Consider the following 230,686-nt stretch of genomic DNA (forward strand, 5'->3'; position numbering starts at 1 on the left):
CCGTATAAAAACAGGCTGGGACACTTCACATGAGCGAAAAATACGTCGTCACCTGGGACATGTTGCAGATTCACGCCCGCAAACTGGCTGCGCGTCTGATGCCTTCCGAACAGTGGAAAGGCATTATTGCCGTTAGCCGCGGCGGTCTGGTACCGGGGGCGCTTCTGGCTCGTGAGCTGGGTATTCGTCATGTCGATACCGTCTGCATCTCCAGCTATGACCATGACAACCAGCGTGAGCTGAAAGTGCTGAAACGCGCGGAAGGCGACGGTGAAGGTTTCATCGTTATTGATGACCTGGTGGATACCGGTGGTACTGCGGTGGCCATTCGCGAAATGTATCCAAAAGCCCACTTCGTCACTATTTTCGCCAAGCCTGCAGGTCGTCCTCTGGTTGACGATTATGTGATCGATATTCCGCAGGACACCTGGATTGAACAGCCATGGGATATGGGCGTGGTCTTTGTACCACCTATCTCCGGTCGTTAATTCCGAACCGACATTATTTTAACGCCCGGTGATACCGGGCGTTGTTTTTTTTAGTCTGACGCGCGTTACAATAGTCTCTATATGACGATTCATGGAGGCAACGTAAATGACGCAGGCGAATCTCACCGAGACTCTCTTCAAACCCCGTTTCAAACACCCCGAAACGTCGACCCTGGTGCGCCGCTTTAATCCGGGGACCATGCCTGCCATCCAGTCAGCATTAGACGGTAAAAACGTGCCCCACTGGTATCGCATGATTAACCGCCTGATGTGGATCTGGCGAGGTATTGACCCCCGTGAAATTCTCGACGTGCAGGCGCGGATCGTGATGAGTGACGCCGAGCGCACCGACAGCGAACTTTACGATACGGTAGTGGGTTACCGCGGCGGTAACTGGATCTACGAGTGGTCTAAACAGGCGATGCTCTGGCAGCAAAAAGCCAGCCAGGAAGAGGACGCCACGACCAGCGGGAAGCACTGGCTGCATGCTGCAAACCTCTATGGCATTGCCGCGTATCCGCACTTAAAAGGAGACGAGCTGGCTGAACAGGCCCAGGCGCTGGCGAATCGTGCCTATGAAGAGGCTGCTCAACGCTTGCCGGGGCGGATGCGCGAACTGGAATTCACCATTCCTGGCGGGGCGTCCGTTACCGGATTCCTGCATATGCCGGAAGGGGAAGGTCCGTTCCCGACCGTACTCATGTGCGGTGGGCTGGATTCACTGCAGATCGACTATTACAGCCTGTATGAGCGTTACTTCGCACCAAAAGGGATTGCGATGTTGACGCTTGATATGCCCTCAATTGGCTTCTCATCCAAGTGGAAACTGACTCAGGATTCCAGTTTGCTGCACCAGCATGCGCTTAAAGCGCTGGAGAATATTCCGTGGGTGGATCACACCCGTGTTGCTGCATTCGGTTTCCGTTTCGGGGCGAACGTCGCGGTGCGTCTGGCTTACATTGAATCATCCCGCCTTAAAGCCGTTGCGTGCCTTGGCCCGGTGGTTCATGCGCTATTAAGCGATCCCGCACGTCAGGGCAGCGTACCCGAAATGTATCTGGATGTGCTGGCCAGCCGTCTTGGCATGCATGATGCGTCAGACGAAGCGCTACGTGTTGAACTCAATCGTTACTCGTTAAAAACGCAAGGTCTGCTGGGGCGTCGGTGTCCAACACCGATGCTATCGGGTTTCTGGAAAAACGATCCGTTTAGTCCGGAAGAAGAGTCCCGCTTAATCACTTCGTCATCTGCGGATGGTAAATTACTTGAGGTGCCGTTCAGCCCGGTTTATCAGAATTTTGACAAAGCCTTGAAAGAGATCACGCGCTGGATCGCTCAGAGATTGTGTTAATAGATTGCTAAATTTTTCTGGTTTGGTAAAACAGTGGCTTCACAAAAGGAGATCGCAATGACGTTACCGAGTGGACACCCGAAAAGTAGACTGATTAAGAAATTTATGGCTCTTGGCCCGTATATTCGAGAAGAGCAGTGTGAAGAGAATCGCTTTTTTTTCGACTGTCTGGCTGTATGCGTCAACGTGAAGCCTGCACCCGAAAAACGTGAATTCTGGGGCTGGTGGATGGAAATGGAAGCAGAGGAAAAACGTTTTACATATAGCTACCAGTTTGGCCTGTTTAATAAAGACGGCAAATGGCAGGCTACCTCCATTAAAGATCAGGAAGTGATTGACCGCCTGGAATATACCCTGAAAGAGTTCCAGGACAAGGCAAGCGCACTGCTGGCTACTTTGGATCTCAAGTTCGAGCCAGCGGATGACTTCTCCAGCGAAGCGGTGAAGCTGACTGCCTGATGGCTTTCTCCCTCTCCTTGTGAGGGAGGGCATCATACTGCATTAATCCCGACCAATAAAAAAACCGGCATTAAGCCGGTTTTTTTATTTCTCATAATCAGAACTGGTAAGTCATCCCCAGGGCAACGATGTCATCGCTGCTCACGCCCAGTTTATTATTGTCATCAATCTGGTTGATTTTATAATCAACAAACGCAGACATATTTTTGTTGAAGTAATAGGTCGCGCCAACATCAATGTATTTCACCAGATCTTCGTCACCAATACCTTCGATATCTTTGCCTTTAGACTGGACATAACCCAGGGACGGACGCAGGCCAAAGTCGAACTGATATTGTGCGACAACTTCAAAGTTCTGAGCTTTATTCGCAAAGCCACCAGAAATTGGCGTCATATTGCGAGTTTCTGAATACATTGCTGCCAGATAAATATCGTTAGCATCATATTTCAGACCGGTTGCCCACGCTTCTGCTTTGTCACCCTGGCCACGAGTCAGCAGGTTCTGAGCATTGGTACGGTCAGAGTTGGTGTAGGCGCCGCTGATGGCGAAAGCGCTGCCACCGAAGTCATACGTCAGAGAAGTACCAAAGCCGTCACCGTTCTGCTTCTTGGCGTCACGGTTTTCGTTTTTACCCTGGTATTGCAGCGTCATATCCAGACCATCAATCGCACCGAAGAAGTCGGTATTGCGGTATGTGGCGAGACCGCTTGCACGTTTGGTCATGAAGTTATCGGTCTGCGCGGAAGAGTCACCGCCGAACTCAGGGAACATATCGGTCCAGGCTTCCACGTCATACAGGGCACCCAGGTTACGACCGTAATCCAGAGAGCCGAAGTCTTTCAGTTTCAGACCGGCAAACGCCAGACGTGTTTTCTGAGTAGAATCGCTCTCTGCTTTGTTGCCTGAAAACTCAGCTTCCCAACGGCCATAGCCCGTCAGCTGATCGTTAATCTGTGTTTCGCCTTTAAAACCGAAACGAACGTAAGTCTGGTCACCATCTTTGGTGGCATCATCACTGATGTAGTGCATGGCTTTAACTTTGCCGTACACGTCCAGTTTATTACCATCTTTATTATAAACTTCAGCTGCGTGAACAGATGCAGAAGCCACGACGCCCATAACCACTAATGCCAGAGTGCTCTTTTTCATTTTCGATCCTGTCTTATAAACGCGCTAAAAAATTCGCTGGACGATAAGCTCATGCTTAAGTCCCGTGAAAAAACAGGAAGGGTTTTATCGTTCTGGAGTGAAACTTTTATGACAAACTAAGAATAATTTTAAAAAACTGTGATTTATTATTTCAGTAATAAAATTGTCAAACTTTGCCGCTACGCTTCCTGATCCCGAGCAATAAAGTGTTTCGTGATGTGCTATGGCAGTTGGCAACGGGGCTGACTCCTGTTAAAACGTTCGTTTGACATTACTTTCCCTTATCGTTGAACGGCAGAGAATCATGAGTGACAGCCAGACGCTGGTGGTAAAACTCGGTACCAGTGTTTTAACAGGCGGATCGCGCCGCCTAAATCGCGCCCACATTGTTGAGCTTGTACGTCAGTGCGCTCAGTTACATGCCGCAGGGCATCGTATTGTGATTGTAACCTCCGGGGCGATTGCCGCCGGGCGTGAACACCTTGGCTACCCCGAACTCCCCGCGACGATCGCCTCTAAACAGCTGCTGGCCGCCGTGGGACAAAGCCGACTGATTCAACTCTGGGAACAGCTGTTCTCTATTTATGGTATCCACGTCGGGCAGATGCTGCTGACGCGTGCGGATATGGAAGACAGAGAGCGTTTCCTGAACGCCCGCGATACCCTGCGCGCGTTGCTGGACAATAATATTGTTCCCGTCATTAACGAAAACGATGCCGTTGCCACCGCTGAAATCAAAGTGGGTGACAACGACAACCTCTCAGCGCTGGCCGCGATTCTGGCCGGTGCCGATAAACTACTGCTCCTGACCGATCAGCAGGGTCTGTTTACTGCCGACCCGCGCTCTAACCCTGAAGCTGAATTGATTAGCGATGTTCACGGCATTGACGATGCGTTGCGTGCTATCGCTGGCGACAGCGTCTCTGGCCTGGGAACTGGCGGCATGGGCACCAAACTGCAGGCCGCTGACGTAGCGTGCCGCGCCGGTATCGACACCATTATTGCGGCGGGCAGCCGCCCAGGTGTGATTGGCGACGTGATGGAAGGTATCTCCGTCGGCACCCGTTTCCACGCGCAGGAATCCCCGCTGGAAAACCGTAAACGCTGGATATTTGGTGCGCCTCCTGCTGGTGAACTCGTCGTTGATGAAGGGGCGACAGCCGCGATTCTGGAACGAGGGAGTTCATTACTTCCTAAAGGAATTAAAAGCGTGACAGGCAACTTCTCCCGTGGTGAAGTGATCCGCATCCGTAACCTTGAAGGTCGCGACATTGCCCACGGTGTAAGTCGCTATAACAGTGATGCCTTACGCCGCATTGCCGGTCACCACTCGCAGCAGATCGACGCCATCCTCGGCTATGAGTATGGCCCGGTTGCTGTGCATCGTGATGACATGATTATTCGTTAAGGAGCCAGAAAATGCTGGAACAAATGGGCGCAGCTGCGAAAGCCGCCTCTTACAAACTGGCGCTCCTTTCCAGCCGCGAGAAAAACCGCGTGCTGGAAAAAATCGCTGATTATCTGGAATCGCAATCTGCTGAGATTTTGCGAGCTAATGAACAGGATCTGGCTGAGGCACGTATAAACGGTCTGAGCGAGGCCATGCTTGACCGCCTGGCACTGACGCCGGCACGTCTGAAAGGCATCGCTGATGATGTCCGTCAGGTTTGCAATCTCGCCGACCCGGTTGGGCAGGTGATTGACGGTGGTCTGCTCGACAGTGGTTTACGTCTTGAGCGTCGCCGTGTGCCACTTGGCGTAATCGGCGTGATTTATGAAGCTCGCCCAAACGTCACCGTTGATGTCGCCTCTCTGTGTTTGAAAACCGGCAACGCCGCCATTCTGCGCGGCGGGAAAGAGACCTGGCGTACCAATGCTGCGACGGTAAAGGTTATTCAGCAGGCGCTGGAAGAGTGTGGTTTACCGGCGGGTGCCGTCCAGGCTATCGAGAGTCCGGACCGCGCGCTGGTGAACGAAATGCTGCGCATGGATAAATACATCGACATGCTGATCCCACGTGGGGGAGCGGGGTTACACAAGCTCTGCCGCGAGCAGTCGACCATTCCAGTAATTACCGGCGGTATTGGCGTGTGTCATATCGTCGTTGACGACAGTGCAGAGATTGAACCGGCGCTGAAGATTATCGTCAATGCGAAAACCCAGCGCCCAAGCACCTGTAACACCGTGGAAACGCTGCTGGTGCATCAGGGCATTGCGAGCACTTTCCTGCCAGCACTAAGCAAACAGATGGCGCAAAGCGGCGTGACGCTGCACGCTGATGCCAGCGCTCTGGCGCTGTTGAAGGATGGCCCGGCGACTGCGGTTCCAGTAAAAGCGGAGCAGTATGACGATGAATTCCTGTCTCTGGATCTGAATGTGAAGATTGTTGCCGATCTCGACGACGCGATTGCACATATCCGTGAACACGGTACGCAGCACTCTGACGCGATCCTGACGCGCACCCTGCGCAATGCCGATCGCTTCGTGAACGAAGTGGATTCCTCAGCGGTATATGTCAATGCCTCAACGCGTTTCACCGATGGTGGTCAGTTCGGACTGGGCGCAGAAGTGGCTGTCAGCACGCAGAAATTGCACGCGCGCGGCCCGATGGGCCTTGAAGCACTGACCACTTACAAGTGGATCGGCTTTGGTGACGATACGATTCGTGCGTAAATAATTACGGGTGATGCAAAAATAGCCGTTTGATTCAAAAGGGCATTGACGCATCACCCGGATAGATCTAACCTTTTGCCCCGTGGTTACACTCGTAACCGGCCTCTCAGGGCCGATATAGCTCAGTTGGTAGAGCAGCGCATTCGTAATGCGAAGGTCGTAGGTTCGACTCCTATTATCGGCACCATTTCAAACTCTTCCCAAGTCTACCGAAATCAACTAAAAGCCCGTATACTGCGGTTTCTGGCCCGTATCTTATCTCCTGTTATCAACTGGACTCAACCGAAATCAAGTCGCAGTTGGGGGCATAAGTGGGGGCATTCTGTGTTCGGTCCAGGGAGATGCCCCCAATGAAGCTAAATGCGCGACAGGTAGATGCAGCTAAACCCAGAGAGAAAGCCTACAAGCTAGCAGATGGTGCAGGCTTGTATCTTGAAGTTGTTCCTTCTGGTTCTCGATACTGGCGGATGAAATATCGCTTCAATGGAAAAGAGAAGCGTATGGCTTTTGGTGTCTATCCGACAGTGTCCCTTGCACAAGCGAGGGCACTGCGTGATGAAGCTAAGAAAAAGCTGGCCGAGGGTATCGATCCGTCTTTTGCAAAGAAAGAAGAAAAGCTGGTTCGCGATGTGCAGCTCAATAATACGTTTCAGGCTGTGGCGCTTGAGTGGCACGGTACGAAGGTGAGCCGGTGGTCAGAAGGCTATGCATCCGACATTATCGAAGCCTTCAATAAAGATATTTTCCCTTATATTGGCCAACTGCCGGTGAATGACATCAAGCCTTTGGTTCTGCTGAATGTGCTACGTCGAATGGAAAGCCGTGGCGCGACAGAGAAGGCCAAGAAGGTTCGCCAGCGTTGCAGTGAAGTCTTTCGTTACGCCATCGTTACCGGTCGTGCGGAATATAATCCTGCAGCGGATCTAACCAGCGCAATGTCAGGGCATGAATCGAAGCATTATCCCTTCCTTACTGTTGAGGAGTTACCAGACTTCTTTAAAGCTCTCGCAGGCTACACAGGAAGCCCGTTAGTTGTTCTTGCCGCTCATCTGCTGATCCTTACAGGAGTTCGTACTGGCGAGCTCCGAGGTGCTTTCTGGAGTGAATTTGATCTTGAGAAAGCGGTGTGGGAAATCCCTGCAGAGCGTATGAAGATGAAACGGCCTCACCTTGTCCCCCTCTCTACCCAAGCGCTGGAAATCGTACAGCAACTCAAAGTGATGTCAGGGCAATATCCACTGGTGTTCCCGGGACGTAATGATCCCCGCAAGACGATGAGTGAAGCGAGTATTAATCAGGTGTTTAAGCGGATTGGATATACGGGGAAGGTAACGGGGCATGGTTTCCGCCACACGATGAGTACGATTTTGCACGAGGAAGGGTTCAATACGGCATGGATTGAAACCCAGCTTGCGCATGTCGATAAGAATGCAATTCGTGGGACGTATAACCATGCGTTGTATCTGGAAGGAAGGAGGGAGATGATGCAGTGGTATGCGGATTATATTGATAAAGTTGGAAGGGGGGCTCTCAGGAGTGCTTCATAATTAGATTTCTCTAAGCCTAACTGGATCGTTAGGAATACAGGAAAACTATATATACAATTATTGCTCCTCCATAATGGAGGGGCTGTGAATAATAATTATTTTTTTATGAATTACACTCAAATTGATTATTAGCTTCCTCAACTATTAGATATAAGGTTTCTAAATTCCAGAAGAATATGTGAATTATAACTTATTTATTGATTAACTTGAGGGGGCGATAAATAAGTTCACATTTAATGATGCTACAAACCTCGAAATACTACCCCTTTGGATGTGAGTTGGTTTTTATATGTAACTAATTGACTTATATCACATTTCATAATACACAGCATTCATTGTTTTAGGTATAATAATCCGGTTGCAGCATTTTAGATGAGTACATATTCCTTATAAAGGGGTTATCTAAATGGATGATTTTGAAGATAAAAAAAGATTTGAAGAGGCAATCGAAGCTGGTCAACGAAATCTCCGTGCTGTACACCTACTTCGTAACTGGTGTTCTCACTCTGAATTCATTCGATCAGAGGGGAGAGGCATGATTGAGGCTGAAACAGGGTTACCCATTGGTCACATGGGAGTTCAATGCAAATTTGTTAAGCAAAGTTCAATGCCTAGCTGGCTTCTGGAAGACTCGGTTTACAGCTTCTATAAACAGAACTGTAAACATTGTAATCAACGGGTTCCGGTGGGATTTCCCAATATTTTAGAGTTTGTAGGCCCAAGAGAAAAATCTGCCGAAGAACGAAATTTGGCTCGCAAAGAAGAAGAAAGGCAGAGAAAGCAGAAGCAGCTCAATAGACAACAAGAACGAGCAGTATTACGTCTTTCACTTACTCTAGAAGAAACGTTTGTGCTTGATTTGCTTGATGAACTCGATCAAGAAGATATAGAAAACAACGATCCCCGTTTGGAACAACTTGCTAATCTGGCACCTGAGACATTTACAAGTAAAATAATTGAACACTTGTTGCCTGCAGTGTTACATGAGAAATTACCATATTCAATGCCAGCAGCAAAAGCTTTAATAAGAACTGAATTATCACAAGCGGAAAAACTGGCAATTTCAGTATATTTAATAAACAACTTCGAATATTGTCCACCTGCTATAGAAGCAATCCTTTTGGAAGCAGAGAATCTATCTGAAGATGATTTCTTAAAAGTCCTTTACCACTTTGTTAGAATGGCTGTTGAATCTCCTCCTGGAATGATGATTGGTACATTTGAGCGAAAAGTACTTAATAAAGGCCCCATTCAGTCACTTTTTAAAAAAAGACAAGCTGATATCTGTGATGTTGTTGATGAATACATAAAAGATACTCACCGGGGAAAATTTCAATTTGCTATTGAGATAATTATTGCATCGGATGATGATGAGCTGCTTCTAAGACATATTAGAAGTATATTTGCTAAGCTGATGCGTCGACGGACTCTACTCCCGGAGGAACGGAGAGATAGCAGCATTCTTTTCTTTCTTCGGGAGGCTGCTACGAAATGCTTAGATAGATTTCCCGATGAAAGCGATAAAGTTATTCAATCCTATCTTGCTGACAAAGATGATATTGGGAGACATGAGGCCAATAGAGCTTACAGATCTGTACTACGAAATAACTATAGAAAAAAAAGTAAAATAGGAAAGACGCAAAAAATAGCTTTTAGACGTTTACTCTGGGCTGCAGTGGAAAATCCAGAGGATAGCATGGATGATGCAGGACAATTCTTTAGACACTCTTGGGACGAATTTACTGAGCTTGCAGTTGATAATTTTGACGATTTGATCGGAGCGGCAGCAACGCTAAGCGAGAAATTTGAGGCGTTGAATAAAGAAAAAATCATAGAAATAAATGAGAGTTTTCTAGATCATTTAGATAAAAGTAATAAGCGTAATGCTATTGATGGCTTACAGGGTGCATTGATTGAATGGGCTGCGATTGGAGCTAAATCTAGAGGGAGTGAAGGAATCGATGATTTTCTTCAGCTCTATAGAAGCTTACCAGAAGAACAAACTCAAATGCGTGGGAACATGATTGCCCATGTTTCTAAGTTATTAACTGGTATTGACAGCCTAACACTAGTGCTCTCTGATTGGTATCGTGCTCTTATGGATGAGAGCACATTGATTCGAGCACGTGCCGTACAAGCGTGGGAAAATGTTCCCTATGATTTAGTGAAGAATTTCCCAGATTTATTCTTCGAAGCATATTCAGTTTTGCTATTAGATCAATATGTTATGGTGCATCAGTATGCTGTTCGCGCTTTGAGCCGTAGATCTTTTCCTGAGGAGAAACGGGGACTTGTGAGATCCCAGCTGTGGAATCTAATTTGCTATTATACTCAACAAGATAAAAAAGATAATTTCATTGTAGAATGCATTGACGTTTTTTCTTCTCTTTGCTTATCAGATGAAGAGAGAAAGGGAAAAATTGGATTGCTTCTTTCTAATATATTATTAATCTTAGAAGGAAGTGCACTTTATGATGCTATCAATCGATTGCGTTTCCATTTTGATGATATTCCCGGTTTTGTCAAAGTCGCACTCAAAGCAATTCAGGATAAGTATACTCGCAGTATTTCTATTGATGACTGCATCTCAGTGATATTAAGAGCACCACATGATGAGCTTCGAAATTGTAAAGACGATCTCCAAAAAGCATTTAATGCTCTGAAACCATTTAAACCTCAACAATTTATTGAAGCATTAGTGTACGTGACTGCGTTAAGCAAGTGTGGTGATAACGTAACTGCAAATGTTTGTTTAAAGGAACTACTGGAAGAAATTCCAAATGATGAAAGAAATACACAATGGAAACTTAAGGCTGCTTTAGTTACAGAAGCAGCTAGTATTGAACATGCCATAAGTGTTTGCGAACCCTATAATGACTCAATTGAAAAATGGAATGGCCTTACGGCTGAGTTGGAGAAAGAATATGAAGAACGAGCCAAATTTCGAGATTTTCCGCCAAGCTTTTTCTCCGAGAGTTGAGATTGCAGCAGCGTTGGATGGTGCACTCAAGTCCATTCCGAATGACTTGGTGAAACTTAAAGAAGCGTGTCAAAAGCTCAATGAAACGCTCGATGAGCTCGGTCAGGGATATGTTGAAGATCAATATCGTGCATATTACATAGCAATGACTATATTTGTATCTCTAGCTGAGTGGAAACATGCTATACGTAATGCTGAGACTGATGCTCAAAGGTTTTTATATTCAGCACAATTAAAAGCATCAGAGATCGACATGACGACGAGTCTCTCGGAGAACAAACAATTTATTGAATTTATAGAGCAAGTCCGTTCAATCAATAAATTAGATTCATTAAAACAAATACAAGACCAGTTAACAAGCTGGTCATTGCCTCTACTCTTATTCGCAAATCTTCGCGATAAAAATATTGAGGGGATTAGGCAAGGAATATCTAGTAAAGGGACAAAAGAGAATAAAACACAAGAATCAACAGTTGCATTTCTAAAGTTTGATATTGATGGGGAACCAGCTCAGCAATGGAATTATCTTAAGCCGGGTACGGCTTATGACCTTAACATAGAGGTCAGGGTTTCAAATTGGCCAAAAAGTGCAAATTTCCTCTCATTAAAGCCAGTGACAATTGATGCTCGTGAGCGAGACTGGTTGCCTGATTTTAGATTTGAGAAACCAGAGGGGGAAGGCCCCTTCACACTGAAGGGGATCGGTCGTGTCGTCTTGGAAGTGGCAAATTCATTTGGCTCGAGACCTTACGAATTCCTATATGCTGCCGAGTTTGACAATTTAAGTAATTGCCAAAATATTGCTATCGTAGGACATAGGCGCTTACTACTTGAAGGGAGTGATTCCGCTCAAGCTCCATTAACTGGATTTTCAAACGTCGATAGGCATCTTATAAAAATTCGTAACATATTAAGAGCTTTCCCTGGATTACACTCAGATGACATTGCTAATACAATGGTTATACTTGGCGGCTTAGGAAATGTTGCAGCACAAGCTTTTAAAGCTAGTTTATTTATTGCTGGCACATCAGAGCAAAAATTTCAGCGTAAAATAGCCGAAATGCTTAGAAGTAGGAATGAGATTGGCGAGAATTTACAAGGCCATCCAGAGGCTGCTGGCGGGATAACGGATCTTACATTTGAAGACATTCCGATAGAACTAAAAGTTGAAAATAATAAGGTTCTTTTCCCCAAGGATTTTCAAAAATATTTCGATCAAACAGCAGCTTATGCCATTGGATTAGGTAAGCGCATCGGTATTTTGGTTGTTCTGGAATCAACGTCAAAATCAGCGCCGGTGGGAGTAATGGAGGATGATATTGAAGTATTCACTCATCCAACAGGTCAATCTCAAGTTGCAATTGTTGTTGTCGTCGTCAGAGGTGGTTTCCCTAAACCCAGTTCTTATTCTCGATAGCCATTTATATCAACAATTAGTAGAATATAAAGATTATAGGAAACTGTATTTTGTCTATATTGTTTTATTTTTTTATGCAGAGGACTGCGTGTGAAAAGAAAAGTTGAAATAACCAAGAACAGCTTTTTTGAGCTTTTTTCTGATGCAATAACTCTTTATGAATTATCAGTTGCAACAAAAAAATTGCACATCAAAAAAACACTTGCCAAATCAAGTGTACTTTCAATTAACTACGCTATTGAGGCTGCAGCTAACTCATTTTTATCTTCTATAGAAATAACGCAAAAGTTAAAAGATCAAATTGACAGGTTCTCTTCACTTGATAAATTTGACTATACTCTTCAATGGCATAAAGACATATCTTTACCTCGCGGAACCACTCAAACACAAATAATAAAAGAATTAATAGCACAACGAAATGCATTGGTGCATCCCAAGATTAAAATTTTCACTGATACAATAGAAACTAAACCGGGTGAAGGAAAAATTGCTTATCAACACCAGTCTAATATTAATTCCGAACAAGCTAAAAGTAATGTATCAGGTATATCCCTCGATCCTGAAACATATACTGAAAAAGATGCTTTTATTGCGATTAAGGCTCTTGTTGATTTTTTAAATTGCTATGTTAACGATTGGTGGGGCATTGATTTGGAAACATCAGCTTTATTGCTTTTGCCATCATGGAACGGCTCAATACAAGCACAATCAATAATTTATGAGCGGAACTCACTTGAGACTGTTCTAAGGCATGATCCTGCGCTAAAAATAAAATTTATTGGATTGCATGGTATATTTGAGCAATTTCAATAATACTCCAAAGATTATTTCTAACAGAAAGAATGGTTAGAGGCTTTCCTTTAACCAAACTTTAACGCCTGCTTCTCATCTTAGTCAAGAACAGGCGGTAAGCGCTACGGCATGTCGAAAAGTGTTGCTGAGTAATCAACAACGGTAAAAATCATAAATGCTAATTTTTCTCAACCAGTGCAATAAGCCGTAAGTACCGTGAATCCTTGGTCAGACTTATATCTGTATCTTCAATTAGCTCAAGAATCTTCTGCAGCTCTCCTGATGTACGAGTGAATATTTTGGGGGTTATTTTGTCCATTAAATCAAGTGTAGTATCTGGAAAAATAGCTGCAATTGCTCGATTGCCACCAATATCCCGAGTGAATCGGTAGAACAAGTGATCAATTGTATCGATTGGCACTAAGTGTGTTTTTACTGCATCGTAAACAGCAGAAAAGTTATCACCAGTATCATCAAGTAGGCCAATCCATGCTTTTACAGAGTTCGTTGTCCTATATTGGCGTTCTTTAGGCCAGTCGTCTCTTATTAATGGAATCACATACTTAACCCAGCCATTTGCGTTTTTCTGACCGACCAATCCTAAACAGGAAATAAAACGATTTCGAGCGTCGTCAGATAGTGCTCGCAATATGGAGCGCATTTCAGTCCTGGAAGGGCTGGAAGGCTCATCTGGGTGGAACATTCTCATTAAACCTAGCCATTGCGAAGCTCTAACTGAAAAATCTTTTTCCCAAGAAAGATGTTCGATCCAGGGTATAAGATTAAGAAAATAAGGTTTAATAAATTCAGCAACTGCAATCGAAGGTATAGTATCGCAATGAAGATAACCATTCCATGCAGGTTCTGCTCTAGGATGTTTTAAATCCAAAATGGGTATAAGCCATTCCTTTACCCATGCAGGATCAACAAACATCAACCAATTTAGATTGCGTGTCGTTATAGCTATAGCGTGATCCGCACCTTCTCCTGGTGCAGTGAAAAGATGTTCAATACGACACTTAATAGAATACGGAATAAGCGAACCAGTTTTTTGTTCTTCACTTGGTACTGCTTGAAAAAGTGCTTGAGTACATTTACCTACAGGACCATTGATTGCATGGCTGTATGTGCGCCGAGACTGTATTACAACCTCTCCATTTCGGATAACTTCCCCGAAACTACTTTGTGTTGCATTAGCCCCACCACTAAGTATCCCTTCTATGACATGATCGTAAACTGCCCACCCGAGATCCTCATCAAATTCAAGAATCTCAGCTAAATTTTCTTCAAGCCAGTTACTTAATTTATGTCGTAACTCGACCAAAGCTGTAACTGGCAACCGCACAATTCGGTTCAGGAATACTCGTCTCAACCTTGGTTTAAGATCTTTAGGTAATTCACTTATCATTGGTGACCAAAATTCCTTAGGGTAATCACCCCGTCTCCCTGCAATAGCGAGTGCAGACAATGCCTTACGCGGGTTTTCTTTTATCAATCCGATAAATGGTTGCGTACTAGTAAAGCTGTCATCCTCTCGTTTAAGTATCTCTTTTACTTTTGGGATAATTTCGTTTACAGGAAGATCTAAGATTATATCTGGCTTTTCGTCTGTACGAACCCAACCTGTCCGTGAACCCCAATTGACGACAACAGATTTAGCCCAGCCATCATTCCAGTCAGGAATTCTTTTAATGATCTCAGTGAGTTGGTCACGATGAAAAGAGGTCATTTTACATCCGTTTAGTTCGAGATAGCGAGCATATCTAGCTGCCAGTATCTCTCTTTCTTTTGGAATGTCTTCCTCCGGAAAATAAGTAAAATGGTTAGGGTCTACTAAAATGTGCTCTATAATTCGATTCTGATTTTCTTGCGAGAATTCTTCCCATCGATCAGTGAGAAGAAAAAGAAGTTCGCGGGTAACATTTGTGTCCCAAAATTCATCTTGATCCAAGGATAAAATCTCTTCAACAACACGGTTAGCCTCAAAGACGTCTGTTTTACTGAATGCATAAAGTCTAAGCTTTCGGAAGAAAAATGGCTCCTTTACTGGCCAAGTTGTTACATGTGCGTTAGCCAATTCTGGCCACTTCATAGCAACTCGGTCTAAAAGGTGGACAAACCATGTCAATATCTCCGCACCTTTCGAGAAATGTTCTTCACCTTCAACCGCACGTTCTGGATAACAACTTGGGCTTGGAAAGTAGTACGTATCAATTTCCTCTAACATTCCGGAGGCAATTATTATTTGCTCTTCTAAAGCGCTAAATACTGGTAGTAATACCTTGTCAGGTATGTCTAAATCGTCATCATGTCTTTCGGTAAACACAACTTCAAATTGGCCTAATTCGCTGAACTGGAGTTCCTCCCAGGAGCCACTTGGTGGTCTGACTTCACCCAATCCATATGGCGATTTCATTTCCAATCGGGGTGCCATTACCCTACGAAAATCTCGTAATACACCAGCTGTCCAGCCTTGGTTTGTAATTCGAGCTTTTAAGTCGTACCAATCGACGTCATAACGACGATTGCGGGGATCTCTATGATGTTCGAGAATTAAGCTCCACAGTTGACGAGAGCGTTTGTGGATTGATGTTGAATACTCAATGTTGCGTTCAATATTTTGTAGTAGTAGGGGATGAATGCTGATTTTTTTGATAGCCCACCAAGCCATCACGGGGCTGTCTAGAGATTTGCATAGCCAGGCCATTAGATGACTCAATCGTTTCGGCATTGCCTCAAAACATCCAGCCAAGCGATGGTAATCTGACGGATTATCATCTTCGTCGTGCCATTCAAGGAGATTATCGTTATTCACTCCACGCTTACGTTCATCGTCAGAGATATCTTGCAGATCGTCATCAAGTCCATAAGCTTCTTGCGGATCGAAGGTCTCTGCATCATTGTCATCGATCGTGTAGTATCTTTTCTTCTGTTTGGCTGACCGAATATTTGCATCCATCACACAAATCCACTCTGGATGAGGAATAGGAACAGCTTCAGAAAACAATTTCGCACCTTGTGTAGTGCGAAGTATATGGGCAAGTTGACCACGTTCATACGGCGCTAGAACTTTAGGGTCTTGCTGGCTTTTAGCGATAATAGACGCTCGCCATCGACGTGGATCATCTGCTCGCTCAGCCCATGCTTCCAAAGTCTTCCAAAGGGCTGGATGATCAGAATAGGCTATGGCTGTAACTCCTCTGTCACGCCATTTGGCTTCGATATCCTCGGCAAGGCCGCGATCAAATGCATAAAGTCTGGAGCGATCATACTGGCCATCATGATTGAGACCCTGAAGGAGGTATTTAACTGGTGGGTCTTCTGCCTGATAACCGACCAAAACAACGATGTATCGTTCCAGAAGAAGCTTAATAAAATTGGTCGCCCATCCTTCTGAAAGATATGCTCGTCCAAAGTCTGCACTGCTCAGCACATAAGGATGGTTTACAGCATTTTCGTCGACCAGACGACCGTGAAGGTATGTAATTCCCTCAATTGTCGAACCGAAATTCAGATTTGGGAAAGCTGGCGGCACATATCGAGTCAGATTCTCTTGCGTTTGGTTAACCTCGAACAGTCGGTCAAAGTTCGTTGTGACAATCTGTGGAACTCCACTCTGATTTGAGGAAATTCTTTTAATCAGGGCATGCTCACGTCCAACTTCTATGTCAGTTCTTGCCGTCCCCAGACGCTTTGATACCAAAGCATTCACCTCATCCTTGCCATATTCCAGATGTAGGAGGTTGAAAATTTGGTCGAGAGGGACATTCGCCGCAGATTGATCGTGAAGCCATGGGCGAAATGCAGCCATGATTTCTGAATCGTGTGGTGGGTCAAAGTATTCAATTACATGCTGGGTAAGCTCTACAAAGCTTGGCATTCCTGAAGGTAATGAAACCCCAGCGCCACAGAGAAATACAACTCGACCTGTATCACAGCGTTCTAAGAGGATATCGGGTATGGAAGGCCCTTCTGGGTGGAATCTCATGAGCTCAACTTTTCTAAGCGTTAATTTATGCTTAGATTCTACTATTCGTAGCTATATGATGACCACTGGGCGTGAAAAATCTTGGTAATTCAAGTGATTTATCTCAAAGTAAACGACTGAATGATTCATATCATCTGATATCGATAAACACTTGAACCATCCTGAGTAGGTTTGGGTATGACGAATTGGAGATAGCGCGGTTATCATAGTGATTAATGCCTTCAGATAATCGCTAATCAGAGTCGTGATTGTTCAATACGCTCATACAGCCATTCCTTCAGTTCACTTTCCTTCCAGCGGGAGCTACGGCCCAGCTTAATCGGTTTCGGAAATTTACCTTCGCTTATCAGCTTGTAAAACCACTTATCGCTCAGTCCTGTAAATTCGGTAATGAATACCATATCCACCAGCTTGTCGTTCATCAGGTCAATGTTGTTACTTTGCATGGTCATGACGTTTTCTCTTGTCTTTATGAGGTGAAAGACAGGAGCTCGAAGTTCAATCATTTTTTGATATCCCCTGTCACTCCGCCATAACCATCCGTTTCTCAGTAATTAATAATTTTCAGTTCTGACTGCATCCAAAGTTACGCTCTCCATCTTCATTGCTTTTTGTTGCCACCTTAGCCATATAGGCCGTACGAAACTTTAAGGCATCCATTTTCGTATTCATCTGCGTAATGAACTCTCTCTGCCCCTTGCTGTTCAGGTGGTAGTAACCATTTGTTGGAAAATGAACCAGTCCCCGATCCGCTGGATATGAAAGCCCCAGAGCACTCACCCATGCTCCGGCTATCATTGATGCCAGTGTTCCGCTTTCTTTGTTGTAATCTCCAGGATGGAAATAAGTGTCCTTATTCAGAAGAAGCAGAGCGTGGTAATGTTTTTTCCCGTCCCTCCCAAACTCCCTTACCCATACATAACGTAACCGGCAAGGATAAGTCCGCTTGCCAGCTTTCTTTTTACGTTTCAAATCTGCCCTGATACGCTCCTTCAGAGACTTCATACAACGCGTAATCACTGAAGCATCGGCTCTTGCTTTCTCCAGTTTTTCTTTGCACATGGGTAAGCGGAAATCTACTCTGACAGCCAGTAAGCGAGGGTACTCCTGCTGAGCTTTATTGATACTCTCCTGAATTCGTTTCAAATACTCCTCTCTCAAATCCCCATAGCATCCTAAATAATCTTCCATTGCTTTCACCTTATGCTCTTAAAATTTCATTACATGGGAAAGATAGTAATTTTTTGTTTTAAGAGAGGCTAAGCATGAGAGGAGAGAAATTGTCTTGTCTTAGTGTTTGTCGGTTAATGTATTTGTTAATTAAGTTATATATATATTATTAATCCGTCGATAAGGGATATGGATTTCGATAAATTTGAATAGAAGAAAGAAAAAGAAAAACTCTCTTTTTTCTGCTGTTTTTTTACCCGCAAGTTAGTTTGTTAAAACGAATGCCTTGTGATCGCTTTGTGTGTTGTCACATCCTCTCCTGAACTGGGTTCACAACTTGTTCATGCCTTACTCCATCATTTCCTCTGGCTAATCCGGAAGGGGGTGAGTGATCTGTCTTACGCATAATGGGTATGCTAGTTTTTTTTTACTGATTAGAAGAAACCATTAGCGTGTTCCAGAGTACAGACAAGTTGAATGCTTTCTAAGCATCCTTAGTAGGTTGATGAATGGTCATCGGGAAAAAAGTGACCTACCATATGTTCGTTCCATGATGTCAGCTGGCTCGGTGTAAAAGTAGGTCACTTTAGGATTAAGTGGTTATTAATTGTCCATGTGTAAGGTGTGGGAACGTTGCTGTAAAATGGTGATAGTTTGTTACCATAAGTCCAAATCTATTCATCTCTGGAAGGGTTCATAAGGAGGGGTTCACAATGGCAAGTCCGAATAAGTTAACGATGTACTATGCGGATGAAAGCACCCGGTTATTTTTAGAAGAACAAATCAGTCTGTATGGCGGGAAAAATTCAGGGTCAAAATATCTTTACGCTCTCGTGAGTCGTGAAAGGCAGCGAATAAATAATGATGCTGAAGAAAAATATGACAGTGAATACTCCAGTCCCTCAGCTATGTTCTATCCAAAATTTTTAGGTGGAACAGATCATATAAGCAAAGGTGATATATCTTTCAGTTCCCTGGATTTAGTAAAGGAGTATATGCGAGAAGCATCTGGGGACGAGAAAATCATCTCTGAAAAAAGAAAACGATTAAAAATGATTCGCGAGGGTATTCTTGATCAAATTATTCTTGATTACCTGAATTTACCTGACGCTTCGGCGATAAGATCAAATGTGGATTCCTTCTCGATTATAATAATAAAATATATAAAGTGTAACTATCATAATTTCAGCGGTGACAATGCAACTCTCGAAGGAGAATTTATAGCTGAGTGGAAATTTATACGTGTCGATCGTAAGTTATGGGATAGATATGACGGTAAATATGACTTCAGAAAAATAAAGTACATGAAATATGCTGAGGTGACCGAGTTTTATGGTGGGCAAGGTCTATGCAAAGTAAATGAGATTACAACCAGGGATAATGCCGGGGCGTACTTTATCCCTGTGAGTTCTAACACATTGAAATTCCCCTCTGGCTTTATTTCTCGGAAAGAACCGCTGATTGTTGGTGGTTTCATTGACCAAATTAAAACACGTGTTGATATTAGACCTATGAACGAAACTAGGATTAAAAAAATAAATAATATTCGCCAGAAAAAGACGCAATAGAAAAATTAATGTTGGGATGGGGTTTGTTTTTATTTGATGGCTCTTAAAGAATCTGGTTCCATTTTAAATGGGCCAGATGAGGTGTTTATTATATCTTTAAGTGATTAGGGCTTTTTTGTTAAAGTGCATTTATTTATAGCCCTTTAGTATTTGTGTGGTTATATCAGATCTTGATGTCTGATTCTTTATGTTTCCATGCGGAGGCTTTATGTCAAAAAATATTGGGAATGGTTTTAATGCCTTGAAACAACATTTCTCTGTAATCCCTGATTATCTTACTCAAGCTTTTATCGATCGTTTGCAGTACGTTATCGATTATGAACCTGTCATTGGTATTATGGGCAAAACGGGTACTGGTAAATCCAGTCTGGTTAATGCACTTTTTCAGCACCCACTGAGCACGGTCAGCCATAATACTGGCTGCACCCGCGAGGCTCTCCATTTCAAATTTGAAGTTGGAGAGCGGAAGATGACATTGATTGATTTACCTGGGGCAGGGGAAAGTCTTGCGTATGACAAAAAGTATCGCACGCTGTACCAGTCGCTATTACCGGACCTCAACCTTATTCTCTGGGTGATGAAAGCTGATGATCGGGCCTGCTCCACTGATGAAGCGTTTTATCAGTTTCTGCTGGAATGCGGCGTCTCACAAGACTGCATTGTGTTTGTCATCAATCAGGCCGATAAGGCTGAACCCTCCTTGGAGTGGTGTCGTGAAACAGCCACTCCCTCTGCAGAGCAATTACTGACTCTTGCCGCCAGGTGCAATGCAGTATCACAACAATTTAGCTCCCCTCATCCGGTACATCCTGTTTCCGCCAGCACTGGTTATAACCTACCCCTTCTGGTCGAAACCCTTGTCAGTGCCCTGCCAGCATCAGCCAGCAGCGGTGTGTTCTGCCAGATAAAAGAAATTCATCGTACATCTGAAGCTGAGCTGGTTGTTCGACAGGACTTCGGTGAACTGGTGGGGGAGTTATTTAGCCGCATTATTGACGCGGTGCCATTACCAGAAGCACTAAAGGACCGACTCCACGCTATCCGTGAAAGCCTGACCAGCGCTGCTTCAACACTCTGGCACTGGTTCTTCTAATGCCTTCCTGTGACATTTTTCTTCGCTAGTCCCTCTTCTTACGAACAAGTTTGTTTATCAATGATCGATTTTGTCGATCGATACGATCTGATTATCTCATTATACCTTCAATCCGAAGGGATATAAGATTTTACGAGATAAGTGCAACTTACTGTTTTATCTGTAAATAATTAGATGTGACTGATGTATCTGGTCACCGGCACGCATTTTGACTCACCTTTATGAGGAGACATACATGTCCGCTACCAGGTTTCAGCGGAAGTTAGTAATGAGGGGGCAGTTCATTGCCAGCCTCACCGTATAACGGGGAGAGTCTGAAGTCGGCCATCGCAAAGCTGATATTCCTCCCGGACCTGCCGCTGTCGTCAATGTAATCAGTTATGACCTTCAGAATGACGATGTTGTTGAACAAGATGGCTTTTAATCAAACAAGGAATTTCCCTGTGAAAACCCTACCTGCAGTAATTTTTACCCTGTCTACTCTGTTTACCACTGCCTGTGCTGCTGCTGATTTTGATCTGAAATGTATGCTGGCTGATAACAGTGTCATGACGCTTTCACACAGTGCTCAGACTGTCTATATCGGATTTACAAATCCAGGCGATGTAGAAAGTGAAGGAGCAGTCATTAAGTTAGATGTGCCATCGGGAGAAGCGGTTCAGACCGTTGGCTCCCGACCTGTTTTTCACGAGAAGTTTTTCAACCTCCGTGGTACCGGAGAAGAGATTGAAGGGGCTATTGCCGTTTCTTATACCGAACATAAGGGGGTTAAATCGGCAGGCTATACGGAGATAAATTTACTGGGTAATGAAACCAAAAATATCGCCTGTAAGCCGGGCACCATTAAAGTAGCTAACGGATTATTAACGAGCGGCATTACTGGCATGGAGAAACAGGTGTCCCATACCGGGGATACGATGAATGATACGCCAGATGAAGATGTGAGTGATCAGCCTGTCATTAAAGTTTCAACAGAGCATTTCTATCTTGTTAACCAGTTCCCGAACTGGCGTATTACATTGACCAGTGTTGGTAATAATATCATTGTAAAAAATGCCATTATGAATCGTGGTAATTGCACTCTTCGCCCGAACGGGAATGGTGACCGTTTTAATATTCCACTGAAATTTGGTGATACGCTAAAGTTTAATGTGACAACGGATGAAAATTTTTCGAAATGTCAATTACTTGAACTGGTTGTGGAGACAAACAAAGGTACGTTCACATTTAAACCTGAATGATGTCATCGTATCTGTTGTTTCACTCATTCACCGCGCAAGTGATTTCGGTATCATCATTATCATTAACCATTTGATATAACTGCACATAAAACAAAAAAAGGTCATGACCCGTAAGGGCATGGCCTTTTGTTTTTTCATAAGGAATTTTTCATGAAGCTAGCCAGCCGTTTTGGGCGAATCAATCAGATACGCCGCGACCATCCATTAACTCGTGAGGAGATGATGCAGGTTGTCCCTAGTGTGTTCGGGGAAGATAAACATGCGTCACGTTCAGACCGCTACACATACATCCCCACCATTACCCTGCTGGAAAATCTGCAGCGTGAGGGTTTTCAACCTTTCTTTGCCTGTCAGACCCGCGTGCGCGATCAAAGCAAACGTGAACACACCAAACATATGCTCCGTCTGCGCCGTGAGGGACAAATTACAGGCAAGCAGGTACCGGAAATTATTCTGCTGAACAGCCACGACGGCTCAAGTTCATACCAGATGCTGCCGGGCCTATTTCGCTTTGTTTGCCAGAATGGCCTTGTCTGTGGCGAAAGCTTTGGGGAGGTACGTGTTCCACATAAAGGCAACGTAGTGGAGAAAGTCATAGAAGGGGCTTACGAAGTACTGGGGATATTTGATCAAGTGGAAGAGAAGCGTGATGCCATGCAGTCGCTGTTATTACCGCCACCTGCACAGCAGGCAATGGCGAAAGCGGCATTAACCTATCGCTTTGGTGAAGAGCATCAGCCGGTGACGGAAACGCAGATACTCTCTCCACGCCGCTGGCAGGATGAAAGTAATGACTTGTGGACTACTTACCAGCGTATTCAGGAAAACCTGATTAAAGGTGGGCTGTCCGGTCGAACGACCAGAGGTCAACGCTCCCATACACGCGCCGTTAAAGGCATCGACGGAGATGTGAAACTTAACCGTGCCCTTTGGGTGATGGCCGAGAATATGCTGCAACTTGCCTCATGAAGCTTTTTACTAACCCTATCTTCACGCCCTGCCACTAAACCGGCGGGGCTTTTTGATTTAAGGAGCAATTATGTCTGCACTCAATTTATCCCCGGTATTCCTGCCAAATGAGCAACGCGTTATCCGTCGGGCGTTACGACTATTGGAAAAGTATCAGCGCCAGCCGACTGAGTCTTTTACTTCCACCTGCTTCACTAAGACCTGGCTTCAGCTACAAATGGCTCACATGGAGCGGGAAGTTTTCATCGTGATGTATCTCGACAATCAGCATTGCCTGTTGGAGCGAGAAACGCTGTTTACTGGCACGCTTAGCCATACCGAAGTACATCCTCGCGAGGTGGTGAAGTCAGCCCTGAAACATAACGCCGCTGCGGTCATTCTGGCGCACAACCATCCGTCCGGCACGACAGAAATCAGTCAGCAGGATAAACATATTACTCAGAGGATTATGAAAGCCCTGGCTCTGGTGGAAGTTCGTGTGCTGGATCATCTTGTAGTGGGAAACGAGGTTGTGTCATTTGCTGAGCTTGGTTTGCTTTAAAGGGAGGTTTTCTTGTCATTTATACCAGCCCATGAATGGGGGCTAAAAAGCGATATTGTTCCACGGTTTGGTGCCAGATTAGTTCAGGAAGGCAACCGGCTACATTACCTGGCAGACAGGGCTGGGTTGATGGGAATGTCCAGCGATACCGAATGTCTTAAACTGGAGGAAGCATTTCCGCACTTTATCAGTCAGATGGAATCAATGTTGACCACTGGCGAGCTGAATTCCCGCCATGCCCATTGCGTCACCCTGTACCACAACGGTTTCACCTGCGAAGCCGATACCCTTGGCAGTTGCGGCTACGTTTACATCGTCGTCTATCCCACTCAACGCTAACTAATTTTGAAAGAGCAAACATGAATACTCTACCTGTAATCATCCCACAGGCGGCGAAGCAAGGTCTGCCGCCCGTAACTGTCTGGCAAATGTTACTTACTCGCCTGCTTGAACAGCACTATGGTCTGACGCTACACGACACACCTTTTAGTGATGAAGCCGTCATACAGGAACATATCGATGCCGGTATCACTCTGGCTAATGCCGTTAACTTTCTGGTGGAGAAGTATGAGTTAGTCCGTATCGATCGCTGTGGATTTTCCTCACAGGTACAAGCACCATATTTGACTGCGACAGACATTCTTCATGCCAGGAAAGCGTGCGGGTTGATGAGCCGGTGTTCTTACAGGGAGGTAAGTAATATTGTTCTTAGCCGATCACGGCTGTGAGGGGATGGAGATCTGAGAAGGTTTCCACGATACGTGAAGAATTTGATGAGATTAACGACTCGATGAAAGGCTCATCGAGTCGCATGAAAACCAAGGTGGGGGCACAAAAGGGGGCATTTATAAAGATGAAACAAGAAAATATGTATGTTTATCAACGGTTATTTGTTGTGTGTTATGTTCCTATTATCGCACCATTTCAAACTCTTCCCAAGTCTACCGAAATCAACTTAAAGCCCGTATCCTGCGGTTTCTAGCTAGCTAAAGTTTATATAACCCGTTACCGGCACCCACTCGTTTTTCAGACTTCTGAAGAAGCGTTCCATCGGGCTGTTATCCCAGCAGTTTCCGCGTCGGCTCATACTCTGTTTGATCCGGTAACGCCACAGTAACTGCCGGAACGACCTGCTTGTATAATGGCTGCCCTGGTCGCTGTGGAACATCACCCCGGCTGGCTTACCGCGAGTTTCCCACGCCATCTCCAGCGCTTTGACGGTCAGTTTGCTGTCCGGTGAGAACGACATTGCCCATCCCACCGGTTTCCTTGCGAACAGGTCGAGAACAACTGCGAGGTAAGCCCAACGCTTTCCTGTCCAGATATACGTCACATCGCCGCACCACACCTGATTAGGCTCTGTCACTGCGAACTGTCGCTCAAGGTGATTCGGGATAGCTATATGTTCATTACCACCACGTTTATAACGGTGGGTAGGCTGCTGACAACTCACCAGCCCCAACTCTCTCATGAGCCTGCCGGCAAGCCAGCGCCCCATTCTGAAGCCTCTCAGGGTTGCCATAGTCGCGATACTTCTTGCGCCGGCAGAGCCATGGCTGATGTTACGCAGCTCCAGAACCTGGCTGCGTAATACAGCCCGCCTGCCGTCTGGCTTTTCAGGGCGATTTTTCCAGTATTTGTAACTGCTGCGATGAACCCCGAACACATGGCAGAGAGTGACCACAGGATACTGCGCTCAGTGTTTCCCGATTAACAAGAACTGTTCAGGGAGTCTGACATCAAGAGCGTGGTAGCCTTTTTTAATATTTCGTTTTCCATTTCAATGCATTGTAGCTTTTTCCTGAGCTCACGTATTTCGATCTGCTCCGGGGTTATGGGGGAGGCTTTTGGCGTTTTGCCCTGTCGTTCATCACGCAGCTGTTTTACCCATCGCGTCATGGTAGAAAGACCCACATTCATAGCACTGGCCGCATCTGCAACGGTGTAGTTCTGGTCAAGAACCAGTTGAGCGGATTCACGTTTAAACTCTGCGCTGAAATTTCTTCTTTTCATTGGGACATCTGTGTTGTTCTGAGGTGAGCATATCACCTCTGTTCAGGTGGCCAAATTCAGTGTGCCACTACAGTGTGGATACTCCAGCATATCCATCAGCGGATCGTAAAATGTAATGGTGGGTGGCAGGCCATTGGTTCCTGGCATAATGTAAGAAAACATCTGCTCTCCTTTCTGGAATCAGGAGAGTGAAGATAGCCTGCCTAAATCTTTCAGGCTTTGGTTCTCATTCATCCGCTTTATGAGCCCAGGCGGGCATTGCCGTCAGATAACGTTTTGCACGCTTCTGTGCTTCTTCCGGGCCGACTTTTTGCCAGGAATCAAGGAAGCTGGCTAAACCTGATACCGCTTCTTCCCATGGTTTAAGATTGCCGTTACTGTCACAGCAGTACGCGCAATATTGATCGCTGGCACTGTATGCATCGGGTGCAGACATCGGCATCCCGCAAGCCTGACAGAACTGTTCATGTTGTGACATATGATGCTCCTTATGGTGACGTGCTGATTAATAAACATACAGAGTATGTATTGTGCAGGTGATGCATCAGATCAAAGCCAAGGCGAAGCCCCCGGTATCTCCAGTCAGAAATACCGGGAACCTGTTGTTACCTGGCGATGAGCGCGAACACGCCCCAGCCAAAGTATTCCCGCGCGTACGTTACGTGGCGTTTCGGCGAGATGTTTAGCTCGGCCCTGACTTCGGCGGAGAAATCGTCGTCAGGATTGGCTTCCAACCAGCGGCGCATGGTCAGCAATTTCGCGGCCTCATACCGATCCCAGCCTTCCTGGTCCGCCAGTACCATTTCCACCACGTCGTAGCCGAGGTCGTCAAACGCGCTGACAAGCCCTGGAAGCGTCAGGAAATCGCTTGTCGAGCTGACGCCGCAGGCCTGGGCTATCTCGTCCGTTGCCGGAAGCTGGCGCCAGTAAGGTTCACCGATGAGCATGATGCCGCCCGGTTTAAGGCTCTGCGCCAGCAATTCGACTGTCCCGGCAAAACCTTCGGCAATCCAGGTCGCGCCGACGCAGGCTGCCACGTCACATTTTTCATTGGCGACGTAACCGGCCGCATCATTATGAATAAAATGTACGCGTTCGCTGACGCCGAGTTCTTCCGCGCGTCGCTTTGCCTGCGCGGTGAAGAGCGAACTCATGTCGATGCCAGTCCCCGTAATGCCATGATCCCTGGCCCAGGTGCAGAGCATCTCGCCCGAGCCGCTGCCGAGGTCAAGAATGCGGGTCTCCGGTTTCATGCGCAGCACACGGCCCAGCGTGGCGTACTTCTCTTCGGTGAACGGGTTGTGGATGCGGTGTTCGCTTTCACTTATGGTAAAAATACGTGGGATATCCATAATCCTCTCCTTAGCGGTTATCAAGCTGTGCGCGAATGTTATTCAGCCCGGTGGTATTGATGCGGTAGGGCTGACCGTTGACGGACTTGATCAGCTTTTTGGTTTTGAGTTTTTTGAAGGTGGCGAGGGTGCAGTCAGTGAGCGACAGCCCTTCGCGGGTGTAGCATTCAACGGCGGTGACGCGGCCAGACGTATCACGAACGTGCGCAATACGACCACCTTTGGCGAGAACGTGTAAGGTACGTTGTTCCTGACGGGATAAATTCATACTGGAAAACCTGTTTAATCATCATGTGCAAAACGTGCAAACACACAGCGGTGTCCACATTCGATTTCAGCGCATTGATAATCAGTCCGGCCTGTAAGGTCGGGGGAGCTGATTATCGGATGATTACATTCTCCAGCATCAAAGCCTCGGTTAGAGTTGAAAGGTATTTACAAGAGAAATGATAACACCTCTTTTTAGTAAGTGAATAGCCGGGTATTGAAAGTGTGATCCCGAAGGGGAGTCCCCGGTACCAGCAAGTTGTATATCCGGCAGACATCATTCTAGGAAATAAATTTGTCAATCCGCTATAGCGTAATACACAAATGCTAATTTATTTCCATCTGGGTCGCGTACATAAGCACTGTGAAAACCTGCTCCGTAATGTGGCCTATGTCCCGGTGAGCCTTCATCAGTCCCGCCGAGGCTGAGAGCGAGCGCATGCAATTGCGCGATATGTTCAAATGAGCTGGCATTCAGCGCGACCATCGTGCCATTTCCTGTTCCGGCACGCTGCTGATCAAAAGGCCTACCAATGCATAACCCGGTCGTGTGGTTATCGCTGAACGTGCCCCAGGATGCCCCTTCTTCATTCCTGCCTGCCTTTGGATGTCCAAGCAATTCCATCAACGGATCGTAGAATCTAATAGCACGCTGTAGATCGTTAGTACCTAGCATCACGTAAGAAAACATAATATCCTCCTCGTCCAGATTATCTTTTACATGTTTGCGCCAGGCCTTGAGATTTAGTGCGCCACTGAAGCTGATGGAAACCTGGCTGATGACAGCGATACCAGCCCGGAGCATTACTGCTGTGGCTGGCTGTTCGTGTGAGGCTCTGGTCAATATCACGTCCTGTGTTAGTAGTATCTGTTGATAAACTCAACCAACATTAAACGGATATTATTTAATCATGAGTTATGCATGGTTATTACGGCTAGGTCACAAGCCGTTGCTGGGAATGGTCGGCGCTGAATAATTACTCTCAGGTACTCATAGAGTAAGGCTGATCTCTACACAGTGGGACAGTGGGCACTGCGTTCTCCCTCGCCATGATAAACAGCTTCAATGTTGTTACCGTCTGGATTGAGAACAAAAGCGTTGACCATTTCACGGTTGCAGGCTTGAAATGCGAGATGGTGCCGTCCCACCACTTTACTGATAGTGCATGGCTGCATGTCGGAACTGATGTGATTCTTCGAAATGAACAGCGGATATTGGCATTGGAATATCGAGATTTTTCAAAATAGTGAACGAAATACCAATGAAAAACTGAGCTTCAGATTTGAATTATCAATCACCCATATCTGGATAGTCCACAAAGGAATGTAAGAGAAAAGAAGGCTAAACTGATCTGCTCCCCGTTGATTAATACACACCGATGTTAGTAATGTCTTCATATTGACCCTTCTGGTGTGTTTTCCCTGGATATTTTCTGAGCAATCATACTTGCGGGACGTTAATTTGTTAACTTTTTCTTATCATTGCGGCTATGTAATAATGGATTCTTAATCGACTCGATGAAGGACTCATCGAGTCGTATTAAAAACAAAGTGAGAACACTGAGTCGGGCTCAGTTTCGGGTATTACTGTTTTAGCAAGCGTGGAAGCTGATTATTCAGTTCAAGCAAGCAGCTATTCATATATTTTTCAGTTTCGCTGACAACTTTCTTATAATTGTTTGCATTCCAGTCGCTCAATGGGGCTTCGACAGGTGTTGGGGTACATTCTGCTACTGTAAATGCAGAGAACATATTCCCGCTTTCCGGGCGTTTATAAAACAGAACTTTATATTTTAGCTGATAAAGCGGCGTTGCAGCATTCGCATCTTTATAGATTAATGCCCAGGTCGCCTTACCAATATACAGCGGTTGTTTATAGAGGTGGCCGTTCCCTTTTTCATTCATCCACTGAGTAATATTTTGTTTGGCTTTTGGAATAAACCAGTTGTTTGTTGGGTTCTCCAGCGTTTCGACTGTTGTTCCTTTATAGTTCTCTTTATCAAAATCACTACTGTTGATACTTCCGAGTAATGCACCGACCACCGCGATCCCCATACCAGCCGCTACATGACCCGGAGTTACTTCGCGTAAGTGACTATCGGCCACTCGATTGTTATTCAGCTCTGGAATGGCGGACACGCTGTAAATTTCAATTGAGCTACCATTTGCCGCCTTTACGGTGTCTGGTTTTACCGATCCTGCGCAGCCAGCAAGAATTAAAGATGCTGATACCATTGCTAAAAGACGTACTTTCATTTTATCTCCATATAATAATTTAACTTAAGTGGCTGTGTCGATTATCTGTGCCAGATATATCAGCTGATTTAACAAAAGGCTCTTTTCAGCCAGGTAAGGTGTGCTGACGTAATTTCATATTGAGTATCGACTTGCCCGTTAATTACTTGAGCCATGTAGTCATATTTCTTTGACGGGCATCAAATTTGCTGGTGATATTAGTAACCACCGCTGTGTCTCAGCAATCCTCCCTAGTACCACCAGTAGAAAGCCTTTGGCAAGAGAAGCCAACGGTTGCGGGCTAACGATTACCCCGTCTCCAGCATCGTGAAGCTCACAATACTCGCTTTTCCCAGCTCTTTTGCCTGGTACAGGGCCACATCCGCCGCGCGTATATTAAAGTCACGTTCCCCGATAGCCGCATTCTGCGCACCACCAAAACGCGCCATCCGCGTGGCTATATGCAGGGGCGTTATATGAAAAGCCAGCTCAATGTGGAGCAGGTCGATAAACCGTTTGAATTTTTCATGAACCGATTCCGTCTGCCGGCAGCGGCTCCGTGGGCTGAATTTACGCAATATACGGGGTTGTCGGAGACGGTGATTCGTCAGCCGCTTGATGAGGCCATTGCTCAGGGGGATCTGACCGGGAGTGAGACGCACTGGCAGATCACCCAGCACGGAAAACTGTTTTTAAACTCGCAGCCTGAACTGTTTCTCACCGAATAAGATCCTAAGTGCATTTGCCGGATAAAGCCATCCGGCAAACTGGCTGAAGGCGGCTGCGCTTATCTGACCTGAACGTCAAAGTGATAAGCGCAGCCGCCTTCAGCGATTAAAACTGATTAAACATTGTCTGGATCTGTTTCGGATCTTTAGTCTGCGTCAGCGCCAGTTGCAGCAGTACGCGTGCCTTCTGTGGATTCAGGGAACCAGAGGCAACGAAACCGTACTTCGCATCATCGATTTCAGCATCCTGCGTGGTTGAACCCGTCGGTACGCGGGAAGAACGCACCACAACAGTCCCTTTATGCGCTGCGGTTGCCAGCGTATCGAAGACCGTTTTGTACAGGTTGCCGTTACCCACACCCGCGCTCACTATCCCATCATAACCCGCATCCACCAGCGCTTTTGCCGGCAGATCTGAAGCATTCGCGTAGTTATAGACGATACCGACCTTCGGCAGTTCATTCAGCTTAGAAACGTCGAACGGCGTGGAGGTGGTGTGCTTACGCGCAGGCGTACGCTGGTAGTCGATTTTACCGTTATGAATGTAGCCCAGCGGTCCGTAGTTTACGGATTTGAAGGTCGCCACATCGGTGGTGCTGGTTTTGGTCACGTCGCGCCCGTCAAGCACGGTGTCATTCATTACCACCAGCACGCCACGGCTGGCAGAGGCTTTATCCGCCGCAGTCACCACCGCGTTATAGAGGTTGAACGGACCGTCCGCGCTCATCCCGGTAGAAGGACGCATTGCGCCAACCAGCACCACTGGCTTGTTGCACTTCACGGTTAGATCGAGGAAGTAAGCGGTCTCTTCCATGGTGTCGGTACCGTGGGTAATCACGAAGCCGTCGGTGTTGTCACACTCGTTATTGATCTTTTTCGCCAGGGTTAACCAGACGTCGTCGTTCATATCCTGCGAACCGATATTGACGACCTGCTCACCCTTAACGTTAGCGATATCCTTAAGTTGAGGAACGGCTTTGACCAGATTCTCTACGCCAACTTTGCCCGCCGTATAGTTAGATTTGGTTGCGGAGTCACCGCCACCGGCAATCGTCCCGCCGGTCGCTAAAATGGTGACGTTCGGTAAGGCGAGCGCTGCACCGCTGAAACCCATTACCAGTGCTGCCAGTGCCGTTTTCCTGAAAAACTCCATGTTATTTCTCCAGTTACGTGAATTTATCGCATTATCCCAACCTCATGGTTGAATAATGTGATTTCATCCAGTTAACCAGACAAATGTATTTTTTAGATTGTTAAATTTAGAGGTGGATGTCGCTTCCACCCGGATCACCAGCAAAATCGCCGTTGCTACGTTTCTGAAAAACCTGCCACAACCTGCCAGTTCTTCGCCTGGATGGACCGCTTCTGCGCAGACTACTGCGGGGGTATCTGGAATTTTACACACTGAGTAACGGCGGTGCGTTTATGGCCCCGGAAACAAATGGAGATACCGATGAGAAGTTGGCGCTGTTTAACACCATGAACGGCAATGGCGCAGAGATTACCAGTGAAGCTGCAGGGATAGTCGCCTGTCTGATGGCTTACAGCCACCATGCTTGTCGTACTTTTCATTGTAATGTCTCTCTGCTGTACGGTGAGCGCTGGCAGATTCAGGGAGGGGATACTATGTCAAAAGCCAACAATGCAGCAACCACGAAGCGCAAGAGGAAATCAAATTAGCGCGAGCGGCTAACAACATATTTTAACCTACCGATCACGGCGCTAAATAGTTTGTATTGTTAGAAATCTAATAAATTGTACAAACATCATGTGATCGTTAACCTTCAATGGCCGAAACGCCCTGGCACCACCCAGAAGACAATAAAGGGGATAGAGTCTGCCGAAAAGTTTCGGCTGGATTGCTATAAAGTTCATCAGTATGATTGCTGGCACAATCAGTGATTGAGAAACAACTTCTGAGTGATAAAGGACGATACGATATGAAAGTGACTGATGAGGCGTTGTTACGTTCAGGGTTTACACCATCGGATTTGCAGAAGATAAAAAACAATGTTGAAAGCTATGGTGGAACGTTAGAGGAAGCGATTCAGGATCTGGCTAATCGATTCAGGGTTGTTTTATGGATAACATCGGTATGTCTGATGGTTTTTATCATTTTAGTGTTGTTTTCTGCGAAAGAAACCGTCGTAGGCGGTGGGATATCAATTCTGATCGCAATAGTCATCGTTGCATTTATTCAGCCGCCAGTCCTTTCTTACAAATCCTGGCGGTTCTGGAGAAAATTCAGAGGCTAATGGTTCGATGTGTCAGTAGAAAGCAGGTCAAATATTACTTTGGCCTTAAGTCCATAACCGACTATTTTCATTGTTAATTTTGGCCGGCTCATCGTATCGACTTTGCGATAGAAATCACGGGGCATCCATTTAAATAGCCTCCACGCTTCGGGTCTTCTGGCTAATCCAAAGATGCTATATACACTTGCAGTTAACGTAATGGCGTTATAAGTCGCAAGCCCTGCTTCAGGCTTGAAACCCATAAATTGGGCCGCTTCCATAGTGCCATCAGCCACAAATCCCTCTGTTTTATATTGTTTTCCATATATATCAGGAATAATTTCTTTTGACAGACCGTTAATGCCATCTGTGACAAGGATAGCCCCTGCCAGCATACCTAAAGGTGTCATTGTAGCGACCATCAACGCACCGCCAGCAATTGCCATTCCAGAAACCACAATGTGAATAACTGAAATCATGTAGCCGACGATTTTATTATTTTCCTTAACAAACTCGACCTTCGCGTAAAGCTGTGCGGACCTGGTTCTTAACAGACGCTCTTGTTCAAGCAGGTTGTCTGTTTCAGCACGCAGATTTTTGATGCATACGATACATTCTTCATCGGTTTTAGCCCGTCGTGCTGTTTCAAATTCTTTCTCTACAACCTGTTTTATCTCTCCAACAAACTTGATACGTGTTATCCCATCTTGCAAATAGAATGCTGATAACCGATTTGCTGTTTCGACGAGTTTCCGGGCTTCCAGATTCACCATGGTATCTGACCATGTTCTGTTCCAGCCCCTGTTGAGCAGTGCGATATCCATTAAAGACTCCTTCCCAAAATGTATCTGGTTATTTTACGTGCAATAAGGTCGAAGACAACAGGCAATGCTTTCCCAACGTCTGATTTTAGCGGAACTGTAGTGGCACACTGAATTTGGCCACCTAAACAGAGGTGATTTGCTCACCTAAGAACAACACCGGTGCTCCAGTGAAAAGAAGAAATTTCAGCGCAGAGTTTAAACGTGTATCCGCTCACATGGCCCTTGACCAGTACTGGACCGTAGAAGCTGTGGCAACCCTGAGAGGCTTCAGAATATTACCGGCAGGGTCATGAAAGAGCAGGGCTGTGAGTTGTCAGAATCTCACCTGGAAGCACCCGTTTTAGTACGGCTTTCCCTATATACGAACAATCACTGCAGTTTCCTCTGACGCTGTGAAGTCGGAGAGGCAGGCATCGGCTGGAACTCCGCATCAGTTATTACCCATTTTGGTAGCTGATGGGACTCTCCTGCTGTGAGATAATGCGTACGCAAACGGTTTCGTACCGTTTTCGACACATATATCTTGATGGAATTGATGCCTGGTTTTTTCATTCTGGACGCCGCCGTTCCCTGACGAGGCGTCTTTTTTTCCGTTACTAAGGCGTTAACGGATAATGAAAAAGTGCTGTGTAAGGCAGGAGAAAACGCTAAATGTGATTTAGCCGTTTTTGATTTTTAGGTCGACTTGAGATTGAGGTTTTCCGAACAGATACCCCTGCAGCAGATCGCAACCCAGAACCTGAAGACGTTCCAGTTGTTCTTCGGTTTCAACGCCTTCGGCAATGACCTTCATATTGAGGCTCTTTGCCATGCCCGCAATGAGTTTGACGATATTAAGAGCATCCTCTTTCGTAGATATAGAATTCACAAAGGATTTATCGATTTTTATTTTATCGAAATTAAGCTCACTGAGTCTTGATAGTGAGGAATACCCTGTCCCAAAATCATCAATGGAAATTTTCACACCCGTTGTTCTTAGTTTTTTGAGTATATTTATTGGGGCATTGATGTCCGTGAAGAGGGACGACTCTGTTACCTCTAACTCAAGACGGTTAGGCGGTAAACCCGTTTCTTTCAGGACAGACTGCACCATCGCGGTAAACGATTTGCTGCTCAACTGAACAGGCGAGACATTCACGGAAATCCTTGCCGGAACCGCCCAGGAGGCGGCTTCTCTGCAGGCAAGTTCAAGCACATATTTACCAATCTCGTTAATCATTCCTGTTTTTTCAGCGACAGAAATAAAGTAATCAGGTGACAGAATCCCTTTTGCAGGGTGTATCCAGCGAATCAACGCTTCATAGCCGTAAATTTCCTTGCTGAATGAATCGACAATAGGCTGGTAATAAACAACGAACTCATTGTTTTCTAATGCCAATACCATATCATGTTCAAGGGTTCTGCTTTCAAGCAGCTTTTGTAGCATCCGTTGACGGAAGACTTTTATTTGTTGCGGGCCATCTTTTTTGGCTTCATAGAGCGCCAGATCGGCAAATTTATAGAGATAATCAGAGCGTCGTTCATTGTCTGATAAAACGATACCCACACAGGTGGCAATTTTTATAAGCTGATTGTTAATCGTATAGGGCTGGCTAATCTCATCGCAGATTTCTTTGGCGCGTGAGAGTGCTGCTGTTTCGATTAAACCGCTGGACAGAAGCGCAAACTCGTCTCCGCCCAGACGGTAAAATGTCTCTGAATCGCAACTCATTGAAGTCAGACGGCGGGATACCTGACGTAACAGTAAATCGCCGGTATCATGGCCGTAGGTATCGTTAACCTCTTTAAACCGGTCTAAATCAAATAACATTACCGTTACAGGGATATGGTTTTTATCTGCCTGAAGATTAATTTTGTTGAGATCGTCCCAGAAGTAAAGTCGGTTTTTCATCCCGGTGAGGGAATCATGGTAGACATCATATTCCAGCTTCGCATTCTGAATTTGCAGTGTTTCTTTTGATAACTGGAGCTCTTCCGCAAGGCTTTTAACCTGCATATGTGCTTTGAGAATATTTTTGTTCTGATAAATCATTAAAAACCCCAGGATGAAACTTAATATCACCAGGAGCAATGAAAGCGCAGAGTAAATATAATAAAGAATCTGTATTTTATAGTTCGATTCATTAACCGTGTTAATGTCTTTTGTTAATGCTGTTGCAGAAAGTTGACTCAGAGGTGCATCGAGCATATGCATATTTTTCAGGTATGCCTGTAACTCATGATGGCTCATTTTTTCAAGATTACCATCCAGATAGTTCAGTATTTGCTCTAGGCGTGAAGCGAGCTCCTGGTGCGCTTTATCGCTGTCAATATAGCGACCTAAATCCCCCCCTTTCATTAAATCGCCCTGGCTCAGCATAATTTCAAGGCGCATGCGGACCTGGTCTATCGTAACGTCATCGGTATCGGTTGCGTATAGACCAAGCCATGATTCAAAACGGTAATACTCAGATACCAGTTGGGCCACCGACCAGGACTCAGTGTATTGAGTCAGTTTTTGCAACTCCTGCTGACGATCATAAACAAGGTATGCAATATATCCTGTCGTGATAAAAAGAGAAAAAATGATACCAACCAGTATCCTGTTCATTATGTTCTCCTGAACTACTACTCAATCTTCATTTTGCTAACCTGCCATGCTGATCGTGAGTAATAAATCTGATTATTCAACTCAGGAAGACTGTCATAGGGGTATACAATGAATGATGGACCTTTATCGCGGATGCGCATATATTCGCCATTGACCTTTAAGGCAAGTATGGCGTTGTATTTTTGGAAGTCACTGAGTGGGATGGTGGTAGAGTAATCATTGAGCGCGATAACATTAATGTTTGACCCCTTCGCACCCACATAATCCATGAGTTTGCTCATTGGAACACCCTCAAACTTAGTGCGGCCATTATACCAGGGGGATGTTGTCTCAAAACTCACCATACCCAGTTTTTCAAGGCTGGCGAGATCAAACACTGCTTTTCCATTTTCATTGGTATTTTCTATATTACCGTAAATCGTTAAAATGGGTTTACCGACTGGTTTTGGCAGTTCACCAGCCCAGGTTACACTTTGCACCAGACAGCATAACAGCAGTAGCATTAATCGCATTTTGACCTCCACTTTTTACCAGAAGTATATGAATTATAATTTAGTTATCATACTAGTTTATATATTTTGTTGAGCAGTAATGGTTTTTATAGTTTTAATTGATTTAAGTATAGAAAAATCAATTGCTTAGTGATTTGTGATGATGAGGCGTTTCACAGTCGAACGACACTTAACTTTTTGAGAAAACCTAAAGTTGCTTGCACAAGCCCTCATGTGCTTAAAAAATGATCGCTTTTATTGATTGTTAGTCTCTCTCCACGGATTTTTCCTGTGATGAAAACGGTGAGCGTGCTATCGCACAGCCCCCTCCCTTTGCGGGTAGAGACCTGGTGGAAGTGACGCGGCCGGGACGGTCGCTCTGCGCACAATTTGTCCACCTCAGGTGAGAAGGTGCAGGGGACACTGTTCCTGATGGGATGAATACAATTCTGCGGGTTCGCCCGGGCAACATACGTGCTTAAAAAGTTACCGCCTACGGACCGTTTTTTTCTTATTCGATGGCAGAAAATGTAAATAATAAAGAGAAGAGGGTGTGAGATATTATCGATGAGATCGTCAGTTTACGGTTTCAATCTGTGTCTGAATAATTGCCTGATTTTGGACGCTTCATCCACTGGGAAGCGTCCACTTTTTTCTTGCTGTCAAAATGATATCTGTCCTGCATGCTAAAAAAGCGTTTATTCACTTTTTTGATGTGGGTGTTCTCTGTGCTATATGCAAACCGACTAAAATAGCAATCATTGTACTCATATAAAATTGACCAATCACCGCCTCAAGCATCGCCAGATTACGTGCAAAAGGATGAATTGCCAGGATATCACCATAACCAAGGGTTGTTAGTGTTGTAAGGCTGAAGTAAAGCATTGTCTCAATTGAATTATCGTCTGGTATTCCTGTATATGCATCGGGAATGAATCCCACCAGTAAACAATCCAGCAGCGCAAACAAAAGTGATATATTCAGATAGATAACCATAGCGCCCCGGATGCGATGAAGCGTCACGACACCCTCCTCGAAAACCTGCTGTGCCACAATCCAGCTAACATTGAGACAGAAAAAAATTCCAGACAGAATTACCAGTATTCCTGTGGTTTTATGTGTGGTCGTTGTTGAACCGACCGCTAACCCAACCAGACAAAATGAAAAACTGAGTATAGCCAGATATCTTTTTATATCTTTAGAAACAATAAATATCGAAATCAAGGCCATCGCTGAGAATAACGCATTGTTTAGCCAGTGATAGCTTTTGTGTTCGCTCTCCGTTACGGGTGAGATGATAAAAATGGTTAAAACCTGCAGTATTAGAAGAATGGTGAGACAAACATCCTTATAATCGCTATTCCTTTCAATCTTACATTGAAAATCGCTTATTTTCATGAGGTAACCTGATTTTATCTATATGTAGCTTTCGGTCCTTTTATCAAGCGGGAAACGGTATTCTGCTTATTATGTTTCCCTCCTGACACGTTCAAAGCAGGAAAGACGTCAACCATGTTCTGTCAGAATGATTTTCAGGTAATTGTTCCAGAATATCAATTAAGGTATTTTGGTTGTCCGGTGCGCTATTGATAAATCTAAAGAAGTTGCTGTCACATTTATTTTTGTGATATTGCATTTTATAGAACTCTTTTTTCCTTAAAAAAGTGCGCTCTAACCAGTTGAACTTTTTTATCTCTCTTTCAATGTATTTCATTTCGGATATTGAAAGGAATATTTTCTTATAAAGAAGATCTCGACTGCCCGGTGTGTGTAATTTATTGTTCATCAGAATTTCTCTGTTTTATGATACTCACATCCCTGTGCTGAATAAATATTAGTGTCCTACAGAGGTGGCATCGACCACGCGCGAAGGTTTCGGTGCTAATGCAATCGCAAATGCAGCGATAAAAAATATGACGCTTATCGACATCATCAGATTATTGGTCGAAAGCATCATGCTTTGGCTGTTGACCATCTTGTCAAAAAGCTCGCGAACAAATTGTCCACTTTGCTGAGGAGCTGAACTAATGTAATGCGAAAGATCGCCAGTAGGATCGACGACAGATGCCAGTTTGTCATGTGCTATATATCGCTGGTCCTGCCAGGATGTAGTCACGAGTGATGTGGCAAATGCACCCGATAACGTTCGAACAAAGTTCATTAACCCCGCTGCTGAAGGCATTTCCGATTCATTTACAGAGCCCATTGCAAGCCCTGTAATCGGGACATAATACAATGGCATACCAACGCCCATGAATAACAAAGGTACACAGATGGACCAGTAGTCCATATCGGTCGTCGCATAGGATCGCCAGAAGGTGTCGAGACCTAGCCAGGCGCAGCCAAAGAAGATAAGAATGCGCGGATCGATTTTGTTGGAAAGGTTAGCGGCAACCGGAGAAAATACCACCTGCAGAAGTCCGCCCCAGGCAACCACAATACCTGCCCATGTTGTTGTATATCCTAAGTTGTATTGTAGCCACAAAGGTGTGAGGACATTCAGACCAAAAAAACATCCAAATGCGAGTGCGAGAACAAACATGCTGGCCGAAAAACCACGATGGCGAAAAACTCTGATATCAACGATCGGATGTTCGGCGGTCAGCTCCCAGATACAGAAACTTAAAAAGCCAACACAGGCAACAATCGCCAGAACACATATTTCTTCTGAGGCAAACCAGTCAAGGTCTTTCCCTTCATCCAGCATGATCTGCAGCGCGCCAACCCAGATAACCAATAAAATAAATCCAACGATATCTATAGAGTTATTAATCAGTTTATCTTCGAAGACTTTCAATACTGACCACGCAACTAATGAAAAAGCGATTGCCATTGGAACGTTGATGATAAACACCCACGACCAGCTGTAATGATCGCAAATCCATCCCCCGAGAACAGGGCCTATTACGGGGGCCAGCAATGTTGTCATTGCCCATAATCCCGTCGCCTGCATGGATTTTTCTTTAGGGAAAATACGCAGCAGTAACGTTTGTGATAATGCCATCAGGGGGCCACCTGCCATTCCCTGAAAAACCCTCATCAGCAGCAGCATTCCCAGCGAAGTGGAAAGGCCACAAAGCAAAGAAAAAATACCAAACATGAACACAGAAACGGAGAAAACGCGCACGCCACCGAACCGTGTTGTTAACCATCCTGATAGCGGTACTGTGATGGCTTCAGCAACAGCATAGGCCGTGATGATCCATGTTCCCTGGCTGGTTCCCGCGCCCAGGGCGCCAGCCATGTTGGGTTGAGTGACGTTTGCAATGGTCATATTGAGCACAGCTAAAAAGTTCGCCATTGCAAGCACCAGGGCACCAATCCATAACATACCGCCTTTCAGCGAAGGAGGCTGATTATCGATAACTAATGTAGACATGGACTGGTTTCCGTTATTCACTTTTTAAGTTAACTGTCGCTTTCATGGACAACCCAACCCGCAACGGATGTGCTGCAAGCTCGTCAGCATTGAGTTTGATGCGTACGGGCAAACGCTGTACGACCTTAATCCAGTTACCCGTTGCGTTCTGCGCAGGAATAATTGAAAACGCGGCGCCAGTGCCACCATCAAATCCTTCTACTGTTCCATGGAAAGGCACGTTATCGCCATACAGGTCGCTCACCAGTTCGACTTTCTGTCCCACTTTCACATGCTGGAGCTGAACTTCTTTGAAGTTGGCATTGACATGAATTTGCTGCACCGGCACCACAGACAATAACGGTGTGGAAGGCTGGACACGTTGTCCAAGCTCGACCTGGCGACGCGCAACCACACCATCAACTGGCGAACGGATCACGGTTCTTTCCAGATCCAGTCTGGCTTGATCGCGCTTCGCTCTGGCGAGAGCGACTTCCGGGTTGGTCTCGGTATTTGCATCCTCAATCATCACGGCATTCGCCTGTCTTGCGCCCACCGCCGCCTGTTTCGCGGCATCTGCTTGCGCCACAGCGGCTTTCGCGGCATTCAGGTTTGCCAGTGCGGAAGCATAAACGTTTTGGATTCGTGTCAGTTCGTCGCCTGAAATCGCGCCTGTCTGCATTAACGCTTCGCGTCGCTTGAGGTCAACCGTCGCGCGCTGGAAGTCAGCGTTTGCGGCATCAACCTGGGCCAGCAGGCGTTTTTGTTCTTTTTCATTCGCCACAACTTCTGCGCCGAGTTTTGTATCAGTGGCCTTATATCCATTCACCCGCCGAATGGACAGGTTCAGGTTTGCTTCCGCCTGATTAAGGGCTAACTCTGCGTCGGTGGGATCCAACTGGATCAGAACATCGCCTTTTTTTACCACCTGAGAATCCGTCACCAGGATGGCACTTACTGTGCCGGTGATTGCAGAAGAGAGTTGAGCGGACTCGACATCGGTATAGGCGTTATCGGTTTCAACATAACGGGAACCCACTAATTCCCAATATGCGAACGAGCCTGCACCAGCAAGCGCGATACTTAATGCAAGATAAGAGAACAGACGTTTTCTTTTTGTCTTTTTGATCTCGGATGATTCAATATTTTGATTTTCAATAGCTGCAGAATGACTCATTTTATTTCCTTTCTTTCCACTATTTAGTTATTAACCTGGTGTTAAAAATCACTGTTTGCCTGAGGTATATCCACCGCCCAATGCACGCGCTAATGCGACGTCAATCGTAAAGGCGCGAGAATTAACATCGGCTAATTTTCTTCGGGCAGCGACCAGTTCATCTTCCGAGGACAAGACATCCAGATAATCAGCAACCTTTCCTTCATATCTTTGTTTGGTGAGTGAATAAGCCTTTTCTGCCGATATGACTGCACCCTGAGAATAAATACTCTCGTCTTTAAGAGAGGCTCTGCTGGTGAGTGCATCGCTCACTTCCCGAAGAGCATTCGTTAACGTGTCGTTATAAACTTGCACCGCAATATCATATTCACCATTGGCGTATTTCAAATCACCCTGTAGCTTCTGCGTATTAAATATTGGCAACGATATGGCCGGGCCAAAACTGCCAATGGCTGAGCCACTCCGGGTAAGGTTGTTAATACCCAATGACTGGAACCCGGCAAAGGCAACCAGATTAACGCTGGGGTAAAAACCGGCTTTTTTCTGCTTAATTTGCTCTGCTGCAGCCTCTGCGCGTAAACGTGCCGCGACAATATCAGGACGCCGACCAATCAGATCCAGCGCAATATTGGGAGGCAGTTCCTCATGCGCTAAAAGCGTTGCCTTAGGCGCGCTTATTGCCAGCGCTCTGTCAGGCCCATCACCGATCAGTGCAGCAAGCTCATGTTTTTTGATCGCAATAGCTTCATTTATTGCCACCAGGTTGGCTTTTGCGTTGAGTTGACGCGTCTCGACCTGTTGAAGACTGGATAAATCTTCAAGCCCCGCGTCATGTCGTTGCTGGAACAACGCAAGTGTATTGGTTCGTATCGTGAGGGTATCGTTAAGCGTTTCGCGAACGGTGTATAAATGCGCCAGCTCCGCGTAAACGGCAACAATAGACGAAGAGAGCACCAGTCTTGTTTGTGCTTCTTCCGCTACCGCCGCCATTTCACCTGATGTTGCAGCCGCGAGCGCAGCGCGGTTTTTACCCCAAAAATCGATTTCCCAGCTCATATCAAGCGTGGTGCGCCCATAGCTGTTCCAGTTTTGAGGCGTTGCGCTTTCAGGCGTCACATAGTTGTAACTCATTTTGTCCCGCATAAAGCTGGCGTTTGCGGTGACCTCAGGGAAAAGTGATCCGCTTGCACTTTGTGTCATCGCCTGCGCTTGTTTCACGCGAGCTTCGGCGATGTTAAGCGTGGGGGAATTTTTAAGCGCATCATCAATCAGCCCGTTTAGCTGCCCATCACCGTATTTCTTCCACCAGTCATCTTTCGGCCACTGGCCGTTCTGATGGGGAAAACTTTGATCGCTTTTAAGTTGTGTGACCGTCTTCATAGGAGGAGGAGGGGCAAGATCGGGGATCATGGCGCATCCGCTCATACTGATGGCGGAAATGACAACACAGCTCATCACTATCCTGGACCGGGTTAAGCCGGAAATACGACACCTCGGGAGTGTCTCCTGAAAACCTTTCATCAGTACGCTCATCATGCTGTTCATAGAGTAGTCCAAATACAGTACCGTACAGTACGGTACACTTTATATCTTGACTTCTGATTACCGTCAAATGAAAATGTACTCGTCAGTACGATTACGAACCCTACTAACAGACGTGATTCCGAAATCAGATAACAAAAGTGTTGGTCAACGGCCAAACACCTAAACTACAGAGGAAACATATGGATAAAAGAGCGCTTAAACGGCAACAGATTCTGGAAGTTGCATCCGGGCTGTTCCGACAAAAAGGATTTGATGCCACGTCTATCTCAGAGATTAACGCGATTGTGGGTGGCTCAAAATCGACAATTTACAGTCACTTTTCTTCGAAAGAAGAACTATTTGTAGAATGCATGTCTTCTGAAACAGAACAGTATATTAAGAGCATGACTATCGAAACTGCAGGGCAGGTGCGCCTTTTCAGAAAATCACCGCAACTGGTCATCGAGCAATTTGCCGTTGCCTTTTTACGTTATATTTGCTCCCCGGATATTGTGGATTTGCAAAGATTAATGATTTCTGAGGCCGGAAGGTCGGGTATCGGAGAATTATATTATGCGCGTATGCAAAAACTGCGTTCAAATGTATCAGCGCTTTTTACCGATTTAATGAATCAAAACATCTTAAGAAAAGATGATCCTGTGCTGGCCGCTGAGTATTTCCGTTCTCTTCTCCAGGCCGACATACTGGAACCCTTGCTTTTAAAAGCAAGAAAGGACCAACCTGACGAAAGTGAAATTGTCATGAAAGCGCAGGCCTCCGTTAATGCGTTTATGAAACTGTATGGGCCTGAAAAAAACGAAGATGTTGCAAAGACATCTTTCTAAAATACAGTAAGCGTTCTTTCACCCTATTATTAGGGTGATTTTTCTTTTGGGAAATATTTATTTTCAATTGTCATTGGATGACTTTGCCAGCGGCCTTCGTGTAAATAAAATTTCGTGGATACTTATGTGTATTAAATTTACTCTTTTAAAAGATCGTGAAGCTGTAATTAAGTCTCTTACTCACTGGATTGACTCGAATTTATACAGGCCTATTACCGTTTTAGATGTGGCACGGAAATCCGGTTATTCATTGGCTTATATTCAACGAAACTTTCGCCAGGAGTGTGGCATAAGTATAGGTCTCTATATCCGAAGCAGGAAACTTGAAAAAGCTGCGCAGATGCTCAGACATACGCAGCTTTCTGTTTCAGATATATTCACGATGTTAGGCTACGAGGAGCCATCAACGTTCAGCAGAGCGTTCTCGAATCAATATGGACTCTCCCCAACCAAATATCGTGAGCTGGCAAAAAAAAGTCATTACCTGAATGGATTGTCGATGCTAATTACTGAAGTGACACGCGACTAATCCTTTGAGGCACTGAGAGGCAAGCGCCATAAATCATAGCGTTCCTCTCCAGATTTAACGGCTCCCGCGAAGTGATCATTGAGGCTACTCGAGGTAAATATCAGATCCCCGTTCGGACCGATTGCCGGTGTGTCTGGCCAGTGTATATCTTCACTTGCTGCAATCAGCGACATGGAAAGGGTCTTAGGATCGTATCTGACGATACCATTGCGTGTGACATCGGTGATGTAGAGGTTACCTTTTTCATCTGTCACAATACCGTCGGTATTGCCTCCCACTCTACCCAGATCGCGGATCTGTTCGGCGATTTGTACATCGGTTGAAGCTGGCTGTCTGAGTATTGCGGTCGGTACCGCATACGCACGCGTTCCGGTTGTCACTGTCCAGTAAAGCGTGTTCGAATCGGGAGAAAGTGCAATACCATTGATACCAATCAGTAAAGGCTTACCCGGCCATACTTCAGCCCCATGCGAGACAACGTTAACGCCAGGCTCAATCTGCAGCGCAGGGTGACGATCGAGTACGCGTCGTGCCGTACCGGTGGCGAAATCTACGACAATAACTCCCACACGGTTTTCCGGTGCACTCCGCGAGCCGCTGTCGGAGATATAGGCGACACGGCGGTTCTCGTCGACAACCACATCATTAAGGAAGCTGGCCTTGCGGTCCGCTACGCCATCCAGGGCGATACGTTTAATGGTGCGACCAGAGTCGAGATCCAGTATGAGCAGTTTCTGCGACCCTACAGGGGATTCTGTTTCGCCTGCAACAAACCCCATATCCAGCGCCCATAACCAGTTGTTTTTACGGTCAATATAAAAGCCGAGTACGTTGCGCAGGTTTTGCTCTGGAGCGGAATTCACTGCATTCGCCTGACGTGACGGAAATGCCGTCAGGCGGGCAGGGCCGGACTGAACCGTCGTATCCAGAATGCTCAATGTCGCGGGAGCCGCAGCTGACACCAGCCGGGGCGTGCTGACAAAAGCCCGGCCCTTTGCATCAAAATGGATACCAGCAATAGGGGCATTGACTGAACCGGAGAACGGCTCAGAGATCTGTCCGTCCTGAGGGGAATCCCAGCTTACACCAGCGTAGCTTCGCCAGCGTTCAAGAGGCGCGTGGTTCGCTGCATTGACAACACTCGGGAAAGAGAACAACGCCGCTATCGCAATGGCGGGCAGACTAAGGGGGTGATTGAACATTGACAGGCTCCAGTGACACGTTCAGATGATGAATGCTGGTCACTTTACTCATCGCCCAACGGGAGATAAATTAGCCAAATTGAAAAAGATTTGTTCCTGAGAGAGCAAAATGAGCCGGAAATTCGATTACCTCGGAGACGTTGAAGTCTTCATCGCCGTTGTTGAACACGGCTCTTTTACAGCCGCAGCGGTTGCGCTTTCAACTACACCTTCGGTATTGAGCCGTGCGGTTTCCCGCCTGGAGGCGCGTCTTGGACGGCAATTGTTACAGCGCACTACCCGTCGTGTGGGGCTGACTGAAGCAGGGCGCGTCTATCTTGAGCAGGCGCGCTCTGCGTTTTCTCTGCTTGATGATGCCGAACGCGATGGACGGGGTCAGGAAGGTGATTTGACCGGTCGCGTGCGAATGAGTGTCCCCACTACCTACGGTCACTACCGCCTGCCGCCGCTGCTGGCACGCTTTACCCAACAATACCCACGCGTTCAGGTTGAATTGAACATTACCAATCGCAACGTTGACATGATTGCCGAGGGATTCGACCTGGCGATACGCCTGGGTCACCTGCCTGACAGTGGATTTGTGGCACGCAAGCTGGAGGATGCTGCACTGCTTTTGGTCGCATCACCCGATTACCTGCATCGAATGGGCATGCCGCAGACGCTGGATGGGCTGCAACAGTATTCATGCTTGCCTTTTATCATGCCGCGTACTGGCCGCGTCGCCCCCTGGGTGTTCTGTGATGAGGGGCGCGATATTGACTGGTTGCCGGGTTCAGCCATCGAAATATCAGACGATGTACTCGGCGTGGTTTCGCTCGCGGAGCAGGGAATGGGGATCTGCCAGAGTTATGAATTTATTGTCCGCGACAGGATACAACGCGGCCAGTTAGTCGAGGTTTTGCCGCAACTTCGTGGACGGTCACGACCCTTCTCAGTGATCTTTGCGCCGCACAGGCGGCAATCAGCAGCAACCAGAGCCATGATTGATCTATTGACAGGCTAACCTGCCTCCAGCATCCCAAAACTTACAATCCGCGCGCGGCCCAACTCTTTCGCCCGGTACAAGGCCACATCCGCAGCGCGCAGCAGGTTGTCACTCTGGGCATGTTGCGGGTAGCTGGCAATACCAATCGAAACATCCACCGGCCCAATTTCTGAAAGCCCGTAGCGCAGCGACAGTTCATGCACACCGTTGTAAATCTTCTGTGCGCAGGTGTGTGCCTCTGCTTCACCGGCGCCGGGGAGCAGAACCAGGAACTCTTCTCCCCCGTAACGGAATGCCAGACCGTTTTCATGCACGGCTCGCTGAACAATCGACGCCACGCTTTTGATCACCTGATCGCCCGCTTCATGGCCGAAGCGGTCATTGATGCTCTTGAAGTGATCGATGTCGATCATCATGCAGCTTAACGGTTCACTGTTACGCATCGCCTGTGTCATTTGGGTTTGCAGGGTATCTTCCAGATGATGACGATTACGCAAACCGGTAAGCGGGTCAAACAAGGCTTTTTCCAGCAATGCGTCGCGTAGTCGCTGGTTGGCGAGCGCCAGACCGAGAGCTTCGGCCATCAGTTCCAGATACGCGCGGGAAGGGGCATTGTCCGCAGTGATATTCTGGAAGGAGAGCAAACCAATCGCCTCGCCCTGGGCGATAAGCGGCACACACAGTGAACTATTCGACTGTGACTCCGGCAGGTGGTAGCAGGCGATATCTGGCTCACCATTTACCGGTGGGTGGCTCTGCCCGCGACGCACGGCCCAGCACTCATCCGGATGGAATGTCATCTTTTCCCCGATTGGTGAAAGCCATTGTGCGACACAGCGCATTTGCCATGGATCGCGGTCAAGCACGTAGAGTTGGCCCGCTATCCCTGGCGCAATATTCGGTGCAAATAGCTCCGCCACGTTAATCACATCATTAAAGTTCTCGCACCCTTGCAGTCGCTGGGTCATGCGCGCCAGCAACTCGCGGATGGCCCAGTCGGCATCGCGCTCTTTTTCCAGACGTTGTCGCGCCAGGCCATTTTCACGGAAGATGCGGATGGCTTGTGCCATATCACCGATCTCATCAATCTGGTTGAAGTTCGGCGTTTCAACCGCGTAATCCTGTGAGGCCAGGCGGTGTACCACATCACTCAGACGTACCACGGGGCGCAGCACGCGGCGTTTCAAGATAAAGCCGAGAACAAACAAGAACAGCAGGGCGGTCAGACCAACCATCAGCTCAGAAGCCGTACGCAGCGCTTTCGATTTTTTGGTTGCATCCTGAACGGAGGCGATGACGCGTTTGTCGAGGATCTGACGAAAATGATCGATCTGGTTCTGCGCGCGCTCCAGCTCCTGCTCATACGGGGTGCCATAGAGCAGGGCCACGGCCTGAGCGTCTTCTCCTCGTTCCAGGCTGGAAAGCGCGGTTTGCTGTTCGTCCTGCAGCTCATCAATAATTTTTAACCCTTCACGCAACAGAGACAGCTCATCATCCGTTGCACCATTGTCCCGCAGTTTCTCGAGTCGTAGTTCGATGCTTTTCAGGTTCTTCTCTGACTGGTTGTATTCCTTAAGCGCCTGAGGATCTTTTTTGATGACGTACAGGCGCGCTAAATCGGACTGCGCCCAGGCGTCGGTCTCCACATCTTCAGTAAGCTCATCAAAACGCTGGCGTTGTTCCACCGCCTGACGTTCTGCGGTGTCGGCATTGGACGCCATCAGCATGATGATGCCTGAGGCGATGGTCAGGCAGACCGTGGCACCATAGGCCCAGTTTGTTATCGTCGCGATTCGCACCTGGTGATCCTTTTACGACATGAGTAGGAGGGCGTTTTTTCAAATTATAGAAAACGTCTGATTTAAGGCGAAAAAAAAGGCGGCACAGTGCCGCCTGGTGTGGTCTTTATCGTCACATCCTCACAAATCTGGAGGGTTTTTTCCTTCTTCGATGAAATCCGCGTCCAGCTCTTCAGCGTTACCTTCGTGATCGCGCCCGGAGAAGAGGTTCCAGCAGGCAATAAACAGCGCGGCGATGAGCGGGCCAATTACAAAGCCATTAATACCGTACAGCTCCATGCCGCCAAGAGTGGAGATCAAAATCAGATAGTCCGGCATTTTGGTGTCTTTTCCCACCAGTAGCGGGCGCAAGATATTGTCCACCAGCCCAACGATGATCACGAAGAAGCCTACAATAAACAGCCCCTGCCAGATTTGATGCGTGGCGAACAGGAAGATGGCGGCAGGCACCCAGACAATCGCCGAGCCGATGGCGGGCACCAGCGAGAGGAACGCCATTAGCGCGCCCCAGAGCACGCTGCCGTCAATACCCGCAATAGCAAACGCAATCCCGCCGAGGATGCCCTGAACCACCGCCACCGCCGCTGTTCCTTTTACCGTGGCACGCGACACGCCGACGAATTTGGCGAACAGGTGCTGCTTGGCGAAATCCGACAGAGGGAGGGAGTCGAGGATCTGTCGCACCAGATACGGACCGTCTTTCAGCAGGAAGAACAGCAGATAAAGCATGATGCCGAAGCTAATCGCAAAACCAAATGTTCCTTTGCCAATCAGAAACGCGCTGCCGGCCAGGTACTGTCCACCCTGCAGGGCGACATCCGAGAGTTTTTTCTGGATCTGTGCCGCGTTGTTCAGGTTGTGATCCGCCAGGAAGCCGCTGGCCCAGTCCGGAAGGCGGTTGAACAGGCCTGCGACCACTTCCGGGAATTGTGTGTTGTTCTCCTGTAGCTTGGTGTAAACCACGTTCAGCTCAATGGCGAGTGAGGAGAGGATCACCATCAACGGGATAAACACAATCAGGCAGATGATGCCGATGGTCAGCAGCGAGGCCAACCCGTTGCGATCCCCCAGCGCGGCGCGCAATCTGTTTTTTACCGGGTTAAAAATGACCGTCAGGATCGCGGCCCACAGTATCGCGGAGAAGTAGGGCGACAGCACATCGAAGAAGGCCCAGGTGACAAGGGCAAGAATAAAAATAAAGAAACCTTTGGTCAGTCCGTTAAAGCGCATCAGTCAGTCCTGGTTACTAAGAAACTGTGTCGACTATAGAACTGATTGTAAGAATTACCAACCTTACGCCGGGGGGCGGGCAGTGTTGCGGTATGAATTCGCTCTTCACGGATACCACTTTCGACTGACCGAAGAGCGCCTCTTCCCGCACCATGCTGTAAGTATCTGCTTGCGGAGGTGCTTATGGCCTGGCGTCCGATTCTCTATGTGATCCTCACAACCCACCCCAGACTCAGCGCGCGGCGTGCCCGTTTGCGTCTGGTCATCTAGCTTTTTAGTAATAATCGCGGTATAACACACCTTCTTTGGATGTTTAGATGTCCATACGTATAGAAGGTAATATGCAAACACAACAAGAAAATGGGCAGCTTAAGCGCACCATGAAAACACGCCACCTGATTATGCTTTCGCTGGGTGGCGTGATTGGCACAGGGTTATTCTTCAATACCGGTTACATTATTTCGACGACCGGGGCGGCAGGTACGCTGCTGGCGTACCTGATTGGCGCGCTGGTGGTCTGGCTGGTGATGCAGTGTCTGGGCGAACTCTCCGTCGCGATGCCAGAAACTGGCGCGTTCCACGTCTATGCCGCCCGCTATCTGGGGCCGGCGACGGGTTACACCGTGGCATGGCTGTACTGGCTGACCTGGACGGTGGCGCTCGGGTCGAGCTTTACTGCCGCCGGGTTCTGCATGCAGTACTGGTTCCCACAGGTGCCCGTCTGGGCGTGGTGCGTGGTGTTCTGCGCGGTGATTTTTGGCCTGAACGTGATCTCCACGCGCTTCTTCGCCGAGGGCGAGTTCTGGTTCTCGCTGGTCAAAGTGATCACCATCATCGCCTTTATTATTCTTGGTGGTGCGGCAATCTTTGGTTTTATCCCGATGCAGGACGGTTCGCCTGCGCCAGGCTTAACCAATATTACGGCTGAAGGCTGGTTCCCGCACGGTGGCCTGCCGATCCTGATGACCATGGTGGCGGTGAACTTTGCTTTCTCCGGGACCGAACTCATCGGCATCGCAGCGGGTGAAACGGAAAATCCACATAAGGTGATTCCGGTCGCTATCCGTACCACCATCGCGCGCCTGATTATCTTCTTTATCGGTACCGTATTTGTACTGGCGGCGCTGATCCCCATGCAGCAGGCGGGAGTGGAAAAAAGTCCGTTCGTGCTGGTGTTTGAAAAAGTCGGGATCCCGTATGCCGCAGATATCTTTAACTTTGTGATTTTGACGGCGATCCTCTCGGCGGCCAACTCCGGGCTGTATGCTTCGGGCCGCATGCTGTGGTCGCTTTCGAACGAGAAAACGCTGCCGCGCTGTTTTGCTCGCGTTAATAAAAACGGCGTCCCGCTGGCGGCGCTCTCCGTTTCCATGCTTGGCGGCGTACTGGCGCTGTTCTCAAGTGTGGTGGCACCGGACACGGTGTTTGTGGCGCTGTCGGCGATTTCTGGCTTTGCGGTGGTGGCGGTGTGGATCAGCATCTGCGCGTCGCACTTTGTTTTCCGTCGTCGTCATTTACAGTCCGGCCAGCCTCTCTCGGCTTTGCAGTATCGTGCGCCATGGTATCCGCTGGTGCCAGTGCTCGGTTTTATCCTCTGCGTGGTGGCCTGTGTCGGCCTGTGGTTTGACCCAAGCCAGCGCATTGCCCTTTATTGCGGGCTTCCGTTTGTTGCCCTGTGTTATGGTGCGTACTACCTGACCCGAAATATGACATCGCAGGAGCCTGAACATGTCGCAGAATAATCCGCTTACCGCCATCCTCGAAAAACAGCCATTTGTGGTACTGGACGGCGCGATGGCAACGGAGCTGGAAGCACGTGGTTGTAACCTTGCAGACAGCCTCTGGTCTGCCAAAGTGTTGGTCGAAAACCCGGATCTTATCCGTGAAGTTCACCTCGACTACTACCGGGCAGGCGCGCAGGTGGCGATCACCGCCAGCTATCAGGCCACGCCTGCGGGCTTTGCAGCGCGAGGTCTGGACGAGGCGCAATCCCGGGCGTTAATTGGCAAAAGCGTGGAACTGGCGCGTAAGGCGCGTGAAGCGTATCTGGCTGAAAATCCACATGCGGGTACGCTGCTGGTGGCCGGTTCCATTGGTCCGTATGGTGCGTATCTGGCGGACGGCTCAGAGTATCGTGGCGACTATGTACGCAGCGAAGAAGAGTTCACTACCTTCCACCGTCCACGCGTAGAAGCGCTACTGGATGCGGGAGCGGATCTGTTGGCCTGCGAAACGCTGCCGTCTTTTGGGGAAATCAAGGCGCTGGCGGCACTTCTGGCCGAGTATCCGCGCGCGCGGGCGTGGTTCTCCTTTACCCTGCGCGACAGCGAGCATTTAAGCGATGGCACACCGCTGCGGGAAGTGATTGCAGAGCTGGTGCACTATCCGCAAATTGTGGCGCTGGGCATCAACTGTATCGCGCTGGAAAACACCACCGCGGCGTTGAAACACCTGCAAAGTCTGACCTCGCTGCCGCTGGTGGTTTACCCGAACTCGGGCGAGCATTATGACGCGGTAACCAAAACCTGGCACCACCACGGTGAAGCGTGCGAGACGCTGGCAGGGTATTTGCCGCAGTGGCTGGACGCAGGGGCCAAATTAATCGGTGGATGCTGTCGGACCACGCCGAAAGATATTGCTGAGCTGAACGCGCAGCGCTGAGGCCCTCACCCTGACCCTCTCCCGTTGGGAGAGGGAAAAGCAACACCGCACAAAATCAACTATCCTTTCCCGCTTTTTATCTAAAAACGAATCGTTATGAGCGATTCATTTTTATTCCTTTATCAAAATTCCCGCGCCGGAAATACTGCCCTCATAACAACAAGGGGAGCAGGCACTATGGCAATTTCATCGCGAATCACATTACTCGGCGCACTGGCGCTGTGGGCATTTCAGGCGCAGGCGGTGGACGTCACCGTCGCGTATCAAACCTCTGCGGAACCGGCGAAAGTCGCGCAGGCGGATAACACCTTTGCCAAAGAGAGCGGAGCGAAAGTCGACTGGCGTAAATTCGACAGCGGCGCGTCCGTCGTGCGCGCGTTAGCATCCGGCGATGTGCAGATCGGCAATATAGGATCCAGCCCGTTGGCGGTAGCCGCCAGCCAGCAGGTGCCGATTGAAGTCTTCCTGCTCGCGTCTCAACTGGGTAACTCTGAAGCACTGGTGGTGAAGAAAAATATCACTAAGCCGGAAGATCTGATTGGCAAGCGTATTGCCGTACCATTCATTTCAACCACCCACTACAGCCTGCTGGCGGCGCTCAAGCACTGGGGCATCAAACCGGGCCAGGTGCAAATTATCAACCTGCAACCACCGGCAATTATCGCGGCCTGGCAGCGCGGCGATATTGACGGCGCGTATGTCTGGGCACCGGCTGTCAACGAGTTGGAAAAAGATGGCACCGTGCTGACCGACTCAGAAAAAGTGGGCCGGTGGGGCGCACCAACCCTCGACGTGTGGGTCGTGCGCAAAGACTTTGCCGAGAAACACCCTGAGGTGGTGAAAGCCTTCGCCAAAAGTGCGATTGACGCCCAGCAGCCCTATATCAGCAACCCGGATGAATGGCTGAAGCAGCCCGCCAACCTGGAAAAACTCTCCCGCCTGAGCGGCGTGCCGGAAGCGGATGTTCCAGGGCTGGTGAAAGGCAATACCTATCTGACCCCCGCGCAGCAGGTGCAGCAGCTGACCGGGCCGGTGAACAAAGCGATTGTGGATACCGCTACCTTCCTGAAAGAGCAGGGCAAAGTGCCTGCGGTAGCCGCGGATTACAGCCAGTACGTAACCGATCGTTTTGTGAAATAAGGAGTCCGCCATGCTGAATATTACGAACCTGCACGCCGATTACGGTGGTAAACCCGCGCTGGAAGATATCAACCTGACGCTGGACAGCGGTGAACTGCTGGTGGTGCTGGGCCCGTCCGGGTGCGGAAAAACCACGCTGCTGAATCTGATCGCCGGGTTTGTCCCTTATCAGCATGGCACCATTCAACTGGAAGGCAAAAAAGTGGAAGGCCCGGGCGCCGAGCGCGGCGTGGTCTTCCAGAACGAAGGATTACTCCCCTGGCGCAACGTGCAGGAAAACGTGGCATTTGGGCTACAACTTGCGGGTATCAATCGCGAACAGCGGCTGGAAACGGCACGGACGATGCTGAAAAAAGTGGGGCTGGAAGGGGCGGAAAAACGCCTTATCTGGCAGCTTTCCGGCGGTCAGCGGCAGCGCGTAGGCATTGCCCGCGCGCTGGCAGCGAATCCACAGCTATTGCTGCTGGACGAGCCGTTCGGGGCGCTGGATGCCTTCACCCGCGAGCAGATGCAAACTTTGCTACTGCACCTGTGGCATGAGACGGGCAAGCAGGTGCTGTTGATTACCCACGATATTGAAGAGGCGGTGTTTATGGCGACGGAGCTGGTGCTGCTCTCGCCGGGACCGGGCCGCGTACTGGAGCGTTTGCCGCTTGAGTTTGCCCGTCGCTATGTGGCGGGTGAACCGGTGCGTAGCATCAAATCCGACCCACGGTTTATCGAGCAGCGTGAATACGTTTTAAGCCGCGTGTTTGAACAACGGGAGGCGTTCTCATGAGCATCGTTTTCAGTGAAAAAACACGCCGTGCGCGCCCCGCATTACGCTGGCCGTTCCCTCGTCAGCTCACATTGAGCGTCGGCACGCTACTGGTTTTACTGGCGGTGTGGTGGGTGGTGGCCGCTCAGCAGTGGATTAGCCCGCTGTTTCTGCCGCCACCTGGACAGGTGCTGGCGAAACTCATCACCATCGCCGGGCCACAGGGCTTTATGGATGCCACACTCTGGCAGCATTTAGGTGCAAGTCTGGCGCGCATTCTGGTGGCGCTGCTGGCGGCGGTCATCATTGGTATTCCCGTAGGGATCGCGATGGGGCTGAGCCCGACGGTGCGCGGCATTCTCGACCCGCTGATTGAACTTTACCGCCCGGTGCCGCCGCTGGCGTACCTGCCGTTGATGGTGATCTGGTTTGGTATTGGTGAAACGTCAAAAATCCTGCTGATCTATCTGGCGATTTTCGCACCCGTTGCCATGTCCGCGCTGGCGGGCGTGAAGAGCGCCCAGCAGGTGCGGATCCGCGCGGCACAGTCGCTGGGGGCAAGCCGGACGCAGGTACTGTTGTTCGTAATTTTACCGGGAGCGTTGCCGGAAATTTTAACCGGGCTGCGCATTGGTCTGGGGGTAGGCTGGTCAACGCTAGTGGCGGCGGAGCTGATTGCGGCGACCCGTGGTCTTGGATTTATGGTGCAGTCTGCCGGAGAGTTTCTGGCGACTGACGTGGTACTGGCAGGAATTGCGGTGATCGCCGTGATCGCCTTTGGATTAGAACTGGGGCTGCGCGCGTTACAGCGCCGCCTGACGCCCTGGCATGGAGAAATACAATGAGTGAACGTCTGACCATCACCCCGCTGGGGCCGTACATTGGGGCGCAAGTGTCGGGGCTGGATGTGACCCGCCCGCTGAGCGATAACCAGTTTGAACAGCTGTATCACGCGGTGCTACGCCATCAGGTGGTGTTCCTGCGCGAACAGGCCATCACCCCACAGCAGCAGCGCGCCCTGGCACTGCGTTTTGGTGATCTGCATATCCACCCCGTTTACCCGCATGCGGAAGGCGTGGAGGAGATTATCGTGCTCGACACGCATAACGATAATCCGCCAGACAACGACAACTGGCACACTGATGTGACGTTTATCGAGACACCTCCAGCAGGGGCGATTCTGGCGGCGAAACTGCTGCCGGAAACCGGCGGCGATACACTGTGGGCCAGCGGCATTGCAGCATTTGAAGCACTCTCCGCGCCGTTCCGGACGCTGCTGAGCGGCTTGCGGGCGGAGCATGACTTCAAAAAATCGTTCCAGGAGTACAAGTACCGTAAGAGCGAAGAAGAACATCAGCGCTGGCAGGAAGCGGTTGCAAAGCATCCACCGTTGCTGCATCCGGTCGTGCGTACTCATCCAGTGACGGGCAAGCAGGCGCTGTTCGTCAACGAAGGGTTCACCACGCGAATTGTGGACGTGACGGAAAAAGAGAGCGAGGCGTTGTTGAGTTTCCTGTTTACGCATATCACTAAACCGGAATTTCAGGTGCGCTGGCGCTGGCAGGAGAACGATCTGGCGATCTGGGATAACCGCGTGACGCAGCATTACGCCAATGCGGATTACCTGCCGCAGCGCCGGATTATGCAGCGGGCAACGATTTTGGGGGATAAGCCGTTTTACCGTGCGCCTTGATCCCCCCATACCTGGCCCTCTTCCTTTTAGGGAGAGGGTTGTAAATGTGCCTCAATATACCGCTGATAGCGGTTCGCCTTCAGGTAACACAAATCCACCAGCACCAGTCCGTCGACGCAGTTGTTAAATGTCGGGTCGCTGCCGAAATCAATAAACTGCACGCCGCCGGGTTCGCAAAGCTCGGAATATTGTTTGTAGAGCGGCGGAATGCCGCAGCCCAGATTGCCGAGCAGGGATTTCAGCTTTGTCAGATCGTCCACGTAATCCACACCGCCAAACTGCGCGAGCACGTCAGGCAGCGATGCCGGGTACGGCTGACGTGAGGCGGCTAATGGATGCGTCGCCGGGAACCACAGGCGGTAAAACGCCACCAGCAGATCTCGAGCGGCAGGAGGTAAGCCACCGGAAATGGAGACCGGGCCAAACAAGTAGCGATAGTGCGGATAACGCGCCAGGTACGCCCCAATGCCGGACCACAAGTAATCCAGTCCACGGCGTCCCCAGTAACGCGGCTGAATAAAGCTACGCCCCAGTTCAATGCCGTGCTCCAGCACATCCTGCATTTTGTCGTCGTAGTGGAAAAGGCTGTAGCTGTACAACCCTTCCAGACCCCGCCGCTCAACCTGGCTGGCGGTAGGCATAAAGCGATACGCACCGACGATCTCCAGATCTTCATCATCCCACAAGATCAGGTGCAGATAATCATCATCGTAACGGTCGGTGTCCCGGCGTTTACCGCTCCCTTCTTCCACCGCGCGAAAGGCAATCTCGCGCAGACGGCCCAGCTCACGCAGCAGCGGGACATCTTCCTGACCGTTACGCTGCCAAAGATAGATGGTTTTACCGTCACTGGTTTTGCCCAGACATTCGGCCTGCGCCAGCGCTCGTTTCAGAGTGGCCCGGTCTTCCGGGCGGGCGATAGCACACTGAGTTTTAAAAACGCCAGGCACTCCCTTGCCAAGACGCATCACGTGCTGTCGGCACTGCTCGGCCATCTCACGCGACGAAAGGGTGGCGCTATGCCAGTGCTGCCACGCAATCTGCTGGCCAATTTTAATCGGCAACTGGCTATGGCGGCGGCGGAACATCTGCTGCATGAGCAACAGCATCGACAGCGTCGGGGATACCAGCGTGCTGGCATAAAAGAGCAGGCTGTTATGCGCCTGAATATGCACCGGTAGCAGCGGGGCGCGCAGTTTACTGGCGAGCTTGATAAAGCCAGAGTGCCATTTTTTATCGCGAATACCCTTACGCGTGGGCCGCGAAACTTCTCCCGCCGGGAAGAAGATCAGCACGCCTGCGTTTTGCAGATGCTGTTCCATCTGGACCAGGGATGTTTTCGCCGTCCTGCCACCCATATTATCCACAGGAATAAACAGCGAACTGAGTGGCTCAAGGTGAGTCAGCATCCGGTTGGTCACGACTTTGACATCGCGTCGTACCCTGGAGACGGCGTACAACAGCGCCAGCCCGTCAAGCGTACCCGTCGGGTGGTTGGCAATAATGACCAGTGGGCCATGTTCGGGGATTTGTTCGAGATCGCGGGCGGAAACGGTGCAGAGAATATCAAGGTGCTCCAGAACTTGCTCCACCATATCCAGACCTTTCAGGTGGCGGTGTGCTGCGGCAAATTGCTGGAATTCGTCTTCGTAAAACAGTCTTTTTAACAGACTTTTTTGCCAGGGTGCAGGCCTCGCCTGAGGCCAAAGATCGTCGAGAACGCTATCGAGGCTAAACATGATTACTCCTCCTGCCGTCTTGCGAAGACAGTAGAAGGAGCAGATGTCGGTTGTATTGCAGTTTGGTGAAGATTAGCGCAGGATTTTTTTCTCGGCCAGATCCAGCGCAAAGTAGCTGAAGATCAGATCCGCGCCCGCGCGTTTGATCGCGCCGAGGCTTTCGAGGATCACTTTCTCTTCGTCAATTGCGTCTGCCAGAGCGGCGAATTTGATCATCGCGTACTCACCGCTCACCTGATAAGCGCCCAGTGGTAGCTCGGTACGCTCGCGAATGTCGCGCAGGATATCGAGATAAGCACCGGCCGGTTTCACCATCAGGCAATCTGCGCCCTGGGCTTCATCAAGCAGGGATTCGCGAATCGCTTCCCGGCGGTTAAGTGGGTTCATCTGATAGGTTTTACGGTCGCCTTTCAGTGCCGTACCCGCCGCTTCACGGAACGGGCCGTAGAACGAGGAGGCAAATTTGGTGGAGTAGGACATGATGGCTGTGTCAGTAAAACCGGCGGCATCCAGTGCCTGACGGATAGCCTGAACCTGTCCGTCCATCGCGGCGGATGGCGCGATGAAATCCGCACCGGCAGCGGCAGCGACCACCGCTTGTTTGCCGAGATTAAGCAGAGTGGCATCGTTGTCCACGCCGTGATCGCACAACACACCGCAGTGGCCATGAGAGGTGTATTCGCAGAAACACGTGTCAGACATCACCACCATTTCCGGCACTGTCTCTTTACAGATACGTGACATACGAGCGACCAGGCCGTCCTCTTTCCAGGCATCGCTACCGGTAGCGTCGGTATGGTGAGAGATGCCGAAGGTCATCACCGAGCGGATCCCCGAATTGGCGATACGTTCGATCTCACGTGCCAGATATTTTTCCGGGATGCGCATCACGCCAGGCATGGCTTCGATGGCCTTATAGTCATCAATCTCTTCTTCGACAAAAATCGGCAACACCAGATCGTTTAAGGTCAGTGTTGTCTCTTCAAACATAGCGCGCAGTGCAGGTGACTTGCGCAGGCGGCGGGGGCGTGCAATTAAATCGGTCATGGTATGCCTGATGTTTGTGGAACAAAGAGGGATAGTGTACATCAAAGTGAAGACGGGTGTTTTACTAAAGTGGGCATTTTGTTTTTGCGAAAGGCAGCGATGAAATATTTGCGCTGCTTCTATATTAAAGGTAATACATGGTTGGATGTTATTTATTATTTTTAGGTTATATATTTCGTGACGGCTGGCCAGTATTTTAACGTTGTGTTATTTATAATATTTATCTATTGTACCTTATTCTTTTCTTGTGCCAAAAACCTAATTGTCTGGATGCGGACTTAATGGAAACATTCATTGAACCTTTCCGAATTGAAACTGCATAATTCCCTCCGCAATAAAACATTGCCAAATGATTTGATGGACAAACTTGCTTACGTCCCTGAGGAGGGATGACCCAATGCAAACATGGAAAAAGAAACTGGTTGTATCTCAACTTGCATTAGCCTGCACCCTGGCTATCGCTTCTCAGGCCAATGCGAAGGATATTTCCGGTACGACATATAATACTTTTGTATACGATAATACAGCATCCATCCCCGGGTATTATGGTTATACTGACTGGAATGACTCTGACGTTGCTCACGACGGTGATATTTATCCAGTGATGAGTAAATCCACCGTGAATGGTATTATTTCCACATATTATCTGGATGAGGGTGTTAATGGTCGGGCGAATGCATTAAGCATTTCCAGTAGCACCATTAATGGCATGATCACCTCTCAATGTATGACCGCTTCGTGTTCTGATGGCCTGGATACCGACGGTACGATCCATTCGCAGTACGATCGTTTTAGCCTGACCGTCGACAATTCCACTATTAACGACACTTACGAGCACTATGCGTATGACGTTGTTAACGGGGAGAATACGGAAACACATTATCTGGATACTTATGGTCTGGGTAATGCGATTACCCTGGATATGGAATCGGATATTGTTATCCAGAATAATTCTCACGTCGCCGGTATTACCCTGACGCAGGGTTATCAGGAGCGGGATAATACCCCGTACGACGGCGTTGAAGGCGTGGCTAACAGCAGCAAGGTGTTTACCGACACGCTTCTGGTGAAAGATTCTGTACTGACTTCTGGTGCGTATAGCGATCTGGGTACCAGCGGGTTCTATGGTCAAACCGCGAAGCCGAGCGATTATGGTGAAACCAACGCGACAGCAGCAGATGATGCAGCGCTGATTGTGGCAGCCAGCGCGTCTGATAATGCGATGCAGACCTCTGCCACGTTCGATCATTCCACCATCACTGGCGACATTCTGTTCTCCAGCACCTTCGACAACAACTTCTACCCGAATGGCGATCCGGCAACCGATACCACCGAAGATGGCATCTATAATCCAACCACCAATGGTTGGGACGGCACCGATAAGCTGGATGTCACTCTCACCAATGGCAGCAAATGGGTTGGCGCGGCGCAGTCCAGGGTTGACGCCATCGGCACTGCGCAAATGTACGGCCTGGGCTATAGCAACGTAGACTGGAGCACACTGTCCCCTAACAGCATTTGGCCGGACTCCACCTATGACGGCAACGGACACGTTGCGGGGGAGGCGGTTTATCAGAGCGGTCTTTTCAACGTTACGCTGGATAAAGGCTCTGAGTGGGATACCCGCAAGGTTTCTAACATCGACACGCTGACGGTAAACAACCAGTCTCAGGTCAATGTTGAAAACTCTGCCATGTTGGCTGATTCCATTACTCTGACCAATGCTTCATCGCTGAATATCGGCGACAGCGGCGATGTGGCCACCGACCATCTGTATCTGGACAACGATAGTCGTGCAGCACTAACGGAAGAAACAGCCGATCTCTACGCCAACACCATCACTGTAGATCACGGTGCTGAGCTGGCTCTGGGGCTTGGTCAGGTTGATACGCACAATATGGTGCTGACCGATGGTGGTGTGCTGAACGTTGCCAGCCGTGATTACGTGCTGAACAGCGATCTGAACAACGCTCGCTATATCACTAACGATAAGCACAATGCCGATTATGACTACGGTGTTGTGGCGATTAACTCGGACGGCCATCTGGCGGTGAACGGTGACGTTGCGGGCAACTACAAAGTACGCATTGACGATGCGACCGGTGCTGGTTCCGTAGCCGATTACAAAAACAAAGAGATCGTTCGCGTCTATGACAATAATGCGGAGACTGCAGCCAGCTTCACTGCCGCAAACAAAGCCGATTTAGGTGCTTATACCTATCAGGCGCAGCAGCAGGGTGACACCGTTGTTCTCCAGCAGAAAGCGCTGACCGACTACGCGAATATGGCGCTTAGCATCCCTTCTGCCAATACCAATATCTGGAACCTGCAGCAGGATACCATCGGAACGCGTCTGACCAACAGCCGTCACGGACTGGCGGATAACGGCGGAGCGTGGGTGAGCTACTTCGGTGGCAACTTTGACGGTGATAACGGTGTAATCAGCTACGATCAGGACGTGAGCGGTATTATGGTGGGTCTGGATACCCAGATTGACGGTAATAATGCGAAGTGGATCGTCGGTGGCGCGGCAGGTTTCGCGAAGGGGGATATCAGCGATCGTACGGGTCAGGTCGATCAGGACAGCCAGACGGCGATGATCTACGCGTCGGCGAAGTTCATGAACGATCTGTTCCTCGACAGCTCCCTGAGCTACACCCGCTTTAACAGCGATCTCTCTGCAAACATGAGCAACGGTCAGTATGTTGACGGTAACACCACCAATGATGCAGTGGGTTTTGGGCTGAAACTGGGCTATGACTGGAAGCCAAACCTCTCTGGCTACGTTACGCCATACGCAGCGGTGTCTGGCCTCTTCCAGTCCGGCGATGATTATCGTCTCAGCAATGACATGCGCATGGATGGGCAATCTTACGATAGCCTGCGTTATGAACTCGGTGTTGATGCGGGTTACACCTTCAACTATGGCGGCGATCAGGCTCTGACCCCTTACTTCAAACTGGCCTACGTCTATGATGATGCCGACAACAATGCTGATATAAACGGTGACAGCATTGATAACGGTGTGAAAGGCTCAGCTGTGCGGGTAGGGCTGGGCACCCAGTTCAGTTTCACGAAGAACTTCAGTGCTTACACTGATGCCACTTATCTGGGCGGCGGCGACGTTGACCAGAATTGGGGGGCAAATCTGGGTGTGAAATATACCTGGTAATGAATAAAGCGGGGGAGTGATATCCCCCCGCTTTTTATATACAACAATAAAAATAATATTGAACCGACAAATACGGATGCCTTGAGGTCTGCATGAACGTTAATGCGAAACCACTTTCTGAATTACGCCGGCTCGAACAGTGTTTGAAATCAGCCAGTACCCCTTTTAAATGTGCCCCACAACAGCTAATTACCTCTGGCGAGTGTAGTGAGTCCCGCACGATCGTGTTACAAACAGGTATCATCGAAATCTATCGTCATTCTGATGAACTGCTTGTAGGCATCGCGACAGCGCCTTTTATTTTTGGTTTGTCTACCGTGATGATTAATCACTGTCAGGAATATAGAGTGAAGGCCAAAACATCCTGCACGGGCTTTTATTTGCCCGCTGAGACCACCCGCCAACTGATACAACAGAACTCTTTGTGGCAAGACGCTTTCGGCTGGCTATCCTGGATAAATTACATTCTGGGAAAACGCGATATGCAGCTGGTGGGAAATAACTCTTATCACCAGATCCGCGCCATGCTGCTGAATATGGCGGAGTGGGACGAAACGTTGCGCTCAAAAATTGGTGTGATGAATCATATTCAACAAAGTACGCGTATTTCGCGCTCGGTTGTTGCAGAGGTTCTCGCTGCTTTACGGCAAGGAAACTATATCAATATGAGCCGGGGCAAACTGGTTAGTATCAACCGTTTGCCCTCGGAATATTAAGGTCAGTTAGACGCAGTGAGCACCTGGGCTTTATTGGCACTCAGTTCAGCCACTAAGTTATTAAGACCGTCACTCATATTGACGAAACGCGTATGCGGAGAGCGGGTGACCACCACAAATGCGCCTACGTTAGACTGCGGGATCATCGCCATATACGTAATAAATCCACCGCCGCCGCCGGTTTTCTGAATAATACCCGGACGACCATTTTTCGGGGCCAGATAGACCCAGCCCAGGCCGAGCGCATCGGCTTTACCCGGAACGTCCATCCCGATGACGCGGTGCAGTTGAGTACGCTGATAAATCAGGGTCTGCATACGATCGGCCTGGTTGCTGCGAGAATAGAAATCCGAAGAAAGGAACTGCTGCATCCAGCGCATCATGTCGCCAGGAGTGGAATACACCCCGCCACTGCCCACGGCTGCCAGCGTGTTATTACAGGGGCTGGCGCCTTTCTCTGCCACCATCAGACGACGGCACTGATCCGGGGAAGGGGTAAAGGTGGTGTCTTTCATGCCCAGCGGGCGGGTTATCTGTTCTTCAAACAGTTGCGGGTAGGGTTTGCCAGCCGCCGTTGAGAGAGCATCTGCCAGCAGGTCAAACGCCAGGTTTGAATAAGAAGCTTGCGAGCCCGGAGCTGCCTTCAGCGTGGCGGTGCTCAGGTAATTCCAGCGCTGGTCGCGCGTTGGCCAGACAAATACGTCGCGATGCGCTGCCCCACCAGGCTGCTCACGCGGCAGGGCGCTGGTATGGGTGGCAAGGTTCACAAGCCGGATCGGTGTGCCCTGGTAGGTTGGAACACGTGCGCCCGGCGGGGCGTACTTGCTGAGCGGATCGTCGAGCTTAACCACGCCCTGATCGAGCAGTTTCACCAGCATTTCACTGGTCATCAGCTTGGTTAAGGATGCGATGCGGATAACAGAATCCAACTGCGGGTGAATGTTATTTCCTGGGCGTGTTTCGCCAAAGCTGCGGAACACACGCTGGTTGCCGTCGATCACGACCATCGCCATCCCGGTTGCGCCGCTGCCGTAATAGATAAGGTTCGCGTAACGATCGGCAATATCTGAAGCCAGAACGGGCGCCGTCAGCGGTTGGGCTGCCTGGGCGGTAGAAAAGCTCACCGCACACAGCGCGGCAAAAGAGAGCAGACAACGTTTCAACGAAAAGCATCCATGAAGTGAATGAGGAAAGTAATGGGTATTTATACTACTAATCGGAACCGTGCAATGCCCCGAATTGCATAACGATAGCGAGAAAAACGTAACCATGGGTAAATATGAACAATTTACCTGGCAAGCCATCTCCCATTTTGTGACATCGGGCTTATGATAAGCACCAGTGTCACTCAATATTACGGAGAACGGTATGTCTGAAAAGCGTGTGGTTATGGTTGTCGATATGCAGAACGGGGTATTTGAAACGCCTCGTCATCAGCGTGAAAAGTGTGTCTCTCTGATCAACCAGCTTACGCAGGCAGCCGACAAGGTGATTTTTATCCAGCATACCGAGGCCGGGGGGCTGGAAGAGGGAAGTGATGGGTTTGCATTGCTGCCTGAACTGCACCAGCCTGCTGATGCGCTCTATGTTACCAAGACGGCCTGCGATGCGTTTTATAACACCCCGCTTGAGGCGCTATTACGCGAGCAGGGTATTCAAGAGTTTGTCATCTGTGGTTGTGCCACGGATTATTGTGTCGATGCCACGATCAAGAACGGCGTCAGCCGTGGTTATCACATCACCGTGGCGGAAGATGCCCATACTACCGCCAATCGCCCGGCGGCAGAAGCGCAGATCCTGATTAACCACCACAACGACGTCTGGCGTAACTTCATCGCGCCGGCAAATCCTCTCGCAGTGAAACGCACCGAAACAATTCTCGAAAACTGGAAAGCGAACTAATAATTAACCCTCGGGTCTGACCTTTTTGCCTGAGCCTGACGACGGGCTCAGGCACGATTTTCGTGTGGTGATGTGTTGAGCACAGCAACAGCCATAACAACAAGAAGGAAGCATTATGTTTAAGTCTTTTTTCCCAAAGCCGGGACCTTTTTTCCTGTCGGCATTTATTTGGGCACTCATCGCTGTCATTTTCTGGCAGGCGGGCGGCGGCGCATGGCTGACGCGCATCACGGGCGCGACAGGTGATGTGCCGATTAGCGCGGCGCGCTTCTGGTCGCTCAGCTACCTGCTGTTTTATGCCTACTACACGGTGTGCGTAGGGGCGTTTGCGCTGTTCTGGTTTGTGTATTCTCCGCACCGCTGGCAGTACTGGTCGATCCTCGGCACATCGCTGATTATCTTTGTGACCTGGTTCCTCGTAGAAGTGGGCGTAGCAGTTAACGCCTGGTATGCACCGTTCTATGATCTGATCCAGACCGCGCTGAGTTCACCGCATAAAGTGACCATTAATCAGTTCTACCATGAGGTAGGTATTTTCCTTGGTATCGCTCTTATTGCTGTGGTCATTGGTGTGATGAACAACTTCTTCGTCAGCCACTATGTTTTCCGCTGGCGTACTGCGATGAACGAACACTATATGGCGCACTGGCAACACCTGCGCCATATCGAAGGTGCGGCGCAGCGTGTGCAGGAAGACACCATGCGTTTTGCCTCCACCCTTGAAGATATGGGCGTAAGCTTTATCAACGCCATCATGACGCTGATCGCCTTCCTGCCTGTGCTGGTTGCGCTCTCGGCACATGTGCCGGATCTGCCTGTTGTCGGCCATCTGCCGTACGGTCTGGTGATCGCGGCAATCGTCTGGTCTCTGATGGGGACAGGCTTGCTGGCGGTGGTTGGGATCAAACTGCCGGGTCTGCAGTTTAAAAATCAGCGTGTCGAAGCGGCTTATCGTAAAGAGCTGGTATACGGTGAAGATGATGCTAACCGCGCATCGCCGCCGACCGTACGTGAACTGTTTAGCGCTGTGCGTCGTAACTATTTCCGTCTCTACTTCCACTATATGTATTTCAACATTGCGCGCATTTTGTACCTGCAGGTGGATAACGTTTTCGGTTTGTTCTTGCTGTTCCCGTCCATTGTTGCGGGTACGATTACGCTCGGTCTGATGACGCAGATCACCAACGTTTTCGGCCAGGTCCGTGGTGCGTTCCAGTATCTGATTACCTCCTGGACCACCCTGGTAGAACTGATGTCTATCTATAAACGTCTGCGCAGCTTTGAACGTGAGCTGGACGATCGTGACCTGCAGGAAGTGACCAATACTTTTAGCTAATACAGGGAGTTGTTATGTCTTTTGCCGTACCGCGTGCGTTACCGTTGTCCTTACTGGCTGCTCTCGTCCTGGTGGGATGCGCCGAAAAAGGGGCCGCTCCGCTCAAGAAGGGCGAAAAGCCGGTTGATGTGGCAAGCGTTGTGCGGCAGAAAATGCCCGCCAGCGTGAAGGATCGCAATGCGTGGGCAGATGCACTGGCAAAAACCTTTGTAAGCCAAAAGATCGCGCCGACCGAGGAGAATATCTGCTCGGTGCTGGCGGTGGCGCAGCAGGAGTCGATGTACCAGTCAGACCCGGTGGTGCCGGGTCTGAACAAAATTGCCTGGAAAGAGATCGACCGTCGCGCGGAAACCATGCATATCCCGGTCTTCCTCGTTCACACCGCACTTAAAATCACCTCGCCAAACGGCAAAAGCTACAGCGAACGGCTGGATACGGTGAAAACTGAAAAACAGCTCAGCGCCATCTTTGATGATTTCATCAGTATGGTCCCAATGGGGCAGAAACTGTTTGGCTCACTTAACCCGGTACATACCGGTGGGCCGATGCAGGTGAGCATTGCGTTTGCCGAGAAGCACACCGATGGTTATCCGTGGAAAATTGACGGTACGGTGCGTCAGGAGGTCTTCTCCCTGCGCGGTGGGCTGTGGTTCGGCACGTATCATCTGCTGAACTATCCGGCGAACTATAACGAACCACTGTACCGCTTTGCCGACTTTAACGCGGGATGGTATGCCAGCCGCAATGCGGCATTTCAGAGTGCGGTCAGCCGCGCAAGTGGTGTGAAGCTGGCGCTGGACGGCGATCTTATCGCTTATGGTAGCAGCGAGGCGGGTAGCACCGAACTGGCAGTACGGAAATTATCGACAAAGCTTGGTCTGAGCAACAGCGACATTCGCCGTCAGCTTGAGAAAGGTGATAGCCTGGCCTTTGAGAAAACGGACCTCTACAAGAAAGTCTTTGCACTTGCTGAGCAGAAGAGCGGGAAAACGTTACCGAGAGCTATTCTGCCGGGTATTCAACTGGAAAGCCCGAAGATCACGCGTAACCTGACAACGGCATGGTTCGCAAAACGGGTGGACGATCGTCGGGCGCGTTGTATGGGGCTTTAATGGCGGCGGCGAATACGCAGAACTAATGCCACGACACCTAAAATCATACAACCCGCGAGGAAGGGAACCAGGCCAAACAGGGTACTGACACCAAACCCAATCTCAACTCGCGGGCGTCCGTTATCCTGTACCTGCATCAGGTGCTCATATACCCCAGGTGCATGAACCAGCATATTGAGCAACTGTGAGCCTGCCCAGAAGCAGAACAGAACAAACAGGGCATAAGCAATATTACCTGCCGTGGAGGTTTTTGGTTTGCCGGCAAAAATCGGTTTCGACAATGTAAAATCAGCCATGATGACCTCCTGAAATATCACTCTGCTCAATACGCGTTTTTACAGGGGAAGTTTGACAGGTCATCGCATTTGTCAATATCAGAATCGTGGTAATTTACCCTCAGGAATTCTCCTGGATTGTCGATTTCTGCAGCACATCACAATTTCATTACTTAAGTGAAATTGCGTCGCGTTTCAGAATTTCCGTATCTGCCACAGACCTGGCCGTAAAACTGTGAGAGGATGTCTTTTTTTCCTGCCGGAGTTGTTATGAAGCTCACGTCCAAACTACGCCGTGACTGGCACTACTACGCCTTTGCTATCGGGCTGATCTTTATTCTTAACGGCGTCGTGGGGCTGCTGGGATTTGAAGCAAAAGGATGGCAAACCTATGCTGTCGGGCTGGTGACCTGGGTGATCAGTTTCTGGCTGGCAGGATTGATTATCCGCCGTCGTCCTGAAGAAACGACAGCGGATGAGACGGAGACGGCGAAGAGAGCCGATTAACCGTTTACGGAGCTTTTAAGGGCGCTGTCGGCTGCATGACGCTCCAGCGCCAGCTCGATCAGGCGGGTGATAAGTTCAGAGTAGCCCAGCCCGCTCGCCTGCCACAGTTTCGGATACATACTGATATTCGTGAAACCCGGCAGCGTGTTGATTTCATTGATGACCACCTCGTTTTCCGGTGTCAGGAACACATCCACACGTGCCATGCCACTGCAGCCTAGTGTCTGATAGGCGTTAATGGCGATCGCCCGGATCGTATCGTTGACCGCCGGATCGATATTTGCTGGCACGACTACCTGAGCGCCTTTGTCATCAATGTATTTGGTGTCGTAAGAGTAGAAGTCGCTGTTTAAGACCACTTCACCGCAGGTGCTCGCCTGTGGAAAATCGTTGCCCAGCACGGCGCACTCAATTTCACGACCTTTAATACCCTGCTCAACCACCACTTTATGGTCGAATTCAAACGCCAGACGGACAGCCTGCGTGAATTCAGCTTCGCTGGTGACTTTGCTGACGCCTACGGAGGAGCCCTGGTTTGCCGGTTTCACAAACAGCGGCAGGTCCAGTTGGTCAGCAATTTGCGCGAAGCTGTGTTTGTCGCGGTTGGCGCGGGTGAGCGTGACGAAAGGCGCAATATTCAGCCCGGCATCACGCAGCAGGCGTTTGGTGACGTCTTTATCCATGCAGGCGGCAGAACCCAGCACATCGGAACCTACGAACGGCAGGTTGGCCATGCGCAACATCCCCTGGAGGGAACCATCTTCACCCAGAGTACCGTGAACGATGGGGAACACGACATCAATCTGAGCGAGAGCCTGTGCATTGCCAGCGTCGATGAGTTGCCCTTTCACGACGCCGGGCACAGTGGCGACGCTAATTTCCGAAGGATTAAGGGCGATATGTGCTGGATCGTTGGCATTAAGCAGATACTGGCTGGCATCGTTAACATGCCACTGGCCCTGTTTATCAATACCCAGCAGCACCACCTCGAAACGGCTTTTATCAATCGCATCAACGATATTTTTGGCCGATTGCAATGAAACCTCGTGCTCTGCTGATTTTCCCCCAAAGACAATACCTACGCGCTGCTTTGCCATCTCACTCTCTTCCAGTATGACGAAAAGCCAATAACATACCACGATGCCCTGCGGGTTTCGCGGCCTTCCGCCATAATGTTTTGGGGAATGTTGATGGGGAAGTCTGAGAAGAAAAATTCTTCTGAAGCAGAATGTTCCGCCATAAAATGGATGTTTTGTGACTTATTTCACAAATATGATGACTGGGAAGATAAAACACCAAAGTCATTACGGCCGCATCTCTGGTGCGACGTCAGTATGCGTAGCTTGCTAATCTGTAGGCGAATTCGCCTAAAAATGAAGACTGTTTCTTTATGGAATCATGGAAAGTTAATCTTATCTCGGTCTGGTTCGGTTGCTTCTTTACCGGGCTCGCCATCAGCCAGATCTTGCCGTTCCTGCCGTTGTACGTTTCACAGCTGGGGGTAACCTCGCATGAAGCACTCTCCATGTGGTCCGGTCTGACGTTCAGCGTGACTTTTCTGGTCTCTGCGATTGTGTCACCGATGTGGGGCAGCCTGGCCGATCGGAAAGGGCGTAAACTGATGCTGCTGCGAGCATCACTCGGGATGGCCATCGCCATTCTGCTGCAGGCCTTCGCCACCAATGTCTGGCAGCTGTTTTTCCTCCGGGCGGTGATGGGGCTGACTTCCGGGTATATTCCGAATGCCATGGCGCTGGTCGCCTCTCAGGTGCCACGCGAACGTAGCGGCTGGGCGCTGAGTACGCTTTCCACCGCACAGATTAGCGGTGTAATTGGCGGCCCGCTGCTGGGGGGCTTTCTGGCGGACCACGTCGGGCTGCGTGCCGTATTTATCATCACCGCGATCCTGCTGGTGGTCAGTTTTCTGGTCACGCTTTTTCTTATCAAAGAGGGCGGTCGGCCCGTTATCAGCAAATCTGAACGTCTGAGTGGTAAGGCCGTCTTCGCCTCTCTGCCTTACCCTGGGCTCATGATTAGCCTGTTTGTTACTACCATGGTGATCCAGCTCTGTAACGGTTCGGTCGGGCCGATTCTGGCGCTGTTTATTAAGTCGATGGAGCCAGACAGCAATAATATCGCCTTTCTCAGCGGCATGATTGCCGCCGTGCCAGGCGTATCCGCACTGATTTCTGCACCACGGTTGGGAAAACTGGGAGATCGGATCGGTACCGCGCGTATTCTGATGGCCACGCTGATTTTTGCCGTAGTGCTCTTTTTCGCCATGTCGTTTGTGACTTCTCCGCTTCAGCTTGGCGTGCTGCGATTTTTGCTCGGCTTTGCCGATGGCGCAATGTTGCCTGCGGTACAGACCTTACTGGTCAAATATTCCAGCGACCAGGTGACAGGGCGTATTTTTGGATATAACCAGTCGTTTATGTATTTGGGGAATGTTGCCGGTCCGCTTATTGGCGCATCTGTTTCCGCGATGGCTGGTTTTCGTTGGGTATTTGCCGCGACGGCAATTGTTGTTTTGATCAACATTATCCAGTTGGCTATTGCTCTGCGTCGCCGCAGACACATGGCGGAGGTAAAATCGGCAAGATAATACTTTTGTCGATGTATTATATATTCTTATTGTTGCCGCATTTTTCTATAACCAAATGCGGCATTTTTTATAGAAAAACGTTTCGCTGATAATCCCTCTGCACTATTTTTGCGGCGCTGCCACTTTTGCATAAGGTAATACCTTTCTCCGCTTTGCATATTTGACTCTTGATGTTAATTTCAGGAATAAATCACATAAGGAAATAACACGATGAAAAATCTCATTGCTGAGTTGCTGGTCAAGCTTGCACAAAAGGAAGAGGAGTCAAAAGAACTGGTCGCCCAGGTCGAAGCCCTGGAAATTGTTGTCACTGCGCTATTACGACAGATGAGTCAATCTGACCAACAGGCATTGATAGAGAGCGTTGAAGGTGCGCTGGATAAGGCGCAACCTGATACTCAGGTTCCTGTGCAGGATGCAGAGTTGCTCCAGCAATATGTAAAGAAGCTCTTGAGGCATCCGCGCAGCTAAACCGTCGCCGGACATAACGACGTGTCATAGAATTGTCATGCAGGATGCCTATAGTCGCTCTGTTTTTATTTTTATGTATTTGTACATGGAGAAAATAAATTGAAACAGAGCGCACTTTTCATCGCATTACTTCCCCTGCTAATTACCCCTGCCATTTATGCTGATATGTCCAATACCCACGTGCTGGATAATCGCGCAGCGAAAGGGGATATCACCCAGCCAGGCGGCGCGCGTCGATTATCAGAGGATCAAACCGCAGCCATTCGCGCTTCGCTGAATGAGAAACCGGCGAAAAATATTATTCTGCTCATTGGCGATGGAATGGGTGACTCCGAAATCACGGCAGCGCGAAATTATGCCGAAGGGGCAGGTGGATTTTTTAAAGGTATCGACGCATTACCGCTTACCGGACAATATACCCATTACTCACTGGATAAAAAAACCGGTAAACCGGATTACGTAACGGATTCGGCTGCCTCTGCTACGGCGTGGTCTACGGGGGTAAAAACCTATAATGGCGCGCTGGGTGTTGATATTCACGAAAAAGATCATCAAACCATTCTGGAAATGGCAAAAGCAGCGGGGCTGGCCACCGGTAATGTCTCTACTGCTGAACTTCAGGACGCGACGCCGGCGGCGCTGGTATCCCATGTGACCTCACGTAAGTGCTACGGTCCGTCGGTGACCAGTGAAAAATGTCCAACGAATGCCATGGAAAAAGGCGGTAAAGGTTCAATTACTGAACAACTGCTGAATGCACGCGCTGACGTCACGCTGGGCGGTGGGGCGAAAACCTTTGCAGAAACCGCGACGGCGGGTGAATGGCAGGGGAAAACGCTGCGTGAACAGGCACAGGCTCGTGGTTATCAACTGGTGAGCGATGCAAGCTCTCTGGCAGCAATAACTGAGGTGAATCAGGACAAACCGCTGCTGGGGCTGTTCTCTGATGGCAACATGCCTGTGCGCTGGGAAGGTCCAAAAGCCTCTTATCACGGCAATATTGATAAGCCTGCAGTGACCTGCACACCTAATCCGAAACGCACTGACAGCGTGCCGACGCTGGCGGCGATGACTGACAAAGCGATCTCTCTGCTGAGCAAGAGCGAAAAAGGGTTCTTCCTGCAGGTGGAAGGCGCGTCGATCGACAAGCAGGATCATGCGGCGAATCCGTGTGGCCAGATTGGCGAAACCGTCGACCTGGACGAAGCAGTCCAGAAGGCACTCGAATTCGCGAAGAAAGACGGAAACACTCTTGTGGTGGTCACCGCGGACCATGCGCACGCGAGCCAGATCATCCCGGCTGATACCAAAGCCCCTGGCCTGACGCAGGCGCTGAACACGAAAGATGGTGCTGTAATGGTGCTGAGTTATGGCAACTCTGAAGAAGAGTCGATGGAGCACACGGGCACACAGCTGCGTATTGCCGCCTACGGACCGCATGCGGCAAATGTGGTAGGGCTGACCGATCAAACCGATCTGTTCTACACCATGAAAGCGGCGTTGGGTCTTAAATGATAAAAGCCCGGCGGAAATTGTCTCTGCCGGGTGGTTTTTTTCCTGTCACGGACCAGACTTACAGGGAATGTTCACAAAAGGATGGTGCAATGAAAACAACATTACTGGTTACTCTGCTCTCTGGCCTGTTCCTGATTTCATCGGCGAACGCTGAAGAAAAAACATTAACGCCTCAACAGCAACGCATGACCACCTGTAACCAACAGGCCACGTCCCAGAGTCTGAAGGGGGATGCCCGTAAGACCTATATGAGCGACTGCCTGAAAAATGGCGCGTCAAAACCGGCTGAAAAAAGCCTGACGCCACAGCAGCAGAAAATGCGCGACTGTAATGCGAAGGCCACGGAGCAGTCTCTGAAAGGTGACGATCGCAGTAAATTTATGAGCACTTGCCTGAAGAAAAAAGCGTAGTTCTAACGGGTGAGTGGCTCTGGCGACTCACCCGAAATTTCATACTTTCCTCGCACCCCCCCTCTCTATAATTTGGGAAAATGTTTCAGAATATTCCCAAAAATGATGAATGATGAATCTTATTACGACAAAAAATGCATTCGCGAAGAGTGGGATTTAACCCTTTCTCTGGATGCCCCTCACCGTGCTGGTATTCAGTTTGCTCGGCGAGTTCGGCTGGCGCGCGTTATCGGGCTGGCGGCGATGTTTTTCCCTGTCGCGGGGATACTGGTCACCCATTTTTTAGCTGGTGGCTGGTGGCTTTTACTGGTGGGATGGGCGTTCATCTGGCCTCACCTCGCGTGGCAGTTATCCTGTCGTGCTTCATCACCCCATCATCAGGAAATCTTCAATCTCAAGATGGATGCCATTATCGCCGGGCTCTGGATTGGCGTGATGGGGATTAACGCGTTACCCACGACCGCGCTGGTGATGATGGTGGGGATGAATATGATGGGCTCCGGCGGCTGTCGTCTCTTCATTCCGGGGATCATATTGACCTTTCTCTCCGCACTGTTGACGCTGCCCCCGGTCGGGAGAGTGGTGGTGTTCAATCCTGATCCTGTGGAGTGGGGCTTAACGCTTCCTGTGTTTGTGCTTTATCCCATGCTGTTTGCCTGGCTCAGTCATCGCACAGCCGTCAGGCTGGCTGAGCATAAGCGGCGGCTGGAAATGATGAGCACTCGCGACGGAATGACCGGGGTCTTTAATCGTCGACACTGGGAAATGCTGCTGCGAAACGAATTTGAGCAGTGCCGTCGTCATAATGGTACGGCCACGATCCTGCTCATTGATATCGACCACTTTAAAAACATCAACGATACCTGGGGGCATGATGTGGGCGATGAGGCGATCATTGCGATTACGCGTCAGTTGCAGATATCGGTACGCTCAGGCGATGCAATAGGCCGTTTTGGTGGGGATGAGTTTGCGGTGATTATGTCGCGGACAACCGCTGACAGCGCAATCGCCGTCATGTCCCGGGTTCACGAACGGCTGGAAAAACTGTCGTTACCCTGCGCGCCTAAAGAAACGTTGCGCATAAGCGTAGGTGTTGCCACCTGGGGGCCGCAATTTGGGCACTACCGGGAATGGTTGAAGGCCGCTGATGTAGCGCTGTACAAGGCAAAAAATACCGGGCGCGGCCGCACCGAAGTGGCTGCCTGACACCCGGTTGAGATGATCAGGATTTACTCAGTTTCTCTGATTTTTCCATACATTTTGCCATCGCTTCGATGACGGCAGCACGGAATCCACGTTCTTCCAGTACCCGCACCGCTTCGATGGTGGTACCACCAGGGGAGCAAACCATATCTTTCAGCTCACCAGGATGTTTACCGGTTTCCAGCACCATTTTGGCAGAACCCATAACTGCCTGTGCTGCGAATTTATACGCCTGCGCACGTGGCATACCGCCCAGTACCGCGGCGTCGGCCATCGCTTCTAAGAACATGAAGACATACGCAGGGGCTGAACCACTCACGCCGACAACCGGGTGGATCATGGATTCGGCAATGACTTCCGCTTCACCGAAGCAGCGGAAAATGTTCAGGACATCTGCCACGTCTTCCGTGGTCACCAGTGCGTTTGGCGTGACGGAAGTCATGCCAGCGTTGACCAGTGAAGGGGTATTAGGCATCGCCCGGACGATTTTACGATCGTGCCCCAGCGCACGCGCCAGTTGATCCAGCGTGACGCCAGCAGCGATGGAGACGACCAGCGTCTCTTTATTCAGGCTGGAGGTGATGTCGCTCAGCACTTTGATCATGATGTTCGGCTTAACGGCACCAAAGACGATATCGGCGACCTGGGCGACTTCCTGAGCGCTTTCGGCGGCGTTAATCCCGTGTTGATCGCGCAACGCGGCGACTTTATCAGGTGACGGGGTATAGACCCAAATCTGACCCGGCAGAACCTGGCCGCTGGCGATCAGGCCGCCCAGGATGGCTTTGCCCATGTTACCGCAGCCGATAAACCCGATTTTCTTATCCATCACGACTCTCCGTCATTATGCGTTGTTTTCTCTGATTGATAGCTTAACAACGAAATGCAGGCGACAATAGTCGGCAGAGTCATTAAGGGGAGACAATATGGCGATTTGGGTTGATGCGGACGCGTGTCCGAATGTGATTAAAGAGATTTTGTTCCGCGCCGCCGAGCGTGTTCAGATGCCGCTAACGCTGGTGGCGAACCAGAATATTCGCGTCCCTCCTTCCAGATTCATTCGCGCGTTGCGGGTTCCGGCCGGGTTTGACGTGGCGGATAACGAAATTGTCCGTTTGTGTAGCGCGGAAGATCTGGTGATCACGGCGGATATCCCTCTGGCTGCAGAAGTGCTGGAGAAAGGGGCTGCGGCGCTGAACCCTCGGGGGGAGCGTTATTCACCTGCGACCATTCGGGAAAAACTCACCATGCGTGATTTTATGGATACGCTACGCGCCAGCGGTGTACAGACGGGTGGGCCAGACAGCTTATCCCAGCGCGATCGCCAGCAGTTTGCCGCAGAGCTGGATAAATGGTTACTGGAAGTGAAGCGCCGCACTGCGTAATGATAACCATTGTCAATTTGTGGTACAGTATGGCCTCCACAGGGTTGTCATCCCGTACCGCTTTGCAGTAAAGTAATCGAAACATCTTCTGCAATTATTTCTTTACACTCTTCGGCCATCCGGCATCAAGGGGAACACCTGGTTATGACCCAACCCATCTTTTTAGTTGGCCCCCGTGGCTGTGGGAAAACCACCGTTGGCCTGGAACTGGCACGCGCGTGCGATCGTCAGTTTGTGGATACTGACCACTGGCTGCAAACAGAGGCCGGAAGAACAATCGCGGACATCGTCGAACAGGAAGGATGGGACAGCTTCCGCGCACGTGAAACGGCTGCGCTGAAAGCGGTAACCACACCGTCTGCCGTTATCGCGACAGGAGGGGGCATTGTTCTGGCTGAATGTAATCGCCACTTTATGCGCGAAAAAGGCATTGTGATCTATCTCTGTGCACCTGTTTCGGCTCTGGTAGGGCGTCTGGAAGCATTTCCGGAAGAGGGGCAGCGTCCTGCACTGACGTCCAGACCGCTTAGCGAAGAGGTGAGAGAAGTACTGGCTGAACGTGATGCGCTATACCGTGAAGCAGCACATCACGTGGTGGATGCTGCTGCGTCCCCGGAAGATGTGGTTACCCAGATTATCACTGCCCTGCGTTTGGCTTGTGCCAGCTAACCGGCGTCTATACTTATAGCTCTGACATAAAAAAAGGATGAGCTATGCCAACCAGACCTCCCTATCCTCGTGAAGCGCGTATTGTTACCGTTGAAAAAGGCCATACGGGTCATACCGTGACCTGGTATCAACTGCGTGCCGATCACCCCAAACCGGATTCGCTGATCAGTGAACACGAGACTGAACAGGAAGCGCTGGATGCCAAACGGCGCTACGAAGATCCCGATATGTCCTGAATGTTTTCCGTAATACTCCAATACCGTGCCTGAATCACACTTTTTACTCATCGTGAATGTTAAGCAGGGGTTAATATTTAGTTATTACAGGTGACTCCGTAATCGACAGGCGATCTTTACATTTCGATGTGAAGATCACCTGCTACGCTTGGTGCTGTTTTGTTGAAAAAATGAACTGTGCAGCGTAGTGAGCCTGTACCTGTATGCATGATGTTGTAGTAATGGAAGGCGATAAAGATGAAGGCGACGTTGGCGATCCTCACCATTGGTGTGGTCCCTGTAAGCGAAGTGTTACCGCTCTTAACCGAGCATGTCTCTGAACAACAGATAACGCATCTTAGCCTGCTGGGGAAGATGAGTCGGGAAGAGGTCATGGAAGACTACGCTGTAGAGGCGGGGGAGGATCCCCTGGCGACGTTATTAAGTGACGGTAAACTGGCGCATGTTTCGCGTCAGAAAATCGAGCGCTCGCTGCAAGGGGTGATAGAAGTGCTCGATAATCAAGGTTATGACGTTATTTTGCTGATGAGTACCGCACCCATTAAAGGTCTCACGGCGCGTAATGCGATACTGCTGGAACCGATGCGCATCATCCCGCCTCTGGTGGCCTCAATTGTTGATGGCCATCAGGTGGGGGTCATCGTCCCGCTCGAAGAGTTGATGGATAACCAGGAGGTGAAGTGGCATGTGCTTGAAAAAGTGCCCTTATATGCACTGGCAAATCCGTTCTGGGATAGCGATGCCGCACTGATCGAGGCCGGACGTGAGTTGCTGGAGAGGGGGGCGGATGTGTTGATTCTCGATTGTCTTGGCTTCCACCAGCATCATCGCGATTTACTGCAAAAGGCGCTGGATGTGCCGGTGTTGTTATCCAATGTTCTGATGGCTCGCCTGGCTTCAGAGCTTCTGACGTAATGATTTTGCGTGACAGGTGATGAGCATGGCCCCTATAGTGAATTTTTATCTAAAAATATAAGGGCCAGTTCATGCTTCAAAGTAACGAATACTTTTCCGGTAAAGTGAAATCCATTGGTTTTACCAGCAGCAGCACTGGCCGCGCCAGTGTCGGTGTCATGGCCGAAGGGGAATACACGTTTGGTACGGCCGAAGCGGAAGAGATGACGGTCGTTAGCGGTGCGCTCAACGTCTTACTGCCGGGTGAAACGGAATGGAAAGTTTACGCAGCCGGACAGGTTTTCAACGTTCCTGGCCACAGCGAGTTCCATCTGCAGGTTGCTGAACCGACCTCTTATCTGTGCCGCTATCTGAAATAAAAAATAAGCCGGGTGGCGCTAACGCTTACCCGGCCTACGCTTTGCCTGTTATCTCTGCGCTTCGCCGCCGAGACCTTCCACCAGATTCTGAATCAATGCGGCCAGTTCCCCGGTCATCAGGATGAAGTCCGCATCAAAACGCTGGGCGTAATCTTCCCGGTCGATATCTTCATTCTGATCGCGCAGTTCATCGCAGAACTTCAGACGCTTCACGGAACCGTCATCGCACATCATGAACTGAATCCGCTGCTGCCAGTCGAGCGCCAGTTTGGTCACCACTTTGCCCGCTTCGATATGTACGGCAATTTCGTCGCTCACCAGATCCTGTTTCTTCGCGCGGATCACGCCGCCATCTTCCAGCAGGGCTTTTAGCTCGGCTTCATCGAGGATCTGGAAACCTTGCGCGGCAGCACCGCTGCGTACCCACTCGGTCAGGGTCAGCTCGATTGGCGTTTCCAGCGCCAACGGTACAACCGGCAGGGAGCCGATGCTTTTGCGCAGCAGAGCCAGCGTATCTTCTGCTTTTTTGGCGCTGGCGCAGTCCACCATAATCAGCCCGTTAACGGTATCGATCCACATCATGGTCTGGCTGAAGCGACTAAAGGCGCGCGGCAGCAGAGAGTGCAGAACTTCGTCTTTCAGCGAATCTTTTTCGGTTTTCTTCAGCTTGCGACCCTGTTCGGCTTCCAGCTTGAAGATCTTCGCTTCGAGCGCCTGTTTAACCACCGGCGTTGGCAGAATTTTCTCTTCTTTACGGGCGCAGACGATGATTTGACCCGTGCTGCTGGCGTGGGTCAGTGCATCGCTTTGTGAACCCATTGGCGGAACCCAACCGGTTTTTGCCATATCCTGGCTACCGCAAGGGGAAAAGGTGTAAGCGGCTAACTGTTTTTCCATCTCTTCTGCACGCAGCGAAACGTCGCGGCTGAGACGGTAAACCATCAAATTTTTGAACCACAGCATGATAATTTCCACGGCCTTGTCGTTAAATCAGCGGGCATGATAACGAATTGTCGCATCGCTTGCATTGCTAATCGGGAAGCGTGCTTCTACTCTGTTGATAATCAAAATAATGAGGAGAGTCTTGTGCGTATTGGGATTGATTTGGGCGGCACCAAAACAGAAGTCATCGCACTGAGCGAGCAGGGGGAACAACTGTTCCGCCACCGTCTGCCGACGCCGCGCGATGATTATCACCAGACTATCGAGACGATCGCGAGACTGGTTGAGATGGCAGAGCAGGCGACAGGGCAAACGGGCACCGTCGGAATGGGGATCCCGGGGTCGATCTCGCCTTATACCGGGGTGGTTAAAAATGCTAACTCGACCTGGCTCAACGGTCAGCCTTTTGATAAAGATATGAGCGCGCGTCTGAACCGGGAAGTGCGTCTGGCCAACGACGCTAACTGTCTGGCGGTTTCAGAAGCGATTGACGGCGCGGCTGCCGGTGCCCATACCGTTTTTGCTGTCATCATTGGTACCGGTTGCGGTGCAGGCGTGGCCTTTGGCGGACGAGCCCATATCGGGGGTAACGGTACGGCGGGCGAGTGGGGGCACAACCCACTGCCGTGGATGGATGAAGATGAGCTTAAATACCGCGCTGAAGTTCCGTGTTATTGCGGTAAACAAGGTTGTATTGAGACGTTTATCTCCGGTACCGGTTTTGCTACCGATTACCACCGTCTGAGTGGTCAGCCGCTAAAGGGTAACGAGATCATGCGTCTGGTCGAAGAACAGGACCCGGTAGCTGAACTGGCGCTCCGCCGCTACGAAATGCGTCTGGCGAAATCGCTGGCGCATGTGGTGAATATTCTCGATCCGGACGTGATTGTGCTGGGTGGTGGTATGAGCAACGTTGACCGGCTGTATACCACTGTCCCGAATCTGGTGAAACAGTGGGTCTTCGGCGGCGAGTGTGAAACCCCGATCCGTAAAGCACTACACGGAGACTCCAGCGGCGTGCGAGGCGCGGCGTGGTTGTGGCCGGAATAAAAGCAAAGAGTGTTTATTCCCTCTCCTTGTGGGAGAGGGCCAGGGTGAGGGCACCAGACAGCACAGATCTCCCCCACCATCACTCCACCGCAAACGCGTTATCCAGCCTGCTATACCCCAGCCCGTTGATCTTTTTCACTTTGATCTGCACCGGTATACGCTCTTTCATCGCCTCGACGTGGCTGATCACACCGATCGTTTTCCCGGTGGCGTTCAGCGCGTCGAGGGCATCCAGCGCGGTATCCAGTGTTTCACTGTCGAGCGTGCCGAACCCTTCATCCAGGAACAGCGAGTCGATCCGTGTTTTGTGACTCACCAGATCGGAAAGTGCCAGCGCCAGTGCCAGACTGACCAGGAAACTTTCACCGCCAGAGAGCGTACGGGTGTCGCGCACGGCATCCGCCTGCCAGGTATCGACCACTTCCAGCTCCAGGGCATCGCTGGCTTTGCGCTGGAGCAGATAACGCCCGTGCAGGCGGTTAAGTTGCTGGTTAGCAAGCCAGACAAGATTGTCCAGCGTCAGCCCCTGGGCGAACTTACGGAACTTGTCGCCGGTACTGGAGCCGATAAGCGCATTCAGGTAGCCCCAGTCGTCTGCCAGACGGCTGGCCTCTTCAATTTGCTGCATTAAAGCCAGTTGGTGCAGGCGGTTATCGCTATCCTGCTTAAGCTGCTGGCGGATTTCTCCCTGCCGCGTGGTGTTCTCACGAAGCTGCTGCGTCAGGTGTTGTAGCTGGATTTGCTGGCCTGGTGCATCGGTGTCGAGTCCTTCTGGCTGCAGTGCCTGGTGCGCCTGCAACTGTTGGTTTGCCTGTCCGGACAGGGTGGTGGCCTGCTGTATCTGGTTTTCCAGCGAGTGTTTCAGTTGTTCGAGGTGGAGGAGGGTGCTCTCCTCCAGTAACGCAGCAAGGAACGCGTCCTGATCGGCAAAACAGCTTGCCGAGAGTGCCTGGGTGAACTGCGCCTGCGAGTGCTGCAGGCGCTCACGCTCCAGCGTTTCCTGCTGCTGTTGTGCCGCCAGTTGGCTCTGCAGAGACACGCATTCGTCGTGGATTGCGCGCCAGTTGTCAGGAATGGCGGGTTCGATCTCTTCGCTGTTGGTAACCGGAAGTGCGTCAAGCAGTGGTTTCAGGGCGTTTATACGTTCCTGAACCGCACCTTGCTGTGTCTGTTTCTCCTGCCACTGCGCGAATTCCGTCTCACGGGCGTTCAGCCAGGTGGCCTCAGTACCTTCTTCAGGTACGCTGAGTGAAAGAGCGACGAGGGCGCTTTCCAGCCCCTGACGCGTTGTCGCCAGTTGCTGCTGATACTGGCGTTCCTGCTCTTCCAGTTCGTTGAGCTGGTTTTGCAGCGTCAGGCGCTGGCTGAGCTGATAAAGCTGGCGTTCATAGTGCTCCTGTTCGCTCATCCAGACGGCAATATCTTCCTGAATATTCAGCGAAATATTTAATGCCGCGCAAACCTCCAGCCACTCTTTAGTGAGTGCTTGCTCTTCCTGAGAGAGTGTCTGCGCTTCGCCTGTCTCGCGCTGGATCTGTTGAGTCAGGGCATTAACCTGGCCCAGGACCAGCAGTCCTTCCTCTTTTAGCGAGGCGACTTCTTTTTCCAGGGCATCACGGCGACGCTGATTATCAGTCAGTTCAAGCGCTTGATATTTCTCCACGGCAGGATGTTCGCTGGAGCCGCACAGTGGACAGGGTTTGCCTGCCTCAAGCTGAGAACGATAGCTTTCCAGATCTTTAATCGTCGCTTCACGTTCACACAGGGCTTTCAGGTCCAGATAGTGCTGGTTTTTCTCTTTGTATTGCTGGCGACGTAGCGTCAATGTTTCATTGAGTTTTACCTGCTCAGCCAGGGCTTTCTGCACGCTTTCACCGTTCTGGTGCAGGCGTTTTTGTAGCGGCTGATAGCGGGCATGGAGCGAGGTCAGACGTTGACGCATCGTTCGTGATTGCGCCTGTTGTTCCATCGCTACTGCAACCTCATCCGCCGTCAGCGTCAGGGTTGTTTCCGGCAGGGCGGCCCGTTTATGGCGTAATTCAGTGAGGCGGACGGTCAGGGCAGTAAGCTGATTTTTATCACGGCTAAGCTGAGCGAAGTGCGCTCGCCAGCCTGCTATTTCCTGTCCCCACAAGCGGAATCGATCATGTTCTGTCTGCCACTGCGCCAGTACCGTTAATTCGGTCTGAAGCTGCTCATGGGTACGAATGGCGGTATTACGGATACGCGAGCGCAGCGCGGTTTTGTCTTGTAAGCGAGTATTTACTTCGATAATTCGCTGCTGGGTTTGAGCCAGACGCGAGGCTTGTTCTTGCTGGTGCTCCCAAAGCGGTCGAAGCTGAGCGGCGGGTTGAGCAAGCTGGAGCTTTGCCAGGTCAGGCGCGGCATCGGTCAGCGCCTGTTGTGCCTGCTGTTGTAACAAGGTTACGCGCTGTTGCTCGCGAAGAAGCTCATCACGGCGCGTAAGCCACTGATAATCCTTCTGCTGTCTCTGTTGTTGTGCCAGCAGTGTTTTTTCTTCGTCAGTAAGTGCCTGCAAACTTTGCTGTAACTGCTGCTGTTGCTCTTCGCTCAACAGCACCACACCCGCTGCCTGTGCCTCGCGCATTTCAAGTACGTTTCGGGCGGCTTTGTGTTTCTCAAATATCCTGGCGGAAATCTGGCCATAGATCTCGGTTCCGGTCAGTTCTTCCAGCAGCTCTGCGCGATCGCTCGGTTTGGCATTGAGGAAAGCGGCAAACTGCCCCTGAGAGAGGAGCATTGAACGGGTAAAGCGGCCATAGTCCAGCCCGGTGAGCGCGGCGGTTTGCTCCAGTTTATCTGTCACTTTGTCGGCGAGAATCTTGCCATCTTCACAGCGAGCCAGTTCCACACGCGGTGCCTGCAGGTTCCCGTCCGGCTGATTACGCGCCCGGTTCTGGCTCCAGAAGGCGCGGTAGGCGGTACCTTTTACTTCAAACTCAACCTCGGCCAGACACTCGGCGGTATCACGCGTCATCAGGTCGTTTTGCGCCTGAGACACTTTTTGCAGACGCGGCGTTTCGTGATAGAGCGCCAGACAAATGGCGTCGAGCAGGGTGGTCTTGCCTGCACCGGTCGCACCGGTAATGGCAAACAGCCCGTTGCTGGCAAAGGGCTCAGCGGTAAAGTCAATTTTCCACTCGCCCTTGAGTGAGTTGAGGTTTTTCAGACGCAGGCTCAGGATTTTCATGCGTTTTCTTCCTCGTTATTCAGTGCGTGCAGCGTATCGGCGAACAGCTCGTTCAGCCGGGCGCGTTTTGCATCATCCATCTCTTCCTGGGCCAGTCGGCGTTCAAAAACCTCTTCGACCTTAAGTTCGCTCAGCGTTTCGCGCTGAGCACTCAGCAGGATTTTTTCGCGCTGCTCGCGACTACGGCGTACCAGTAAAACCTCGACAGGAAGATCTTCCGTCAGCGCCTGAATTTTTCGCTGCATATCATGCAGATAGTCGTCTGTCGTGATTTCGATATCCAGCCAGACGGGGGGATTAAGCGCAGTGCCACGCCACTGTTCAAGCTGGGTGGTGATGGCATCAAGGTCACCCTTCAGCACCGCCAGCGGCTGGGTGACAGGGACCTCCAGCGTTTCGACGGCGCTGAGTTTACCTTCGTTAAAACTCACCAGATGCACAGATTTGGCTTTACCTGTCTCATCAAAACTTAGCGAAATGGGCGAGCCGCAATAGCGAATGTGTTCGCAGCCACCGATGATCTGCGCGCGGTGAATATGCCCAAGCGCAATGTAGTCGGCAGGCGGGAAATTTTGCGCCGGGAACGCATCCAGCGTGCCAATATAGATGTCACGTACGGCGTCACTTTTACTGGCCCCGACGGTGGTGAGATGTCCGGTCGCAATCACCGGAATGAGCTGTTCGCCGCGCAAGGTACAGGCATCGGTATATTGTTGGTGATAATAATCAGTGATGCTCTGCAACAGATGCTGCTGTTTTTCCCCGCCGGACATCCCCGCCTGGCTCTGCACGATATCGCGTGGGCGCAGGAAGGGAACCGGGCACAGCACCGCCCCCGGTGTACCATCGCGTTTTTTCAGGATCTGCGGAGCATGCCCGGCACTGGCCACCACGGTAGTGTTCAGGAAGGCCAGGATGTCGCGGGACTCATTCAGCGTGGCGACGGAGTCGTGATTACCGGCGACAATAACCAGATGACAGCCGGTTTGCTGCAGATTTACCACGAAGCGGTTGTACAGCTCACGCGCATAGCTTGGCGGCGAACCGGTATCGAAAATGTCACCCGCAACAATAATCGCATCCACTTCGTGCGATCGGGCCGTATCCAGCAGCCAGTTCAGGAACGCTTCATGCTCCGCTGCCCTGCTTTTGCTGTAAAAGTTTTGACCCAGATGCCAGTCCGAAGTGTGAAGTATGCGCATAGGAGATCCGTGGCGAAAAAAGATGTTGGCGATTATAAACATTCAGGGGGCGGAAAATAACCGCTGTAATAAAACAACAGTTTGCCATTTATGGTGGTAAGGTTTTTCATAAATCTGTCATAAATCTGACGCATAATGACGCCGCATTACAAACTTGTAACTTAAATAAGATAAGACAGGGCAAAGTATGGCGAGACGTATTCTGGTCGTAGAAGATGAAGCTCCAATTCGTGAAATGGTGTGCTTCGTGCTCGAACAAAATGGCTTCCAGCCGGTTGAAGCGGAAGATTATGACAGCGCGGTGAACCAGTTGAATGAGCCCTGGCCCGATCTGATTCTGCTCGACTGGATGTTGCCTGGCGGCTCTGGACTGCAGTTTATCAAACACATTAAACGTGAAGCGATGACCCGCGATATCCCTGTTGTCATGCTGACGGCGCGTGGCGAAGAAGAAGATCGCGTACGTGGGCTTGAAACGGGTGCCGATGATTACATTACTAAGCCGTTCTCCCCGAAAGAGCTGGTTGCTCGTATCAAAGCCGTAATGCGCCGCATTTCACCGATGGCAGTGGAAGAGGTGATTGAGATGCAAGGTCTGAGCCTTGACCCGACCTCACACCGTGTCATGACGGGCGAAAATCCGCTCGACATGGGACCTACCGAATTTAAACTCCTGCACTTCTTTATGACTCACCCGGAACGCGTTTACAGCCGCGAACAGTTGCTGAATAACGTCTGGGGAACTAACGTATATGTCGAAGACCGGACGGTTGACGTCCATATCCGCCGCCTGCGAAAAGCGCTGGAACTGAGCGGCCACGATCGCATGGTGCAGACGGTCCGCGGCACGGGTTATCGTTTTTCTACCCGTTTCTGAACAATGACAGGAGTGTGACGCGTGCTGGAACGTCTGTCATGGAAAAGGCTCGTCTTTGAACTGATCTTATGTTGTATTCCGGCCTTCATTCTGGGGGCCTTTCTTGGATACCTGCCGTGGTTTCTGCTGGCTTCGGTCACCGGGCTGCTGATCTGGCATTTCTGGAACCTGTTACGCCTCTCCTGGTGGCTATGGGTTGACCGAAGTATGACACCGCCGCCGGGAAGCGGCAGTTGGGAACCGCTGCTTTACGGTCTGCACCAGATGCAGATGCGCAATAAAAAGCGCCGCCGCGAACTGGGAAGCCTGATCAAGCGTTTTCGCAGCGGGGCGGAGTCGCTCCCGGATGCGGTCATTCTGACGACCGAAGAAGGGACTATCTTCTGGTGTAATGGTCTTGCGCAACAGTTGCTGGGGTTGCGCTGGCCGGATGATAATGGCCAGAATATCCTCAACCTTCTGCGTTATCCTGAGTTTGCTCAGTATCTGAAAAAGCGTGATTTTACTGGTCCGCATAATCTGAAACTCAATAATGGTCGTCATCTGGAAATCCGCGTGATGCCCTACAGCGATCAGCAGTGGCTGATGGTGGCGCGCGATGTCACCCAGATGCACCAGCTGGAAGGCGCGCGACGCAACTTCTTCGCGAACGTGAGCCACGAATTACGTACCCCGTTGACCGTACTTCAGGGTTACCTGGAGATGATGCAGGAGCAAACGCTTGAAGGTGCGCCACGTGAAAAAGCGCTGCACACCATGCGCGAGCAAACGCACCGTATGGAAGGTCTGGTAAAACAGCTGTTGACGCTATCGAAGATTGAAGCGGCGCCAACGCTTGCGCTGAATGACACCATTGATGTCCCCATGATGCTGCGGGTGGTGGAGCGTGAAGCACAAACGTTAAGCCATAAGAAGCACCACCTAAGCTTTGAGGTCGACAATACGCTGAAGGTACTGGGCAGTGAAGATGAACTGCGTAGCGCCATTTCCAATCTGGTGTATAACGCGGTGAATCATACGCCGGAAGGGACGGAGATCGTGGTGCGCTGGCAGCATACCCCAACGGGCGCTGAATTTAGCGTCGAGGATAATGGTCCGGGGATTGCACCGGAGCACCTCCCGCGTCTGACCGAACGCTTCTATCGCGTGGATAAAGCGCGATCGCGGCAGACAGGGGGAAGTGGCCTGGGGCTGGCAATTGTAAAACATGCCGTCAATCACCATGAAAGCCGTCTCGATATTCAGAGTACACTGGGTAAGGGAACCCGCTTTAGTTTCGTGATCCCGGAACGATTAATTGCCAAAAAGATCGCCTGATAACGGGTGTGTCATTTTACCTTTCCACGGGTCAGCGTTTGCTGGCCCGTTTGCTTTGCAGTCAAACGAAACGCGAATGAATTTTATACGGCTGACTGTTTTTTGTTCGCATGATTAGCCATGGGTTTTTCTGATAATTAGCGTATTGTGCTGGTGTGTATTTTCATGCTGGCATATTGTTCTGGTTTTACGATCCCACCTTGCCTTTAAACGTTATAAGCGTTTAAATTGCGCCCCAGATACTGTCAGACCGACTGTATTTGCGTGGTAAATCGAAAAACTATTCTTCTCCACGCCAGGACGGGAGCATTTCCCGCTGAAATTGAGCAATTTTTCGGCTGTATCTTCCCACCAGGGAAATCGAAAAGCTCAATGTTTTCAACACCACATCCACAGGCAGTAAGGTTTTATGACCCATCACTTAAAATCGCGTGACATCATCGCGCTGGGCTTTATGACATTTGCGCTGTTCGTTGGCGCAGGCAACATCATTTTCCCTCCAATGGTTGGCTTACAGGCGGGTGAACACGTCTGGACTGCTGCATTTGGTTTCCTGATTACTGCTGTGGGTTTGCCGGTACTGACCGTTATCGCCCTGGCGAAAGTGGGTGGCGGTGTTGATAGCCTCAGCACCCCGATCGGCAAAGTGGCGGGTGTCCTGCTGGCAACCGTCTGCTATCTGGCTGTTGGCCCACTGTTTGCGACCCCCCGCACGGCAACCGTTTCCTTCGAAGTAGGTATTGCTCCTCTGACGGGTGACGGCGCGATGCCGCTGTTTATCTACAGCCTGATCTACTTCGCGATTGTGATTCTGGTTTCCCTCTATCCGGGCAAGTTGCTGGATACCGTCGGTAACTTCCTGGCTCCGCTGAAAATTGTGGCACTGATTGTGCTGGCGGTTGCGGCGATTGTCTGGCCGGCAGGCCCGATTAGCGACGCCATGGATGCCTACAAAAACGCCGCGTTCTCTAACGGTTTTGTGAACGGCTACCTGACGATGGACACGCTGGGTGCAATGGTGTTTGGTATCGTAATCGTTAACGCTGCGCGTTCCCGTGGTGTGACCGAAGCACGTCTGCTGACCCGTTACACCATCTGGGCTGGTCTGATGGCCGGTGTGGGTCTGACGCTGCTCTATCTGGCGTTGTTCCGTCTGGGTTCCGATAGCGCCATGCTGGTTGATCAAAACGCGAATGGTGCGGCTATTCTGCATGCTTATGTTCAGCACACCTTCGGTGGTGCGGGCAGTATGCTGCTGGCGGCGCTCATCTTCCTGGCATGTCTGGTGACGGCCGTTGGCCTGACCTGCGCCTGTGCGGAGTTCTTTGCGCAGTATCTGCCGCTCTCTTACCGCGCACTGGTGTTTATTCTCGGCATCTTCTCCATGGCGGTGTCAAACCTCGGTCTGAGCCACCTGATTCAGGTCTCTATTCCGGTGCTGACGGCTATCTACCCGCCATGTATCGTGCTGGTGGTACTGAGCTTTACTCGTCCGTGGTGGAACAACTCCTCACGAATTATTGCGCCAGCCATGTTTATCAGCCTGATTTTTGGTATCCTTGACGGGATTAAAGCATCAGCTTTCGCAGAAATTTTGCCAGCCTGGACACAGCGTCTGCCACTGTCCGAACAAGGCCTGGCCTGGCTGATGCCTACCGTTGTTGCACTGGTTCTGGCGGTTATCTGGGATCGTGCTGCAGGGCGTCAGGTCGCATCGAACGCCCATTAATCAACGGCAACAAACTGTTTAACCACGGGGCTTAAGGCCCCGTGGTTTTTTGTTTTTTTCGTGTTGAATGGCAAGATTTAAATGGAAAGCACTAACAAACTTAAACGTGGGCTGAGCACGCGCCACATCCGCTTTATGGCGCTGGGCTCCGCTATCGGTACCGGTCTTTTTTATGGCTCGGCAGATGCCATTAAAATGGCCGGTCCAAGCGTTCTGCTGGCGTACATCATCGGCGGCGTGGCGGCATATATCATCATGCGCGCCCTCGGCGAAATGTCGGTTCACAATCCTTCAGCCAGTTCGTTCTCCCGTTACGCGCAGGAAAACTTAGGTCCGCTGGCCGGGTTTATTACCGGCTGGACCTATTGCTTTGAAATCCTGATTGTGGCGATTGCCGATGTGACCGCGTTTGGTATCTATATGGGGGTCTGGTTCCCGGCGGTACCGCACTGGATTTGGGTGCTGAGCGTGGTGCTGATCATCTGCGCGGTTAACCTGATGAGCGTGAAAGTCTTTGGTGAACTGGAGTTCTGGTTCTCTTTCTTTAAGGTCGCCACCATTATCATCATGATTGTCGCCGGTTTCGGGATCATCATCTGGGGGATTGGTAACGGCGGTCAGCCGACGGGTATCCATAACCTCTGGAGCAACGGCGGTTTCTTCAGTAACGGCTGGCTCGGCATGGTGATGTCGCTACAGATGGTGATGTTTGCCTACGGCGGTATTGAGATTATCGGTATCACCGCCGGGGAAGCGAAAGATCCTGAGAAGTCGATTCCGCGCGCCATCAACTCGGTGCCGATGCGCATTCTGGTGTTCTATGTGGGTACGCTGTTCGTAATCATGTCTATCTACCCGTGGAACCTGGTGGGCACGAACGGTAGCCCGTTTGTACTGACCTTCCAGCATATGGGCATTGCGTTTGCTGCCAGCATTCTGAACTTTGTGGTGCTGACTGCGTCGCTTTCCGCGATCAACAGTGACGTCTTTGGCGTAGGGCGTATGCTGCACGGCATGGCGGAGCAGGGCAGTGCGCCAAAGGTATTTGCCAAAACATCACGTCGCGGTACGCCGTGGGTCACCGTGGTGGTGATGACCGTCGCACTGCTGTTCTCGGTTTACCTGAACTACATCATGCCGGAAAACGTCTTCCTGGTGATTGCGTCGCTGGCAACCTTCGCGACGGTGTGGGTGTGGATTATGATCCTGCTGTCACAGGTTGCATTCCGCCGTCGTCTGTCACCGGATGAGGTGAAAGCGCTGAAGTTCAAAGTGCCGGGCGGTGTGGCAACGACCGTGGTCGGCCTGCTCTTCCTGGTCTTTATCATCGCCCTGATTGGCTACCATCCGGATACCCGTATTTCCTTATACGTGGGCTTCGCGTGGATCGTCCTGCTACTGGTGGGCTGGATGTTTAAATGCCGCCGTGACCGTCAACTGGCGGAAGCACAGTAATGTTAATGCCCGACGATGTCGGGCATTTTTTCTCCTCCCCCATCCTCCTCCCCCAATAAACCGCATCATGATGAGCTAACCTTAATCACCCTGTGGCAAGGTGACGTCAATTTCATCAAAGGGGATTCGTGATGTTAAACGCCTGGCACCTTCCGGTTGCCCCATTTGTTAAGCAAAACAAAGACAACCTTGTGATTACGCTCTGGCTGACGGGGGAGAATCAGCCTGAACGCGTGACGCTACGCGCCGAAATTGATAACGAAGAGACCGCGCTGAAAATGCACAAACAGCGCAGCCAGCCGCAGCCGGGGATCACGGCCTGGCGGGCAAATATCGACTTGCGCAGCGGGCAGCCCCGTCGCCGTTACAGTTTCAAACTGCTGTGGAACAACCGTCAGCTGTGGTTTTCCCCGCAGGGGTTGAGCCGTTTTCCTCCGGCCCGTCTTGAGCAGTTTGCGGTGGATTACCCGGATAACGGGCCGCAATGGGTTAACGATCAGGTCTTTTACCAGATCTTCCCGGACCGCTTTGCCCGCTGTGAAAAACGCACCGCCGACCAGGATAAGATCTATCACCACCATGCGGCGGGCCACGATATCATCCTGAAAGCATGGGATGAACCACTGACTGCGCAGGCTGGCGGCTCGACGTTCTACGGCGGCGATCTCGATGGTATCAGCGAAAAGCTGCCGTACCTGAAAAAGCTCGGCGTGACAGCGTTGTATCTCAATCCGGTGTTCAGTGCGCCGAGCGTACATAAATACGATACCGAAGATTATCGTCGCGTTGACGCGCAGTTTGGCGGCGACGAGGCGTTATTGCGCCTGCGGCAGAACACCAGAAGTGAAGGCATGCGCCTGATTCTGGACGGTGTGTTTAACCACAGCGGAGATTCACACGCATGGTTTGACCGTCATAATCAGTCGATGAGCGGAGCATGCCATAACCCGGATTCACCACAGAGAAGCTGGTATAGCTTTAATGAGGAGGGACGTGCGCTGGACTGGCTGGGTTATCCGAGTCTGCCAAAGCTGGATTTCCAGTCACCTTCTCTGATCAATGAAATCTACGGCGGTGAAGACAGCATTGTACGCCACTGGCTGAAAGCACCGTGGAATATGGATGGCTGGCGCCTGGATGTGGTGCACATGCTGGGCGAAGCGGGCGGGGCGCGGAACAATATTCAACACGTCGCGGGTATTACCCGTTCTGCAAAAGCGGCTCAGCCAGAGGCATTTGTATTTGGCGAGCATTTTGGCGATGCGCGCCAGTGGCTGCAGGCCGATGCGGAAGATGCAGCGATGAACTATCGTGGCTTTACCTTCCCGCTATGGGGATTCCTGGCGAATACCGACATCTCCTACGATCCGAATCACATTGATGCCGAAACCTGTATGGCGTGGATGGATAACTACCGCGCCGGTCTGTCGCATCAGCAGCAATTGCGGATGTTTAATCAACTGGATAGCCACGATACGGCGCGCTTTAAATCCCTGCTTGGCAAGGATGTGGCGCGTCTGCCGCTGGCCGTCACCTGGCTCTTCACATGGCCTGGCGTGCCTTGTATTTACTACGGTGATGAAGTGGGGCTGGACGGTAACAACGATCCGTTCTGCCGCAAAACCTTCCCGTGGGAGCCAGCGAAACAGGATAAGGTGCTGTTGGGTTTGTATCAGCGTATGGCGAAGTTACGTAAACAGAACCTGGCGTTACGTTATGGCGGCTGCCAGGTGGTGTATGCCCACGATAACGTGGTGGTATTTGCCCGTGTTTATAACCAGCAGCGCGTGCTGGTGGCGATTAACCGGGGTGAGGCCTGTGAAGTGGTGCTGGATGATTCTCCATTGCTGCACGTGAAGGCGTGGCAATGCAAGGAAGGTAAAGGGACTCTTCAGGAAGGCATACTCTCACTTCCTGCAATTTCTGCTTCCGTGTGGTTCGGTAATTAACCGCTGTCTGCAACCGGTACGGTGTACTGGTTGCAGAATATTCCCCTGGGTTGTTCGGTTTTATTCAACAGAGGGGACAAATATCTTTACTATCCGCTCAGTCAATTCTCGCTATACTCAATTTGCTTTATCAGTCAGGGCCCTTTCTCATATAGCACACCAAATGTTTGCTTTTAACCTATTGTTTAAAAGGTACTTTTATGTCTATTCGTGAACTGATTGATCCATCCAATTCCGCACTGATTTTTATCGATCACCAACCGCAAATGTCCTTTGGTGTCGCTAATATTGACCGTCAATTGCTGAAGAATAATACGGTAGCACTGGCGAAAGCAGGCAAAATTTTTGATGTTCCTGTTATCTACACATCGGTCGAAACGAAAAGCTTCAGCGGTTATATCTGGCCAGAATTGCTGGCGGTTCATCCGGATGTCAAACCCATTGAACGTACCTCGATGAACTCCTGGGAAGACGATGCGTTTGTTGCGGCAGTTAAAGCAACGGGCCGTAAGAAACTTATCATCTCAGCCCTGTGGACCGAGGTTTGCCTGACCTTCCCGGCACTGATGGCGCTCGACGAAGGTTTCGAAGTGTACGTGGTAACCGATACATCCGGCGGTACCTCTGTTGATGCGCACGAACGCGCGATTGATCGTATGGTTCAGGCCGGGGCCGTACCAGTGACCTGGCAACAGGTCCTGCTGGAGTACCAGCGTGACTGGTCACGCAAAGGCACTTACGACGCGGTGATGGACCTGGTTCGCGAGCACAGCGGGGCTTATGGCATGGGCGTTGATTATGCCTACACCCTCGTTCATGGCGCACCAGAACGCAAAGCGTAAACCTTTCAGGGCGGGGTTCTCCCGCCCATCAATGACCAGGGAGCTTTTATGGCGCAAACATCACATGTGACGCTGGTGATTACTCACACGTTACTTCCGGGACAGGCTGAGCACTACGAACAGTGGCTTGGCAGGATCATGCCCATCGCGGCGGAATTTCCCGGCCATTTGGGCGCGAACGTAATCCGCCCGTCCGAAGGGCAAAACCTGTGGACGGTGATCATCCGCTTCGACACCCTCGAACACCTCTATGAGTGGACTCAGTCCGATACCCGCAATGCGCTGGTGAAAGAGATTGAACCGCTGCTGGCGGAAGGCGACAAAACCGAAGTGCGTACGGAACCTGCGTTCTGGTTTACGCCACCGGAGACACACGTACGTAAGCCAAAACAGTGGAAACAGTTTCTGATCACGCTTCTGGTGATCTTTCCCAGCACCAATCTGGTACCACAGGTGACTGGCGCGCTGCTTCCTGGCCTGAAAGGCTCATTGCTGCTGCATTTGATTAACGATGCCTGTGTGGTCGCGCTGGTGGTCTGGCTGTGGATGCCCATCGTGACCCGTCTGTTTGCCGGATGGCTAAAAAAAGCCTGATTCGGCCGAAAGGAGTACGTTATGCCTCAAACTGCCACACTGATCTTAACTAAGGGTAAGATCCATACACTCGATCGTGAAAATCCGCTTACCGAGGCGGTAGCGATCGCCAACGGCAAGATCCTTGCTACGGGTAATCACGATCGCATCATGAGTTATGCGACGCAGGGAACGCAGATCGTCGATTTACAGGGAAGCACGGTAATCCCCGGTCTGAACGATTCTCACCTGCACCTGATCCGCGGTGGGCTCAATTACAACCTTGAGCTGCGCTGGGAAGGTGTCCCTTCACTGGTGGATGCCTTGCGCATGCTTAAAGTTCAGGCCGACCGCACACCGTCACCACAGTGGGTGCGTGTTGTCGGCGGCTGGAGCGAGTTTCAGTTTGCTGAACGTCGGATGCCGACCATTGAAGAGCTCAATGAGGCGGCGCCGGATACCCCGGTATTTGTGCTGCATCTCTATGATCGCGCGCTGCTCAACCGTGCGGCGTTGAAAGCTGTCGGGTATACCAAAGAGACTCCGAACCCACCGGGCGGCGAGATTGTGCGCGATAACAACGGTAACCCGACCGGGATGCTGATCGCCAAACCTAATGCGATGATCCTCTACGCCACACTGGCGAAAGGGCCGAAACTGCCGATTGAGCAGCAGGTGAACTCTACGCGCCAGTTTATGCGCGAGCTGAACCGCCTGGGATTGACCAGCGCAATTGATGCAGGGGGCGGTTTCCAGAACTACCCGGAAGATTACGAGGTAATTGCTGAGCTGCACGCCAAAGAGCAGATGACTGTGCGCATTGCTTATAACCTCTTTACCCAGCGCCCGAAACAGGAACTGGAAGATTTTGAGCGCTGGACAGATATGCTCAAACCGGGTCAGGGAACAGATTTCTATCGCGCGAATGGGGCCGGTGAGATGCTGGTCTTCTCGGCGGCAGATTTTGAGGATTTCCTTCAGCCGCGTCCGGACCTGCCAGAGGGAATGGAAGACGAACTGGAGCGTGTGGTGCGTCATCTGGTGGAAAACCGCTGGCCGTTCCGCCTGCACGCGACCTATGACGAATCCATCAGTCGGATGCTGGATGTGTTCGAGAAAGTGAACCGCGACATCCCGTTTAACGGGTTGCACTGGTTCTTCGACCATGCAGAAACCATCACCGAGCGAAATATCGAACGCGTTAAGGCGTTGGGCGGTGGGATTGCGGTCCAGCACCGCATGGCATTCCAGGGCGAGTACTTTGTCGACCGTTATGGTAAAGAGGCGGTGAAGCACACGCCACCCGTGGCGAAAATGCTGGAACTGGAGGTGCCGGTTGGGTTAGGTACGGACGCGACTCGCGTGGCGAGTTATAACCCGTGGACAGCGCTCTACTGGCTGGTATCCGGGCGAACCGTAGGCGGGCTGGCGATGTATGACGACAACAACCGCCTGCCGCGCGACGTTGCCCTTGAGTTGTGGACGGCAGGTAGTGCGTGGTTTTCCAGCGAGCAGGGTAAAAAAGGTCGCCTGGTCGAAGGGCAACTGGCGGACCTGGTGGTGCTGTCGAAAGACTACTTCAGCGTGCCGGAAGAAGAGATCAAAGGCATTGAATCGGTACTGACCGTGGTGGATGGCAAGGTGGTGTATGCCGCCGGACATTTCAGCCCACTGTCGCCACCGCCAATTCCGGTTGTGCCTGAGTGGTCGCCGGTGGTGAAGGTACCCGGACATTATCGCTCCGCACCGCCAGCCGCAAGTAAAGTGGGTGCGGTGGTACAGATGCACCAGTGCATCGGGAGTTGTGGTGTGCATGGGCATGCGCATGGTATTGCGCGCCAGTCGGATATTCCTGTCTCTGATGAGCAGGCATTCTGGGGCGTGTTAGGGTGTTCGTGCTTCGCGTTCTAAAACAAAAGGCCCGCATAAGCGGGCCTTTTTCGTAAACCGTGCCGATTACAGGCTGGATACGTTCTCAGACAGGTATTTCGCTACGCCGTCTGGAGAGGCTGCCATACCTTCTTTACCTTTTTCCCACTGAGCCGGGCACACTTCACCGTGCTCTTCGTGGAACTGCAGCGCGTCAACCATACGCAGCATTTCGTCGATGTTACGACCCAGTGGCAGATCGTTCACAACCTGGTGACGAACGATGCCGTTTGCGTCGATCAGGAAAGAACCACGCAGTGCAACACCAGCGTCCGGATGTTCGATACCGTAAGCCTGTTGGATTTCACGTTTGATGTCCGCAACCATTGCGTATTTCACCGCACCGATGCCGCCTTTGTCGACAGGGGTGTTACGCCATGCGTTGTGTACAAATTCAGAGTCGAAGGAGACGCCAACAACTTCTACGCCACGCTTCTGGAATTCTTCGTAACGTTTGTCGAACGCGATCAGCTCAGACGGGCAAACGAAAGTGAAGTCCATTGGCCAGAAGAACAGAACGGTCGCTTTACCGTTGGTGTGCTGTTTGAAGTTGAAGTTTTCAACGATTTCACCGTTGCCCAGAACTGCTGCAGCTGTAAAATCCGGAGCCGGACGAGTTACCAGAACCATATGATTCTCCTGTAGATACTAAGGTTATTTGGAACGCAACGCGAGCCAGTATAGAGAGTGTTCATGGATAAGACAAAGAGGTGGTGACAATCGTTCCGCCAGCTTTTACCTATCAATAGAAATTCTGTCAGAGCTGTTTGTTTTTCGCCTGCGCCATCATGCGTGGATAGAATTGCCAGAAACGGGTCTCCAGTGCATCGTAATGTTCATCTAGGTCATACCAGGAGTCGCGCAGCGCATCCAGGCGCGGTCGGCGGCTGGCCATCCCGTTTAACACATTCTGAATGAAGTCCATCTCGCGATAGCGCTCCAGCCAGCGTTCTGACCACAGGTAGTTGTTCAGATTCACAAAGCGCGGCGGCGAGTCGGGCAAAATGATTGCCACCTGCTGGTGGGCATAGCGCACAAAATCCGGCAATGGCAACTCCGGCGAGAGTTGTGCCCAGTGGCGCGACAGGAAATGATCCCACATCACATCAAGCGTGATAGGCGCAACGCGGCGGGTTTCAGGGCGAAACCACGCTTTGGCTTCCGTCACTTCTGGCAGGTTATCTGTCAGCACGTCGATACGGCGATGCATAAAAATACCGTCGACGATCTCAGGAGAATAGTTCTCAGCGGGGTTACCGCGCACGAAATCGGCCAGCAAATTACCGGAAAGGGAGCTGTCAGCGAGGTGGGCGAGATGCAGGTGAGCGAGAAAATTCATGCGTTTTATTTGTCCGGGGGTGGCTAGTTGTTGCAGCAAGAGGGTGTGAGCACTAGACTATGCCGCCTGTTTTTAAGTCACGAGTATACGTCATGCGCGTCGCCGATTTCTCCTTTGAACTACCTGAATCCCTGATTGCTCACTATCCAATGCCTGAGCGCAGTAGCTGTCGTTTGCTGTCACTGGATGGGCCAACGGGCGAGCTGACGCACGGTACTTTCACCGATTTACTCGACAAGCTCAACCCTGGTGATCTGCTGGTCTTTAACAATACCCGTGTGATCCCGGCGCGTCTGTTTGGCCGTAAAGCCAGCGGCGGCAAGATTGAAGTGCTGGTCGAACGTATGCTCGATGATAAACGTATTCTGGCACATATTCGCGCCTCTAAGGCACCGAAGCCGGGTGCTGAGCTGCTGCTCGGTGATGACGAGAGCATCAAAGCGACCATGACCGCGCGCCACGATGCGCTGTTCGAGGTGGAATTCGATGACGAGCGTACTGTGCTCGACATTCTGAATGCTATCGGCCACATGCCGCTGCCGCCGTACATTGAGCGTCCGGACGAAGAGGCCGACCGCGAGCTGTACCAGACTGTCTACAGCCAGAAACCTGGCGCAGTCGCCGCGCCGACCGCGGGTCTGCACTTTGATGAGCCGCTGCTGGAAAAACTGCGTGCAAAAGGCGTTGAGATGGCGTTCGTGACGCTGCACGTTGGCGCGGGTACCTTCCAGCCGGTGCGCGTGGACAGTATCGAAGATCACATCATGCACTCCGAGTATGCCGAAGTACCGCAGGACGTGGTGGATGCTGTTCTGGCGGCGAAAGGTCGGGGTAGCCGCGTGATTGCCGTCGGCACTACCTCTGTGCGTTCGCTTGAGAGCGCCGCACAGGCCGCGAAGAACGATCTTATCGAACCGTTCTTTGGCGATACGCAGATCTTCATTTACCCGGGTTATCAGTACAAAGTGATTGATGCCCTGGTGACCAACTTCCATCTGCCTGAATCCACGCTGATTATGCTGGTGTCTGCATTTGCGGGGTATCAGCATACGATGAATGCCTACAAGTCTGCGGTAGAACAAAAATATCGCTTTTTTAGCTACGGGGACGCGATGTTTATCACGTACAATCCGCAGGCTTTGAATGAGCGTGTCGGGGAATAAGTCCGCGGCACTGTTTTACAACGTTGGACTGTTTTTCTGACGTCGGAGAAAAAATGAAATTTGAACTCGATACCACCGATGGCCGCGCGCGTCGCGGTCGTCTGGTGTTTGATCGCGGTGTGGTGGAAACCCCCGCGTTTATGCCTGTGGGCACCTACGGCACCGTAAAAGGGATGACGCCGGAAGAAGTGGAAGCCACTGGCGCACAGATTATCCTCGGCAACACCTTCCACCTGTGGCTGCGTCCGGGTCAGGAGATCATGAAGCTCCACGGTGACCTGCACGACTTCATGCAGTGGAAAGGCCCAATCCTGACCGACTCCGGCGGTTTCCAGGTCTTCAGCCTGGGTGATATTCGCAAGATCACCGAGCAGGGCGTACACTTCCGTAACCCGATCAACGGCGATCCTATTTTCCTCGATCCAGAAAAATCGATGGAGATTCAGTACGATCTCGGTTCTGACATCGTCATGATCTTCGACGAATGTACACCGTATCCGGCCGACTGGGATTACGCTAAACGCTCGATGGAGATGTCTTTGCGTTGGGCGAAGCGTAGCCGCGACCGTTTTGACTCCCTGGAGAACAAAAATGCGCTGTTCGGCATTATTCAGGGCAGTGTTTACGAAGATTTACGTGATATCTCCGTTAAAGGTCTGGTAGAGATAGGTTTTGATGGCTACGCTGTCGGCGGTTTGGCTGTGGGTGAGCCGAAGGAAGACATGCATCGCATTCTGGAACATGTCTGCCCGCAAATCCCGGCAGATAAACCCCGTTACCTGATGGGTGTGGGTAAACCAGAAGATCTGGTTGAAGGTGTACGCCGCGGCATTGATATGTTCGACTGCGTGATGCCAACCCGTAACGCGCGTAATGGTCATCTGTTTGTTACCGATGGCGTGGTGAAAATCCGTAACGCGAAGCATAAGAGTGACACCAGTCCGCTCGATGCCGAGTGCGATTGCTATACCTGTCGCAATTATTCTCGCGCGTATCTGCATCATCTCGATCGTTGTAATGAGATTTTGGGTGCGCGTCTCAATACCATTCATAACCTTCGCTATTATCAGCGCTTAATGGCTGGTTTACGCAAGGCTATCGAAGAGGGTAAATTAGAGAGCTTCGTGACCGATTTCTACCAACGTCAGGGTCGAACCGTTCCACCTTTGAACGTTGATTAATTTTAATAATGAGGGAATTTGAATGAGCTTTTTTATTTCTGATGCGGTAGCGGCAACAGGTGCTCCGGCGCAGGGCAGCCCGATGTCTCTGATTCTGATGCTGGTTGTGTTCGGTCTGATCTTCTACTTCATGATCCTGCGCCCACAGCAAAAGCGTACCAAAGAGCACAAAAAGCTGATGGACTCCATCGCGAAAGGCGATGAAGTGCTGACCAATGGTGGTCTGGTTGGTCGCGTAACCAAAGTGGCTGAAAGCGGCTACATTGCTATCGCGCTGAATGACACCACTGAAGTGGTTATCAAACGTGACTTCGTAGCTGCCGTTCTGCCGAAAGGCACTATGAAGGCGCTGTAATCCCAACTTTTCCCAAAGGGAACTGCCGTGTTAAACCGTTATCCTTTGTGGAAGTACATCATGCTGGTCGTCGTGATTCTCGTCGGCCTGCTGTACGCGCTTCCCAACCTGTATGGTGAGGATCCGGCTGTTCAAATCACTGGCGCGCGCGGTGTCGCCGCCAGTGAGCAAACGCTGATCCAGGTCCAGAAAACGTTACAAGAAGAAAAAATTACCGCTAAGTCTGTGGCTCTGGAAGAGGGTGCAATTCTTGCTCGCTTCGACACCACCGACACGCAGCTCCGCGCCCGTGAAGCGCTGATGGGCGTGCTGGGTGATAAATATGTCGTGGCGCTTAACCTTGCTCCTGCAACCCCTCGTTGGCTGGCTGCGCTGAACGCAGAGCCAATGAAACTCGGTCTTGACCTGCGTGGTGGTGTTCACTTCCTGATGGAAGTGGATATGGATACCGCGCTGGGCAAACTGCAGGAACAGAATATCGACAGCCTGCGTAGCGATCTGCGTGAAAAAGGCATCGCGTACACTACCGTGCGTAAAGAAGATAACTACGGTATGAGCATCACGTTCCGCGACAGTGCGGCGCGCGACCAGGCTGTAACTTACCTGTCTCAACGTCACCGCGATCTGGTGATCACCTCTTCAGGCAGCAATCAGCTGCGCGCGGTGATGACCGATGCGCGTCTGAGTGAAGCGCGTGAATACGCCGTTCAGCAGAACATCAACATTCTGCGTAACCGTGTAAACCAACTGGGTGTGGCTGAGCCTCTGGTACAGCGCCAGGGTGCTGACCGTATCGTGGTCGAACTGCCAGGTATCCAGGATACCGCACGTGCGAAAGAGATTCTGGGTGCGACCGCAACGCTGGAATTCCGTCTGGTTAACTCCAATGTTGATCAGTCCGCTGCCGCTGCAGGCCGTATTCCAGGTGACTCCGAAGTGAAACAGACCCGCGAAGGTCAGCCTGTTGTGCTGTACAAACGCGTGATCCTGACCGGTGACCATATCACCGACTCCACTTCCAGCCAGGACGAATACAACCAGCCGCAGGTTAACATCTCGCTCGATAGTGCGGGTGGTAACATCATGTCTAACTTCACCAAGGACAACATCGGCAAACCGATGGCGACCCTGTTCGTAGAGTACAAAGACAGCGGTAAGAAAGATGCCAACGGCCGTGCGGTACTGGTGAAAGAGGAAGAGGTGATTAACATCGCCAATATCCAGTCTCGTCTGGGTAACAGCTTCCGCATCACAGGTATCAGCAACCCGAACGAAGCGCGTCAGCTCTCTCTGCTGCTGCGTGCCGGTGCTCTGATTGCACCAATCCAGATTGTTGAAGAACGTACCATTGGTCCTACTCTGGGTATGCAAAACATCCAGCAGGGTCTGGAAGCGTGTCTGGCCGGTCTGGTGGTCTCTATCCTGTTCATGATCTTCTTCTATAAGAAGTTTGGTCTGATTGCGACGTCCGCGCTGCTGGCGAACCTGGTGCTGATCATCGGCATCATGTCTCTGCTGCCGGGTGCGACGCTGACCATGCCGGGTATTGCGGGTATCGTTCTGACCCTTGCGGTGGCGGTCGACGCCAATGTCCTGATCAACGAGCGTATCAAAGAAGAGTTGAGCAACGGTCGCTCTGTGCAGCAGGCGATTGAAGAAGGCTATAAAGGCGCGTTCAGCTCCATCTTCGATGCGAACGTAACAACACTGATTAAGGTTCTTATCCTGTATGCAGTGGGTACTGGCGCGATCAAAGGCTTTGCGATTACTACCGGTATCGGTGTTGCAACGTCGATGTTTACCGCTATTGTCGGCACCCGTGCCATCGTGAACCTGCTGTACGGCGGCAAGCGCGTCAAAAAGCTGTCTATCTGAGGAGTGCGTTGTGGCACAGGAATATACTGTTGAACAATTAAACCACGGCCGTAAAGTCTGGGACTTTATGCGCTGGGACTACTGGGCCTTCGGCATTTCAGGTTTTCTGCTGATTCTGTCCATCGTCATTATGGGCGTGAAAGGCTTTAACTGGGGGCTCGATTTTACCGGTGGTACGGTAATTGAAATCTCCCTGGAAAAACCGATTGATATGGACCAGATGCGCGAATCGCTGCAGAAAGCGGGCTTTGAAGAGCCGCTGCTGCAAAACTTCGGCAGCAGCCGCGATATCATGGTGCGTATGCCTCCGGTACACGATGCCAACGGCAGCCAGGAGCTGGGTAGCAAGGTTCTGAACGTCATTAACGAATCGACCAGCCAGAATGCGGCTGTGAAGCGTATTGAGTTCGTCGGCCCAAGCGTAGGTGCTGACCTGGCGCAAACCGGTGCGATGGCGCTGATGGTGGCGCTGATCTCCATCCTGATCTACGTTGGTTTCCGCTTCGAGTGGCGACTGGCGGCAGGTGTGGTTATCGCGCTGGCGCACGACGTGGTGATCACCATGGGTGTACTGTCTCTGTTCCACATTGAGATTGACCTGACTATCGTGGCATCCCTGATGTCCGTTATCGGTTACTCACTGAACGACAGTATCGTGGTATCTGACCGTATTCGTGAAAACTTCCGTAAGATCCGTCGCGGTACGCCGTACGAAATCTTTAACGTGTCGTTGACCCAGACGCTGCACCGTACCTTGATCACATCCGGTACAACCTTGATGGTGATCCTGATGCTGTATCTCTTCGGTGGCCCGGTACTGGAAGGCTTCTCGCTGACCATGCTTATCGGTGTGACTATCGGTACGGCGTCTTCTATTTACGTCGCATCCGCACTGGCACTGAAACTCGGCATGAAGCGCGAGCACTTACTCCAGCAGAAAGTCGAGAAAGAAGGGGCGGATCAGCCGTCAATTCTGCCGTAAGACGTTTATCGCGTTATCGAAATCCCGGTCTGATGACCGGGATTTTTTTTATCTGCTCCTGACAAACACTCCTGACAGTATGCTGTCAGGAGCCCTGTCGTAGACTCTTTTCGAACCCAAACAAACAGTCAGGAGGATGTATGAAAAGTGTAATTAACTGGTTTGAAATCCCGGTCACGGATATGGATCGCGCGATTACTTTTTATGAGCCAGTGATGCAGGTTTCGTTAAAACGCGAGAAAATGGACTGCGCTGAGCTGGCCGTTTTCCCGCATGAGGATCCGGGTACCGGCGGAGCGCTGGCAAAATTTGAGGGCATTGTGCCGTCTCACGAAGGCGCTATTATCTACCTGCATACTGACAATCTGCCTGCCACGCTCGATCGTATCGTTACCGCAGGCGGTGAGTGTGTATTCGGCCCACTGGAATTACCTCGTGGGATTGGCACTATCGCATTGTTTACCGACAGTGAAGGTAATCGCGTCGGTCTCCACCAACCTGCCTGAGAGTTAACGAAGATATGACCCGACGCGCTGACCGTTTGTTTCAGATTGTGCAGATCCTGCGGGGCAGGCGTCTGACAACGGCAGCGCATCTGGCGGACAGGCTTGGCGTGTCTGAGCGGACGGTCTACCGCGACATCCGCGACTTGTCACTTTCCGGCGTGCCGGTGGAGGGCGAGGCGGGAAGCGGCTATCGGCTGATGTCGGGTTTTGATTTACCGCCGCTGATGCTGACAAACAAGGAGTCCGAGGCGTTAATGGTGGCGATTCGCCTGCTCAAAACCTGGGGAGGAGAATCGCTGTCGCGCGAGCTGGAGTCGGCTCAGGAAAAGGTGTTAGCAATTCTGCCTGAGGAGAGTCGTCGAAAGGCGGAGCAGACGCGGATCTACGCCCCGGATTTTTGCATGCAAAGCCACTCCCGCAGCGATTTTGACATGATTCATCAGGCAATTTCCGCTCAGCGCGTTCTGGCGTTGCATTACCGCGACGAAGTTGGGCAGCTCTCACAGCGTGACGTTCAGCCGTTAGGATTGTTCTTCTGGGGTGAGCGCTGGCTGCTGGCGGCGTGGTGTGAGCGGCGCGATGACTATCGCTGTTTCCGGCTCGACAGATGTCTCAACATTGTGATGACGGAGAGGCGGTTTAGCGAGAGTGCTGACAAGTCTTTGGCCGATTTTTTGCGGAAGGTTAAGCAGTAAAAAAGCCAGCTCCTGAGCTGGCTTTTTGCCCGGCGACAACCACAAGGTTAGAAGTTGTAACCCACGACCAGGTAACCACCCCAACCGGTAGAACGAACGCTGAAGTCACCCTTACCGAAGTTCAGGCTGGCATCGTCGTTCCACTGACCACCGTTGTGCCAGTAACGAGCAACAACAGAGTAGTGCCAGTGATCGTAGTTCAGGGCCAGGATGTGGCTGGAAGCGATAGAGTTGCTGGTGCGAGCGTGCTTCCCGTTGTTGTCATAGAAGTTGTCGTCGCCCAGATCTGAACCCCAGTCAAAGTTGGTGAAACCGATGTAGCTCAGGTTACCGCCCCACAGCTGAGTCAGCGGAACAAAGTATTTCACTTTGAAACGGTATCCATCCCACTCGTTTTCGTTGGAGGCACCGTAGTTCTGCCACTGGTATTTCGCGTAAATGTTCATGGACAGGCTCATCGGCAGGCCAGTGTCGATGTCGGTACCCAGACCCATATACCAGGTGCTTTGTTCCTGAGAATCGTTGCGACCCATGTCATAGATGTAGTTGTTCGCGAAGTACCACTCTTTGAACGGACCGAAGCTCAGATCGGTGCCGGTCAGTTTATCGATAGAGAAGCGTGGTTCGATTTCCATGAACAGCGGGGAACCGTTGTTCCAGATACCTTTCGCATCGGTATTACCACCGAAGAATACCGGCAGATCCACGTAACCGTAGAAATCAAACCAGTCTTTCTTGGCGAACGCTTCGTACTCCAGGTAGGTATCGTTGCGGATCTGTGGTCCGAAACGGGTGTGGTAGCTGCCGACGACGTTAACACTCTGGTGCCACCAGTCGGAGAGGTACTGTGGTTTATCGTTTTCCGCTGCGTTAACAGTGAAAGAGGAGGAAAGTGCCAGCACAGCGCCGGCTGCAAGTAATGTTTTTTTCATAATCATGCCACTGATTGAAATTCCCTTCCGGGAGTGAAAAATGCGCGAATTGCGTTTCTAAATATTTCGTGTTTCTGCGGTGCCTATTATAGGAATCCCTGCTCACAAAAATATGTGTTGTTTCACATATCTCTCACGCGCGTAATCGATTGCGTTCACGTTTGCGTACTTTAAACGGCCGGGATTGTAGCGACAATCATTTATGTTGCCAATCCATACGAAATGTAAATGTTAGCGGAGTGACATTGCACTCCGCTGAAGGAGGGATTACTGCGCGGCGGGCTGGATATCGTGGATGCGGATAAAACCTAACTGATCTGGCGTGAGTCCACTCAGTTGAAGCGGGATATCAACATCGCTGGGCGCCAGTATACTCGCGGGTGCAGTGAACAACTGGTTCTTCACATTCACTTCCTGATAGCTCTCGGTTGTGCCCTGGATCTGGCCCCACTCGACGGTGCCACTGAAGGCCGGAAGTGGATCGTTGGATTCTCCCTGGATGCGTAATGTTGCGCGAGTACCATCTGCATTCGCCGCAACGTTCACCAGCGACATTTTAAGCGTGCCAATCTGGCTGTTGAGCCGCGCAGGCGTATTGGCACCAGGCAGCAGATACACCCCGCTGCTGGATTTTGCGTTCAGCGCGTTTTGTTGGGTGATCTTCACCGTTTCTTTATTCAGTTTGTCCATCGCCGTATTGAGCGTGTTGACGCTTTGTTTCATCTGGCGAACTTCGGTTTGCTGTGCACAGGCGCTAAGGGTGAAGAGGCTCCCCACCAGCAAAATCTTCAGGTAACGTCTTGTCATTGCGTTTATTTCCTTGAAATAACGGATCCTCATTATGGTAGCCAGCATCCACCTGTCAGACATAGATCCTTTGTCTCAAAAAGCTCTTCCTTTGTTGTCAGGCCAGATCAGGGTAAAATGAAATGAGTTAACCAGATAACAGGGATACCGTATGCATTGCCCATTCTGCTCCGCTGTGGATACCAAAGTCATCGACTCTCGTCTTGTGGGCGAAGGGTCTTCTGTACGCCGTCGTCGGCAGTGTCTGGTGTGTAATGAGCGTTTTACGACCTTCGAGGTTGCAGAGCTGGTCATGCCGCGCGTGGTAAAAAGTAACGACGTGCGCGAGCCGTTTAACGAAGAGAAGTTGCGCAGCGGAATGCTTAAAGCTCTGGAAAAACGCCCCGTCAGCGCGGATGACGTTGAAATGGCGTTAAATCACATTAAATCTTATCTTCGTGGTCTGGGGGAACGTGAAGTGCCAAGCAAGATGATTGGCAACCTGGTGATGGAGCAGTTGAAAAAGCTCGATAAGGTCGCTTATATCCGCTTCGCCTCGGTCTACCGGAGTTTCGAAGATATCAAAGAGTTTGGCGAAGAGATCGCCCGCTTACAGGATTAAGCTCATGCAGGATGAGATTTACATGGCGCGAGCCATGAAGCTGGCGCAGCGCGGTCGTTTTACCACCCATCCTAACCCGAACGTCGGGTGCGTTATTGTCAAAGATGGCGAGATTGTGGGCGAAGGTTTTCACTATCGTGCGGGCGAGCCACATGCTGAAGTTCACGCGTTGCGTATGGCTGGTGAGAAGGCGCGCGGTGCTACGGCCTACGTCACGCTGGAGCCCTGCAGTCATCACGGTCGTACGCCACCGTGCTGCGAAGCACTGATTGCGGCGGGTGTTTCACGCGTCGTCGCGGCGATGCAGGACCCGAACCCGCAGGTTGCCGGTCGCGGTTTGTATCGTCTCCAGCAGGAAGGGATTAACGTAAGCCATGGGCTGATGATGCAAGACGCGGAAGCGATCAATAAAGGCTTCCTCAAGCGCATGCGCACCGGGTTCCCGTACATCCAACTTAAGCTGGGTGCCTCTCTGGACGGTCGCACGGCAATGGCGAACGGTGAGAGCCAGTGGATCACCTCGCCGCAGGCAAGGCGCGATGTGCAACGTCTGCGTGCGCAAAGCCATGCTATCCTCACCAGCAGTGAAACCGTTCTGGCTGACGATCCGGCCATGACCGTGCGCTGGAACGAACTGAATGCCGATACCCAGGCGCTTTATCCGCAGGAGAACCTGCGTCAGCCGCTGCGTATTGTCATTGATAGCCAGAACCGCGTCACACCTGAACACCGCATTGTGCAGCAGCCTGGTGAAACCTGGATTGCGCGCACTAAAGAAGATTCACGTGACTGGCCGGAAGGCGTGCGCAGCATCATGGTGCCGGAGCATAACGGGCATCTGGATCTCGTGGTGCTGATGATGCTGCTTGGCAAACAACAGGTAAACAGCATCTGGGTCGAAGCGGGTCCAACGCTCGCCGGTGCGCTCTTACAGGCCGGGCTGGTGGATGAGCTGATTGTTTACGTTGCGCCTAAACTGTTGGGTAGCGACGCGCGTGGCCTGTTTGTGCTGCCCGGCCTTGAAAAACTGGCCGATGCACCACAACTCAAATTTAGCGAGATTCGTCCGGTGGGTCCGGATGTCTGCCTCCATTTAACGACAGCGTAATTGCTCCTGAAATAGGGAAGCAGTGCGCAAAGTATTATGATAAAATCCGCCCCCCTGCGGGGCCAAATGAACCCGTAAAGGAAGAGTATGAACATTATTGAAGCTGCTGTAGCTACCCCGGACGCTCGCGTCGCCATCACCATTGCGCGTTTCAACAACTTCATCAACGACAGCCTGCTGGAAGGTGCCATTGACGCCCTGAAACGTATCGGCCAGGTTAAAGATGACAACATTACCGTTGTTTGGGTTCCAGGTGCTTACGAACTGCCACTGGCAGCAGGCGCGCTGGCAAAAACCGGTAAATACGACGCGGTGATTGCTCTGGGTACTGTTATTCGTGGCGGCACTGCGCACTTCGAATACGTTGCGGGCGGTGCAAGCAATGGTCTGGCACACGTTGCACAGGATGCTGAAATTCCTGTCGCGTTTGGCGTGCTGACCACCGAAAGTATTGAACAAGCCATCGAACGTGCTGGCACTAAAGCCGGTAACAAAGGTGCAGAAGCTGCACTGACCGCGCTTGAAATGATTAATGTATTGAAAGCCATCAAGGCCTGATTTTTTTGTAAGGGGAATTCCGTGAAACCTGCTGCTCGTCGCCGCGCCCGTGAATGTGCCGTTCAGGCACTTTACTCCTGGCAGTTGTCCCAGAACGACATCGCTGATGTTGAATACCAGTTCCTGTCAGAACAGGACGTGAAAGACGTTGACGTTCTGTACTTCCGTGAACTGCTGTCGGGAGTGGCGACTAATAGCGCGTATCTCGATGGTCTGATGAAGCCATACCTGTCTCGTCTGCTCGAAGAGCTGGGTCAGGTTGAAAAAGCAGTGCTGCGCATTGCGCTGTTTGAGCTGTCTAAACGTGATGATGTGCCGTATAAAGTGGCCATCAACGAAGCGATCGAACTGGCGAAAACCTTCGGCGCTGAAGACAGCCACAAGTTTGTAAACGGCGTACTTGATAAAGCAGCACCTGCGATCCGTCCCCACAAAAAGTGATCCGCAAACCGGAGTTCTGCATTGCCTGATGGGCAGTGCGGCTCCGGTTTTTTCTTTTATTTGCTGAGGCATAACGTATGGCATGCGGCGAATTCTCCCTGATTGCCCGTTATTTCGACCGTGTCAGAACCTCTCGTCTTGATGTTGAAACCGGCATTGGCGATGACTGTGCACTTCTCAATATTCCCGAAAAACAGACGCTGGCAATCAGCACCGACACCTTAGTGTGCGGACGTCATTTTTTACCGGATATCGATCCTGCCGATCTGGCGTATAAAGCCCTGGCGGTGAACGTCAGCGATCTGGCGGCGATGGGTGCCGATCCTGCATGGTTGACGCTGGCTCTGACGCTGCCAGAGGTAGATGAAGTCTGGCTGGAAGCCTTTAGCGATGCGTTGTTTGAGCAGCTCAACTACTACGATATGCAGTTGATTGGCGGTGATACCACTGGCGGGCCGCTGTCGATGACGCTGGCGATCCATGGCTATGTACCGCTTGGTCGCGCGCTGAAACGATCGGGTGCAAAACCCGGCGACTGGATCTACGTGACCGGTACGCCAGGAGACAGCGCCGCGGGGCTGGCGATCCTCCAGGACCGCTTAACCGTGAAGGATGCTGACGACGCGGCGTACCTGGTGAAACGCCATTTGCGGCCAACGCCACGTATTCTGCACGGCCAGGCGCTGCGCGAGCGGGCAAGTTCGGCTATCGATCTCTCTGACGGGCTGATTTCAGATCTCGGCCATATTCTGAAGGCCAGTGGCGTGGGTGCGCGCGTTGACCTGGATCTCTTCCCGCTGTCAGAGCAACTGCTTCGCCATGTAGAGCCTGAGCAGGCGCTGCGCTGGGCACTCTCCGGTGGTGAAGACTACGAGCTGTGCTTCACGGTGCCTGAGCTCAACCGTGGAACGCTGGACGTGGCGTTAGCCCATCTCGGCGCGAAATTTACCTGCATCGGGCAGATCATGCCGGAGAGCGAAGGGCTGAAGTTTGTGAGAGACGGTGCGCCCATTACGCTGGACTGGAAAGGATACGATCACTTCGCGTAAGTTTGTGCGCTCTGTATTGCCGGGTGGCGGCTTCGCCTTACCCGGCCTACGGATTAGAGGGTGAGGGCTTACTTAAACCCTACCACCGGATGCTGTTGATATGGTGTCTCCAGCTCGGCAATCTGCTCCGGCGTCAGCGTGATGTCCACCGCATTCAGCAGTTCATCAAGCTGTTCTTCCCGCGACGTCCCAATAATCGGTGCCGCAACCCCGCGTTTACCCAGCAGCCACGCCAGCGCCACCTGGGCCCGGGTGGCACCGGTTTCGTCAGCAATCCCGGCTAAACGTTCGGCAATCAACGCATCGCTGGACTCTGTGCCTTCATACAGATTTTTTCCCACTTCATCCGATACCAGGCGGGCCGTGGTTTCCCCCCACGGACGAGTCAGGCGACCGCGTGCCAGCGGGCTCCACGGGATCACCGCCACGCCCTCCTGATGGCACAGCGGCAGCATCTCACGTTCTTCTTCGCGATAGATCAGATTGTAGTGATCCTGCATGGTGACGAAGCGCGCCCAGCCATGCTGTGCCTGGAGATCGAGCGCCTGTGCAAACTGCGACGCGTGCATTGATGAGGCACCGATGTAGCGTGCTTTACCCGCTTTCACAACGTCGTTGAGCGCTTCAAGCGTCTCCTCGATCGGCGTGTTGTAATCCCAGCGGTGGATTTGCAGAAGATCGACGTGATCCATGTTCAGGCGTCTGAGGCTGTCATCAATAGAACGCAGGATCTGCGCGCGAGAAAGTCCCTGAGCCAGATCGCCCACCGGGTAATACACCTTGGTGGCGACCACAATTTCATCACGACGGGCAAAATCGCGCAGGGCACGGCCGACAATCTCCTCGCTGCTGCCGTCGGAGTAGCTGTTGGCGGTGTCAAAGAAGTTAATGCCACCTTCGATGGCGCGTTTGATGATCGGGCGGCTACTCTCTTCCGGCAGCGTCCAGGCGTGATTACCCCGGTCAGGCTCGCCAAAGGTCATGCACCCCAGGCAAAGTCGGGAAACGTTAAGATCTGTTTTTCCTAATGTCGTGTATTGCATGGTTCCACTCCTGCTTTTTAAACAATACGTTTAAGCATAGCAGGAGCGGAAAAGGGGAGGGATCAGGCAAGCCAGGTACGAATTTTGGCTTCAATGCCTGCAGCATCCAGGCCAATCGCCGTGCGGGCTTCGTCCTGAGTACCTTGCGGAATGAAGTGATCCGGTAGACCGAGGTTCAGCACCGGAACGGCTTTACGGTTCGCCATCAGCACTTCGTTCACGCCGCTGCCCGCGCCGCCCATGATGGCGTTTTCTTCCAGCGTCACCAGCACGTCATGGGTTTCCGCCATGTTCAGGATCAGGGATTCATCGAGCGGTTTTACAAAGCGCATATCCACCAGAGTGGCATTCAGCGATTCAGCGACCTTTGCTGCTTCTGGCATCAGGGTACCAAAGTTCAAAATTGCCACTTTCTCACCGCGACGCTTCACCAGACCTTTACCTATCGCCAGCTTCTCAAGCGGTTGCAGCTCAACGCCTACCGCATTACCGCGCGGGTAGCGAACCGCGCTTGGGCCGTCCTGATAGTGGTAGCCGGTAAACAGCATCTGACGACATTCGTTCTCGTCGGATGGCGTCATGATGACCATATCCGGGATACAGCGCAGGAACGACAGGTCAAAAGCCCCCTGGTGTGTCTGACCGTCCGCACCGACAATGCCCGCACGATCGATAGCAAATAGCACTGGCAGTTTCTGAATAGCAACGTCATGGATCACCTGATCGTAAGCGCGCTGCAGGAAGGTGGAGTAAATCGCGACAACCGGTTTGTAGCCGCCAATTGCCAGGCCTGCTGCAAACGTCACCGCGTGCTGCTCGGCAATGGCCACGTCAAAATACTGATCGGGGTATTTTCTGGAGAACTCCACCATGCCAGAGCCTTCACGCATGGCCGGGGTAATCGCCATCAGCTTGTTGTCTTTTGCGGCGGTTTCGCACAGCCAGTCACCAAAGATTTTCGAATAGCTCGGCATGCCGCCGCTGCTTTTTGGCAAACAACCACTGGACGGGTCGAATTTCGGTACCGCGTGGAAGGTGATCGGATCTTTTTCCGCCGGCTCGTAGCCACGCCCTTTTTTGGTCATGATGTGCAGGAACTGCGGGCCTTTGAGATCACGCATGTTCTTGAGCGTCGACACCAGCCCCAGTACGTCATGGCCATCAACCGGGCCAATATAGTTAAAGCCCAGCTCTTCAAACAGGGTTCCCGGCACGACCATGCCTTTGATGTGTTCTTCGGTACGCTTGAGCAGTTCTTTGATCGGCGGTACGCCAGAGAAGACTTTTTTCCCGCCTTCACGCAGCGAGGAGTAAAGCTTACCGGAGAGCAACTGCGCCAGATGGTTGTTCAACGCGCCGACGTTCTCGGAAATCGACATTTCGTTATCGTTAAGAATAACCAGCATGTCTGGCTTGATATCACCCGCGTGGTTCATAGCCTCAAAGGCCATGCCAGCAGTGATGGCCCCGTCGCCAATCACGCAGACGGTGCGGCGCTGCTTGTTCTCTTTTTCGGCGGCAACGGCAATACCGATACCCGCTGAAATAGAGGTGGACGAGTGACCGACGCTCAGCACGTCATACTCGCTCTCACCGCGCCACGGGAACGGGTGCAGGCCGCCTTTCTGACGAATGGTGCCAATTTTATCGCGACGCCCGGTCAGAATTTTGTGTGGATAGGCCTGGTGACCCACGTCCCAGATGAGCTGATCGAACGGCGTGTTATAGACATAGTGCAGCGCCACGGTCAGCTCTACCGTGCCAAGCCCGGAGGCGAAATGACCGCTGGAGCGGCTTACGCTGTCGAGCAGGTAACGACGCAGCTCGTCGCACAGCTTCGGCAGGCTCTCTTTCGGCAACAGACGTAACTCCTGGGTGGAGTCAACTAACGCCAGTGTCGGGTATTTGGCAATATCAAAACTCATCAAAGGCTCATCGAGATAGTGTGTTTATTTATCACGCTGGATTATATAGTCCGCTAGCGCTTCCAGTGCCGAAGTATCCAGTGATTGCGCGGCCAGTTGATTCAGCGACTGGCGGGCATCCTCTATCAGATCCCGGGCTTTACGTTGGGCTTGCTCAAGACCCAGCAGGGCGGGGTAGGTACTTTTGCCAAGCTGCTGGTCCGCACCCTGACGTTTACCCAATGTTGCAGTATCGCCCACCACATCCAGAATGTCATCCTGAACCTGGAATGCCAGACCGATACTTTCTGCGTATCTGTCCAGAATCGGCAGGGCTTTGCGCCCTTGCTCACCCGCGCTCAGCGCGCCCAGGCGAACGGCGGAACGAATCAATGCCCCGGTTTTATGGCGATGAATACGCTCCAGCTGTTCCAGATTAACCTGACGTCCTTCGGCGTCCAGATCCAGTGCCTGCCCCCCGCACATACCGGCCACACCGCTGGCCATGGCCAGTTCGGAGATCATTGCCAGGCGGTCGCGATCGGCCACTTCAGCCATCGGTGCATCGCTCAAAATCGAAAATGCCAGTGTTTGCAGGGCATCTCCCGCCAGAATGGCATTTGCTTCGCCAAACTTGATATGGCAGGTAGGTTGACCCCGACGTAAGTCGTCATCGTCCATTGCCGGTAAATCATCGTGGATCAGCGAGTAGGCATGGATACACTCAACGGCGGCTGCCGGAGCGTCCAGCGTGTTTTCGCTGATACCAAACATATTGCCTGTGGCATAGACCAGGAATGGGCGCAGACGCTTTCCACCCAAGAGTGCGCCATAGTGCATGGCCTCAACCAGTGGAGTGTTCTGAAAAGGCTGTGGCTCGATAAAACGGCGCAGCGCATCGTTGGCACGCGCGACGCATGCCTGAAGCTCGTTGGCAAAATCCATTTACTCGGCGTCCGGTGTAAAAGGCGTGGTTTTAGCGTCTTCGCTATCGGACAGCAGGATCTGCACACGCTGCTCGGCCTGCTGCAGTTTGACCTGACCCTGACGTGCCAGTTGCACGCCACGCTCGAATTCGTTGAGTGCCTCTTCCAGCGGGAGATCGCCGCTCTCAAGACGGGTAACGATTTGCTCCAGTTCACTCAGCGCAGTTTCGAAACTGGCCGGTGCGTCGTTCTTCTTCGGCATAGTGAATTGACTCTTATATTCTCAGCCCCGACATGGTAACGGACTCAGGGCAATTATCAAATAACGCGCAATGTGCACAGGAGCGGCGCGATGGTGGTATACTTGCGCGCCTGGAAGCAGCCTTCGGTTATAGGGGCTGCTGTATTTTTCCATTACAAGCCTTATAAGCTTGCCTAAGAAACATTGCCGCCATGAAGTTTATCATTAAATTGTTCCCTGAAATCACCATCAAAAGCCAATCTGTGCGTTTGCGCTTTATTAAAATTCTCACCGGGAACATTCGTAACGTATTAAAGCACTACGACGAAACCCTCGCCGTGGTGCGCCACTGGGACCACGTTGAAGTCCGTGCGAAAGACGAAAACAAACGTCAGGATATCCGCGACGCACTGACCCGTATTCCGGGCATTCACCATATTCTGGAAGTGGAAGATGTTCCTTTCACCTCCCTGCATGACATCTTCGAAAAAGCGCTGGTGCAGTACCGCGATCAGATCGAAGGCAAAACCTTCTGTGTCCGCGTGAAGCGTCGCGGTAAGCATGAATTCAGCTCCATTGAAGTGGAACGTTACGTTGGCGGCGGTCTGAACCAGCATGTCGAGTCTGCGCGCGTGCGTCTGACCAACCCGGACGTGACCGTTAACCTGGAGATCGAAAACGATCGTCTGCTGCTGGTAAAAGGTCGTTACGAAGGTATTGGCGGTTTCCCAATCGGTACTCAGGAAGATGTGCTGTCGCTGATCTCGGGTGGCTTCGATTCCGGCGTCTCCAGCTATATGCTGATGCGTCGCGGCTGCCGCGTGCACTACTGCTTCTTCAACCTGGGTGGCGCGGCGCATGAAATCGGCGTTCGCCAGGTCGCGCATTATCTGTGGAACCGCTTTGGCAGTTCTCACCGGGTGCGTTTCGTCGCGATTAACTTCGAACCTGTGGTCGGCGAAATCCTTGAGAAAGTCGACGACGGTCAGATGGGCGTGGTGCTGAAGCGTATGATGGTGCGTGCAGCATCCAAGGTGGCTGAGCGCTACGGCGTGCAGGCGCTGGTTACCGGTGAAGCGCTTGGCCAGGTCTCCAGCCAGACGCTGACCAACTTGCGTCTGATCGACAACGTGTCAGATACGCTGATCCTGCGTCCGCTGATTTCCCACGACAAAGAGCACATCATCGACCTGGCGCGTGAAATCGGTACTGAAGATTTTGCCCGTACCATGCCGGAATACTGCGGCGTGATCTCAAAAAGCCCGACCGTCAAAGCGGTGAAGGCGAAGATCGAAGCAGAAGAAGAGAACTTCGATTTCGGTATTCTGGAAAAAGTGGTGGCGGAAGCGTCCAACATTGATATCCGTGAGATTGCCCAGCAGACCGAGCAGGAAGTCGTAGAAGTTGAAACCGTGAGCGGTTTCGGCGCTAACGATGCAATTCTGGATATTCGCTCCATTGATGAGCAGGATGACAAGCCGCTGCAGGTTGAAGGCGTCGAAGTGGTTTCTCTGCCGTTCTACAAGCTGAGCACCAAATTTGGCGACCTCGACCAGAGCAAAACCTACCTGCTGTGGTGTGAGCGTGGGGTAATGAGCCGTCTGCAGGCGCTGTATCTGCGCGAGCAGGGCTTTGCAAATGTGAAGGTGTATCGCCCGTAGTTTCTCGCCCGGTGGCGCTTCGCTTACCGGGCCTACGGGGGTATGCATTTGTAGGCCGGGTAAGGCGCAGCCGCCACCCGGCTTTTCTTTGCACTACTCTTCGTAATAATTATAAATCCCCGCCGGTATCACCAGCGATGACGCCACTTCGTACGCCTTCTCTCGCCCGACCAGCAGGTCAATAATCTTTAAGCCAAAATCAATCGCCGTGCCAGGTCCCTGGCTGGTGAGCAGGTTGACGCGCGGATCCCAGACGACGCGTTTATCCACCCAATGCTCTTCCGGGATCGTATCCTTAAGCCCCGGGAAGCCGGTCATATTGCCGATGGGGAAAATATCGTGCGGAACCAGAACCGTTCCGGCGGCGGCGCAGATGGCTGCGACGATACGGCCGGATAAATGAAACTGGCGCACGGTTTCGACCAGCAGCGGGCTGTCGCGAAAACACTCTGCGCCCTTCAGGCCACCAGGCAGGACGATGATGTCGTATTCCCCGTCGGCCACCTGCACAAGCGGGGCATCTGCGAGGATCTTCACCCCTCGAGAGCAGGAGATTGCCAGATTACCGTCGCTGGCGACGCTGGCAGTTGTCACCTTAATACCGCCGCGCACCATCAAATCAATGGTGGTGACCGCTTCTGTCTCTTCGCTACCAGGAGCGAGGCAGACCAGTGCCGACGCGCTCATATTCACTCTCCTTACATTTAACCAGGTCATACAGACGGGCGTTTTCCGGTACCGCGATGCCGTGTGCGCGTGCGCGTTTTAGCAGATAGCCGGTAATGTAGTCGATTTCAGTGTGGCGTAATGCCCGAACATCCTGCAACATCGAGGAGATGTTTTCTGCAGTACTATCAATAACCTGCTCGACATAATAGCGTAAATCCTCCGCCGAGGTATGCAAGCCTTCCCGTTCAATGACCTCCGCGACTTCCGCACACAGCATCGCAACCTCCTGCGGATGATTTTTCAGTTCTCCGTTCGGACAGTTCCACAACGCGGTTAGCGGGTTAATCACGCAGTTTACGGCCAGCTTGCGCCAGAGCTGAGGACGGATATTGTTATGCCAGGCCACGTCCGGCAATACCTTCTGCAGTACGTCGGCAAGATAACTGTAGTCGTCATCCTGTGTTCTGGCAGGGCCGATATGCGTTACACCGCTGGCAACATGTACGATGATATTGCCGTCGCGACGTGCAGCGTGAGTGGTCGTCGCCATCAGCAGGGGCTGTGGGATACTTTTAAGTTCATCAAGCGTCCCCATGCCGTTATGCAGCAGCAGAACAGGGGAAGTGGGGGGGAGCTGAGCGGCCAGTGCTTTTACGGCGTCTGAAACCTGCCATGCCTTGAGCGTCACCAGTAAAAGGTCACTTTGCGCCAGGAAGTCAGGATCGTTCGCGGTGAGAGATTCGTTAAAGATGCTTCCGTCTTCACCAATCAGGTTTACACTGCAATAGGGCTGGGGCACGCGCAGCCAGCCCTGAACCTCATGTCCGTGCTTGCACAGCGCGGTCAACCACAGCTGACCAAGCGCTCCGCATCCGAGCACTGTAATTTTCATTGTTCCTCCTCACCTGCAACTGCGCCAGGTGTTACGGCTTAATTATACAGCTAAGCTTCTGTTGAGTTATGCCTCGTAGCGGGTATTATGCAACGCAACAAAAGTGAAGGGAGAAGAAAAGATGCCATCTTTCGATATTGTTTCCGAAGTTGATATCCAGGAAGTTCGCAACGGCGTAGAGAACGCAACCCGCGAAGTTGAGTCACGTTTCGATTTTCGTGGCGTTGAGGCATCGTTTGAGCTGAACGATGCAAATAAGACTATTAAGGTGCTGAGCGAGTCTGATTTCCAGGTAAATCAACTGCTCGACATTCTGCGTGCCAAGCTGTTAAAGCGCGGCATTGAAGGGACATCTCTGGATGTGCCGGAAGAGTTTGTGCACAGCGGTAAAAACTGGTTTGTCGAAGCCAAACTGAAGCAGGGTATTGAGAGCGCGGTGCAGAAGAAGATCGTTAAGCTCATCAAAGACAGCAAGCTGAAAGTGCAGGCGCAGATCCAGGGCGAAGAAATTCGTGTAACGGGCAAATCCCGTGATGATTTGCAGTCCGTGATGGCGCTGGTGCGTGGCGGTGATCTGGGACAACCGTTCCAGTTTAAAAACTTCCGCGATTAAGACGAAAATGCCCGGTCTGGCCGGGCATTTTTTCAGGCTTTGAGCGCCTGCTCGACTTCAAAGCGGTTGGTCACCTTACTGTCTATTTTGACATAGGCACTACGCTCTTCCGGGGCTATCAGCACTTCACTTACCCCCTCCGTGGTTTCAAGACGCTGTTTTAGCGCGTCGTTGATCTCAACATCATCAGGGATTTCTACTCGCAGACTGCTGACGTAGCGCGGCTCTTTCATGGTGCTGGCGACCAGCAGCCAGACAGTGGCCAGCAGCGCGCCTGCAAGGAATACGGTTTGTGAGTCAAACAGACCATCCACCCAGCCGCCAAGCGAACCGCCAATTGCCACGCCGATAAACTGGCTGGTGGAGTAAATACCCATCGCCGTGCCTTTGTAACCCGCAGGAGATTCTTTACTGATAAGCGACGGCAGCAACGCTTCCATCAGGTTAAACGCAAGGAAGAAGAGTTGCACACCCGCTACCAGTTCCCAGAAGTGCGGGCCGGAGCCCCAGAGCACAATCTCGGCAATCAGTAGTACCGCCACGCAGCCCACGAAAACACGCTTCATCTTGCGTTTCACTTCGGCGTAGATAATAAACGGTACGACAGAGACAAACGAAATCAGCATCGTGACCAGATAGATTTTCCAGTGCTCAGCGGCCGGGAAACCCGCCGCAGCAAGCTGGCCTGGCAGGGCGACAAAGGTCGACATCAGCAGGATATGCAGGCACATAATGCCAAAATTGAGCTTGAGCAGGCGCAGCTCGACAATCACTTTGCTGAAGCAGCCTTTTACCATCCCGGATTCACGGTTGAGGACGTGGTTTTTGCTGTCTGGCACCACCCATAGGGTTAAGACGATACCCATTGTCGCCAGCACGGCAATCATCCAGAACAGGGCGTGCAGGCCGAGTGCATGGGTAATAATGGGGCCGAGCACCATTGCAATGGCAAAGGTGACGCCAAAACTTACACCGATAAACGCCATCGCCTTAGTGCGGTTTTGCTCGCGGGTTAAATCTGACAGCAATGCCATCACCGCAGCAGCTATTGCACCGGAACCTTGCAAGGCCCGGCCAAGAATAATGCCCCATATGGAGTGGGAGAGGGCGGCAATGACGCTCCCGAGAACAAAAATAAGCAGACCACCGACAATCAGCGGTTTTCGTCCAACCCGGTCAGAGAGCAGGCCAAACGGGATCTGGAATACAGCCTGCGCCAGTCCGTAGATGCCGATTGCGAGTCCAATCAGTGCCTCGCTGGCTCCCTGCAACGCCATACCGTACGTGGTCAGAACAGGCAGGACCATAAACATGCCAAGCATCCGTAGCGAGAAGACAGTCCCTAAGCCCCAGGTCGCGCGAAGCTCGCCTGGCGTCATTTTATAATCGTTCATTACCACCTCAGTTCAAAAGCAGGCCATAGTGTAGTGCGGGGAAGGGGCGGGGTAAATAAAGGGTTATTTAACAAATATTACATGCGTTATTAATAGATTCAGTGAATAAAAAGGGGTGCCTAAGCACCCCTTTATTCACCTGTTGTGGCTTACCAGACGTAAGTCAGCAGGTTGTGTGATTCAGGCACCATGAAGTCTACGGACATCATCACGGACAGCGAGGTGATGGCCACAATCGAGAACACAAACAGTTTGCGCGCCCAGACTTTGTCATCTTCCACTTTGTAACCGCGCAGCGCCATACCGAGCCACCAGACGCTCACTGCGGCCGCTACCGCCAGATATTTGTATCCAGCGTAGCCGCCCAGAGAGAGCATCAGCGTTGCCACGGCAAAAGCGATGATGTACAGCGTGATGTGGTTCTTGGCAACGGAGATGCCTTTCACGACCGGCAGAACCGGGATATTCGCTGCCTGATAATCCTTAAAGCGGAAAATCGCGATGGCATAGGAGTGCGGCATCTGCCACAGGCTAAAGATAGCCAGCAGGATAGCTGCACCACTGTCGAACTCGTTCGTGACCGCGCAGTAACCAATCACCGGCGGCGCAGCGCCGGAGAGAGAACCAATCAGCGTGCCGTAAACGGAGTGACGTTTCATATACAGGCTGTAAACGCCCACATAAACCACGAACCCCATCACCCCCAGCCAGCAGGCCAGTGGGTTAGCACCAAACCACAGCAGCATAAAGCCAGCAATACCCAGCAAGGTGGCGTACACCAGCGAGACGGAAGGGGCGATCAGGCCTTTAACCAGCACCCGATTTTTGGTCCTTTCCATCTTCTTGTCGATATCCATGTCGATGTAGTTGTTAAATACACAACCGGACGCAACAACCAGTGACACACCGACCAGCGTGTAGATAAAGAGGGTGTAATCAATGCTACCTTTAGAGGCCAGCAGGAACCCTCCGATCACAGAGATCAGGTTGCCAAAGATGATGCCTGGTTTCGTTACTTGCAGGTATTGCTTAAACATACTCGCCGCTCTTAGTGAACCATCATGTTGTAGTTGAGGTTCCACATAATCCAGATGGAACCGACTACCAGGATAGCGATGATAATCACGGTAAAGACGAAGGCCGTCATGTTCCAGCCTTCATCGGACTTGGTGTTCATGTGCAGGAAGCAAACCAGATGCACCAGAATCTGAACCACAGCGGTGACCAGGACAGTGCCCAGAATCGCCGCGTGAGAAGCAGAACCGCTCATCACCATCCAGAACGGGATCACCGTCAGGATGATCGACAGGATAAAACCTGTCATGTAGGTTTTTACGCTACCGTGGGAAGCGCCATGATCGGTTGAATGACTCATTACATCGCCCCCATCAGATAGACAACAGAGAACACACAGATCCATACCACGTCCAGGAAGTGCCAGAACAGGCTCAGGCACATAATACGGGTACGGTTAGTGCTGGTCAGGCCGCGACGGGATACCTGGAACATCAGTACCGCCATCCAGATCAGACCTGAGGTTACGTGCAGACCGTGAGTACCGACCAGCGCGAAGAACGCGGACAGGAAGCCACTACGATCAGGCCCGAAGCCTTCCATAATCAGGTGATGGAATTCATAGATTTCCATCCCGATAAATCCAGCACCAAACAACCAGGTCAACGCCAGCCAGGAGACAACCTGGCTCTTGTTGTTTTTGTACATGGCGATAGCCGCCATGCCGTAGGTGATAGAGCTGAATAACAGCAGTGCGGTTTCAACCAGAACGAACGGCAGTTCAAAGATGTCCTTGCCAGCCGGGCCGCCCGCTGTGCCGTTCACCAGAACGGCATAGGTCGCGAACAGACAGCAGAACAGAATGCAGTCGCTCATCAGGTAGATCCAGAAACCGAAGACTTTGGTCGGTCCTGTATCGTGGTGCGCATGGCCATGCGCGTGGGCAGTTGAGTGCGCCAGAGTATCAGTTGCCATTTTTCAGCCCCGCTTTAGAAATCTCGTCGAAATGCTGGTTTTCCAGTTTTTCGACTTCACGGACTGGTACGTAGTAGTCCACGTCCTCGTCAAAGCTCTTCACAATCCAGCTAATGATGACGCCAGCGAAGCTCGCAATCGCCAACCACCAGATGTGCCAGATCATTGCGAAACCAAACACCGTTGCGAAAGCGGCAATCACAATGCCCGCACCGCTGTTTTTCGGCATATGGATCTCTTCGTAATGAGCAGGTTGCTTGTACGCTTCACCTTTTTCTTTCATTTCCCAGAATGCGTCACGCTCATGAACGTGTGGCACGATGGCAAAGTTATAGAACGGAGGTGGAGAAGAGGTCGCCCACTCCAGCGTACGGCCACCCCATGGGTCACCGGTCAGGTCACGGTTCTGATCGCGGTCGCGAATAGAAACGTAGAACTGAATCAGCTGGCATGCGATACCCAGTGCAATCAGCACCGCACCACAGGCTGCAACAACCAGCATTGGGTGGAACTGAGGGTCAATCTGCTGGCTCAGGCGACGGGTCATACCCATGAAGCCCAGCACATACAGCGGCATGAACGCCACGAAGAAGCCGATGATCCACAGCCAGAACGCACGTTTGCCCCAGGTCTCGTTTAGCGTGAAGCCGAACGCTTTTGGCCACCAGTAAGTGACGCCAGCGAAGCAACCGAAGACCACACCACCGATGATAACGTTATGGAAGTGTGCAATCAGGAACAGGCTGTTGTGCAGTACGAAGTCAGCACCCGGTACCGCCAGCAGTACGCCGGTCATCCCACCGACGGAGAAGGTCACGATGAAGCCGATGGTCCACAGCATTGCTGAGTGGAACACGATGCGGCCCTGGTACATGGTGAACAGCCAGTTGAAGATCTTCACCCCGGTAGGGATGGCGATAATCATGGTGGTGATACCGAAGAAGGCGTTTACGTTCGCGCCGGCACCCATGGTGAAGAAGTGGTGCAGCCAAACGATGAACGACAGCACGGTAATACACACGGTTGCCCACACCAGAGAGGTGTAACCAAACAGGCGCTTACGTGAGAAGGTCGCTGCGATTTCGGAGAACACACCGAAGACAGGCAGAACCAGAATGTACACTTCCGGGTGACCCCAGGCCCAAATCAGGTTGATGTACATCATCATGTTGCCACCCATATCGTTGGTAAAGAAATGGGTGCCCAGGTAGCGGTCCAGGGTCAGCAGCGCGACGGTGACAGTCAGAATTGGGAAGGAGGCAATAATCAGGATGTTGGCGCACAGAGATGCCCAGGTAAATACTGGCATCTTGAACATCGTCATGCCAGGGGCACGCATCTTGATAATGGTCACGAAGAAGTTAATACCGGTCAGGGTTGTACCGATACCGGAGAGCTGAATCGCCCAAATCCAGTAGTCGACACCTACGCCAGGACTGTATTCAATTCCCGAAAGAGGTGGATAAGCCAGCCAGCCGGTCTGAGCAAATTCGCCCACACCCAGTGACAGGTTAACCAGGATTACACCGACAACCGTGAACCAGAAGCTCAGATTGTTCAGGAACGGGAATGCAACGTCGCGCGCACCGATTTGCAGCGGAACGACAACGTTCATCAGACCGATAACCAGCGGCATCGCCACGAAGAAGATCATGATAACGCCGTGGGCGGTAAAGATCTGATCGTAGTGGTGAGGCGGCAGGAAGCCCGCTTCACCCGCAGAGGCAAGCACCTGCTGGCTACGCATCATGATCGCATCCGCAAAGCCACGAATTAACATGACGATACCGACGATGCAGTACATGATACCGAGTTTTTTGTGGTCAACCGAAGTCAGCCACTCATTCCACAGGTAGCTCCACTTACCGAAGTAAGTAATTAAGGCCAGTAAAGCCGCACCACCAATGATAATTGCAGCCACCGTAACCACGATAATGGGTTCATGGTATGGCACTGCATCCAGTGTCAATTTTCCGAACATTTTCTTCCTCGGCCCCTTAGTGAGCGGTTTCCGCGTGGCTCATGTCCATGCCTTCCATACCTTCGTGCGCGCTGTGCTCGCCTTCTGGCTGGGACATGTTCATGCTCTTACCGTGATCCATAAATTTGCCAATAACGTCTTTGAACAAATCTGGTTTCACGTTAGAGAAGTACTCCACCTTGTTGTATTCGCTAGGTGCAGCCACTTTATCGAACGCCGCCATGTCAGACATGGTGTTTTGAGACTGTTTCGCTTTTTCAACCCACTGGTCGAAAGCGGCACGGTCTGGCGTCGCAATAGCTTTGAACTTCATACCTGAGAAGCCCGGACCGCTATAGCTGGCGGAGATACCATCATAGGTGCCTGCTTCATTGGCAATCAGGTGCAGGTTAGTCTGCATACCGGCCATCGCGTAAATCTGGCTACCCAGACGCGGGATGAAGAAGGAGTTCATTACGGAGTTGGAGGTCACTTTGAACTGAACCGGAGTGTTCGCCGGGAAGGCGATTTCATTCACGGTAGCAATGCCCTGTTCCGGATAGATGAAGAACCATTTCCAGTCCATGGAGACCACTTCGATGGTAATCGGTTTTTCATCATGAACCAGCGGTTTGCTTGGTTCGAGGGAGTGAGTGGTTTTCCAGGTCAGTACGGCAAGGAACAGGATGATCAGAATAGGCACTGTCCAGACCACAGCTTCCACTTTATTGGAGTGTGACCAGTTAGGGCTATACTTCGCATCTTTATTGCTCGCACGATACTTCCAGGCGAAACCAACAGCCATCAAAACGGCAGGAATAACCACAATCAACATCAGGCCAAAAGCCGTCAATATCAGTGAACGTTGTTCCAGTCCAATCTGCCCTTTGGGGTCTAGTAGTGCAGAATCGCAGCCACTGAGTAATACAGTGCCCGCGAATAATGACAACCATCCCAAACTTTTATTGTATTTCCCGAGTCTCATTTAACGACCTCAATTCCACGGAGTCTGGTGGCGTTTAAAGTGTGCGGGCATTTTACGGGAAGGTTACATTACTGTAAACATCATTAGGGCTGTGTCAGGAAGGTGTTACCGGGTTCTGCCGCACGTGTCACAAGTGTTGCAAATTATGTCGGTTTTTATGACCGAAGCCGCATGGCAAGGGCTTTATAACGAAAGGACCCCCAAGCATACCCTAAAAGGGGCAATTGGTATAACCATTGTTAAAAATAAACAAAAAATTAACAATTAATTATCAATAAAGAGACATATAAAAAACGAAAAATCAAACTCTCTTATGCTGAATCGGTTAATGAAAAATAGCGTTTTGGAACAGGCTCCAATAATTTCCAAATTTTATCCCGCACAAAACAACAATTATTTTTTTCAGCGGTTGGCGGCTATTTCACCGTTATAATTTCGTTTAGTGATTACAACGGGAAATAACCTTTCGCATTTCTCTTCAGGTCATCTGCGTTTTACGCAGAGCCATGAAATCGAGTAGACCCCCGATCAGGATCCCGGCGACAGCCAGCAGGGCTCCGGCATCCAGCAGAAGGGTATCAAGGGGAAGTGCCAGAGAGGTACTGGCATTAATAATGAGCACCACAAGCCAGAGCACCAACGCGAAGCAACCCGCCATTAACAGACGTAACGCGAAACGGTAAGCCCGGTGATATTCAGTGCGCGGCATAAAGTGTTCTGTCCGTTGGGTGTATTCCAGCGTCTGGCGACAGACCAGTAACAATAAAATACCCGGCACGGCAGCCACCACGGAGAAGAGATAAAACGTCGGCCAGCCGTGGGCTTCTACAAACCAGCCTGCAATCGGCCCAACATACACGCGGCCAACAGCAGAGAGCGCCGAGAGCAGAGCGAATTGCGTTGCGGAAAAGGATTTGTTGCACAGGGTCATCAGCAGCGCGACAAATGCTGCTGTACCCATACCGCCACAGAGATTTTCAAAGAACACCGCTGCGGCCATGCTGATCATATGTTTATCGGTAATCGACAGCAGCCAGTAGCCTGCGTTGGAGGCCCCCTGAAGAATGCCGAAGATCAGCAGCGCACGGAACAACGTCAGACGCTGCATTAATACGCCGCCGTAAAGTGCGCCGACAATGGTTGCAAACAACCCGAGCGTTTTGTTCACCACGCCCACTTCCCCCGCATCAAAACCCACACCACGAATGAGGAAGGTGGTGGTCAGGCTCATCGCAAAGGCATCGCCCAGCTTATAAAGGACGATAAGCAGCAGGATCAGCCAGGCATTGTTACGGCCAAAGAAATCACGTAGCGGTTCGGCGACGGCCTGTTCCAGCGATCGTGGTACCGGGATCACATCGCTGGGTTCGGGGGCGAACAGTGTTGCAATAATGCAGGGGATCAGCAGGGCAGCCATCAGCCAGTACATACCCTGCCAGCCGAGGTAGCGGTCGGCCAGCCACAATGCCAGGCCACCAGAAACCAGCATCCCGAGGCGATAGCCCAGCACGCTGATGGCCGCACCGGCTCCGCGTTCTTCCGCAGGCAACACGTCCGTCTTCCAGGCATCAAACACAATATCCTGGGAGGCGGAACAGAAGGCGATTACCACCGCAAGGGCGGCCATCCAGCGAAGTTGTGTTGACGGTTCCAGGAAGCCCATGGCGGCAATGGCCAGCAGCAGCAGCACCTGCGTCATAACCAGCCAGCCGCGACGGCGGCCGAGGAACGGTGGGGTGTAGCGATCCATCACCGGCGACCACAGGAACTTAAAGACATACGCCTGGCCGACGAGTGAGAAGAAGCCAATAGTTTTGAGATCGATATTCTCGACCGTCATCCACGCCTGAAGCGTGCCGGAGGTGAGCGCGAGCGGTAAACCGGAGGCAAATCCAAGGATCAGCAGAATGGCTGATTTGGGTTGCTGGAAAATGCGTAAGTAATGACTGGACATGTTCTTAAAAACTGACCCGGCGAAATACCGGGTCAGTCAGCAGGATTAACGCGCGTTCTGCTTGATGAAGTCGTGAATGCTGGTGTCCTGCGCCATATCGGAGATGGTATCGGTCAGCACGCTGTTCACCGCGTTAGCAATGTTCTGATTAGAGGCCTGGAACGCACCTTCTACGGAGTAGCTGGCGCGATAGTTTTTGGTCATCTTGTTGCCGTTCTTCGCGGTGGCGATGATGGCGATATCAGCTTTGGTGGCGATGTTGTAGCGAACGTTACCCTGGGAAACATCAGCGTACAGGTTGTTGACGATGATCTGCAGATCAACTGCACCGCTTGGGCCAATCATGTAGCCACGGGAAGTCATCTGTTTCTCCAGCACTTCCTGCAGCAGGAAGCGCAGGTCACGGGAAGCGGTCAACGTCACCAGTTGATTGTCGCGGGTCACTTTCGCCAGGGCCTGATCCTGACGCTGATCAGCACCGTTGATGCTCACGGTAACGCCCATCAGACTTGGATCCTGCTGAGGCAGCGTAATTTTTGGTGAGACATCAATGGTGGTTGGCGGGGTAGCGCAGCCTGCCAGCATAAAAAGGGCTACCAACGGAAAGAAGAGTTTTTTTAACATTTTCGGGTTCTCAACGAATCGTAAGCATATAGAGAGAAAAATTGCCGCCATCATAACATCGCTAACGGCCAGGGGAAGTGGTCAACGCATGTAAATTCATCGCCTTGTCTGAAAACTGACCAGCTTACTCTTTTTCTCAACCTTTGAATGACAAAACGTATGAGCCTCACAGTAAACTTCATTCGTTTGAATGAGAAAATCAGACGAAAGCTAAATATTTGTTGTCAAGGTGTAATGGAAACGGTAAAAGCGGCTAATATTTAAAGGGATGGGTGACATCCTGGCGTTGTCGGAGGAGTAATTTCATGATGATACGTGAGCAGATAGAAGATAAATTAAGGGCAGCGTTCAACCCTGTGTTCCTCGAAGTCGTCGACGAAAGCTATCGTCATAACGTGCCGGCAGGTTCTGAAAGCCACTTTAAAGTGGTTCTGGTTAGCGATCGCTTCACGGGAGAACGTTTCCTGAACCGACACCGCTTGATCTACAGCACCTTGACGGAAGAACTCTCCACAACCGTACATGCGCTGGCATTGCATACCTACACCATTAAGGAATGGGAAGGCTTGCAGGATACGGTTTTCGCATCGCCGCCGTGCCGCGGTGCTGGCACCATCGCCTGATAAATCGGATTTGCAACGGCTGGAGCTTTTCCAGTATGTTGCTTAAAGATTTCCTCAAAACGGCCTCCGGGCCGTTTTGTTTTGTCTGAGTTTTGAGCGGATGGAGCGATTTTAAGGCTAAAAATAGCCTTAAAGTGTGAAAAAAGCCGCAGCAACATGCCCCAACCGTTCTCGACTCACCTAAGTGATGCCGCTATAATGCCGCGTCTTATTGAATGTCTTCGGGATGATTCTGGCGACAGGGAATGTGAATCTGCACTAAGAGAGCATCCCGGTATAACAGACAGATTCAGAGTTGACCGAGCACTGTGATTTTTTTGAGGTAACAAGATGCAAGTTTCAGTTGAAACCACTCAAGGCCTTGGCCGCCGTGTAACGATTACTATCGCTGCTGACAGCATCGAAACTGCTGTGAAAAGCGAGCTGGTCAACGTAGCAAAAAAAGTACGTATTGACGGCTTCCGTAAGGGCAAAGTACCAATGAATGTTGTTGCTCAGCGTTATGGCGCTTCCGTGCGTCAGGATGTGCTGGGTGAACTGATGAGCCGTAACTTTATTGATGCGATCATCAAAGAAAAAATCAATCCGGCCGGCGCGCCGAACTACGTTCCAGGCGAATACAAACTGGGCGAAGACTTCACCTACTCCGTAGAGTTCGAAGTATATCCAGAAGTTGAGCTTAAAGGTCTGGAATCAATCGAAGTTGAAAAACCGATTGTGTCCGTGACTGACGAAGATGTTGACGGCATGCTGGACACCCTGCGTAAGCAGCAGGCGAACTGGAAAGAGAAAGAAGGTGCTGTTGACGCGGAAGACCGTGTGACCATCGACTTCACCGGTTCTGTAGACGGCGAAGAGTTCGAAGGCGGTAAAGCGTCTGACTTCGTACTGGCAATGGGCCAGGGTCGTATGATCCCAGGCTTCGAAGACGGTATCAAAGGCCACAAGGCTGGCGAAGAGTTCACTATTGATGTGACCTTCCCTGAAGAGTACCACGCTGAAAACCTGAAAGGTAAAGCGGCCAAGTTCGTTATCAATCTGAAGAAAGTCGAAGAGCGCGAACTGCCAGAACTGACTGAAGAATTCATCAAACGTTTCGGCGTTGAAGATGGTTCTGTAGCGGGTCTGCGTACTGAAGTGCGTAAAAACATGGAACGCGAGCTGAACGGCGCTGTGCGTAACCGTGTGAAATCTCAGGCGATCGAAGGTCTGGTGAAAGCGAACGACATCGACGTTCCAGCTGCCCTGATCGACAGCGAAATCGACGTACTGCGCCGTCAGGCTGCACAGCGTTTCGGTGGCAACCAGCAGCAAGCGATGGAACTGCCACGCGAGCTGTTCGAAGAGCAAGCGAAACGCCGCGTTGTTGTTGGCCTGCTGCTGGGCGAAGTAATTCGTACCCACGAGCTGAAAGCTGACGAAGAGCGTGTGAAAGGCCTGATCGAAGAGATGGCGTCTGCATACGAAGATCCATCAGAAGTTATCGAGTTCTACGGTAAAAACAAAGAACTGATGGACAACATGCGCAATGTCGCACTGGAAGAGCAGGCTGTTGAAGCGGTACTGGCGAAAGCTAAAGTGTCCGAAAAAGCGACCTCTTTCAACGAACTGATGAACCAGCAGGCGTAATTTAGCCCCAAAGGTTTAAAGTTTGAACAAAAAACCCGTTGCCTTGTGGCAGCGGGTTTTTTTTATCACACCAATAGCCCAGGAAGAGTGCTAAAACGCCCTTTCAGTGTTAGCGTAACAACAAAAGGTTGTTATGCTTGAAATAGGGCACAGTGAACCCCATAAGTGTGTAATCACGATGAATGAGACTGGCTGATAATCCGTCCGTAAGGTTACAATCAGTACAGCAGGTGTTTTCAATTTTGATCCAGGAGACGGAAATGTCATACAGTGGCGAACGAGATAACTTTGCACCCCATATGGCGCTGGTGCCAATGGTTATTGAACAGACCTCACGTGGTGAGCGTTCTTTTGATATCTATTCCCGTCTGCTCAAGGAACGCGTTATCTTTCTGACCGGTCAGGTGGAAGACCACATGGCTAACCTGATCGTGGCGCAGATGCTGTTTCTGGAAGCGGAAAACCCGGAAAAAGACATTTACCTGTACATTAACTCCCCGGGTGGCGTGATTACGGCAGGTATGTCCATTTATGACACCATGCAATTCATCAAGCCTGATGTAAGCACTATCTGTATGGGTCAGGCTGCATCTATGGGCGCGTTCCTGTTAACTGCAGGGGCTAAAGGTAAGCGTTTCTGCTTACCTAATTCCCGCGTGATGATTCACCAGCCGCTGGGTGGTTACCAGGGGCAGGCGACGGATATTGAAATCCACGCCCGTGAAATTCTGAAAGTAAAAGCGCGCATGAATGAACTCATGGCGCAGCATACAGGTCAATCGCTTGAGCAGATCGAGCGCGATACCGAGCGCGATCGCTTCCTCTCTGCTTCAGAGGCAGTTGAGTACGGCTTAGTCGACTCCGTATTGACCCATCGTAATTGATGCCCGCGACGCGAGTGTGCCGCTATACTAAAGTAAGGCGGCACTTTGCCTGAGAGCAGCTTGCGTCTTAGAATGGCATTTGCGTCGTCATGTGCGGCACAAAGAACTTAAAAAGAGGTTTGGACTCATGACAGATAAACGCAAAGATGGTTCGGGCAAACTGCTGTACTGCTCTTTTTGCGGCAAAAGCCAGCATGAAGTGCGTAAACTGATTGCCGGGCCGTCCGTGTATATCTGCGACGAATGTGTCGATTTATGTAACGACATCATTCGCGAAGAGATTAAAGAAGTTGCGCCACACCGTGAACGTAGTGCGCTGCCAACACCGCATGAAATTCGTCATCACCTTGACGACTATGTCATCGGTCAGGAGCAGGCCAAGAAAGTGCTGGCGGTAGCGGTATATAACCACTACAAACGTCTGCGTAACGGTGATACCAGCAATGGCGTAGAACTGGGTAAAAGTAACATTTTGCTGATCGGCCCAACCGGTTCCGGTAAAACACTGCTGGCTGAAACCCTGGCGCGTCTGCTGGATGTTCCGTTCACTATGGCGGATGCCACCACCCTGACCGAAGCGGGTTATGTGGGTGAGGATGTAGAAAACATCATCCAGAAACTGCTGCAGAAGTGCGATTACGACGTACAGAAAGCCCAGCGCGGGATTGTTTACATCGATGAGATCGACAAGATTTCTCGTAAATCTGACAACCCGTCGATTACCCGTGATGTGTCGGGTGAAGGCGTACAGCAGGCACTGCTGAAGCTGATCGAAGGGACTGTTGCCGCCGTTCCGCCACAGGGAGGTCGTAAACATCCGCAGCAGGAGTTCCTGCAGGTTGATACGTCTAAGATCCTGTTCATCTGTGGTGGTGCGTTTGCCGGTCTGGATAAAGTCATTTCTCACCGTGTTGAAACCGGCTCCGGCATTGGTTTTGGCGCGACGGTGAAGGCGAAGTCAGAGAAAGCCAACGAAGGTGAACTGCTGTCGCAGGTTGAACCAGAAGATCTGATTAAATTCGGTCTGATTCCTGAATTCATTGGTCGTCTGCCGGTTGTGGCCACACTCAATGAGCTGAGCGAAGAGGCGCTGATCCAGATCCTGAAAGAGCCGAAAAATGCGCTGACTAAACAGTATCAGGCGCTGTTCAATCTGGAAGGCGTTGATCTGGAGTTCCGTGACGAAGCGCTGGATGCGATTGCTAAAAAAGCGATGATTCGTAAAACCGGTGCGCGTGGTCTGCGTTCTATCGTAGAAGCAGCGCTGCTGGATACCATGTACGATCTACCGTCGATGGAAGATGTCGAAAAAGTGGTTATCGACGAGTCTGTCATTAGCGGTCAAACCAAGCCGTTGCTGATTTACGGCAAACCGGAAGCGCAGCAGGCGTCTGGCGAATAATTCACCAAATCATACAAGCAGTTAATCAAAAAGGGGGGATTTTATCTCCCCTTTACTTTTTCCGTAATCATGGCGTTGAATGTGTGGGAAACATCCCCATATACTGGATACATGTTAATGGTTGTGTGAAGTACTGTTACATGACCAGCTTACCTGGCGGACACTAAACTAAGAGAGAGCTCTATGAATCCTGAGCGTTCTGAACGCATTGAAATCCCCGTATTGCCGTTGCGCGATGTGGTGGTTTATCCGCACATGGTCATACCCTTATTTGTAGGGCGGGAAAAATCTATCCGTTGCCTTGAAGCCGCCATGGATCATGATAAAAAAATCATGCTGGTGGCGCAGAAGGAAGCATCAACGGATGAGCCGGGTGTAAACGATCTTTTCACCGTCGGGACCGTGGCCTCTATTTTGCAGATGCTGAAGCTGCCTGACGGCACCGTGAAGGTGCTGGTAGAAGGCCTGCAGCGTGCGCGTATCACCACTCTGTCTGACAATGGCGAACATTTCTCTGCGAAGGCAGAGTACCTTGATTCGCCTCAGCTTGATGAACGCGAGCAGGAAGTGCTCGTACGCACCGCGATTAGCCAGTTTGAAGGCTATATCAAGCTGAACAAGAAAATCCCACCAGAAGTGCTGACGTCGCTGAACAGCATCGACGATCCTGCTCGTCTGGCGGACACCATCGCTGCACATATGCCGCTGAAACTGGCTGACAAACAGTCCGTGCTGGAAATGTCCGACGTTAATGAGCGTCTGGAATATCTGATGGCGATGATGGAGTCAGAAATCGATCTGCTGCAGGTTGAGAAGCGTATTCGCAACCGCGTGAAAAAGCAGATGGAGAAATCTCAGCGTGAGTACTATCTGAATGAGCAAATGAAAGCCATTCAGAAAGAACTGGGTGAGATGGACGACGCGCCGGACGAAAACGAAGCGTTGAAGCGCAAGATCGACGCGGCGAAGATGCCAAAAGAGGCAAAAGAGAAAGCGGAAGCGGAACTGCAGAAGCTGAAAATGATGTCTCCGATGTCAGCTGAAGCGACCGTCGTACGTGGCTACATTGAGTGGATGGTGCAAGTTCCGTGGAACGCCCGCAGCAAGGTCAAAAAAGATCTGCGTCAGGCCCAGGAAATCCTCGATACTGACCACTACGGCCTGGAACGCGTGAAAGACCGTATTCTTGAGTACCTCGCGGTACAAAGCCGTGTAAACAAAATCAAAGGCCCAATTCTGTGCCTGGTAGGACCTCCTGGTGTGGGTAAAACCTCTTTGGGTCAGTCCATCGCCAAGGCGACCGGGCGTAAGTACATCCGCATGGCGCTGGGTGGTGTACGCGATGAAGCGGAAATCCGCGGTCACCGTCGTACCTACATCGGTTCTATGCCGGGTAAACTGATCCAGAAGATGGCGAAAGTGGGCGTTAAAAACCCGCTGTTCCTGCTTGATGAGATCGACAAAATGTCATCGGACATGCGTGGTGATCCTGCGTCCGCGCTGCTGGAAGTGCTTGATCCGGAACAGAACGTGGCATTCAGCGATCACTACCTGGAAGTGGATTACGACCTGAGTGACGTGATGTTTGTTGCAACGTCGAACTCCATGAACATTCCGGCCCCGTTGCTGGACCGTATGGAAGTGATCCGTCTCTCCGGCTACACCGAAGATGAGAAGCTGAACATCGCTAAACAGCACCTGCTGCCGAAACAGATTGAGCGTAACGCGCTGAAAGCCAACGAGCTGACCGTAGAGGACAGCGCGATTATTGGCATCATCCGTTACTACACCCGTGAAGCGGGCGTGCGTAGCCTTGAGCGTGAAATCTCTAAACTGTGCCGTAAGGCGGTGAAACAGCTGCTGCTGGATAAGAGCCTGAAACACATTGTGATTAACGGCGACAATCTGCATGCCTATCTCGGCGTTCAGCGTTTCGACTATGGTCGCGCTGACAACGAAAACCGCGTGGGTCAGGTAACGGGTCTGGCATGGACGGAAGTGGGTGGCGATCTGCTGACCATCGAAACCGCCTGTGTACCGGGTAAAGGTAAGCTGACCTACACCGGCTCTCTGGGTGAAGTGATGCAGGAATCCATTCAGGCTGCATTGACTGTGGTACGTGCGCGCGCGGAGAAGCTGGGTATCAACCCGGATTTCTACGAAAAACGCGACATCCACGTGCACGTTCCTGAAGGCGCGACGCCGAAAGATGGCCCAAGCGCAGGTATTGCCATGTGTACCGCCCTGGTCTCCTGTCTGACAGGTAACCCGGTGCGTGCCGATGTGGCGATGACCGGTGAAATCACCCTGCGTGGTCAGGTACTGCCAATCGGTGGATTAAAAGAAAAACTGCTGGCTGCACATCGTGGTGGGATCAAAACGGTATTGATTCCTTACGAGAATAAACGCGATCTGGAAGATATTCCGGACAACGTAATTGCTGATCTGCAGATCCATCCGGTTAAACGCATTGAGGAAGTTCTTAGTCTCGCACTGCAGAATGAACCCTCCGGAATGCAGGTTGTAACCGCAAAATAGTGACCTCGCGCAAAGAGCGTCAATAAAAACAAGGCTGGTAAGTCATTTCGCACTTGCCAGCCTTTTTTTGTATAGCTAATTTAGATTGCTGATTGGGCCAGCCATCAACAACGGGTGTTGTAAGGTCATGGCAGGCCTGATATAACTGCTGCGCGGTCGCGTTGTGAAGGACTCAGGCGCGATATAAATTATAAAGAGAGGAAGAGAACAGTGAATAAATCTCAACTGATTGACAAAATTGCTGCTGGTGCTGATATTTCTAAGGCTGCAGCTGGACGTGCGTTAGATGCATTAATTGCTTCTGTTACTGAATCTCTGCAGGCTGGGGACGACGTTGCACTGGTAGGCTTCGGTACTTTTGCTGTTAAAGAGCGTGCTGCCCGTACTGGCCGCAACCCTCAGACCGGTAAAGAGATCACCATTGCTGCTGCTAAAGTGCCGGGTTTCCGTGCAGGTAAAGCGCTGAAAGACGCAGTAAACTGATTGCTTTCCCGATTCAGGGAAGCTGAATAGTACAAGGGCGCATCATTTGATGTGCCTTTTTTGTTTGTCCAGACCTGATTTGTGCGAGTTTATGCGAGTTGTGGGCTGACAATCGCCCCGTTTTCTTGTCACAATACGACCTTACGCGCGACGGGCAGGATTTTCCGTCAGCGTCAGGTAACCAGTCACCTACAGCGGAGTGTTGTTACACCATGATGGACAGCTTACGCACGGCTGCTAACAGTCTCGTGCTCAAGATTATTTTCGGTATCATTATCGTGTCGTTCATATTGACCGGCGTGAGCAGTTACCTTATTGGCGGTGGCGCAAACTATGCCGCAAAAGTGAATGGCCAGGAAATCAGCCGTGGTCAGTTCGAGAATGCTTTTGCCGGTGAACGTAACCGTATGCAGCAACAGCTGGGCGACCAATTCTCTGAACTGGCGGCGAACGAAGGGTATATGAAAACCCTGCGCCAACAGACACTGAACCGTCTTATCGACGAAGCGCTGCTGGATCAGTATGCCAAAAAACTGGGTCTGGGTATCAGTGATGAGCAGGTGAAAAAAGCCATCTTCTCCACGCAAGCCTTCCAGTCTAACGGCAAATTCGACAACGCACGTTACAACAGCATCGTTAATCAGATGGGCATGACTGCCGATCAATACGCTCAGGCTCTGCGTAATCAACTGACCACCCAGCAGCTCATCAATGCCGTTGTGGGCACCGATTTCATGCTCAAAGGTGAAACGGATGAACTGGCAGCATTAGTGTCGCAGCAGCGCGTTGTTCGTGAAGCGACCATTGATGTGAATGCTCTGGCGGCGAAACAGCAGGTGAGCGATGCTGACATTAATGCTTACTACGAGCAGAATAAGAATACATTTGTTTCTCCGGAGCAGTTCCGTGTGAGCTACATCAAGCTGGATGCCGCAGCGTTGCAGGAAACTGCGTCTGATACGGAAATCCAGTCTTACTACGATCAACATCAGGATCAGTTCACTCAGCCGCAGCGTAACCGCTACAGCGTGATCCAGACCAAAACTGAAGCAGATGCTAAGGCAGTTCTGGACGAACTGAACAAAGGTGCTGATTTCGCCACCCTCGCGAAAGCGAAATCCACCGATATTATCTCCGCGAAAAACGGCGGTGATATGGGCTGGCTGGAAGATGCAACGACCCCTGATGAGTTGAAAAATGCCGGTCTTAAAGACAAAGGCCAGCTCTCTGGCGTAATCAAGTCTTCCGTTGGTTTCCTGGTCGCGCGTCTGGACGATATTATCCCTGCGAAAACCAAGCCACTGGCTGAGGTTCGTGATGATATCGCGGCGAAAGTGAAGCAAGAGAAAGCGCTGGATGCCTACTACGCGCTGCAGCAGAAAGTGAGCGATGCAGCCAGCAATGACAACGAGTCTCTGGCAGGTGCAGAGCAGGCGGCTGGCGTGAAAGTGGTTGAGACGGGCTGGTTTGGTCGTGACAACCTGCCGGAAGAGCTGAATTTCAAACCGGTTTCTGATGCCATCTTCAACGGTGGTCTGGTGGGCGAAAATGGCACTCCTGGCAGTAACTCTGACATCATTACCGTCGACGGCGATCGTGCATTCGTTCTGCGTGTCAGCGAGCACAAACCAGAAGCGATTAAACCGCTGGCGGAAGTGAAGGATCAGGTTGTCGCCCAGGTTAAGCACAACAAAGCGGAACAGCAGGCAAAACTGGATGCTGAGAAGTTTCTGGTTGATCTGAAAGCGGGTAAACAGGACGCGCTGAAAGCCGCTGGCCTGAGCTTCGGTGAGGCGAAAACGCTGAGCCGTACCGGCCAGGACCCAATCAGTCAGGCTGCGTTTGGTTTAACTCTGCCAGCAAAAGACAAGCCGAGCTTTGGTACCACAACGGATATGCAGGGTAATGTGGTTCTGCTGGCGCTGGATGAAGTGAAAGCTGGCACGATGCCAGAAGCGCAGAAGAAAGCGATGGTTCAGGGGATTACCCAGAACAACGCCCAGATTGCTTTCGAGGCGATGATGAGCAACCTGCGTAAAGAAGCCAAGATTAAGCTGGGCGATGTGATGACTCAGCAGCAATAATTACGTATCTGCTCGCAGATTTTCGTAACGCTCTGCAAAAACTAAAGGCCGCTTTCGCGGCCTTTTCCATTTCTGTTATCTGTCGTTTGTACCTGTTTTCCTGGGCGGCTATCGTGGCGTGGCTGTCAACAAACAAGGAGATAACAGCATGAAATGTGGAATTAAAGTACTGCTCATTACACTGATTATTGCCACCACCGGGATGAGCGCTGGCGCGCTGGCTGCAAAAGCACAGGGCGTACAAAGCCAGGCAGAGACACCAGCACAAACGAATGCTCCCGCCAAAACAACAGAGAGTAACAAAGCGACTGACAATGATGGCTCGCGAGTCAGCATCAATTCGGCATCAGCAGAGGATATCGCTCGTGTGATGAATGGGGTTGGGCTGAAAAAGGCGCAGGCCATCGTCAGCTACCGCGAAGAATATGGCCCCTTTAAAACGATCGACGACCTGAAGCAAGTCCCTGGGATGGGTAGCTCACTGGTTGAGCGCAATCTCTCACACCTGACGTTGTAAACAAGCAATTTCTTGCACTGCGGCAAAAATTTGCCAGGATAATGAGGTCATACCAGTTGTGACCTCTAATCCTATAACAACACTAAAGGCTATTGCGCTATGCAGACAAAAATCAAAGTTCGCGGTTTCCATCTTGATATATACCAGCATGTCAATAACGCCCGCTATCTTGAGTTTCTTGAGGAGGCTCGCTGGGACGGTCTGGAAAACAGCGAAAGTTTTCAATGGCTGACTGCGCACAACATCGCGTTCGTGGTCGTCAATATTAATATTAACTACCGTCGCCCTGCCGTACTGGGGGATGTGCTGACTGTCACCAGCCAGGTACAGCAGCTAAACGGGAAGAGTGGCGTGTTAAGTCAGGTGGTGACGCTGGATCCCGAGGGACAGGTGGTGGCTGATGCTCTCATTACCTTTGTCTGTATTGATCTTAAAACCCAGAAAGCGCTACCGCTGGAAGGAGAGTTGCGTGAAAAGCTGGAGCAGATGATTGTGTAAAATTTTTGTCTTTTATAAAAGACAAATGGTTTTTTCAGGGATAGAATCATGGACAGGGACTACGTTGTGGAGCGTTACCAGACCCGAGACGGAAAAGTGCCGTTTGAGGAGTGGGTGGCGAAGATGAAGCGAAAGGATCCGGAGTTAGTGTTTCGGATCCTTTTACGTATAGACCGGGCGGAAAAAGGGAATTTCGGTAATTACCGATACCTCAGAGATGGCGTCTGGGAAATGAAAATAGATTGTGGTCCCGGTTATCGAGTTTATTTTGCAGTAGAACATCGGGAGATCTTATTGTTACTGATTGGCGGTGACAAAAAGAGTCAACAAGCTGATGTTAAACAGGCAATAGGCTACTGGAAAGATCATCAAAAGGATAAACCGGATGAGCAGAAGCGAACGAAAATTTTCTAGTTCCGTCAGTCACGATGAAGCGGTCGTTAAAATGCTTCGCGAAAATCCATCTTACGCACAGCTTTATCTTCAGGTCGCTCTGGAAGAAATCTATGAAGACAAGGGGATACCTGCATATTTAATTGCGTTAAGACGTGTTATCGAATCCCGCGGCGGTATTGGCCTCATCTCTGCTAAAGCGGGTCTGTCCCGCCAACAGCTATACCGAACGTTATCAGACAACGGTAACCCTACGCTGACAACGTTAATGAAAATCACGCGTGCTGCTGGCGTGAAACTGTTCGACAGCACGGTGAAGTAACTTTATTTCAGTCCGGTTTTTTTCTGCATCGCGGCCATTACGCCGGCTTTATCGGCCAGATAGTGATTAAGCCCGTTAGCGCGCAGGTTGCAGGCAGCGCACTGACCACAACCGTTACCTTTGATACCGTTATAGCAGGTGAGGGTTTCACTGCGAACCAGGTCCAGTTTGCCCCAGTAGTCTGCCAGCGCCCAGGTCTCTGCTTTATCCAGCCACATCAGTGGTGTTTCAAAGCGCGTCTCTTTTGCCATCCCAAGATTGACCGCGTGGTTTAGTGCCTTCACGAATTCGTCGCGGCAGTCCGGGTAGCCAGAGAAGTCGGTTTCGCACACGCCGGTGATCACCGCTTCGGCTTGCACCTGGTAAGCATAAATCGCCGTCAGGGTCAGGAAGAGAATATTACGTCCAGGAACAAAGGTATTGGGGATACCGCTGGCGTCAGGTACATAGTCAGGTACAGGAATACTGTCGCGGGTGAGGCTACTGACGGCCAGTTCATTTAACAGCGTAACGTCCAGCACCTTGTGCGCGCGTGCGCCCAGTTTCAGAGCAAGTTCACGCGCAACGTCGATTTCAGCGCGATGGCGTTGACCATAATCGAAAGTGACACAGTGAACTTCATCATACTGATGAAGGGCCTGAACCAGGCAGGTAGTGGAATCTTGTCCTCCGCTGAACACGACGACGGCACGTTTCATAAATCATCTCGATAGTTACGATAAAACGTTATGTTACCGTCTGACCACGACGGCGACCAGCTTCTTCACGATTTGGGGGCGGGCAGCCAGGCTTCGGTAAAATCAAACCAGCCACGAGTGTTAAGCCGAATTCCGTTGACCCCTGGCGGGGCGCTGATCTGGTATTGATAGTTGAACAGTGGCGTTAGTACAGCTTTTTCCATGAGCTGAGAGAAAATAGCTTTGAGCCCGGCATGTCTGGCCTGTTCGTCGGTCTGGGTTTGAACGGCGTCCAGAGTGGCCTGCAGATGGGCAAATTGCGGCGCGTTCAGCAGGTGTGGCCATAAGACGTCACAGCGCAGCCATTGTTCAAGCGTATATTCTGGCGCTTCGCCAATCAGTCTGTCCCCCATCATGATGTCAGCATCGGCAAGATTCTGACATCCGTCCCAGGTTTTCGCATCGTAAAAGATAATCGTAAGCTCACAACCCTGTTGCGCAAGATACAGTTTTAGTTGGCTTGCCATCGTATGTAACTCGACGGGCAAATGGTAAGCCAGTGTTAATTTTTCCGGCAGAGGGACATTCGTTAAATCAGGCCACTGCGGGATCGCCCAGCCGGGAAGTAACTCCTCTGTCGGGGTAATCAGCCCTTCATCCAGTGGAAGCGTATGCAGAAGCGTTGAGAGATGGATGATATTGATGAGCCGTCGCGCCTGCATTTCACTCAGGCGCGGGCTTTGCTTCAGGGTGAGATAACAAAAACCCAGGCTGGTGCTGTTAGTGACCAGGCGCAGGCGCTCCAGTTCATCCGGCTCGCCAATGGCGATTTGCACCGGATGGCGACAGCTGGTACCTAACCCATAGTCAAACAGCGACGGTGTTATCCAGTATTCGATAGCTTTAAGCAATGGATGGCTGAGATGGTACTGTTCGTGGCTTTCCAGACGCACCAGATCGGGGGCGTACACGCTGAGTCTGAAGGGGCCGCAGCCCGCCATCGGCTGGTCAGGATGCGCAAGCCGGCTACAGTAGGTTGCCAGCCGATGCGCCAGCCAGAAATCCGGTTGATGCAAGATAAAGGTCAGGCACTGGGGATGGGTGACTTCAATACATAAGACACTCTGGAATAGCTTACGCAAGGCAGGCAATGCGAGCAGCGCCATCAGGCTTTGCTGCAGTTGCACGGTTTCGACCTTATCACCGTTATGCCAGTGTAGCGTGGAGCGAATATAAAAATGCCAGCGCAAACCGTCCTCTGACACCTCCCAGTGATGGGCAAGATCGCCAGTTGGTTCACTGCTGTCGCCGTGAAAGCGTGTTAACCCGGAAAAAACCTGCCCTGCCAGGTGCTGTTCTGCCCGGCCGGGTAAAAAACCCGGATGAAGGGGATCCAGTGAGCGGTAATAGGGAATGCGCAGCGTCGGCGTATCGTTTTGCCATTGCCCGCCTAAGAACGGATGCAGCAATGAACGTAACTCTTGTGGTGCAAGCTGGGCCAGCTCAAGCGCATTGTGCTGCTGCCCATGCTTCAGAGCCTCTTCCATCATCGCATTGCGCAGTGACTCAGGGGTGACATGGAACGTCAGTTCACCGCGCTTTCCGCGACCAGACTGTGCACGCCAGGTAAGCCATCCCGCCTCATGAGCCTGACGCAGCAGCGTTCTAACATGTCTTTCACTACAGAAACAGCGGGTAGCCAGTTCGCTGATGGTGACGTGTTGTGTCGCGCCAGCGGAAGGCTGCCACAAACGGTGATACTGGTTGAGTCGGTTAAGCTGACGCATGAGAAACCCGGAACAATAATTATCATCTATTCACTATTACTTCCGTATATCTCACGTAATACTGAAGCACAAGTTAACCGCATCACACTTCAGGAGTAATCATGGCTCGGCTCGCTGCATTTGATATGGACGGTACGCTGTTAATGCCGGATCACCGTTTAGGGGAGAAAACCCTGAACACGCTGAAGCGCCTGCACGAGCGTGATGTCACTCTGACGTTTGCCACCGGCCGCCATGTGCTGGAGATGCGCCATTTACTGGGGGCGTTTTCCCTGGACGCTTTTCTGATCACGGGCAACGGGACGCGCATTCATTCCGTGGAAGGGGACGTTCTGCATCGTCAGGATCTTAACCCGGAAGTGGCGGATATCGTGCTACACAGTACCTGGGATACGCAGGCCAGCCTCCACGTTTTTAACGATAACGGCTGGTTTACCGGGCGTGAAATACCGGAATTGTTGCATGCGCATGTCTACAGCGGTTTTAAATATCAGCTTATCGATCTACGTCGGATCCCTGCCCATGCGGTGACCAAAATCTGTTTTTGTGGCGATCATGACGATCTCTGTCGCTTGCGCATTCAGTTAAATGAGGCTCTGGGTGACAAGGCGCACCTGACCTTTTCGGCGGTGGATTGCCTGGAGGTGCTTCCCGTGGGCTGTAACAAAGGTTCTGCCCTGGCGGTACTGAGTGACCACCTGGGCTTCACACTGCAGGATTGTATGGCGTTTGGCGATGCCATGAATGACCGCGAGATGCTGGGCAGCGTTGGTCGCGGTTTGATAATGGGGAATGCGATGCCGCAGCTAATTGCAGAACTTCCTCATCTGCCTGTTATCGGGCATTGCGGTAACGAAGCGGTGTCCCATTTTTTGACGCATTGGCTGGACAACAACAACCTCCCATATTCCCCCGAATAGTGAGACCCTTCCAGCAAGCCAGACTTCGGTCTGGCTTTTTTTATTTCACCAGCTGTGCAATCTGCGCTTTCCAGGGCTCAATATCGCCGATATTTGCCTGCACCCATTGCGCATTGTAATAGGTCTCAAGGTAGCGCTCGCCGCTGTCGCAGAGCAGGGTGACGATGGAGCCGGTTCGACCCTCTTCACGCATGCGTTCTGCGAGCTGCAGGGCTCCCCGCATATTGGTCCCGGTAGAAGCCCCGACTTTGCGGCCAAGCTGCGTTTCCAGCCAGTGCGCGGTGGCGACACTTGCGGCATCCGGTACGCGCAACATCTCATCCACCACATCCGGGATGAACGATGGCTCCACGCGCGGGCGACCAATCCCTTCAATTTTACTGCCCACCGGGCTGCGCAGGTCGGCATCGCGGTTCTGCCAGTAGTCGAGGAACACGGAGTTTTGCGGGTCAACCACCATCAGTTGGGTGTCGTAGCCCTGACAGCGGATATAACGCCCGATGGTGGCGGAAGTACCGCCCGTCCCGGCGCTCATCACAATGTATGAGGGAACGGGATGCGGTTCGTGGGACATCTGACGGAAAATACTGTCGGCGATATTGTTATTGCCGCGCCAGTCGGTAGCACGTTCCGCAAAGGTAAACTGATCCATGTAGTGGCCGTTCAACTCGCGTGCCAGCATTTCGGATGCCGCGTAGATTTCACAGGCACTTTCCACAAAGTGGCAGCGTCCACCATAGAATTCGATCTGTTCGATTTTACGTTTCGCCGTGCAGGAAGGCATCACGGCGATGAAGGGTAAACCCAGCAGGCGGGCAAAGTAGGCTTCGGACACCGCCGTTGAACCGGATGAGGATTCAATGATGGTGGTACCTTCTTTAATCCAGCCGTTACATAAACCGTATAAAAACAGTGAACGCGCCAGGCGATGCTTCAGGCTACCGGTAGGATGGGTGCTTTCATCTTTCAGATAGAGCTGAATACCGTCAAATCCCGGCAGGGAAAGTCGAATCAGGTGTGTATCCGCCGAGCGCTGATAGTCGGCATTGATTTCGCTGATGGCATGTTTAACCCAGGAGCTATTCATCGTAGTTATCCGTTTGTCATTTTGTGCCCAGCATAGCGAAAAGCACAGAAAAAATTGTTGCTATATAACCTTTAAAATAGAATGAAGGGAGAAAAATTTTCTCTGTGAGGTGGGTATGCTAGATAAAATTGACCGCAAGCTCCTTTCATTGCTGCAAAGTGACTGTACCCTCTCTTTGCAGGCGCTGGCAGATGCCGTTAATCTGACCACCACACCGTGCTGGAAGCGCCTTAAGAAGCTTGAAGATGACGGGATCCTTCTGGGACGCGTCGCGTTATTAGATCCCGAAAAGCTGGGGCTTGGGTTGACGGCATTTGTCCTGATTAAAACCCAGCATCACAGCAGCGAGTGGTATTGCCGTTTTGTCACTCAGGTTTCTGATATGCCTGAGGTGCTCGGTTTCTGGCGTATGGCCGGAGAATACGATTACCTGATGCGCGTTCAGGTGGCGGACATGAAGCGCTATGACGATTTTTACAAGCGACTGGTGAACAGCGTACCGGGTTTGTCGGACGTCACCTCGAGCTTCGCGATGGAACAGATTAAATACACCACAGCACTACCTATTGAATAACTTCGTAAAATACCTTCAGGAACAAACCGCGTGCGATTATTTGCCCAATTAAGCTGGTACTTTCGTCGGGAGTGGCAACGCTATCTCGGCGCAATATTCCTGCTTATTATCATTGCCATTTTGCAGTTGATCCCGCCGAAAGTGGTGGGATATGTCGTGGATGGCGTCACTGAACAACATTACACCACCGCACGGGTGTTGATGTGGGTTGGCACACTGGTGCTGACGGCTGTCATTGTTTATCTGTTGCGCTATGTCTGGCGCGTGCTGTTATTCGGTGCGTCCTACCAACTGGCTGTTGAGCTACGTGAAGATTTTTACCGTCAGTTGAGCCGACAGCACCCAGAGTTTTATCTGCGACACCGCACCGGGGATCTCATCGCACGCGCGACAAACGACGTCGATCGTGTGGTGTTCGCCGCCGGAGAAGGGGTGTTAACGCTGGTGGATTCTCTGGTCATGGGCTGCGCGGTCCTGATTGTGATGTCTACTCAGATCAGCTGGCAGCTCACCCTGCTGGCATTGTTGCCGATGCCGCTGATGGCACTGGCGATCAACCGTTTTGGTGAGCAACTGCATGAGCGCTTTAAGCTGGCGCAAGCGGCGTTCTCTTCACTGAACGACCGTACGCAAGAGAGTATGACCAGCATCCGTATGATTAAAGCATTTGGTCTGGAGGACAGACAATCAGCACTGTTTGCAGCCGATGCCGCAGACACGGGGGCGAAGAATATGCGCGTCGCGCGAATTGATGCGCGTTTTGACCCGACAATCTATGTCGCGATCGGCATGGCAAATCTGCTGGCTATTGGTGGGGGAAGCTGGATGGTGGTACAGGGCTCGTTAACCCTGGGACAATTGACCAGCTTTGCGATGTACCTGGGGCTGATGATCTGGCCGATGCTGGCATTGGCCTGGATGTTTAACATCGTTGAACGCGGTAGCGCCGCCTACAGCCGTATTCGCACCATGTTGGCCGAAGCACCGGTGGTGAATGACGGCAACGAAGCCGTACCTGAAGGGCGTGGTGTCATAAATGTTGACGTCCGTAAGTTTGTTTATCCGCAAACGGAACATCCGGTACTGGAGAACGTTAGTTTTACGCTTCAGCCAGGTCAGATGTTGGGCATTTGTGGCCCTACAGGTTCTGGCAAAAGTACCGTGCTCTCACTGCTTCAGCGCCACTTTGACGTCACGCAGGGCGATATTCGCTTCCATGATATCCCCCTGACGCAACTGTTGCTGGACGACTGGCGAGGTCGTCTGGCGGTCGTCAGCCAGACGCCGTTTCTCTTTTCCGACACAGTGGCCAACAACATTGCCCTCGGACGTCCATCGGCGACACAGGAAGAGATTGAGCATGTGGCGCGTTTAGCCAGCGTACATGATGATATTTTGCGTCTACCGCAAGGCTACGAAACGGAAGTCGGGGAACGTGGCGTCATGTTGTCCGGAGGACAAAAGCAGCGAATCTCAATTGCCCGCGCGCTGCTTCTTAATGCCGAAATCCTGATTCTGGATGATGCGCTTTCCGCGGTGGATGGTCGTACCGAGCACCAGATCCTGCATAACCTGCGCCAGTGGGGCGACGGACGTACGGTGATTATCAGTGCCCACCGTTTGTCGGCGTTGGCGGAAGCCAGCGAAATTTTAGTGTTGCAGCACGGGCACATTGCCCAGCGCGGGCAGCATGAAAAACTGGCCGAGCAACCGGGCTGGTATCGCGACATGTATCGTTATCAACAGCTTGAAGCGGCGCTGGATGATGCTCCAGAACAGGACACGGAGGCCGCTAATGCGTAAATTTGGCTCGATGTGGCCGACGTTAAAACGTCTGCTGGCCTACGGTTCACCGTGGCGAAAACCGCTGTCTGTTGCCGTGCTGTTGCTCTGGATTGCGGCGATTGCTGAAGTGAGCGGTCCACTGCTTATTAGCTATTTCATCGACAACATGGTTGCCAAACGTTACCTACCACTGGGGCTGGTGGCGGGCCTGGGTGTGGCTTACGTTGGCTTACAGCTGACAGCGGCGGGGCTTCATTATGCTCAGTCGTTGCTGTTTAACCGTGCAGCCGTGGGGGTCGTGCAGCAGTTGCGTACCGATGTCATGGACGCTGCATTGCGCCAGCCGCTCAGCGAGTTTGATACCCAGCCCGTCGGGCAGGTGATTTCGCGCGTGACCAACGATACGGAGGTGATCCGCGATCTTTACGTCACCGTGGTGGCAACTGTGCTGCGCAGCGCGGCGCTGATTGGCGCGATGCTGGTGGCGATGTTCAGCCTCGACTGGCGAATGGCACTGGTGGCGATCACCATCTTCCCGGCGGTGTTGATTGTGATGGTTATCTATCAACGTTACAGCACACCCATTGTGCGTCGGGTGCGAGCCTATCTGGCCGATATCAATGATGGCTTCAATGAAGTGATCAACGGTATGAGCGTCATTCAGCAGTTCCGTCAGCAGGCACGTTTTGGCGAGCGGATGGGCGAAGCCAGTCGTTCGCACTATATGGCGCGTATGCAGACGCTGCGGCTTGACGGTTTCCTGTTACGCCCGCTATTGAGCCTCTTCTCCGCGCTGGTGCTCTGTGGCCTGCTCATGCTGTTTGGCCTGACCACTCACGGAACCATTGAGGTTGGGGTCCTGTATGCTTTCATCAGCTACCTTGGCCGCCTTAACGAACCGTTGATTGAGCTTACGACACAGCAGTCGATGCTCCAGCAGGCCGTCGTGGCAGGGGAGCGCGTGTTCGAGTTGATGGACAGACCGCGTCAGACCTACGGCAACGATGACCGTGCGCTGCAAAGCGGGGCCATTAGCTTTGATAACGTCTCGTTTGCTTATCGTGAAGACCGGCTGGTATTGCAGGACATCACACTGGATGTCCCGTCCCGGGGCTTTGTTGCGCTGGTGGGGCATACTGGCAGCGGTAAGAGTACGCTCGCAAGCTTGTTGATGGGGTACTATCCGCTAAGCCATGGTGAGATTCGCCTCGACGGACGCCCGCTCGCATCTCTCAACCATAATGTGTTACGTAAAGGCGTTGCAATGGTGCAGCAGGATCCGGTCGTGATGGCGGATACCTTCTACGCCAACGTGACGCTGGGCCGGGACTATACCCATGAACAGGTCTGGGATGTACTGGAGAAAGTGCAACTGGCAGAGCTGGCACGTGGTTTCAGCGACGGGATCAATACGAAGCTGGGTGAGCAGGGGAACAATCTCTCTGTTGGGCAAAAACAGCTTCTGGCGCTGGCGCGGGTACTGATTGAAACGCCGCAAATTTTGATTCTGGATGAAGCGACGGCCAGTATTGATTCCGGTACCGAACAAGCTATCCAGCAGGCGCTTGCCGCCGTGCGTGACCATACAACGCTGGTGGTGATTGCCCACCGCCTTTCCACGATTGTTGACGCGGATACCATTCTGGTGCTGCACCGTGGACAAGCCGTTGAGCGCGGTACACACCGGGAGTTGCTGGAAGCAAAAGGGCGCTACTGGCAAATGTACCAGTTGCAACTGGCAGGCGAAGAGCTGGCTGCCAGCGTGCGTGAGGAAGAGTCACTGAGCGCCTGATGCACCAAAATGAGGCGACGCACTAACAGTCATTCCTGTTGGTGCAAAACTGAAACGCACCATGCACTGGCATGGTGCGTTTTTTTTCACCCGTTTGTTGATCAAGGCCGTGTAACGCTCCTTGCACCGCGATTCACCCTGTTTTTCATTTCTGGCACATCCCTTGCAATATCTTCTGCGTTAGCTGCGGCCATTACCGAATTCTGACTGGAGGGGATCTATGAAGCTGGTTACGGTTGTAATCAAACCATTCAAACTCGAAGACGTGCGTGAAGCGTTGTCTTCAATGGGTATTCAGGGACTGACTGTCACCGAAGTGAAAGGCTTTGGTCGTCAGAAAGGTCATGCCGAGCTTTATCGCGGGGCGGAATACAGCGTTAACTTCCTGCCAAAAGTAAAAATTGATGTCGCGATTGCTGATGACCAGCTTGATGAAGTCATCGATGTGATCAGCAAAGCGGCCTACACCGGCAAAATTGGCGACGGCAAAATTTTCGTTGCCGAACTGCAGCGCGTCATTCGCATCCGTACCGGCGAATCTGACGAAGCGGCACTGTAAGTAACTCCTGGCACACAGTGATAGGGATCGAGAAAATGAAGATAGCAACACTTAAAACGGGTCTGGGGTCGCTGGCACTGCTGCCGGGCCTGGCGCTGGCTGCTGCTCCTGCGGTGGCAGACAAAGCCGATAACGCCTTTATGATGATCAGCACCGCGCTGGTGCTGTTCATGTCAATTCCGGGCATTGCGCTGTTCTACGGTGGCCTGATCCGTGGCAAAAACGTTCTCTCCATGCTGACGCAGGTTGCCGTGACGTTCGCACTGGTCTGCGTGCTGTGGGTGGTTTACGGTTACTCGCTGGCTTTCGGCACGGGCAACGCCTTCTTTGGTAACTTCGACTGGGTGATGCTGAAAAATATTGAGCTGACCGCGCTGATGGGCAGCTTCTATCAATACATCCATGTCGCTTTCCAGGGCTCGTTCGCCTGTATTACCGTCGGGCTGATTGTGGGCGCGCTGGCTGAGCGTATTCGCTTCTCTGCGGTGCTGATCTTCGTGGTGGTCTGGCTGACGCTCTCGTATGTGCCAATTGCACACATGGTCTGGGGTGGTGGTCTGCTGGCAACGCACGGTGCGCTGGACTTCGCGGGTGGTACCGTTGTACACATCAACGCTGCGGTCGCAGGTCTGGTGGGCGCATACCTGATTGGCAAACGCGTTGGCTTCGGTAAAGAAGCGTTCAAACCGCACAACCTGCCGATGGTCTTTACGGGTACTGCGATCCTCTACTTTGGCTGGTTCGGCTTCAACGCCGGTTCGGCAAGTGCTGCGAACGAAATTGCCGCACTGGCTTTCGTGAACACTGTAGTGGCAACGGCGGGTGCAATCCTCTCCTGGGTATTTGGTGAGTGGGCGGTGCGCGGTAAACCTTCCCTGCTGGGTGCCTGTTCGGGAGCCATTGCCGGTCTGGTTGGTATCACGCCAGCGTGTGGTTATGTTGGTGTAGGCGGTGCGCTGCTGGTTGGCCTGGTGTCCGGTCTGGCGGGTCTGTGGGGCGTGACTGCACTGAAACGTGTTCTGCGCGTTGATGACCCTTGTGATGTGTTTGGTGTACACGGCGTGTGCGGCATCATCGGTTGTATCATGACAGGTATCTTCGCCGCGAAATCTCTCGGTGGCGTGGGTTACGCAGAAGGCGTCACCATGGCTCATCAGTTGCTGGTACAGCTGGAAAGTATTGCTATCACCGTTGTGTGGTCTGCAGTTGTGGCCTTCATTGGCTACAAACTGGCAGACATGACAGTCGGTCTGCGCGTACCGGAAGAGCAGGAGCGCGAAGGTCTGGACGTCAACAGCCACGGCGAGAATGCGTATAACGCATAATAAACAGCAAAACGGCAACTTCGGTTGCCGTTTTTAATGGTTGTTCCCTCAGCCTCTATTACGCATCACCCCTTCCTGTACCGTCGAGGCTACTAACACGCCATCCTGGGTATAAAACTCCCCACGTACAAACCCGCGTGCGCTTGACGCCGACGTACTCTCCACACTGTAGAGCAACCACTCATTCATGTTGAAAGGACGGTGGAACCACATGGAGTGATCAATCGTCGCAACCTGCATCCCTTTTTCCAGGAACCCGACACCGTGCGGCTGCAGCGCCACCGGCAGGAAGTTGAAGTCTGACGCATAACCCAGCAAATACTGATGAACGCGGAAGTCTTCTGGCACATTACCGTTAGCCCGGATCCATACCTGGCGCGTCGGCTCGGCGGTGTGACCTTTCATCGGGTTATGGAACTCGACGGGACGGATCTCAAGCGGCTTGTCACAGAGGAACTTCTCTTTGACCTGCGGTGGAAGCAGGTGCGCCAGCGCGCGGGCGATGTCGGTTTCAGATTTCAGCTCGTCGGGTACCGGTGCCGGAGGCATCGCCTTCTGGTGCTCATAACCGGTTTCAGGTGCCTGGAAAGAGGCGGTCATATAAAAGATTGGCTTACCGTTCTGAATGGCCGCTACGCGTCGCGCACTGAAACTGTTGCCATCTCGTAATACTTCGACGTCATAAACAATCGGTTTTGCGCTATCACCGGGGCGTAAGAAGTAGCTGTGGAATGAATGCACCAGACGGTCTGCCGGGACAGTCTCTTTTGCTGCGTACAGCGCTTGTCCAACGACTTGCCCACCGAAGACCTGGCGTAAGCCCAAATCTTCGCTCTGTCCGCGAAAGAGTCCTTCCTCAATTTTTTCCAGATTCAGTAATGTCAGCAGATTGTTCAGTGCCTGACTCATAGTTGTCCTCAATAAACGCCGTAGCGAAAGATAGGCAGAGTATAACGCAGAAATGAAAGTGGTCCGATGGGTAGAATAATCTGAATATCGGGACGATCTCAGGCATTAATCAGTGATTTGTGCCACACTTGAATACGTTATGTGATTGAAACGACATCGGATGGGATCGATCCCGCTGGTGCATTGATGATAAGGAGACTTCAATGAAACTCGTGCCCATGCTAAGTGGTGTAGCTATTGCGGTGGCGTTGTCCGCCTGTGCCGGTAAGAGCGCCCAGGTGCCAGTGCCAGCAGCAGATCCATACGGGATTAATACCCTTTCTCAGCAATCCATTCAGCAGCCTAACGTTTCCGGTACCATCTGGATTAAACAGAAAGTGGCGTTACCACCGGATGCGATATTAACGGTCACACTGTCTGATGCTTCTCTGGCAGACGCGCCGTCGAAAGTACTGGCGCAGCGTGCCGTACGTACTGAAGGTAAGCAGGCACCGTTTAGCTTCGTGTTGCCGTACAACCCATCAGACGTGCAGCCGAATGCCCGTATCCTCATGAGTGCAGCGGTAACGATCAACGGTAAGCTGGTCTTTATCACCGATACGGTCCAGGAAGCGATCAACAACGGTGGGACCAAAGTCGACCTGAACCTGGTGCCGGTGCAGCAGACCGAAGTGCCTGTGGCTCCGCAGACGAACCAACCGTCTGTACCAACCCCACCGACTCAGCTGTAATTTATACCCCTCTCCTTTGGGGGAGGGGTCAGTATACCCAGCGATACTTCTGTAAATCGATCTGACCTGATCCAGACACCTGCACACCTTCTGAGAGTAACGCCTGACGTTGACGCTGGAGATCCGGACCCGTCAGCGAGATGACACCATGACGGTTGACCACCCGGTGCCAGGGCAGGGTACTCCCTTCCGGTAGTCTTTTCAGAACACCGCCCACCTGCCGCGCTGCGCGCGGGGAACCCGCCAGACGCGCGACTTCACCATAGGTGGTGACATAGCCTTCCGGGATTGAGGCCACGATTTGCCATACACGCTGCGGAAATGAGTCGTGTTCGTCCATACGTTCACCTGTGGGATTTACTGGACAGCCATGTTAAACGAAGATCGTCAGGATTGCTGCGCCAGTTTGCGCAAGAAACCAGCATCCGGTTCCTGGCAGCTTGCAATTGGACGTTAGCACAGGGATAATGCGCCAGCGCGTTGGTTATCAACGCTCTCAATGGGGGCTCTGTTGGTTCTCCCGCAACGCTACTCTGTTTACCAGGTCAGGTCCGGAAGGAAGCAGCCAAGGCAGACGACGTGTGTGCCGGGATGTAGCTGGCAGGGCCCCCACCCATTTGTGCTCCCAATAATTCCTGTTTTCAGTGTTTACCTGGTGCGGCGCAAGTGGTGTATCAATGCCTGATGGATGTGAGCAGCTTTATACTGTCGATCACGAGGTGCGGTTTCCCGCTAACCGTATATTTTTTCATTTATGAGTACTCAGAAATGGATAATTCTCTCAGACGTTTGTCACCTTTATTGAAAAGTGCAGTAGGAACGCCAGGTAAAGCAGGAAACTTTCAGCGCGACGTGATTATCGTGCAATACCTGTTTAATCTCATTAAGCCTATCATCCAGTATGACATCCCAGAAGATGGGATTATTTCCCCGACATTGATCAGAACCATCAGCCAGTTTCAGTCCATTCATTTGCGTTTCCAGCATCCCGATGGGGTTATTGAGCCAGAAGGGAAGACTTTCCGTGGATTAGTTGCTGCTGCGATGAAATATCCCCTTGCGTCCCAACAATCGTTTTTCACGTCTTCATTTTTTAGGCAACCTTCTGCCAATGAAAATAGCGTCCGTCAGCTGGTTAACGATTATCTGAGAAAAGAGCGCTACAACGTAGCAGATGAAACCCTTGAGCGAAGCAAGCTGATGGCACCTGGAATTGATGGGGCTGTATCGCTGACGGAGCAGGACTTTACTGAAGCCTGGGAAAATCTTAATCGTCGGGTAGAACTAAATATCATCAAAGCTTTTTCTATTGTGGAGTCGGGCGGACGATCTGGGTTTAATGCTTTAAATCTACCGATTATTGCGTATGAAGGGCATATTTTCCGTAAATACACCAAAAGGAAATACGATCAAACCCACCCTTTTTTGTCTTATAAATATGTAAAGAAAGCGGGTCCGGAATGGCAAAAAAACAATATCGACCAGCTTTCTGCATGGAATACCCTGGCGAAGGCTTACGCACTTGATGCCGAAGCTGCGATAAAATCGTGCTCATGGGGGATGTTCCAGATTATGGGGTTTAATTACCAATCGTGCGGTTATAAAGATCTCGGCACATTTTTAAAAGATATGAAGTCTAATGCCGGTAAGCAATTAAATGCTTTTTTACATTTGTGCAATAAGAACAGCTCACTACTGTCGGCAATGGTAAATAAGGACTTTTATAATATGGCATTCAACTATAACGGAAGCGATTTCGGTGATTATGACGTTAAAATTCGCAGAACTTATGAAAGCCTGGAGAAGGGGCGGAGATGAAAATTAAAATGATGCGCATAGTTTGCAGTTTTTCAGTCTTAATGGCGGCGTTTTCTTCGTATGCCACGACGCTACAGTCTGGCGTGTATGAAGGTTTGTTACTCGCCGTCTCACCGACGGGCAATATCACCGGGTATTACTCTGAATCGGCTGAAGACAGCGTAAAACGTACCTGCACTTTCTTTCTGACAGGCCATGTTTCAGCGCAACAGCCAGACACCATCACTTCATGGTCTTCATCTGTGCTCGCGGGCCATATTGCCGCGAATACCGCGGGTGTCACATTAGCCATTCCTGATGGGCAAAACCATGCTGGGTGTATGAATGTGCTGATGCCTGAAATTGCGACAGGTCTGGAACTGGAGAGGACGCGGCAGACACAGTGGCAAACGCTGATGAAGGTAAGCAGCCCGCGGGCTTATCTGAGCTCCATGCCTGATGCCGCGACCCGGCGTAAAGCCTGGATCGTTAAAGGAGACGTAGTAGGGGTAATACAAACCCAGGCTGGCTGGGCAGAGGTAGAGTTTGTCGCCCGTAGCGGAAAAACGACGCACGGCTGGGTGAATAGCAATGACGTTCAGCCGTTAACGCCTCCTGCATCCTGATCGGTTTATTTCTCCCCCTGAATTCAATATTGCCGGGCGATGCTTTCGCATCGGCAATCTCATTAAGCTAATCCGTAACGCTATTTTCCCCGCATGACCGCACCCTATGACACTGAAAATAAGAGTTATAGCTAGCCGTCAAGGGCCCACCCATTTGTGCGACAGATATTCCGCTCCCGATCTCACGGTAGATGAGATCGAACATGCCCGTCGTTTGGCCCTGGCAGGTAAAATTGAAGCGTTCACACAATTTGTGAACTCTTGCCGGAGCGTGATCAAAAACTATGAGCCGCCAGTGTTCAAGTACACAGGGGAAAATGTAGTCGCTTTATCTTCTTGTACGGAGGTATCTTTAAGGACTGCGGTTAGTCGTCCGTATTATGGTTATGTTAAAAAAGCCGTAAAAGATGAACAGCCAGAAGACCTATTTACAGTCAAAGGCAGCAATACGAACCTCCAACCACTGATTGAAGAGGTTGGGTGATCCTACATTGTAGTGGAAAATGTAGCTTAGATGGAGTTTGGTCAAAAGCCATACAAAGCCGGGTCAGCCCCGGTTTTTTTGTATCTGTCGCATGAGAAAACGGCTTGCCAGTGTATACTTTTGGTGATACAAAATCATTGCCCCACCGCTTTTTAGTGCATTGAAATACATAGGTTTTGTTAGAAAAATCTTAGCTGGCAGGGCCCCCACCCATTTCTGGCTCCGCAAGATTTTCCCTGCTTCTCCTTTCCCCTTAAACGGTTAGTCCGTAATGTTTATGCGCCTATATCGTGTAATATATATTTCATCGCATTGAAATATTTTTGTCATAAACCTGTAATAATAGACTGTCATTTTATCATTGGATGTCTATTTTCTTCCATAACTCAAAAAAATATATATCTGGATAACTTTGTTAACTTCGTGTATTAAATAAAGCACTTATTCCGAAGGGAAGTGACAAACATGGCTACTGCGGTATTAAACGTTAAAATTGATGGCGCACTAAAAGAAAGACTTCGTCACTATGCGGAAGTGAATAACGAGAATTTAAGCGTGACGACAGAGAAACTGCTGCTGCTGGCATTTGAAGCAGTAGAAGAGGCGGGAGTATCGGAAGAGGATATTGATAATCAGCATACGGAAGAAGAGAGTGTTACTCCTTTTACTCCTAAAGAAATCAAAGCTCTACGTAAACTTCTGAAGAAGAGAAAATGAAACAACAACTGTCTACTGCCAGTGACTACAAAGAGGCCTGTGATTTGTTGCGTTCAGGCTACGTGAAGCATGTACGTCTTGGCTGGAATGTCGGAAGTGATGAGTTCTTTCGTATTGCGTCTGACTGGTGTGATACCGGCGCAAAAATAAAGAAAGACGGTGAAAACTTCGTTATTTCACTGAAAGGTTTTCCTATTCCTCCTCAGCACTAAATCCTGACAGGTGAAAACTGCTGACTGCATGTATTACAGTCAGCAGTTTTTATTTTATGATCTACTTCAAATTTTTAAATATTACACCAGACTGCGTTTTACTGACGGCGCGTTTTTATTCAGGGCGAGCCAGAGTGGTTTGATCCTCAGTAAAGCCTGTTCAAGCTCTGTCGGTTCGAGCGAAAAAGGCATCCGTAAATAGCGGTCAAACGCCCCCGATAAGCCAAACCGTGTGCCAGTCCCCAGGTTGATCCCCAGTATTTCTGCTCGTGCGGCTAACTGTGTTGCCTGCATACCAGGTAGTTCGATCCAGTATGAGAGCCCACCTTCCGCTTCATGAAATTTCCATTCCGGGAAATGTTCACGTAGCAATTCACCACATCGATCACGTCGTTCTGCCAACATTTTTCGTCGGGCAGGGAGAAACGTCTCGCTATTGTTAATCAGCCACAGCGTCGCCAGTTGCTCCAGCAGCGGAGATCCCAGATCCAGGGTATCTCGGGTCTGAGCGAGTGTCGCGATGGTGCGCGAAGAGGCGCGGATCCAGCCGAGACGCAACCCTCCCCAGAAACTTTTTCCGGCAGAACCTAGCGTGATTACGTTGGCTTGCGGGTTAAACGATGCCAGTGGTGGCGGTGGCGGTGAGTCAAACCAGAGATCGACCATCGTCTCATCCACCACCAGCGCCGTGCGGGTTTGCGCGGCGATATCGGTTATTGCCTGACGGGTCGTGATATCCATACATCGCCCGGTCGGGTTATGAAAATCTGGCATCAGATACGCCAGACGAGGCGCCGTCTGGGCAAGCGTTGCCGCAAAGCCATTTGTATCCCAGCCGGTTTCCGGTAGTGACACTCCCACGGGCCGGCATTGCGCCCCCTGAATGGCGGCAATCGCCAGCGGATAGGTGGGATGATCGACCACGACACGATCCCCCGGTCCGGTCATCATCCGCAGTACCAGCGCAAAACCACTGACGGCTCCATTAACCACCATCACCTCGTCCGCCCGGGTCGTAAGACCACGCGAGGTATAGCGTGCAGCGATGGCTTCCCGCAGTGACGGCAACCCAAGCTGATCGTAACCCGTCAGCGAGAGATGCTGGGTAATGGCCGTGAGCGCATGGGTGTAAGCCTGGTGGATCTCTGGCCCGGCATTGAGCGCGGCAGTGGAGAGATCCAGCGCGGCGCTTGCCGCTGAAAGCGTTGGAACCGCGCGCGTATCCGGGAGGATCACGCGTGATCCACTGCCGTGTCGGCTTTCGAGGTATCCCTCTTCGCGCAGATGGGCGAGGGCGCTGCTGATAGTCGTCCGGCTAACATCCAGCGCGGTGGCCAGTTCCCTTTCGCCTGGTAGCCGCGTATTCAGTGCCAGTCTGCCATCAAGGATTAACAGACGCAGCGCGTCGGCCAGCTGACGCCAGAGTGGGGTGCGGGATGAGGTTTGCTGCCAGTGGCCTAAAAGACGTACCAGAGACTGGCTTCCGAAGCGACGTGATGACATATGCAGTCCACTATTTGAAAACTGGACATTAATCATAGTGCCATTTTAGGTCAGGATGAAAGTCTGGTTCACTGGAGAAGATAAAAAATGGTACGTCGTCTGCTACAACTTTATGTTGGTTTAGGGCTGTATGGGCTTTCAACCGCGATGTTTATTCGTTCTGATCTGGGTGTTGATCCATGGGATGTTTTCCACCTTGGGGTAGGGATACAACTGGGGATGACTATCGGGACGGTGATCATTGTGACCGGCGCTGCGGTGCTGCTGCTGTGGATCCCCCTGCGTCAGATGCCGGGTCTTGGCACAATCAGTAACGTGATTTGTATCGGTCTGGCGGCGGACGCCAGCATGGCGCTTATCCCGGAACTTGATTCCTTATCCATTCGAATCGCTTTCCTGGTGTCGGGCATCGTGATGAACGCGATTGCGACCAGCATGTACATCGGTGCGGGTTTCGGGCCTGGCCCACGCGATGGTCTGATGACGGGTATTCATGCTCGTATGGGGTGGTCAATTCGCAGCGTGCGTACGTCAATTGAAGTGTCCGTCCTGCTGATTGGGTGCGTGCTTGGCGGCACGTTTGGTGTGGGAACCGTCTTGTATGCCCTGACCATTGGCCCGCTTATCCAGCTCTGTCTGCCCTGGTTCCGCCAGAAGCCGCGCATTGAGAAAGTACCTCAGCCGGAACGGGTTGTTTAATTTTGCGAAGCGCTCACATGCTTTAACGGCGTCGCTGTGCCAGAATAGAAGCTTCTAAAATTGCGACGCCAGAATGCATGAAAGCAATCACTCTCTATGATGTTGCCCTCCTTGCGGGGGTTTCTTATCAGACCGTGTCCCGTGTCATTAACGATGCGGAACATGTCTCTGCACGTACGCGGGAAAAGGTGCAGCAGGCGATGGCGGAGCTGCATTACGTTCCTAACCTTCGGGCACAGCAGCTGGCGGGTAAACGCACCCGTACGCTGGGTCTCATCACTACCGACCTGGCCCTGCACGCGCCTTCGCAAATTGTGTCGGCGGTAAAATCGCGTGCGGCGGAACAGGGGGCGAGCGTCCTTATTTCCATGGTTGAGCAACCGCAGCAGTGTCAGATCGCGCTTCAGGCATTGCTGGCGCAGCGTGTGGAAGCGCTGCTGGTGAATGTTCCGCTTGACGATCATCACGCTGAACAGCTCAGGGCACTGGCGTCACCCGTCCCGGTGTTGTTCCTCGATGTATCGCCTTCAGCACAGGTGAACAGCCTGGTGTTTAATGCCGAGCAGGGGGCACGTCTGGGCGTTGAGCATTTACTTTCATTAGGGCATCAACGCATTGCCCTGCTGAGTGGACCGGAAAGCTCGGTTTCTGCGCGGGCGCGTATGGCGGGTTGGAAAGCTACGCTGGCACAGGCTGGCCTTGAAGCTATCGCGGTGGCATATGGTGACTGGAGTGCGGCGTGTGGGTACGAGAAAGGACATGTGCTGTTATCGGCGGCGGAATTACCTGATGCCATTCTGGTGGCGAACGATCAAATGGCGCTCGGAGTAATGCGTGCCTGCGCAGAAAAGGGGATATCTATTCCCGGCCAGATATCCGTGGTTGGGTTTGACGATACCGCAGATAGCGCCTGGTTTTCCCCGCCGCTGACGACCGTTCGCCAGGCGTTTCGTGAGGCGGGAGAGCAAAGTGTGGAATGGCTGCTGGCGCCCACTCAGGGTGATGAGTGCTGGCAGGTTCAGTTGCCTGTTACGCTGGTAACCCGTCATTCCAGCGCGCGCCGTGTACCGCAGCAGGCAGAATATGAGGATCTCGTGCAGCAGCTCAGAAACCTGGCGCTACGGGCTGAACAACTTGCCCGTAAATAAGACTTTTGTGATCTGACTCGCTACCCCACGATCGAACACTTTACCGTAACTCAGTGCCAGGGCATGTTAAGCAAAATTGTGAGCGCTTCGTAAAGAGGTCGATATGCCCAACACACCATCGCTGACTCTCAGCGCAATTCTGGCCCGTCGGGACTGGGAAAACCCAGGGGTAACGCAGTGGAACCGCCTGGCTGCACACGCGCCGTTACACAGTTGGCGCCATGAACAACCAGCCCGGGATGATGCCGGTTCCCTCAGCAAGCACTCCCTTAACGGAGAATGGCAATTTAGCTACTTCCCAGCTCCGGAGCAGGTTCCCCAGACATGGGTGACAGAAGATTGCGCGGATGCAGTCGCGATGCCCGTGCCGTCTAACTGGCAGATGCAGGGGTTTGACACCCCCATCTACACCAATGTTACTTATCCTATACCTGTTAACCCACCTTTCGTTCCCCACGAAAACCCGACCGGTTGTTACTCGCTCACATTTGAAGTGGATGATGCCTGGCTGCAGAGCGGGCAAACCCGGATTATCTTTGACGGCGTGAACTCGGCGTTTCATCTATGGTGCAACGGGCAATGGATGGGGTATTCCCAGGACAGCCGACTGCCCGCCGAATTTGATCTCTCGGCGGTATTACGCCCCGGACAAAACCGGCTGGCCGTTATGGTATTACGCTGGTGCGACGGTAGTTATCTGGAAGATCAGGACATGTGGCGCATGAGCGGCATTTTCCGCGATGTGACGTTGCTGCATAAACCCGAGACGCATATAGCTGATTATCAGGTGGCGACAGACCTGAACGTAGAGTTGGACCGTGCAGTACTGAAGGTCGATGTCCAGCTTGCAGGCGCTGGTTTTGCAGACTGCGGGGTGGCCTTTACCCTGTGGCGTAATGGGGAAAAATGCGTCAGCGCAACCCAGTGCCCAGGGTCTGCCATTGTGGATGAGCGCGGCAGTTGGGCCGAGCGTTTAACAGTAGCCATTCCCGTTGAGGCCCCGACGTTATGGAGTGCTGAAACACCGGAGCTGTATCGCCTGACAATCGCGCTTCGGGATGCGCAGGGCAACGTGCTGGAGATTGAAGCCTGCGATGTTGGCTTCCGTCGCGTTGAAATCAGTAACGGTCTGCTGAAACTCAACGGTAAACCGCTGCTGATACGCGGGGTTAACCGGCACGAACATCACCCGGAAAATGGCCAGGTGATGGATGAAGCGACAATGCGCCGTGATATCGAAATCATGAAGCAGCACAACTTTAACGCTGTACGCTGCTCGCACTACCCGAACCATCCACTGTGGTACACATTATGCGACCGCTACGGGTTATATGTTGTTGACGAAGCCAATATCGAAATCCACGGCATGGTGCCGATGAGCCGCCTCGCTGACGATCCGCGCTGGTTGCCCGCCATGAGTGAGCGTGTGACCCGCATGGTGCAACGCGATCGTAATCATCCTTCTATTATCATCTGGTCTCTGGGCAATGAGTCCGGGCATGGCGCGAATCACGATGCCATGTACCGCTGGCTAAAAACCACGGACCCAACGCGCCCGGTACAGTATGAAGGCGGTGGGGCAAACACGGCGGCGACCGATATTGTTTGCCCGATGTACGCCAGGGTCGACCAGGACCAGCCTTTCCCGGCAGTCCCCAAATGGTCAATCAAAAAATGGATCGGCATGCCGGATGAAACGCGTCCGCTGATCCTCTGCGAATACGCCCACGCGATGGGTAACAGCTTCGGTGGATTCGCGAAATACTGGCAGGCGTTTCGCAGCCATCCTCGCCTGCAGGGTGGTTTTGTCTGGGACTGGGTCGATCAGGCCCTGACGAAAAAAGACGAAAATGGCAACACATTCTGGGCGTACGGCGGGGACTTTGGCGATAAACCGAATGACCGTCAGTTCTGTCTCAATGGCCTGGTGTTTCCCGATCGCACGCCACATCCGGCGCTGTATGAGGCGCAGCGCGCGCAGCAGTTTTTCACTTTTACGTGGGTGAGTACGTCACCACGGGTGTTTGCGGTGCGAAGCGACTATCTGTTCCGCCATACCGATAACGAAGTGCTGAAATGGACGATTGCCCGGGATGGAAACGTGCTGGCCGCGGGCGAGGTGACGCTCGCTATTGCTCCCGGAGGAACTCAGCATGTGGAAATCGATCTTCCGGAGATCAAGCCTGAACCGTGTGAAGTCTGGCTGAATGTTGAAGTATCTCAACCACGGGCAACACCGTGGTCGCCGGCAAACCATCGCTGCGCATGGGAACAGTGGCCGCTTCCGGCCCCGCTGTTTATTTCACCGCCAGCTCCCACGGGTGTGGTTCCTGTTTTGACGCAAAACGCTCGTATGCTTGAGGTTACGCACCAGCAACAACGCTGGCAGTTCGACCGCCTGTCAGGAAACCTGACCCAATGGTGGCGTAATGGTGTTGAAACGCTGGTTTCACCTGTGACGGATAACTTTAGCCGTGCGCCGCTGGACAACGACATTGGTGTGAGTGAAGCGACGCAAATCGATCCGAATGCCTGGGTAGAGCGCTGGAAAGCAGCAGGTATGTACGATCTCACTTCGCGCGTGCTGCTCTGTGAGGCAGAGCAGCACGCAGGTGAGGTGGTGGTCACCACCCTGCATGCCCTGGAGTATCGTGGCAAAGCGCAGTTCCTGAGTCGTAAAATTTGGCGGGTGGATGATCAGGGTGTGCTGCATGGTGATATTCAGGTCGATGTTGCGTCTGATATCCCTGAACCCGCGCGCATTGGCCTGAGCGTTCACCTCGTCGAAGCGCCGGAAAATGTTCACTGGCTGGGGTTGGGTCCACATGAAAACTACCCGGACAGAAAGCTGGCGGCGCAACAGGGGCGCTGGAAATTACCTCTGGAGGCGATGCACACACCGTATATTTTCCCGACGGAAAATGGTTTGCGCTGCGATACCCGCGAACTAGTGCTGGGAAGGCACCAGTTAAAGGGTCGGTTCCATTTCTCCGCGAGCCGCTACAGCCAACAGCAGTTGCGTGAGACAACCCATCATCATTTGTTGCGTGAGGAGCCAGGTTGCTGGCTCAATCTCGATGCGTTCCATATGGGCGTGGGTGGCGACGATTCCTGGAGCCCCAGCGTCTCGCCGGAATTCATCCTGCAGGAGCACCAACTTCGTTATACCTTCAGCTGGCGGCAAAACCTTAACTAACCTCTGAGATACGGCCACCTGGGGTGGCCGTATGCTTAAGCCAGGATCCCGCTTAATCCATGCAGGCCCATGTAAACCCCTACCAGGGTAATCAGTGCCGCTGAGATCCACGGCGCTTTTCGTGAAAATTTGCTAAACCCGGGCCAGCGTTTTGACGCATGCTTGAGGCTTAAAGCGGCAATTGCGCCGGAAGCCACCAGCGTGATCGCCAGACCAATACTGAAACTGAACACCAGCGTTGCGCCGAGGGCAAAATGCTTCAGTTGCAGGCAGATCAGCAGGACTGTAATGGATGCAGGGCAGGGGATAAGCCCCCCGGTCAGGCCAAACATCGCGATCTGCCCGGTGGTGACATTTTGACCGTTGAAACGTCGGTTAATATCCTGTGCGTGCGCCCGTTGATGGGCGTCCTGCCACTCCTCCTCAACCAGTTGATGTCCATGGTGGTGATGCTCATGGTCATGGTCATGGTCATGGTCATGGTGGTGATCGTGATGGTGATCGTGCGGCTGACTCTCTTTCCAGGTTCGCCAGGCCATCCACAAGGCGATTGCTATGATCAATACCCCGGAGATCAGCTGGAACCAGGGCTCGGACGTGTGTGCATCCCATCCCTGACCAAACCATAAGCCAGCCATGGCAATGATCCAGACCACCGCCGTGTGGGAAAGTGTTGCCGCCAGCCCGAGCATCACAGCCTGTTTCATCGTACCGCGGATTGCCACGATAAAGGCGGCCATCATCGTTTTTGAGTGGCCCGGTTCGAGGCCATGCAGCGCGCCGAGCAGGATAGCGCTGGGGACAAACAGCCAGGCGTTGCCCTGCTGCAGGAGTGAAGCAAAATCGTTCATCGAAGATTCCGGAATGGAAAGCGAGATTAAATACTACTCCCCCCCAGTAGGTTAATACTACCCCCCAGTAGAAAAATACTCAGGGGGAGTAGAGCGTGATATGCTTTAAAAGCCAATAAATGAGGAATAAAGAGATGTCACATACGATTCGCGACAAAAAAATGTTATTGACTCGCCTGAAGAAAATACAGGGACAGAGCACTGCCCTGGAAAAAATGCTTAATGGCGATCACGAATGTGCTGACGTGTTACAGCAGTTGGCGGCGATCCGTGGGGCGGTAAATGGCATGATGATGCAGGTGATAGAAGGACATCTGACCGATCATGTGGTGAAAGAGCCAGAAGAGACTCAACGTGAAGCTGATCTTGGCGTGGTGTTACAGGTGATCAAATCCTACCTTAAGTAGAATGCGACCTGAGGTTATTTTCTGCCCAAAAAATAAATTCCGCTTTTGGCAGCGCCTTACTGTAGTACCACCCCTGTCCATACTGCACCCCGTGGCGGTGCAACCAGTCGAGCTGTCCTGCGGTCTCAATCCCCTCCGCAACCATCGCCAGTTTTAGCGATTTTGCTATTTCAATAATGTGCGGGGTGACGTTTTTGTACTCCAGTGCATCCACAAACGATTTATCAATTTTTAGCGTATCGACATCAAGATCCTGCAGATAACTCAGGCTGGAATAGCCAGTGCCAAAATCATCAATATAGACAGAGTGCCCTGAACGACGGAAGGCGGCGATGGCTGGCGCGCTGATTTTAGGGTCGGCAAAGCCACGTTCGGTTAACTCAAGGGCGATTTGTTTAGGATGGATTTTCCACTTATTCAGTAATTGACTCAGCAGAGGTGGCAGATCGCCAGAGGTCAAATCAGCTGGCGCCAGGTTGATAGAGATATGCTGTTCTTCGTGAAGGTGCAGCCAGTTGCCCATATCTTCGAATACTTTTTCGATAACTAACTGGGTCAGTTGCGAGATGAGCCCGGTTTGCTCTGCAAGAGGAACAAAAATATCAGGCGCGAGGATGCTCCCGTCTGGCTGAGGCCAGCGTGCCAGTGCCTCTGCACCCACAATTTTTCCGCTACAGAGTGCCACGATGGGTTGATAGTGAACCACAATGTCGCGGTTGTTAATGGCGTCAAGCAGGCGATTGCGCGGCGACTGGATACGGCGCAACACGCGCAAGACAAAGAATGCGGCAAGCAGGCTTATCAGCATGCCAAAGGGTAGCCAGAAAAGAAGTTGCTGATGCCAGGTTTCCGCCAGTGGCTTGAGTGCAGCCCAGGCGACCACCGTAAAACCCAGCTCAGGAATCGGCTTCATCACGTACATGGCGCCGTTGTATTGAATGCCGGTGACCTTCTGGCCCATAACCATGTTACGGATATGCGGATCAAGTTTGTTGGTGCTGGCAAAAATGAGATGTGTTTTGTGCCCCACCAGGGCAGCATTTATCGTGAGCTGACTTAAAGGGATCACATCCACAAGTGAAGCCGGATCAATAAGCACAAGATAATGACCTTTGCCCATGACAGCCATGTAGCGGTTAAAGCCGAGATCATTTTGTGTGGTTAGCCATGTGCTGTAACCATCTTCTGTAATACGCATCGGAGGGGGGAAATAGACCGCTTTGCTGGCTTGCTCAAGGGAAGAGCAGAGGATTTTAAGGTTGTCGACATAGATAACTTCCTGGACATAACGCCACGAGAAAGCGGACCGGCGCATTTCCATCAAATGTGAAGGGCTACAGGGGACTCCCTTAAACGCCTGCAACTGATTTAGCGCTTCTTTTGCCTGCTCCACGACCAGGTCAGTACGTACCAGTACACGTGAAGCATACCTGTCCAGCGCATCGACAAATTGTTCTTCCGCCTGGCGATGCGCAAGCCAGATGCTCAGGCAAATGGGGAGCAGCACAGAAAGGATAAGTACGCCAGTCACCAGACTGACCAGATGTCGGGTATTCATGCTGTCGTTTCCTTCCTCATGTGCCCGTTCCTGGGCACCGAGTTCCCTGCCAGAAGAGAAAGATTTTACCGCGAAATGATGTAGTTATAGCACGTGTACGGCGTTGTTTTCATTTTATCTAAGGCAAATCAGAAAATAACATCAGGATAGAGGGGGTTGTTATTTCAGCAGAGTCCCGATATTATCTGTTATGTTATAACAGAACACAAAGAGCTTACGATGAAACCAGATTTCCATCCCGCCTATCGCACCGTGGTTTTCCACGACACCAGTGCCAATGAGTACTTTAAAGTTGGCTCGACTATTAAAACCGACCGCGAAATTGAACTCGACGGTGAAACCTATCCCTACATCACTATTGAGGTCTCTTCAAAATCGCATCCGTTCTATACCGGCAAGCAGAAAACGTTCTCTACGGATGGCAGCGCGGCACGCTTCCGCAAGCGTTTTGGTGGTTTTCTTAATGCGAAACGGGGCTAACTATGCAGGTACTTAACTCATTACGTAGTGCGAAACAGCGCCACCCGGATTGCCAGATAGTCAAACGCAAGGGACGCTTATATGTGATTTGCAAATCTAACCCGCGCTTTAAAGCGGTTCAGGGACGTAAAAAAAGACGCTAGATGCGTGTTTCTCGCCAACTTTCCAGGGATCTTTTCTGTTTGCCATCGGCAGTAAAATTGTCGGTGGCAAGCCAACCTTCAAAGGCCTTCGCCAGCACAGGCCACTCTTTGTCGAGTATCGAAAACCAGTCGGTATCCCGGTTATGACCTTTTGTGACCAACGCCTGGCGAAAACGCCCCTCAAACTGAAAACCAAGACGCAGTGCGGCCTTGCGCGATGGCTCGTTCAGACTGTTACATTTCCATTCATAACGACGGTAGCCAAGAGTATCGAACACGTACTGCATCAGCAGATATTGCGCTTCTGTTGACTCTGGCGTGCGGCTTAACAGTGGGGAGAAATGAACATGCCCCACTTCCACTACACCGTTTTTAGGATCGATCCGCATCAGGGCCAGTGTTCCGACCGGAGACTGGGTCTGGTTATTAATTACGGTAAAGTGAATGGGATCGGATAATTCACACACGCTCGCCACCCACCCTGCAAACTCACCCGCCGAGGCATCTGGCTCCCGTAGCAGCCATGTCCAGCTGCGGGTATCTTCGGCCCGGGAATAAGCGCTGAACAGTGCGTCGGCATGCTCCACCCGCAGAGGCTCAAGTCGACAATATCGCCCCTGAAGAACAACCCGGGACGGGGGCTGACGAGGTTGCCAGTCGATAAGGGGCTCTCCCACTGGCTGACCAAATTGATTGAATGTCTTCATCTTAATATCCGTGACGTTGAAAAGAGCTCCAGATTAGTAAGTTACTGGTTCCATAAAAAGAACCACTCGGCTATGTTTTGGTGGTACCAGCAGGAGGTGGGATGAATATACCGGGTGATGAATTTTATACGTTGCTCAATGCTGCTCTGAAAGTTCGTGGGGAAGAGACGCTTCAACGTACGCTCTATCTAACATTGCGGGAGGCCATACTGTGCGGCAGGTTACAGTCTGGCTGCCAGCTTGCGGGTTCGCGAACGCTGGCGCATCAGCTTTCTCTTTCGCGGAACACCGTGAATGCAGCGCTGGAGCAACTCACGCTCGAAGGATATTTACTGCGCAACCGCCAGGGAACGCGTGTGGCACAGTTAGCTCAACGTTCTGTCGCTCAGGCATTACCGGACGCTGTCATCACGCTCGCAAAGCGCGTCTCCTTGTTACCTGCACCAGTGGCCCGGGATACACCGGTTATGGCGTTCACCCCCGGAACGCCTGCCATCAACTATTTTCCTCTACCGCTGTGGCGACGCTTGTACGATCGCGTATTACGGGAGGAGGGAAGTAGTTTGCTGGGGTATGGTTCCCCTGCCGGGGAGCCGTCGCTGCGGGCGGCTATCGCCCGTCATCTTGCCCTGTCTCGCGGCATTGACTGCGACGCCAGCCAGATTGTAATAACGGAAGGGGCTCTTGAGGGCGTCAATCTTTGTACGATGCTGCTGAGCGAGCAGGGGGATGTTGCCTGGGTGGAAAATCCCGGATATAGCGGGGCAAAAAGTGCCTTTGTGAAAAATGGTTTGGGGATGACGGGAATACCTGTCGATGACGAGGGAATGTACTGGGAAGGATTGGATGTTCCTTCCCCCTCGCTTATTTTCACCTCCCCTTCGCATCAGTTCCCTTACGGAAGCGTACTCAGCGCGCGACGGCGTCTGGCGCTGCTGGAACTTGCCCGGCAACATAACGCCTGGATTATTGAGGATGATTACGACAGTGAGTTCCGTTACACCGGTGAGCCAGTACCGGCAATGTTGGGAATGGTACCTAACGCCCCTGTTGTCTATCTGGGGACATTCAGCAAAACCCTGTTCCCATCGCTCAGAATGGGGTTCATGGTGTTACCCCCGGCGCTGGCAAAGGCGGCTCATCCGGCCATTGGTGCGCTGTTACGCGGTGGGCACCGAGCTGAACAGCGTACTCTGGCGCTGTTTATTGAAGAAGGACATTATGCCCGTCATTTAGCCGCCATGCGCCGGCTCTATCGTAAACGTTACCGCCAGTTGCGGGAGGTACTGAGTGTGGAGCTTCATACTCCGCATCGCATTCTTGCGGGTGAGGGAGGAATGCATCTGACGCTTACAATAGAAGGTATTGATGACCAGAAGCTGGTGGAGCAGGCGAGGGCGTTTCAGTTGGCCCCCGCTGCATTGAGCGGATATTACCTGGATAAGAAGCAGGGACAAACCGGTCTGGTTTTAGGTTACGGCAATACCTCTGCTTCTCAGTTTGTGCCGGGGATCCGACGCCTGCAGGCGTTAATTACGCAGCAACAGGGCGAGAAAGGGTAAAGACATCGTAGAAAGAAAGCTGACCTTTGGTAGAGATCATTTTCTGTAGCTTCTCTTTTTGCACGCTTTCGACAGCCGGAGAGTGCATGATGCTGTCGATCAGCTCCGTTGGTACGTAACGGGTGTTGTACCACTCGCCGTTGTAGCAGACCCGAAAATCGAGTACGTCGATATCTTCGTAGTGGTAGCGGGGATTCACGTCGAAAAAGAAAAAGGCGTTAAAAACGACAAACAGCACAACGAGCAGCCAGACGGAGTCCACCAGTGTTTCGGATTTCAGCATCACAATAAGCGTCGCCAGCCAGGCGGCATACATTGCGACAAACAGTCCGGGATGTTTGCGGATAAAGCTAATGCTAAAGCGCGGGCGATTGTCGCGCTTTTCGCGGAGGTTAAGATCGTCGATGGTGGCAGTGAGCAGGCGCTGTATCTCGGTCATTTTTTGCCTTCATGAGAGTTGACAATACAGGGGATCTGCCAATTTTAGGGGAGCCATTTGGTTGAAAAAAGTAACAGTATGGCGCTAAAAGACCATAACAGTTGACTCCCCCGCAGCTTTACAGGTTTTTGATGATTTTTGCCGGATTACCGCCAACGACGACATTGGCCGGGACATCTTTCGTCACGACAGCACCGGAGGCCACCACCACATTATCGCCAATGGTTACGCCTGGATTAATGACCGCACGTCCGCCAATCCAGACATTGTTACCAATACTCACGGGTTTGCCAAACTCCACGCCGCTATTACGTTCCTCTGCGTCCAGTGGATGGGTTGCTGTATAAATATGAACACCCGGTGCGAGCATGCAGTTATCACCTATGTGAATAGGGCACACATCCAGCATCACGCAATCGAAGTTAGCGTAAAAGTCCTTACCCAGATAAATGTTATATCCGTAGTCGCAGCGGAAGCTCGGTTCAATATAAGCCCCTTCGCTTTGCCCCAGAAGTTCCGCCAGAATGTTCTGGCGTTCTGTTTTTTCATCAGGCGCGGTGTGGTTATAGCGATGAATCAGATGGCGGGCTCTCAGTCGGTCGGTCCGTAATGTCTCATCACCGGGGCGGTAAGGTTCACCTGCTATCATCTTCTGTTTTTCAATGCTCATCCTGGAAACCTCTCTGAACGTAGTTACCGCAGGGTAATCTTAACCGCTCAGCATGGGAACGTTCCCTAATAACCGATGTGACTATTGTCACAACATTGTTGCTGATGAGCACGTTTTACACGGAGGCCTGCTTTTGCACAGGAAACATAACGGGATAGGTGAATACAGTTCAGAACGTGGCGTAGAACTCTACAGACACACTTCAAAGATTAACGGACAAATTTCCATACAGAAGTAGGAATTTTGTCATACAACTTATTCATCGTCAGCTCAGCAAGACGATGGTCAGCAGCTGAATAAAATACCGCCAGTTCATTATCAGAAAGCTCGTATTTATTCTTTTCAATGACACGTTCGAGCGTGTCAATTGACTGACAACGTCGTAAACGCATCAAATAATCGATTTTTGTGAGTGGTTTATCAGACATAAATTCACCTTAGTAATTGTAATAATTTTAACAGGAAAGACTAACCGGGTTAGCTCTGCTCACGTTGACGAAACAGCGGAATAGCCGGTTTCCCGATTTACGCCATTTTTGCAAATCCTGGGCGTTAATGCCGTAACTGCTGAACAACATAAAGGTGTCATCCAGGTATTCATCAATTTGCTCAATGAGCTTATTATCTTCATTGTACTTAATTTTATAATTAAGTGCGAAGGTTGCGATATGCTCTATCAGCTCATTCAACTGTAAATTGATGGCAGACGTTGGGTCGTTCACCCAGCCATGGTTACTTTCATCAAGATTGGCAAGGCAGTCATGGTACAAGGATTCGCAGAGAAATTTCAACTGCGCGATATCATGCCTTTTTGGCGAGTACTCGTCCATAGCGCATCCCCTTCTGAGTGATTTCTTACTCACCGAACAACATTGTCGGGATGGATACAACATACTTAGCCACACGGGTGCTGTGTTCCTGATATCTCTAACTATAAGCCACTCCATTCAAGATTTCACCGCGCTATTACGAAAAATTACAAATAAAACCGCAGACTGCGAGCGTTTACGCAAATGTTTGTCCGGAACTGAACATTTTTCTCTAAATTAACAATAAATTTTTTTTCGCTCCCTTACGTTTCATCGGTTTAGCTTTAACGATGGGAAGACGTCCTGGTCCTGTGTTCTGTTTGTTCGGACTTGCTGTTAGGAATATTCCTAATAACTTAAGCGTGGAAATGAAATTAAAAAAATCCCGAATTCACCGATTAAGTTATCAGTTAATTATGATATGTCTAATAAACATGGCAGGAAATAAATGGAAGCACAATAAGCGTATTTTATGATTTTTTCAGAAAATGAAAAAGGCCGCTAATGCGGCCTTTTTATCACGTGAAACCGGTATCAGTGATGCTCTACTGAATGACTGTGTTCAACATCTTCATTCTTACGACTGAAGCGGCGGCGAACCACCACGAAGAACACCGGTACGAAGAAGATGGCAAGAATGGTCGCGGTGACCATACCACCCATTACACCTGTACCTACTGCGTTCTGCGCACCGGAGCCAGCACCAGAGCTGATAACCAGTGGCATAACGCCGAGGATAAACGCCAGCGACGTCATCAGGATTGGACGCAGACGCATACGAACCGCTTCCAGTGTCGCCTCAATCAGGCCTTTACCTTCTTTCTCCATCAGGTCTTTGGCGAATTCCACGATAAGTATCGCGTTCTTCGCCGACAAGCCAATGGTTGTCAACAGACCTACCTGGAAGTACACGTCGTTGGTCAGGCCACGGAACGTTGCGGCAAGCAGTGCACCGATAACCCCCAGCGGAACCACCAGCATGACGGAGAACGGAATCGACCAGCTCTCGTACAGTGCTGCCAGACACAGGAAGACCACAATCAGCGAGATGGCGTACAGGGCAGGGGCCTGGTTACCGGACAGACGTTCCTGATAGGACATACCGGTCCAGTCGTAGCCAATTCCCGAAGGCAGCTTGCTCGCCAGTTGCTCCATCATCGCCATCGCTTCACCGGTGCTTCGACCCGGTGCAGCCTGACCCAGAATTTCCATGGAAGGCAGACCGTTATAGCGCTCCAGACGCGGTGAACCGTATTCCCAGCGTGATGTTGAGAACGCCGAGAACGGTACCATCTGACCGTTACTGCCGCGCACGTACCAGTTATTGATATCGTTCGGCAACATACGGTATTGGGCTTCTGACATCACGTACACTTTCTTCACACGACCACGGTCGATGAAGTCATTGACGTAGCTACCGCCCCAGGCAGCGCCCAGTGTGGTATTGATGTCACTGATGGAAACACCCAGCGCCTGTGCTTTTTCCTGATCGATATCGATCTTGTACTGAGGCGTATCTTCCAGGCCGTTAGGACGCACGCCAACCAGCAGGTCAGGGTGTTTCGCCACTTCGCCGAACAGTTGGTTACGTGCCTGCGTCAGTTTTTCGTGGCCCAGGCCGCCCTGGTCAATCAGCTGGAAGTCAAAACCAGTCGCTGTACCCAGTTCAACAATCGCTGGCAGGTTAAAGGCAAAGACCATCGCATCTTTGATCTTCGAGAACGTGCCCATGGCACGGCCAGTAATCGCTTCGACCTTGTTTTCCTTACCTGGACGTTCAGACCAGTCTTTCAGGGAAACGAAGGCAATACCGGTGTTCTGACCACGACCCGCAAAACCAAAGCCGTTAACCGCAAACACGGATTCAACGTTGTCTTTCTCTTTGGTGAGGTAGTAGTCGGTCATCTCATCCAGCACTTTCTGGGTACGCTCTTGTGTCGCCCCCGCCGGAAGCTGAGCCATACTCAGGAACACGCCCTGGTCTTCGTCTGGCAGGAACGAACTTGGCAGACGAACGAACAGATAGGCCATGCCCACCACGATGATGATATAGAGCAGCAAGTAACGACCGGTGCTGCGCAGGATGTTGCCCACGCTGTCGGTGTAGTGGTGCGTGCTCTTATCAAACATGCGGTTAAACCAGCCGAAGAACCCTTTGTGCTCGCCGTGACCGCCTTTCTGAATTGGCTTCAGCATGGTGGCACACAGTGCAGGTGTCAGGATCAACGCAACCAGTACTGACAGCGCCATTGCAGAAACAATGGTAATCGAGAACTGACGATAAATCGCACCGGTAGACCCCCCGAAGAACGCCATCGGGATAAATACCGCCGACAGTACCATCGCGATACCGACCAACGCGCCCTGGATCTGGCCCATTGATTTACGTGTGGCTTCCTTCGGCGGCAGACCTTCCTCCGCCATGACACGCTCGACGTTCTCTACTACTACGATGGCATCATCCACCAGCAAGCCGATGGCGAGAACCATCCCGAACATCGTCAGGGTGTTTATCGAATAACCGAATATCGACAGGATGGCGAAGGTTCCGAGCAATACGACCGGAACGGCGATGGTTGGAATCAACGTCGCACGGAAGTTTTGCAGGAACAGATACATCACCAGGAATACCAGGATGATCGCTTCTACCAGGGTTTTAACCACTTCGTGGATCGAGATTTTAACGAACGGCGTGGTGTCATACGGGTAGACAATTTTCAGGCCTGAAGGGAAGTACGGTTCCATCTTCTTCAGTTCTGCGCGGATCGCATTTGCCGTATCCAGGGCGTTAGCGCCTGTTGCCAGCTTAATACCCAGACCGGATGCCGGTTTGCCGTTGTACTTCGCGATGATGTCGTAGTTCTCGCCACCCAGCTCCACTTTTGCCACGTCACGCAGGCGAACCTGCGAACCGTCCTGATTCACTTTCAGCAGGATCTTGCTGAACTCATCGGCAGAGGTCAGACGCGTTTGCGCAATGATCGACGCGTTAAGTTGCTGGCCTTTCACCGGCGGCGTACCACCTAACTGACCGGCAGCAACCTGGGCGTTCTGAGCTTTGATTGCACTGATTACATCAACCGGCGTCAGCTGGAAGTTGTTCAGTTTGTTCGGGTCCATCCAGATACGCATCGCGTACTGGGAACCGAACAGCTGAACGTCACCCACACCAGAAGTACGGCTAATGGCATCCTTCATGTTGGCACCCACGTAGTCGGAAATATCCTCCTGCGTCATGGTGCCGTTGGTGTTAATAACCCCGACAACCATCAGGAAGCTACTGGACGATTTCTCGACGCTCACACCCTGCTGTTGTACTTCCTGCGGCAGCAGCGGCATCGCCAGTTGCAGTTTGTTCTGCACCTGAACCTGCGCGATGTCAGCATCCGTACCTGACTGGAAGGTCAGAGTGATCTGTACCGTACCAGTGGAGTCACTGTTTGAGGACATGTACATCAGGTTATCGATACCGTTCATGTTCTGTTCGATAACCTGAGTGACAGTGTCCTGCACTGTTTTCGCATCAGCCCCTGGGTAGGTCGCGGAAATTGTTACCGCCGGTGGCGCAATGGTCGGATATTGCGCGACAGGCAGCTTCAGGATCGCAAGTCCCCCAGCCAACATGATGATTATGGCGATCACCCACGCAAATATGGGGCGATCGATAAAGAAATTAGGCATGTCTTAACGGCTCCTGTTTAAGTTAAGACTTGGTTTGTTCTGACTGGCCAGCGGCCGAAGCTTGTTGTTTATCGTCAGATTTCACTTCCTGTGCTTTGACCTGCGCGCCAGGACGAACTTTTTGCAAACCAGTAATAATCACGCGATCGCCTTCTTTCAGGCCTTCCGTCACCAGCCATTTATCGCCAATCGCCTGTGTTGCCGTGATATTACGCGTTTCGACTTTGTCATCAGCCCCGACAACCAGTGCGCTCGCATCCCCGCGTGGTGTACGGGTCACACCCTGCTGTGGAACCAGTAGTGCGGTTGGGTTGGTCCCTTCTTCCAGACGTGCGCGAACAAACATACCTGGCAGCAGATTTTTGTCAGGGTTCGGGAAAATCGCACGTAAGGTGATGGAACCGGTGGTCTGGTCGACCGTCACGTCAGAGAATTCCAGCGTACCTTCCTGCGGGAACTTGATACCGTCATTCGTCACCAGCTCCACTTTGGCTTTGCCGTTTTCCTGTTTCAGGGTGCCGTTAGCCAGCTCTTGTTTCAGGCGCAGGAAATCGTTGCTCGACTGCGTCACGTCGACGTAGATAGGATCAAGCTGCTGCACGGTAGCCAGCGCAGAAGCCTGACCGTTCTGTACCAGTGCACCTTCCGTAACGGAAGATTTACCAATACGACCGCTAATCGGAGAGGTCACTTTGGTATAGGCCAGATTAATGCGAGCGGTTTCGACTGCCGCTTTCGCTGCCACTACGGCCGCGTTAGCCTGCTGTGCATCTGCCAGGGCAGTATCGTAATCCTGTTGACTGATGTACTTGGTACCGAGGAGTTTTTGGTAGCGGTTCAGCGTCAACTGGGCGATTTTGGCTGCGGCTTGTGCTTTTGCCAGGTCGCCTTTGGCGCTTTCATAAGATGCCTGATAGGTTGCCGGATCAATCTGATACAGAGACTCACCCGCTTTCACATCACCGCCTTCGGTAAAGTTACGTTTCAGGATAATGCCACTCACCTGAGGACGAACTTCCGCAATGCGATATGCATTTGTACGGCCGGGTAATTCGGTAGTGATTTGAAGAGGTTCGGATTTGAGCGTCACAACGCCAACTTCTGGCATCTGCTGAGCTCCTTGTTGAGCCTGTTTATTGTCACATCCTGTAAGCGCTAAGCTGCCTGAGAGCATCAGAACGACCGCCAGAGGCGTTAACCCTCTGTTTTTGTTCATATGTAAACCTCTAGTGTCCGATTTCAAATTGATCAATGGTCCTGAGTCCAAAAACCCATTGCTGCGTTTATATTATCGTCATGCTATGGTACATACATTCACAAATGTATGTAAATCTGACTCCTGTAAATTCACCCACCTATGGCACGAAAAACTAAACAACAAGCGCTGGAAACCCGACAACACATTCTGGATGTGGCAATGCGTTTGTTCTCTCAGCAGGGTGTTTCATCAACCTCGCTGGCACAGATTGCTCAGGCCGCAGGTGTCACGCGGGGAGCGATTTACTGGCATTTTAAAGACAAGTCAGATCTGTTCAGTGAAATCTGGGAGCTTTCAGAGTCCAGCATTAGCGATCTCGAGAGTGAGTATCGGGCAAAATTCCCTGACGATCCACTCTCAGTATTGAGAGAAATATTAGTATATATCCTTGAAGCGACAGTCGTTGAAGAACGTCGCAGGTTAATGATGGAAATTATTTTCCATAAATGCGAGTACGTGGGCGAGATGGCGGTGGTGCAAGAGGCGCAACGCAGCCTCAGCCTGGAGAGCTATGATCGTATTGAACAGAACCTGAGCCTGTGTATGCAGGCAAAGCTGTTACCGGCCAATCTGATGACCCGTCGGGCAGCTATCCTGATGCGCAGCTACATTTCAGGCCTGATGGAAAACTGGCTATTTGCGCCGCAATCCTTTGACCTCAGAGAGGAAGCTCGCAGTTATGTGGCGATTTTACTGGAAATGCTACAGCTCTGCCCCACGCTGCGCAGCGACGCGCCTTCGCTAACAGCCTGATCCCTTTTCAGGATTTATCTCAGACGATAACGTTCGCGCTATTCTGCTTCCGGCGAGCGTGATATTCTTCACGCCGGACTATTTTCGGTCATCTTCTGACATCATTCATGACTATGCTGCCCATCAATCGCTCGCAACATCCTGTTTTTGCATTGCTCCTTGCGATGCTGTTTTTCTTCACCACGGCACCGCTTTCCTGGGCTCGCGCCGATAACAGCAATGATATCCCCTCGCGCGCTGATGTTCAGTCGCAACTCGACACCCTGAACAAACAGAAAGAGCTCTCTCCTCAGGAGAAGCTTATCCAGCAGGATCTGACGGAAACGCTGGAAACGTATGATAAAATTGAGCGTGTCAAAGCTGAAACCGCACAACTGCGTCAGAAGGTGGCTCAGGCTCCTGACAACATGCGCAAGGCAACGGATGCGCTGAATGCCCTGAGTGACGTCGATAACGACGATGAAACACGAAAAACACTCGCGACCCTTTCATTACGTCAGCTGGAGTCGCGTGTCTCGCAATCCCTTGACGATCTGCAAACCGCGCAGTCCGATCTCGCAACGTATAATAGCCAACTTGTCTCACTGCAGACTCAGCCTGAGCGCGTGCAAAATGCGATGTACGCCGCGTCCCAACAGTTGCAGCAGATCCGCAATCGCCTGAATGGCACGACGGTGGGAGAGGGCACGCTACGCCCGACACAGCAAACCCTGCTACTGGTTCAGCAGACATTGCTCAATGCGCAAATCGAACAGCAGCGTAAAAGCCTGGAAGGGAATACGCTGCTGCAGGACACGCTCCAGAAACAGCGTGATTATGTCACCGCAAATATTAATCGCCTGGAACACCAGCTCCAGTTGTTGCAGGAGGCGGTTAACAGTAAACGCCTGACGCTGACAGAAAAAACGGCCCAGGAGGCGGTATCACCTGACGAAACGGCTCGCATTCAGGCGAACCCACTGGTGAAACAGGAGCTCGAGGCTAACCATCAGCTCAGCCAGCGTCTGATACAGGCGACGGAAAACGGTAACTCGCTGGTTCAGCAAAATATCAAAGTGAAAAACTGGCTGGATCGCGCGCTGCAGGCTGAACGCAACATTAAAGAGCAGATTGCGGTTCTGAAAGGCAGTCTCCTGCTGTCGCGTATTCTCTACCAGCAACAGCAAACGCTCCCGTCTGCCGATGAACTGGAGGACATGACCAACCGCATTGCGGATTTGCGTCTGGAACAATTTGATATCAACCAGCAGCGAGATGCCCTTTTCCAGAGCGATACTTTCGTCGCCAAAATTGAAGAAGGTCATTCCAGTGACGTGAACCCGGAAGTGCACGATGCGCTACTTCAGGTGGTGGATATGCGTCGCGAGCTGCTGGACCAGCTCAACAAACAACTGGGTAACCAGTTGATGATGGCCATTAACCTGCAGATCAACCAGCAGCAGCTGGTAAGCGTTTCGAAAAGTCTGCAGGAAATTTTGACGCAGCAGATTTTCTGGGTAAACAGCAACAAGCCGATGGACTGGGACTGGATTAAATCCTTCCCAGAGACGCTGAAAACGCAGATCAAGAGTATGAAAATCACCGTGAACTGGGAGAAAGCCTGGCCTGCGGTGATGATTGCCTTCCTGGCGGGGTTACCACTACTGCTGATTGCTGGCCTGATTCGCTGGCGTCTGGGCTGGCTGAAAAAGTACCAGGCGAAACTGGCATCCGAAGTGGGGCAACTGCGAAACGATAGCCAGCTCAATACGCCGAAAGCGATTCTGATTGATCTCATTCGTGCCCTGCCGGTATGCCTGATTATCCTGGCGGTAGGTCTGATTCTGCTCACGATGCAGCTCAACGTCAGCGATCTGCTGTGGGCGTTCAGTAAAAAACTGGCGCTGTTCTGGCTGGTGTTTGGTCTGTGCTGGAAGGTACTGGAAAAAGACGGCGTAGCAGTGCGTCATTTCAACATGCCTGCGCAACTGACCAGCCACTGGCGTCGTCAGATTGTGCGTGTCAGCCTGGCCCTTCTGCCGCTGCACTTCTGGTCGGTTGTCTCTGAACTTTCTCCGCTGCATCTGATGGATGATGTGCTGGGGCAACTGGTCATTCTGCTGAACCTGCTGCTGATTGCCATTCTGATGTGGCCGATGTGCCGCGATAGCTGGCGTGATAAAGAGTCCCACAATATTCGTCTGGCCACGGTAACTGTGCTGGCGATTATTCCGCTGGCGCTGATGGTGCTCACGGCAACGGGCTACTTCTACACCACGCTGCGTCTGTCTGGCCGTTGGATTGAAACGGTTTATCTGGTGATCATCTGGAATCTGCTCTATCAGACCGTGCTGCGCGGTCTGAGTGTGGCGGCTCGTCGTATCGCCTATCGCCGTGCCATCGCCCGTCGTCAGCATCAGGTGAAAGAGGGGGCCGAAGGCGCGGAGCCGCAGGAAGAGCCGACCATCGCACTGGAACAGGTCAACCAGCAGACGCTGCGTATCACCATGCTGGTGATGGTCGCTTTGTTTGCGGTAATGTTCTGGGCCATCTGGTCTGATTTGATTACCGTCTTCGCTTATCTCGACAGTATCACCCTCTGGCAATACAGTGGCACCGAAGCGGGGGCTGCGGTCATGAAGAGCGTCACCATGGGCAGCCTGCTGTTTGCTGTGGTGTCGTCAATGGTGGCCTGGGCGCTGATTCGCAACCTGCCGGGTCTGCTGGAAGTACTGGTGCTGTCACGCCTGAACCTGCGTCAGGGGGCGTCCTATGCCATTACCACCATCCTCAACTACGTCATTATTATTGTCGGGGCGATGACGGTCTTTGGCTCGCTGGGCGTGTCGTGGGACAAACTGCAGTGGCTGGCTGCGGCACTCTCGGTAGGTCTTGGTTTTGGCTTGCAGGAGATCTTCGGTAACTTTGTTTCTGGCCTGATCATCCTGTTCGAACGTCCGGTGCGAATTGGCGATACCGTCACCATTGGCACGTTCTCCGGTACGGTCAGCAAGATCCGTATTCGTGCGACCACCATTACCGACTTTGATCGCAAAGAGGTGATCATTCCGAACAAAGCATTTGTGACCGAGCGCCTGATCAACTGGTCACTCTCTGATACGACAACGCGTGTAGTGATCCGACTCGGCGTTGCCTACGGTTCGGATCTGGATAAGGTGAAAGAGGTACTGCTGAAGGCAGCAAAAGATCATCCAAAGGTCATGCACGAGCCTGCACCAGACGTGTTCTTCACCACCTTCGGGCCGAGTACGCTGGATCACGAGCTGCGTTTATATGTGCGTGAGCTTCGCGATCGCAGCTACACCGTGGATGAACTGAACCGCTCCATTGACCGTCTGTGCCGTGAAAACAATATCAATATTGCTTTCAACCAGCTTGAAATTCACCTGCGTAATGAAAAAGGTGATGAGCATACGGAAGTGAAGCGTGAGATTAAGGGTGACGATCCGACACCGGCCTAATCTATATTCCCTCTCCCGCCGGGAGAGGGGCAGGGTGAGGGCAATACAGCCTTCACCTTACCCTCAAAATCTCTTCGCACAATCTCCAGCGCCTTAAGCACGGTTTCTGCGGGGATTTCATGATTCTCCAGCAACATAATCAAATCAACGGCCAGTTTGACCTCATCGGGTGCATTTTCCAGTGACATTTATATGGCTCCTGTTAACGGGTCAAACGGGCAATAACGCGTTCAATTTCATCCAGCGCCTGACGGCAGCGGACGAGGCGTCCTTCCAGCGCGCTAATCTCGCGCATTAATAGTTGCTGCTCTTCCAGCGTTTCACTGTTGTTCAGGCGTGCTTCCCGCTCGCGCTTCATCTCAAACAACCGACGTTCAAACTCCTGGTTCTCCAGCCGCTTACGCTGCCATTTGTTAAGCCCCGGTGATGCACCGTCCCAGGCACGTAGCGTCCAGGTGGCGATTTCCCGGTGCAGGGCGGTGATTTGCCCGGTGAGATGCTCTGCAAGCCAGGCCACTTGCTGCGTCTGCCCGTGCTCAACCGCGTGGCGAAGCTCATCAAGATGGGCCTGGGCTTCAGCAATATAATCCTGAATAAGCGTGCTTCGGGTGCGAAAAAGTTGCCGGTCAAAGCGCGGCTTCAGCGTGGCGTGCCCCATCAGAGGGGTGGCCTCTGCTCGCAGGGTGGTCAGCTGTTTTTGCAGCGTCTCCAGAAGCAAGGCTGTTTTCAAGGCGCTCTCCAGTGGTAAAGTAGCCGTTCAGTTTGATAACGATTCGCATTATGCAGCGTACTATTTTAATCATCATTGGCTGGCTCGCGGTAGTGCTTGGCACATTAGGTGTGGTTTTACCCTTGCTGCCGACCACGCCGTTTATCCTATTGGCGGCCTGGTGCTTCGCCCGCTCATCGCCGCGTTTTCACCACTGGCTGCTGTATCGCTCATGGTTTGGTGGCTATCTGCGCCACTGGCAAAAACACCGGGCCATGCCGCCCGGTGCTAAACCGCGCGCGATCGCGGTGATCCTCATCACCTTCTCTATTTCATTATGGCTGGTGAAAATGATGTGGGTGCGGATCCTGTTGCTGGTGATCCTGACTTGCCTGCTCATCTTTATGTGGCGAATTCCCGTGGTTGATGAAAAGCAACAAAAGCACTGACGCCTTATAATGTCTGTTGCAATTATCTCGCACAGCCAGTAAATTCGACCGTTTTCGAGCACAGGTGCGCCTGGTTAAAGGTTAAGCAATTGTTATCTTTACCGACTCGTTGCGCGCTGTGAGTAACACTGTTTCATTTAGGCACAAACCGATGACCGCAACTGCACAGCAGCTTGAATATCTGAAAAACAGCATCAAAAGTATCCAGGACTATCCAAAACCTGGCATCCTTTTCCGTGATGTCACCAGCTTGCTGGAAGACCCGAAAGCGTACGCCCTCAGCATTGAACTGCTGGTTGCGCGTTATAAAAACGCCGGGATCACCAAAGTAGTAGGTACTGAAGCCCGGGGCTTCCTGTTTGGCGCACCAGTTGCGCTGGCGCTGGGCGTGGGTTTTGTGCCGGTACGTAAACCGCGCAAACTGCCACGTGAAACCATCGCTGAAAGCTATGAGCTGGAATACGGCACTGATCAGCTGGAGATCCATGTTGATGCGATCGTCCCTGGTGACAAAGTGCTGGTGGTTGACGATCTGCTGGCTACCGGTGGCACCATCGAAGCGACCGTGAAGCTGATCCGTCGTCTGGGTGGTGAAGTGACCGACGCGGCATTCATCATCAACCTGTTCGATCTGGGCGGTGAACAGCGCCTGGAAAAACAGGGTATTACCAGCTACAGCCTGGTGCCATTCCCGGGTCACTGATCCCGATTTTCACAACCTCGCTCAATGGGTGAGGTTGTGATAGCATTCCCCTCCATAAATTCACCTTCCAGCGTTGCAGAGCCTGCCCATGAGTTATCAGGTGTTAGCCCGTAAATGGCGACCACAAACCTTTGCTGACGTTGTCGGTCAGGAACATGTGCTGACGGCCCTGGCGAACGGCTTGTCGCTAGGTCGCATCCATCACGCCTATCTTTTCTCCGGCACCCGTGGCGTCGGTAAAACCTCTATTGCCCGTTTGCTGGCAAAAGGTCTGAACTGCGAAACCGGGATCACCGCTACGCCCTGTGGCGTATGCGATAACTGCCGCGAGATTGAGCAGGGGCGTTTTGTCGATCTGATCGAGATCGACGCCGCCTCGCGCACAAAAGTGGAAGATACCCGCGATCTGCTCGACAACGTGCAGTACGCCCCGGCGCGTGGCCGCTTCAAGGTCTACCTGATCGATGAAGTGCATATGCTGTCGCGTCACAGCTTCAACGCCCTGCTGAAAACGCTGGAAGAACCGCCCGCGCATGTGAAATTCCTGCTGGCGACCACTGACCCGCAAAAGCTGCCGGTCACTATTTTATCCCGCTGCCTGCAGTTCCATCTGAAGGCGCTGGACGTTGAACAGATCCGTGCTCAGCTTGAACATATTCTCGACGAAGAGAAAATTGTCCACGAACCGCGTGCTCTGCAACTGTTGGCTCGTGCAGCGGATGGCAGCCTGCGTGATGCGTTAAGTCTTACCGATCAGGCGATAGCCAGCGGTGATGGCAAACTCTCGACCGATGCGGTCAGTACCATGCTTGGCACGCTGGATGATGATCAGGCGCTCTCCCTTATCGAAGCGATGGTTGCCGCCAACGGTGAGCGTGTTATGTCGCAGGTCGATGCGGCCGCTGCCCGTGGTATTGAATGGGAAGGGCTGCTGGTCGAGATGCTCAGCCTGCTGCACCGTGTAGCGATGCTGCAGCTTTCTCCGTCTGCCATTGGTGCCGATATGGCGGCTATCGAACAACGGATGCGTGAACTTGCCCGCACCGTACCGCCTGCTGATGTTCAGCTTTACTACCAGACGCTGCTGATTGGCCGCAAAGAGTTACCGTTCGCGCCGGATCCGCGTATGGGCGTTGAAATGACGCTGCTGCGCGCGCTGGCGTTCCATCCGCGTATGCCGTTGCCGGAACCGGACGTGCCGCGACAATCCTTTGCTCCGGTCGCACCGACGGCGGTGATGTCACCGCAGCAGGTACCACCGCAGCCGACGCCGCAGCAGCAAAATGTGCCGCTGTCGGACGCCACCAGTTCGGTGCTTGCCGCACGCAGCCAGTTGCAGCGTGCGCAGGGAGCAACCAAACCAAAAAAGAGTGAACCGGCAGCGCCAGGAAGAGCGCGGCCGGTTAACAACGCCGCGCTTGAACGACTGGCCTCGGTAACGGAGCGCGTACAGTCGCGTCCTGCGCCGTCCGCGCTCGAGCAGAAAGCCCCGGTGAAAGAAGAGGCTTACCGCTGGAAGGCGACCACTATCATCGAAGAGGTGAAGGAAGAGGTCGCCACCCCGAAAGCGCTGAAAAAGGCGCTGGAGCATGAGAAAACACCGGAGCTTTCCGCGAAGCTCGCCGAAGAGTCTATTGCGCGTGATGCCTGGGCCGCCGAGGTCAGTAAACTTCAACTGCCGAAGCTGGTGGAGCAGGTCGCGCTGAATGCCTGGAAAGAGCAGGACGGCAATCAGGTGCGTTTACACCTTCGTCCTGGTCAACGACACCTGAATTCACCTGGCGCGCAAAAGGCGCTGGCTGAGGCGCTCGCCACATTACAGGGTTCGCCGGTTGAATTGACTATCATTGAAGATGATAATCCGGCAGTGAAAACACCGCTGGAGTGGCGTCAGGCCATTTATGAAGAGAAGCTCGCGCAGGCGCGCGAGGCGATTATTGCGGATAACAACATTCAGACACTGCGCCGGTTTTTCGACGCCGATCTGGATGAAGAGAGTATTCGCCCCATTTGATCGTGAGTCTGACTTACGGTTGTAATCCTTAAACGTGAAAAAAGAGAGAAGCCTATGTTTGGTGGAAAAGGCGGTCTGGGTGGCCTGATGAAGCAGGCTCAGCAGATGCAGGAAAAAATGCAGAAAATGCAGGAAGAGATCGCTCAGCTGGAAGTCACGGGTGAATCCGGTGCCGGTCTGGTCAAAGTGACCATCAACGGTGCGCACAACTGCCGCCGCGTTGAGATCGACCCAAGCCTGCTCGAAGACGACAAAGAGATGCTGGAAGATCTGGTTGCAGCCGCGTTTAACGATGCCGCTCGCCGTATCGACGAAACTCAGAAAGAGAAAATGGCCTCTGTTTCCAGCGGTATGCAACTGCCACCTGGCTTCAAGATGCCATTCTGATGCAAACCAGTCCGCTGCTCACGCAGTTAATGGAAGCACTGCGCTGCCTGCCGGGCGTTGGCCCGAAATCGGCGCAGCGCATGGCGTTTACGCTATTGCAGCGCGACCGCAGCGGCGGGATGCGCCTGGCGCAGGCTTTGACCCGCGCCATGTCAGAAATTGGTCACTGTGCGGATTGCCGTACCTTTACCGAGCAGGATGTGTGTAACATCTGTTCGAATCCGCGTCGTCAGGAAAACGGTCAGATTTGCGTGGTGGAGAGTCCGGCGGACATCTACGCCATTGAGCAGACCGGGCAGTTTTCCGGCCGCTATTTCGTGCTGATGGGGCATCTCTCCCCGCTGGACGGTATTGGCCCGGACGATATCGGCCTCGACCGCCTTGAACAGCGTCTTGAGTCCGAAACGATCAACGAGGTGATCCTCGCCACCAACCCAACGGTGGAAGGGGAGGCAACGGCCAACTACATCGCCGAGCTTTGCTCGCAGTATGGTGTTGACGCCAGCCGTATCGCCCATGGTGTACCGGTGGGCGGCGAGCTGGAGATGGTCGACGGTACCACGCTGTCGCACTCTCTGGCGGGACGCCACAAGATTATTTTCTGACCAAACGGAGGCTGCGTGCGTGGCCTCCGCTTGAAATTTTCCCCCCGTATCCCCATCTCTCCCTCAACGTTTTAAAACCCCATTAAATGGCATTGTTGAGGTCGACATAGATGAAAGGACAAGAAACCCGTGGTTTCCAGTCAGAAGTAAAACAGCTTCTGCACCTGATGATCCATTCCCTGTATTCCAACAAAGAAATCTTCCTGCGTGAGCTGATTTCCAACGCCTCCGATGCGGCGGACAAGCTGCGCTTCCGTGCACTGTCTAACCCGGATCTGTACGAAGGCGACGGTGAGCTGCGCGTGCGCGTCTCTTTCAATAAAGAGAACCGTACCCTGACCATCGCCGATAACGGCATCGGGATGAATCGCGATGAGGTCATCGACCATCTCGGGACTATCGCCAAATCCGGCACCAAAGCGTTCCTGGAGTCTATGGGCTCTGATCAGGCGAAAGACAGCCAGCTGATCGGTCAGTTCGGCGTCGGATTCTACTCAGCGTTCATCGTCGCGGACAAAGTCACCGTGCGTACCCGTGCGGCAGGCGACAGCGCGGAAAATGGTGTGTTCTGGGAATCCAAAGGTGAAGGCGAATATACCGTTGATGACATCACCAAAGCGGATCGCGGGACCGAAATCACGCTGCATCTGCGTGAAGGCGAAGATGATTTCCTGAACGACTGGCGCGTGCGCTCCATCATCAGCAAATACTCCGATCACATCGCGCTGCCGGTTGAGATTGAAAAACAGGAAGAACAGGACGGTGAAACCGTTGTTTCCTGGGAGAAGATCAACAAGGCGCAGGCATTGTGGACGCGCAACAAGTCTGAAATCAAAGACGACGAATACAACGAGTTCTACAAACACATCGCCCACGATTTTACCGACCCGCTGACCTGGAGCCACAACCGTGTGGAAGGTAAGCAGGAGTACACCAGCCTGCTGTACATTCCGGCACAGGCGCCGTGGGACATGTGGAACCGCGATCATAAGCATGGTCTGAAGCTGTACGTACAGCGTGTGTTCATCATGGACGATGCCGAGCAGTTCATGCCGAACTACCTGCGCTTTGTGCGTGGTCTGATAGATTCTAACGATCTGCCGCTGAACGTCTCCCGTGAAATTCTGCAGGACAGCACCGTCACCCGTAACTTGCGCAACGCCCTGACCAAACGTGCGCTGCAGATGCTGGAAAAACTGGCAAAAGACGATGCGGAAAAATACCAGACCTTCTGGAAACAGTTCGGCCTGGTGCTGAAAGAGGGCCCGGCAGAAGACACCGCGAATGTTGAAACGATCGCCAAACTGCTGCGTTTCGCCTCTACGCACACCGACTCCTCCGCGCAAACCGTGTCGCTGGAAGAGTACGTCTCGCGCATGAAAGAAGGGCAGGAGAAGATCTACTACATTACCGCCGACAGCTACGCGGCGGCGAAGAGCAGCCCGCACCTCGAGCTGTTGCGCAAGAAAGGCATCGAAGTACTGCTGCTTTCTGACCGCATCGACGAATGGATGATGAACTACCTGACCGAGTTTGACGGTAAGGCGTTCCAGTCTGTTGCCAAAGCCGATGAGTCCATCGACAAGCTGGCGGATGAGGTGGATGAAAGCGCGAAAGAAGCTGAGAAGGCGCTGGAGCCATTCGTTGAGCGCGTGAAAACCCTGCTGGGCGAACGTGTGAAAGAGGTGCGTTTCACTCATCGTCTGACCGATACCCCGGCGATCGTTACCACCGACGCTGACGAAATGGGCACCCAGATGGCGAAACTGTTCGCTGCTGCCGGCCAGGCGATGCCTGAAGTGAAATATATTTTCGAGCTGAACCCGGATCACCCACTGGTGAAACGTGCAGCAGATACTCAGGATGAAGCCCGCTTTGCGGAGTGGGTTGAATTGCTGCTGGATCAGTCTCTGCTTGCCGAACGCGGCACGCTGGAAGATCCTAACCTGTTCATTAAACGTGTGAATGCGCTGTTGCTGGCGTAACTGACCCACGCCTCCCCTGGTCTTCTCCCTCTCCCGTGGGAGAGGGCCGGGGTGAGGGCACCAGACTGCACTAACACAAATAATCTCCCCCCATTAACCGTTTCAGCCGTCCTGCCTTCCTTGAGCGATGCCCGTTCTGGTGGTATTGTTTAGCGCTTTTGAAAAATTGAATCGACTTTTGAGGGGATTTTCGCAATGCGTATTATTCTGCTTGGCGCTCCGGGCGCGGGTAAAGGAACTCAGGCTCAGTTCATCATGGAGAAATACGGTATTCCGCAAATCTCCACCGGTGATATGCTGCGCGCCGCTGTTAAATCTGGCTCCGAGCTGGGTAAACAAGCGAAAGACATCATGGACGCAGGCAAGCTGGTGACCGACGAGCTGGTTATCGCTCTGGTCAAAGAGCGCATTGCTCAGGAAGACTGCCGTAACGGTTTCCTGCTGGACGGTTTCCCACGCACCATTCCTCAGGCTGACGCCATGAAAGAAGCGGGCATCAATGTGGACTACGTTCTGGAGTTCGACGTACCGGACGAGCTGATCGTTGACCGTATCGTGGGCCGTCGCGTACACGCAGCTTCTGGCCGCGTTTACCACATTAAATTCAACCCACCTAAGGTTGAAGGCAAAGATGACGTGACCGGCGAAGAGCTGACCACTCGTAAAGACGATCAGGAAGAGACCGTGCGTAAGCGCCTGGTGGAATACCATCAGATGACTGCACCGTTGATTGGCTACTACACCAAAGAAGCGCAGGCGGGTAATACCAAATACGCCAAAGTTGACGGCACCAAAGCCGTTGCTGACGTACGTGCAGAGCTGGAAAAAATCCTCGGCTAATCGCACCTTTCTCACCCGGATCTCCGGGTGAGAAATATTCCCATCTCTCCTATCGCAGCAATGGGTTTCGTTTAAACGCATTTCCGCTACAATTGACAACCATTCAAATGGTTAAGAGGCGTGAATGAGTCAGGCGAAAACCGGCATCCTGCTTGCCAATCTGGGCACCCCAGAAGCACCCACTTCAGACGCGGTAAAACGCTACCTGCGACAATTTTTAAGCGACACGCGCGTCGTGGATACCCCAAGACTGCTGTGGTGGCCATTGCTCCGAGGCGTCATTCTGCCGATTCGTTCTCCGCGCGTCGCCAAACTCTATCAGTCCGTCTGGATGGAAGAGGGCTCTCCGCTGATGGTTTACAGCCGTCGCCAGGAAAAGGCGCTGGCCGCACGTCTGCCGGATATGCCTGTCGCTCTTGGTATGAGCTACGGTAAACCTTCGCTGGAAAGCGCGGTCGAATCACTGCTGGCGCAGGGGGTTGACCACATTGTGGTTCTGGCGCTCTATCCGCAGTACTCCTGTTCGACGGTTGCTGCGGTATGGGATGAACTGGCGCGTATTCTGGCGACTCGCCGTCGCATACCTGGCGTGACCTTCATTCGCGACTATGCCGATAACGAACTGTACATCAAAGCGCTTGCCAGCAGTGCCCGCGCGTCGTTTGAACAACACGGCGAGCCGGATCTGCTGCTGCTGTCTTATCACGGTATCCCGCAGCGTTTCGCTGACGAGGGGGATGATTACCCGCAGCGTTGTCGTGATACCACGCGCGAACTGGTTTCTGCCCTCGGCCTGCCACCAGAGAAGGTGATGATGACCTTCCAGTCGCGCTTTGGTCGCGAACCGTGGCTCACCCCATATACCGATGAAACGCTTAAGATGCTCGGTGAGAAAGGGGTGAAGCATATTCAGGTGATGTCGCCAGGCTTCTCGGCGGATTGCCTGGAAACGCTCGAAGAAATTGCTGTGCAAAACAGAGAGTTCTTCCTGGAAGCAGGGGGCACGAAGTACGAATACATTCCGGCACTTAACGACTCGCCAGAGCATATCGACATGATGGTCTCTCTGGTGACAAACAGTCGCTGATCGCACTCCGGGCCGGGTTTGTGCTACCATTCCCGGCCCATATTCTTTGTACAGTTCAGACCATGAAATTTCCCGGTAAACGCAAATCCAAACACTACTTTCCCGTTGATGCCCGCGATCCGCTCCTGCAGCAAATCCAGCCTGAAAATGAAACCAGTGCCGCATGGGTCGTTGGTATCGACCAGACGCTGGTGGACATTGAAGCGAAAGTGGATGATGCGTTTGTCGCCCGTTATGGTCTGAGCGCGGGGCACTCGCTGGTGATTGAGGACGACGTTGCCGAAGCGCTTTACCAGGAACTGGTGCGCGAAAACCTGATCACCCATCAGTTTGCTGGCGGAACCATCGGCAACACCATGCACAACTATTCCGTGCTGGCTGATGACCGCTCGGTACTGCTGGGCGTAATGTGCAGCAATATCGAAATCGGAGGCTATGCCTACCGTTATCTGTGCAATACCTCCAGCCGTACCGATCTGAACTACCTTCAGGGCGTCGACGGGCCGATTGGCCGCTGCTTCACGCTGATCAGCGATTCCGGCGAGCGTACCTTTGCCATCAGCCCGGGTCACATGAACAAACTGCGTGCCGAGAGCATCCCGGAAGAGGTGATTGCGGGCGCATCTGCGCTGGTACTGACCTCCTATCTGGTGCGCTGCAAACCGGGTGAGCCGATGCCGGACGCGACCATGAAAGCGATTGAGTACGCGAAGAAATACAATGTCCCCGTCGTTCTGACGCTGGGGACCAAATTCGTCATTGCCGATAACCCGGAGTGGTGGCAGGCGTTTCTGAAAGAGCACGTCTCGATTCTGGCGATGAACGAAGAAGAGGCGGAAGCGCTGACGGGCGAAAGCGATCCTCTACTGGCGTCGGATAAAGCGCTGGATTGGGTGGATCTGGTGCTCTGTACCGCAGGACCGGTTGGGCTGTATATGGCAGGTTTCACGGAAGAAGAGAGCAAACGCAAAACCCAACATCCGTTGTTGCCTGGCGCGATAGCTGAGTTCAACCAGTATGAGTTCAGCCGTGGTATGCGTTTTAAAGACTGCGTTAATCCGCTGCGTATCTACTCCCACATCGCCCCGTATATGGGTGGGCCAGAGAAGATCATGAACACCAACGGTGCAGGTGATGGCGCGCTGGCCGCATTGCTCCATGACATCACCGCGAATGCCTACCATAAAACCAACGTGCCGAACTCCAGTAAGCACAAGTTCAGTTGGCTGACCTATTCGTCGCTGGCGCAGGTATGCAAATATGCCAACCGAGTGAGCTATCAGGTGCTGAACCAGCACTCCCCGCGCTTAACGCGTGGGCTGCCGGAACGGGAAGACAGCCTGGAAGAGGCGTACTGGGACAGATAAAAGCAAAACGGCAACCCAGGTTGCCGTTTTGAGTGTTGGTTCCCTCTCCCCGTGGGAGAGGGCCAGGGTGAGGGCATCAGGCCGCACAACTCTTAGCCCGTCACCCCTTCTTCAACCGGCGATTTCTCCAGTAGCGTCAGCATCGTATTCGCAATCTCGCGCTCGCCCATCACGACCTTATCCGCACCGCGCTCGGTAATGTACTCCACCTCGTCGTCATAATGCGCGCGGGCGATAATCTCAATCGTTGGGCATTTCTCACGCGCAGTTGCCACAATTTCGCCCGCTTCATAGCCGTTTGGAATGGTCAGCAGCAGCCAGCGTGCGCAGTCCAGATGCGCCAGATTCATGATCTCTTCGTTCGCCGCATTGCCCAGCACCGCACGGATACCGCGCTCACGCAACTCATCGACGCGGGTGCGTGACGTTTCAATCACTACCAGCGGGATCCCTTGCGCCATCAGTTTCTCACCAAGCAGGCTGCCTACGCGACCAAAACCGACCAGCAGGGCGTGATTACAAATATCTACCGGGATCTGCTTCTCTTCTTCGATAGCTTCTTCCAGCGTCTGCTCTTCCAGCGTTTCGGTTTTATCGAGGTATTTTTCCAGCAGTGCGAACAAGACTGGGTTCAGCATAATCGACAGGATTGCGCCTGCCAGCACCAGGTTCTGCCCGGCTTGCGGTAGCAGGTTCAGCGCCATGCCCAGACCCGCCAGAATAAAAGCAAACTCACCAATTTGCGCCAGGCTGGCGGCGATGGTCAGCGCCGTACGCGGGGAGTGGCCAAACATCCTTACCAGGAAGAAAGCTGCGAGCGACTTACCAAAGATAATAATCGCCAGCGTGCCCAGCACAGCCAGCGGCTGATGAATCAGGACCATCGGGTCAAACAGCATCCCAACAGAGACAAAGAACAGTACGGCGAAAGCATCACGCAGCGGCAGAGTGTCGTGCGCCGCACGGTGGCTCAGCTCGGATTCGTTCAATACCATCCCGGCGAAGAACGCGCCCAGCGCGAAGGAGACATCAAACAGCTCAACGGCGCCAAAGGCGATACCCAGTGCCAGCGCCAGTACGGAGAGGGTAAACAATTCGCGTGAACCCGTCGCTGCGCTGCGGGACATGATCCACGGTACCAGACGGCGGCCTACCAGCATCATGATGGCGATAAACGCCACGACTTTACCAATGGTGATACCCATATCCAGCGCCAGTGACGCAAAGCCGACGTTGTCTTTTTCCATCATCCCGGCGACAGCGGGCAGCAGCACCAGCGTCAACACCATCACCAGGTCTTCAACAATCAACCAGCCTATCGCAATTTGTCCGCGCTGGCTGTCAATCAACTGTCTCTCTTCAAGTGCACGCAGCAACACTACGGTACTGGCGGTGGAAAGACACAGCCCAAAAACGATACCGGTCATCAGCGACCAGCCAAGAATTGCCGAAAGTGCCATCCCCAGCAGCGTCGCTACCCCTATCTGGGCAATCGCTCCCGGTATGGCGATCGACTTTACCGCCATCAGGTCCTTCAGTGAAAAATGCAGACCAACGCCAAACATCAGCAGAATCACGCCTAATTCCGCCAGTTCAGGAGCCAGTTTGGTATCCGCAACGAAACCTGGGGTAAATGGTCCCGCCAGGACACCCGCTAACAAATAGCCGACAAGGGGAGAAATACGCAGTTTATTGGCAATCATGCCAAGGATAAAAGCGAGCACAAGGCCACCAACAATGGTGGTGATTAGCGGTGTGGCGTGATGCATTCCGTCTCCTTTCGTTGTGGGTGTTCCTTTTTGGCACAAACCAAAAAACCGAGTAATAGTTTATGACAATTTTTACCCTTATGTTTATGAATAATTGTTGAAGTTTGAATAAAACAGCAATAAGCACCAAAAAAAGCGCATTTTGATAAATTCAGCGGGGAGAGGTAGAAGAAACCCTTATGGCATCAGGGTATCAGGTAGCCAAAGTAAAACTTTGGCTACCCATAATTTACGCTTTGTGGCGGTTATCGGGCAGGAATATGGTCAACATCCCAAGAAGTGGCAGGAAAGCGCAGATTTTATAAACCAGGAAGATGCTGGTGTGATCCGCAACCATCCCTAACACCGCGGCACCAAGCCCACCCATGCCAAAGGCGAACCCGAAAAAGAGTCCGGAAACCATACCGATACGACCAGGTAACAGCTCTTGCGCATAGACAAGAATGGCGGAAAACGCGGAGGCGAGGATAAAACCAATAATCACGGTTAAAATTCCCGTCCACTCAAGGCTGGCGTACGGCAAAATAAGGGTAAACGGTGCTACGCCGAGGATAGAGCCCCAAATAACATATTTACGCCCTATCTTATCCCCCACTGGCCCGCCAATCACTGTCCCGGCTGCGACCGCGAACAGGAAGGCGAACAGGTGGATCTGCGCATTTTGCACCGATAATCCGAATTTTTGCATCAGATAAAAGGTGTAATAGCTGCTGATACTCGCCATATAGAAGTATTTCGAGAAAATCAGCACCAGCAGTACCGAAACCGCGAGGATAACCTTGTTACGCGGTAGAGGATTAATCACCTTCGCTTTAGGTTTACCCTTGTTCACCCGATGTTGAGCGGCATACCAGCGACTGATCTGTGCCAGTACGATGATTGCCAGTAATGCGGCCAGCACAAACCAGGCCACGTTGCCTTTACCGTAGGGCGCGATAATCACTGCCGCCAATAGCGGACCCAGGGAGCTACCAAAGTTACCGCCCACCTGGAAAAGAGATTGCGCCAGCCCGTGGCGACCACCGGAGGCCATACGCGCCACGCGGGATGATTCCGGGTGGAAGACCGACGAGCCGGTGCCCACCAGTGCGGCGGCGATCAACACCGCTTCAAAACTCCCTGCCATGGCCAGCAGTACCAGCCCGCTTAAGGTGAAACACATGCCAATCGGCAGCGACCATGGCATTGGGTATTTGTCCGTCCAGTAACCCACTACCGGTTGCAGTAGCGAGGACGCGAGCTGGAAGGTCAGGGTGATCATCCCAATCTGCACGAAGGTTAATGAGAACTCGGACTGCAGCAGCGGATAAATTGCCAGAATCAACGACTGGATCATATCGTTGAGCAGATGAGAAAGACTGATTGCACCTAAGACTTTAAAAGAGGTGCGCGATTTCGGCGGTGACGCCGGCACGCCCGGCACGGGCTGGGTTGATTCACTGATTGCCATAGAGAGAATTACCACGTCTTTAGTTATTAGAAATGCAGGATGTAATTATTATCCAACTAACATACCTGTCCGGGGCATTTGAAGAAAGTCGCAATTCTGAAAACTTATTTGTCTATTATTGTGAGTCATTGTAATTTTTGCCTTTGTCTATTGGTCAGGGAGAGAAAAGATGAAGTTAATGAAGCGGGGCGTCGCGCTGGCGCTTATCGCCGCATGGGGCCTGGTAAGCCTGCCCGCGCAGGCATACGAAAAAGATAAAACCTACAAAATCACCATTCTGCATACCAACGATCACCACGGGCATTTCTGGCGCAGTGAATACGGCGAATATGGTCTGGCGGCGCAAAAAACGGTAGTGGATGGTATTCGTAAAGAGGTGGCTGCTCAGGGAGGCAGCGTGCTGTTGCTGTCCGGGGGGGATATCAACACCGGGGTGCCGGAATCCGATTTACAGGATGCCGAGCCCGATTTTCGCGGTATGAATCTGATTGGCTACGATGCGATGGCCGTCGGTAACCATGAGTTTGATAACCCTCTGACGGTGCTGCGCCAGCAGGAAAAACTGGCAAAATTCCCGTTCCTCTCAGCCAATATTTACCAGAAAAGTACCGGCGAACGCCTGTTTAAACCCTGGGCGTTGTTTAAGCGCCAGGACCTGAAAATCGCGGTGATTGGCCTGACCACTGACGATACGGCGAAAATTGGCAACCCGGAGTTCTTTACCGATATCGAATTCCGTAAACCGGCAGACGAAGCAAAGCTGGTTATTCAGGAATTACAGCAAAATGAAAAGCCGGATGTGATTATTGCCACCACCCACATGGGGCACTATGACAATGGCGAACATGGCTCTAATGCGCCGGGTGATGTGGAGATGGCACGCAGCCTGCCAGCTGGCTCGCTGGCAATGATTGTGGGCGGTCACTCGCAAGACCCGGTCTGTATGGCCTCCGAGAATAAAAAGCAGGTTGATTACGTGCCAGGCACGCCGTGTGCCCCAGACCGTCAGAACGGCATCTGGATTGTGCAGGCGCATGAGTGGGGCAAATACGTGGGCCGGGCGGACTTTGAGTTCCGTAATGGCGAGATGAAACTGGTGCATTACCAGCTCATCCCGGTCAACCTGAAGAAGAAAGTCACTTATCCTGACGGGAAAAGTGAGCGCGTACTTTATACCCCGGAGATTGCTGAGAATCAGCAGATGCTCTCTCTGCTGACGCCGTTCCAGAATAAAGGTAAGGCACAGCTGGATGTGAAGATTGGCACGCTCAATGGCCGTCTGGAAGGGGATCGCAGCAAAGTCCGCTTCGTGCAGACCAATATGGGGCATCTGGTGCTGGCAGCGCAAATGGCGCGTACCGGTGCTGATTTTGGTGTGATGAGTGGTGGCGGTATTCGTGACTCTATTGAGGGTGGAAACATCACCTATAAAGATGTACTGAAGGTACAACCCTTCGGTAACGTGGTGGTGTACGCCGATATGAGTGGTAAAGAGGCGATCGATTATCTGACCGCTGTGGCGCAGATGAAGCCAGATTCCGGGGCCTATCCGCAGTTTGCCAACGTCAGCTTTGTGGCGAAAGACGGTAAGCTTAATGATCTCAGGATCAAAGGTGAACCGATCGATCCTGCCAAAACGTACCGCCTGGCGACCTTAAGCTTTAACGCCACCGGCGGTGACGGCTATCCGCATATTGATAACAAACCAGGCTATGTGAATACCGGGTTTATTGATGCGGAAGTGCTGAAGCAGTTCATCGAGCAGAATTCACCGATTGACGTGAATGCGTATGAGCCGAAAGGTGAGGTGAGCTGGCAGTAGTGCGGTTGTTTTGCCGGGTAGCGGCTATGCCTTACCCGGCTTTTCTCTTACTCGCGGCGTGCAATATCCGCAAATTTCGCGTCCAGCATTTTCGCCAGGTCGCCCGCCGCGAGTTCAATATCCAGCCCGCGTTTGCCACCAGAGATAAAAATGGTTTCGAAGTCCTGAGAAGGAGCATCGATCAGCGTCGGCAGCCGTTTTTTCTGCCCGAGTGGGCTGATCCCGCCGACCAGGTAACCCGTGGTTCGCTGCGCAACCATCGGGTCCGCCATATCAACTTTTTTTGCCCCCAGCGCTTTCGCCACTTTCTTCAAATCAAGCTGCCCGGCGACGGGGGTGACCGCGACGGCGAGGTGCTTCATGTCACCATTCACGGCGACCAGCAGCGTTTTATAGACCTGGTCTGCATTCAGCCCCAGTTTGCGCACCACTTCATCACCAAAATTGGTTTCATTCGGATCGTGATCGTAGGTGTGGATCCTGAAAGGAATTTTGTTTTTTTCGAGTAATTTAACGGCGGGAGTCATAGCTATCCTTCTTACGACAGACAATTAATGCTCACAGCATACGCCTGACGCTTGTCTAAAAAATAGCACCATCTTGCGCAATAGTATTGGCAGTGATGGTCACTTTGAGCGACAATCGGCTCAACCGAAGGTCTCCTTCGGCATAATAAAAACGATGAAATTCCTCTTTGACGGGCCAATAGAAATATTGGCCATTTTTTTATTTCAACAGTGACGGCAAATTCCCTTCTCCGTACAAATGTAAAGCACCCACCGCGACAACGTAATGCCCGGCAGGTAAAGCATGCAGCGTCTGCCGCCAGGCTTTGTTACGCGCATTCATCAGCACATCATATAACGATTCACTAAACGTCGACGGTAAAGCCAGTTTACTGTCTGCGGGGGGCGCATCCAGCCACCAGCCGATCATGGTCTGCAGCAGACGCGCGTTGGTGTGCCAGTGGGTCAGGGTATCATCCAGCAGCATCAGACCGTCGTCAGGCAGTTGTCGCAACAGCGCAATCTGGCTGTCCGTCCCTTCCAGTTCGATGATCGGCATCCTGCGTGCCCTTGCCATATTCAGTAACTGGTAATCAATACCGTAATCACCACGCAGACCCAGACGTTGCGCCTGCGTGGCCTGAAGCACCATCGCAATTTGCCAGAGCGGCAGAGCGTCGATCATCGAGAGTGACACGCCCGTCTCATCTGCGACACGCGTCAGTTCCGCGAGCAGAGCCTCATCCAGACGTTCTGCCAGGCTGAGAGTGCTCTCCAGACCGGCAAACGGTGATTCATGGCCCGAAATGTCCGCCTCAACAATCAGCGCATCGGCGCGCTTCAGAAGTTTTATCAGACCTGGAGGCAGGGGAGACATATCCTGCGTACCCATATGGATGCTGCCCACCAGGTGCAGGTGCTGGCCGCCAGGGAGCGAGATATCCAGGCCGGGCCAGGCATAACGGCGGGGGAAAAGGGCGCGAAACGATGTTTTTATACGATTAAACAGACTCATACGCGCTCCATACACCGGAAAGGTTCATGCTAGCGCGTACGAGAACAAGGTTCAATCTTTCGGTTTAAACCGCAACAGTCGGTTGGCGTTGCTCACCACGGTGATGGAGGAGAGCGCCATGGCTGCACCTGCGACCACCGGGTTCAGCAGCGTGCCGGTCAGCGGCCACAAAATTCCGGCGGCAATCGGAATGCCGAAACTGTTGTAGATAAATGCCCCCAGCAGGTTCTGCTTCATGTTGCGCAACGTGGCTTTTGAAATGGCCAGCGCATCAGCAACGCCCATCAGGCTATGGCGCATCAACGTAATCGCTGCCGTCTCAATAGCGACATCGCTCCCGCCTCCCATGGCGATACCGACATCTGCCTGGGCCAGCGCAGGGGCATCGTTGATGCCGTCACCGACCATCGCCACCTGACGCCCCTGACTTTGCAGTTTCTTGATTGCGTCAGCTTTACCGTCCGGCAGTACGCCTGCAATGACCTCATCAATACCGGCTTCTTTCGCGATGGCATTGGCGGTGGTCGGGTTATCCCCGGTTAGCATGACCAGGCGATAACCCGCGCGGTGCAGTCGTTTTAAGGCATCCACACTGTCCTGGCGGAGCGGATCGCGAACGGCCAGCAGCGCGGCGGCTTTGCCATCCACCGCCAGCAGAACCGGCGTGGCGCCCTGAGACGCCTGCGCCTTCAGCTCGCTTTCCAGCTCGGCAGTATCAATACCGTTTTCATTGAGCAATGCCTGGTTGCCCAGCAGCAGCACGTGGCCTTCTGCTTCACCGCTGATCCCTAATCCTCGTAGGGTACGGAAGTTGCTCACCTGCGGCAGGCTGGCATTCCCGGCTTTCTCAATGATCGCGCGAGCCAGCGGATGGCTGGAGCCTTGCTCAAGTGCGGCAGCAAGACGCAGTGCGTCATTTTCTGTCATACCTGTCGTATTCACAGCCACAACTTGCGGTTTGCCTTCGGTCAGCGTGCCGGTTTTATCAAACACCAGCGTGTCGAGTGTACTGGCGCGTTGCAGGGCATCGGCATCACGCACCAGCACGCCAAACTCGGCGGCGCGACCGACACCGGAGATAATCGACATCGGTGTGGCAAGACCGAGTGCACAAGGGCAGGCGATGATCAGCACCGTGGTGGCAATCACCAGGGTATAAACAATCTGCGGCGCGGGACCGAAAAAGTACCAGATAGCTGCACTCAGCAGGGCAATACCGACCACGACCGGAACAAAAATGGCTGAGATTTTATCAGCAAGCTGGCCAATTTCCGGCTTGCTGCTCTGCGCCTGGCGCACCATGCGAATAATGCGTGACAGGGTGGTGTGGCTGCCGACTGCACTGGCAGTGAACAGCACACTGCCGTCCTGTACCACCGTACCGGCATGGACGGCGTCACCGTGGGATTTCTGCTGAGGAATGGGTTCCCCGGTGAGCATCGCTTCGTCCAGCCAGGCATCACCTTGTGTGATATTACCGTCAACGGGAACGCGGTCACCCGTAGTCAGACGCAGAGTCATGCCGGGTTGAACCTCGGCCAGCGGGACGCTCTTTTCACCGTCCTCTTTGACCACACGTGCGGTTGGTGGCGTTAAATCAAGTAATCTTTCCAGCGCTTTTGAAGAACGCTGACGCGCGCGTGCTTCAAGCATATGGCCTAAGTTGATCAGGCCAATAATCATCGCACTCGCTTCATAATAAAGATGTCGCGCTTCCATCGGGAACCACTGAGGCCAGACGTTAACGCTCATTGAATACAGCCATGCTGCCCCCGTACCAAGGGCAACCAGCGTATCCATTGTCGCAGTGCGATTCTTCAGGCTTTTCCAGGCGCTGGTATAAAAATGTCCGCCTGCAATGATCATCACCCCAAGGGTGATCAAACCGATCACCAGCCACAGCGTGCGGTTGTCGTCGGTGACCATCATGTTGTCGCCGAGCATGCCCCACACCATCACCGGAACCCCGACCAGCAGGGCAACTATTGCCTGCCAGCGGAAGCGTTTCATGGTGGCAACAGCCGTTTCCTGCTGACGTTCACGACGTTTTGCATCATCTTCGATAGCTTCAGCGCCGTAGCCCGCTTTCTCAACGGCCTGCACTAATTCTGCGGCGGAGGCACTGCCCATCACCAGCGCGGTGCGCTCCGCAAGATTGACCCGTGCCTGTGCGACGCCCGGTACGGCCTGCAAGGCATTTTGTACCCGGGAGACGCAGCTGGCGCAGCTCATGCCGTTGATCAGCAGCTGTTGGCTGTCATCAATATCATCAGCTACCGGAAGCTCAGGAGTGGCCGCTGTCAGTGCTTCCGACGGGGATGATGACTCTGCCAGCGGTTTAGCCTTTGGGTGGCTCAGCTCCGCCCCGTAACCTGCCTGTTTGATGGTGTCGATCAGCGAATCCGCACTGGCGCTGCCGGTGACGGCGGCATGATCGATGGTGACTTCAGCGCTTTCAACATCAGGACGCTGTTCCAGACTTTCTTTAACGCGTTTGACACAGTGGCCGCAGGAGAGGCCGTCCAGTGTCAGGTCAATAGTGTGAGACATAACTAAACTCCCGTATAATGATCTGGTCAGATGTTGACCGGAGTAACGCTTTTCACTAACTGTTATGAAGGTTAAACCTTCCATCAAGGGGAAGGTCAAGGGGGAAATGTGAATATCAGTGATGTTGCGAAAAAAACCGGCTTAACCAGCAAAGCGATTCGCTTTTATGAAGAGAAAGGGCTGGTGACACCACCGCTGCGCAGCGAAAACGGTTACCGCAGTTACACGCAACTGCATCTTGACGAACTGACGCTGCTGCGTCAGGCAAGACAGGTCGGTTTTAATCTGGAAGAGTGTGGCGAACTGGTGAATCTGTTTAACGATCCGAAGCGTCACAGCGCTGATGTGAAAAAGCGTACGCTGGAAAAGGTGGCTGAGATTGAACGCCACATCACCGAGTTACAGGCGATGCGCAAACAGCTGCTGGCGCTGGCGGAATCGTGCCCGGGAGATGACAGCGCCGATTGCCCGATCATTGATAATCTTGCTGGCTGCTGCCATCGTAAGGCATCTGTTTAACAGGCTTTAACCCGCAGGGTGATTCCTTCTACCGCAATGACCTCAACCCGTGTTCCGGCGCTGAGGTCATCGTCGGCCACGACAGGCCATGAGCTGTCACCCACGCGCATATGTCCACGCCCGTTCACCAGCGCGGTGTCGAGCGTAAAACGCTGGCCGACAATCTGCTGCCCGCGCTGATTAAGGTGCGCATCTAACGGTTTCTGCTCGTTAACCTGTCGGTTAAGCCAGCGCCACCACAGCCATGCAGCTATCAGTGTCAGTACGGCAAACAATGCGCCCTGCCACGCCCAGTCAAGCGGCAGAAGCCACACGAGCAGCCCGGTTATGACGGCGGCGACACCGCTCCAGAGCAGGTAGCCGTTGCCGCCCAGCATTTCAGCGGCCAGCAATAACCCTCCGAGGCTTAGCCAGAAAGCGTGAGGATGTGCGGCAATAAGCTCAATCATTTTTTACGCTCGTTTCCGCTGTCTTTGATCAGTTCAGCGATCCCGGCAATAGAGCCCATCAGGCTGCTGGCATCCAGCGGCATCATGACCACTTTGCTGTTGTTTGCGGAGCCGATCTCTTTCAGCGCGTCGGTATATTTTTGTGCGACAAAGTAGTTCACGGCCTGGATATCACCAGCGGCAATCGCCTCTGACACCATCTGGGTGGCACGAGCTTCCGCTTCGGCTGAACGTTCACGCGCTTCCGCCTGGAGGAACGCAGACTGGCGATCGCCCTCGGCTTTGAGGATCTGCGACTGTTTTTCCCCTTCTGCTTTGAGGATCTCGGCCTGACGTACCCCTTCGGCTTCAAGAATGTAGGCACGCTTGGTTCGCTCGGCCTTCATCTGGGCGTTCATGGAGGCGATCAGTTCAGCTGGTGGGCGAACGTCGCGGATCTCAATACGGGTGACTTTGATCCCCCACGGGTTCGTCGCTTCATCGACAATGTGCAGCAGTCGGGTATTGATGCTGTCGCGCTGTGAGAGCATCTCGTCCAGCTCCATCGAGCCCAGTACGGTACGGATGTTAGTCATCGTCAGGTTGACGATAGCCAGCTCCAGATTGCTCACCTCATAGGCCGCTTTTGGCGCATCAATCACCTGAATAAAACAGACGGCATCAATGGTGACATTGGCGTTATCCTTAGAAATGACTTCCTGAGAAGGAATATCCAGCACCTGTTCCATCATATTGATCTTACGGCCAATTCTGTCCATGAAAGGGACGATCAGGCTTAAACCAGGTTGTAAAGTGTTGGTGTAACGTCCGAAACGCTCGACTGTCCACTGATAACCCTGCGGGACAATTTTGACGCCTGCGCCGACAATAACCAGCGCAACGAAAATAAGGACAGGAACAACGATGAGCATAAAAACCTCCTGTTTTGCATGCTGTGGCGGAAGCCATATGGCTGTTTGTTGACCCTAAGTATACGAGGAAAGTCGCCTTACAATCACTAATCGCCGTAGACTACTGCTAATTATTGGGATGAAGGCAGGAAATAACATGAAGGATAACAGCGCGATTTTGACAATCGCGGATATAGGCTACCGTGTGGGTGAAACCACCATTCTGAACAATGTCAGTTTTACCGTTTCGCCGGGGGAGTTTCGTTTGATCACCGGGCCATCGGGCTGCGGGAAAAGTACGCTGCTAAAAATCATTGCCTCGTTGCTCAGCCCGACCTCGGGCAAGATCTATTTTGAGGGGAAGGATATTGCAACGCTCTCTCCTGAGGCGTATCGCCAGCAGGTCTCATACTCGGTACAAACGCCCACGCTCTTCGGCGATACGGTGTATGACAACCTGATTTTTCCCTGGAAAATTCGCAATAAGACGCCCGATCCTGAGCGGCTATCTGCCGATCTGGAACGTTTTGGTTTGCCGCAGGAGACGCTGACCAAATCCGTGAGTGAGTTGTCGGGTGGAGAAAAGCAACGTGTCTCGCTGATCCGTAACCTGCAATTTTTACCCAGGGTGTTGTTGCTGGACGAAATCACCAGCGCGCTGGATGATGTCAACAAGCGCAACGTTAACGACATAATTCATCATTACGCCAGTAAGCAGAATGTTGCTGTGCTGTGGGTAACACACGACTCAAACGAAATTACCCATGCGGATGACGTGATTACGCTCCAGCCGCACGGTGGGAAAATGCAGGAGGCTAACCGTGGGAGAGCATAATATTACCAATGAATCCCTGGCGTTTTCGATGGTGCTGGTGCTGATTGCGATTGTGGTCAGCTACCGGGAAAAGCTGGGGCTGGAAAAAGATATTCTGTGGAGTATCTGCCGGGCGGTTATTCAGCTGATTATTGTCGGCTATGTGCTGAAGTATATTTTCAACGTCAACCACGCGGTGCTGACGCTGCTGATGGTGCTCTTTATCTGCTTTAACGCAGCGTGGAATGCGCAAAAACGCAGTAAGTACATTGATAAGGCTTTTATCTCGTCGTTTATTGCCATTACGACCGGGACGGCGCTCACGCTGGCAGTGCTGGTACTCTCTGGTTCGATTGCGTTTACGCCAATGCAGGTCATCCCCATTTCCGGAATGATCGCCGGAAACGCGATGGTTGCCGTGGGGCTGTGTTACAACAATCTGGGCCAGCGGTTCAGCAGTGAACAGCAGCAGTTGCAGGAGAAGTTAAGCCTGGGGGCGACGCCTAAAATGGCCTCTGCGCGGCTGATCCGTGAGAGCATCCGTTCATCGCTGATCCCGACAGTGGATTCTGCCAAAACGGTGGGGCTGGTGAGCCTGCCGGGTATGATGTCGGGGCTGATTTTTGCGGGTATCGATCCGGTAAAAGCGATTAAGTATCAGATTATGGTAACGTTTATGCTGCTCTCAACGGCGAGCCTGTCCACCATCATTGCCTGTTACCTGACCTACCGGAAGTTCTATAACGCGCGTCACCAGCTGGTGGTGACGCAGTTGAAAAAGACGGGGTAATATCGGCTTTTTTGTGTCAGTAAAGCAGGGCGTAAAGCTGACGGCGATACTTCGACGCCAGCGCGTCGCCGGTGCCCAACGCGGCCAGAATTTCCTGGAACATCTTACGCGCCTGGCCGTCGGCGGCAGCCAGATCTTTTTGCAGATGGCTAAACAGCAACTCCAGTGCTTCTTCGTTACGCCCTACCTGATGCAGCTGCAGCGCCAGTTGGCTTGCCAGAGCCGCATCGGCTGGGTTGTCAGCCACCTGCTGTTGCAGCTGCTGAATTTCAGGGGTATCTGCCGCCTGCTTCAGCAGCTCAATTTGCGCGACCAGCCCCTGGTAACGGGTGTCCTGATCCTGCAGTGGAACCGTCTTCAGCACGGCTTCTGCGTCTTCTGAGCGGTGTAGCGCAATCTGCGTTTCCGCCAGCAGCAGACCAATCTGGCTGTTTTGCTTCGACAACTGCCATGCCTCTTTGAGCAGCGGCAGTGCCTCGTCATATTTGCCTTCCTGCATCAGCGCCATGCCTTCCTGCGCTTTCAACTCTTCTTCGCGCGGCAGGACTTTATCCAGCAGGGCGCGAATAGCCTCTTCCGGCTGTGGCCCCTGGAAACCATCAACAGGCTGACCATTCTGGAAAAGATAGACGGTTGGAATAGCGCGCAGACCAAACTGAGATGCCACCATTGGCTCGGCGTCACAATCCAGTTTGGCGAGAATGAACTGACCATTGTACTGTGCGGCAAGGCTTTCCAGGACCGGCGTCAGCTGCAGGCAGTGCTGGCTACGCTCAGACCAGAAGTAGAACAGCACCGGTTTGGTCATTGACTGTTCGAGGGTCTGTTGCAGGTTTGCTTCAGTAATATTGACGATATTCTGTACGGACATGCGGCTTTCTCTTTTGTCGGTTTGTTCTTTACATGGGGGTGAGCGTCGTTGCTTCAACTCAACCGTGTAAAATTTTGTCCATCATCCGGCCCGGCAGCAGGCGTTTTAACCAGCCTACGGCATGGGTGACCAATGTCACCGGATAGCGCATTTTGGGATTTTCACTCTCAAAAGCATGGCGCACTTTGGCGACAACTGCTTCTGGCCCGAGGGTAAAACGTGCGGCGATGCCAGGGTTTTCGACCGGTTTGTCCGCCTGCGTCTGGTTGACGTTTTCGGTAAAGCGGGTGCGGATGGGGCCGGGTTCAATCAGGCTGACCTTAATGCCGCTGTGCCGTAACTCCATGCGCAGGGCGTCAGACCAGGCCTCCAGCGCATATTTGCTGGCGGCGTAGGCGCCGCGGCCCGGGGTGGAGATCAGGCCCATCACCGAGGAGGTCATCACGATCCGACCTTCACCGTGCGGCAGCATGGCGGGGAGCAGACGCATAGTCAGTTGATGCGCACCGAAGAAGTTGGTCGAAAACTGTTTCTCCAGCATTTCACGGGAGAGGGTATCCAGTGGGCCGTAGAGACCGTAGCCGGCATTATTAAAAAGCCCGTACAGGCGGTTGTCGGTGAGGGCGATCACTTCATCGGCGGCACGTTCAACGCTTTGCGGTGAGTCCAGATCCAGCAACACGCCGGTAAACCCCATCCCGTTCATGCGTTCGACATCGTCGGGTTTACGGCAGGCAGCCAGCACCCGAAATCCCTGACGCTTTAATTCGAGCGCGCTTTCAAGGCCAATTCCACTGGAACATCCTGTAATTAAGACCGATTTTTGCATAACTTTACCTGTCAGGATCTCCGCTTAATCAGGAGTCATGTTTAACTAAAGGGGCCAGCCGCGTTGCCATCCAGTCGGCAATAAACGGCTGAGCATCGCGATTGGGATGGATCCCATCGTCTTGCATCCACTGGGGTTTGAGATAGACCTCTTCCATGAAAAATGGCAGCAGCGGAATATCAAACTCTTTGGCAAGCTTCGGGTAGATCGCGCTAAAGGCCTCATTATACCGACGACCGTAGTTAGCGGGCAGGCGAATTTGCATCAGCAGCGGCCGGGCGTTTGCCGCCTTGATGTCCTGCAGAATGGTGCGCAGCGTCTGTTCTGTTTGCTGAGGCTGAAAACCGCGCAGGCCATCATTGCCGCCAAGCTCAACCAGTACCCAGCGCGGCTGATGCTGTTTGAGTAGCGCCGGCAACCGCGACAGGCCTTGCTGAGAGGTATCACCGCTGATGCTGGCGTTAATCACAGGCGTTGTGCTCTGCCATTTATCATTGAGCAAAGCGGGCCAGGCCGCACTGGCCGCCATGCGATAGCCTGCACTCAGGCTGTCGCCGAGAACCAGTAACGTGTCCGCTGCCGCCGCGCGGAAGGTCATCAGAATCAAAAACAGGAAGGGCAAATGCCAGCGGAAAACAGTGTTGAAGTTCATCGTCTTAAGAAATCCGTCGGTCAGGGGGAACACGAACTTTCCATCCTCACCGGAGTTGAACTCGTTGTCAAACGCGCCGAAACCATCGCGCTGATTGGTGAATCCGGTTCTGGTAAGTCCACGTTGCTGGCGATTTTGGCCGGTCTGGACGACGGGAGCAGCGGAGAGGTCCACCTGGTCGGGCAACCGCTGCATCAGCTTGATGAAGAGGCGCGCGCTGCGCTGCGTGCGCGACACATCGGTTTTGTTTTTCAGTCCTTTATGCTGATCCCGACGCTGAACGCGCTGGAAAACGTCGAACTCCCGGCGCTTCTGCGCGGCGAAAATAGCCGTGAAAGCCGTGCGCATGCGAAGGCCTTACTGGATCAACTGGGGTTGGGCAAACGGCTCGACCATCTCCCGGCACAGCTTTCCGGCGGGGAGCAACAGCGCGTGGCGCTGGCGCGCGCGTTTAACGGTCGCCCGGAGGTCCTGTTCGCTGATGAGCCTACCGGTAATCTTGACCGCAAAACCGGGGACAAGATTGCTGACCTGCTGTTTTCGCTCAACCGCGAACACGGCACCACGCTTGTCCTGGTGACGCACGACCCGCAACTTGCCGCCCGCTGTGACCGTCGTCTGCGGCTGGTCAATGGTGTTCTTCAGGAGGAAGCATGATTGCCCGCTGGTTCTGGCGCGAGTGGCGCTCGCCCTCGCTGCTGATTGTCTGGCTGGCGTTAAGCCTGGCGGTAGCCTGTGTGCTGGCATTGGGTAGCGTCAGCGACCGCATGGAAAAAGGGCTCAGTCAGCAAAGCCGGGAGTTTATGGCGGGGGACAGGGCGCTACAAAGTTCACGTGCGGTTCCGCCGGGCTGGATTGACGAAGCGCGCAAGCGGGGGCTTAAGGTCGGGGAGCAGATAAGCTTCCAGACCATGACATTTGCAGGCGATACACCGCAACTGGCGAGCGTCAAAGCCGTCGATGACATCTACCCGATGTATGGCGAACTGCAGACCAGTCCACCAGGGCTGAAACCCAAACCCGGCACGGTGCTGCTGGCGCCGCGCCTGATGGCGCTGTTGAATCTGAAAACGGGCGACAGCATTGATGTCGGTGACGCTACGCTGAAAATTGCCGGAGAAGTGGTCCAGGAACCTGACTCCGGGTTTAATCCGTTCCAGCTCGCGCCGCGATTACTGATGAATACCGCCGATGTGGTGAAAACCAACGCCGTGCAGCCGGGGAGCCGCGTGACCTGGCGCTATAAGTTTGGCGGTACGCCCGCACAACTTGATGCCTATGAAAAATGGCTTCTGCCGCAGTTAAAACCGGAACACCGCTGGTACGGGCTGGAGCAGGATGAGGGGGCGCTCGGTAAATCTCTGGAACGTTCTCAGCAGTTCCTGCTACTTTCGGCTCTGTTAACCCTGTTGCTGGCCGTGGCGGCAGTTGCCGTGGCAATGGGGCACTACTGTCGCAGCCGTTACGATCTGGTGGCGGTCCTCAAAACACTTGGTGCGGGCAGAGTACAACTGCGTAAGCTGATTGTCGGTCAGTGGCTAATGTTGCTGCTTTTCTCGGCCTTCACCGGCGGGGTAATGGGGCTACTGTTCGAAAAACTGCTGATGGTGATGCTGAAACCGGTGCTTCCGGCCGCATTACCGCCGGCCAGCCTCTGGCCGTGGCTGTGGGCGATGGGGGCGATGACGGTAATCTCAGTGCTGGTAGGGCTCCGCCCGTACCGGCTGTTGATTGCGACGCAGCCGCTGCGTGTGTTACGCCGTGATGTCGTGGCAAACGTCTGGCCGCTGAAGTTCTATCTTCCTGTGATTATTGCGGTGGCGGTTGGGTTGCTGGCCTGGCTGATGGGGGGCAGCACTCTGCTGTGGGCGGTGCTGGCCGGGGCAGTTGTGCTGGCGCTGTTGTGCGGCGTGCTGGGCTGGATACTGCTCAATATCCTGAAAAAAATCACGGTAAAATCGCTTCCCGTGAGGCTGGCAGTGAACCGTCTCCTGCATCAGCCCTGGTCGACGCTCAGCCAGCTTTCGGCGTTTTCGCTGTCGTTTATGCTGTTGGCACTTCTGCTGGTACTGCGAGGCGATCTGCTGGATCGCTGGCAGCAACAGCTACCACCGGAAAGCCCAAACTATTTCCTGATCAATATCGCACCTGAGCAGGTCACGCCACTGAAGGGATTTCTGTCGGAGCATCACATTATTCCTGAGTCGTTCTACCCCATCGTTCGCGCACGCCTGACGCAGATCAACGGTCAGCCAACGGAGGGGAACAAGGACGAGTCGCTTAACCGTGAACTGAACCTGACCTGGCAGGAAAAACGCCCCGATCATAACCCCATCACCGCCGGAACCTGGCCGCCTGAAGCGGGGGAAGTGTCGATGGAAGAAGGGCTGGCGAAGCGTCTGAGCGTTAAGCTGGGAGACAGCGTCACGTTCACCGGGGATACCCAGGATTTTACCGCGAAAGTCACCAGCCTGCGTAAAGTGGACTGGGAAAGTCTGCGGCCCAACTTCTTCTTCATCTTCCCGCCGGGGGCGCTGGACGGGCAACCGCAGAGCTGGCTGACCAGCTTCCGCTGGGAAAACGGCAACGGCATGCTCACCCAGCTTAACCGGGAATTCCCGACGGTCAGCCTGCTGGATATCGGGGCGATCCTGAAGCAGGTCGGGCAGGTTCTGGAGCAGGTGAGCCGTGCACTGGAGGTGATGGTGGTACTGGTGACGATCTGCGGCGTGCTGTTGCTGCTGGCCCAGGTACAGGTGGGGATGCGCCAGCGTCATCAGGAACTGGTGGTGTATCGCACACTGGGAGCAGGTAAACGACTGTTGCGGGCGACACTCTGGAGTGAATTCGCACTGCTGGGGCTGGTGGCGGGACTGGTGGCGGCCATTGGTGCAGAGACGGCGCTGGCTGTCCTGCAGACAAAGGTCTTTGACTTCCCGTGGGAGCCTGACTGGCGTCTTTGGCTGACATTGCCTCTCTCTGGTGCGGTGCTACTTTCCCTCTGTGGGGGCTGGCTCGGTACACGCTTGTTAAAGGGCAAAGCTCTGTTCCGCCAGTTCGAGAGTTAATTCAATATCGTGATAATTACGCACTGGTTTTTTATATCAGTGCGTAATGTTTTAACAGCACAAAAAGATAATATCCGTTAATTTAGTAGCACAAAACATTAAAAAACCGTCCACACAGACTGATTATTTCCAGTTAATATTCACCCGCTAAATATTTAGCAGCGTGTCTATCAAGGAAAAATAATGACTATAAAAAAATCAGCGCTGGCGGTTACGATCGGCGCGGCAGTGGCATTGACTACCTTCGCTTCTCAGGCAGAAATCACCGTTCTTAAACAGGATCCTCAGGCGGGCGATCCCCTGAGCCGTCTGAACTTCACCGTGGGCGGCAGTATCCGTCCACAGTTCAACATGATGACGGGCGACGGCGACAAAGGTTCCTACAAACGTAATGGCTTCGACGGCGGTACCCGTTTCCGTTTCGCAGCTGATTACTACCTGTTTGATGATATCAGTTGGGTAAGCTACTACGAGCTGGGTGTGAACATCCCTGCGCTGTTCGATTGGGACAACCACTACAAAGAAGGCGCGAACAACACTACTCGCCGTATGTTGTACACCGGTCTGAAGAGCGACACCTGGGGTACACTGACCTACGGTCAACAGAATAGCGTTTACTATGATGTGGTTGGCGTGAAAACCGATATCTGGGACTACGATATGATTGGTCAGGCACCAGGTAACGGTATCAACGGTGACTACGACGGTTCTTATCGTTCACGCAACATGCTGAAATATAAGAAAACCATTGGCGATGCTGACATTTATGCATCCTACCTGTTTGAAGACAGCGAATACCTGCCGGGCAACGGCCTGCGTTACAAACGTAAAGGCGGTGGTTCACTGGGTCTGGATTATCACCTGACTAAAGATCTGACCTGGGGTACGGCGTGGAACTACACCCGTGCGGACATGCGTAACCCGGACAACGGCGACAGCAAAACCTACGATCAGAACATCCTCGGTACTGCACTGAGCTGGAAACCTGACAACTGGACCTTCTCCTTTGGCGGCGGCTGGTACCAGAACTTCCTGACCACCAAAAAAGTGTCTGTTAACGACTACTTTGCGGGCGACGCGTGGGGTATTGAATACTTCGCAGGGTATAAATTCCCAATCAATCAGTATGCGGTGAAATCCATCCAGCCTTACTTCATGGGCGATCGCATCGAGTACGTGAACGGCCGTAACTACCAGCGCATCGATAACGGCGTGGGTATCAGCTTCCAGCTGGATTATGGTTTCCGTGTTGATTACGAACACGTATTCACCTCCAGCACCGACGATCTGGGCGATATGAACCTGGTCCGTCTGCGTTACGACTTCTAAGGCGTTTTGTAGGGTGCGGCCTGATGCCCTCACCCTGACCCTCTCCCACGGGGAGAGGGAACAAATATTAAAAACGGCAACCCAGGTTGCCGTTTTGCTTTTACCTCGCCGCCCGGCTTTCTTTTAGCGATTAAGCCAGTCAGCGACCTCGCCATACGTCCCGCGATAGACAATCTTCTCCGCTTTCTTTCCAAGCTGATAGCTGTACATCGGGTCGTAATAATCATTCAGCAACGGGACAAGCCAGCTGAAATGCGCGTCAGTGCTGCCAGAGCGTTGTTGTTCCAGCAGCGCGGAATCTAACAGTGCGGTGAATTCCGCAAAGCGCTGTAACCCCAGACGGCGGCGAATGGCGAACAGGCCGTGGTGCAGGTACTCGCTGTACTCTTTCCAGCCCGCTTCTTCACCGTAGGCCGCAGAAAAATCTGCCCACATATGGTCGAAATACTCTTCGCGCAGGCGCTCAAGACGGATTTCAAACGGGTCGTCGACGACGACAATAGGGGCTTCAACCATCCGGTCGCGCAGGCACTCCGGCAGATGATTGGAGCCAATCATCCGACCTTCATCTTCCAGCACCCAGCGTGCAGCGTCTTTTTTCAATAGCTCAACCGCAAGGTGATTTTCAAAGCTGGCCTGGGAAAGCTGCGGCGTGAGCGTGCGGCCAAACGATGAACCGCGATGGTGCGCCAGCCCTTCCAGATCAATGCCCTGGGCATGTTGCTTAACCAGCAAGGTTTTACCGCTGCCGGTACAGCCGCCGATAAGTACCATCGGTTTTTGTGACTGCTCGGTTGTCACCTGAATTGCTGTCTGACGCAGGGCTTTATAGCCGCCGCGGATCAGTGGGTAGTCGACACCCGCTTCTTTCAGCCAGGCCTGTGAGATGTGCGAACGCTGGCCGCCGCGCGCGCAGCAGAGATAGCCCTCAGGATGGGCAAGGCTGGCTTCCCGCCAGGCGTTGATCCGTGCCTCACGCGTGGTGCCGTTCACCAGACTATGGCCGAGATTTAGTGCAGCTTCGGGGCCCTGGCGTTTATAGCAAGTGCCGACGGCGGCGCGTTCATCATCATTCATTAAAGGCAGGTTGATTGCCGCAGGCATCGCACCCTGAGCAAATTCGATCGGCGCGCGAACGTCGATTAAAGGGGTATCAGACGCGAGGATCGCGCGATAGTCCGTTCCATCGTTCATGGTTTTTCCAGAAGAAAACTAAGCTGCAATGGGCGGGAATTGTACGCCGGGGAAGGGGAAGGTCAACTCCCCGGCGCAGGTGTGTTACTTAAGCTTAGTTTGTGCCCAGACCATTCCGCTCGCGTATTCCGGCGGCAGGAGAGGGATCAGTGCTTCCAGGGTGGCGCTCAGACGGCCGGTGTCGCTGTCGTTCAGGTTCAGGTGACCAACCTTACGACCCGGGCGAACCTCTTTGTCATACCAGTGCAGGTGTACCAGCGGCAGCTTAAGCCAGTCGTAGTTCAGATCGGTTCCAATCAGGTTGATCATCACTGACGGGCTATTCACCACCGGCTGCGGCAGCGGCAGGTCAGTGATGGCGCGCAGGTGCAACTCGAACTGGCTGATGGACGCGCCATTTTGCGTCCAGTGGCCGCTGTTGTGCACGCGCGGCGCAAGCTCGTTGATCAGCAGACCGGACGGCGTGACAAAGCACTCCATCGCCATGACACCCACGTAGCTCAGTTCGTGCATGATGGCAGACAGCATGTCTTCTGCCTGAGCCTGTTGTTCCGCACTGGCCTGCGGAAATGCCACGCTGGTGCGCAGAATACCGTCCTGATGCAGGTTATGCGTCAGCGGATAAAACACAGTGCGGCCATCATGTCCACGCGCACCAACCAGCGACACTTCACCGCTAAAGTTAATGCCCTGCTCAACGATACATTCACCGTAGCAATCATCCGGTAGCTCAGCCGTTTCGTGCGCCCGCAGACGCCATTGTCCACGACCGTCATAACCGCCCACGCGGCGCTTCACGATCGCCAGTTCGCCCAGCATCGCAAAAACATCATTCCACTCGCGTTTATCTGACAGGAGCTGCCACGGCGCGGTCGGTAGACCGAGCTTGTCGAACAGCTGCTTTTGCGTCAGGCGGTCGGCAATAATCGGGAAAACATCGCGGTTAACAAAGGCGTTATGACGCGCCAGCTCGCGAGTCAGCGCAGTTTCCGGCCAGCGTTCAATCTCGGCGGTAATCACGCTCTGGTGGAACGGTACCGCTTCAGGTTCAGCATCCAGCCCGACAGGCCAGACGGAAATACCCAGCGGTTCACCCGCCTGGCGTAGCATACGGCCTAACTGACCGTTACCGAGGACGCAAACCTGCTTCATGCCGCACCCCGTGGGTCCGGATTGTCCAGCACCTCGTCGGTCTGTGCTTTACGCCAGTCAGCCAGACGCTGATGTAAGTCTTTATCATGTGTCGCCAGAATCTGCGCGGCCAGTAGGGCAGCATTTGCAGCACCCGCTTTACCAATCGCCAGCGTGCCGACCGGGATACCCCGTGGCATCTGCACGATGGAATAGAGGCTATCGACACCGCTCAACGCAGCGCTTTGTACCGGTACGCCCAGAACGGGAACCAGTGTTTTAGCGGCAATCATGCCTGGCAGATGTGCTGCGCCGCCCGCACCGGCAATGATCACCTCATAACCGTTTTCTTCAGCGCCTTCGGCGAAGCTGAACAGTTTGTCCGGTGTACGGTGTGCGGAAACCACTTCAACGTGGTGCGGAACATTCAGGATTTCAAAGATTTCGGCGGCGAACTGCATGGTAGCCCAGTCGCTTTTGGACCCCATCACGATGGCGACACGCGCCGGATTATTGCGGGAAGACATGCGTCTTAAAACTCCTGTGGTGCGAAACACACTGCTTTCGAGGGCAAAGAGAATAGCATGTAATACGGGGAAGGAAAACGGTTGCGCGGTTAAAACTTGAGCCGTTGTTACCGCCAGACATAACAAAACAGACCGCAATCTGGCGGTCTGTTTTCGTCAATCAGGTGTGATTATTTAGTCAGTTCTGCGGTCATGTACACGCGGTTATTGACCTGTGCGCTGGTGATTTTATAAGACGCACCTTGTTCAGCAGCCTGAGCGGCGATTTTCGCTTCTGCGCGGTCAAGGGTAGAAGCGCTCGCGCTGACGCTCTGAGCGAAAGAACCGAAAGAGATCATAGAAAGAGCGGCAACTGCAACGAAAGTTTTGATAGATTTCATGGTCGTATTCCTGAAGTAATTTATCTGGGATAGGGCGTGTTGCCCTGATGTGATAAATAATAGGCTGATCATGGGCTGATTAAAATCGGAACAATTTGCCAATGTTGTTCAAAAAAATAGAATGAAATTTGAAAGGTTAAAACGGAAAAGCGATCAGCTCTACACTCTCTGGTGTGACTTTGACCATGGACCCTTCACTGTGCCAGGCTCCCAGTACGACACGGTTCGCCGGTTCGCCATTGGCGATAAGGGAATGTACATCGGGGCGATGAGTATGACCGTGGATTAGCCACTGGACGCGATGCTTTTCCATCACGTTGACCACCGCCTGCGGGTTAACGTCCATGATGGTCATGGATTTGCTGCTGTTGGCGGCTTTACTGCCCGCGCGCATTCTGGCTGCGATACGGTTGCGGATAAACAGTGGCAGGGCCAGGAACACTTTTTGGATCCACGGGGTGTGGACTTTAGCGCGAAACGCCTGATAACCGGTATCGTCGGTGCAGAGCGTATCGCCGTGCATGATCAGGATCTTTCGGCCATAGAGATCAAGCACCTGTTCTTCCGGCAGCAGTTGCATACCGCTTTCGCGGGCGTAGCGCTTGCCGAGCAGGAAATCACGGTTACCATGGATGAAGTAGCAGGGAACACCGGAATCTACCAGCGCTTTAATGGCAGCAGCCATTTCCCGGTGCAGCGGGTTAGGATCGTCGTCGCCAATCCAGGCTTCGAACAGGTCGCCAAGAATATACAGCGCGTCGGCGCTTTTCGCTTCACCGCGTAAAAAACGCAGAAAACCGGCGGTGATCGCCGGTTCTTCTGTTTGCAGATGCAAATCCGCAATAAAGAGTGTCGCCACCAATTACTCGCTGACGGTCACGCTGGTAATCACCACGTCTTCTTTAGGAACGTCCTGGTGCATGCCGCTGCGGCCAGTAGAGACGGCTTTGATCTTATCGACCACGTCCATACCTTCAACCACTTCGGCGAATACGCAGTAGCCCCAACCCTGCAGGCTTTCGCCGGAGAAGTTCAGGAAGTCGTTGTCAGCCACGTTGATGAAGAACTGGGCAGTCGCAGAGTGAGGTGCCTGAGTACGGGCCATCGCCAGCGTACCACGGGTGTTTTTCAGACCGTTGTTCGCTTCGTTTTTGATCGCTTCTTTGGTCTCTTTCTGGTGCATGCCAGGTTCAAAACCGCCGCCCTGGATCATAAAGCCGTTGATCACGCGGTGGAAAATGGTGTTGTTGTAGAAACCTTCGCGGCAGTAGTCCAGGAAGTTTTTAACTGTTTCAGGCGCTTTGTCATCAAAGGTTTTGATTACGATATCGCCATGATTAGTGTGGAAAGTAACCATTTTTGCATCCTGTTCCGTTATTGTGGTGCGTCAACCCGTGTTCGGGTCACATATAGGGGCTTGTTATAGCATAACCACAGGACGCGATCACCTTGCATTGTGTGCTGATCCTATTCCGAATTATGGGTATTATAGGGAACAAACAACCCACACACGTGTTTACATGGAATCTTCGATGTTAAAAATCTTTAATACAATGACGCGCCAAAAAGAGGAATTTAAACCTATCCATGCCGGGGAAGTCGGCATGTACGTGTGTGGTATTACGGTTTACGATCTCTGTCATATTGGCCATGGCCGTACCTTTGTCGCCTTCGACGTTGTTTCACGTTACCTGCGTTTTCTGGGGTACAACCTGAAGTACGTGCGCAACATTACTGACATTGACGACAAAATCATTAAACGCGCTAATGAAAATGGCGAGAGCTTTGTGGCGCTGGTGGACCGCATGATCGCTGAAATGCACAAAGACTTTGATGCATTAAATATTCAGCGCCCGGACAGTGAGCCACGTGCAACCCACCATATTCACGAAATTATTGAGATCACGGAAAAGCTGATCGCACGCGGCCATGCCTACGTTGCGGATAACGGCGACGTGATGTTCTCCGTGCCGACGGACCCAACCTACGGCGCGCTTTCCCGTCAGGATCTGGACCAGCTTCAGGCCGGTGCCCGCGTTGACGTCGTTGACGTGAAGCGCAACCCGATGGATTTCGTCTTGTGGAAAATGTCCAAAGAGGGTGAACCGAGCTGGCCATCTCCGTGGGGCGAAGGGCGTCCTGGTTGGCACATTGAGTGTTCGGCGATGAACTGCAAGCAGCTGGGCAAGCACTTCGACATTCACGGCGGCGGTTCGGATCTGATGTTCCCGCACCACGAAAACGAAATCGCGCAGTCCACCTGCGCGCATGGCGGCGAGTACGTTAATTACTGGATGCACTCCGGGATGGTGATGGTTGACCGCGAGAAGATGTCTAAATCACTCGGCAACTTTTTCACCGTGCGTGACGTGCTGAAGTATTACGATGCGGAAACCGTGCGTTACTTCCTGATGTCTGGTCACTACCGTAGCCAGCTGAACTACAGCGAAGAGAACCTGAAACAGGCGCGCTCGGCGCTGGAGCGTTTGTACACCGCGCTGCGCGGTACCGACAAGTCTGTTCCTGCTGCGGGCGGTGAAGCGTTTGAAGCTCGCTTCGTTGAGGTGATGAACGACGACTTCAACACCCCGGAAGCGTACTCCGTGCTGTTCGACATGGCGCGTGAAGTGAACCGCCTGAAGTCAGAAGATATGGCAGCAGCGAATGCCCTGGCTTCACATCTGCGTAAGATTTCTTCCGTGCTCGGCCTGCTGGAACAGGAGCCGGACGTGTTCCTGCAAAGCGGTGCGCAGGCGGACGATGGTGAAGTGGCGGAAATTGAAGCGTTGATCAAAGCGCGTCTGGAAGCGCGTCAGTCGAAAGACTGGGCGGCGGCAGATGCGGCGCGTAACCGTCTGACCGAGATGGGCATCATTCTGGAAGATGGCCCGCAGGGAACCACCTGGCGTCGTAAGTAAGTCTGTAACGCCCGGTGGCGCTTACGCTTACCGGGCCTACAAAATCATGACCGTAGGCCGGGTAAGGCGTAGCTGCCACCCGGCTTTCTTTTACCGCCGTCTCCACCACAACATCCCCATCAGCACTACCCCCGGTAGCCACACCCACAGCAATTCTGAAATGATCACCTGATGCCCGTACGGCGTGGTATAGCGTGACAGCGCGAACGGTGCGACCTTAATCACCTGCCATGGCGCAAAGAAGCGTTCGTCTGACCACGGCCACAACCAGCCAACCCCTTTTCCCCCCGTGGTAATGGAATCCAGCAGGCTGTGCGACAGTAATGACACAGTTAAAAACAGCCAGCACCGGGTCAGACTAGCTCTGAACCATCGTCGACCGATCAGCACGCAGAGTATCGGCACCACAAAGGCAAACAGCAGGGAGTGAGTAAAGCCGCGATGGCCGAAAACATTGCCATAGGCGACGCCGAACTTAAACGCCAGCACGTCGGCGTCCGGCAACATCGCGAGGACAATTCCAGTAAACAGCAGACGAGGCGGAATAACTCTGGTTCCCAGGCCTAAGCCCAGGCAAAGCGGAACAGCAGCGTGAGTGATAACGGTGGGCATCGTAATTATCCATGACAAATCATGGAACTATAGCAGCGAATCCTTCGCGCAGACCTGTGCTAAATTCTGATTTTACGCCGACTCGCGTGCGATAAGCTGCCCGGAGAGGGTAATCCGCTGCGTTTGCAAGTCCGGCTCTTTCAGCTTGCGAATAATCAACCCGGCTGCCTGACGGCCCGTCTCTTCACTGGCGGAGGAGACGTAGGTCAATGACGGCGACGTGAGGTTTACGTGCAGCATATCTTCGAAACCGACCAGCGCGACCTGCTGCGTCAGAAACACGTCTTTACCCACCGTACGCCCGACCTGATGAATCGCTGATATGGAGCCGATCATGGCATCAGGTGAGTGGCAGAGCAGGGCGGTGATGGTGTTGTTTTTTTCCAGTAACTGACGAGTGGCAAAACCTGCTGCCAGCGTGTCATCGCTGCAGGCCGGAGAGTATTCATCGCGCCAGACCAGCCCGTTTTGCGTCATCGCGCTGCGAAAACCAAGCAGGCGCTGCTCGCGAATAAGGCAGCCCTCACGCCCGCCAATGTAGGCGATATTGCGATGGCCGCGCTCGATAAGATAACGCACCGCCAGATTTGCCGCCTGACGGTTATCGCGCATCACCAGGTTGCATTTTTCATCCAGCAGCGACTGAGAGACCGCAACCAACGGCAATGGGCAATGACGAATGTGTTCCGGCAGGGTGGATGTCCGGGTGTCAGAAGCCAGGTAAATAACCCCGGCGACGCCCTGCTGTTTAAACGACAGCAGGCAGCGCTCAAGATGATCATAGTCATTCTGAGGCTGGCCGAGAAACACCATATACCCCTGTTTTTCCAGCTCCTGGACGATGCTCGCCATCACCTTGATGGAGAAGCTGTCGCTGAAGTCACGGAGGATAAGACCGATAAGATTGGAGGTGTTGGCGCGAAGGTTGGCCGCGGCGACGTTATGCACATAGCCCAGGGTATTGATGGCAGCGTTGACCTTCTCGATCGTCGCCTCTGAGATTTTCCCTTTCTGGCGCAGCACCAGTGATACGGTAGAAACCGAAACCCCTGCGAGCTTTGCGACATCAATAATGCTGACTTTCTTCAAAATCACTCCCTGAAATTAACCGATTATCAGCCAGATACAACAATACGTCTCCCAGCGTACAGGAGACGCGTCGTTCAGGCATCTTATTATTTGCCGATCATGGTGGACATGGTCTGGGCGATAAACTGTGCTCTGGCACCGAAAATCACCTGAATACCGTTGTCGCCGACGAAGACCACGCCGCGAGCACCGAGTCCATTCAGGCCGTCTTTATCTACCACCTCGCTTTTTGCCACTTCCAGACGTAAACGGGTGATACAGGAACCGACGGAGTCGATATTATGCGCCCCGCCCAGCAGGGTGATGATCTCAGTCGCGAGTTCTGAATCCGACTTATCGTCTGCGCTGGCGGTCACTTCAGTGCGGCCCGGCGTTTTCACGTCGAAACGACGGATCACAAAGCGGAACGTGAAGTAGTAAATCAGGCCCATTGGAATGCCGATGATAATGGCATTCAGGAAGTTGGTTTTATAACCGTTAAACGACGGCAGGATCCCGAATGACAGATAGTCGATAAAACCCGCTGAGAACGATTTGGCGATATGCGCATGCAGCAGATACATGGTCATATAAGCCAGGCCCGCCATGATGGCGTTAAAGACGTACAGAATCGGTGCCACGAAGATAAAAGTAAACTCGACCGGCTCGGTGATCCCCGTCAGGAAGCAGGTGAGTGCCGCAGAGAACAGGATACCGGCCGCGATTTTTTTGTTCTTCGTGTGGGCTTCGTGATACATCGCCAGGCACGCCGCAGGCAGTGCGAACAGCATCAGCGGGAATTCACCCTGCATGAACTTACCGGCGTTCTCGTAGGTGTCGCTGCTGAAGGATTTGACCCCTTCTTCCAGCATCTTGAACCAGATGGTCTGGTCGCCATGGATAACCTGTCCGGCCTGGGTCGTGTAATCCCCGAATGAATACCAGAAGGATGGATACCAGATGTGGTGCAAGCCAAGCGGGATCAGCGCACGCTCGACCAGGCCGAAGATAAAGGTCGACGCCGCCTGATTATCACCGTTAACGATTACGGAGAGCGCGTCGATACCGGCCTGGATATGTTGCCAGACGTAGGGCAGCAGTAACCCCATCAGGAAAGAAAGGAACGCTGTGGCAATCGCTACGAAGCGTTTACCTGAGAAGAAGCCAAGAAATTCCGGCAGTTGCATGGTGTGGAAGCGGTTATAACACCAGGCCGCGAGAATACCGCAAATCAGGCCGCCGAAGACGCCCATTTGCAGTGTCGGGATGCCCACCACCATGGCGTATTTCCCGCCCTGTGACGCCATTTCCGGCGTGATACTCAGCACGGTGCTGATGGTGATATTAGTGACAAACACCGATACCGCCGCAGACAGTGCGGCAATACCGGATTCAGACGCCAGACCGACGGCAGAGCCAATGGCGAACAGCATCGGCAGGTTATCAAAAATAACCCCGCCTGCGTTCATCATCAGCGGCAGGTGGAACTTATCGCCGAAGGCCAGCAACAGGCCCGCAGCGGGAAGCAGTGAAATTGGCAGCATCAAGGCGCGACCAATCATAGACAACTTAGACAGCGATTTAACAAACCCTGATATCAGACTCATGCTGATTTCCCCCGAGTAGCGCTTTTTTTGGCGCTGTTATTGTAAGTAGAACGTTTTAGTAGAACGTTCTACTTATCGTGGGCAAAGTGTGAAAAACGCGCAACTGAATTTTCACTTTTCAACAGAGGAAATAGTGATTATTTGAAGTTGATCGATAAATAACCGCGATGGGTTTGAGGGGATTTTTTATCCCCTCTCCCTGTGGGAGAGGGTTAGGTAAGGGCATCAAACGGCTCAGGCCGTAACGGTCACGCTCTGTCCTTCGAAGCTCACGGTTTGGCCCGCGACAATCTTGCAGCGTTTGCGGGTTTCTACCACGCCGTCGACTTTTACTCGCCCGTCGGCGATCACGATTTTCGCCTGCGCACCGCTTTCGCTCCAGCCTTCCAGCTTCAGCAGATCGCACAGCTCAATGTGTGGGTGTTTTCCTAACGAAAATGTGGCCATCTTACACGTCCTCTACATCGTGGTACTCTTCGCATGCCTGCAAAGTATTCTGAATCAATGTGGCGACGGTCATCGGGCCTACGCCGCCTGGTACCGGGGTGATGTAAGAGGCACGAGCCGCAGCATCTTCATACACCACGTCACCGACGACTTTGCCGTTTTCCAGACGGTTAATTCCGACGTCCACGACAATCGCCCCCTCTTTAATCCATTCACCTGGAATAAAGCCCGGTTTCCCGACGGCAACGATCAGCAGATCGGCGTTCTCTACGTGGTGACGCAGATTTTTGGTGAAACGGTGGGTGACGGTGGTGGTGCAGCCTGCAAGCAGCAGCTCCATGCTCATCGGGCGGCCAACAATGTTGGAGGCACCAATGACCACGGCGTTCAGACCGTAGGTGTCGATGTTATAACGCTCCAGCAGCGTCACGATACCACGCGGCGTACACGGACGCAGACGCGGTGCACGCTGGCACAGGCGGCCAACGTTGTACGGATGGAAACCGTCAACGTCTTTATCCGGTGCGATACGCTCCAGCACCTTCACGTTGTCGATGCCTGCTGGCAGCGGCAACTGAACCAGAATACCGTCGATCTCTTTATCGGCATTCAGAGTGTCAATAAGTTCCAGCAGTTCTGCTTCGCTGGTGGTTTCTGGCAAATCGTAAGAGCGGGAGACGAAGCCCACCTCTTCACACGCTTTGCGTTTGCTGCCGACATAAATCTGTGATGCCGGGTTGCTACCAACCAGCACAACGGCCAGCCCAGGGGCGCGTTTTCCGGCGGCTTTACGCGCCTTCACTTTTTCCGCAACCTCAGAGCGCACCTGCTGCGCAATCGTTTTACCGTCAATAATCTTTGCTGCCATCAGAGAGAAGATTCCGTCTGTAACGTTTGAAAGGGGGGATTGCCTGTATTTTGTCAGAAGCGAGCGCCGCTGTCAGTCACCCTTTGCGAGTTTTCATCAGCAGGGCGTAAAAACCCTTCCGGATGGATGGTCAATTTCTTAGGCGGGATTAGGATGTGACCTGGAGAAATGGCAGCGTTTTGACATATTTAAAAAATGATTCCTGAGCTACTTTGTCTCCTCCGAAATAAGTTTTCAATTCAACAATTGAACGTATTTCTTATTCCCGATTATTCGCGGGAAGGGTTATTTACATTTTAAAGGAATAGACATGAAACTCAGCAACATTGCTTCTACTGTTATTGCAACTCTGGCCCTGGTCGCGGGTGCCGCTCATGCAGATCCGGTTTCCGTAAATGGCGGTACTGTGCATTTTAAAGGTGAACTGGTTAATGCTGCATGTTCAGTAAATACCGATTCTTCCGAGCAGACTGTTAATCTCGGTCAGTACCGTACCGCGAAATTCACTAAAGTGGGCGACACTACCTCTAATATCCCATTCAACATTGAACTGAACGATTGCGATCCACTGGTAGCAAAAACCGCTGCTGTTGCGTTCACTGGTCAGATTGATGCAACTGACAAAACTCTGCTGGCAGTGACTTCCGGTAACAATGACAACACCGCGAAAGGCGTGGGTATCGAGATCCTCGACAACAAATCCAGCGTTCTGACCCCAGACGGTGCAACCTTCTCTGCTGCGCAGAACCTGATCGAAGGAACGAACACCCTGCAATTCACCGCGCGTTATAAGTCAACGGCTGCGACCACTGAGCCAGGCCAGGCAAACGCTGACGCCACCTTCGTTATGAAATACGAATAATTCGTACAGGGATGTCCAGGCCTCAGGGACGAGGCCGTCATACGCTAATGCCAGGAACGAAGGATGACAAAAACGGGAGCACTACTGCTTTTTACCCTTGCGATGGCTAACCAGGCAACGGCACATACTGTGGTGATCGAAGGCGGGAAAGTTCACCTCAGAGGTGAGCTGGTGAATGGCGGCTGCGCCGTGGCGCCCGACAGCCAGAATATGCGCATCGACATGGGACAGTATCGAACCAATTCATTTGCCGGGGTGGGCAGTTTTTCCACGGTGAATGTGCCCTTCACTGTGCGGCTACTGGATTGCAGCGTTGATGTCTCGCGCACCGTGGGGATCCAGTTTCAGGGTGTCACGCCCGCAGAAGATCCGCAGGTTTTTCTGGCGACATCGCGGCCAGGTGAAACACCTGTCAGCAGCGGTGTGGGGCTGGCGCTCTTTGACGAACAACAACGTCAGATTATCCCAAATGCGACGGCCGTCAGCTGGTTGCCGGTAAATACCAGTGAACTCGCGTTTCATTTTAGCGCCCGCTATCGGGCTATTTCCGAACATCTCATGCCAGGCAATATTCAGTCGGATGTCTGGTTTACGTTGATTTATCCATAACACCTGCGAACACATTATTAAAGGTACGGTTGTGATGAATACCCGAATTAAACCAGGACTTTTTTTATCGTTTATTTTGATGATGGTTTCTGCTTGCGCGAATGCTTCCGGCGGTATTGCGCTGGGGGCCACGCGCGTTATTTATCCGGCAGATGCGAAGCAAACGTCGCTGGCGATCACTAACAGCAACAAACAAGAACGCTATTTAATCAACGCATGGATCGAAAATGCGAACGGGCAAAAAGAAAAAACCTTTGCCGTCACACCGCCTCTGTTTGTGAGCGAGCCAGACAGCGAAAACACGCTGCGTATTATTTACGCCGGACCGACGCTGCCCGCCGACCGTGAATCGCTCTTTTACATGAACGTGAAAGCGATCCCGTCAGTGAACAAAGCGAAAACGGAAAACAATAACGTACTGCAACTGGCGATCCTTTCGCGTATCAAACTGTTCGTACGCCCGAACAATCTGGCGATGCAGCCGGAAGAGGCGCTCTCCCAGCTGCGTTTTGAGCGTACTGGCAACCACCTCAAAGTCAGCAACGCGTCTCCGTATTACATCACCCTGGTCAACATGAAGCTGGGTGGTAAGACGCTGGATAACCTGATGGTTGCGCCTAAAAACTCAGCACAGCAGGTACTGCCAGCCGGTGCGAGCGGCACGCTCTCCTGGCAGAGCGTGAATGACTACGGTGCCATTACACCGGCGCGTAGCGTCAACCTGTGAGCAGAGTCAGGGCGATGAAAAATCATCAGGGACGTTACTGCCCGGTTGCACTGGCGCTGATGGCCGCGCTCTGGCCGCAGGCTGGCTGGAGCGAAAGCTACTTCAACCCGGCCTTCTTGTCCGACGATACCGCCAGCGTGGCGGATTTGTCGCGTTTTGAACAAGGTCACCAGCAGGCACCCGGCGTTTATCGCGTGGATATCTGGCGTAATGATGAGTTTATCGGTACCCAGGACGTGCGCTTTGAGCAAGCCGAAAACACCCCGCCGGTGGCGGGCGGTTTATCGCCGTGTATTACGCGCGCGATGCTCGATCGATTTGGTGTCAATGTTGCGGCATTTCCTGAACTGGCAAATGTACAGGGCGATACCTGCGTTCCGCTGACCAAGGCCATTCCCGGCAGCGAGACGGCATTTAACTTTGCCTCTCAGCGTCTGAACGTCAGCCTGCCGCAGGTGGCGTTGCAGAACAGCGCCCGTGGCTACATTCCGCCTGAACAGTGGGATGAAGGCATTCCCGCCGCACTGTTGAACTACAGTTTCACCGGTAACCGGGGCAGTGAAGACGACAGTTATTACCTGAACCTGCAGAGCGGGTTGAACTATGGCGCCTGGCGTTTACGTAACAATGGCGCATGGCGTTACACGCAGAATAACGGGCAACGGCACAGCGAGTGGCAGAATATCGGCACCTGGGCGCAACGCACCGTCATTCCGCTTAAAAGTGAACTGGTGCTGGGTGACAGTAATACCGGCAATGATGTCTTCGACAGTGTCGGTTTTCGCGGTGGACGGCTCTTTTCATCTGACAGCATGTACCCTGATAGCCTGCAGGGTTATGCACCTACCGTACGCGGAATTGCCAGGACGCCAGCTAAAGTCGTGGTTCGTCAGAACGGCTATGTTATCTATCAAAGCTATGTCCAGCCTGGCGCGTTTGCTATCACCGATCTCAACCCGACCTCCTCAAGCGGTGACCTGGAGGTGACGGTTGAAGAGAAAGATGGCACCCAGCAGCGCTATACCGTTCCGTACTCCACGGTACCGCTCCTGCAGCGTGAAGGACGCTGGAAATATGACCTTGTGGCGGGGGATTACCGCAGCGGTAACAGCGATCAGGATACGCCATTCTTTACTCAGGGAACCCTGATTACCGGTCTTGCCGATGGTTACACGCTGTACGGTGGTACCCAACTGGCATCTCGTTATACCGCGGTGGCTATCGGGGCCGGAAAAAACCTCGGTGACTGGGGTGCGGTCTCGCTCGATATTACTCACGCCCGCAGCCAGCTCGCGGACGACAGCAAACATGAAGGACAGTCTCTGCGCTTCCTGTACGCGAAATCACTCAACGGTTTCGGCACCAACTTCCAGTTGCTGGGTTACCGCTACTCCACAAAAGGGTTTTACACCCTGGACGATGTGGCCTGGCGCTCAATGGAAGGTTATCAGTATGCCGATAACCAGGATGAAGATGGCGTCCCGGACGTGCAGAGTTATCACAACCTGACATGGAATAAAAAAGGGCGCTTCCAGCTCAATATTTCTCAGTCGCTGGGTGACTATGGATCGGTATATATCTCCGGCAGCGAGCAGAGCTACTGGGGAACCGATGAGACAAACCTCTGGTATCAACTGGGGTATGCGGGAGGCGTGAAGGGGATCAACTACTCCGTCTCCTGGTCGTGGAACAAATCCGTCGGGATAGAAGGTACCGACCGGATCGCGTCGTTTAACGTCTCCGTACCGTTCAGCCTCTTTACCCCTCAGGGGTATCGCCGGGATAGCGCGATTGACCGCGCCTATGCCACGGCATCCGCCAGCCGAAACAGCGATGGCGATACGAGCTGGCAAACCGGCGTCAGCGGTACGCTGCTGGAGGATCGCAACCTGAACTACAGCGTGACCCAGGGACACACCAGCAATAATGGCTCAAGCGGTAGCGCCAGCGCCAACTGGCAGGCGACTTACGGCACGTTGGCCGCGGGTTATAACTACTCACGCGATCAGCACGATCTCAACTGGCAGCTCTCCGGTGGTGTGGTCGGCCATGCCGACGGGGTGACTTTCAGTCAGCCACTGGGTGACACCAACGTGCTGATCAAAGCGCCGGGTGCATCGGGCGTCAGTGTGGAAAACCAGACCGGCGTGAAAACCGACTGGCGAGGCTATGCGGTTATGCCGTATGCCACCGTCTATCGCTACAACCGCGTGGCGCTGGATACCAACACCATGAGCAACAACACCGATATCGAAAACAACGTGAGTAGCGTGGTGCCAACCAAAGGCGCACTGGTACGCGCCAGCTTTGATACGCGTATTGGTGTGCGTGCCCTGCTGACGGTGACACGCGGTAACCAGCCCGTGCCGTTCGGTGCCGTGGTGCGCGAAACCCAGAGTGGCGTTACCAGCATGGTGGGGGATGACGGGCAGATCTACCTGAGTGGGCTGCCGCTGGAAGGTGAACTGCTTATCCAGTGGGGCGATGGGGCGCAGTCCCAATGTCGTGCACCTTACAGCTTGCCTGAACAGAGCCTGCAACAAGCGATCACACTTAAGGGGATCAGCTGTGATTAAAACCCAAATCTTTGCCCTGTCGCTTCTGGCGTTACTGCCCGCGACAAAAGCATTAGCGACCGTGTGCGTCAATGAAAGAGGTGTACCGACGGAAGTGCATTACGACCTGACGGATAAATTCAATAGTTCGAATAACCAGGTCGGGCAGGTCGTGACGCTCAGCGAGAAATCACAGTGGGTAGGGGTGAATGCCGTCTGCCCTAAGGGCACGACCGGTAATACCACCAAACGTAGCTATGTGACAGATTACCCGATCACCGGGACCAGCGATGGCTACCAGTATCTGAAGCTTAATGACTATCTGGACGGGGCGATGAAAATCACGGACAGCTTTGCTGGCGCGTTTTATCCACCCAAAAACTATATCCAGATGGGGAGTCATCCGAACGTTTCAAAAAACAAACCGTTTGGTGTGCAGGATTCCAGCCTTATTTTCCGCCTTAAAGTGACGCGACGCTTTATCAATATGGTGGTGATCCCACGAGCCACCATGTTCCGTGTTTACGTCACCACCACGTCCTCTGATCCGTTAACCACGCCGGTCTACACCATCAGCTACAGCGGAACTATTCAGGTGCCGCAGAGCTGCGCCATCAATGCCGGTAATGTGGTTGAGTTTGATTTCGGCGACATTGGCGCCTCTTTGTTCAGCAAAGCGGGTGTGGGTAACAAGCCGGAGGGCGTCTCATCGCAAAGCAAAACCATCGCGATTAAATGCACCAACGTAGAGGCGAACGCCATGCTGACGATGCGTGTCGAGGCTGAAAAGGTCTCCGATAATGTACTGGTGTCCGATAACCCGGATGTTGGCTTCATCATTGCCAACGAGAGCGGTGCGCCGCTCACGCCCAACAACCTGACGAGCAAAATTCCGTTCCGCCTCGACGACAGTGCGCAGGCGCAGGTGGGGATCCGGGTCTGGCCGGTGAGCGTGACGGGCAACAAGCCAGCGGAAGGGCGCTTTACTTCGCGCGGATATTTGCGTGTGGATTACGACTAAGGAGCCGATATGCGAAACGGGATCCGTTTTATCACCGTGGCGCTCTTTGCGCTTTGCACACAAGCTCAGGCGGAAACCGCGTTGGGCGAAATTAACATTCGGCTCTACGGCAATATTGTCGATTTTACCTGCGTAGCCGAGGGGAGCGATAGCGACAAAACCGTCACGTTGGGCACCTGGCCGACTAAACAGCTCAGCTCCACCGGAAGCCGCACACAGCCCATGCCGTTTACGCTGAAGCTGACTGGCTGTCCGCCGGGGGCGGCGTCGATCACGTTTTCAGGCAAAGCTGACGGAAGTAATAACGGGTTGCTGGCGTTGAATGACGCCAGTACAGCAAGTCATGTCGCCGTTGAGATCAGGGATGCGGATAAAACGCGCCTGGCGCTTCAACAGGCCAGCAAGCCAGTCACAGTTGATGCGCAGGGGAATGCGATTCTGTCGTTTTATGCCAATTATATTGCCACTGCCGATAACCCTCAGCCCGGACAGGCTGACGCTGATGCCACTTTCATGATTAACTATAATTAGCACTGACCGCACTCCCTGCAGCTCAGATAAGCTGCAGGGAGTGAATTCAGGTTATAGCAGTTCGTGCGCTTTGGCGTAATCAATTAATTCCACGATACTTTGCACGCCCAGCTTGGAATAAATGTTGGATTTGTGCGCACTAATGGTTTTGTTACTTAATAGTAGCTGTTCAGCTATTTCCTTATTGGATAATCCATTCGCCAGATAACGTAATACCGTGACTTCACGATTCGATAATGGCATATCCACTGCGATCCCTTTCCCTGAACCCTGGTGGTTTATAAAGTTCAGCGTTTCCGACGGGAAAAAAGAATACCCCATCAGGATCATATCTACGGCATTGTAGATCTCACCCAGGTCTTTTCGTTTACTGACAAAGCCATTTGCCCCAGCGCGAATGGCACGGCCGGAGTAAAATAACTCTGATTTTGACGAGAGAAACAGAATCTTAATGTTTTTATTTAAGTTTCTGATTCTCTTGAGTAAAGCGAAAGCATCTGTACTCGTGAGTTCGATGTCAAGGATCACCATATCAATAGGGTGATTACGGATACAGTCAAGGACTTCATGGCTGTCGCCAGACTTGAGCTTGACGGTGATGTTTTTATTTTTCTGTAGCAGGACTTCTATCGACATTCTGACAATAGGGTGTTCGTCCATAATGATAACGGATGCCGGTTTCATTTTTAATGCCTCAGATTGTTAAAAGCGTTATGCAGAGCCTGGTAAAACTCACGAAATGCCGGAAGGATATAATGTGCAGATCCCTATACCGTAGTATTTCCCTGGAAAGAGCGAAAGCATCCTTGTTTACGTAATGAAAAGAACTATGCCTCAGCGCGGTCATCTCATTTGGCTGGTGTTGGCAAAAAGGTTTTTCTTATTCAGATTTGGTACGCATCTTATTATACAGGGTAAGTTTTTTCCGAAAACCCTGTAAATTAATATCCGGGTATTCGTTTGTATTATCTTCTGGATCTGAATCGCTAATTTTTTAAAATTAGCGGAAATATCCTGTTATCCCATTTACCGCATATTTTCGTCTTTATGTAATAACAAAAAATAACAGATATCTCTGTATGTTGATTAATTGTTAACAAAAACACGCCTTTTTTAAAGGGCCGAACCCGCTGTGGAGAGGTTAAAAATTACCCTCACAGGCCGTCAGACCTTCATTTGAAAGTTCTTACGTTGACCCGGATAACGGCGTCAGCTGCACAGGAGAACATGCTGACTGCTTCACTTTTTACTTCGGGAAGGTGCCGCTAAGTTGTTTGTTTTTACATCATTATCATCTTATTAACGCCTTCTGCATTCACTTAACGGATGGAGGAAAATTCTGCTGTTTCGTCAATTTGTGGTATTTCACAGGGTTCACGCCCATAAATTAGGAATAGTTATAATTTCGATTTTATTGTTAATAATTAACATTTTTGCAACGTAAGTGGTAAGTAAATTCCTAAACCGCTTTAGGAAATAAGGGGTTATGACGTGAGTGAAAACGTGCAGTCTGAGAGGTTATTAAGAAGATGTAGCAATTCCTGGCGATGGCTTAACCCTAGTTTCAGCAGGATGCAACTGAGACGATAGATAATGCGGCTATAGGGACGATTTTGCATATGGGCAATCTGACGTAATGTCTTGCCCCGGGAAAGCTCCTGCAGGATGGGCCATTCATTGCGCGAGAACCAGTCTTTCCCGGTACCCAGCGGGGGACGAGTATCCAGCAGGCTGTGCTGGAGCGCAGCAGCGTTCAGCTGACGTTCGAGCACATGAAAGGGACCTGCCGCTTTGCAGAAGAGGCGGGTGTCATAATTATCGGCCCGGACCAACAGCCAGGGGGTAAGGAAAGGAGGGAACAGGCTATGCCGTCTCAACTGATCCAGTTTCTCCAGAAGCCCCGTGGACCGGCTTTCAATATCCACGACCAGACGGGCTGATGGCCACTGTGTCTGAGCAACAAGGGCGTCGTCCAGCGTGGTATAGTCGCAGCAGCAGCTCAGGGGAAACTGCCCGTTGAGAAAACCAGTACGCAGGAAATGATCCTCCGTCACCAGAAGGATAAACGGGGCGTCTGTTTTGCGGGGCTGGCTGATGGACTGGCTCAAAAATTCGAGTCGGTCGAAAAAGGGGGGAGCAAAAGGCGAGTGCGTAAATCCCAGAGCATCACTTCCTGTACGCCGCCGCCTGTAACGGCGTACTGTCATTCGCATGGTCTCCCTCCTGGAAATGGCTTTTTAATCCTCCGGCCATGTCCAGGACGGCCAGTAATACCCCTGGCCGAGATCTGCGCCCGCCTGCAGTGCCCAGGTACGATCGCGCTCAGTCTCAATCCCTTCGATAAGAACTTTACCTGCAAGCTGAAAGCAAAGTGAAACCAGTTGCCCCAGCGCAGGGGTAGCGCGTAAGCGCCAGAAAGCTTCTTTATCAATCTTGATGCCGCTTAACGGTAGGCGACAGGATATAAACGACGAAATTAATACTTCATCAACATCATCCAGCCAGATGCTATGCCCCTGCCCTCTGAGTTGCAGCAGGTTCTGAATGACGCTCTGTTTCCGGGTAACAGACAGCGCCAAAAAAGCCGCGAGGTCGACGATCTCAATATTCAGCGGAGCCCCAATCAGCCGGATAAGTCGCTGAAAAGATTCTGACTCTGTCAGAACGGTTATCGGCAGATTAATAAAAAGGTTATGACAGTGCGGTGTATTTTTTAATGCGACAAGCTGCGCTTCAAGCAGGGTTATCGACTCTTCTGCAGACTGACGGCGGAAAAACGCTTCACTGTGCCGCGTTTCGGACATGATGCTAAGCACCTCAGCGCCAATCTGGCGCGAAGAAGTGAGGGCGACAATGGGCTCAAGTTTAATGCCGACGATGTCCTGAGAAAGGGCCTGTAACTGGGGGGGCGTATAGATCAGGTTTTGCGCTGTCACTCCATTATCCTGTTGTCTGTCAGCCTCCAGGCGGCCGGGATACCTCTTACTAGTGTGACGAGGTGACGTGCAGGAAAACAGCAGGCGTTACTTAAATGCCACTAAGCCTTTTCGCAGCGCATAATTTTACGGGGAAACTGATGATAATGTTGAAAAAACAGGCGTATTTACAACCGACCAGGCGTAATTGGACATGAAAACGGAAAAGGCATTGACTCACCTGACATTGACCGTATAATTCTTCGCGTTTCACCACCGCGAAGTTCACTCTTCTCAGTGCGCCCTTAGCTCAGTTGGATAGAGCAACGGCCTTCTAAGCCGTAGGTCGTAGGTTCGAATCCTACAGGGCGTGCCATTTCATCTCAACATGCGTCTTTATTCATCGACATAACCCACGCTATGAAGGTTCTCAGCGGTGCAGGCAGATGTTTTCGACTCGGGTAGTAAACACAGAAATTATCAGCGGGATAGGCATAATCGGGTAGCAAACGGACAAGTTTGTTTTCGCTAATTTTATCTTTAACCAGATTCTCATAAACAAACGCAATACCTAACCCATATTCAGCAGCCTGAATCATTGCCGCATCTGAATCTACAACCAGATCGCCATTAACAGACACGTCCATATTTTCTCCTTGTGAATCTATAAACTCCCATCGGTATCGTTGTCCATCAGGAAAGCAGCGATTTATACACCTGAATTTTACAAGATCTTTTGGTGAGTCAGGTTGTCCTGATTTTTCCACAAAATGGGGGCTGGCAACGGGAATAAGAGACATCTTGCCTCCAAATGGGATTGCAACCATATCTTTAGGAACATCTTGTGTATAACGTACTCCGGCATCAAAACCTGAATCTATAATGTTTATTTTTCTGTCAGTGGTGAATAACTCTAAATTAATACCCGGGAAATCATTTTTGAACTTAACGAAGTGGCTTTGAAAAAAGAGATCAAGCACGATTCGGGGTAAGTTGATTCTGATGACGCCTTCTGGGTTATCTTTGTGGTCATTAAGATTATCAATGACGCGCCTGTAGTCATTCAGGACTGGCGTCACGTTATTAAGAAATGTTTTACCGACAGCAGTTAAAGACAAGCTTCTGGTGGAGCGATTTAAAAGCCTAACACCCAGTTTTTCTTCAAGATTATTTATAGCGACCGTTAATGTCGGCGCTGAAAGATTTAATTCTTTTGCGGCTTTACGAAAACTCCCATGTTTTACAATAAGAAGTAATATTTCTATGTGCTGTAATTCTGGCACGTTTTTCATTGTTAGTTTCCATAAAATACTACATTAAAAATATACTAATTGTTATGCGTGAAAAATGGAAGTATATATTTCTTGTTGTTTATCGAAAGAGGAATATAAGGTGAAAACACATTATCTTGGGAAAAGTAAATTCCAGGTGTCAGCATTGGGTCTGGGTTGTATGGGGATGAGTTTTGCCTATGGTGGTGCCGAAGAATCGGAGGCGATCAATACTATTCACGCTGCGGTGGATTTGGGCGTCACCTTCCTTGATTCCGCAGAAGTCTACGGCCCCTTTGATAATGAAGTCCTGGTCGGAAAAGCCATCAAAGGCATTCGCGATAAGGTACAGATTGCGACTAAATTTGGTTTCCGCATTCTTCCGGTCGGGCAGGGGCTTGAGCGCATGGCTGGTGTTGACAGCCGCCCTGAACATATTCGCGAAGCGGTAGAAGGTTCACTTAAACGTCTCAATATCGATACTATCGATCTGCTATATCAGCATCGTGTTGACCCGACAGTACCTGTTGAAGATGTTGTGGGAACAATGGCTGATTTAATCAAGGAAGGGAAAATTCGCCATATCGGGCTCTCAGAGGTGTCAGCCGACACTTTACGCCGGGCCTGCAAAATTTATCCGATTACCGCAGTTCAAACGGAATATTCGCTTTGGACTCGCGAGCCGGAGGAAAGCATTCTCAACGCTTGCCGCGAGTTAGGCGTTGGGTTTGTGCCCTATAGCCCGTTGGGACGCGGATTTTTAACCGGGAAAATCACAGACAGTTCCGGTTTTGGCGAGGATGATTTTCGGCGCAACCTGCCACGCTTCCAGAAAGAAGCGATGCAGAAAAACCAACTGCTGCTTGATCAACTACAGGGCGTCGCTGATAAATACCGTTGTTCCCTGGCACAACTGGCTCTGGCGTGGGTGATGAGTAAAGGAGAGGATATTGTTCCCATCCCGGGCGCACGAAAAATAGCACATTTACAGGATAATGCGGGTGCGGTCAGTCTGAACCTTTCCGACCCCGATATTAAGGTCATTGACAGTCTCTTCACGCCTGACAATATCCAGGGGCAAAGATATAACCAGAGTGATTTTAATTTAATCGATAAATAACACCTCGCAAAAAATTCTCCTGCTTTTATGGCGGGAGAGTTGCTTAGCTTGTGTATTAAATTTCGCTATAATAAATAGAAGGCTAATGAGTTTTTCTTCCGTTCAGTCTTAAGGTTTTCTTAATTTTTAATCATTCTGCTTTCTCCATCTGGATTTTTATCATTCCAAACCCCGCTATAATGAAATTTTACACTTTTACGCCAAAACTGGATTGATACTAATTATCATTAGCGTTTTTGTGTGCTTTAATCCTGTCCCACAAAGCTATGCGTTGTTAATCACGTTGGTCAATTAAGGATATGTTCATGAATTCTCGTCTGCTGTCATGCTTCTCCCTTGCCTTGTTGTCTTCATCCCTTTTCCTTTCTACACAATCAGTTGCGGCAGATAACAACGAAGGTATCGTTGTCTACAACGCGCAGCACGAAAATCTGGTTAAGTCGTGGGTTGATGGTTTTACTAAAGAAACCGGCATTAAAGTGACTCTGCGTAATGGTGATGACAGCGAGCTGGGTAACCAACTGGTTCAGGAAGGCAGCGCATCGCCAGCAGACGTATTCCTGACGGAAAACTCGCCGTCCATGGTTCTGGTGGATAATGCCAACCTGTTTGCACCACTTAATGCAGATACCCTGAAGCAGGTACCAGCAGAATATCGTCCGGCACACGGACGCTGGATCGGGATTGCTGCCCGCAGCACAGTGTTTGTGTATAACCCGGAAAAACTGACCGAACAGCAGCTGCCAAAATCGCTGATGGATCTGGCGAAACCTGAGTGGAAAGGCCGTTGGGCGGCATCACCGTCAGGCGCAGATTTCCAGGCCATCGTGAGCGCGATGCTGGCGCTGAAAGGCGAGAAGGCGACTCTGGAATGGCTTAAAGCGATGAAAACCAATTTTGTTGCCTACAAAGGTAACAGCACCGTCATGAAGGCCGTCAATGCCGGTCAGATTGATGGCGGCGTGATTTATCACTACTACCGTTTTGTCGACCAGTCCAAAACGGGTGAAAACAGCAAAAACACCCAGCTCTACTACTTCAAACACCAGGATCCGGGCGCGTTTGTGAGCCTGTCCGGCGGTGGCGTTCTGGCATCCAGCAAACACAAAGAGCAAGCACAGGCGTTCATCAAATACATCACAGGTAAAGAAGGCCAGGAAAGCCTGCGTACCAACAATGCCTTTGAATACGCTGTGGGTGTAAATGCAGCCTCTAACCCGAAACTCGTTCCGCTGAAAGATCTTGATGCGCCGAAAGTTGAACCTTCAACGCTTAACAGTAAAAAAGTCATCGAGCTGATGACTCAAGCCGGTCTGCTGTGATCCTGAGAGCAAAGTGAACGTCGTATGTCTGGTCTGAGTCTCGACATCGGAAAAAACAGAGTGCAGGAGCCTGCTCGCAGGCGTCCTGCACTGCCGATGGTTGCGTTAGCTGTCTTGTTTTCATTAATGGCGCTTCTGCCTTTAGGTTTTATCATTGCCATTGGCATTGAGACGGGCTGGGAGACGATTAAGACGCTGGTGTTCCGCCCGCGTGTTGCTGAGTTGCTCAGCAACACGCTGTGGCTGACAGCGTTAGCGGTTCCGCTTTGTATTGTGACAGGCGTAGCAATCGCCTGGCTTACAGAGCGCACGCAGCTTGCCGGGCGGGGGATTTGGTCTGCGCTGGCGGTGGCACCGCTGGCTATCCCTGCGTTTGTGCAAAGTTATGCGTGGGTGAGTGTTGTCCCGTCGATGCATGGACTTTCTGCCGGCGTGTTCCTCTCCGTACTTGCCTACTATCCCTTTATCTATATGCCGGTTGCGGCGGTGCTGCGTCGCCTTGATCCGACGCTGGAAGATGTCGCCGCTTCGCTCGGTACTCCGCCGTGGCGGGTCTTTTTCCGCGTGGTGCTGCCACAACTCAAACTCGCGATCTGTGGTGGCGCACTGCTGGTGGCGCTGCACCTGCTGGCGGAATATGGCCTGTACGTGATGATCCGTTTTGATACCTTCACCACGGCGATTTATGACCAGTTTCAGTCTACCTTCAGCGGTCCTGCTGCAAACATGCTGGCGGGTGTACTGGCCTTGTGCTGTCTGGCTATCTTAGTGCTGGAAGGCGTTACCCGTGGAAAAGCACGCTACGCGCGCATTGGTGCTGGCGCGGCGCGTGAACAGAAGCGCTGGCCACTGAAGCCGGCTACGGCTGCGCTGGGTCAGCTGTTTTTCATTGTGCTGATTGTTCTGGCGCTGGGTGTGCCATTAATTGTTCTGTGTCGCTGGATTTGGCTCGGCGGTGTGCAAAACTGGATGAGCGCTGATCTCTGGCACTCACTGCGTCAGACACTGATGCTTGGTGTGGGTGGTGCTCTGTTGACGACTGCGTGTGTGATCCCCATCGCCTGGCTCGGAATTCGTTATCCACACCGCGTTTTTCGTCTGCTGGAAGGCTGCATCTACATCACCAGTTCGCTGCCGGGGATTGTCACTGCGCTCGCGCTGGTCACTGTCACCATTCATTACGCCCGTCCCATTTACCAGACGGAAATTACCCTGTTCCTTGCCTATCTGCTGATGTTTATGCCCCGCGCACTCATTAACCTGCGTGCCGGGATAGCACAGGCACCGGTGGAACTGGAAAACGTGGCGCGCAGTCTTGGCAGTACGCCGGCGAAGGCACTATGGAGCGTCACAATGCGGCTGGCTGCACCGGGTGCGGCAGCGGGGGCGGCGCTTGTTTTCCTCGGTGTCAGCAACGAGTTGACTGCGACTCTGCTGCTCTCGCCACTGGGCACACGCACGCTCTCCACCGGGTTCTGGGCGCTAACCAGCGAGATCGATTATGTGGCTGCTGCCCCTTACGCAATGCTGATGATCCTGATTTCACTTCCGCTGACCGCCATCCTCTATATGCAGTCGAAAAAAATTGCAGGGCTATGACATGCTTGAATTAACCTCCATTTCTAAATCGTTCTCCGATGTGCAGGTGCTCGACAGCTTAAACCTGAGCGTTGCCCCCGGTAGCCGGACGGCGATTGTCGGACCATCCGGGTCGGGTAAAACCACGCTGCTGCGAATCCTTGCCGGGTTTGAAACACCGGACACCGGGCGCATTGTTATGCAGGGGCGAACGCTGTTCGATGAGAACTGTTTTGTCCCCGCACACCTGCGCGGGATCGGTTTTGTTCCTCAGGAGGGCGCATTGTTCCCACATCTTAATGTGGCAGATAACATAGCCTGGGGGCTGGACGGTACTCGTCACGAGAAGCGTCAGCGTATTGAAGCTCTGATGGATATGGTTTCGCTGGACAGGCAGCTTGCGACGCACTGGCCGCATGAAATCTCCGGCGGACAGCAGCAGCGTGTGGCACTGGCCCGTGCGCTGGCTCAGCGTCCTTCTCTGATGCTGCTGGATGAGCCCTTCTCAGCGCTGGATACCGGCCTGCGTGCGATGACGCGCAAAGCAACGGCCGATCTGCTGGCCGAAGCGGGCGTTGCCTCCATTCTTGTCACCCACGATCAAAACGAAGCGTTGTCGTTTGCCACCCAGGTTGCCGTCATGCGTGCCGGGCGTTTTACCCAGGTCGGTACGCCTTATGAAGTCTACACGCAGCCTGTTGACGAAGAAACGGCACTGTTTCTTGGTGATGCAGTGATCCTGCCAGCTCAACTTAATGCCGGGAGTGCTATATGCGCGCTGGGTGAGGTGCCGACGGACAACGCGCATGCGACAGGAGAGGGCAGGGTAATGATGCGCCCTGAACAACTGCGCGTGATGGCATGTGCGTCGCATGAAAGCCCGATCTCGATTCTTGATGTGGATTTCACCGGTCAACTGTCGACGCTCACCCTGGGGTTAGCCGGGCAGCAGCAGCCTGTAATTCTGAAGACGGTAAGCCAGCCTGGGTGGAACCCTGGCACGTCGGTACGCATTGAGATTGCTGGCACGGCACGTGTTTTTGAATATTCTTAATAGTCGTTAGTAATTTCGTGCAACGGGTTGTTATAAAAGAATTTTCCAGAACCTATGGCATT

215 protein-coding genes, 2 tRNA genes, 1 other RNA gene, 3 pseudogenes and 1 other annotated feature are annotated in these 230,686 nt (G+C 52.0%); of the genes and pseudogenes, 129 read left to right on the forward strand and 92 right to left on the reverse strand.

Annotated features, from left to right (window positions below; genetic code table 11):
* Positions 1–29 precede the first annotated feature (29 nt).
* The 3 genes from gpt (at position 30) to crl (ending at position 2,298) form a co-directional block, all read left to right on the forward strand.
* Complete coding sequence (gpt, locus tag HED65_RS06040) at positions 30–488, forward strand: xanthine phosphoribosyltransferase (RefSeq protein WP_003863205.1); 459 nt, start codon at positions 30–32, stop codon at positions 486–488.
* A 106-nt stretch (positions 489–594) separates the two neighbouring features.
* Positions 595–1,839 (forward strand): esterase FrsA, encoded by a 1,245-nt coding sequence (gene frsA, locus HED65_RS06045; protein WP_114977847.1) that lies wholly within the window; start codon positions 595–597, stop codon positions 1,837–1,839.
* Between the two features lie 57 nt (positions 1,840–1,896).
* Entirely contained in the window at positions 1,897–2,298 is a 402-nt protein-coding gene (gene crl / locus HED65_RS06050) for a sigma factor-binding protein Crl (protein WP_114977848.1), read from the forward strand.
* A 97-nt stretch (positions 2,299–2,395) separates the two neighbouring features.
* Here crl and phoE read toward each other — a convergent pair whose 3' ends face one another.
* The gene (gene phoE / locus HED65_RS06055; protein ID WP_114977849.1) at positions 2,396–3,448 is read right to left on the reverse strand and encodes a phosphoporin PhoE; all 1,053 of its coding nucleotides are present in this window, start codon (positions 3,446–3,448) and stop codon (positions 2,396–2,398) included.
* A gap of 304 nt (positions 3,449–3,752) precedes the next feature.
* On the opposite strand from phoE, the gene proB reads away from it, so the two are divergent.
* From proB to HED65_RS06090, 7 genes are all read left to right on the forward strand, one after another.
* A complete protein-coding gene (proB, locus tag HED65_RS06060) occupies positions 3,753–4,856 on the forward strand; it encodes a glutamate 5-kinase (RefSeq protein WP_023334621.1) in 1,104 nt (367 codons plus the stop codon).
* A gap of 11 nt (positions 4,857–4,867) precedes the next feature.
* Positions 4,868–6,121 (forward strand): glutamate-5-semialdehyde dehydrogenase, encoded by a 1,254-nt coding sequence (proA, locus tag HED65_RS06065; protein WP_114977850.1) that lies wholly within the window; start codon positions 4,868–4,870, stop codon positions 6,119–6,121.
* 111 nt (positions 6,122–6,232) lie between these two features.
* Positions 6,233–6,308, forward strand: a tRNA-Thr gene (locus tag HED65_RS06070).
* 163 nt (positions 6,309–6,471) lie between these two features.
* Positions 6,472–7,668, forward strand: coding sequence for a tyrosine-type recombinase/integrase (locus HED65_RS06075; protein ID WP_114977851.1), 1,197 nt, complete (start codon positions 6,472–6,474; stop codon positions 7,666–7,668).
* Positions 7,669–8,074: 406 nt separating this feature from the next.
* Positions 8,075–10,648, forward strand: coding sequence for a hypothetical protein (locus HED65_RS06080; protein WP_114977852.1), 2,574 nt, complete (start codon positions 8,075–8,077; stop codon positions 10,646–10,648).
* Positions 10,593–12,065: a hypothetical protein gene (locus HED65_RS06085; protein ID WP_114977853.1), complete on the forward strand. Its 1,473-nt coding sequence runs from the start codon at positions 10,593–10,595 to the stop codon at positions 12,063–12,065. Before HED65_RS06080 ends, HED65_RS06085 begins: the two co-directional genes overlap by 56 nt.
* Before the next feature lie 90 nt (positions 12,066–12,155).
* Positions 12,156–12,878, forward strand: coding sequence for a hypothetical protein (locus HED65_RS06090; protein ID WP_114977854.1), 723 nt, complete (start codon positions 12,156–12,158; stop codon positions 12,876–12,878).
* A 157-nt stretch (positions 12,879–13,035) separates the two neighbouring features.
* Here HED65_RS06090 and HED65_RS06095 read toward each other — a convergent pair whose 3' ends face one another.
* From HED65_RS06095 to HED65_RS06105, 3 genes are all read right to left on the reverse strand, one after another.
* Positions 13,036–16,845: an SIR2 family protein gene (locus HED65_RS06095; protein WP_114977855.1), complete on the reverse strand. Its 3,810-nt coding sequence runs from the start codon at positions 16,843–16,845 to the stop codon at positions 13,036–13,038.
* A 236-nt stretch (positions 16,846–17,081) separates the two neighbouring features.
* Positions 17,082–17,297 (reverse strand): helix-turn-helix transcriptional regulator, encoded by a 216-nt coding sequence (locus HED65_RS06100; RefSeq protein WP_025800148.1) that lies wholly within the window; start codon positions 17,295–17,297, stop codon positions 17,082–17,084.
* A 112-nt stretch (positions 17,298–17,409) separates the two neighbouring features.
* A complete protein-coding gene (locus HED65_RS06105) occupies positions 17,410–18,036 on the reverse strand; it encodes an inovirus Gp2 family protein (RefSeq protein ID WP_114977856.1) in 627 nt (208 codons plus the stop codon).
* A gap of 692 nt (positions 18,037–18,728) precedes the next feature.
* Between HED65_RS06105 and HED65_RS06110 the strand changes: the two genes are divergently transcribed.
* From HED65_RS06110 to HED65_RS06140, 7 genes are all read left to right on the forward strand, one after another.
* Positions 18,729–19,583 carry a hypothetical protein gene (locus HED65_RS06110; protein ID WP_114977857.1) on the forward strand — a complete coding sequence of 285 codons (855 nt, stop codon included), beginning with the start codon at positions 18,729–18,731 and terminating at the stop codon, positions 19,581–19,583.
* 208 nt (positions 19,584–19,791) lie between these two features.
* The gene (locus HED65_RS06115; protein WP_114977858.1) at positions 19,792–20,676 is read left to right on the forward strand and encodes a GTPase family protein; all 885 of its coding nucleotides are present in this window, start codon (positions 19,792–19,794) and stop codon (positions 20,674–20,676) included.
* A gap of 443 nt (positions 20,677–21,119) precedes the next feature.
* The gene (locus HED65_RS06120) at positions 21,120–21,917 is read left to right on the forward strand and encodes a hypothetical protein (protein WP_114977859.1); all 798 of its coding nucleotides are present in this window, start codon (positions 21,120–21,122) and stop codon (positions 21,915–21,917) included.
* Between the two features lie 150 nt (positions 21,918–22,067).
* The gene (locus HED65_RS06125) at positions 22,068–22,886 is read left to right on the forward strand and encodes a DUF932 domain-containing protein (RefSeq protein WP_114977860.1); all 819 of its coding nucleotides are present in this window, start codon (positions 22,068–22,070) and stop codon (positions 22,884–22,886) included.
* 70 nt (positions 22,887–22,956) lie between these two features.
* A complete protein-coding gene (gene radC / locus HED65_RS06130; RefSeq protein ID WP_114977861.1) occupies positions 22,957–23,427 on the forward strand; it encodes a RadC family protein in 471 nt (156 codons plus the stop codon).
* 12 nt (positions 23,428–23,439) lie between these two features.
* The gene (locus tag HED65_RS06135) at positions 23,440–23,766 is read left to right on the forward strand and encodes a type IV toxin-antitoxin system YeeU family antitoxin (protein ID WP_114977862.1); all 327 of its coding nucleotides are present in this window, start codon (positions 23,440–23,442) and stop codon (positions 23,764–23,766) included.
* 20 nt (positions 23,767–23,786) lie between these two features.
* The gene (locus tag HED65_RS06140) at positions 23,787–24,155 is read left to right on the forward strand and encodes a TA system toxin CbtA family protein (protein WP_114977863.1); all 369 of its coding nucleotides are present in this window, start codon (positions 23,787–23,789) and stop codon (positions 24,153–24,155) included.
* Positions 24,156–24,412: 257 nt separating this feature from the next.
* On the opposite strand, the pseudogene HED65_RS06145 reads toward HED65_RS06140, so the two are convergent.
* The 7 genes and pseudogenes from HED65_RS06145 to HED65_RS06180 all read right to left on the reverse strand — a co-directional run.
* Positions 24,413–25,440 (reverse strand): annotated as a pseudogene (locus tag HED65_RS06145) (IS3 family transposase); the annotation flags it as partial.
* Positions 25,441–25,666: 226 nt separating this feature from the next.
* Positions 25,667–25,918, reverse strand: coding sequence for a zinc ribbon domain-containing protein (locus HED65_RS06155; RefSeq protein ID WP_114977865.1), 252 nt, complete (start codon positions 25,916–25,918; stop codon positions 25,667–25,669).
* Positions 25,919–26,045: 127 nt separating this feature from the next.
* Positions 26,046–26,792: an SAM-dependent methyltransferase gene (locus HED65_RS06160; RefSeq protein ID WP_114977866.1), complete on the reverse strand. Its 747-nt coding sequence runs from the start codon at positions 26,790–26,792 to the stop codon at positions 26,046–26,048.
* Between the two features lie 10 nt (positions 26,793–26,802).
* Positions 26,803–27,060 (reverse strand): YjhX family toxin, encoded by a 258-nt coding sequence (locus HED65_RS06165; RefSeq protein ID WP_114977867.1) that lies wholly within the window; start codon positions 27,058–27,060, stop codon positions 26,803–26,805.
* 297 nt (positions 27,061–27,357) lie between these two features.
* The gene (locus tag HED65_RS06170; protein WP_059356352.1) at positions 27,358–27,750 is read right to left on the reverse strand and encodes a VOC family protein; all 393 of its coding nucleotides are present in this window, start codon (positions 27,748–27,750) and stop codon (positions 27,358–27,360) included.
* 893 nt (positions 27,751–28,643) lie between these two features.
* Positions 28,644–29,315, reverse strand: a complete 672-nt coding sequence (locus tag HED65_RS06175) for a hypothetical protein (RefSeq protein ID WP_114977868.1) — start codon at positions 29,313–29,315, stop codon at positions 28,644–28,646.
* Positions 29,316–29,602: 287 nt separating this feature from the next.
* Entirely contained in the window at positions 29,603–29,743 is a 141-nt protein-coding gene (locus tag HED65_RS06180) for a hypothetical protein (RefSeq protein WP_168112371.1), read from the reverse strand.
* Between HED65_RS06180 and HED65_RS06185 the strand changes: the two are divergent.
* Positions 29,684–30,022: pseudogene (locus HED65_RS06185) on the forward strand (radical SAM family heme chaperone HemW); the annotation flags it as partial. The gene HED65_RS06180 and the pseudogene HED65_RS06185 overlap by 60 nt on opposite strands.
* Positions 30,023–30,128: 106 nt before the next feature.
* Here the strand turns inward: HED65_RS06185 and ansB are convergent.
* On the reverse strand, positions 30,129–31,175 hold the full coding sequence (gene ansB, locus HED65_RS06190; RefSeq protein WP_114977870.1) for an L-asparaginase 2: 1,047 nt from the start codon (positions 31,173–31,175) through the stop codon (positions 30,129–30,131).
* Between the two features lie 96 nt (positions 31,176–31,271).
* Between ansB and HED65_RS06195 the strand changes: the two are divergent.
* Together HED65_RS06195 and HED65_RS06200 are read left to right on the forward strand one after the other, a co-directional pair.
* Positions 31,272–31,588, forward strand: a pseudogene (locus HED65_RS06195) (antirestriction protein); the annotation flags it as partial.
* Between the two features lie 374 nt (positions 31,589–31,962).
* Positions 31,963–32,277, forward strand: a complete 315-nt coding sequence (locus tag HED65_RS06200; RefSeq protein ID WP_114977871.1) for a hypothetical protein — start codon at positions 31,963–31,965, stop codon at positions 32,275–32,277.
* On the opposite strand, the gene HED65_RS06205 is transcribed toward HED65_RS06200, so the two are convergent.
* From HED65_RS06205 to HED65_RS06240, 8 genes are all read right to left on the reverse strand, one after another.
* A complete protein-coding gene (locus HED65_RS06205; RefSeq protein ID WP_114977872.1) occupies positions 32,274–33,080 on the reverse strand; it encodes a DUF4225 domain-containing protein in 807 nt (268 codons plus the stop codon). The two genes, HED65_RS06200 and HED65_RS06205, sit on opposite strands and share 4 nt — an antisense overlap.
* A gap of 658 nt (positions 33,081–33,738) precedes the next feature.
* Positions 33,739–35,670, reverse strand: coding sequence for a putative bifunctional diguanylate cyclase/phosphodiesterase (locus tag HED65_RS06210; RefSeq protein WP_114977873.1), 1,932 nt, complete (start codon positions 35,668–35,670; stop codon positions 33,739–33,741).
* Positions 35,671–35,687: 17 nt separating this feature from the next.
* Positions 35,688–36,182 carry a putative pterin-binding protein gene (locus HED65_RS06215; RefSeq protein ID WP_114977874.1) on the reverse strand — a complete coding sequence of 165 codons (495 nt, stop codon included), beginning with the start codon at positions 36,180–36,182 and terminating at the stop codon, positions 35,688–35,690.
* Positions 36,183–36,863: 681 nt separating this feature from the next.
* Complete coding sequence (locus HED65_RS06220) at positions 36,864–37,559, reverse strand: potassium channel family protein (protein ID WP_114977875.1); 696 nt, start codon at positions 37,557–37,559, stop codon at positions 36,864–36,866.
* Between the two features lie 91 nt (positions 37,560–37,650).
* A complete protein-coding gene (locus HED65_RS06225) occupies positions 37,651–37,947 on the reverse strand; it encodes a hypothetical protein (RefSeq protein WP_114977876.1) in 297 nt (98 codons plus the stop codon).
* A 48-nt stretch (positions 37,948–37,995) separates the two neighbouring features.
* Positions 37,996–39,540, reverse strand: a complete 1,545-nt coding sequence (locus HED65_RS06230) for a DHA2 family efflux MFS transporter permease subunit (protein ID WP_223256807.1) — start codon at positions 39,538–39,540, stop codon at positions 37,996–37,998.
* Positions 39,541–39,553: 13 nt separating this feature from the next.
* Positions 39,554–40,696 carry an HlyD family secretion protein gene (locus HED65_RS06235; RefSeq protein ID WP_114977877.1) on the reverse strand — a complete coding sequence of 381 codons (1,143 nt, stop codon included), beginning with the start codon at positions 40,694–40,696 and terminating at the stop codon, positions 39,554–39,556.
* A gap of 48 nt (positions 40,697–40,744) precedes the next feature.
* On the reverse strand, positions 40,745–42,151 hold the full coding sequence (locus HED65_RS06240) for an efflux transporter outer membrane subunit (protein WP_114977878.1): 1,407 nt from the start codon (positions 42,149–42,151) through the stop codon (positions 40,745–40,747).
* A 269-nt stretch (positions 42,152–42,420) separates the two neighbouring features.
* Here HED65_RS06240 and HED65_RS06245 point away from each other — a divergent pair, with 269 nt between their 5' ends.
* Both HED65_RS06245 and HED65_RS06250 read left to right on the forward strand, forming a co-directional pair.
* Entirely contained in the window at positions 42,421–43,065 is a 645-nt protein-coding gene (locus HED65_RS06245) for a TetR/AcrR family transcriptional regulator (RefSeq protein WP_114977879.1), read from the forward strand.
* A 124-nt stretch (positions 43,066–43,189) separates the two neighbouring features.
* A complete protein-coding gene (locus HED65_RS06250) occupies positions 43,190–43,594 on the forward strand; it encodes a helix-turn-helix domain-containing protein (RefSeq protein ID WP_114977880.1) in 405 nt (134 codons plus the stop codon).
* Here HED65_RS06250 and HED65_RS06255 read toward each other — a convergent pair.
* Positions 43,591–44,796, reverse strand: coding sequence for an L-dopachrome tautomerase-related protein (locus HED65_RS06255; RefSeq protein WP_114977881.1), 1,206 nt, complete (start codon positions 44,794–44,796; stop codon positions 43,591–43,593). The genes HED65_RS06250 and HED65_RS06255 overlap by 4 nt on opposite strands.
* 109 nt (positions 44,797–44,905) lie before the next feature.
* On the opposite strand from HED65_RS06255, the gene HED65_RS06260 reads away from it, so the two are divergent.
* Complete coding sequence (locus HED65_RS06260) at positions 44,906–45,799, forward strand: LysR family transcriptional regulator (protein ID WP_114977882.1); 894 nt, start codon at positions 44,906–44,908, stop codon at positions 45,797–45,799.
* On the opposite strand, the gene HED65_RS06265 is transcribed toward HED65_RS06260, so the two are convergent.
* Positions 45,796–47,580 carry a diguanylate cyclase gene (locus tag HED65_RS06265; RefSeq protein WP_114977883.1) on the reverse strand — a complete coding sequence of 595 codons (1,785 nt, stop codon included), beginning with the start codon at positions 47,578–47,580 and terminating at the stop codon, positions 45,796–45,798. The genes HED65_RS06260 and HED65_RS06265 overlap by 4 nt on opposite strands.
* Before the next feature lie 120 nt (positions 47,581–47,700).
* Entirely contained in the window at positions 47,701–48,810 is a 1,110-nt protein-coding gene (locus HED65_RS06270) for an AI-2E family transporter (protein ID WP_114977884.1), read from the reverse strand.
* Positions 48,811–49,151: 341 nt separating this feature from the next.
* On the opposite strand from HED65_RS06270, the gene mmuP reads away from it, so the two are divergent.
* The 6 genes from mmuP (at position 49,152) to tauD (ending at position 55,061) form a co-directional block, all read left to right on the forward strand.
* Entirely contained in the window at positions 49,152–50,552 is a 1,401-nt protein-coding gene (gene mmuP, locus HED65_RS06275; RefSeq protein ID WP_114977885.1) for an S-methylmethionine permease, read from the forward strand.
* Positions 50,539–51,471, forward strand: a complete 933-nt coding sequence (gene mmuM, locus HED65_RS06280; protein WP_114977886.1) for a homocysteine S-methyltransferase — start codon at positions 50,539–50,541, stop codon at positions 51,469–51,471. Before mmuP ends, mmuM begins: the two co-directional genes overlap by 14 nt.
* Positions 51,472–51,648: 177 nt before the next feature.
* Entirely contained in the window at positions 51,649–52,611 is a 963-nt protein-coding gene (gene tauA / locus HED65_RS06285; RefSeq protein WP_114977887.1) for a taurine ABC transporter substrate-binding protein, read from the forward strand.
* A 10-nt stretch (positions 52,612–52,621) separates the two neighbouring features.
* A complete protein-coding gene (gene tauB / locus HED65_RS06290) occupies positions 52,622–53,389 on the forward strand; it encodes a taurine ABC transporter ATP-binding subunit (protein WP_114977888.1) in 768 nt (255 codons plus the stop codon).
* Entirely contained in the window at positions 53,386–54,213 is an 828-nt protein-coding gene (tauC, locus tag HED65_RS06295; protein WP_114977889.1) for a taurine ABC transporter permease TauC, read from the forward strand. Before tauB ends, tauC begins: the two co-directional genes overlap by 4 nt.
* The gene (gene tauD / locus HED65_RS06300) at positions 54,210–55,061 is read left to right on the forward strand and encodes a taurine dioxygenase (RefSeq protein WP_114977890.1); all 852 of its coding nucleotides are present in this window, start codon (positions 54,210–54,212) and stop codon (positions 55,059–55,061) included. The genes tauC and tauD overlap by 4 nt, the downstream gene beginning before the upstream one ends.
* A gap of 26 nt (positions 55,062–55,087) precedes the next feature.
* Here the strand turns inward: tauD and olsF are convergent, their stop codons facing one another.
* Both olsF and hemB read right to left on the reverse strand, forming a co-directional pair.
* Positions 55,088–56,800: a bifunctional ornithine lipid synthase OlsF gene (gene olsF / locus HED65_RS06305; protein WP_114977891.1), complete on the reverse strand. Its 1,713-nt coding sequence runs from the start codon at positions 56,798–56,800 to the stop codon at positions 55,088–55,090.
* 72 nt (positions 56,801–56,872) lie between these two features.
* Entirely contained in the window at positions 56,873–57,847 is a 975-nt protein-coding gene (gene hemB / locus HED65_RS06310; RefSeq protein WP_114977892.1) for a porphobilinogen synthase, read from the reverse strand.
* Positions 57,848–58,244: 397 nt separating this feature from the next.
* Here hemB and HED65_RS06315 point away from each other — a divergent pair, with 397 nt between their 5' ends.
* Together HED65_RS06315 and HED65_RS06320 are read left to right on the forward strand one after the other, a co-directional pair.
* Positions 58,245–61,019: an autotransporter YaiT-related protein gene (locus HED65_RS06315; RefSeq protein WP_114977893.1), complete on the forward strand. Its 2,775-nt coding sequence runs from the start codon at positions 58,245–58,247 to the stop codon at positions 61,017–61,019.
* Between the two features lie 92 nt (positions 61,020–61,111).
* Complete coding sequence (locus HED65_RS06320) at positions 61,112–61,735, forward strand: helix-turn-helix domain-containing protein (RefSeq protein ID WP_114977894.1); 624 nt, start codon at positions 61,112–61,114, stop codon at positions 61,733–61,735.
* Between the two features lie 2 nt (positions 61,736–61,737).
* Here the strand turns inward: HED65_RS06320 and ampH are convergent, their stop codons facing one another.
* Positions 61,738–62,898 (reverse strand): D-alanyl-D-alanine-carboxypeptidase/endopeptidase AmpH, encoded by a 1,161-nt coding sequence (ampH, locus tag HED65_RS06325; protein ID WP_114977895.1) that lies wholly within the window; start codon positions 62,896–62,898, stop codon positions 61,738–61,740.
* A 205-nt stretch (positions 62,899–63,103) separates the two neighbouring features.
* Between ampH and HED65_RS06330 the strand changes: the two genes are divergently transcribed.
* The 3 genes from HED65_RS06330 (at position 63,104) to HED65_RS06340 (ending at position 66,085) form a co-directional block, all read left to right on the forward strand.
* Complete coding sequence (locus HED65_RS06330) at positions 63,104–63,637, forward strand: isochorismatase family protein (RefSeq protein ID WP_114977896.1); 534 nt, start codon at positions 63,104–63,106, stop codon at positions 63,635–63,637.
* Positions 63,638–63,752: 115 nt separating this feature from the next.
* Positions 63,753–64,973 (forward strand): peptide antibiotic transporter SbmA, encoded by a 1,221-nt coding sequence (gene sbmA, locus HED65_RS06335; RefSeq protein ID WP_114977897.1) that lies wholly within the window; start codon positions 63,753–63,755, stop codon positions 64,971–64,973.
* Between the two features lie 14 nt (positions 64,974–64,987).
* Positions 64,988–66,085, forward strand: a complete 1,098-nt coding sequence (locus HED65_RS06340; RefSeq protein WP_114977898.1) for a DUF1615 domain-containing protein — start codon at positions 64,988–64,990, stop codon at positions 66,083–66,085.
* Here the strand turns inward: HED65_RS06340 and HED65_RS06345 are convergent.
* Entirely contained in the window at positions 66,082–66,381 is a 300-nt protein-coding gene (locus HED65_RS06345) for a DUF2755 family protein (RefSeq protein WP_114977899.1), read from the reverse strand. The two genes, HED65_RS06340 and HED65_RS06345, sit on opposite strands and share 4 nt — an antisense overlap.
* Positions 66,382–66,630: 249 nt before the next feature.
* Here HED65_RS06345 and HED65_RS06350 point away from each other — a divergent pair, with 249 nt between their 5' ends.
* Positions 66,631–66,867 carry a DUF2754 family protein gene (locus HED65_RS06350; protein WP_025756225.1) on the forward strand — a complete coding sequence of 79 codons (237 nt, stop codon included), beginning with the start codon at positions 66,631–66,633 and terminating at the stop codon, positions 66,865–66,867.
* On the opposite strand, the gene ddlA is transcribed toward HED65_RS06350, so the two are convergent.
* Positions 66,864–67,964: a D-alanine--D-alanine ligase gene (gene ddlA / locus HED65_RS06355; RefSeq protein ID WP_114977900.1), complete on the reverse strand. Its 1,101-nt coding sequence runs from the start codon at positions 67,962–67,964 to the stop codon at positions 66,864–66,866. The two genes, HED65_RS06350 and ddlA, sit on opposite strands and share 4 nt — an antisense overlap.
* Positions 67,965–68,257: 293 nt before the next feature.
* Here ddlA and HED65_RS06360 point away from each other — a divergent pair, with 293 nt between their 5' ends.
* From HED65_RS06360 to adrA, 5 genes are all read left to right on the forward strand, one after another.
* Positions 68,258–69,472, forward strand: a complete 1,215-nt coding sequence (locus HED65_RS06360; RefSeq protein ID WP_028017687.1) for a multidrug efflux MFS transporter — start codon at positions 68,258–68,260, stop codon at positions 69,470–69,472.
* 210 nt (positions 69,473–69,682) lie between these two features.
* A complete protein-coding gene (gene iraP / locus HED65_RS06365; protein ID WP_114977901.1) occupies positions 69,683–69,943 on the forward strand; it encodes an anti-adapter protein IraP in 261 nt (86 codons plus the stop codon).
* A gap of 99 nt (positions 69,944–70,042) precedes the next feature.
* Positions 70,043–71,458: an alkaline phosphatase gene (gene phoA, locus HED65_RS06370; protein WP_114977902.1), complete on the forward strand. Its 1,416-nt coding sequence runs from the start codon at positions 70,043–70,045 to the stop codon at positions 71,456–71,458.
* A gap of 89 nt (positions 71,459–71,547) precedes the next feature.
* Entirely contained in the window at positions 71,548–71,868 is a 321-nt protein-coding gene (psiF, locus tag HED65_RS06375) for a phosphate starvation-inducible protein PsiF (RefSeq protein WP_028017684.1), read from the forward strand.
* 102 nt (positions 71,869–71,970) lie between these two features.
* Positions 71,971–73,074, forward strand: coding sequence for a diguanylate cyclase AdrA (gene adrA / locus HED65_RS06380; protein WP_114977903.1), 1,104 nt, complete (start codon positions 71,971–71,973; stop codon positions 73,072–73,074).
* 16 nt (positions 73,075–73,090) lie between these two features.
* On the opposite strand, the gene proC is transcribed toward adrA, so the two are convergent.
* Positions 73,091–73,900 carry a pyrroline-5-carboxylate reductase gene (gene proC, locus HED65_RS06385; RefSeq protein ID WP_114977904.1) on the reverse strand — a complete coding sequence of 270 codons (810 nt, stop codon included), beginning with the start codon at positions 73,898–73,900 and terminating at the stop codon, positions 73,091–73,093.
* A 97-nt stretch (positions 73,901–73,997) separates the two neighbouring features.
* Between proC and HED65_RS06390 the strand changes: the two genes are divergently transcribed.
* From HED65_RS06390 to ppnP, 5 genes are all read left to right on the forward strand, one after another.
* Complete coding sequence (locus tag HED65_RS06390) at positions 73,998–74,456, forward strand: YaiI/YqxD family protein (RefSeq protein WP_014830847.1); 459 nt, start codon at positions 73,998–74,000, stop codon at positions 74,454–74,456.
* A gap of 144 nt (positions 74,457–74,600) precedes the next feature.
* On the forward strand, positions 74,601–75,125 hold the full coding sequence (aroL, locus tag HED65_RS06395) for a shikimate kinase AroL (RefSeq protein WP_114977905.1): 525 nt from the start codon (positions 74,601–74,603) through the stop codon (positions 75,123–75,125).
* Positions 75,126–75,169: 44 nt separating this feature from the next.
* Positions 75,170–75,361 (forward strand): protein YaiA, encoded by a 192-nt coding sequence (gene yaiA / locus HED65_RS06400; RefSeq protein WP_114977906.1) that lies wholly within the window; start codon positions 75,170–75,172, stop codon positions 75,359–75,361.
* Positions 75,362–75,598: 237 nt separating this feature from the next.
* Positions 75,599–76,276, forward strand: coding sequence for an AroM family protein (locus HED65_RS06405; RefSeq protein ID WP_114977907.1), 678 nt, complete (start codon positions 75,599–75,601; stop codon positions 76,274–76,276).
* A 71-nt stretch (positions 76,277–76,347) separates the two neighbouring features.
* Positions 76,348–76,635: a pyrimidine/purine nucleoside phosphorylase gene (gene ppnP / locus HED65_RS06410; protein WP_008503270.1), complete on the forward strand. Its 288-nt coding sequence runs from the start codon at positions 76,348–76,350 to the stop codon at positions 76,633–76,635.
* A gap of 48 nt (positions 76,636–76,683) precedes the next feature.
* Here the strand turns inward: ppnP and rdgC are convergent, their stop codons facing one another.
* Positions 76,684–77,598 carry a recombination-associated protein RdgC gene (gene rdgC / locus HED65_RS06415; protein WP_028017678.1) on the reverse strand — a complete coding sequence of 305 codons (915 nt, stop codon included), beginning with the start codon at positions 77,596–77,598 and terminating at the stop codon, positions 76,684–76,686.
* Positions 77,599–77,721: 123 nt separating this feature from the next.
* Here rdgC and mak point away from each other — a divergent pair, with 123 nt between their 5' ends.
* Positions 77,722–78,627, forward strand: a complete 906-nt coding sequence (gene mak, locus HED65_RS06420) for a fructokinase (protein ID WP_114977908.1) — start codon at positions 77,722–77,724, stop codon at positions 78,625–78,627.
* A 79-nt stretch (positions 78,628–78,706) separates the two neighbouring features.
* On the opposite strand, the gene sbcC is transcribed toward mak, so the two are convergent.
* Both sbcC and sbcD read right to left on the reverse strand, forming a co-directional pair.
* Complete coding sequence (gene sbcC, locus HED65_RS06425) at positions 78,707–81,838, reverse strand: exonuclease subunit SbcC (protein WP_114977909.1); 3,132 nt, start codon at positions 81,836–81,838, stop codon at positions 78,707–78,709.
* Positions 81,835–83,040 carry an exonuclease subunit SbcD gene (sbcD, locus tag HED65_RS06430; RefSeq protein WP_114977910.1) on the reverse strand — a complete coding sequence of 402 codons (1,206 nt, stop codon included), beginning with the start codon at positions 83,038–83,040 and terminating at the stop codon, positions 81,835–81,837. Before sbcD ends, sbcC begins: the two co-directional genes overlap by 4 nt.
* A 187-nt stretch (positions 83,041–83,227) precedes the next feature.
* Between sbcD and phoB the strand changes: the two genes are divergently transcribed.
* From phoB to HED65_RS06470, 8 genes are all read left to right on the forward strand, one after another.
* Complete coding sequence (gene phoB / locus HED65_RS06435; protein WP_003859122.1) at positions 83,228–83,917, forward strand: phosphate response regulator transcription factor PhoB; 690 nt, start codon at positions 83,228–83,230, stop codon at positions 83,915–83,917.
* A 21-nt stretch (positions 83,918–83,938) separates the two neighbouring features.
* The gene (gene phoR / locus HED65_RS06440) at positions 83,939–85,234 is read left to right on the forward strand and encodes a phosphate regulon sensor histidine kinase PhoR (protein WP_114977911.1); all 1,296 of its coding nucleotides are present in this window, start codon (positions 83,939–83,941) and stop codon (positions 85,232–85,234) included.
* A 409-nt stretch (positions 85,235–85,643) separates the two neighbouring features.
* Entirely contained in the window at positions 85,644–86,963 is a 1,320-nt protein-coding gene (gene brnQ / locus HED65_RS06445; protein ID WP_114977912.1) for a branched-chain amino acid transporter carrier protein BrnQ, read from the forward strand.
* An 81-nt stretch (positions 86,964–87,044) separates the two neighbouring features.
* Positions 87,045–88,418, forward strand: a complete 1,374-nt coding sequence (proY, locus tag HED65_RS06450; RefSeq protein ID WP_114977913.1) for a proline-specific permease ProY — start codon at positions 87,045–87,047, stop codon at positions 88,416–88,418.
* A gap of 131 nt (positions 88,419–88,549) precedes the next feature.
* Complete coding sequence (malZ, locus tag HED65_RS06455; protein WP_114977914.1) at positions 88,550–90,367, forward strand: maltodextrin glucosidase; 1,818 nt, start codon at positions 88,550–88,552, stop codon at positions 90,365–90,367.
* Positions 90,368–90,567: 200 nt separating this feature from the next.
* Positions 90,568–91,209 carry a hydrolase gene (locus tag HED65_RS06460; RefSeq protein WP_014069092.1) on the forward strand — a complete coding sequence of 214 codons (642 nt, stop codon included), beginning with the start codon at positions 90,568–90,570 and terminating at the stop codon, positions 91,207–91,209.
* A 48-nt stretch (positions 91,210–91,257) separates the two neighbouring features.
* A complete protein-coding gene (locus HED65_RS06465) occupies positions 91,258–91,803 on the forward strand; it encodes an antibiotic biosynthesis monooxygenase (protein WP_028017671.1) in 546 nt (181 codons plus the stop codon).
* Positions 91,804–91,824: 21 nt separating this feature from the next.
* Positions 91,825–93,693 (forward strand): amidohydrolase, encoded by a 1,869-nt coding sequence (locus tag HED65_RS06470; protein ID WP_114977915.1) that lies wholly within the window; start codon positions 91,825–91,827, stop codon positions 93,691–93,693.
* A 45-nt stretch (positions 93,694–93,738) separates the two neighbouring features.
* On the opposite strand, the gene HED65_RS06475 is transcribed toward HED65_RS06470, so the two are convergent.
* Both HED65_RS06475 and acpH read right to left on the reverse strand, forming a co-directional pair.
* A complete protein-coding gene (locus HED65_RS06475; RefSeq protein ID WP_008503347.1) occupies positions 93,739–94,341 on the reverse strand; it encodes a peroxiredoxin in 603 nt (200 codons plus the stop codon).
* A 127-nt stretch (positions 94,342–94,468) separates the two neighbouring features.
* A complete protein-coding gene (gene acpH, locus HED65_RS06480; protein WP_114977916.1) occupies positions 94,469–95,050 on the reverse strand; it encodes an ACP phosphodiesterase in 582 nt (193 codons plus the stop codon).
* A 92-nt stretch (positions 95,051–95,142) separates the two neighbouring features.
* Between acpH and queA the strand changes: the two genes are divergently transcribed.
* The 7 genes from queA to HED65_RS06515 all read left to right on the forward strand — a co-directional run bounded on the left by queA (position 95,143) and on the right by HED65_RS06515 (position 101,807).
* Positions 95,143–96,213 carry a tRNA preQ1(34) S-adenosylmethionine ribosyltransferase-isomerase QueA gene (gene queA, locus HED65_RS06485; RefSeq protein ID WP_114977917.1) on the forward strand — a complete coding sequence of 357 codons (1,071 nt, stop codon included), beginning with the start codon at positions 95,143–95,145 and terminating at the stop codon, positions 96,211–96,213.
* Between the two features lie 53 nt (positions 96,214–96,266).
* Positions 96,267–97,394: a tRNA guanosine(34) transglycosylase Tgt gene (tgt, locus tag HED65_RS06490; protein WP_028017667.1), complete on the forward strand. Its 1,128-nt coding sequence runs from the start codon at positions 96,267–96,269 to the stop codon at positions 97,392–97,394.
* Positions 97,395–97,416: 22 nt separating this feature from the next.
* The gene (gene yajC / locus HED65_RS06495; protein ID WP_000007630.1) at positions 97,417–97,749 is read left to right on the forward strand and encodes a preprotein translocase subunit YajC; all 333 of its coding nucleotides are present in this window, start codon (positions 97,417–97,419) and stop codon (positions 97,747–97,749) included.
* A 27-nt stretch (positions 97,750–97,776) separates the two neighbouring features.
* Positions 97,777–99,624: a protein translocase subunit SecD gene (secD, locus tag HED65_RS06500; protein WP_072032696.1), complete on the forward strand. Its 1,848-nt coding sequence runs from the start codon at positions 97,777–97,779 to the stop codon at positions 99,622–99,624.
* A 10-nt stretch (positions 99,625–99,634) separates the two neighbouring features.
* A complete protein-coding gene (gene secF, locus HED65_RS06505) occupies positions 99,635–100,606 on the forward strand; it encodes a protein translocase subunit SecF (protein WP_114977918.1) in 972 nt (323 codons plus the stop codon).
* 140 nt (positions 100,607–100,746) lie between these two features.
* A complete protein-coding gene (locus HED65_RS06510) occupies positions 100,747–101,112 on the forward strand; it encodes a VOC family protein (protein ID WP_108090709.1) in 366 nt (121 codons plus the stop codon).
* 14 nt (positions 101,113–101,126) lie between these two features.
* Positions 101,127–101,807, forward strand: a complete 681-nt coding sequence (locus tag HED65_RS06515; RefSeq protein WP_114977919.1) for a helix-turn-helix transcriptional regulator — start codon at positions 101,127–101,129, stop codon at positions 101,805–101,807.
* Positions 101,808–101,854: 47 nt separating this feature from the next.
* Here the strand turns inward: HED65_RS06515 and HED65_RS06520 are convergent, their stop codons facing one another.
* Positions 101,855–102,739 carry a nucleoside-specific channel-forming protein Tsx gene (locus HED65_RS06520; RefSeq protein ID WP_114978091.1) on the reverse strand — a complete coding sequence of 295 codons (885 nt, stop codon included), beginning with the start codon at positions 102,737–102,739 and terminating at the stop codon, positions 101,855–101,857.
* Positions 102,740–103,006: 267 nt separating this feature from the next.
* Positions 103,007–103,546: a SadB/YajI family lipoprotein gene (locus HED65_RS06525; RefSeq protein ID WP_023310555.1), complete on the reverse strand. Its 540-nt coding sequence runs from the start codon at positions 103,544–103,546 to the stop codon at positions 103,007–103,009.
* Between the two features lie 151 nt (positions 103,547–103,697).
* Between HED65_RS06525 and nrdR the strand changes: the two genes are divergently transcribed.
* From nrdR to thiL, 5 genes are all read left to right on the forward strand, one after another.
* Positions 103,698–104,147 carry a transcriptional regulator NrdR gene (gene nrdR, locus HED65_RS06530; RefSeq protein ID WP_008503337.1) on the forward strand — a complete coding sequence of 150 codons (450 nt, stop codon included), beginning with the start codon at positions 103,698–103,700 and terminating at the stop codon, positions 104,145–104,147.
* Positions 104,148–104,151: 4 nt separating this feature from the next.
* Complete coding sequence (gene ribD / locus HED65_RS06535) at positions 104,152–105,255, forward strand: bifunctional diaminohydroxyphosphoribosylaminopyrimidine deaminase/5-amino-6-(5-phosphoribosylamino)uracil reductase RibD (protein WP_114977920.1); 1,104 nt, start codon at positions 104,152–104,154, stop codon at positions 105,253–105,255.
* Positions 105,256–105,342: 87 nt separating this feature from the next.
* Entirely contained in the window at positions 105,343–105,813 is a 471-nt protein-coding gene (gene ribH, locus HED65_RS06540; RefSeq protein ID WP_006176874.1) for a 6,7-dimethyl-8-ribityllumazine synthase, read from the forward strand.
* Positions 105,814–105,834: 21 nt separating this feature from the next.
* The gene (gene nusB / locus HED65_RS06545) at positions 105,835–106,254 is read left to right on the forward strand and encodes a transcription antitermination factor NusB (protein ID WP_006809908.1); all 420 of its coding nucleotides are present in this window, start codon (positions 105,835–105,837) and stop codon (positions 106,252–106,254) included.
* Between the two features lie 77 nt (positions 106,255–106,331).
* Entirely contained in the window at positions 106,332–107,303 is a 972-nt protein-coding gene (gene thiL / locus HED65_RS06550) for a thiamine-phosphate kinase (RefSeq protein WP_114977921.1), read from the forward strand.
* A 68-nt stretch (positions 107,304–107,371) separates the two neighbouring features.
* Here the strand turns inward: thiL and HED65_RS06555 are convergent, their stop codons facing one another.
* The 4 genes from HED65_RS06555 to xseB form a co-directional block, all read right to left on the reverse strand.
* Positions 107,372–108,346 carry an aldo/keto reductase gene (locus tag HED65_RS06555; RefSeq protein WP_114977922.1) on the reverse strand — a complete coding sequence of 325 codons (975 nt, stop codon included), beginning with the start codon at positions 108,344–108,346 and terminating at the stop codon, positions 107,372–107,374.
* 62 nt (positions 108,347–108,408) lie between these two features.
* Entirely contained in the window at positions 108,409–110,271 is a 1,863-nt protein-coding gene (gene dxs / locus HED65_RS06560; protein ID WP_114977923.1) for a 1-deoxy-D-xylulose-5-phosphate synthase, read from the reverse strand.
* Positions 110,272–110,295: 24 nt separating this feature from the next.
* The gene (gene ispA / locus HED65_RS06565; protein ID WP_028017656.1) at positions 110,296–111,195 is read right to left on the reverse strand and encodes a (2E,6E)-farnesyl diphosphate synthase; all 900 of its coding nucleotides are present in this window, start codon (positions 111,193–111,195) and stop codon (positions 110,296–110,298) included.
* Entirely contained in the window at positions 111,196–111,438 is a 243-nt protein-coding gene (gene xseB, locus HED65_RS06570; RefSeq protein ID WP_008503331.1) for an exodeoxyribonuclease VII small subunit, read from the reverse strand.
* Between the two features lie 191 nt (positions 111,439–111,629).
* Here xseB and thiI point away from each other — a divergent pair, with 191 nt between their 5' ends.
* Positions 111,630–113,078, forward strand: a complete 1,449-nt coding sequence (thiI, locus tag HED65_RS06575) for a tRNA uracil 4-sulfurtransferase ThiI (RefSeq protein ID WP_114977924.1) — start codon at positions 111,630–111,632, stop codon at positions 113,076–113,078.
* A gap of 93 nt (positions 113,079–113,171) precedes the next feature.
* On the opposite strand, the gene yajL is transcribed toward thiI, so the two are convergent.
* Both yajL and panE read right to left on the reverse strand, forming a co-directional pair.
* On the reverse strand, positions 113,172–113,765 hold the full coding sequence (gene yajL, locus HED65_RS06580) for a protein deglycase YajL (RefSeq protein ID WP_114977925.1): 594 nt from the start codon (positions 113,763–113,765) through the stop codon (positions 113,172–113,174).
* Positions 113,728–114,639: a 2-dehydropantoate 2-reductase gene (gene panE, locus HED65_RS06585; RefSeq protein WP_114977926.1), complete on the reverse strand. Its 912-nt coding sequence runs from the start codon at positions 114,637–114,639 to the stop codon at positions 113,728–113,730. The genes yajL and panE overlap by 38 nt, the downstream gene beginning before the upstream one ends.
* A gap of 121 nt (positions 114,640–114,760) precedes the next feature.
* On the opposite strand from panE, the gene HED65_RS06590 reads away from it, so the two are divergent.
* On the forward strand, positions 114,761–115,252 hold the full coding sequence (locus HED65_RS06590; protein ID WP_023334701.1) for a YajQ family cyclic di-GMP-binding protein: 492 nt from the start codon (positions 114,761–114,763) through the stop codon (positions 115,250–115,252).
* A 32-nt stretch (positions 115,253–115,284) separates the two neighbouring features.
* On the opposite strand, the gene HED65_RS06595 is transcribed toward HED65_RS06590, so the two are convergent.
* From HED65_RS06595 to HED65_RS06630, 8 genes are all read right to left on the reverse strand, one after another.
* Positions 115,285–116,646 (reverse strand): MFS transporter, encoded by a 1,362-nt coding sequence (locus HED65_RS06595; protein WP_114977927.1) that lies wholly within the window; start codon positions 116,644–116,646, stop codon positions 115,285–115,287.
* 149 nt (positions 116,647–116,795) lie between these two features.
* Positions 116,796–117,683, reverse strand: a complete 888-nt coding sequence (gene cyoE / locus HED65_RS06600) for a heme o synthase (RefSeq protein WP_028017649.1) — start codon at positions 117,681–117,683, stop codon at positions 116,796–116,798.
* An 11-nt stretch (positions 117,684–117,694) separates the two neighbouring features.
* Positions 117,695–118,021, reverse strand: coding sequence for a cytochrome o ubiquinol oxidase subunit IV (locus HED65_RS06605; RefSeq protein WP_028017648.1), 327 nt, complete (start codon positions 118,019–118,021; stop codon positions 117,695–117,697).
* Positions 118,021–118,635: a cytochrome o ubiquinol oxidase subunit III gene (locus HED65_RS06610; RefSeq protein WP_114977928.1), complete on the reverse strand. Its 615-nt coding sequence runs from the start codon at positions 118,633–118,635 to the stop codon at positions 118,021–118,023. The genes HED65_RS06605 and HED65_RS06610 overlap by 1 nt, the downstream gene beginning before the upstream one ends.
* Complete coding sequence (gene cyoB / locus HED65_RS06615) at positions 118,625–120,616, reverse strand: cytochrome o ubiquinol oxidase subunit I (protein WP_114977929.1); 1,992 nt, start codon at positions 120,614–120,616, stop codon at positions 118,625–118,627. The genes HED65_RS06610 and cyoB overlap by 11 nt, the downstream gene beginning before the upstream one ends.
* 16 nt (positions 120,617–120,632) lie before the next feature.
* Positions 120,633–121,580 (reverse strand): cytochrome o ubiquinol oxidase subunit II, encoded by a 948-nt coding sequence (cyoA, locus tag HED65_RS06620; RefSeq protein WP_049007496.1) that lies wholly within the window; start codon positions 121,578–121,580, stop codon positions 120,633–120,635.
* A 478-nt stretch (positions 121,581–122,058) separates the two neighbouring features.
* A complete protein-coding gene (gene ampG, locus HED65_RS06625; protein WP_114977930.1) occupies positions 122,059–123,534 on the reverse strand; it encodes a muropeptide MFS transporter AmpG in 1,476 nt (491 codons plus the stop codon).
* A gap of 45 nt (positions 123,535–123,579) precedes the next feature.
* Entirely contained in the window at positions 123,580–124,158 is a 579-nt protein-coding gene (locus HED65_RS06630; RefSeq protein ID WP_114977931.1) for a lipoprotein, read from the reverse strand.
* Between the two features lie 305 nt (positions 124,159–124,463).
* Here HED65_RS06630 and bolA point away from each other — a divergent pair, with 305 nt between their 5' ends.
* The 11 genes from bolA to HED65_RS06685 all read left to right on the forward strand — a co-directional run bounded on the left by bolA (position 124,464) and on the right by HED65_RS06685 (position 135,531).
* Complete coding sequence (bolA, locus tag HED65_RS06635) at positions 124,464–124,781, forward strand: transcriptional regulator BolA (RefSeq protein WP_013095855.1); 318 nt, start codon at positions 124,464–124,466, stop codon at positions 124,779–124,781.
* 330 nt (positions 124,782–125,111) lie between these two features.
* Complete coding sequence (gene tig, locus HED65_RS06640; RefSeq protein WP_028017642.1) at positions 125,112–126,410, forward strand: trigger factor; 1,299 nt, start codon at positions 125,112–125,114, stop codon at positions 126,408–126,410.
* Between the two features lie 260 nt (positions 126,411–126,670).
* A complete protein-coding gene (gene clpP / locus HED65_RS06645) occupies positions 126,671–127,294 on the forward strand; it encodes an ATP-dependent Clp endopeptidase proteolytic subunit ClpP (protein WP_020885210.1) in 624 nt (207 codons plus the stop codon).
* 127 nt (positions 127,295–127,421) lie between these two features.
* Positions 127,422–128,696 (forward strand): ATP-dependent protease ATP-binding subunit ClpX, encoded by a 1,275-nt coding sequence (clpX, locus tag HED65_RS06650; protein ID WP_080328063.1) that lies wholly within the window; start codon positions 127,422–127,424, stop codon positions 128,694–128,696.
* A gap of 183 nt (positions 128,697–128,879) precedes the next feature.
* Positions 128,880–131,234, forward strand: coding sequence for an endopeptidase La (lon, locus tag HED65_RS06655; RefSeq protein WP_114977933.1), 2,355 nt, complete (start codon positions 128,880–128,882; stop codon positions 131,232–131,234).
* Positions 131,235–131,444: 210 nt separating this feature from the next.
* Positions 131,445–131,717 (forward strand): nucleoid-associated protein HU-beta, encoded by a 273-nt coding sequence (gene hupB, locus HED65_RS06660; protein ID WP_002444653.1) that lies wholly within the window; start codon positions 131,445–131,447, stop codon positions 131,715–131,717.
* A gap of 212 nt (positions 131,718–131,929) precedes the next feature.
* Positions 131,930–133,801: a peptidylprolyl isomerase gene (gene ppiD, locus HED65_RS06665; RefSeq protein ID WP_114977934.1), complete on the forward strand. Its 1,872-nt coding sequence runs from the start codon at positions 131,930–131,932 to the stop codon at positions 133,799–133,801.
* A 148-nt stretch (positions 133,802–133,949) separates the two neighbouring features.
* Positions 133,950–134,318 (forward strand): helix-hairpin-helix domain-containing protein, encoded by a 369-nt coding sequence (locus HED65_RS06670; protein WP_114977935.1) that lies wholly within the window; start codon positions 133,950–133,952, stop codon positions 134,316–134,318.
* Positions 134,319–134,417: 99 nt separating this feature from the next.
* Positions 134,418–134,816: a YbgC/FadM family acyl-CoA thioesterase gene (locus HED65_RS06675; RefSeq protein ID WP_114977936.1), complete on the forward strand. Its 399-nt coding sequence runs from the start codon at positions 134,418–134,420 to the stop codon at positions 134,814–134,816.
* 48 nt (positions 134,817–134,864) lie between these two features.
* Complete coding sequence (locus HED65_RS06680; protein WP_114977937.1) at positions 134,865–135,230, forward strand: type II toxin-antitoxin system RelE/ParE family toxin; 366 nt, start codon at positions 134,865–134,867, stop codon at positions 135,228–135,230.
* Positions 135,202–135,531: a helix-turn-helix domain-containing transcriptional regulator gene (locus tag HED65_RS06685; protein ID WP_114977938.1), complete on the forward strand. Its 330-nt coding sequence runs from the start codon at positions 135,202–135,204 to the stop codon at positions 135,529–135,531. Before HED65_RS06680 ends, HED65_RS06685 begins: the two co-directional genes overlap by 29 nt.
* 2 nt (positions 135,532–135,533) lie before the next feature.
* Here the strand turns inward: HED65_RS06685 and queC are convergent, their stop codons facing one another.
* A complete protein-coding gene (gene queC, locus HED65_RS06690; RefSeq protein ID WP_114977939.1) occupies positions 135,534–136,229 on the reverse strand; it encodes a 7-cyano-7-deazaguanine synthase QueC in 696 nt (231 codons plus the stop codon).
* A gap of 65 nt (positions 136,230–136,294) precedes the next feature.
* Positions 136,295–137,995 (reverse strand): SgrR family transcriptional regulator, encoded by a 1,701-nt coding sequence (locus HED65_RS06695; protein WP_114977940.1) that lies wholly within the window; start codon positions 137,993–137,995, stop codon positions 136,295–136,297.
* Between the two features lie 101 nt (positions 137,996–138,096).
* Between HED65_RS06695 and cof the strand changes: the two genes are divergently transcribed.
* A complete protein-coding gene (gene cof, locus HED65_RS06700; protein ID WP_114977941.1) occupies positions 138,097–138,915 on the forward strand; it encodes an HMP-PP phosphatase in 819 nt (272 codons plus the stop codon).
* Positions 138,916–138,955: 40 nt separating this feature from the next.
* On the opposite strand, the gene HED65_RS06705 is transcribed toward cof, so the two are convergent.
* Entirely contained in the window at positions 138,956–140,002 is a 1,047-nt protein-coding gene (locus HED65_RS06705; RefSeq protein ID WP_114977942.1) for a PLP-dependent cysteine synthase family protein, read from the reverse strand.
* Between the two features lie 115 nt (positions 140,003–140,117).
* Between HED65_RS06705 and HED65_RS06710 the strand changes: the two genes are divergently transcribed.
* The 5 genes from HED65_RS06710 to amtB all read left to right on the forward strand — a co-directional run bounded on the left by HED65_RS06710 (position 140,118) and on the right by amtB (position 146,037).
* On the forward strand, positions 140,118–140,576 hold the full coding sequence (locus HED65_RS06710; RefSeq protein ID WP_015571267.1) for an Lrp/AsnC family transcriptional regulator: 459 nt from the start codon (positions 140,118–140,120) through the stop codon (positions 140,574–140,576).
* A gap of 30 nt (positions 140,577–140,606) precedes the next feature.
* Positions 140,607–142,379 (forward strand): SmdA family multidrug ABC transporter permease/ATP-binding protein, encoded by a 1,773-nt coding sequence (locus HED65_RS06715; protein WP_114977943.1) that lies wholly within the window; start codon positions 140,607–140,609, stop codon positions 142,377–142,379.
* Positions 142,372–144,153, forward strand: coding sequence for a SmdB family multidrug efflux ABC transporter permease/ATP-binding protein (locus tag HED65_RS06720; RefSeq protein WP_114977944.1), 1,782 nt, complete (start codon positions 142,372–142,374; stop codon positions 144,151–144,153). The genes HED65_RS06715 and HED65_RS06720 overlap by 8 nt, the downstream gene beginning before the upstream one ends.
* 220 nt (positions 144,154–144,373) lie before the next feature.
* Complete coding sequence (gene glnK, locus HED65_RS06725; protein ID WP_008503304.1) at positions 144,374–144,712, forward strand: P-II family nitrogen regulator; 339 nt, start codon at positions 144,374–144,376, stop codon at positions 144,710–144,712.
* A 35-nt stretch (positions 144,713–144,747) separates the two neighbouring features.
* The gene (gene amtB / locus HED65_RS06730) at positions 144,748–146,037 is read left to right on the forward strand and encodes an ammonium transporter AmtB (RefSeq protein WP_114977945.1); all 1,290 of its coding nucleotides are present in this window, start codon (positions 144,748–144,750) and stop codon (positions 146,035–146,037) included.
* 48 nt (positions 146,038–146,085) lie between these two features.
* On the opposite strand, the gene tesB is transcribed toward amtB, so the two are convergent.
* Complete coding sequence (tesB, locus tag HED65_RS06735) at positions 146,086–146,946, reverse strand: acyl-CoA thioesterase II (RefSeq protein WP_028017629.1); 861 nt, start codon at positions 146,944–146,946, stop codon at positions 146,086–146,088.
* 203 nt (positions 146,947–147,149) lie between these two features.
* Between tesB and HED65_RS06740 the strand changes: the two genes are divergently transcribed.
* A complete protein-coding gene (locus tag HED65_RS06740) occupies positions 147,150–147,677 on the forward strand; it encodes a YbaY family lipoprotein (protein WP_114977946.1) in 528 nt (175 codons plus the stop codon).
* A gap of 28 nt (positions 147,678–147,705) precedes the next feature.
* Here the strand turns inward: HED65_RS06740 and HED65_RS06745 are convergent, their stop codons facing one another.
* Complete coding sequence (locus HED65_RS06745) at positions 147,706–148,017, reverse strand: MGMT family protein (RefSeq protein WP_114977947.1); 312 nt, start codon at positions 148,015–148,017, stop codon at positions 147,706–147,708.
* Positions 148,018–148,186: 169 nt separating this feature from the next.
* Here HED65_RS06745 and ffs point away from each other — a divergent pair.
* From ffs to HED65_RS06775, 6 genes are all read left to right on the forward strand, one after another.
* Positions 148,187–148,283: signal recognition particle sRNA small type (gene ffs, locus HED65_RS06750), an RNA gene on the forward strand.
* Positions 148,284–148,445: 162 nt separating this feature from the next.
* The gene (locus tag HED65_RS06755; RefSeq protein ID WP_114978093.1) at positions 148,446–149,495 is read left to right on the forward strand and encodes an N-acetylmuramidase family protein; all 1,050 of its coding nucleotides are present in this window, start codon (positions 148,446–148,448) and stop codon (positions 149,493–149,495) included.
* Positions 149,492–150,100, forward strand: a complete 609-nt coding sequence (locus HED65_RS22640; RefSeq protein WP_114977948.1) for an SH3 domain-containing protein — start codon at positions 149,492–149,494, stop codon at positions 150,098–150,100. Before HED65_RS06755 ends, HED65_RS22640 begins: the two co-directional genes overlap by 4 nt.
* Positions 150,101–150,206: 106 nt before the next feature.
* Positions 150,207–150,584 (forward strand): hypothetical protein, encoded by a 378-nt coding sequence (locus HED65_RS06765; protein ID WP_223256808.1) that lies wholly within the window; start codon positions 150,207–150,209, stop codon positions 150,582–150,584.
* Between the two features lie 465 nt (positions 150,585–151,049).
* Entirely contained in the window at positions 151,050–151,301 is a 252-nt protein-coding gene (locus HED65_RS06770) for a hypothetical protein (RefSeq protein ID WP_114977949.1), read from the forward strand.
* Positions 151,298–151,513 carry a hypothetical protein gene (locus HED65_RS06775; protein ID WP_028017625.1) on the forward strand — a complete coding sequence of 72 codons (216 nt, stop codon included), beginning with the start codon at positions 151,298–151,300 and terminating at the stop codon, positions 151,511–151,513. The genes HED65_RS06770 and HED65_RS06775 overlap by 4 nt, the downstream gene beginning before the upstream one ends.
* An 81-nt stretch (positions 151,514–151,594) precedes the next feature.
* Here HED65_RS06775 and yczR read toward each other — a convergent pair whose 3' ends face one another.
* Positions 151,595–153,016 carry a MocR-like transcription factor YczR gene (yczR, locus tag HED65_RS06780; RefSeq protein WP_114977950.1) on the reverse strand — a complete coding sequence of 474 codons (1,422 nt, stop codon included), beginning with the start codon at positions 153,014–153,016 and terminating at the stop codon, positions 151,595–151,597.
* Positions 153,017–153,103: 87 nt separating this feature from the next.
* Between yczR and yczE the strand changes: the two genes are divergently transcribed.
* The 3 genes from yczE to HED65_RS06795 all read left to right on the forward strand — a co-directional run bounded on the left by yczE (position 153,104) and on the right by HED65_RS06795 (position 158,059).
* Entirely contained in the window at positions 153,104–153,715 is a 612-nt protein-coding gene (gene yczE, locus HED65_RS06785) for a membrane protein YczE (RefSeq protein ID WP_114977951.1), read from the forward strand.
* A gap of 77 nt (positions 153,716–153,792) precedes the next feature.
* Positions 153,793–154,863, forward strand: a complete 1,071-nt coding sequence (locus HED65_RS06790; RefSeq protein WP_114977952.1) for a LacI family DNA-binding transcriptional regulator — start codon at positions 153,793–153,795, stop codon at positions 154,861–154,863.
* A 103-nt stretch (positions 154,864–154,966) separates the two neighbouring features.
* The gene (locus HED65_RS06795) at positions 154,967–158,059 is read left to right on the forward strand and encodes a beta-galactosidase (protein ID WP_114977953.1); all 3,093 of its coding nucleotides are present in this window, start codon (positions 154,967–154,969) and stop codon (positions 158,057–158,059) included.
* A gap of 35 nt (positions 158,060–158,094) precedes the next feature.
* Here HED65_RS06795 and HED65_RS06800 read toward each other — a convergent pair whose 3' ends face one another.
* Positions 158,095–158,910, reverse strand: coding sequence for a nickel/cobalt efflux protein RcnA (locus HED65_RS06800; RefSeq protein WP_114977954.1), 816 nt, complete (start codon positions 158,908–158,910; stop codon positions 158,095–158,097).
* 134 nt (positions 158,911–159,044) lie between these two features.
* Between HED65_RS06800 and HED65_RS06805 the strand changes: the two genes are divergently transcribed.
* On the forward strand, positions 159,045–159,317 hold the full coding sequence (locus HED65_RS06805) for a metal-sensing transcriptional repressor (RefSeq protein WP_114977955.1): 273 nt from the start codon (positions 159,045–159,047) through the stop codon (positions 159,315–159,317).
* Here the strand turns inward: HED65_RS06805 and pdeB are convergent.
* Positions 159,310–160,875: a cyclic di-3',5'-guanosine monophosphate phosphodiesterase PdeB gene (pdeB, locus tag HED65_RS06810; protein WP_114977956.1), complete on the reverse strand. Its 1,566-nt coding sequence runs from the start codon at positions 160,873–160,875 to the stop codon at positions 159,310–159,312. The genes HED65_RS06805 and pdeB overlap by 8 nt on opposite strands.
* Before the next feature lie 219 nt (positions 160,876–161,094).
* Here pdeB and HED65_RS06815 point away from each other — a divergent pair, with 219 nt between their 5' ends.
* Both HED65_RS06815 and ykgO read left to right on the forward strand, forming a co-directional pair.
* Positions 161,095–161,355, forward strand: a complete 261-nt coding sequence (locus tag HED65_RS06815; RefSeq protein ID WP_114978094.1) for a type B 50S ribosomal protein L31 — start codon at positions 161,095–161,097, stop codon at positions 161,353–161,355.
* Positions 161,356–161,357: 2 nt separating this feature from the next.
* Positions 161,358–161,498 (forward strand): type B 50S ribosomal protein L36, encoded by a 141-nt coding sequence (ykgO, locus tag HED65_RS06820; protein WP_003859006.1) that lies wholly within the window; start codon positions 161,358–161,360, stop codon positions 161,496–161,498.
* Here ykgO and HED65_RS06825 read toward each other — a convergent pair.
* Positions 161,495–162,205 carry a GNAT family N-acetyltransferase gene (locus HED65_RS06825; RefSeq protein ID WP_114977957.1) on the reverse strand — a complete coding sequence of 237 codons (711 nt, stop codon included), beginning with the start codon at positions 162,203–162,205 and terminating at the stop codon, positions 161,495–161,497. The two genes, ykgO and HED65_RS06825, sit on opposite strands and share 4 nt — an antisense overlap.
* Positions 162,206–162,306: 101 nt before the next feature.
* On the opposite strand from HED65_RS06825, the gene pdxR reads away from it, so the two are divergent.
* Positions 162,307–163,767, forward strand: a complete 1,461-nt coding sequence (gene pdxR / locus HED65_RS06830; RefSeq protein ID WP_114977958.1) for a MocR-like pyridoxine biosynthesis transcription factor PdxR — start codon at positions 162,307–162,309, stop codon at positions 163,765–163,767.
* Here the strand turns inward: pdxR and HED65_RS06835 are convergent.
* The 6 genes from HED65_RS06835 to acrA form a co-directional block, all read right to left on the reverse strand.
* Positions 163,739–164,206, reverse strand: coding sequence for a YlaC family protein (locus HED65_RS06835; RefSeq protein ID WP_114977959.1), 468 nt, complete (start codon positions 164,204–164,206; stop codon positions 163,739–163,741). The genes pdxR and HED65_RS06835 overlap by 29 nt on opposite strands.
* Before the next feature lie 118 nt (positions 164,207–164,324).
* The gene (gene maa, locus HED65_RS06840) at positions 164,325–164,876 is read right to left on the reverse strand and encodes a maltose O-acetyltransferase (protein ID WP_114977960.1); all 552 of its coding nucleotides are present in this window, start codon (positions 164,874–164,876) and stop codon (positions 164,325–164,327) included.
* A gap of 209 nt (positions 164,877–165,085) precedes the next feature.
* Positions 165,086–165,304: a hemolysin expression-modulating protein Hha gene (gene hha / locus HED65_RS06845; protein ID WP_008499287.1), complete on the reverse strand. Its 219-nt coding sequence runs from the start codon at positions 165,302–165,304 to the stop codon at positions 165,086–165,088.
* Positions 165,305–165,331: 27 nt separating this feature from the next.
* Positions 165,332–165,706 (reverse strand): Hha toxicity modulator TomB, encoded by a 375-nt coding sequence (tomB, locus tag HED65_RS06850; protein ID WP_008499288.1) that lies wholly within the window; start codon positions 165,704–165,706, stop codon positions 165,332–165,334.
* 513 nt (positions 165,707–166,219) lie between these two features.
* The gene (gene acrB, locus HED65_RS06855) at positions 166,220–169,366 is read right to left on the reverse strand and encodes a multidrug efflux RND transporter permease subunit AcrB (RefSeq protein WP_114977961.1); all 3,147 of its coding nucleotides are present in this window, start codon (positions 169,364–169,366) and stop codon (positions 166,220–166,222) included.
* 22 nt (positions 169,367–169,388) lie between these two features.
* On the reverse strand, positions 169,389–170,582 hold the full coding sequence (gene acrA, locus HED65_RS06860; RefSeq protein WP_114977962.1) for a multidrug efflux RND transporter periplasmic adaptor subunit AcrA: 1,194 nt from the start codon (positions 170,580–170,582) through the stop codon (positions 169,389–169,391).
* A 141-nt stretch (positions 170,583–170,723) separates the two neighbouring features.
* Between acrA and acrR the strand changes: the two genes are divergently transcribed.
* Complete coding sequence (acrR, locus tag HED65_RS06865; RefSeq protein WP_114977963.1) at positions 170,724–171,377, forward strand: multidrug efflux transporter transcriptional repressor AcrR; 654 nt, start codon at positions 170,724–170,726, stop codon at positions 171,375–171,377.
* Positions 171,378–171,490: 113 nt separating this feature from the next.
* Positions 171,491–174,838 (forward strand): mechanosensitive channel MscK, encoded by a 3,348-nt coding sequence (gene mscK / locus HED65_RS06870; RefSeq protein ID WP_114978095.1) that lies wholly within the window; start codon positions 171,491–171,493, stop codon positions 174,836–174,838.
* On the opposite strand, the gene rsmS is transcribed toward mscK, so the two are convergent.
* Both rsmS and priC read right to left on the reverse strand, forming a co-directional pair.
* Positions 174,835–175,026, reverse strand: a complete 192-nt coding sequence (gene rsmS / locus HED65_RS06875) for a pleiotropic regulatory protein RsmS (protein WP_114977964.1) — start codon at positions 175,024–175,026, stop codon at positions 174,835–174,837. The two genes, mscK and rsmS, sit on opposite strands and share 4 nt — an antisense overlap.
* A 14-nt stretch (positions 175,027–175,040) precedes the next feature.
* The gene (gene priC, locus HED65_RS06880) at positions 175,041–175,568 is read right to left on the reverse strand and encodes a primosomal replication protein N'' (protein ID WP_114977965.1); all 528 of its coding nucleotides are present in this window, start codon (positions 175,566–175,568) and stop codon (positions 175,041–175,043) included.
* A 50-nt stretch (positions 175,569–175,618) separates the two neighbouring features.
* On the opposite strand from priC, the gene HED65_RS06885 reads away from it, so the two are divergent.
* From HED65_RS06885 to HED65_RS06925, 9 genes are all read left to right on the forward strand, one after another.
* Positions 175,619–175,996: a DUF454 family protein gene (locus tag HED65_RS06885; RefSeq protein WP_114977966.1), complete on the forward strand. Its 378-nt coding sequence runs from the start codon at positions 175,619–175,621 to the stop codon at positions 175,994–175,996.
* A gap of 151 nt (positions 175,997–176,147) precedes the next feature.
* Complete coding sequence (gene apt, locus HED65_RS06890; protein ID WP_028017607.1) at positions 176,148–176,699, forward strand: adenine phosphoribosyltransferase; 552 nt, start codon at positions 176,148–176,150, stop codon at positions 176,697–176,699.
* An 88-nt stretch (positions 176,700–176,787) separates the two neighbouring features.
* Positions 176,788–178,713 carry a DNA polymerase III subunit gamma/tau gene (dnaX, locus tag HED65_RS06895; protein ID WP_114977967.1) on the forward strand — a complete coding sequence of 642 codons (1,926 nt, stop codon included), beginning with the start codon at positions 176,788–176,790 and terminating at the stop codon, positions 178,711–178,713.
* Positions 178,043–178,107, forward strand: a sequence feature (DnaX frameshifting element). (Overlaps the previous gene by 65 nt.)
* Before the next feature lie 54 nt (positions 178,714–178,767).
* A complete protein-coding gene (locus HED65_RS06900) occupies positions 178,768–179,100 on the forward strand; it encodes a YbaB/EbfC family nucleoid-associated protein (RefSeq protein ID WP_003858972.1) in 333 nt (110 codons plus the stop codon).
* On the forward strand, positions 179,100–179,705 hold the full coding sequence (gene recR, locus HED65_RS06905) for a recombination mediator RecR (protein WP_028017605.1): 606 nt from the start codon (positions 179,100–179,102) through the stop codon (positions 179,703–179,705). Before HED65_RS06900 ends, recR begins: the two co-directional genes overlap by 1 nt.
* A 110-nt stretch (positions 179,706–179,815) precedes the next feature.
* Positions 179,816–181,690 (forward strand): molecular chaperone HtpG, encoded by a 1,875-nt coding sequence (gene htpG, locus HED65_RS06910; RefSeq protein WP_114977968.1) that lies wholly within the window; start codon positions 179,816–179,818, stop codon positions 181,688–181,690.
* Between the two features lie 195 nt (positions 181,691–181,885).
* Positions 181,886–182,530: an adenylate kinase gene (gene adk / locus HED65_RS06915; protein ID WP_006809841.1), complete on the forward strand. Its 645-nt coding sequence runs from the start codon at positions 181,886–181,888 to the stop codon at positions 182,528–182,530.
* Between the two features lie 124 nt (positions 182,531–182,654).
* Positions 182,655–183,617, forward strand: a complete 963-nt coding sequence (gene hemH, locus HED65_RS06920; protein WP_114977969.1) for a ferrochelatase — start codon at positions 182,655–182,657, stop codon at positions 183,615–183,617.
* Between the two features lie 62 nt (positions 183,618–183,679).
* A complete protein-coding gene (locus HED65_RS06925) occupies positions 183,680–184,984 on the forward strand; it encodes an inosine/guanosine kinase (RefSeq protein ID WP_114977970.1) in 1,305 nt (434 codons plus the stop codon).
* Positions 184,985–185,076: 92 nt separating this feature from the next.
* Here the strand turns inward: HED65_RS06925 and ybaL are convergent, their stop codons facing one another.
* Complete coding sequence (ybaL, locus tag HED65_RS06930; protein WP_114977971.1) at positions 185,077–186,753, reverse strand: YbaL family putative K(+) efflux transporter; 1,677 nt, start codon at positions 186,751–186,753, stop codon at positions 185,077–185,079.
* A gap of 229 nt (positions 186,754–186,982) precedes the next feature.
* A complete protein-coding gene (locus HED65_RS06935; RefSeq protein ID WP_114977972.1) occupies positions 186,983–188,203 on the reverse strand; it encodes an MFS transporter in 1,221 nt (406 codons plus the stop codon).
* Positions 188,204–188,372: 169 nt separating this feature from the next.
* On the opposite strand from HED65_RS06935, the gene ushA reads away from it, so the two are divergent.
* Positions 188,373–190,025 (forward strand): bifunctional UDP-sugar hydrolase/5'-nucleotidase UshA, encoded by a 1,653-nt coding sequence (gene ushA / locus HED65_RS06940; protein WP_114977973.1) that lies wholly within the window; start codon positions 188,373–188,375, stop codon positions 190,023–190,025.
* A gap of 47 nt (positions 190,026–190,072) precedes the next feature.
* On the opposite strand, the gene ybaK is transcribed toward ushA, so the two are convergent.
* The 3 genes from ybaK to copA all read right to left on the reverse strand — a co-directional run bounded on the left by ybaK (position 190,073) and on the right by copA (position 194,096).
* Positions 190,073–190,552 (reverse strand): Cys-tRNA(Pro)/Cys-tRNA(Cys) deacylase YbaK, encoded by a 480-nt coding sequence (ybaK, locus tag HED65_RS06945; RefSeq protein WP_114977974.1) that lies wholly within the window; start codon positions 190,550–190,552, stop codon positions 190,073–190,075.
* 199 nt (positions 190,553–190,751) lie between these two features.
* Positions 190,752–191,546, reverse strand: a complete 795-nt coding sequence (locus HED65_RS06950) for a TraB/GumN family protein (RefSeq protein ID WP_114977975.1) — start codon at positions 191,544–191,546, stop codon at positions 190,752–190,754.
* A 51-nt stretch (positions 191,547–191,597) separates the two neighbouring features.
* A complete protein-coding gene (copA, locus tag HED65_RS06955; protein ID WP_114977976.1) occupies positions 191,598–194,096 on the reverse strand; it encodes a copper-exporting P-type ATPase CopA in 2,499 nt (832 codons plus the stop codon).
* A 108-nt stretch (positions 194,097–194,204) separates the two neighbouring features.
* On the opposite strand from copA, the gene cueR reads away from it, so the two are divergent.
* Positions 194,205–194,615 carry a Cu(I)-responsive transcriptional regulator gene (gene cueR / locus HED65_RS06960; RefSeq protein WP_049007462.1) on the forward strand — a complete coding sequence of 137 codons (411 nt, stop codon included), beginning with the start codon at positions 194,205–194,207 and terminating at the stop codon, positions 194,613–194,615.
* Here the strand turns inward: cueR and HED65_RS06965 are convergent.
* Both HED65_RS06965 and HED65_RS06970 read right to left on the reverse strand, forming a co-directional pair.
* Positions 194,612–195,064 (reverse strand): NfeD family protein, encoded by a 453-nt coding sequence (locus HED65_RS06965; RefSeq protein ID WP_114977977.1) that lies wholly within the window; start codon positions 195,062–195,064, stop codon positions 194,612–194,614. The two genes, cueR and HED65_RS06965, sit on opposite strands and share 4 nt — an antisense overlap.
* Positions 195,061–195,975 (reverse strand): SPFH domain-containing protein, encoded by a 915-nt coding sequence (locus tag HED65_RS06970; protein WP_008499312.1) that lies wholly within the window; start codon positions 195,973–195,975, stop codon positions 195,061–195,063. The genes HED65_RS06965 and HED65_RS06970 overlap by 4 nt, the downstream gene beginning before the upstream one ends.
* A 136-nt stretch (positions 195,976–196,111) precedes the next feature.
* Between HED65_RS06970 and fetA the strand changes: the two genes are divergently transcribed.
* Positions 196,112–196,789 carry an iron efflux ABC transporter ATP-binding subunit FetA gene (fetA, locus tag HED65_RS06975; RefSeq protein ID WP_114977978.1) on the forward strand — a complete coding sequence of 226 codons (678 nt, stop codon included), beginning with the start codon at positions 196,112–196,114 and terminating at the stop codon, positions 196,787–196,789.
* Positions 196,776–197,558: an iron efflux ABC transporter permease subunit FetB gene (fetB, locus tag HED65_RS06980; RefSeq protein WP_028017592.1), complete on the forward strand. Its 783-nt coding sequence runs from the start codon at positions 196,776–196,778 to the stop codon at positions 197,556–197,558. Before fetA ends, fetB begins: the two co-directional genes overlap by 14 nt.
* 16 nt (positions 197,559–197,574) lie before the next feature.
* On the opposite strand, the gene HED65_RS06985 is transcribed toward fetB, so the two are convergent.
* Genes HED65_RS06985 through tesA form a run of 3 tightly spaced genes read right to left on the reverse strand, consistent with a single transcriptional unit; the run spans position 197,575 to position 199,910 of the window.
* Entirely contained in the window at positions 197,575–198,486 is a 912-nt protein-coding gene (locus tag HED65_RS06985; RefSeq protein WP_072032695.1) for a co-chaperone YbbN, read from the reverse strand.
* 1 nt (position 198,487) lies between these two features.
* Positions 198,488–199,258 carry an SDR family oxidoreductase gene (locus tag HED65_RS06990; RefSeq protein WP_114977979.1) on the reverse strand — a complete coding sequence of 257 codons (771 nt, stop codon included), beginning with the start codon at positions 199,256–199,258 and terminating at the stop codon, positions 198,488–198,490.
* Positions 199,259–199,286: 28 nt separating this feature from the next.
* Positions 199,287–199,910, reverse strand: a complete 624-nt coding sequence (tesA, locus tag HED65_RS06995; RefSeq protein ID WP_114977980.1) for a multifunctional acyl-CoA thioesterase I/protease I/lysophospholipase L1 — start codon at positions 199,908–199,910, stop codon at positions 199,287–199,289.
* Here tesA and ybbA point away from each other — a divergent pair.
* The 3 genes from ybbA (at position 199,881) to HED65_RS07010 (ending at position 204,307) form a co-directional block, all read left to right on the forward strand.
* Complete coding sequence (gene ybbA, locus HED65_RS07000) at positions 199,881–200,567, forward strand: putative ABC transporter ATP-binding protein YbbA (protein ID WP_114977981.1); 687 nt, start codon at positions 199,881–199,883, stop codon at positions 200,565–200,567. The genes tesA and ybbA overlap by 30 nt on opposite strands.
* Complete coding sequence (gene ybbP, locus HED65_RS07005) at positions 200,564–202,978, forward strand: putative ABC transporter permease subunit YbbP (protein ID WP_114977982.1); 2,415 nt, start codon at positions 200,564–200,566, stop codon at positions 202,976–202,978. Before ybbA ends, ybbP begins: the two co-directional genes overlap by 4 nt.
* Positions 202,979–203,161: 183 nt before the next feature.
* Positions 203,162–204,307, forward strand: coding sequence for a porin (locus HED65_RS07010; RefSeq protein WP_114977983.1), 1,146 nt, complete (start codon positions 203,162–203,164; stop codon positions 204,305–204,307).
* A gap of 123 nt (positions 204,308–204,430) precedes the next feature.
* On the opposite strand, the gene mnmH is transcribed toward HED65_RS07010, so the two are convergent.
* The 6 genes from mnmH to ppiB form a co-directional block, all read right to left on the reverse strand.
* Positions 204,431–205,501, reverse strand: a complete 1,071-nt coding sequence (gene mnmH / locus HED65_RS07015; RefSeq protein ID WP_114977984.1) for a tRNA 2-selenouridine(34) synthase MnmH — start codon at positions 205,499–205,501, stop codon at positions 204,431–204,433.
* Positions 205,502–205,585: 84 nt separating this feature from the next.
* Entirely contained in the window at positions 205,586–206,653 is a 1,068-nt protein-coding gene (gene purK / locus HED65_RS07020; protein WP_114977985.1) for a 5-(carboxyamino)imidazole ribonucleotide synthase, read from the reverse strand.
* Entirely contained in the window at positions 206,650–207,159 is a 510-nt protein-coding gene (gene purE, locus HED65_RS07025; protein WP_028017586.1) for a 5-(carboxyamino)imidazole ribonucleotide mutase, read from the reverse strand. The genes purK and purE overlap by 4 nt, the downstream gene beginning before the upstream one ends.
* Positions 207,160–207,329: 170 nt before the next feature.
* Positions 207,330–207,539: a YdgH/BhsA/McbA-like domain containing protein gene (locus HED65_RS07030; protein WP_028017585.1), complete on the reverse strand. Its 210-nt coding sequence runs from the start codon at positions 207,537–207,539 to the stop codon at positions 207,330–207,332.
* A 136-nt stretch (positions 207,540–207,675) separates the two neighbouring features.
* Complete coding sequence (gene lpxH, locus HED65_RS07035) at positions 207,676–208,398, reverse strand: UDP-2,3-diacylglucosamine diphosphatase (protein ID WP_114978096.1); 723 nt, start codon at positions 208,396–208,398, stop codon at positions 207,676–207,678.
* A gap of 3 nt (positions 208,399–208,401) precedes the next feature.
* On the reverse strand, positions 208,402–208,896 hold the full coding sequence (ppiB, locus tag HED65_RS07040) for a peptidylprolyl isomerase B (RefSeq protein WP_028017583.1): 495 nt from the start codon (positions 208,894–208,896) through the stop codon (positions 208,402–208,404).
* A gap of 175 nt (positions 208,897–209,071) precedes the next feature.
* On the opposite strand from ppiB, the gene cysS reads away from it, so the two are divergent.
* On the forward strand, positions 209,072–210,457 hold the full coding sequence (gene cysS, locus HED65_RS07045; RefSeq protein ID WP_114977986.1) for a cysteine--tRNA ligase: 1,386 nt from the start codon (positions 209,072–209,074) through the stop codon (positions 210,455–210,457).
* 90 nt (positions 210,458–210,547) lie between these two features.
* On the opposite strand, the gene HED65_RS07050 is transcribed toward cysS, so the two are convergent.
* The 5 genes from HED65_RS07050 to folD all read right to left on the reverse strand — a co-directional run bounded on the left by HED65_RS07050 (position 210,548) and on the right by folD (position 215,059).
* Positions 210,548–211,069, reverse strand: coding sequence for a metal-dependent hydrolase (locus HED65_RS07050; RefSeq protein ID WP_114977987.1), 522 nt, complete (start codon positions 211,067–211,069; stop codon positions 210,548–210,550).
* A gap of 72 nt (positions 211,070–211,141) precedes the next feature.
* Entirely contained in the window at positions 211,142–212,158 is a 1,017-nt protein-coding gene (gene malI / locus HED65_RS07055) for a Mal regulon transcriptional regulator MalI (protein ID WP_114977988.1), read from the reverse strand.
* A gap of 86 nt (positions 212,159–212,244) precedes the next feature.
* Entirely contained in the window at positions 212,245–213,744 is a 1,500-nt protein-coding gene (locus tag HED65_RS07060) for a PTS transporter subunit EIIC (protein ID WP_114977989.1), read from the reverse strand.
* Positions 213,745–213,978: 234 nt separating this feature from the next.
* Positions 213,979–214,191, reverse strand: a complete 213-nt coding sequence (gene ybcJ, locus HED65_RS07065; RefSeq protein WP_114977990.1) for a ribosome-associated protein YbcJ — start codon at positions 214,189–214,191, stop codon at positions 213,979–213,981.
* A gap of 1 nt (position 214,192) precedes the next feature.
* Positions 214,193–215,059, reverse strand: coding sequence for a bifunctional methylenetetrahydrofolate dehydrogenase/methenyltetrahydrofolate cyclohydrolase FolD (gene folD, locus HED65_RS07070; protein WP_114977991.1), 867 nt, complete (start codon positions 215,057–215,059; stop codon positions 214,193–214,195).
* A gap of 310 nt (positions 215,060–215,369) precedes the next feature.
* Here folD and fimA point away from each other — a divergent pair, with 310 nt between their 5' ends.
* The 6 genes from fimA to sfmF all read left to right on the forward strand — a co-directional run bounded on the left by fimA (position 215,370) and on the right by sfmF (position 221,364).
* Entirely contained in the window at positions 215,370–215,921 is a 552-nt protein-coding gene (gene fimA, locus HED65_RS07075) for a type 1 fimbrial major subunit FimA (protein WP_114977992.1), read from the forward strand.
* A gap of 63 nt (positions 215,922–215,984) precedes the next feature.
* Complete coding sequence (fimI, locus tag HED65_RS07080; protein ID WP_114977993.1) at positions 215,985–216,530, forward strand: type 1 fimbrial protein subunit FimI; 546 nt, start codon at positions 215,985–215,987, stop codon at positions 216,528–216,530.
* Positions 216,531–216,564: 34 nt separating this feature from the next.
* Entirely contained in the window at positions 216,565–217,257 is a 693-nt protein-coding gene (gene fimC, locus HED65_RS07085) for a type 1 fimbria chaperone FimC (RefSeq protein WP_114977994.1), read from the forward strand.
* Between the two features lie 14 nt (positions 217,258–217,271).
* Positions 217,272–219,833 carry a fimbrial biogenesis usher protein gene (locus HED65_RS07090; protein ID WP_114977995.1) on the forward strand — a complete coding sequence of 854 codons (2,562 nt, stop codon included), beginning with the start codon at positions 217,272–217,274 and terminating at the stop codon, positions 219,831–219,833.
* The gene (gene fimH, locus HED65_RS07095) at positions 219,826–220,833 is read left to right on the forward strand and encodes a type 1 fimbria D-mannose specific adhesin FimH (RefSeq protein WP_114977996.1); all 1,008 of its coding nucleotides are present in this window, start codon (positions 219,826–219,828) and stop codon (positions 220,831–220,833) included. The genes HED65_RS07090 and fimH overlap by 8 nt, the downstream gene beginning before the upstream one ends.
* A gap of 9 nt (positions 220,834–220,842) precedes the next feature.
* Complete coding sequence (gene sfmF / locus HED65_RS07100; RefSeq protein WP_114977997.1) at positions 220,843–221,364, forward strand: fimbria assembly protein; 522 nt, start codon at positions 220,843–220,845, stop codon at positions 221,362–221,364.
* Between the two features lie 51 nt (positions 221,365–221,415).
* On the opposite strand, the gene fimZ is transcribed toward sfmF, so the two are convergent.
* From fimZ to HED65_RS07115, 3 genes are all read right to left on the reverse strand, one after another.
* Positions 221,416–222,048 (reverse strand): fimbria biosynthesis transcriptional regulator FimZ, encoded by a 633-nt coding sequence (gene fimZ, locus HED65_RS07105; protein ID WP_049007446.1) that lies wholly within the window; start codon positions 222,046–222,048, stop codon positions 221,416–221,418.
* A gap of 800 nt (positions 222,049–222,848) precedes the next feature.
* Positions 222,849–223,577 (reverse strand): helix-turn-helix transcriptional regulator, encoded by a 729-nt coding sequence (locus HED65_RS07110; protein ID WP_114977998.1) that lies wholly within the window; start codon positions 223,575–223,577, stop codon positions 222,849–222,851.
* Between the two features lie 24 nt (positions 223,578–223,601).
* Positions 223,602–224,300 (reverse strand): EAL domain-containing protein, encoded by a 699-nt coding sequence (locus HED65_RS07115; protein WP_114977999.1) that lies wholly within the window; start codon positions 224,298–224,300, stop codon positions 223,602–223,604.
* Between the two features lie 278 nt (positions 224,301–224,578).
* Between HED65_RS07115 and HED65_RS07120 the strand changes: the two genes are divergently transcribed.
* A tRNA-Arg gene (locus HED65_RS07120) sits at positions 224,579–224,655 on the forward strand.
* Positions 224,656–224,662: 7 nt separating this feature from the next.
* On the opposite strand, the gene HED65_RS07125 is transcribed toward HED65_RS07120, so the two are convergent.
* Positions 224,663–225,571, reverse strand: a complete 909-nt coding sequence (locus HED65_RS07125) for a LysR family transcriptional regulator (RefSeq protein ID WP_114978000.1) — start codon at positions 225,569–225,571, stop codon at positions 224,663–224,665.
* Between the two features lie 100 nt (positions 225,572–225,671).
* Here HED65_RS07125 and HED65_RS07130 point away from each other — a divergent pair, with 100 nt between their 5' ends.
* From HED65_RS07130 to HED65_RS07145, 4 genes are all read left to right on the forward strand, one after another.
* On the forward strand, positions 225,672–226,670 hold the full coding sequence (locus HED65_RS07130) for an aldo/keto reductase (RefSeq protein WP_114978001.1): 999 nt from the start codon (positions 225,672–225,674) through the stop codon (positions 226,668–226,670).
* Between the two features lie 305 nt (positions 226,671–226,975).
* Positions 226,976–227,992: an iron ABC transporter substrate-binding protein gene (locus HED65_RS07135; RefSeq protein WP_114978002.1), complete on the forward strand. Its 1,017-nt coding sequence runs from the start codon at positions 226,976–226,978 to the stop codon at positions 227,990–227,992.
* A gap of 24 nt (positions 227,993–228,016) precedes the next feature.
* On the forward strand, positions 228,017–229,591 hold the full coding sequence (locus HED65_RS07140) for an ABC transporter permease (RefSeq protein WP_168112373.1): 1,575 nt from the start codon (positions 228,017–228,019) through the stop codon (positions 229,589–229,591).
* A gap of 1 nt (position 229,592) precedes the next feature.
* The gene (locus HED65_RS07145; protein ID WP_114978004.1) at positions 229,593–230,624 is read left to right on the forward strand and encodes an ABC transporter ATP-binding protein; all 1,032 of its coding nucleotides are present in this window, start codon (positions 229,593–229,595) and stop codon (positions 230,622–230,624) included.
* Positions 230,625–230,686 lie beyond the last annotated feature (62 nt).

It is taken from the genome of Pantoea sp. LS15 (assembly GCF_012241585.1).
GTDB lineage: Bacteria > Pseudomonadota > Gammaproteobacteria > Enterobacterales > Enterobacteriaceae > Enterobacter.

Bases quoted from the DNA above. Each gene is read 5' to 3' on its own strand.
- gpt (WP_003863205.1), top strand. From the start codon at position 30: ATGAGCGAAAAATACGTCGTCACCTGGGACATGTTGCAGATTCACGCC.
- frsA (WP_114977847.1), top strand. From the start codon at position 595: ATGACGCAGGCGAATCTCACCGAGACTCTCTTCAAACCCCGTTTCAAA.
- crl (WP_114977848.1), top strand. From the start codon at position 1,897: ATGACGTTACCGAGTGGACACCCGAAAAGTAGACTGATTAAGAAATTT.
- phoE (WP_114977849.1), bottom strand. From the start codon at position 3,448: ATGAAAAAGAGCACTCTGGCATTAGTGGTTATGGGCGTCGTGGCTTCT.
- proB (WP_023334621.1), top strand. From the start codon at position 3,753: ATGAGTGACAGCCAGACGCTGGTGGTAAAACTCGGTACCAGTGTTTTA.
- proA (WP_114977850.1), top strand. From the start codon at position 4,868: ATGCTGGAACAAATGGGCGCAGCTGCGAAAGCCGCCTCTTACAAACTG.
- HED65_RS06075 (WP_114977851.1), top strand. From the start codon at position 6,472: ATGAAGCTAAATGCGCGACAGGTAGATGCAGCTAAACCCAGAGAGAAA.
- HED65_RS06080 (WP_114977852.1), top strand. From the start codon at position 8,075: ATGGATGATTTTGAAGATAAAAAAAGATTTGAAGAGGCAATCGAAGCT.
- HED65_RS06085 (WP_114977853.1), top strand. From the start codon at position 10,593: ATGAAGAACGAGCCAAATTTCGAGATTTTCCGCCAAGCTTTTTCTCCG.
- HED65_RS06095 (WP_114977855.1), bottom strand. From the start codon at position 16,845: ATGAGATTCCACCCAGAAGGGCCTTCCATACCCGATATCCTCTTAGAA.
- HED65_RS06100 (WP_025800148.1), bottom strand. From the start codon at position 17,297: ATGACCATGCAAAGTAACAACATTGACCTGATGAACGACAAGCTGGTG.
- HED65_RS06105 (WP_114977856.1), bottom strand. From the start codon at position 18,036: ATGGAAGATTATTTAGGATGCTATGGGGATTTGAGAGAGGAGTATTTG.
- HED65_RS06110 (WP_114977857.1), top strand. From the start codon at position 18,729: ATGGCAAGTCCGAATAAGTTAACGATGTACTATGCGGATGAAAGCACC.
- HED65_RS06115 (WP_114977858.1), top strand. From the start codon at position 19,792: ATGTCAAAAAATATTGGGAATGGTTTTAATGCCTTGAAACAACATTTC.
- HED65_RS06125 (WP_114977860.1), top strand. From the start codon at position 22,068: ATGAAGCTAGCCAGCCGTTTTGGGCGAATCAATCAGATACGCCGCGAC.
- radC (WP_114977861.1), top strand. From the start codon at position 22,957: ATGTCTGCACTCAATTTATCCCCGGTATTCCTGCCAAATGAGCAACGC.
- HED65_RS06140 (WP_114977863.1), top strand. From the start codon at position 23,787: ATGAATACTCTACCTGTAATCATCCCACAGGCGGCGAAGCAAGGTCTG.
- HED65_RS06155 (WP_114977865.1), bottom strand. From the start codon at position 25,918: ATGTCACAACATGAACAGTTCTGTCAGGCTTGCGGGATGCCGATGTCT.
- HED65_RS06160 (WP_114977866.1), bottom strand. From the start codon at position 26,792: ATGGATATCCCACGTATTTTTACCATAAGTGAAAGCGAACACCGCATC.
- HED65_RS06165 (WP_114977867.1), bottom strand. From the start codon at position 27,060: ATGAATTTATCCCGTCAGGAACAACGTACCTTACACGTTCTCGCCAAA.
- HED65_RS06170 (WP_059356352.1), bottom strand. From the start codon at position 27,750: ATGTTTTCTTACGTGATGCTAGGTACTAACGATCTACAGCGTGCTATT.
- HED65_RS06175 (WP_114977868.1), bottom strand. From the start codon at position 29,315: ATGAAAGTACGTCTTTTAGCAATGGTATCAGCATCTTTAATTCTTGCT.
- HED65_RS06180 (WP_168112371.1), bottom strand. From the start codon at position 29,743: ATGGCGCGTTTTGGTGGTGCGCAGAATGCGGCTATCGGGGAACGTGAC.
- ansB (WP_114977870.1), bottom strand. From the start codon at position 31,175: ATGGAGTTTTTCAGGAAAACGGCACTGGCAGCACTGGTAATGGGTTTC.
- HED65_RS06200 (WP_114977871.1), top strand. From the start codon at position 31,963: ATGAAAGTGACTGATGAGGCGTTGTTACGTTCAGGGTTTACACCATCG.
- HED65_RS06205 (WP_114977872.1), bottom strand. From the start codon at position 33,080: ATGGATATCGCACTGCTCAACAGGGGCTGGAACAGAACATGGTCAGAT.
- HED65_RS06210 (WP_114977873.1), bottom strand. From the start codon at position 35,670: ATGAACAGGATACTGGTTGGTATCATTTTTTCTCTTTTTATCACGACA.
- HED65_RS06215 (WP_114977874.1), bottom strand. From the start codon at position 36,182: ATGCGATTAATGCTACTGCTGTTATGCTGTCTGGTGCAAAGTGTAACC.
- HED65_RS06220 (WP_114977875.1), bottom strand. From the start codon at position 37,559: ATGAAAATAAGCGATTTTCAATGTAAGATTGAAAGGAATAGCGATTAT.
- HED65_RS06225 (WP_114977876.1), bottom strand. From the start codon at position 37,947: ATGAACAATAAATTACACACACCGGGCAGTCGAGATCTTCTTTATAAG.
- HED65_RS06230 (WP_223256807.1), bottom strand. From the start codon at position 39,540: ATGTCTACATTAGTTATCGATAATCAGCCTCCTTCGCTGAAAGGCGGT.
- HED65_RS06235 (WP_114977877.1), bottom strand. From the start codon at position 40,696: ATGAGTCATTCTGCAGCTATTGAAAATCAAAATATTGAATCATCCGAG.
- HED65_RS06240 (WP_114977878.1), bottom strand. From the start codon at position 42,151: ATGAGCTGTGTTGTCATTTCCGCCATCAGTATGAGCGGATGCGCCATG.
- HED65_RS06245 (WP_114977879.1), top strand. From the start codon at position 42,421: ATGGATAAAAGAGCGCTTAAACGGCAACAGATTCTGGAAGTTGCATCC.
- HED65_RS06250 (WP_114977880.1), top strand. From the start codon at position 43,190: ATGTGTATTAAATTTACTCTTTTAAAAGATCGTGAAGCTGTAATTAAG.
- HED65_RS06255 (WP_114977881.1), bottom strand. From the start codon at position 44,796: ATGTTCAATCACCCCCTTAGTCTGCCCGCCATTGCGATAGCGGCGTTG.
- HED65_RS06260 (WP_114977882.1), top strand. From the start codon at position 44,906: ATGAGCCGGAAATTCGATTACCTCGGAGACGTTGAAGTCTTCATCGCC.
- HED65_RS06270 (WP_114977884.1), bottom strand. From the start codon at position 48,810: ATGCGCTTTAACGGACTGACCAAAGGTTTCTTTATTTTTATTCTTGCC.
- mmuP (WP_114977885.1), top strand. From the start codon at position 49,152: ATGCAAACACAACAAGAAAATGGGCAGCTTAAGCGCACCATGAAAACA.
- mmuM (WP_114977886.1), top strand. From the start codon at position 50,539: ATGTCGCAGAATAATCCGCTTACCGCCATCCTCGAAAAACAGCCATTT.
- tauA (WP_114977887.1), top strand. From the start codon at position 51,649: ATGGCAATTTCATCGCGAATCACATTACTCGGCGCACTGGCGCTGTGG.
- tauB (WP_114977888.1), top strand. From the start codon at position 52,622: ATGCTGAATATTACGAACCTGCACGCCGATTACGGTGGTAAACCCGCG.
- tauC (WP_114977889.1), top strand. From the start codon at position 53,386: ATGAGCATCGTTTTCAGTGAAAAAACACGCCGTGCGCGCCCCGCATTA.
- tauD (WP_114977890.1), top strand. From the start codon at position 54,210: ATGAGTGAACGTCTGACCATCACCCCGCTGGGGCCGTACATTGGGGCG.
- olsF (WP_114977891.1), bottom strand. From the start codon at position 56,800: ATGTTTAGCCTCGATAGCGTTCTCGACGATCTTTGGCCTCAGGCGAGG.
- hemB (WP_114977892.1), bottom strand. From the start codon at position 57,847: ATGACCGATTTAATTGCACGCCCCCGCCGCCTGCGCAAGTCACCTGCA.
- HED65_RS06315 (WP_114977893.1), top strand. From the start codon at position 58,245: ATGCAAACATGGAAAAAGAAACTGGTTGTATCTCAACTTGCATTAGCC.
- HED65_RS06320 (WP_114977894.1), top strand. From the start codon at position 61,112: ATGAACGTTAATGCGAAACCACTTTCTGAATTACGCCGGCTCGAACAG.
- HED65_RS06330 (WP_114977896.1), top strand. From the start codon at position 63,104: ATGTCTGAAAAGCGTGTGGTTATGGTTGTCGATATGCAGAACGGGGTA.
- sbmA (WP_114977897.1), top strand. From the start codon at position 63,753: ATGTTTAAGTCTTTTTTCCCAAAGCCGGGACCTTTTTTCCTGTCGGCA.
- HED65_RS06340 (WP_114977898.1), top strand. From the start codon at position 64,988: ATGTCTTTTGCCGTACCGCGTGCGTTACCGTTGTCCTTACTGGCTGCT.
- HED65_RS06345 (WP_114977899.1), bottom strand. From the start codon at position 66,381: ATGGCTGATTTTACATTGTCGAAACCGATTTTTGCCGGCAAACCAAAA.
- HED65_RS06350 (WP_025756225.1), top strand. From the start codon at position 66,631: ATGAAGCTCACGTCCAAACTACGCCGTGACTGGCACTACTACGCCTTT.
- ddlA (WP_114977900.1), bottom strand. From the start codon at position 67,964: ATGGCAAAGCAGCGCGTAGGTATTGTCTTTGGGGGAAAATCAGCAGAG.
- HED65_RS06360 (WP_028017687.1), top strand. From the start codon at position 68,258: ATGGAATCATGGAAAGTTAATCTTATCTCGGTCTGGTTCGGTTGCTTC.
- iraP (WP_114977901.1), top strand. From the start codon at position 69,683: ATGAAAAATCTCATTGCTGAGTTGCTGGTCAAGCTTGCACAAAAGGAA.
- psiF (WP_028017684.1), top strand. From the start codon at position 71,548: ATGAAAACAACATTACTGGTTACTCTGCTCTCTGGCCTGTTCCTGATT.
- adrA (WP_114977903.1), top strand. From the start codon at position 71,971: ATGATGAATGATGAATCTTATTACGACAAAAAATGCATTCGCGAAGAG.
- proC (WP_114977904.1), bottom strand. From the start codon at position 73,900: ATGGATAAGAAAATCGGGTTTATCGGCTGCGGTAACATGGGCAAAGCC.
- HED65_RS06390 (WP_014830847.1), top strand. From the start codon at position 73,998: ATGGCGATTTGGGTTGATGCGGACGCGTGTCCGAATGTGATTAAAGAG.
- aroL (WP_114977905.1), top strand. From the start codon at position 74,601: ATGACCCAACCCATCTTTTTAGTTGGCCCCCGTGGCTGTGGGAAAACC.
- yaiA (WP_114977906.1), top strand. From the start codon at position 75,170: ATGCCAACCAGACCTCCCTATCCTCGTGAAGCGCGTATTGTTACCGTT.
- HED65_RS06405 (WP_114977907.1), top strand. From the start codon at position 75,599: ATGAAGGCGACGTTGGCGATCCTCACCATTGGTGTGGTCCCTGTAAGC.
- ppnP (WP_008503270.1), top strand. From the start codon at position 76,348: ATGCTTCAAAGTAACGAATACTTTTCCGGTAAAGTGAAATCCATTGGT.
- rdgC (WP_028017678.1), bottom strand. From the start codon at position 77,598: ATGCTGTGGTTCAAAAATTTGATGGTTTACCGTCTCAGCCGCGACGTT.
- sbcC (WP_114977909.1), bottom strand. From the start codon at position 81,838: ATGAAAATCCTGAGCCTGCGTCTGAAAAACCTCAACTCACTCAAGGGC.
- sbcD (WP_114977910.1), bottom strand. From the start codon at position 83,040: ATGCGCATACTTCACACTTCGGACTGGCATCTGGGTCAAAACTTTTAC.
- phoB (WP_003859122.1), top strand. From the start codon at position 83,228: ATGGCGAGACGTATTCTGGTCGTAGAAGATGAAGCTCCAATTCGTGAA.
- brnQ (WP_114977912.1), top strand. From the start codon at position 85,644: ATGACCCATCACTTAAAATCGCGTGACATCATCGCGCTGGGCTTTATG.
- proY (WP_114977913.1), top strand. From the start codon at position 87,045: ATGGAAAGCACTAACAAACTTAAACGTGGGCTGAGCACGCGCCACATC.
- malZ (WP_114977914.1), top strand. From the start codon at position 88,550: ATGTTAAACGCCTGGCACCTTCCGGTTGCCCCATTTGTTAAGCAAAAC.
- HED65_RS06460 (WP_014069092.1), top strand. From the start codon at position 90,568: ATGTCTATTCGTGAACTGATTGATCCATCCAATTCCGCACTGATTTTT.
- HED65_RS06465 (WP_028017671.1), top strand. From the start codon at position 91,258: ATGGCGCAAACATCACATGTGACGCTGGTGATTACTCACACGTTACTT.
- HED65_RS06470 (WP_114977915.1), top strand. From the start codon at position 91,825: ATGCCTCAAACTGCCACACTGATCTTAACTAAGGGTAAGATCCATACA.
- HED65_RS06475 (WP_008503347.1), bottom strand. From the start codon at position 94,341: ATGGTTCTGGTAACTCGTCCGGCTCCGGATTTTACAGCTGCAGCAGTT.
- acpH (WP_114977916.1), bottom strand. From the start codon at position 95,050: ATGAATTTTCTCGCTCACCTGCATCTCGCCCACCTCGCTGACAGCTCC.
- queA (WP_114977917.1), top strand. From the start codon at position 95,143: ATGCGCGTCGCCGATTTCTCCTTTGAACTACCTGAATCCCTGATTGCT.
- tgt (WP_028017667.1), top strand. From the start codon at position 96,267: ATGAAATTTGAACTCGATACCACCGATGGCCGCGCGCGTCGCGGTCGT.
- yajC (WP_000007630.1), top strand. From the start codon at position 97,417: ATGAGCTTTTTTATTTCTGATGCGGTAGCGGCAACAGGTGCTCCGGCG.
- HED65_RS06510 (WP_108090709.1), top strand. From the start codon at position 100,747: ATGAAAAGTGTAATTAACTGGTTTGAAATCCCGGTCACGGATATGGAT.
- HED65_RS06515 (WP_114977919.1), top strand. From the start codon at position 101,127: ATGACCCGACGCGCTGACCGTTTGTTTCAGATTGTGCAGATCCTGCGG.
- HED65_RS06520 (WP_114978091.1), bottom strand. From the start codon at position 102,739: ATGAAAAAAACATTACTTGCAGCCGGCGCTGTGCTGGCACTTTCCTCC.
- HED65_RS06525 (WP_023310555.1), bottom strand. From the start codon at position 103,546: ATGACAAGACGTTACCTGAAGATTTTGCTGGTGGGGAGCCTCTTCACC.
- nrdR (WP_008503337.1), top strand. From the start codon at position 103,698: ATGCATTGCCCATTCTGCTCCGCTGTGGATACCAAAGTCATCGACTCT.
- ribD (WP_114977920.1), top strand. From the start codon at position 104,152: ATGCAGGATGAGATTTACATGGCGCGAGCCATGAAGCTGGCGCAGCGC.
- ribH (WP_006176874.1), top strand. From the start codon at position 105,343: ATGAACATTATTGAAGCTGCTGTAGCTACCCCGGACGCTCGCGTCGCC.
- thiL (WP_114977921.1), top strand. From the start codon at position 106,332: ATGGCATGCGGCGAATTCTCCCTGATTGCCCGTTATTTCGACCGTGTC.
- HED65_RS06555 (WP_114977922.1), bottom strand. From the start codon at position 108,346: ATGCAATACACGACATTAGGAAAAACAGATCTTAACGTTTCCCGACTT.
- dxs (WP_114977923.1), bottom strand. From the start codon at position 110,271: ATGAGTTTTGATATTGCCAAATACCCGACACTGGCGTTAGTTGACTCC.
- ispA (WP_028017656.1), bottom strand. From the start codon at position 111,195: ATGGATTTTGCCAACGAGCTTCAGGCATGCGTCGCGCGTGCCAACGAT.
- xseB (WP_008503331.1), bottom strand. From the start codon at position 111,438: ATGCCGAAGAAGAACGACGCACCGGCCAGTTTCGAAACTGCGCTGAGT.
- thiI (WP_114977924.1), top strand. From the start codon at position 111,630: ATGAAGTTTATCATTAAATTGTTCCCTGAAATCACCATCAAAAGCCAA.
- yajL (WP_114977925.1), bottom strand. From the start codon at position 113,765: ATGAGCGCGTCGGCACTGGTCTGCCTCGCTCCTGGTAGCGAAGAGACA.
- panE (WP_114977926.1), bottom strand. From the start codon at position 114,639: ATGAAAATTACAGTGCTCGGATGCGGAGCGCTTGGTCAGCTGTGGTTG.
- HED65_RS06590 (WP_023334701.1), top strand. From the start codon at position 114,761: ATGCCATCTTTCGATATTGTTTCCGAAGTTGATATCCAGGAAGTTCGC.
- HED65_RS06595 (WP_114977927.1), bottom strand. From the start codon at position 116,646: ATGAACGATTATAAAATGACGCCAGGCGAGCTTCGCGCGACCTGGGGC.
- cyoE (WP_028017649.1), bottom strand. From the start codon at position 117,683: ATGTTTAAGCAATACCTGCAAGTAACGAAACCAGGCATCATCTTTGGC.
- HED65_RS06605 (WP_028017648.1), bottom strand. From the start codon at position 118,021: ATGAGTCATTCAACCGATCATGGCGCTTCCCACGGTAGCGTAAAAACC.
- HED65_RS06610 (WP_114977928.1), bottom strand. From the start codon at position 118,635: ATGGCAACTGATACTCTGGCGCACTCAACTGCCCACGCGCATGGCCAT.
- cyoB (WP_114977929.1), bottom strand. From the start codon at position 120,616: ATGTTCGGAAAATTGACACTGGATGCAGTGCCATACCATGAACCCATT.
- cyoA (WP_049007496.1), bottom strand. From the start codon at position 121,580: ATGAGACTCGGGAAATACAATAAAAGTTTGGGATGGTTGTCATTATTC.
- ampG (WP_114977930.1), bottom strand. From the start codon at position 123,534: ATGTCCAGTCATTACTTACGCATTTTCCAGCAACCCAAATCAGCCATT.
- HED65_RS06630 (WP_114977931.1), bottom strand. From the start codon at position 124,158: ATGTTAAAAAAACTCTTCTTTCCGTTGGTAGCCCTTTTTATGCTGGCA.
- bolA (WP_013095855.1), top strand. From the start codon at position 124,464: ATGATGATACGTGAGCAGATAGAAGATAAATTAAGGGCAGCGTTCAAC.
- tig (WP_028017642.1), top strand. From the start codon at position 125,112: ATGCAAGTTTCAGTTGAAACCACTCAAGGCCTTGGCCGCCGTGTAACG.
- clpP (WP_020885210.1), top strand. From the start codon at position 126,671: ATGTCATACAGTGGCGAACGAGATAACTTTGCACCCCATATGGCGCTG.
- clpX (WP_080328063.1), top strand. From the start codon at position 127,422: ATGACAGATAAACGCAAAGATGGTTCGGGCAAACTGCTGTACTGCTCT.
- lon (WP_114977933.1), top strand. From the start codon at position 128,880: ATGAATCCTGAGCGTTCTGAACGCATTGAAATCCCCGTATTGCCGTTG.
- ppiD (WP_114977934.1), top strand. From the start codon at position 131,930: ATGATGGACAGCTTACGCACGGCTGCTAACAGTCTCGTGCTCAAGATT.
- HED65_RS06670 (WP_114977935.1), top strand. From the start codon at position 133,950: ATGAAATGTGGAATTAAAGTACTGCTCATTACACTGATTATTGCCACC.
- HED65_RS06675 (WP_114977936.1), top strand. From the start codon at position 134,418: ATGCAGACAAAAATCAAAGTTCGCGGTTTCCATCTTGATATATACCAG.
- HED65_RS06680 (WP_114977937.1), top strand. From the start codon at position 134,865: ATGGACAGGGACTACGTTGTGGAGCGTTACCAGACCCGAGACGGAAAA.
- HED65_RS06685 (WP_114977938.1), top strand. From the start codon at position 135,202: ATGAGCAGAAGCGAACGAAAATTTTCTAGTTCCGTCAGTCACGATGAA.
- queC (WP_114977939.1), bottom strand. From the start codon at position 136,229: ATGAAACGTGCCGTCGTCGTGTTCAGCGGAGGACAAGATTCCACTACC.
- HED65_RS06695 (WP_114977940.1), bottom strand. From the start codon at position 137,995: ATGCGTCAGCTTAACCGACTCAACCAGTATCACCGTTTGTGGCAGCCT.
- cof (WP_114977941.1), top strand. From the start codon at position 138,097: ATGGCTCGGCTCGCTGCATTTGATATGGACGGTACGCTGTTAATGCCG.
- HED65_RS06705 (WP_114977942.1), bottom strand. From the start codon at position 140,002: ATGAATAGCTCCTGGGTTAAACATGCCATCAGCGAAATCAATGCCGAC.
- HED65_RS06710 (WP_015571267.1), top strand. From the start codon at position 140,118: ATGCTAGATAAAATTGACCGCAAGCTCCTTTCATTGCTGCAAAGTGAC.
- HED65_RS06720 (WP_114977944.1), top strand. From the start codon at position 142,372: ATGCGTAAATTTGGCTCGATGTGGCCGACGTTAAAACGTCTGCTGGCC.
- glnK (WP_008503304.1), top strand. From the start codon at position 144,374: ATGAAGCTGGTTACGGTTGTAATCAAACCATTCAAACTCGAAGACGTG.
- amtB (WP_114977945.1), top strand. From the start codon at position 144,748: ATGAAGATAGCAACACTTAAAACGGGTCTGGGGTCGCTGGCACTGCTG.
- tesB (WP_028017629.1), bottom strand. From the start codon at position 146,946: ATGAGTCAGGCACTGAACAATCTGCTGACATTACTGAATCTGGAAAAA.
- HED65_RS06740 (WP_114977946.1), top strand. From the start codon at position 147,150: ATGAAACTCGTGCCCATGCTAAGTGGTGTAGCTATTGCGGTGGCGTTG.
- HED65_RS06745 (WP_114977947.1), bottom strand. From the start codon at position 148,017: ATGGACGAACACGACTCATTTCCGCAGCGTGTATGGCAAATCGTGGCC.
- HED65_RS06755 (WP_114978093.1), top strand. From the start codon at position 148,446: ATGGATAATTCTCTCAGACGTTTGTCACCTTTATTGAAAAGTGCAGTA.
- HED65_RS22640 (WP_114977948.1), top strand. From the start codon at position 149,492: ATGAAAATTAAAATGATGCGCATAGTTTGCAGTTTTTCAGTCTTAATG.
- HED65_RS06765 (WP_223256808.1), top strand. From the start codon at position 150,207: ATGACACTGAAAATAAGAGTTATAGCTAGCCGTCAAGGGCCCACCCAT.
- HED65_RS06770 (WP_114977949.1), top strand. From the start codon at position 151,050: ATGGCTACTGCGGTATTAAACGTTAAAATTGATGGCGCACTAAAAGAA.
- HED65_RS06775 (WP_028017625.1), top strand. From the start codon at position 151,298: ATGAAACAACAACTGTCTACTGCCAGTGACTACAAAGAGGCCTGTGAT.
- yczR (WP_114977950.1), bottom strand. From the start codon at position 153,016: ATGTCATCACGTCGCTTCGGAAGCCAGTCTCTGGTACGTCTTTTAGGC.
- yczE (WP_114977951.1), top strand. From the start codon at position 153,104: ATGGTACGTCGTCTGCTACAACTTTATGTTGGTTTAGGGCTGTATGGG.
- HED65_RS06790 (WP_114977952.1), top strand. From the start codon at position 153,793: ATGAAAGCAATCACTCTCTATGATGTTGCCCTCCTTGCGGGGGTTTCT.
- HED65_RS06795 (WP_114977953.1), top strand. From the start codon at position 154,967: ATGCCCAACACACCATCGCTGACTCTCAGCGCAATTCTGGCCCGTCGG.
- HED65_RS06800 (WP_114977954.1), bottom strand. From the start codon at position 158,910: ATGAACGATTTTGCTTCACTCCTGCAGCAGGGCAACGCCTGGCTGTTT.
- HED65_RS06805 (WP_114977955.1), top strand. From the start codon at position 159,045: ATGTCACATACGATTCGCGACAAAAAAATGTTATTGACTCGCCTGAAG.
- pdeB (WP_114977956.1), bottom strand. From the start codon at position 160,875: ATGAATACCCGACATCTGGTCAGTCTGGTGACTGGCGTACTTATCCTT.
- HED65_RS06815 (WP_114978094.1), top strand. From the start codon at position 161,095: ATGAAACCAGATTTCCATCCCGCCTATCGCACCGTGGTTTTCCACGAC.
- ykgO (WP_003859006.1), top strand. From the start codon at position 161,358: ATGCAGGTACTTAACTCATTACGTAGTGCGAAACAGCGCCACCCGGAT.
- HED65_RS06825 (WP_114977957.1), bottom strand. From the start codon at position 162,205: ATGAAGACATTCAATCAATTTGGTCAGCCAGTGGGAGAGCCCCTTATC.
- pdxR (WP_114977958.1), top strand. From the start codon at position 162,307: ATGAATATACCGGGTGATGAATTTTATACGTTGCTCAATGCTGCTCTG.
- HED65_RS06835 (WP_114977959.1), bottom strand. From the start codon at position 164,206: ATGACCGAGATACAGCGCCTGCTCACTGCCACCATCGACGATCTTAAC.
- maa (WP_114977960.1), bottom strand. From the start codon at position 164,876: ATGAGCATTGAAAAACAGAAGATGATAGCAGGTGAACCTTACCGCCCC.
- hha (WP_008499287.1), bottom strand. From the start codon at position 165,304: ATGTCTGATAAACCACTCACAAAAATCGATTATTTGATGCGTTTACGA.
- tomB (WP_008499288.1), bottom strand. From the start codon at position 165,706: ATGGACGAGTACTCGCCAAAAAGGCATGATATCGCGCAGTTGAAATTT.
- acrB (WP_114977961.1), bottom strand. From the start codon at position 169,366: ATGCCTAATTTCTTTATCGATCGCCCCATATTTGCGTGGGTGATCGCC.
- acrA (WP_114977962.1), bottom strand. From the start codon at position 170,582: ATGAACAAAAACAGAGGGTTAACGCCTCTGGCGGTCGTTCTGATGCTC.
- acrR (WP_114977963.1), top strand. From the start codon at position 170,724: ATGGCACGAAAAACTAAACAACAAGCGCTGGAAACCCGACAACACATT.
- mscK (WP_114978095.1), top strand. From the start codon at position 171,491: ATGCTGCCCATCAATCGCTCGCAACATCCTGTTTTTGCATTGCTCCTT.
- rsmS (WP_114977964.1), bottom strand. From the start codon at position 175,026: ATGTCACTGGAAAATGCACCCGATGAGGTCAAACTGGCCGTTGATTTG.
- HED65_RS06885 (WP_114977966.1), top strand. From the start codon at position 175,619: ATGCAGCGTACTATTTTAATCATCATTGGCTGGCTCGCGGTAGTGCTT.
- apt (WP_028017607.1), top strand. From the start codon at position 176,148: ATGACCGCAACTGCACAGCAGCTTGAATATCTGAAAAACAGCATCAAA.
- dnaX (WP_114977967.1), top strand. From the start codon at position 176,788: ATGAGTTATCAGGTGTTAGCCCGTAAATGGCGACCACAAACCTTTGCT.
- HED65_RS06900 (WP_003858972.1), top strand. From the start codon at position 178,768: ATGTTTGGTGGAAAAGGCGGTCTGGGTGGCCTGATGAAGCAGGCTCAG.
- recR (WP_028017605.1), top strand. From the start codon at position 179,100: ATGCAAACCAGTCCGCTGCTCACGCAGTTAATGGAAGCACTGCGCTGC.
- htpG (WP_114977968.1), top strand. From the start codon at position 179,816: ATGAAAGGACAAGAAACCCGTGGTTTCCAGTCAGAAGTAAAACAGCTT.
- adk (WP_006809841.1), top strand. From the start codon at position 181,886: ATGCGTATTATTCTGCTTGGCGCTCCGGGCGCGGGTAAAGGAACTCAG.
- hemH (WP_114977969.1), top strand. From the start codon at position 182,655: ATGAGTCAGGCGAAAACCGGCATCCTGCTTGCCAATCTGGGCACCCCA.
- HED65_RS06925 (WP_114977970.1), top strand. From the start codon at position 183,680: ATGAAATTTCCCGGTAAACGCAAATCCAAACACTACTTTCCCGTTGAT.
- ybaL (WP_114977971.1), bottom strand. From the start codon at position 186,753: ATGCATCACGCCACACCGCTAATCACCACCATTGTTGGTGGCCTTGTG.
- HED65_RS06935 (WP_114977972.1), bottom strand. From the start codon at position 188,203: ATGGCAATCAGTGAATCAACCCAGCCCGTGCCGGGCGTGCCGGCGTCA.
- ushA (WP_114977973.1), top strand. From the start codon at position 188,373: ATGAAGTTAATGAAGCGGGGCGTCGCGCTGGCGCTTATCGCCGCATGG.
- ybaK (WP_114977974.1), bottom strand. From the start codon at position 190,552: ATGACTCCCGCCGTTAAATTACTCGAAAAAAACAAAATTCCTTTCAGG.
- HED65_RS06950 (WP_114977975.1), bottom strand. From the start codon at position 191,546: ATGAGTCTGTTTAATCGTATAAAAACATCGTTTCGCGCCCTTTTCCCC.
- copA (WP_114977976.1), bottom strand. From the start codon at position 194,096: ATGTCTCACACTATTGACCTGACACTGGACGGCCTCTCCTGCGGCCAC.
- HED65_RS06965 (WP_114977977.1), bottom strand. From the start codon at position 195,064: ATGATTGAGCTTATTGCCGCACATCCTCACGCTTTCTGGCTAAGCCTC.
- HED65_RS06970 (WP_008499312.1), bottom strand. From the start codon at position 195,975: ATGCTCATCGTTGTTCCTGTCCTTATTTTCGTTGCGCTGGTTATTGTC.
- fetA (WP_114977978.1), top strand. From the start codon at position 196,112: ATGAAGGATAACAGCGCGATTTTGACAATCGCGGATATAGGCTACCGT.
- HED65_RS06990 (WP_114977979.1), bottom strand. From the start codon at position 199,258: ATGCAAAAATCGGTCTTAATTACAGGATGTTCCAGTGGAATTGGCCTT.
- ybbA (WP_114977981.1), top strand. From the start codon at position 199,881: ATGCCAGCGGAAAACAGTGTTGAAGTTCATCGTCTTAAGAAATCCGTC.
- tesA (WP_114977980.1), bottom strand. From the start codon at position 199,910: ATGAACTTCAACACTGTTTTCCGCTGGCATTTGCCCTTCCTGTTTTTG.
- ybbP (WP_114977982.1), top strand. From the start codon at position 200,564: ATGATTGCCCGCTGGTTCTGGCGCGAGTGGCGCTCGCCCTCGCTGCTG.
- HED65_RS07010 (WP_114977983.1), top strand. From the start codon at position 203,162: ATGACTATAAAAAAATCAGCGCTGGCGGTTACGATCGGCGCGGCAGTG.
- mnmH (WP_114977984.1), bottom strand. From the start codon at position 205,501: ATGAACGATGGAACGGACTATCGCGCGATCCTCGCGTCTGATACCCCT.
- purK (WP_114977985.1), bottom strand. From the start codon at position 206,653: ATGAAGCAGGTTTGCGTCCTCGGTAACGGTCAGTTAGGCCGTATGCTA.
- purE (WP_028017586.1), bottom strand. From the start codon at position 207,159: ATGTCTTCCCGCAATAATCCGGCGCGTGTCGCCATCGTGATGGGGTCC.
- HED65_RS07030 (WP_028017585.1), bottom strand. From the start codon at position 207,539: ATGAAATCTATCAAAACTTTCGTTGCAGTTGCCGCTCTTTCTATGATC.
- ppiB (WP_028017583.1), bottom strand. From the start codon at position 208,896: ATGGTTACTTTCCACACTAATCATGGCGATATCGTAATCAAAACCTTT.
- cysS (WP_114977986.1), top strand. From the start codon at position 209,072: ATGTTAAAAATCTTTAATACAATGACGCGCCAAAAAGAGGAATTTAAA.
- HED65_RS07050 (WP_114977987.1), bottom strand. From the start codon at position 211,069: ATGCCCACCGTTATCACTCACGCTGCTGTTCCGCTTTGCCTGGGCTTA.
- HED65_RS07060 (WP_114977989.1), bottom strand. From the start codon at position 213,744: ATGAGTCTGATATCAGGGTTTGTTAAATCGCTGTCTAAGTTGTCTATG.
- ybcJ (WP_114977990.1), bottom strand. From the start codon at position 214,191: ATGGCCACATTTTCGTTAGGAAAACACCCACACATTGAGCTGTGCGAT.
- folD (WP_114977991.1), bottom strand. From the start codon at position 215,059: ATGGCAGCAAAGATTATTGACGGTAAAACGATTGCGCAGCAGGTGCGC.
- fimA (WP_114977992.1), top strand. From the start codon at position 215,370: ATGAAACTCAGCAACATTGCTTCTACTGTTATTGCAACTCTGGCCCTG.
- fimI (WP_114977993.1), top strand. From the start codon at position 215,985: ATGACAAAAACGGGAGCACTACTGCTTTTTACCCTTGCGATGGCTAAC.
- fimC (WP_114977994.1), top strand. From the start codon at position 216,565: ATGAATACCCGAATTAAACCAGGACTTTTTTTATCGTTTATTTTGATG.
- HED65_RS07090 (WP_114977995.1), top strand. From the start codon at position 217,272: ATGAAAAATCATCAGGGACGTTACTGCCCGGTTGCACTGGCGCTGATG.
- sfmF (WP_114977997.1), top strand. From the start codon at position 220,843: ATGCGAAACGGGATCCGTTTTATCACCGTGGCGCTCTTTGCGCTTTGC.
- fimZ (WP_049007446.1), bottom strand. From the start codon at position 222,048: ATGAAACCGGCATCCGTTATCATTATGGACGAACACCCTATTGTCAGA.
- HED65_RS07110 (WP_114977998.1), bottom strand. From the start codon at position 223,577: ATGCGAATGACAGTACGCCGTTACAGGCGGCGGCGTACAGGAAGTGAT.
- HED65_RS07125 (WP_114978000.1), bottom strand. From the start codon at position 225,571: ATGAAAAACGTGCCAGAATTACAGCACATAGAAATATTACTTCTTATT.
- HED65_RS07135 (WP_114978002.1), top strand. From the start codon at position 226,976: ATGAATTCTCGTCTGCTGTCATGCTTCTCCCTTGCCTTGTTGTCTTCA.
- HED65_RS07140 (WP_168112373.1), top strand. From the start codon at position 228,017: ATGTCTGGTCTGAGTCTCGACATCGGAAAAAACAGAGTGCAGGAGCCT.
- HED65_RS07145 (WP_114978004.1), top strand. From the start codon at position 229,593: ATGCTTGAATTAACCTCCATTTCTAAATCGTTCTCCGATGTGCAGGTG.